The 230,686-nt window shown below is 47.8% G+C and carries 187 protein-coding genes, 2 tRNA genes and 2 pseudogenes (1 of these 191 cut by a window edge); 109 read left to right on the top strand and 82 right to left on the bottom strand.

Annotation, left to right across the window (positions count from 1 at the left end):
• Positions 1 to 94 precede the first annotated feature (94 nt).
• A complete protein-coding gene (locus tag ACFS25_RS10875) occupies positions 95 to 622 on the bottom strand; it encodes a GNAT family N-acetyltransferase (protein ID WP_381499880.1) in 528 nt (175 codons plus the stop codon).
• A 209-nt stretch (positions 623 to 831) separates the two neighbouring features.
• Here ACFS25_RS10875 and ACFS25_RS10880 point away from each other — a divergent pair, with 209 nt between their 5' ends.
• The 5 genes and pseudogenes from ACFS25_RS10880 (at position 832) to ACFS25_RS10900 (ending at position 7,193) form a co-directional block, all read left to right on the top strand.
• Positions 832 to 1,236, top strand: coding sequence for a hypothetical protein (locus tag ACFS25_RS10880; RefSeq protein ID WP_381499882.1), 405 nt, complete (start codon positions 832 to 834; stop codon positions 1,234 to 1,236).
• Positions 1,237 to 1,410: 174 nt separating this feature from the next.
• Positions 1,411 to 1,701 (top strand): biotin/lipoyl-binding protein, encoded by a 291-nt coding sequence (locus ACFS25_RS10885; RefSeq protein ID WP_381499884.1) that lies wholly within the window; start codon positions 1,411 to 1,413, stop codon positions 1,699 to 1,701.
• 21 nt (positions 1,702 to 1,722) lie between these two features.
• Positions 1,723 to 2,553: pseudogene (locus ACFS25_RS10890) on the top strand (efflux RND transporter periplasmic adaptor subunit); the annotation flags it as partial.
• A gap of 4 nt (positions 2,554 to 2,557) precedes the next feature.
• The gene (locus tag ACFS25_RS10895) at positions 2,558 to 5,764 is read left to right on the top strand and encodes an efflux RND transporter permease subunit (protein WP_381499886.1); all 3,207 of its coding nucleotides are present in this window, start codon (positions 2,558 to 2,560) and stop codon (positions 5,762 to 5,764) included.
• Positions 5,739 to 7,193 (top strand): TolC family protein, encoded by a 1,455-nt coding sequence (locus tag ACFS25_RS10900; RefSeq protein WP_381499889.1) that lies wholly within the window; start codon positions 5,739 to 5,741, stop codon positions 7,191 to 7,193. The genes ACFS25_RS10895 and ACFS25_RS10900 overlap by 26 nt, the downstream gene beginning before the upstream one ends.
• 213 nt (positions 7,194 to 7,406) lie before the next feature.
• Here ACFS25_RS10900 and ACFS25_RS10905 read toward each other — a convergent pair whose 3' ends face one another.
• From ACFS25_RS10905 to ACFS25_RS10915, 3 genes are all read right to left on the bottom strand, one after another.
• Positions 7,407 to 7,841, bottom strand: a complete 435-nt coding sequence (locus ACFS25_RS10905) for a hypothetical protein (protein ID WP_381499891.1) — start codon at positions 7,839 to 7,841, stop codon at positions 7,407 to 7,409.
• A 199-nt stretch (positions 7,842 to 8,040) separates the two neighbouring features.
• Positions 8,041 to 9,543: a helix-turn-helix domain-containing protein gene (locus ACFS25_RS10910; RefSeq protein ID WP_381499894.1), complete on the bottom strand. Its 1,503-nt coding sequence runs from the start codon at positions 9,541 to 9,543 to the stop codon at positions 8,041 to 8,043.
• A gap of 15 nt (positions 9,544 to 9,558) precedes the next feature.
• Positions 9,559 to 10,659: an o-succinylbenzoate synthase gene (locus tag ACFS25_RS10915; protein WP_381499897.1), complete on the bottom strand. Its 1,101-nt coding sequence runs from the start codon at positions 10,657 to 10,659 to the stop codon at positions 9,559 to 9,561.
• Between the two features lie 84 nt (positions 10,660 to 10,743).
• Here ACFS25_RS10915 and lpxK point away from each other — a divergent pair, with 84 nt between their 5' ends.
• The 4 genes from lpxK (at position 10,744) to ACFS25_RS10935 (ending at position 16,475) form a co-directional block, all read left to right on the top strand.
• A complete protein-coding gene (lpxK, locus tag ACFS25_RS10920) occupies positions 10,744 to 11,808 on the top strand; it encodes a tetraacyldisaccharide 4'-kinase (protein ID WP_381500868.1) in 1,065 nt (354 codons plus the stop codon).
• Positions 11,809 to 11,860: 52 nt separating this feature from the next.
• Complete coding sequence (locus ACFS25_RS10925) at positions 11,861 to 13,867, top strand: putative porin (protein WP_381499899.1); 2,007 nt, start codon at positions 11,861 to 11,863, stop codon at positions 13,865 to 13,867.
• A gap of 130 nt (positions 13,868 to 13,997) precedes the next feature.
• Positions 13,998 to 15,743, top strand: coding sequence for a GMC family oxidoreductase (locus ACFS25_RS10930; protein ID WP_381499902.1), 1,746 nt, complete (start codon positions 13,998 to 14,000; stop codon positions 15,741 to 15,743).
• 87 nt (positions 15,744 to 15,830) lie between these two features.
• The gene (locus tag ACFS25_RS10935; protein WP_381499905.1) at positions 15,831 to 16,475 is read left to right on the top strand and encodes a gluconate 2-dehydrogenase subunit 3 family protein; all 645 of its coding nucleotides are present in this window, start codon (positions 15,831 to 15,833) and stop codon (positions 16,473 to 16,475) included.
• A 258-nt stretch (positions 16,476 to 16,733) separates the two neighbouring features.
• Here ACFS25_RS10935 and ACFS25_RS10940 read toward each other — a convergent pair whose 3' ends face one another.
• Entirely contained in the window at positions 16,734 to 20,936 is a 4,203-nt protein-coding gene (locus ACFS25_RS10940) for a PA14 domain-containing protein (protein ID WP_381499908.1), read from the bottom strand.
• A gap of 811 nt (positions 20,937 to 21,747) precedes the next feature.
• On the opposite strand from ACFS25_RS10940, the gene ACFS25_RS10945 reads away from it, so the two are divergent.
• The 6 genes from ACFS25_RS10945 (at position 21,748) to ACFS25_RS10970 (ending at position 30,302) form a co-directional block, all read left to right on the top strand.
• Positions 21,748 to 23,457, top strand: a complete 1,710-nt coding sequence (locus ACFS25_RS10945; protein WP_381499911.1) for a CTP synthase — start codon at positions 21,748 to 21,750, stop codon at positions 23,455 to 23,457.
• 162 nt (positions 23,458 to 23,619) lie between these two features.
• Positions 23,620 to 25,473, top strand: a complete 1,854-nt coding sequence (gene yidC, locus ACFS25_RS10950) for a membrane protein insertase YidC (RefSeq protein WP_381499914.1) — start codon at positions 23,620 to 23,622, stop codon at positions 25,471 to 25,473.
• A gap of 127 nt (positions 25,474 to 25,600) precedes the next feature.
• Positions 25,601 to 27,388: an amino acid ABC transporter substrate-binding protein gene (locus tag ACFS25_RS10955; protein ID WP_381499916.1), complete on the top strand. Its 1,788-nt coding sequence runs from the start codon at positions 25,601 to 25,603 to the stop codon at positions 27,386 to 27,388.
• Positions 27,389 to 27,459: 71 nt separating this feature from the next.
• Complete coding sequence (gene hemL, locus ACFS25_RS10960; RefSeq protein ID WP_381499918.1) at positions 27,460 to 28,752, top strand: glutamate-1-semialdehyde 2,1-aminomutase; 1,293 nt, start codon at positions 27,460 to 27,462, stop codon at positions 28,750 to 28,752.
• A gap of 90 nt (positions 28,753 to 28,842) precedes the next feature.
• Positions 28,843 to 29,850 carry a glycosyltransferase gene (locus ACFS25_RS10965; RefSeq protein WP_381500870.1) on the top strand — a complete coding sequence of 336 codons (1,008 nt, stop codon included), beginning with the start codon at positions 28,843 to 28,845 and terminating at the stop codon, positions 29,848 to 29,850.
• A 95-nt stretch (positions 29,851 to 29,945) separates the two neighbouring features.
• A complete protein-coding gene (locus tag ACFS25_RS10970) occupies positions 29,946 to 30,302 on the top strand; it encodes a hypothetical protein (RefSeq protein ID WP_381499921.1) in 357 nt (118 codons plus the stop codon).
• Positions 30,303 to 30,335: 33 nt separating this feature from the next.
• Here the strand turns inward: ACFS25_RS10970 and ACFS25_RS10975 are convergent, their stop codons facing one another.
• Positions 30,336 to 30,491 (bottom strand): hypothetical protein, encoded by a 156-nt coding sequence (locus tag ACFS25_RS10975; RefSeq protein ID WP_381499924.1) that lies wholly within the window; start codon positions 30,489 to 30,491, stop codon positions 30,336 to 30,338.
• A gap of 164 nt (positions 30,492 to 30,655) precedes the next feature.
• On the opposite strand from ACFS25_RS10975, the gene hisS reads away from it, so the two are divergent.
• Entirely contained in the window at positions 30,656 to 32,020 is a 1,365-nt protein-coding gene (gene hisS / locus ACFS25_RS10980) for a histidine--tRNA ligase (RefSeq protein ID WP_381499927.1), read from the top strand.
• Positions 32,021 to 32,116: 96 nt separating this feature from the next.
• On the opposite strand, the gene ACFS25_RS10985 is transcribed toward hisS, so the two are convergent.
• The gene (locus tag ACFS25_RS10985; protein ID WP_381499930.1) at positions 32,117 to 33,004 is read right to left on the bottom strand and encodes a serine kinase; all 888 of its coding nucleotides are present in this window, start codon (positions 33,002 to 33,004) and stop codon (positions 32,117 to 32,119) included.
• Positions 33,005 to 33,284: 280 nt separating this feature from the next.
• On the opposite strand from ACFS25_RS10985, the gene ACFS25_RS10990 reads away from it, so the two are divergent.
• From ACFS25_RS10990 to metF, 6 genes are all read left to right on the top strand, one after another.
• Entirely contained in the window at positions 33,285 to 33,728 is a 444-nt protein-coding gene (locus tag ACFS25_RS10990) for a response regulator (RefSeq protein WP_381499933.1), read from the top strand.
• A 136-nt stretch (positions 33,729 to 33,864) separates the two neighbouring features.
• Positions 33,865 to 35,007, top strand: a complete 1,143-nt coding sequence (hisC, locus tag ACFS25_RS10995; RefSeq protein WP_381499936.1) for a histidinol-phosphate transaminase — start codon at positions 33,865 to 33,867, stop codon at positions 35,005 to 35,007.
• 88 nt (positions 35,008 to 35,095) lie between these two features.
• Entirely contained in the window at positions 35,096 to 35,626 is a 531-nt protein-coding gene (locus tag ACFS25_RS11000; protein WP_381499938.1) for a hypothetical protein, read from the top strand.
• Between the two features lie 93 nt (positions 35,627 to 35,719).
• Positions 35,720 to 39,061 (top strand): UvrD-helicase domain-containing protein, encoded by a 3,342-nt coding sequence (locus ACFS25_RS11005; protein WP_381499941.1) that lies wholly within the window; start codon positions 35,720 to 35,722, stop codon positions 39,059 to 39,061.
• A 23-nt stretch (positions 39,062 to 39,084) separates the two neighbouring features.
• On the top strand, positions 39,085 to 39,936 hold the full coding sequence (locus ACFS25_RS11010) for a phosphatase PAP2 family protein (protein ID WP_381499944.1): 852 nt from the start codon (positions 39,085 to 39,087) through the stop codon (positions 39,934 to 39,936).
• A gap of 50 nt (positions 39,937 to 39,986) precedes the next feature.
• Positions 39,987 to 40,946 (top strand): methylenetetrahydrofolate reductase [NAD(P)H], encoded by a 960-nt coding sequence (metF, locus tag ACFS25_RS11015; protein WP_381499947.1) that lies wholly within the window; start codon positions 39,987 to 39,989, stop codon positions 40,944 to 40,946.
• Between the two features lie 85 nt (positions 40,947 to 41,031).
• On the opposite strand, the gene rhaT is transcribed toward metF, so the two are convergent.
• Positions 41,032 to 42,069, bottom strand: coding sequence for an L-rhamnose/proton symporter RhaT (gene rhaT, locus ACFS25_RS11020; protein WP_381499950.1), 1,038 nt, complete (start codon positions 42,067 to 42,069; stop codon positions 41,032 to 41,034).
• Positions 42,070 to 42,271: 202 nt separating this feature from the next.
• Here rhaT and ACFS25_RS11025 point away from each other — a divergent pair, with 202 nt between their 5' ends.
• The 5 genes and pseudogenes from ACFS25_RS11025 to rhaM all read left to right on the top strand — a co-directional run bounded on the left by ACFS25_RS11025 (position 42,272) and on the right by rhaM (position 48,741).
• Positions 42,272 to 44,377 (top strand): bifunctional aldolase/short-chain dehydrogenase, encoded by a 2,106-nt coding sequence (locus tag ACFS25_RS11025; RefSeq protein WP_381499952.1) that lies wholly within the window; start codon positions 42,272 to 42,274, stop codon positions 44,375 to 44,377.
• 75 nt (positions 44,378 to 44,452) lie between these two features.
• Positions 44,453 to 45,727: a sugar isomerase gene (locus tag ACFS25_RS11030; protein WP_381499955.1), complete on the top strand. Its 1,275-nt coding sequence runs from the start codon at positions 44,453 to 44,455 to the stop codon at positions 45,725 to 45,727.
• A 67-nt stretch (positions 45,728 to 45,794) separates the two neighbouring features.
• Positions 45,795 to 47,201 carry an FGGY-family carbohydrate kinase gene (locus ACFS25_RS11035; protein ID WP_381499958.1) on the top strand — a complete coding sequence of 469 codons (1,407 nt, stop codon included), beginning with the start codon at positions 45,795 to 45,797 and terminating at the stop codon, positions 47,199 to 47,201.
• A 27-nt stretch (positions 47,202 to 47,228) separates the two neighbouring features.
• A pseudogene (locus ACFS25_RS11040) lies at positions 47,229 to 48,380 on the top strand (glycoside hydrolase family 88/105 protein).
• Between the two features lie 46 nt (positions 48,381 to 48,426).
• Complete coding sequence (gene rhaM, locus ACFS25_RS11045) at positions 48,427 to 48,741, top strand: L-rhamnose mutarotase (protein ID WP_381499960.1); 315 nt, start codon at positions 48,427 to 48,429, stop codon at positions 48,739 to 48,741.
• 8 nt (positions 48,742 to 48,749) lie between these two features.
• Here the strand turns inward: rhaM and ACFS25_RS11050 are convergent, their stop codons facing one another.
• On the bottom strand, positions 48,750 to 49,715 hold the full coding sequence (locus ACFS25_RS11050; RefSeq protein ID WP_381499963.1) for a YihY/virulence factor BrkB family protein: 966 nt from the start codon (positions 49,713 to 49,715) through the stop codon (positions 48,750 to 48,752).
• A gap of 236 nt (positions 49,716 to 49,951) precedes the next feature.
• Between ACFS25_RS11050 and ACFS25_RS11055 the strand changes: the two genes are divergently transcribed.
• From ACFS25_RS11055 to ACFS25_RS11065, 3 genes are read left to right on the top strand one after another with little or no spacing between them, the layout of a single operon-like run.
• Positions 49,952 to 50,479 carry a (2Fe-2S)-binding protein gene (locus ACFS25_RS11055; RefSeq protein ID WP_381499966.1) on the top strand — a complete coding sequence of 176 codons (528 nt, stop codon included), beginning with the start codon at positions 49,952 to 49,954 and terminating at the stop codon, positions 50,477 to 50,479.
• Entirely contained in the window at positions 50,476 to 51,501 is a 1,026-nt protein-coding gene (locus tag ACFS25_RS11060) for an FAD binding domain-containing protein (protein WP_381499969.1), read from the top strand. The genes ACFS25_RS11055 and ACFS25_RS11060 overlap by 4 nt, the downstream gene beginning before the upstream one ends.
• The gene (locus ACFS25_RS11065; RefSeq protein WP_381499972.1) at positions 51,498 to 53,759 is read left to right on the top strand and encodes a xanthine dehydrogenase family protein molybdopterin-binding subunit; all 2,262 of its coding nucleotides are present in this window, start codon (positions 51,498 to 51,500) and stop codon (positions 53,757 to 53,759) included. Before ACFS25_RS11060 ends, ACFS25_RS11065 begins: the two co-directional genes overlap by 4 nt.
• Before the next feature lie 83 nt (positions 53,760 to 53,842).
• Here ACFS25_RS11065 and ACFS25_RS11070 read toward each other — a convergent pair whose 3' ends face one another.
• The 4 genes from ACFS25_RS11070 to ACFS25_RS11085 form a co-directional block, all read right to left on the bottom strand.
• Positions 53,843 to 55,435: a serine hydrolase domain-containing protein gene (locus ACFS25_RS11070; RefSeq protein ID WP_381499975.1), complete on the bottom strand. Its 1,593-nt coding sequence runs from the start codon at positions 55,433 to 55,435 to the stop codon at positions 53,843 to 53,845.
• A 125-nt stretch (positions 55,436 to 55,560) separates the two neighbouring features.
• Positions 55,561 to 57,390, bottom strand: coding sequence for a glycoside hydrolase family 9 protein (locus ACFS25_RS11075; protein ID WP_381499977.1), 1,830 nt, complete (start codon positions 57,388 to 57,390; stop codon positions 55,561 to 55,563).
• A 101-nt stretch (positions 57,391 to 57,491) separates the two neighbouring features.
• Positions 57,492 to 59,657: a plastocyanin/azurin family copper-binding protein gene (locus ACFS25_RS11080; RefSeq protein ID WP_381499980.1), complete on the bottom strand. Its 2,166-nt coding sequence runs from the start codon at positions 59,655 to 59,657 to the stop codon at positions 57,492 to 57,494.
• Positions 59,658 to 59,682: 25 nt separating this feature from the next.
• Complete coding sequence (locus ACFS25_RS11085) at positions 59,683 to 61,569, bottom strand: family 16 glycoside hydrolase (protein WP_381499983.1); 1,887 nt, start codon at positions 61,567 to 61,569, stop codon at positions 59,683 to 59,685.
• A 566-nt stretch (positions 61,570 to 62,135) separates the two neighbouring features.
• On the opposite strand from ACFS25_RS11085, the gene ACFS25_RS11090 reads away from it, so the two are divergent.
• Both ACFS25_RS11090 and ACFS25_RS11095 read left to right on the top strand, forming a co-directional pair.
• Positions 62,136 to 62,648: a YybH family protein gene (locus tag ACFS25_RS11090; protein WP_381499985.1), complete on the top strand. Its 513-nt coding sequence runs from the start codon at positions 62,136 to 62,138 to the stop codon at positions 62,646 to 62,648.
• Between the two features lie 216 nt (positions 62,649 to 62,864).
• The gene (locus ACFS25_RS11095; RefSeq protein ID WP_381499988.1) at positions 62,865 to 63,407 is read left to right on the top strand and encodes a helix-turn-helix domain-containing protein; all 543 of its coding nucleotides are present in this window, start codon (positions 62,865 to 62,867) and stop codon (positions 63,405 to 63,407) included.
• A gap of 520 nt (positions 63,408 to 63,927) precedes the next feature.
• Here ACFS25_RS11095 and ACFS25_RS11100 read toward each other — a convergent pair.
• The 3 genes from ACFS25_RS11100 to ACFS25_RS11110 all read right to left on the bottom strand — a co-directional run bounded on the left by ACFS25_RS11100 (position 63,928) and on the right by ACFS25_RS11110 (position 65,211).
• Positions 63,928 to 64,251 carry a hypothetical protein gene (locus tag ACFS25_RS11100; protein ID WP_381499991.1) on the bottom strand — a complete coding sequence of 108 codons (324 nt, stop codon included), beginning with the start codon at positions 64,249 to 64,251 and terminating at the stop codon, positions 63,928 to 63,930.
• A 7-nt stretch (positions 64,252 to 64,258) separates the two neighbouring features.
• Positions 64,259 to 64,585: a hypothetical protein gene (locus tag ACFS25_RS11105; protein ID WP_381499994.1), complete on the bottom strand. Its 327-nt coding sequence runs from the start codon at positions 64,583 to 64,585 to the stop codon at positions 64,259 to 64,261.
• A gap of 170 nt (positions 64,586 to 64,755) precedes the next feature.
• Positions 64,756 to 65,211, bottom strand: coding sequence for a response regulator (locus ACFS25_RS11110; RefSeq protein WP_381499997.1), 456 nt, complete (start codon positions 65,209 to 65,211; stop codon positions 64,756 to 64,758).
• Positions 65,212 to 65,714: 503 nt separating this feature from the next.
• Here ACFS25_RS11110 and ACFS25_RS11115 point away from each other — a divergent pair.
• The 8 genes from ACFS25_RS11115 (at position 65,715) to ACFS25_RS11150 (ending at position 73,271) form a co-directional block, all read left to right on the top strand.
• Complete coding sequence (locus ACFS25_RS11115) at positions 65,715 to 66,041, top strand: ArsR/SmtB family transcription factor (RefSeq protein ID WP_381500000.1); 327 nt, start codon at positions 65,715 to 65,717, stop codon at positions 66,039 to 66,041.
• A 255-nt stretch (positions 66,042 to 66,296) separates the two neighbouring features.
• Positions 66,297 to 68,837 (top strand): YbcC family protein, encoded by a 2,541-nt coding sequence (locus ACFS25_RS11120; protein ID WP_381500003.1) that lies wholly within the window; start codon positions 66,297 to 66,299, stop codon positions 68,835 to 68,837.
• A gap of 8 nt (positions 68,838 to 68,845) precedes the next feature.
• Complete coding sequence (locus ACFS25_RS11125; RefSeq protein WP_381500007.1) at positions 68,846 to 70,714, top strand: proton-conducting transporter transmembrane domain-containing protein; 1,869 nt, start codon at positions 68,846 to 68,848, stop codon at positions 70,712 to 70,714.
• Between the two features lie 205 nt (positions 70,715 to 70,919).
• On the top strand, positions 70,920 to 71,165 hold the full coding sequence (locus ACFS25_RS11130) for an acyl carrier protein (RefSeq protein ID WP_381500010.1): 246 nt from the start codon (positions 70,920 to 70,922) through the stop codon (positions 71,163 to 71,165).
• Positions 71,166 to 71,271: 106 nt separating this feature from the next.
• The gene (locus ACFS25_RS11135) at positions 71,272 to 71,490 is read left to right on the top strand and encodes a hypothetical protein (RefSeq protein WP_381500013.1); all 219 of its coding nucleotides are present in this window, start codon (positions 71,272 to 71,274) and stop codon (positions 71,488 to 71,490) included.
• A gap of 1,002 nt (positions 71,491 to 72,492) precedes the next feature.
• Positions 72,493 to 72,774: a hypothetical protein gene (locus tag ACFS25_RS11140; protein WP_381500016.1), complete on the top strand. Its 282-nt coding sequence runs from the start codon at positions 72,493 to 72,495 to the stop codon at positions 72,772 to 72,774.
• A gap of 18 nt (positions 72,775 to 72,792) precedes the next feature.
• Complete coding sequence (locus ACFS25_RS11145) at positions 72,793 to 72,930, top strand: hypothetical protein (RefSeq protein WP_381500018.1); 138 nt, start codon at positions 72,793 to 72,795, stop codon at positions 72,928 to 72,930.
• 77 nt (positions 72,931 to 73,007) lie between these two features.
• Positions 73,008 to 73,271, top strand: a complete 264-nt coding sequence (locus ACFS25_RS11150; protein ID WP_381500021.1) for a hypothetical protein — start codon at positions 73,008 to 73,010, stop codon at positions 73,269 to 73,271.
• Here ACFS25_RS11150 and ACFS25_RS11155 read toward each other — a convergent pair.
• The 4 genes from ACFS25_RS11155 to ACFS25_RS11170 all read right to left on the bottom strand — a co-directional run bounded on the left by ACFS25_RS11155 (position 73,268) and on the right by ACFS25_RS11170 (position 76,735).
• A complete protein-coding gene (locus ACFS25_RS11155) occupies positions 73,268 to 73,480 on the bottom strand; it encodes an ATP-binding protein (RefSeq protein WP_381500024.1) in 213 nt (70 codons plus the stop codon). The two genes, ACFS25_RS11150 and ACFS25_RS11155, sit on opposite strands and share 4 nt — an antisense overlap.
• 254 nt (positions 73,481 to 73,734) lie before the next feature.
• Positions 73,735 to 74,970, bottom strand: a complete 1,236-nt coding sequence (locus ACFS25_RS11160; protein ID WP_381500026.1) for an HAD-IC family P-type ATPase — start codon at positions 74,968 to 74,970, stop codon at positions 73,735 to 73,737.
• Complete coding sequence (locus ACFS25_RS11165; RefSeq protein WP_381500029.1) at positions 74,858 to 76,405, bottom strand: cation-translocating P-type ATPase; 1,548 nt, start codon at positions 76,403 to 76,405, stop codon at positions 74,858 to 74,860. Before ACFS25_RS11165 ends, ACFS25_RS11160 begins: the two co-directional genes overlap by 113 nt.
• 57 nt (positions 76,406 to 76,462) lie before the next feature.
• On the bottom strand, positions 76,463 to 76,735 hold the full coding sequence (locus ACFS25_RS11170; RefSeq protein WP_381500032.1) for a hypothetical protein: 273 nt from the start codon (positions 76,733 to 76,735) through the stop codon (positions 76,463 to 76,465).
• Between the two features lie 269 nt (positions 76,736 to 77,004).
• Here ACFS25_RS11170 and ACFS25_RS11175 point away from each other — a divergent pair, with 269 nt between their 5' ends.
• Together ACFS25_RS11175 and ACFS25_RS11180 are read left to right on the top strand one after the other, a co-directional pair.
• Positions 77,005 to 78,228, top strand: coding sequence for a GAF domain-containing sensor histidine kinase (locus ACFS25_RS11175; protein ID WP_381500035.1), 1,224 nt, complete (start codon positions 77,005 to 77,007; stop codon positions 78,226 to 78,228).
• 289 nt (positions 78,229 to 78,517) lie between these two features.
• A complete protein-coding gene (locus tag ACFS25_RS11180; protein ID WP_381500039.1) occupies positions 78,518 to 79,249 on the top strand; it encodes a DUF4386 domain-containing protein in 732 nt (243 codons plus the stop codon).
• A 181-nt stretch (positions 79,250 to 79,430) separates the two neighbouring features.
• Here ACFS25_RS11180 and ACFS25_RS11185 read toward each other — a convergent pair whose 3' ends face one another.
• Positions 79,431 to 79,583, bottom strand: coding sequence for a hypothetical protein (locus tag ACFS25_RS11185; protein WP_381500043.1), 153 nt, complete (start codon positions 79,581 to 79,583; stop codon positions 79,431 to 79,433).
• 311 nt (positions 79,584 to 79,894) lie between these two features.
• Between ACFS25_RS11185 and ACFS25_RS11190 the strand changes: the two genes are divergently transcribed.
• From ACFS25_RS11190 to ACFS25_RS11200, 3 genes are read left to right on the top strand one after another with little or no spacing between them, the layout of a single operon-like run.
• Positions 79,895 to 80,167 carry an IS110 family transposase gene (locus ACFS25_RS11190; protein WP_381500046.1) on the top strand — a complete coding sequence of 91 codons (273 nt, stop codon included), beginning with the start codon at positions 79,895 to 79,897 and terminating at the stop codon, positions 80,165 to 80,167.
• A gap of 1 nt (position 80,168) precedes the next feature.
• Positions 80,169 to 80,606 (top strand): hypothetical protein, encoded by a 438-nt coding sequence (locus ACFS25_RS11195; protein ID WP_381500048.1) that lies wholly within the window; start codon positions 80,169 to 80,171, stop codon positions 80,604 to 80,606.
• Positions 80,539 to 80,901 (top strand): transposase, encoded by a 363-nt coding sequence (locus ACFS25_RS11200; RefSeq protein ID WP_381500051.1) that lies wholly within the window; start codon positions 80,539 to 80,541, stop codon positions 80,899 to 80,901. Before ACFS25_RS11195 ends, ACFS25_RS11200 begins: the two co-directional genes overlap by 68 nt.
• 89 nt (positions 80,902 to 80,990) lie before the next feature.
• Here the strand turns inward: ACFS25_RS11200 and ACFS25_RS11205 are convergent, their stop codons facing one another.
• From ACFS25_RS11205 to ACFS25_RS11235, 7 genes are all read right to left on the bottom strand, one after another.
• On the bottom strand, positions 80,991 to 82,331 hold the full coding sequence (locus ACFS25_RS11205; RefSeq protein ID WP_381500054.1) for a lactonase family protein: 1,341 nt from the start codon (positions 82,329 to 82,331) through the stop codon (positions 80,991 to 80,993).
• Positions 82,332 to 82,591: 260 nt separating this feature from the next.
• A complete protein-coding gene (locus ACFS25_RS11210; RefSeq protein ID WP_381500057.1) occupies positions 82,592 to 82,954 on the bottom strand; it encodes a VOC family protein in 363 nt (120 codons plus the stop codon).
• A gap of 284 nt (positions 82,955 to 83,238) precedes the next feature.
• Entirely contained in the window at positions 83,239 to 84,744 is a 1,506-nt protein-coding gene (locus ACFS25_RS11215) for a T9SS type A sorting domain-containing protein (protein ID WP_381500060.1), read from the bottom strand.
• Positions 84,745 to 85,270: 526 nt separating this feature from the next.
• Positions 85,271 to 85,495, bottom strand: coding sequence for a hypothetical protein (locus tag ACFS25_RS11220; protein ID WP_381500063.1), 225 nt, complete (start codon positions 85,493 to 85,495; stop codon positions 85,271 to 85,273).
• A gap of 618 nt (positions 85,496 to 86,113) precedes the next feature.
• Positions 86,114 to 86,266, bottom strand: coding sequence for an IS3 family transposase (locus ACFS25_RS11225; RefSeq protein WP_381500066.1), 153 nt, complete (start codon positions 86,264 to 86,266; stop codon positions 86,114 to 86,116).
• Positions 86,247 to 86,561 (bottom strand): transposase, encoded by a 315-nt coding sequence (locus ACFS25_RS11230; RefSeq protein ID WP_381500872.1) that lies wholly within the window; start codon positions 86,559 to 86,561, stop codon positions 86,247 to 86,249. Before ACFS25_RS11230 ends, ACFS25_RS11225 begins: the two co-directional genes overlap by 20 nt.
• Entirely contained in the window at positions 86,476 to 86,817 is a 342-nt protein-coding gene (locus ACFS25_RS11235) for an IS3 family transposase (RefSeq protein ID WP_381500070.1), read from the bottom strand. The genes ACFS25_RS11230 and ACFS25_RS11235 overlap by 86 nt, the downstream gene beginning before the upstream one ends.
• Positions 86,818 to 86,900: 83 nt before the next feature.
• On the opposite strand from ACFS25_RS11235, the gene ACFS25_RS11240 reads away from it, so the two are divergent.
• Positions 86,901 to 87,251, top strand: coding sequence for a transposase (locus ACFS25_RS11240; RefSeq protein ID WP_381500073.1), 351 nt, complete (start codon positions 86,901 to 86,903; stop codon positions 87,249 to 87,251).
• Here ACFS25_RS11240 and ACFS25_RS11245 read toward each other — a convergent pair.
• Positions 87,248 to 87,676, bottom strand: a complete 429-nt coding sequence (locus ACFS25_RS11245) for a hypothetical protein (protein WP_381500076.1) — start codon at positions 87,674 to 87,676, stop codon at positions 87,248 to 87,250. The two genes, ACFS25_RS11240 and ACFS25_RS11245, sit on opposite strands and share 4 nt — an antisense overlap.
• Positions 87,677 to 88,006: 330 nt before the next feature.
• Here ACFS25_RS11245 and ACFS25_RS11250 point away from each other — a divergent pair, with 330 nt between their 5' ends.
• Positions 88,007 to 89,038 (top strand): ligand-binding sensor domain-containing protein, encoded by a 1,032-nt coding sequence (locus ACFS25_RS11250; protein ID WP_381500079.1) that lies wholly within the window; start codon positions 88,007 to 88,009, stop codon positions 89,036 to 89,038.
• Positions 89,039 to 89,529: 491 nt separating this feature from the next.
• Here the strand turns inward: ACFS25_RS11250 and ACFS25_RS11255 are convergent, their stop codons facing one another.
• From ACFS25_RS11255 to ACFS25_RS11290, 8 genes are all read right to left on the bottom strand, one after another.
• On the bottom strand, positions 89,530 to 90,399 hold the full coding sequence (locus tag ACFS25_RS11255; RefSeq protein ID WP_381500082.1) for an alpha/beta hydrolase: 870 nt from the start codon (positions 90,397 to 90,399) through the stop codon (positions 89,530 to 89,532).
• Between the two features lie 711 nt (positions 90,400 to 91,110).
• Complete coding sequence (locus ACFS25_RS11260; protein WP_381500085.1) at positions 91,111 to 91,821, bottom strand: CPBP family intramembrane glutamic endopeptidase; 711 nt, start codon at positions 91,819 to 91,821, stop codon at positions 91,111 to 91,113.
• Between the two features lie 349 nt (positions 91,822 to 92,170).
• Positions 92,171 to 92,674 carry an SRPBCC family protein gene (locus ACFS25_RS11265; protein WP_381500088.1) on the bottom strand — a complete coding sequence of 168 codons (504 nt, stop codon included), beginning with the start codon at positions 92,672 to 92,674 and terminating at the stop codon, positions 92,171 to 92,173.
• Positions 92,671 to 92,991: an ArsR/SmtB family transcription factor gene (locus ACFS25_RS11270; RefSeq protein WP_381500091.1), complete on the bottom strand. Its 321-nt coding sequence runs from the start codon at positions 92,989 to 92,991 to the stop codon at positions 92,671 to 92,673. The genes ACFS25_RS11265 and ACFS25_RS11270 overlap by 4 nt, the downstream gene beginning before the upstream one ends.
• A gap of 687 nt (positions 92,992 to 93,678) precedes the next feature.
• Positions 93,679 to 94,632 (bottom strand): hypothetical protein, encoded by a 954-nt coding sequence (locus ACFS25_RS11275; protein WP_381500094.1) that lies wholly within the window; start codon positions 94,630 to 94,632, stop codon positions 93,679 to 93,681.
• A 35-nt stretch (positions 94,633 to 94,667) separates the two neighbouring features.
• Positions 94,668 to 94,973, bottom strand: coding sequence for a hypothetical protein (locus ACFS25_RS11280; protein WP_381500097.1), 306 nt, complete (start codon positions 94,971 to 94,973; stop codon positions 94,668 to 94,670).
• Between the two features lie 232 nt (positions 94,974 to 95,205).
• On the bottom strand, positions 95,206 to 95,559 hold the full coding sequence (locus tag ACFS25_RS11285) for a DUF6883 domain-containing protein (RefSeq protein ID WP_381500101.1): 354 nt from the start codon (positions 95,557 to 95,559) through the stop codon (positions 95,206 to 95,208).
• A 26-nt stretch (positions 95,560 to 95,585) separates the two neighbouring features.
• Positions 95,586 to 97,328, bottom strand: coding sequence for a glutamine--tRNA ligase/YqeY domain fusion protein (locus ACFS25_RS11290; RefSeq protein ID WP_381500875.1), 1,743 nt, complete (start codon positions 97,326 to 97,328; stop codon positions 95,586 to 95,588).
• Between the two features lie 387 nt (positions 97,329 to 97,715).
• Between ACFS25_RS11290 and ACFS25_RS11295 the strand changes: the two genes are divergently transcribed.
• From ACFS25_RS11295 to ACFS25_RS11320, 6 genes are all read left to right on the top strand, one after another.
• On the top strand, positions 97,716 to 99,062 hold the full coding sequence (locus ACFS25_RS11295) for a TolC family protein (RefSeq protein WP_381500105.1): 1,347 nt from the start codon (positions 97,716 to 97,718) through the stop codon (positions 99,060 to 99,062).
• Between the two features lie 140 nt (positions 99,063 to 99,202).
• Positions 99,203 to 100,372, top strand: coding sequence for an efflux RND transporter periplasmic adaptor subunit (locus ACFS25_RS11300; protein ID WP_381500108.1), 1,170 nt, complete (start codon positions 99,203 to 99,205; stop codon positions 100,370 to 100,372).
• Positions 100,373 to 100,447: 75 nt separating this feature from the next.
• Positions 100,448 to 103,681: an efflux RND transporter permease subunit gene (locus tag ACFS25_RS11305; protein ID WP_381500111.1), complete on the top strand. Its 3,234-nt coding sequence runs from the start codon at positions 100,448 to 100,450 to the stop codon at positions 103,679 to 103,681.
• Positions 103,682 to 103,888: 207 nt separating this feature from the next.
• Positions 103,889 to 104,224: a PadR family transcriptional regulator gene (locus ACFS25_RS11310; RefSeq protein WP_381500114.1), complete on the top strand. Its 336-nt coding sequence runs from the start codon at positions 103,889 to 103,891 to the stop codon at positions 104,222 to 104,224.
• A 16-nt stretch (positions 104,225 to 104,240) separates the two neighbouring features.
• A complete protein-coding gene (locus tag ACFS25_RS11315) occupies positions 104,241 to 106,880 on the top strand; it encodes an ABC transporter permease (RefSeq protein ID WP_381500117.1) in 2,640 nt (879 codons plus the stop codon).
• Between the two features lie 83 nt (positions 106,881 to 106,963).
• Positions 106,964 to 109,567 (top strand): ABC transporter permease, encoded by a 2,604-nt coding sequence (locus ACFS25_RS11320; protein ID WP_381500120.1) that lies wholly within the window; start codon positions 106,964 to 106,966, stop codon positions 109,565 to 109,567.
• Between the two features lie 59 nt (positions 109,568 to 109,626).
• Here the strand turns inward: ACFS25_RS11320 and ACFS25_RS11325 are convergent, their stop codons facing one another.
• The 3 genes from ACFS25_RS11325 to ACFS25_RS11335 are packed head-to-tail and all read right to left on the bottom strand — an operon-like array spanning position 109,627 to position 112,511.
• Positions 109,627 to 110,727 (bottom strand): LamG domain-containing protein, encoded by a 1,101-nt coding sequence (locus ACFS25_RS11325; RefSeq protein WP_381500122.1) that lies wholly within the window; start codon positions 110,725 to 110,727, stop codon positions 109,627 to 109,629.
• An 8-nt stretch (positions 110,728 to 110,735) separates the two neighbouring features.
• Positions 110,736 to 111,659 (bottom strand): hypothetical protein, encoded by a 924-nt coding sequence (locus ACFS25_RS11330; protein WP_381500125.1) that lies wholly within the window; start codon positions 111,657 to 111,659, stop codon positions 110,736 to 110,738.
• Positions 111,660 to 111,671: 12 nt separating this feature from the next.
• Positions 111,672 to 112,511: an alpha/beta fold hydrolase gene (locus ACFS25_RS11335; protein ID WP_381500127.1), complete on the bottom strand. Its 840-nt coding sequence runs from the start codon at positions 112,509 to 112,511 to the stop codon at positions 111,672 to 111,674.
• Between the two features lie 136 nt (positions 112,512 to 112,647).
• Here ACFS25_RS11335 and ACFS25_RS11340 point away from each other — a divergent pair, with 136 nt between their 5' ends.
• Positions 112,648 to 113,973 carry a hypothetical protein gene (locus tag ACFS25_RS11340; RefSeq protein ID WP_381500130.1) on the top strand — a complete coding sequence of 442 codons (1,326 nt, stop codon included), beginning with the start codon at positions 112,648 to 112,650 and terminating at the stop codon, positions 113,971 to 113,973.
• 33 nt (positions 113,974 to 114,006) lie between these two features.
• Here the strand turns inward: ACFS25_RS11340 and ACFS25_RS11345 are convergent, their stop codons facing one another.
• Entirely contained in the window at positions 114,007 to 116,289 is a 2,283-nt protein-coding gene (locus ACFS25_RS11345; RefSeq protein ID WP_381500877.1) for a GH92 family glycosyl hydrolase, read from the bottom strand.
• Positions 116,290 to 116,718: 429 nt separating this feature from the next.
• Here ACFS25_RS11345 and ACFS25_RS11350 point away from each other — a divergent pair, with 429 nt between their 5' ends.
• From ACFS25_RS11350 to ACFS25_RS11410, 13 genes are all read left to right on the top strand, one after another.
• Positions 116,719 to 117,978 carry an efflux RND transporter periplasmic adaptor subunit gene (locus tag ACFS25_RS11350; RefSeq protein WP_381500134.1) on the top strand — a complete coding sequence of 420 codons (1,260 nt, stop codon included), beginning with the start codon at positions 116,719 to 116,721 and terminating at the stop codon, positions 117,976 to 117,978.
• A gap of 12 nt (positions 117,979 to 117,990) precedes the next feature.
• Positions 117,991 to 119,469, top strand: a complete 1,479-nt coding sequence (locus tag ACFS25_RS11355) for a TolC family protein (protein ID WP_381500136.1) — start codon at positions 117,991 to 117,993, stop codon at positions 119,467 to 119,469.
• A gap of 2 nt (positions 119,470 to 119,471) precedes the next feature.
• Positions 119,472 to 120,134, top strand: coding sequence for an ABC transporter ATP-binding protein (locus ACFS25_RS11360; protein WP_381500139.1), 663 nt, complete (start codon positions 119,472 to 119,474; stop codon positions 120,132 to 120,134).
• Between the two features lie 13 nt (positions 120,135 to 120,147).
• Complete coding sequence (locus ACFS25_RS11365; protein ID WP_381500142.1) at positions 120,148 to 121,395, top strand: ABC transporter permease; 1,248 nt, start codon at positions 120,148 to 120,150, stop codon at positions 121,393 to 121,395.
• Between the two features lie 6 nt (positions 121,396 to 121,401).
• Entirely contained in the window at positions 121,402 to 122,574 is a 1,173-nt protein-coding gene (locus ACFS25_RS11370; protein ID WP_381500145.1) for an ABC transporter permease, read from the top strand.
• Between the two features lie 115 nt (positions 122,575 to 122,689).
• Entirely contained in the window at positions 122,690 to 124,090 is a 1,401-nt protein-coding gene (locus ACFS25_RS11375) for a sigma-54-dependent transcriptional regulator (protein WP_381500147.1), read from the top strand.
• Positions 124,087 to 125,367: a sensor histidine kinase gene (locus tag ACFS25_RS11380; RefSeq protein WP_381500149.1), complete on the top strand. Its 1,281-nt coding sequence runs from the start codon at positions 124,087 to 124,089 to the stop codon at positions 125,365 to 125,367. Before ACFS25_RS11375 ends, ACFS25_RS11380 begins: the two co-directional genes overlap by 4 nt.
• 166 nt (positions 125,368 to 125,533) lie before the next feature.
• The gene (locus tag ACFS25_RS11385) at positions 125,534 to 126,049 is read left to right on the top strand and encodes a molybdopterin-dependent oxidoreductase (RefSeq protein WP_381500150.1); all 516 of its coding nucleotides are present in this window, start codon (positions 125,534 to 125,536) and stop codon (positions 126,047 to 126,049) included.
• A gap of 6 nt (positions 126,050 to 126,055) precedes the next feature.
• Positions 126,056 to 127,150, top strand: coding sequence for a cytochrome-c peroxidase (locus tag ACFS25_RS11390; RefSeq protein WP_381500152.1), 1,095 nt, complete (start codon positions 126,056 to 126,058; stop codon positions 127,148 to 127,150).
• Between the two features lie 32 nt (positions 127,151 to 127,182).
• Entirely contained in the window at positions 127,183 to 127,926 is a 744-nt protein-coding gene (modA, locus tag ACFS25_RS11395; protein ID WP_381500154.1) for a molybdate ABC transporter substrate-binding protein, read from the top strand.
• A gap of 17 nt (positions 127,927 to 127,943) precedes the next feature.
• Positions 127,944 to 128,609 (top strand): molybdate ABC transporter permease subunit, encoded by a 666-nt coding sequence (gene modB / locus ACFS25_RS11400; RefSeq protein WP_381500156.1) that lies wholly within the window; start codon positions 127,944 to 127,946, stop codon positions 128,607 to 128,609.
• The gene (locus ACFS25_RS11405) at positions 128,606 to 129,427 is read left to right on the top strand and encodes a sulfate/molybdate ABC transporter ATP-binding protein (RefSeq protein WP_381500158.1); all 822 of its coding nucleotides are present in this window, start codon (positions 128,606 to 128,608) and stop codon (positions 129,425 to 129,427) included. Before modB ends, ACFS25_RS11405 begins: the two co-directional genes overlap by 4 nt.
• 305 nt (positions 129,428 to 129,732) lie before the next feature.
• Entirely contained in the window at positions 129,733 to 130,785 is a 1,053-nt protein-coding gene (locus tag ACFS25_RS11410; protein WP_381500160.1) for a spore photoproduct lyase family protein, read from the top strand.
• Between the two features lie 46 nt (positions 130,786 to 130,831).
• On the opposite strand, the gene ACFS25_RS11415 is transcribed toward ACFS25_RS11410, so the two are convergent.
• The 4 genes from ACFS25_RS11415 to ACFS25_RS11430 form a co-directional block, all read right to left on the bottom strand.
• The gene (locus tag ACFS25_RS11415) at positions 130,832 to 131,266 is read right to left on the bottom strand and encodes a DoxX family protein (protein WP_381500162.1); all 435 of its coding nucleotides are present in this window, start codon (positions 131,264 to 131,266) and stop codon (positions 130,832 to 130,834) included.
• A gap of 149 nt (positions 131,267 to 131,415) precedes the next feature.
• Entirely contained in the window at positions 131,416 to 131,811 is a 396-nt protein-coding gene (locus tag ACFS25_RS11420; RefSeq protein WP_381500165.1) for a DUF779 domain-containing protein, read from the bottom strand.
• 23 nt (positions 131,812 to 131,834) lie between these two features.
• Positions 131,835 to 132,143, bottom strand: a complete 309-nt coding sequence (locus tag ACFS25_RS11425; protein WP_381500167.1) for an EthD family reductase — start codon at positions 132,141 to 132,143, stop codon at positions 131,835 to 131,837.
• Positions 132,144 to 132,232: 89 nt separating this feature from the next.
• On the bottom strand, positions 132,233 to 133,747 hold the full coding sequence (locus ACFS25_RS11430; protein ID WP_381500171.1) for an aldehyde dehydrogenase family protein: 1,515 nt from the start codon (positions 133,745 to 133,747) through the stop codon (positions 132,233 to 132,235).
• A 117-nt stretch (positions 133,748 to 133,864) separates the two neighbouring features.
• Between ACFS25_RS11430 and ACFS25_RS11435 the strand changes: the two genes are divergently transcribed.
• Entirely contained in the window at positions 133,865 to 134,800 is a 936-nt protein-coding gene (locus tag ACFS25_RS11435; RefSeq protein WP_381500173.1) for an AraC family transcriptional regulator, read from the top strand.
• Between the two features lie 48 nt (positions 134,801 to 134,848).
• The gene (locus tag ACFS25_RS11440; protein ID WP_381500176.1) at positions 134,849 to 135,559 is read left to right on the top strand and encodes a DUF2461 domain-containing protein; all 711 of its coding nucleotides are present in this window, start codon (positions 134,849 to 134,851) and stop codon (positions 135,557 to 135,559) included.
• 147 nt (positions 135,560 to 135,706) lie between these two features.
• On the opposite strand, the gene ACFS25_RS11445 is transcribed toward ACFS25_RS11440, so the two are convergent.
• Both ACFS25_RS11445 and ACFS25_RS11450 read right to left on the bottom strand, forming a co-directional pair.
• On the bottom strand, positions 135,707 to 136,216 hold the full coding sequence (locus tag ACFS25_RS11445; RefSeq protein ID WP_381500179.1) for a hypothetical protein: 510 nt from the start codon (positions 136,214 to 136,216) through the stop codon (positions 135,707 to 135,709).
• A gap of 1,286 nt (positions 136,217 to 137,502) precedes the next feature.
• Positions 137,503 to 137,584 (bottom strand) — tRNA-Leu (locus ACFS25_RS11450).
• A gap of 171 nt (positions 137,585 to 137,755) precedes the next feature.
• Between ACFS25_RS11450 and ACFS25_RS11455 the strand changes: the two genes are divergently transcribed.
• Positions 137,756 to 138,181, top strand: a complete 426-nt coding sequence (locus tag ACFS25_RS11455) for a DUF3127 domain-containing protein (protein ID WP_381500181.1) — start codon at positions 137,756 to 137,758, stop codon at positions 138,179 to 138,181.
• A gap of 49 nt (positions 138,182 to 138,230) precedes the next feature.
• Here ACFS25_RS11455 and ACFS25_RS11460 read toward each other — a convergent pair.
• A tRNA-Lys gene (locus tag ACFS25_RS11460) sits at positions 138,231 to 138,303 on the bottom strand.
• 56 nt (positions 138,304 to 138,359) lie between these two features.
• On the opposite strand from ACFS25_RS11460, the gene ACFS25_RS11465 reads away from it, so the two are divergent.
• Positions 138,360 to 139,103 (top strand): SH3 domain-containing protein, encoded by a 744-nt coding sequence (locus ACFS25_RS11465; RefSeq protein WP_381500184.1) that lies wholly within the window; start codon positions 138,360 to 138,362, stop codon positions 139,101 to 139,103.
• Positions 139,104 to 139,146: 43 nt separating this feature from the next.
• On the opposite strand, the gene ACFS25_RS11470 is transcribed toward ACFS25_RS11465, so the two are convergent.
• Together ACFS25_RS11470 and ACFS25_RS11475 are read right to left on the bottom strand one after the other, a co-directional pair.
• The gene (locus ACFS25_RS11470; protein ID WP_381500186.1) at positions 139,147 to 139,959 is read right to left on the bottom strand and encodes an SDR family oxidoreductase; all 813 of its coding nucleotides are present in this window, start codon (positions 139,957 to 139,959) and stop codon (positions 139,147 to 139,149) included.
• Between the two features lie 132 nt (positions 139,960 to 140,091).
• The gene (locus tag ACFS25_RS11475) at positions 140,092 to 142,347 is read right to left on the bottom strand and encodes a gliding motility-associated C-terminal domain-containing protein (RefSeq protein ID WP_381500189.1); all 2,256 of its coding nucleotides are present in this window, start codon (positions 142,345 to 142,347) and stop codon (positions 140,092 to 140,094) included.
• 68 nt (positions 142,348 to 142,415) lie between these two features.
• On the opposite strand from ACFS25_RS11475, the gene rlmD reads away from it, so the two are divergent.
• Positions 142,416 to 143,846, top strand: a complete 1,431-nt coding sequence (gene rlmD / locus ACFS25_RS11480) for a 23S rRNA (uracil(1939)-C(5))-methyltransferase RlmD (RefSeq protein WP_381500193.1) — start codon at positions 142,416 to 142,418, stop codon at positions 143,844 to 143,846.
• Between the two features lie 99 nt (positions 143,847 to 143,945).
• On the opposite strand, the gene ACFS25_RS11485 is transcribed toward rlmD, so the two are convergent.
• Positions 143,946 to 144,779 (bottom strand): polysaccharide deacetylase family protein, encoded by an 834-nt coding sequence (locus ACFS25_RS11485; protein ID WP_381500197.1) that lies wholly within the window; start codon positions 144,777 to 144,779, stop codon positions 143,946 to 143,948.
• An 84-nt stretch (positions 144,780 to 144,863) separates the two neighbouring features.
• Entirely contained in the window at positions 144,864 to 145,871 is a 1,008-nt protein-coding gene (locus ACFS25_RS11490) for a helix-hairpin-helix domain-containing protein (RefSeq protein WP_381500200.1), read from the bottom strand.
• Between the two features lie 249 nt (positions 145,872 to 146,120).
• On the opposite strand from ACFS25_RS11490, the gene ACFS25_RS11495 reads away from it, so the two are divergent.
• Positions 146,121 to 147,617: a glycine--tRNA ligase gene (locus ACFS25_RS11495; protein ID WP_381500203.1), complete on the top strand. Its 1,497-nt coding sequence runs from the start codon at positions 146,121 to 146,123 to the stop codon at positions 147,615 to 147,617.
• An 88-nt stretch (positions 147,618 to 147,705) separates the two neighbouring features.
• On the opposite strand, the gene ACFS25_RS11500 is transcribed toward ACFS25_RS11495, so the two are convergent.
• The 8 genes from ACFS25_RS11500 to ACFS25_RS11535 form a co-directional block, all read right to left on the bottom strand.
• On the bottom strand, positions 147,706 to 148,956 hold the full coding sequence (locus tag ACFS25_RS11500; protein ID WP_381500205.1) for a sulfate adenylyltransferase subunit 1: 1,251 nt from the start codon (positions 148,954 to 148,956) through the stop codon (positions 147,706 to 147,708).
• Positions 148,957 to 149,400: a HepT-like ribonuclease domain-containing protein gene (locus ACFS25_RS11505; protein WP_381500208.1), complete on the bottom strand. Its 444-nt coding sequence runs from the start codon at positions 149,398 to 149,400 to the stop codon at positions 148,957 to 148,959. It lies immediately after the preceding gene.
• Positions 149,384 to 149,674 carry a nucleotidyltransferase family protein gene (locus ACFS25_RS11510; RefSeq protein ID WP_381500210.1) on the bottom strand — a complete coding sequence of 97 codons (291 nt, stop codon included), beginning with the start codon at positions 149,672 to 149,674 and terminating at the stop codon, positions 149,384 to 149,386. The genes ACFS25_RS11505 and ACFS25_RS11510 overlap by 17 nt, the downstream gene beginning before the upstream one ends.
• 36 nt (positions 149,675 to 149,710) lie before the next feature.
• Complete coding sequence (gene cysD, locus ACFS25_RS11515; protein ID WP_381500213.1) at positions 149,711 to 150,613, bottom strand: sulfate adenylyltransferase subunit CysD; 903 nt, start codon at positions 150,611 to 150,613, stop codon at positions 149,711 to 149,713.
• A gap of 75 nt (positions 150,614 to 150,688) precedes the next feature.
• Positions 150,689 to 151,420 carry a phosphoadenylyl-sulfate reductase gene (locus tag ACFS25_RS11520; protein WP_381500216.1) on the bottom strand — a complete coding sequence of 244 codons (732 nt, stop codon included), beginning with the start codon at positions 151,418 to 151,420 and terminating at the stop codon, positions 150,689 to 150,691.
• A gap of 41 nt (positions 151,421 to 151,461) precedes the next feature.
• Complete coding sequence (locus ACFS25_RS11525) at positions 151,462 to 152,565, bottom strand: Gfo/Idh/MocA family protein (protein ID WP_381500218.1); 1,104 nt, start codon at positions 152,563 to 152,565, stop codon at positions 151,462 to 151,464.
• A gap of 84 nt (positions 152,566 to 152,649) precedes the next feature.
• Positions 152,650 to 153,843 (bottom strand): trans-sulfuration enzyme family protein, encoded by a 1,194-nt coding sequence (locus tag ACFS25_RS11530; protein ID WP_381500220.1) that lies wholly within the window; start codon positions 153,841 to 153,843, stop codon positions 152,650 to 152,652.
• A gap of 111 nt (positions 153,844 to 153,954) precedes the next feature.
• Positions 153,955 to 155,022: a sulfite exporter TauE/SafE family protein gene (locus ACFS25_RS11535; RefSeq protein ID WP_381500222.1), complete on the bottom strand. Its 1,068-nt coding sequence runs from the start codon at positions 155,020 to 155,022 to the stop codon at positions 153,955 to 153,957.
• 512 nt (positions 155,023 to 155,534) lie between these two features.
• Between ACFS25_RS11535 and ACFS25_RS11540 the strand changes: the two genes are divergently transcribed.
• Complete coding sequence (locus ACFS25_RS11540) at positions 155,535 to 158,588, top strand: SusC/RagA family TonB-linked outer membrane protein (protein WP_381500225.1); 3,054 nt, start codon at positions 155,535 to 155,537, stop codon at positions 158,586 to 158,588.
• A 21-nt stretch (positions 158,589 to 158,609) separates the two neighbouring features.
• The gene (locus ACFS25_RS11545) at positions 158,610 to 159,992 is read left to right on the top strand and encodes a RagB/SusD family nutrient uptake outer membrane protein (protein WP_381500230.1); all 1,383 of its coding nucleotides are present in this window, start codon (positions 158,610 to 158,612) and stop codon (positions 159,990 to 159,992) included.
• A 97-nt stretch (positions 159,993 to 160,089) separates the two neighbouring features.
• Here the strand turns inward: ACFS25_RS11545 and ACFS25_RS11550 are convergent, their stop codons facing one another.
• From ACFS25_RS11550 to ACFS25_RS11565, 4 genes are all read right to left on the bottom strand, one after another.
• A complete protein-coding gene (locus tag ACFS25_RS11550; RefSeq protein WP_381500234.1) occupies positions 160,090 to 160,539 on the bottom strand; it encodes a DoxX family protein in 450 nt (149 codons plus the stop codon).
• A 67-nt stretch (positions 160,540 to 160,606) separates the two neighbouring features.
• A complete protein-coding gene (locus tag ACFS25_RS11555) occupies positions 160,607 to 161,185 on the bottom strand; it encodes a Crp/Fnr family transcriptional regulator (RefSeq protein ID WP_381500237.1) in 579 nt (192 codons plus the stop codon).
• Between the two features lie 70 nt (positions 161,186 to 161,255).
• Positions 161,256 to 161,549, bottom strand: a complete 294-nt coding sequence (locus ACFS25_RS11560; RefSeq protein ID WP_381500240.1) for a S8 family serine peptidase — start codon at positions 161,547 to 161,549, stop codon at positions 161,256 to 161,258.
• A complete protein-coding gene (locus tag ACFS25_RS11565) occupies positions 161,518 to 163,332 on the bottom strand; it encodes a hypothetical protein (RefSeq protein ID WP_381500242.1) in 1,815 nt (604 codons plus the stop codon). Before ACFS25_RS11565 ends, ACFS25_RS11560 begins: the two co-directional genes overlap by 32 nt.
• 155 nt (positions 163,333 to 163,487) lie before the next feature.
• Between ACFS25_RS11565 and ACFS25_RS11570 the strand changes: the two genes are divergently transcribed.
• Positions 163,488 to 166,523 carry a leucine--tRNA ligase gene (locus tag ACFS25_RS11570; protein WP_381500245.1) on the top strand — a complete coding sequence of 1,012 codons (3,036 nt, stop codon included), beginning with the start codon at positions 163,488 to 163,490 and terminating at the stop codon, positions 166,521 to 166,523.
• Between the two features lie 89 nt (positions 166,524 to 166,612).
• On the opposite strand, the gene ACFS25_RS11575 is transcribed toward ACFS25_RS11570, so the two are convergent.
• Positions 166,613 to 167,629, bottom strand: coding sequence for an LLM class flavin-dependent oxidoreductase (locus tag ACFS25_RS11575; protein WP_381500248.1), 1,017 nt, complete (start codon positions 167,627 to 167,629; stop codon positions 166,613 to 166,615).
• Between the two features lie 163 nt (positions 167,630 to 167,792).
• On the opposite strand from ACFS25_RS11575, the gene ACFS25_RS11580 reads away from it, so the two are divergent.
• From ACFS25_RS11580 to ACFS25_RS11595, 4 genes are all read left to right on the top strand, one after another.
• Positions 167,793 to 168,653 carry a glycerophosphodiester phosphodiesterase family protein gene (locus ACFS25_RS11580; RefSeq protein WP_381500250.1) on the top strand — a complete coding sequence of 287 codons (861 nt, stop codon included), beginning with the start codon at positions 167,793 to 167,795 and terminating at the stop codon, positions 168,651 to 168,653.
• Positions 168,654 to 168,756: 103 nt separating this feature from the next.
• A complete protein-coding gene (locus tag ACFS25_RS11585; RefSeq protein ID WP_381500253.1) occupies positions 168,757 to 170,097 on the top strand; it encodes an MFS transporter in 1,341 nt (446 codons plus the stop codon).
• A 14-nt stretch (positions 170,098 to 170,111) separates the two neighbouring features.
• A complete protein-coding gene (locus ACFS25_RS11590) occupies positions 170,112 to 171,146 on the top strand; it encodes a zinc-dependent alcohol dehydrogenase (protein ID WP_381500256.1) in 1,035 nt (344 codons plus the stop codon).
• 33 nt (positions 171,147 to 171,179) lie between these two features.
• Positions 171,180 to 171,596, top strand: coding sequence for a ribosomal maturation YjgA family protein (locus ACFS25_RS11595; protein WP_381500258.1), 417 nt, complete (start codon positions 171,180 to 171,182; stop codon positions 171,594 to 171,596).
• 62 nt (positions 171,597 to 171,658) lie between these two features.
• Here the strand turns inward: ACFS25_RS11595 and ACFS25_RS11600 are convergent, their stop codons facing one another.
• Together ACFS25_RS11600 and ACFS25_RS11605 are read right to left on the bottom strand one after the other, a co-directional pair.
• A complete protein-coding gene (locus ACFS25_RS11600; protein WP_381500262.1) occupies positions 171,659 to 173,257 on the bottom strand; it encodes a carbon-nitrogen hydrolase family protein in 1,599 nt (532 codons plus the stop codon).
• Between the two features lie 150 nt (positions 173,258 to 173,407).
• Positions 173,408 to 174,445 (bottom strand): threonine aldolase family protein, encoded by a 1,038-nt coding sequence (locus tag ACFS25_RS11605; RefSeq protein ID WP_381500266.1) that lies wholly within the window; start codon positions 174,443 to 174,445, stop codon positions 173,408 to 173,410.
• A 248-nt stretch (positions 174,446 to 174,693) separates the two neighbouring features.
• On the opposite strand from ACFS25_RS11605, the gene ACFS25_RS11610 reads away from it, so the two are divergent.
• The 3 genes from ACFS25_RS11610 to ACFS25_RS11620 all read left to right on the top strand — a co-directional run bounded on the left by ACFS25_RS11610 (position 174,694) and on the right by ACFS25_RS11620 (position 177,011).
• Positions 174,694 to 175,635 (top strand): OmpA family protein, encoded by a 942-nt coding sequence (locus ACFS25_RS11610; RefSeq protein WP_381500270.1) that lies wholly within the window; start codon positions 174,694 to 174,696, stop codon positions 175,633 to 175,635.
• A 92-nt stretch (positions 175,636 to 175,727) separates the two neighbouring features.
• On the top strand, positions 175,728 to 176,219 hold the full coding sequence (locus ACFS25_RS11615) for a hypothetical protein (protein WP_381500273.1): 492 nt from the start codon (positions 175,728 to 175,730) through the stop codon (positions 176,217 to 176,219).
• 87 nt (positions 176,220 to 176,306) lie between these two features.
• Positions 176,307 to 177,011: a hypothetical protein gene (locus tag ACFS25_RS11620; protein WP_381500276.1), complete on the top strand. Its 705-nt coding sequence runs from the start codon at positions 176,307 to 176,309 to the stop codon at positions 177,009 to 177,011.
• 74 nt (positions 177,012 to 177,085) lie between these two features.
• Here the strand turns inward: ACFS25_RS11620 and ACFS25_RS11625 are convergent, their stop codons facing one another.
• The 3 genes from ACFS25_RS11625 to ACFS25_RS11635 form a co-directional block, all read right to left on the bottom strand.
• Positions 177,086 to 177,817 (bottom strand): endonuclease III domain-containing protein, encoded by a 732-nt coding sequence (locus tag ACFS25_RS11625; RefSeq protein ID WP_381500279.1) that lies wholly within the window; start codon positions 177,815 to 177,817, stop codon positions 177,086 to 177,088.
• Between the two features lie 294 nt (positions 177,818 to 178,111).
• Positions 178,112 to 178,501, bottom strand: a complete 390-nt coding sequence (locus ACFS25_RS11630; RefSeq protein ID WP_381500281.1) for a LytR/AlgR family response regulator transcription factor — start codon at positions 178,499 to 178,501, stop codon at positions 178,112 to 178,114.
• Between the two features lie 261 nt (positions 178,502 to 178,762).
• Positions 178,763 to 182,797 (bottom strand): ATP-binding protein, encoded by a 4,035-nt coding sequence (locus ACFS25_RS11635; RefSeq protein WP_381500284.1) that lies wholly within the window; start codon positions 182,795 to 182,797, stop codon positions 178,763 to 178,765.
• Positions 182,798 to 182,953: 156 nt separating this feature from the next.
• Between ACFS25_RS11635 and ACFS25_RS11640 the strand changes: the two genes are divergently transcribed.
• From ACFS25_RS11640 to ACFS25_RS11665, 6 genes are all read left to right on the top strand, one after another.
• Positions 182,954 to 183,406, top strand: a complete 453-nt coding sequence (locus tag ACFS25_RS11640) for an SRPBCC family protein (protein WP_381500287.1) — start codon at positions 182,954 to 182,956, stop codon at positions 183,404 to 183,406.
• Between the two features lie 200 nt (positions 183,407 to 183,606).
• Positions 183,607 to 184,854, top strand: coding sequence for a dicarboxylate/amino acid:cation symporter (locus ACFS25_RS11645; RefSeq protein ID WP_381500289.1), 1,248 nt, complete (start codon positions 183,607 to 183,609; stop codon positions 184,852 to 184,854).
• A 98-nt stretch (positions 184,855 to 184,952) separates the two neighbouring features.
• Positions 184,953 to 185,390, top strand: coding sequence for a chromate transporter (locus tag ACFS25_RS11650; RefSeq protein WP_381500292.1), 438 nt, complete (start codon positions 184,953 to 184,955; stop codon positions 185,388 to 185,390).
• 276 nt (positions 185,391 to 185,666) lie between these two features.
• The gene (locus tag ACFS25_RS11655) at positions 185,667 to 186,095 is read left to right on the top strand and encodes an RDD family protein (protein WP_381500295.1); all 429 of its coding nucleotides are present in this window, start codon (positions 185,667 to 185,669) and stop codon (positions 186,093 to 186,095) included.
• A 167-nt stretch (positions 186,096 to 186,262) separates the two neighbouring features.
• Positions 186,263 to 187,177 carry an ABC transporter ATP-binding protein gene (locus ACFS25_RS11660; protein ID WP_381500297.1) on the top strand — a complete coding sequence of 305 codons (915 nt, stop codon included), beginning with the start codon at positions 186,263 to 186,265 and terminating at the stop codon, positions 187,175 to 187,177.
• 95 nt (positions 187,178 to 187,272) lie between these two features.
• Positions 187,273 to 188,598, top strand: a complete 1,326-nt coding sequence (locus ACFS25_RS11665; RefSeq protein ID WP_381500301.1) for an ABC transporter permease — start codon at positions 187,273 to 187,275, stop codon at positions 188,596 to 188,598.
• Positions 188,599 to 188,676: 78 nt separating this feature from the next.
• Here ACFS25_RS11665 and ACFS25_RS11670 read toward each other — a convergent pair whose 3' ends face one another.
• Entirely contained in the window at positions 188,677 to 191,643 is a 2,967-nt protein-coding gene (locus tag ACFS25_RS11670; RefSeq protein ID WP_381500304.1) for a hypothetical protein, read from the bottom strand.
• Positions 191,644 to 191,961: 318 nt separating this feature from the next.
• On the opposite strand from ACFS25_RS11670, the gene ACFS25_RS11675 reads away from it, so the two are divergent.
• From ACFS25_RS11675 to ACFS25_RS11685, 3 genes are all read left to right on the top strand, one after another.
• Positions 191,962 to 195,162: a SusC/RagA family TonB-linked outer membrane protein gene (locus ACFS25_RS11675; protein ID WP_381500308.1), complete on the top strand. Its 3,201-nt coding sequence runs from the start codon at positions 191,962 to 191,964 to the stop codon at positions 195,160 to 195,162.
• A gap of 6 nt (positions 195,163 to 195,168) precedes the next feature.
• Positions 195,169 to 196,551 (top strand): RagB/SusD family nutrient uptake outer membrane protein, encoded by a 1,383-nt coding sequence (locus ACFS25_RS11680; protein WP_381500311.1) that lies wholly within the window; start codon positions 195,169 to 195,171, stop codon positions 196,549 to 196,551.
• Between the two features lie 209 nt (positions 196,552 to 196,760).
• Positions 196,761 to 197,450 carry an SGNH/GDSL hydrolase family protein gene (locus tag ACFS25_RS11685; RefSeq protein WP_381500314.1) on the top strand — a complete coding sequence of 230 codons (690 nt, stop codon included), beginning with the start codon at positions 196,761 to 196,763 and terminating at the stop codon, positions 197,448 to 197,450.
• 37 nt (positions 197,451 to 197,487) lie between these two features.
• On the opposite strand, the gene ACFS25_RS11690 is transcribed toward ACFS25_RS11685, so the two are convergent.
• From ACFS25_RS11690 to ACFS25_RS11705, 4 genes are all read right to left on the bottom strand, one after another.
• A complete protein-coding gene (locus ACFS25_RS11690) occupies positions 197,488 to 197,844 on the bottom strand; it encodes a hypothetical protein (protein ID WP_381500317.1) in 357 nt (118 codons plus the stop codon).
• 227 nt (positions 197,845 to 198,071) lie between these two features.
• Positions 198,072 to 199,253, bottom strand: a complete 1,182-nt coding sequence (locus tag ACFS25_RS11695; RefSeq protein ID WP_381500320.1) for an acyltransferase family protein — start codon at positions 199,251 to 199,253, stop codon at positions 198,072 to 198,074.
• A gap of 298 nt (positions 199,254 to 199,551) precedes the next feature.
• Entirely contained in the window at positions 199,552 to 200,388 is an 837-nt protein-coding gene (locus ACFS25_RS11700) for a DUF5694 domain-containing protein (RefSeq protein ID WP_381500323.1), read from the bottom strand.
• Between the two features lie 134 nt (positions 200,389 to 200,522).
• Positions 200,523 to 201,953, bottom strand: a complete 1,431-nt coding sequence (locus ACFS25_RS11705) for an aldehyde dehydrogenase family protein (RefSeq protein ID WP_381500325.1) — start codon at positions 201,951 to 201,953, stop codon at positions 200,523 to 200,525.
• A gap of 134 nt (positions 201,954 to 202,087) precedes the next feature.
• Here ACFS25_RS11705 and ACFS25_RS11710 point away from each other — a divergent pair, with 134 nt between their 5' ends.
• The 7 genes from ACFS25_RS11710 (at position 202,088) to ACFS25_RS11740 (ending at position 211,754) form a co-directional block, all read left to right on the top strand.
• Positions 202,088 to 203,308, top strand: a complete 1,221-nt coding sequence (locus ACFS25_RS11710) for a helix-turn-helix domain-containing protein (protein WP_381500328.1) — start codon at positions 202,088 to 202,090, stop codon at positions 203,306 to 203,308.
• Positions 203,309 to 203,564: 256 nt separating this feature from the next.
• The gene (gene truA / locus ACFS25_RS11715; RefSeq protein ID WP_381500331.1) at positions 203,565 to 204,335 is read left to right on the top strand and encodes a tRNA pseudouridine(38-40) synthase TruA; all 771 of its coding nucleotides are present in this window, start codon (positions 203,565 to 203,567) and stop codon (positions 204,333 to 204,335) included.
• A gap of 99 nt (positions 204,336 to 204,434) precedes the next feature.
• On the top strand, positions 204,435 to 205,034 hold the full coding sequence (locus tag ACFS25_RS11720; RefSeq protein WP_381500334.1) for a nucleotidyltransferase family protein: 600 nt from the start codon (positions 204,435 to 204,437) through the stop codon (positions 205,032 to 205,034).
• Between the two features lie 126 nt (positions 205,035 to 205,160).
• Positions 205,161 to 207,491 (top strand): glycoside hydrolase family 65 protein, encoded by a 2,331-nt coding sequence (locus ACFS25_RS11725; protein ID WP_381500336.1) that lies wholly within the window; start codon positions 205,161 to 205,163, stop codon positions 207,489 to 207,491.
• Positions 207,492 to 207,551: 60 nt separating this feature from the next.
• Positions 207,552 to 208,682 (top strand): hypothetical protein, encoded by a 1,131-nt coding sequence (locus ACFS25_RS11730; RefSeq protein ID WP_381500338.1) that lies wholly within the window; start codon positions 207,552 to 207,554, stop codon positions 208,680 to 208,682.
• Positions 208,639 to 211,098 carry a tetratricopeptide repeat protein gene (locus ACFS25_RS11735; RefSeq protein ID WP_381500343.1) on the top strand — a complete coding sequence of 820 codons (2,460 nt, stop codon included), beginning with the start codon at positions 208,639 to 208,641 and terminating at the stop codon, positions 211,096 to 211,098. The genes ACFS25_RS11730 and ACFS25_RS11735 overlap by 44 nt, the downstream gene beginning before the upstream one ends.
• 11 nt (positions 211,099 to 211,109) lie before the next feature.
• Positions 211,110 to 211,754 (top strand): class I SAM-dependent methyltransferase, encoded by a 645-nt coding sequence (locus ACFS25_RS11740; protein WP_381500346.1) that lies wholly within the window; start codon positions 211,110 to 211,112, stop codon positions 211,752 to 211,754.
• Between the two features lie 200 nt (positions 211,755 to 211,954).
• On the opposite strand, the gene ACFS25_RS11745 is transcribed toward ACFS25_RS11740, so the two are convergent.
• The 3 genes from ACFS25_RS11745 to ACFS25_RS11755 all read right to left on the bottom strand — a co-directional run bounded on the left by ACFS25_RS11745 (position 211,955) and on the right by ACFS25_RS11755 (position 213,417).
• Complete coding sequence (locus tag ACFS25_RS11745) at positions 211,955 to 212,719, bottom strand: SDR family NAD(P)-dependent oxidoreductase (protein WP_381500349.1); 765 nt, start codon at positions 212,717 to 212,719, stop codon at positions 211,955 to 211,957.
• Between the two features lie 70 nt (positions 212,720 to 212,789).
• Entirely contained in the window at positions 212,790 to 213,206 is a 417-nt protein-coding gene (locus ACFS25_RS11750) for a helix-turn-helix domain-containing protein (protein WP_381500352.1), read from the bottom strand.
• A 13-nt stretch (positions 213,207 to 213,219) separates the two neighbouring features.
• Positions 213,220 to 213,417 (bottom strand): hypothetical protein, encoded by a 198-nt coding sequence (locus ACFS25_RS11755; protein ID WP_381500355.1) that lies wholly within the window; start codon positions 213,415 to 213,417, stop codon positions 213,220 to 213,222.
• A 276-nt stretch (positions 213,418 to 213,693) separates the two neighbouring features.
• On the opposite strand from ACFS25_RS11755, the gene fumC reads away from it, so the two are divergent.
• From fumC to ACFS25_RS11795, 8 genes are all read left to right on the top strand, one after another.
• Entirely contained in the window at positions 213,694 to 215,094 is a 1,401-nt protein-coding gene (gene fumC, locus ACFS25_RS11760; protein ID WP_381500357.1) for a class II fumarate hydratase, read from the top strand.
• 164 nt (positions 215,095 to 215,258) lie between these two features.
• On the top strand, positions 215,259 to 216,179 hold the full coding sequence (locus ACFS25_RS11765; RefSeq protein ID WP_381500360.1) for a restriction endonuclease: 921 nt from the start codon (positions 215,259 to 215,261) through the stop codon (positions 216,177 to 216,179).
• A 267-nt stretch (positions 216,180 to 216,446) separates the two neighbouring features.
• Positions 216,447 to 216,878 carry a MarR family winged helix-turn-helix transcriptional regulator gene (locus tag ACFS25_RS11770; protein ID WP_381500362.1) on the top strand — a complete coding sequence of 144 codons (432 nt, stop codon included), beginning with the start codon at positions 216,447 to 216,449 and terminating at the stop codon, positions 216,876 to 216,878.
• A 1-nt stretch (position 216,879) separates the two neighbouring features.
• Entirely contained in the window at positions 216,880 to 218,211 is a 1,332-nt protein-coding gene (locus ACFS25_RS11775; RefSeq protein ID WP_381500364.1) for a TolC family protein, read from the top strand.
• Between the two features lie 27 nt (positions 218,212 to 218,238).
• On the top strand, positions 218,239 to 219,351 hold the full coding sequence (locus ACFS25_RS11780; RefSeq protein WP_381500367.1) for an HlyD family secretion protein: 1,113 nt from the start codon (positions 218,239 to 218,241) through the stop codon (positions 219,349 to 219,351).
• 66 nt (positions 219,352 to 219,417) lie between these two features.
• Positions 219,418 to 220,977 (top strand): DHA2 family efflux MFS transporter permease subunit, encoded by a 1,560-nt coding sequence (locus ACFS25_RS11785; protein WP_381500370.1) that lies wholly within the window; start codon positions 219,418 to 219,420, stop codon positions 220,975 to 220,977.
• A 512-nt stretch (positions 220,978 to 221,489) separates the two neighbouring features.
• Positions 221,490 to 222,803: an aminotransferase class V-fold PLP-dependent enzyme gene (locus tag ACFS25_RS11790; RefSeq protein WP_381500373.1), complete on the top strand. Its 1,314-nt coding sequence runs from the start codon at positions 221,490 to 221,492 to the stop codon at positions 222,801 to 222,803.
• Between the two features lie 78 nt (positions 222,804 to 222,881).
• Entirely contained in the window at positions 222,882 to 223,862 is a 981-nt protein-coding gene (locus ACFS25_RS11795) for a Gfo/Idh/MocA family protein (RefSeq protein WP_381500376.1), read from the top strand.
• A 33-nt stretch (positions 223,863 to 223,895) separates the two neighbouring features.
• Here ACFS25_RS11795 and ACFS25_RS11800 read toward each other — a convergent pair whose 3' ends face one another.
• The 4 genes from ACFS25_RS11800 to ACFS25_RS11815 form a co-directional block, all read right to left on the bottom strand.
• Complete coding sequence (locus ACFS25_RS11800; protein WP_381500380.1) at positions 223,896 to 224,969, bottom strand: hypothetical protein; 1,074 nt, start codon at positions 224,967 to 224,969, stop codon at positions 223,896 to 223,898.
• Positions 224,970 to 224,977: 8 nt separating this feature from the next.
• The gene (locus ACFS25_RS11805; RefSeq protein ID WP_381500384.1) at positions 224,978 to 225,616 is read right to left on the bottom strand and encodes an ABC transporter ATP-binding protein; all 639 of its coding nucleotides are present in this window, start codon (positions 225,614 to 225,616) and stop codon (positions 224,978 to 224,980) included.
• 129 nt (positions 225,617 to 225,745) lie between these two features.
• Complete coding sequence (locus ACFS25_RS11810; RefSeq protein ID WP_381500386.1) at positions 225,746 to 227,857, bottom strand: TonB-dependent receptor; 2,112 nt, start codon at positions 227,855 to 227,857, stop codon at positions 225,746 to 225,748.
• Positions 227,858 to 228,036: 179 nt separating this feature from the next.
• Positions 228,037 to 229,161, bottom strand: a complete 1,125-nt coding sequence (locus ACFS25_RS11815) for an L-dopachrome tautomerase-related protein (protein WP_381500389.1) — start codon at positions 229,159 to 229,161, stop codon at positions 228,037 to 228,039.
• Positions 229,162 to 229,371: 210 nt separating this feature from the next.
• On the opposite strand from ACFS25_RS11815, the gene ACFS25_RS11820 reads away from it, so the two are divergent.
• Both ACFS25_RS11820 and ACFS25_RS11825 read left to right on the top strand, forming a co-directional pair.
• Complete coding sequence (locus ACFS25_RS11820) at positions 229,372 to 229,596, top strand: hypothetical protein (protein ID WP_381500392.1); 225 nt, start codon at positions 229,372 to 229,374, stop codon at positions 229,594 to 229,596.
• A gap of 319 nt (positions 229,597 to 229,915) precedes the next feature.
• On the top strand, positions 229,916 to 230,686 hold the 5' portion of the coding sequence (locus ACFS25_RS11825) for a DEAD/DEAH box helicase (protein WP_381500880.1). The gene runs 738 nt beyond the window's last position; the window shows 771 of its 1,509 coding nt (coding positions 1-771); the start codon lies at positions 229,916 to 229,918; its stop codon lies off the right edge, out of view.

Genomic DNA, 230,686 nt, shown 5'->3' on the forward strand with positions numbered 1-230,686 from the left:
TTGTCAGTAGACAACCGGCCGTTCTGTTTGTAGACTGACTGAAGGAAAGTGGGTTGTGATGGTGTGGCCTTAATCTGGCACAGTCCCGTATTCGTTAATAAAAGCGTTCATAAACCCGCTCTTTAATTAATTGGCTAAACCCCTCAAACTCGTCCTGCTCGATAATCGCCGGAATTGACATCAACCGCATTGGTATTGGTAGATTCCCCCGTTGATAAGGTGGCTGGGCATAATCAAATGAGTTAAGGTAAAAACCCTGCCGTTCGTAAAACCGAATCCGGCTACGGCTGATTTCATCCTCGGGTCGTTCGACTTCTAATATAAAATAGGGGCTTTCCCTACGTAACAACTGGTTGAGAGCCCGTTGGCCAAATTGTTTTCCGCGCTGTTCGGGATCAATGGCAAAATGTTCGACAAATACGGCATCGGCCCATTGCCAGTAAATGATAAACCCAACGAGATGATCCTGATCAATCAACGCGCAAAGGTGCATTTCGGGGCAGGGGAGGAGCTGAAGCAAGTCGTTAAAATTGCGTCGTTCATCAGGTGGAAACGAACCCTCATACCATTTTTGAATAATGGTCAGATACTGGTGTTCCTGCGAAATTTGGAGAAAAGTCATACTACTGGATGATACCGAGCGTCAAATTAGCGAATCTCTCCCTTCGCACGTAGTAAAATCAGTTGCTACAGTGCGTCGAAAATAACCTGTAGTTGAATCAATCACGGATATATTTAGCTTTTAGGAAGTTTAATAGCGAATGACCCTATTTAAATTAATTTTTTTAATGACTTTTTAATGAACTAGAGTAAATTTGTTTTCTAGCCGGTATGAAAAAACGTCGACAAAACTTTCTGGTGTACAGATTTCTATGCTTTCTGATGGCATTGCATGTCATTAATATAGGTATAGATACGCCTGATATTGAGTCTTTATCAAGTCGAACAACTGCTTATCACAAAGATTTGTCAATTAACAAAATAGAAAGCATAAGTGAATTTGTTCTGGAAACGTGCTTGGGTTTTGTTGATGCCGTGCCGGAGCATGATGACCCGGACGAAGACTCCGAATTTGCCGAACGGGAACACGATTACACGTTTACGCAGCTGTTTGTTTTCACGCCAATGTTGCCACCCGTTCGCTATTTGATGACGGGTAATCTCCCATTTCGACCCGCTTGTAACGCTACACCCACGTCGGAAATAATTGCTCCTCCCCCTAAATACATACTGTAAGTCAGTGTCTTAATTGACATAAGTTGTTTCGTGTGCCAAAGGGCTACGTAAATGATGGTTGTCGTTTGACTGACTCTTCATCTTATTGTTCTCAATTTATCAGTTGGTAACCCAGTTGCCAGAGGACTACGTATGGTTCTCCGGTTAGCCGTTTCCATTTTCGCTAGTTTACTTATGAAAAACACAGTAAGTCTAACTGCCCTTCTTACAGGTATGTTGCTGGTTGGTTGTGCCACAAAAGACAGTAAAACGGATGACCAGCCAGAGAAGCTGACGTTACCCGTAGTTCAACTGACACGGCAAACCACAACGCTTCAGCGTGATTACGTTAGTCGGTTAGAAGCCACCCAAAATGTTGAAATCCGCGCCCGCGTATCTGGGTTTCTGGAGGAAATCTATGTAGATGAGGGCCAGACGGTTCGTAAAGGGCAGCTACTTTTCAAGCTAAACGAAGCTGAATATTAGGCTGGATTTGATCGGGCTAGTGCTAATCTCAAAACTGCCATAGCCAACGCCAAAACCTCCGAAGTTGAGATGGGGCGGGTACAATTGCTGGTGGAAAAAAAAATTGTGTCGCCCTCAGAACTGGAACTGGCAAAAGCAAAATGCGAAGCCGGGCGGGCTATCATCGACGAAATGAAATCGATGCGGGCGACGGCTGCACTCAGGCTTTCACACGCGGGGATTAAAGCGCCTTTCGATGGAACGATCAACCGAATTCCGTTCAAGATGGGTAGCCTGATTGAAGAAGGTGCGTTGCTGACAACCGTTTCTGACGTGCGGGAAGTGTATGCCTACTTTGACGTATCGGAGAAAGAGTACTTGAACTATATCAAGAAAAATCCTCATCAGGATGGCAGGAACGGGCAGGAAGTAGAGATGTTACTGGCCGATGAGACGGCCTATCCGTACAAAGGGCGGATTGAAACGATGGAAAGCGTCTTCGAAGAGGGAGCCGGAACCATTGCTTTTCGGGCGCGTTTTCCGAACCCAAATAAACTCCTTCGGCATGGTTCTTCGGGAAAAATCCGGCTGGCTAGCGCCGTCAGCAACGCGCTGCTGGTGCCGCAGAAAGCCGTATTTGAAGTGCAGGATAAAAACTATGTCTACGTCGTTGATGCATCGAACAGGGTCAAGACAAGGAGTTTTGTGCCGCAGGGCCGGGTTGATAGCAATTACATTGTTCAATCGGGTCTGAAAGCGGGCGAGCGGGTAGTCTACGAAGGGATTCAGAATATCCGCGATGGGATACAGATCATTCCCAAGGCACTCGTTGCCGATAGTTTGTCCTCACGCAACACGATTGCTCAACAATAAGCCTATGTTCAATTTATTTATTAAAAGACCGCTGCTGTCGGCGGTCATATCGGTAGTGATCACGCTGTTGGGGGGACTCGCCCTAACCAGTCTGCCCGTTACGCAATTTCCTGACATTGTGCCCCCATCCGTAACGGTAACGGCTAAGTACACAGGGGCTAACGCCGAAGTGGCTACCAAAGCGGTGGCGATGCCATTAGAGCGAGCCATCAATGGCGTTCCGGGCATGGTGTACATGAACTCGGTATCAGGCAACGACGGCAGTACGATCATTCAGGTATTTTTCAACGTGGGTACCGACCCCGATCTGGCGGCTATGGGTGTCCAGAACCGCGTGACAACCGTGCTGGACGAATTACCCGAAGAAGTGATTAAAGCCGGGGTATCGACTGAAAAAGAGGTTAATAGTATGTTGCTGTACCTCAATATTTTCAGTGACGATCCTACTGTCGATGAGAAGTTTATCTACAACTTCGCTGATATCAATGTGCTGGCCGAACTCAAACGCATTGATGGCGTAGGCTTTGTCGACATCATGGGATCACGGGAGTATTCCATGCGCGTCTGGCTAAAACCTGACCGGATGACTTCCTACAATGTATCGCCCGACGAAGTAATTGCCGCTATTCGTGAGCAGAACGTAGAGGCTGCCCCTGGTAAAGCAGGAGAAAGTGCCGACCGAAAACCGAATATGCTTCAGTACGTATTGCGGTACAGCGGTAAGTTTTTTGAACCCAAACAATACGAGAATCTTGTGCTGCGGGCTGAGCCCAATGGCTCGATGCTTCGCCTAAAAGATGTGGCCGACGTAGAATTCGGCTCACTTGATTATGACGTACTGTCCAAAACCGACGGGAGGCCCTCGGCGTCTATCATGCTCAAGCAACGGCCTGGTTCCAATGCCCGAGACGTGATCAATAATGTCAAAACACGCATGGCGGAATTGAAGAAAACGAACTTCCCGCCCGGCATGACCTACAACTTCGCTTATGATGTATCGCGCTTTCTGGATGCGTCTATTCACGAAGTGATTCGCACGCTCATTGAGGCTTTCGTACTGGTATTTCTGGTTATATTTCTGTTTTTGCAGGACTGGCGCTCCACACTGATTTGCGCGCTGGCTGTGCCCGTAGCGTTGGTAGGGGCCTTTGCGTTCATGAGCCTGATTGGTTTTTCCATTAATCTACTGACGCTCTTTGTCCTGGTGCTGGCCATTGGTATCGTGGTTGATAATGCTATTGTGGTTGTCGAAGCGGTTCATGCAAAAATGGCAGAAACCGGATCCGCGTCCGGTCACCTGTCGCCAAGAGACGCTACGTTTGCCGCCATGAAGGAGATTAGCGGTGCCTTGATCGCTATTACACTGGTCATGTCGGCCGTGTTCGTTCCAGTGGCGTTTATGTTGGGGCCGGTTGGTATTTTCTATCGACAGTTCTCCCTAACGCTCGCTGTTGCCATCGTTATTTCCGGCGTCAATGCTGTCACGCTCACGCCGGCTCTATGCGCTCTATTACTCCGGCCTATCCACGGTAATGGCAAAACTGGTCTATTAGGACGGTTTTTTGCTTTCTTCAACCGGGGCTTCGATACCTTGACGGGTCGCTATCAGCGCCTGCTCCGGCGAGTAGCCAGCCGGGGCGCAGTAACGATAGCTATGTTTTTATTATTCGTTGGGGGAGCCTGGGGTATCAGTTCATTCTTGCCAAGCGGGTTTATCCCAACCGAAGATCAGGGAATGATTTACGTAAACGTGACAACGCCCGTTGGGGCAACCGTTAAGCGTACCGAAGACGTGCTGGATAAAGTTCAGCAGGTAGCATCGAAGATGGATGCCGTCGAAAACGTATCAACGCTGGCCGGTTTTAGCCTGATGACTGATGGCGTGGGCGCTTCTTATGGCATGGGAATGATCAATCTGAAGAACTGGGATCAGCGAAAGCAAACCCTGGAGGAGGTGATTGCCGCCCTGGAAGAAAAAACCCGAACGATTCAGGATGCCAGTATTCAGTTTTTTCCTCCGCCTACGGTCCCCAGCTTCGGGAATTCCAGCGGATTTGAGCTCCGGATGCTCGACCGTACGGGTTCCGGCGATCTGCAAATGACCAAAAAAGTGGCCGATGAGTTTATTGCTGCCCTGAAAAAACGACCCGAAATTGGGAATGCGTTTACGAGTTTTGACCCCAGTTTCCCGCAGTATTTGTTGCAGGTAGATCAGGATAAGGCGGCTCAGAAAGGTGTTTCGATTGATAATGCGATGGGGACGTTGCAGACGCTCATGGGCAGCTATTATGCGTCTAACTTCATCCGCTTCGGGCAGATGTATAAAGTGATGGTACAGGCATCTCCCGAATATCGGGCCAATCCGGAAGATGTATTAAACCTGCGCGTGAAGAACAAGGCTGGCGAAATGGTCCCGTACTCTAATTTCGTCAGTCTCAAGCGCGTTTACGGGCCGGAGCAGATTACCCGCTATAACATGTACATGTCGGCGCTTATCAACGGCGACCCTGCGCCGGGTTACAGCAGTGGAGATGCGCTGAATACCGTGCAGGAAGTCGCCCAAAAGGTGCTTCCACGTGGCTACTCGTTCGAGTGGTCGGGTATGTCGCGGGAGGAAGTTATGTCGGGTGATCAGGCCATTTACATCTTTATAATCTGCCTCATCTTCGTGTACCTGCTGTTGGTTGCGCAATACGAGAGCCTGTTTTTGCCCTTATCCGTCCTGCTGTCGTTGCCCGCCGGAATTTTCGGTTCGTTTCTTTGTCTGCAACTGGCGGGTCTGCAAAACAACATCTACGCACAGGTTTCACTGGTTATGCTGATTGGGTTGTTGGGTAAGAACGCTATCCTGATTGTGGAATTTGCCAACCAACGGCAACAGGAAGGGCTACCCATTGTGAAAGCCGCTATCGAAGGCGCCGTGACTCGATTACGCCCCATTTTAATGACCTCGCTAGCCTTCATCGCTGGTCTAATTCCGCTCTGCGTTGCTTCGGGAGCCGGGGCGTTGGGGAACCGGTCCATTGGCACAGCCGCTGCGGGTGGCATGTTCATTGGCACCGTGTTCGGGCTGGTGCTGGTACCCGGCCTCTATATATTATTTGCTAAACTGGCCCAGCGATTCGGATCGAAAAAGCTGCCGACCGATCATAAAGCAGAGCCACATAACTCTTCAACGAAAACAAATGGTGCCATTCTTGAACAAGCATAAGAGTACATACGGCCTCGGTCTGCTGTTTTTTTTCGTCAATCTGAGCAGCTGCCGAATTATACACACACCACAGAAAACGCCGGTTGTTACTTTGCCCGTGTCGTTTATGGGTAGTACAGATTCTACAACAATCGGTAGTTTGACCCGACAAACGCTGTTTACCGATCAAAATCTGGTGCGGCTAATCGATACAGCTCTGGTCCAAAATCCTGATCTTCGGATGGCGCTCCAACGTATTGATATGGCGCGGGCTACCTTCCAGATAAGTCAGGGGGCATTACTGCCGACAGTAAATGCCGTAGCAGCCGCTGGCTTTGACCGATATGGCCGCTATACCCTAAACGGCGTGGGTAATTATGATACGAACCTCTCCGAAAATATTGCCGGAAAGAGTCGGATTCCCAATCCTACTCCAGACTATTTTTTAGGTCTTTGTAGTTCGTGGGAGCTTGATGTCTGGGGGAAACTCCGCAACCGCCGACGGGCCGCCTACACACGGGTTCTATCGTCGCAGGAAGGGCGCAACCTGATTGTTACGGCACTCACCGGTGAGGTATCCCGACTTTACTACACACTGTTGGCGTTGGATAGCGAAGTGGATATTATTCGGGAGAACGTCGTTCTGCAACAACGCGCTGTCGAATTGGTACTCGTACAGAAAGCGGCTGGTCGCGTAACGGAACTAGCTGTTCAGCAGTTTACAGCCCAATTGCTTAACACCCGAAGTCTTGAAGGCCGTGTCCGACAGGAAATTGCCGAATCCGAGAATCAGCTAAATGCGTTGTTAGGCCGATATCCGCAACCCATTGCTCGTGGTCAATCTATTGAAGACCAGAAAATCCCCGCATCAATACTGGCTGGTTTACCCGCTCAGTTGGTACGCCGTCGGCCCGATATCCGGCAGGCCGAACATGAATTGGAAGCGGCCAATATAGATGTGGCCGTTGCTCAGGCTGAGTTTCTGCCGTCGCTAACACTGACACCCTATGTAGGCGTAAACGCATTTCGGGCGGCCTCGCTTTTTGATCCGGCGTCAATTGCCGTTGGCATAGTAGGCGGCTTGACGGCTCCCGTTTTCAATCGGCGGTTACTGAAAGGGAATTATACGGTTTCCGTCGCCCGGAGTCAGGAAGCCTACTACGCGTATCAAAAGACGATTCTGACCGGGGTTAGCGAAGTCGTAAGCAGTCTGAAAGGCCTGGATAACTACCAGAATGTAGCGGATATTCAACAGCAGGAAGTCGCTGTACTTAGGCAGGCGGCTACCACGTCGAATGAGTTATTCGTGAATGGCTATGCTACTTACTTGGAAGTCATTACCGCCCAACGTAGTGTGCTGGATGCCGAACTGGCCCTAATAGAGACAAAGCGATTGCAGTTTCTATCGCTGGTTGGATTGTACCGGGCACTGGGTGGTGGATGGGAATAGGTGCCTAAACCACAAGAAGCAATTTTTACGAAATGGCCCTGATCAGTAGAATTCTTCGCGAAAAACGCTGGCCTGTCAATTAGCCTTTCTGAAGTGAAATATTGACCCTTCTCAACTATAAACGGGGCCTTAGATGATATTAACGTTATCTGAGGCCCCATCTTTAGTTAACTGGACACTCTGGCCATTATGCCAATAAAAGAAGGCAAGTCTTTAGTTAGCCTGAGATGTCCACATAATACAATTAGTAGCCGTTGATTTACTTTTGATAAAGCCGTAGTAAATAGAATGTTTGGACAGTCCCTGGCAATTTGTCGCAACCGTTATAATCAACCGTTGGTAGTTGGTTACTAAACTATCGGGCACCGTAAACTTATCCGACGCGAACATATCAATCTTTACGTCTTTCGGCGTCCATCCCAGAATTTTTGATGTGTCTTTTAACGCAATAATACTCCACTCAAAGCCTGAAGAAGAATTTCCATAGTCGGTAGCCGTTAATTCTACCCCATTACCGGTATAGCACGTTGAATTTATTGTTACCTGGTGTGGGTAGGTACAAGGATTGGTTTCGTCTTGCTGCTTACACGCTGTACTTCCCTGTAAATCAACTAGTAAGCAGCTAAAAGAAACTATAAAATTTCTCATACCGTAGCTATTTTAGTACTACTTAATGGCTGAATTGAATTAAAAGTATAGGATGAATGTAGGGTATAAATATGTTTTTGCTAACTGGTACTTTCCTTTTTAGCTTCTAATTGATTCTATTAGCTTCAACTGGCAAAGACTTACAGCCTTTTTTAAGCTGCTTCTGACTATCGAGGGCGTTTAATAGACTTGTCGAGAGTTACCGTAAGGCTTCCATCGCTTTTTTCATATCGGCAAACTGCCGTTTCTTTTGCAGGACTGTTGGGGCTGCTACGCGCTCGCGGCAATCAAAAATGCCGCAACGTTCGCAGGCTTCATTAACCACCCGAAAAGCTACTTCGCTGGCTGGATTACTTCTTGAGGATGGCGAGAGAAACTTCATTTTACTCTTCAGCGCGTCGTTAACGGCAAAACACATCGACACGCTGATATTTTGATGCCCCATCGTCTGAAAGGGGTGTGCTACCGAAATAATCAGGTATTGTTGCCCCGAATCAGCATACTCTGAGATTTGTGCCCGGCAAAGCGTACCGTCGAATCCTTTATTCTGCTGTAAGAACTGGAGTTCCTGCAAAATCGTCCAGGCAATCCAGCGTCGACAAAAATGCTCGTCTAAAATGCCGCGTGGACCTTTTTGACGGGATAAGTGCATCTCTTTGGTCAGTTGAAAAGTTGTTTGGCCCGGTGTGTGATTGAACCGATAAAAGAACAACTGATCAATGCCGAACTCACTTGGCAACACATTACTCAGTCTATAAAAGAAACGCTCTGGCGTAGACCCAAAATCGTCGATGAGTTGCAAAAAGTCATCGTTATTCCACGTTTCACGGGCAAATAGGTCGCTCAATTTAGCCACTAAAGCAGCGCGTCGAATTAAGATAGCACCGGCAAAATAAGAGGCTTTGTAGTTATTCAGTATCTGCTCGAACGACTCTGCTTCAACCCATGAGTAGCTATAAGGCCGATTTTTGAGCGTCATAAATTGAAACCCCACTTCACGAGCTAAAATAAATGATCGTTGCTCAGCCGATAGTCCGGCGTTGAGGTGCAGGGTGCGCTGTTCTGGCCGATAAGCCGACCGCAGGGACGCTAAGTCAGGCTGAGTGAGTGGGTCGAAGTACTCAATGCGAACACTATAACGTGTTTTAAGCAGATTCACCAGTAATGCTTCCGTAACAGGCTGGTCCGGCACCGGCGCAAATTCAGCCAGAAAGCGGTCTGCGTCCGCTTCGATATCAGGAAAATAATTATCATGCATTTCCTGATACGACCGGAGCATGGTCAAATATAGCCGTTCGACGCTCATGTTGTAACTAAGGGCAATATCCATGAATGTACGAATCATGGCACTGACTTTAGCGGGTGCTTCGGCTAGTAGTTCGAGCAGGTCAGAGGGGTCAATACCAAATAATTCGAGGGGGATTTCGGTTAGGAATTTCGAACGTAACAGGTCCGAAATGGGTTCTAACTTCTTGCTTAGTTTCAACGATACAAGCGTATCATAGTCCACCTCCATTGCGTTTGCCAGCGCTGAAATCTTGTCTGCTTTAGGATACTTCCGTCCCTTTTCGATTTCGGTTACATACGAAACAGATAAGCTTGATCTTTGAGCCAATTCGCTGACAGATAGACCTTTGTCAATTCGAAGTTGGCGCAGTTTTAAGCCAAACAGCAGGCGGATATGATCGGCGGGTAGGTTCAAGGAATAGAGGCTTAATTAGTGAGAAGCATCCGCCAGAAGCGGACCGAAATTCCAGAGCCGCGTAGGATCGTAGCGTAGTTGCCCATGTTCGACAACCAGTGGGCTATCGACATTATTGTAGTACAATTGTCCGGTGCCTAACCCTTGCGGTAACAGGTGTTTGAACTGCGCCGTATATTGAGCAATGGCATTCAACCCAATGTTTGATTCCAGCGCCGATGTTAGCCACCAGCCAATATTAAGCCGTCCGGCCAGTTCAATCCATTCGTCGCAATGGCGCATTCCACCTAATAAGGTAGGTTTTAGAACGATAAACTGCGGCTGTATTTTTTTCAGTAACCGGAATTTATGCATGTATTCCATTTTGCCGATCAGTTCCTCATCCAAAGCGATGGGCAGGGGCGAATGCTGACACAAGTCGGCCAGGAGGTCGGGCTGTCCGGCGCGGATAGGCTGCTCAATAGAATGCAGGTTAAACGCGGCCAGCCGTTCGAGTTTTGCCATGGCTTCATTTGGCTGAAACGCCCCGTTAGCGTCTACCCGAAGCGTAATCTGGTCGGCTGGAAAACGTTCCCGAATCGTGGCTAACAGGTCGCACTCCTGGTCAAAATCAATGGCTCCGATTTTTAGTTTCAGGGTTGTATAACCAGCCTGAAGTTTTTCGTCAATCTGCTGACGCATAAACGCTTGACTGCCCATCCAGATCAAGCCATTGATAGGCAATGAACGTTGCCCATCGGTGAAATCAGTGGCCCGAATAATGCGCTGACTACCTGCCAAAAAATCGAGCATAGCCGTCTCAAAACCGAATAAAATACTCGGAAACTCCGGGCTGATAATCTGGGTGAGTATAATGGGTATATTCCAGCTAAACAGTTGGAGGTCCAGGTCCGTAAACTCCTTGCAATACTGGTGTAAAATTTCTTCAAAATCGGGCCGGTCGTCGTAACTTAATCCTTTAAGTGGGCCGCATTCACCATAACTGATAACGGCTGGATTTTCGTCGTCGCAGAGCCGGATAACGTAAGACGTTTTTTCTGTAAGGGTGCCGCGTGACGTACCCGCTTCGAAGCGAAAATGCAACGTGTATTTCAGGTAGTCGGCTTTTAAACTCATTGTACCAAGCGGTGAGGACTGGGGTTCTCAGTCCTAAAAGTACTACTTTTGACTGCTCAAGCTGGCAATATTACGAAATTATTAATGAAGCGGTTGGTTGGTAGATGGCTACTCTTGCCATTGAGTGGACTTTATGGATTATTGATGGACATACGTAATTGGCTATTTAACAGCCACTTATTAAAGACATTTTGCCCCTCCGTTTATACTGTCAGCGTGGGTAATTTGACCGTAGGCGGTACAGGAAAAACACCTATGATCGAATTATTGATCAAACGGTCACAGATGCAGGTGTCAGGTAAGGTAGGAGAGACGGCTACCCTGAGCCGGGGTTACGGTCGGCATACCACCGGTTTTCGGATAGCGATGGCTACCGATACGGCCTCAACCATTGGTGATGAACCCCTCCAGCTTTACCGAAAATTTGCGCCCCTCGTTCGGGTATGCGTGGGCGAACGCCGGGCCAATGCCATACAGTCGTTGTTGGCGCTTCACCCCGAAACGAATCAGATTCTGCTCGACGATGCCTTTCAGCACCGGGCCGTTCAGCCGCATCTTAGTATTCTATTAATGGACTATAGCCGACCATTTTATGATGATTATCCGTTTCCGGCGGGTCGGCTGCGCGAACGACGAAAAGGGGGCCGACGGGCTGATGCTATTGTCGTTACGAAGTGTCCGAACGATTTGTTCGCCACTGAGCAAGAGCGTATTACAGCAAAAATTCGACCGTATGCCCGACCTGAGACCCCTGTTTTCTTTGCCGGATTGCGGTACGACCAGCCCGTTTCATTCGCCACACGACCAGCAAATTCTACCCTGCATGAAGTTGTACTTATATCAGGGCTCGCTAATGCCAATCCGTTGGAGCAGTACGTCCGGCAAACATTTCGCCTGATTCACCATTACCGTTTCGCCGATCACCACGCGTATGGCCGCGCTGACCTCGATTCTATCCTGAAAACCTTACCGCCCGGAACCGCTTTGTTAACCACCGAGAAAGACTGGGTGAAACTGGACGAGTTACTGACTCCGGACGAACGAACGTCATTGCCGTTGTATTACCTGCCGATTGCGGTGCAGTTTTTGCCCGGACACGAACAAGCCTTTAACCAGTTTCTGGATAAGTCAAGCTATAAAAATTGTTAACGGAGTAGCGTCAACTGGCGGGCATCCGACGTTTTGACGTACTTTTGACCTGATGAAGCGGAGTTTCCTTGCCTTACTTTTTAGTCTAAGCGTGTCTCTCACGGGTTGGGCGCAGCAGTCCCAGACGCCTGGTGGTTTTGGCGGTCGGCAGAGTATGCCAACGTCCACAACAGGTACAAACGGCATTGATGATTCTACGAAAGTAATTTATGGGCCGAAGTCAACGCGCTATGTGCTGGAGGATGATATTTTCAACAATCGCCGGAAACTTTATACGCTTGACACGACGATGGACGAGGTACATCGGTTTACCTACGTGCAGCGAAGCCAGAATCAATACCAGGATTTAGGTACGCTCGGCACGCCCATGCGGCCGGTGTTTTTGCCCGTACCGCAGCAATTGGGGGCTCAATCGGGTTATTACGTCTTCTCGCCCTACGCCTTTCAGGCTATGGATGTGAAGTATTTTGACACAAAATCTCCCTATACCGATATGTATATCGCGCTGGGTGGTAATAATCAGAATATTCTGCGTTTTGATATGTCGCAAAATATTTCACCCCGCTGGAATGTAGGTTTTGACGTACAGCGGTTTACTTCGCAGAAGCAATTTGGCACGAGTGGAACAAATGATCCGTACAAATTGCTGGCGCAGAACTGGGGCGTGGTGCTACATACTAACTATCGCTCAAAAAACGATAAATACACCCTGCTTGCCAACTTCATCAACATGAATCATAGTCTGGATGAGCAGGGGGGAGTTTTGCCGGGAGAGACCGCCGACGGCACACCGATCCCGTATAATTACACCGGCGATTCCCGCTTGCGGAGTGGTAGTGCAGCGCTGCATGGGCCACACGGCTGGGAAATTCGCAACAATTGGCACGTTTATCACCAGTATATTCTCGACAAGGGCTTTCAACTTTATCACCGGCTCGATTACCAGACCCAGAAGAATTTTTATCAGGATGATACTTTACGGCTCAATCAGGATGATGCCTCATTAACGACGGCTGGATCAGTCAGGCGGTTTTACCCAACTATTTTGGGGGATACCTCTCGCCTTGAGCAACACGCCCGTTTCCGGCTTTTTGAAAATCAGTTTGGTATAAAAGGCGTTTCGCAGTACAAAGGCGCTTCGTTTAATTACCGGGCGTACCTGCGCATTCGGAACTACAAACAAACGACGCTGTATAATACCTCCCGAACCAATTATAATGAGTACGGAACCACGCGCACAGAGACCTTTGTGGGTGGGTGGCTAGGGTACTATTTCCCGGATAGCCTGTCACGACTAACAGCTGAAGCCGAGCTTGGCGCTGGCGGAAGCTACCGCATTCAGGGGCAGGTGGAAAGTAAGTTTTTGACGGCGGGTGGTTCGTATGTAAACGTCGAGCCGACACTGTTGCAGGAGCGTTTTCAGAGCAAAGTTTATGTCTGGCCGGATGCGTCGAAAGGATTGGAGCCGCTTTCTAAACGCAACTATCTTCATGCGTACGGAAAGCTGAACGTAGGCTATAAAAAGCTTCGTATACAGCCGGGTCTGGACTATTACTTAGTAAAGAATTACGTCTATTTCGACACGGCAGGGGTTGTTCAGCAGGAGAGATCACCCATCAGCATTCTTCGACCGGGACTAGGCTACCACCTGCAACTCGGCAAGTTTCTAATATCGGGCCAGGTGTATTATACCGTTAAAGCAGGACCGGACGTTATCAGAATGCCGCCGTTGTTCGTGAATACCCGCATCCAGTACGAGTTCCTTTATGCTAAAGTGCTTTATATTCAGACTGGAATTGATTTGCATTATAAGTCGCCGTACTACGCCGATGCGTATATGCCACTCACGCAACAGTTTCATATTCAGGATCGCCAGCAGGTAGAAGGATATGTGTTGGCCGACCTGTATGCCAATCTGCGCATCAACAGAACGCGGCTGTTCATTAAACTTACGCATGCCAATCAGGGATTAATAACCCCTGGCTACTACGTGGCTCCCGACTTTCTACAAATGCGCCGGGGGTTCGCATTCGGGGTCGATTGGTATTTATTTGACTGATCTTGGGGTATAACAGGTAAGAGATTGCCATTTGCTGCTTATTCTGCTTTAGGGAATTACCTATTTCATTTGCTTTTTTCAATACAGTTCGGTTTCTTTTCTGATTAAAACGATAAACCTTCATTTTTGCATGGATCCATTTCAGATTCAAAAAGCTCCAGTTCAATACGACGTAGCCATTGTCGGTTCAGGTGCCGGGGGAGGTATGGCGGCCTATATGCTGGCGAAAGCTGGTGCAAAAGTCGTCCTGCTGGAAGCGGGTGGTTATTTTGACCCGGCTGATCCTAAATATATCACCCAACTGAAATGGCCCTGGGAGTCGGCCCGGCGCGGAGCTGGAACCACTCGGGCCTTCGGCGATTTCGATGCAGCCTGGGGCGGCTGGGATATTGAAGGGGAGCCATATACAAATGCTAAGGGGTCCGATTTTCAGTGGTTCCGGTCGAGAATGCTCGGTGGCCGAACCAACCACTGGGGTCGTATTTCACTCCGGTTCGCGCCCGACGATTTCCGGCGTAAAAGTATGACGGGTGTTGGCGAAGACTGGCCCATCGGCTACGACGATATCAAGCCCTTCTACGATCGCATTGACCGGATGATCGGCGTTTTTGGTTCTACCGAAAATATGGCTTCTGAACCGGATGGTATATTTCTGCCCCCGCCTAAACCCCGTTTGCACGAACTGATGATTCGGAAAGGTGCCCGTAGTCTCGGCATTCCGGTCATTCCATCCCGGCTATCGATCCTGACCAAGCCCATCAACAATGAGCGCGGGTCGTGTTTTTATTGCAGTCAGTGCGGTCGCGGGTGTCAGGCTTATGCCGACTTCTCGTCTTCGTCGGTGCTGGTTAAGCCCGCGATGAAAACGGGCAACGTTACCCTCATTAACGGGGCTATGGTGCGCGAAGTCATTACCGACCCAGCTACGGGCCTTTGCACAGGCGTTAGTTACGTAGATACACAAACGTTGCAGGAGGTTACGATAAAGGCAAAGGCTGTCGTACTGGCAGCCAGTGCGGGCGAAACAGCACGCTTGCTGCTTAACTCCAAATCGAGTCGTTTTTCGACAGGACTGGCCAACTCCAGTGACGTAGTTGGTAAATATATTAATGACTCAACGGGAGCCAGCCGCTCGGCGTTTATCCCCGCTCTAATGGACCGCAAACGCTACAATGAAGATGGCGTTGGCGGTATGCACGTGTTCACACCCTGGTGGCTCGACAACAAGAAGTTAGACTTTCCGCGTGGCTACCACATTGAATACTGGGGCGGCATGGGTATGCCTGCTTACGGATTTGGGTGGGGAATCGAAGCCATGAACGGCATGATTCCCGGTCGTAATGGAAAAATGATGCCGGGTGGTGGTTATGGCGCGGGCCTGAAAGATGATTTCCGCCGATTCTACGGTGCTTATGTTGGTATGGCGGGCCGGGGTGAACCGGTGCCACTCGAAAGCAACTATTGTGAAATTGACCCGAGTGTCGTGGATAAATACGGTATTCCGGTGCTTCGGTTCAACTATAAATGGTCGGATTATGAGGTGAAACAGGCAAAACACATGCAGGAAACCTTCGAGGAAATTATTCATTCGATGGGTGGCATTGCACTGGGTGATAAACCCAATGCCGCGAATAGCTACGGTTTGGCCGCTCCGGGTCAGATTATTCACGAGGTAGGCACGGCCCGTATGGGTAACGACCCCAAAACGTCGGTGCTGAACAAATTTCAGCAGGCCCACGATGTGAAAAACCTGTTTGTGGTCGATGCTGCTCCATTCCCGTCGCAGGGTGACAAAAATGTCACCTGGACAATTCTTGCCAATTCAATGCGTACGAGTGAGTATTTGATCGATCAAGTAAAACAAAAAAATATCTAAACCTTGACCTTCGTGTTTCTTGAGTCTCTGTGGTTATTCATCTTTTACCGTAGAGACTCAAGAAACGCAGAAATAAACTTTTAAGCTATGAAACGCAGAGATTCCTTAAAAGCCCTCTCTATCTCGTTCGCCGGTCTTGGCATGGCCGTCAACCCCGTCGAAGCTGCTGTGCCCGCACCGCCTGACGTTAAACCGCTGAAAATTCCAGGTGGGCGGCAGAAGTTTGAAGCCGAGCGCGACGCTAAACTACACAGTGAAAAGTTCTTTACTGCCCACGAACTGCAAACTGTAACCGTTCTGTCAGACATTATTATTCCAGCCGACGAGCGGTCGGGGAGTGCCTCACAGGCGGGTGTGCCGGCGTTCATCGAATTTATGATGAAAGATCAGCCTAAAAACCAGACGCCCATGCGTGGGGGTATTCGCTGGCTCGATAATACCTGCACCAAACGCTATGGAAAAACATTCGTGCTCTGTACCAAAGCGCAGCAGATTGATATGGTGGAGCAGATTGCTTACCCCGCTAAGGCTAAACCAGACATGACACAGGGTGCTTCATTCTTTAGCTTTATGCGCAACATGACGGCAACGGGCTTCTATACCAGTCAGATGGGCATAAAAGATATTGGCTATGTCGGTAATGTGCCTAACCAGTGGGAAGGTGTACCCGCCGATGTTTTGAAGCAGTACGGTCTCGCCTATGAAGAGCGTGAGCTAAATCAGGATAAATAGAATTAACGTACTAAAAAAGCAACGTGGTCCTGCTGAATAAGCAGGACCACGTTGCTTTTTTAGTACGTTTCACTTGGGTATTAGTGGACGAAAAAAGTAAGTACTTTGGGTACAGTTTTCAGTGGCGTTCAATACCCAAATGAAGCAGCGTCGCTTGTTTACCTCCTTCACTCAACTATATCTTAATTTGCCGACTACCAAGACTGACGTTGTCAACCGTCTTTCAAAGGGCAGAACATTGTGGAAAAAGCTCGCTTATCATCGCTCCGAGAGGACTATTTTTCGTGTGATGCGCTGACCACCCTGAATCAGACTCAGTACGTAGAATCCTCGGTTAAGTTCGCTAACAGGTAGATGAAGTAGATTCTCGCCTGCTGAAACCTGACGCGTTACCTGCATAACCGCTTGAGCAGCCGTGTTTAACAACTGTACTGTCACTTCCCCATCCGTTTCGGCCTGATAGCGTACACGAACTTCCTCAACGGCGGGTACCGGATAAACCTGTACCGTTAATTCTGTAGAGAAATCGTTTGTAGTAATATTGGCTACCCGGCCACCACTTGGACCAGTCAACCGGGCTCCAGCCCAATCGCCGTGATCGCAATTGGTGTTGTCACCCCCATTTGTCACGACTAGTTTGAGAGTCTGTTTGCCCGATACAGCCAGGGTAATGGATTTGGTTGGCGTTGATGGAGTCATTACACCACTACTATAAACCAGTACATTGTCTACGTAGATGTCAAAACTAGCCGATCCACAACCGTTGTCACTCATCTCGTCGTCAATACCCATATCCGTACTAAAACTTGTGTATCGACCACCCAGGTTATACGTAATTTCAGAAGGCGAGTGTACGCCCAGACCTTTGGCGTAGGTCACCCCGTTGAGCGTTAAGGTGCGCCCATCCCCCGCCCCCGATTCACCATTACTGCGATCTTTCTCCGCAGGGCCATAACCGCTCGTGGAAGCCGTCCAGGTTAAGTCAGATAAATATGTGACCTTGTCGCTGGATGTTGGTGGCGGTGTTGTTGTCGTCGGTGTAGCCGGATATAAATAACCCTTAGGAATCACTTGCTGGCCCTGCCCCGGATAGGTCCATAACAATCTGGCGACTGCATTGCCCCCCCCGTCGTAGTAGTCCATCTGGATGGTGTAACGCTGACCAGCCGTCAGCGTCATCGGAGCCCCGTCGTTATTTGTGGCCGCATGACCCGTCCAGTTATTGATGATCATAGCCCCATTTACACTGAGCCGAACGCCATCATCGGATGTCGTCGTGAAGGTATAGTTACCCGTCACAGGGACCTCTACCTGACCCGTCCACCGAACCGAGAAGTTATCGACATTAATGCCGGAAGCAGGCGAACCGTCGCTCCAGTCAAAATCTATTGTTGCATCGGTGCGCGTTAGTACAGCGGGTGCGGTGAGGGCAGCATTATTAAAATACGTTCCTAAAAGACCACTGCCATTTCCGCCACTGCTGGTATTCGTAGTAGGTACCCGATAGAGGGCCGCTGCCGGAATTATCTGTTTGCCGATGCCGGGGCCTTCATAACTGGCGCTTAGACTCTGGCCCCCGTTTCCCTGATAGTAGAGAACAGTTATGGCATGTTTCCCCGCTTTTAAACCGATCGTTCCTGATTTTTCAGTTGTAGCATGGCCTCCATCGTTGTTAACCACCTCGGTGGTGCCAATCAGGAGTTTACTGCCATCGTCAGAAGAAGTATAAAACGTATAGCTGCCATCTGTCGGCACACTAATGTATCCCTTGTAGCGAATGCCGAAATACTGGCTGTTGCTGGTAACAGACAAATCAACGCTGGTGGCGGTGCCTGTTTTTGCCGCTGTCAGGGCGTTGAAGTCAGGTAGACTATTCCACGAACCTTCGTAATATTGGTAGTCAATTCCAGTGACTGCATTGGCTGGATTTTCCGGGTCCCGCAGCGACACGACCGGTGTAGGCGCTGCGGTAATTTCTTTCATGAGTACAGCCGATGAATAGGCCGACAGAGTTATCTGATTGCTGTAAAGGGTGTTTTTGGCATCCCGATAGTTTCCATTCAGTGCCACAGTTGTATTCTGACTGCTGGCGTTGTAAACTAGCTTTATGTAGTCGTCGGGATTGACGGTGGAGAGTGTCGCTTCCTTTAAACGAACATTATCAAACCAGGCAGTTTGTCCGTCTTCCTGCACCTGAATTACCAGAATAGCGTTCGACTCATCGGCCGTGGCGGTAAAGACGGCTTCGTATTGCTGCCGGGCTGATCCTATCGACAGAACCGTTCGGGCGGCCAGGTCGCGATAACTTCCGGATAATTGACGGGGGTATAGTTCAACCCGTTTGTTAGATCCAGAGGCTACCCCATCAAACAAAAGTTGGTAGGATTTGCCTTTTGTAACGGCCCCGATATTCACCGTTGCCAGCAGGTAGGAATTCGACTGATTGGATGCCGACGCAAACGACAATCGAAGTGAACCACCATCAAGCCGGTTCGAATTATCCTGTTCTACCCGACCATTGCCGTACGGCGACCATACACTCCAGCCCTGAGTGTCATTTGAAAACACATTGTTGAGCAAGCTGGCACCTGTCTGGCTGACAGTCTGACTTTTATACGTTATAGGGCTATTGCTCGAGTTTGCATCTTTGCCAAACAGACCCTGCCAGACCGCCAGCGTGTTATCCGCGCCAGCCAGCCCCGATCCGGCATTGTAGACCGCCCGAATTTTAAACTGGTCTTCAAATGGGCGCACGTAGTAATTATAGTCGAACTGGCCGTAACTAGCCAGATCATTGGCGTTTGTCTCGTAGTCTGCCACAACCTGATTTGGTAGCCGACTGAATAGTATATTACTCTGAATTACATTGTTGCGTAAGGCACATGTGCCATTGTAAGCCAGCTTAAGTTGTCCTTCTGTATTGTTGAAACTGGTATTTCCTTTTAGGGTTATACTGGATACGCCCCGCAGAAAAATACCCATACCTGTGGAGTTAAACGACGTATTGTTGGCTACTTCTACATTTTGAGAACAATCGTCAAGAAAAATACCGTTAGCCCCGGAGTAAGCACCACCCGGCGTTCCTTCCGGCGCACCGAGTCCGTTAAAAACAATGTTCGATAAAACGTGCAAATCACCCACGTTGCTACGGTTGCCATTCCAGGCATAAATACCGCCCCCGTCGCTTTTGGTCTGGCAAAAATTTGACACCTGGTTGTAGCGAACGGTCGAACTGGTAACGACGGCAATCCCGTTATAGCCAACATGATCCACCAGGTTATTTTCAATCAGCGTATTACCTGTGCACAGCGACTGGAGGGCAGAGTAAGTGCCATCGCCACTTTTGCCCCGGCCCGGTAACAGACCAATGCGCTGGAGCGTATTCCCCCGAAAGGTGAAATTTTGGTATGGGCCAATATAAAGGCCGTTATTATTAGCGTCTTGAATCAGGTTATTTTCGGCCAGAACCGTGTTGCCCGAACCGATAATAGAAATGCCATCCTCGCCCGAACTGGTGATGTCATTATTGGAAAAGGCGAAGTTGGACCCGCCGTTGACTAACACCCCGGTGCTGAGTGTCTGGCTAATCTGTAGATTCCGGATGGTTACGAAAGATACATTGGTCAGGTTTACCCCTTCGCCGAAGGCAGTTGCCGTAATGGATTGACTGTTAGGGTTATTTTGGTTGTCATATAGACTAATCGTCTTGTTAGCCGGGTTATAATACCACTCGCCAACTTGATCCAATGTGGCCGGGTGATTCTGGATAAAATAGCCCCATCCGTCGGCTAGATCGTAGCTAGTGCTGTTAGCCAGGTTTAGCGTATTGCCGTTTTGTTGGTTAATGGTAGCCCGGTCTAAAATCCACTGCGTCGTTCGAATTACTGCTTCACCCCCCGTCCAGTTGGTAGACAACGCCTGTTGACTGGTAATCTGTGTCCTGCCGCTATGCCCCCCTATGGTTAAATAACCCTTGTTGGCATCGCTAAAGTTAGGATAACGGCCCAGGGGAAGAATGGCTGCGTCACGATAGACACCAGTCACCCGGCTTCCACAAGACGGGCAACTCGCTTGCCAGATATTATTGCCGACATTATTCCAGCCAGTAACGGGAACTGACCCGGACAGAATAGGTTTGTTGCCAGAGCCGTAAGCGTCAAGCACAATAGGCTTGTCGGATGAACCGGATTGACGAATAAACACGCTCCCCCGAAAGGTATCGCCCCGCCGAAATAGAACGGCATCACCAGGCTGTAGGGACAAACCGTTGACTTTGGCGATTGTCTGAAACGGTGAATCAGCGGATTTCCCGCTGTTAGAATCGTTTCCCGTACTAGCGATGTAGTAAGTCGTTTGCGCTAATGCCGGTTGCCAGGCTACCCATGTAATTAGTAGTATAAGGATATGAACTAGAGACGTTTGACCAATTCGGTCACATTTCCAACTAAAATGTTTTAGCATATCAAAACAGGTAAAATTGCTTATATGATGTTGATACATTAAATTGACTTACTCATTGCCACTACTACTCCTGCAAAATTAAGGTAAATCATTTGTTGATTAAGCGGTATGTATATTAATTATAAATGAATATTTATAATTAATATATTGAAAGGTAATTTAGTCATGGTAAAGGATGTAGGTAACCTACTCAAAAAGGATCAGCCCAAGGTAGTATTGACTACGTTATTGGTTGCTTGTCCCGAACGGAACATGGCGGAGCGTTTCTTTAAGAAAATTTAGTGTTGACCGAAGAGTTGGATATTTACCAATGTAGCGGCTTTGCTGGAAATGGGTAAGAGGGTAGCAGAACAAGTCGAAACAAATTAGCCTACTGCTTTGATCTGAAGACGTGCTGAATTTGTGATGTGACCTATCTATTTAGATCGTCTGAGAGCATATTGATAATAGCCATCAAATCGTCCTCAGTTGCCAATCGAAATGTAATTTCTGATTCCATATACTTAAACCTTACAAGCAGTATCTGCCTCTCTATTATATACTTTTTTTACAGTGCTTACCGCCGTCTTAACCCTGAAGCAATCAGCCGCTTGCCTGGTAAACACTGGCCTCATTTGCCAAATAAACGACAGATTTAATTAATTAAATGTGGGAACTTAGTAAATTAAGTTACAAAGTAGAGATTTAGTGAAAACTTATCTGACGGCCAACAGATTAACCGAAACATACCAACTTTCAGTCTTTCCCGTTCGCCCATTCCGCCTTTTTTGCTTACCTTTACATCCCGTAACGACCTAATTACGTTTCAATCATGGCGGCTACGGGACCGAAATCCGCGAAATATATTTTTGTTACTGGCGGAGTAACTTCATCACTGGGCAAGGGCATAATTGCCTCTTCATTGGCCAAACTACTTCAGGCACGGGGACTTACGGTAACGATTCAGAAATTCGATCCGTATATCAATATCGACCCCGGCACACTCAATCCGTATGAACATGGCGAGTGCTACGTAACCGACGACGGGGCCGAAACCGACCTCGACCTCGGTCACTACGAGCGGTTTTTAAACCGTCCAACTTCGCAGGCCAATAACATTACTACGGGGCGCATTTACAACAACGTCATTACCCGCGAACGCCGGGGTGATTTCCTTGGTAAAACCGTGCAGGTAGTACCGCACATTACCGACGAAATTAAGCGTAACATGCGGCTGCTGGGCGAAACGGGCGAATATGACATTGTCATTACCGAAATTGGCGGTTGTGTGGGCGACATTGAGTCATTACCGTTTGTAGAAGCCGTTCGGCAGTTAAAATTTGAACTCGGCGAAAAAGATACGCTTGTCATTCACCTGACATTAATACCGTATCTGAAATCGGCGGGGGAACTGAAAACCAAGCCGACACAGCACTCCGTTCGGATGCTGCTCGAAAATGGTGTTCAGCCCGATATTATTGCTTGTCGTACCGAATACCCCTTGCCGCAGGATATTCGCCGGAAAATCGCTCAGTTCTGCAACGTTCAGGTTAGTTCGGTTATCGAAGTTATCGATGCTGAAACTATATATGATGTGCCACTGCTGATGCAAAAGGAACGGCTCGATCAGCGGGCGCTCTACGTTCTTGATCTATATAATGATAAAGATGCTGATCTGGATTCCTGGAAGGGATTTCTCGGGCGATTGAAAAATCCGGGCCATACGGTCAAAATAGGGTTGGTAGGCAAATATGTCGAATTGCACGACGCGTACAAATCTATCGCTGAGTCGTTTATTCATGCCGGTGCTTCGAACGAGTGTAAAGTCGAATTGGAGTGGATTCAGTCCGAAACGCTGGTTGACGAACACTATTGCGCTAACGTATTAGGCGAGTTAGATGCTGTGCTGGTGGCTCCCGGTTTTGGCGAGCGGGGCATTGAAGGGAAAATTAATGCCGTCCGATACGTTCGTGAGCATGGGATTCCATTTTTGGGCATTTGCCTGGGGATGCAGATGGCCGTGATTGAATATGCCCGCAACGTAATGGGGATTCCAGATGCCCACTCGACCGAGATGGAGCCACATACACTCAACCCCGTCATCAGCATGATGGAGGAGCAGAAAAGCGTCACTGACAAAGGAGGGACGATGCGCCTGGGAGCTTATGCCTGCAAACTCAAGCGTGATTCGCTGGCGCACCAAATTTATGGCAAAACGCAAATCAGCGAACGTCATCGTCACCGCTATGAGTTCAATAATGATTACATAGAGGCTTTCGAAAAGGCAGGATTTCGGCCAACGGGCATCAACCCTGATACGGGACTGGTCGAAATTGTTGAGTTGAAAGGCCACCCCTGGTATGTAGGTGTACAGTTCCACCCCGAGCTGAAAAGTACCGTTATGAACCCGCATCCCCTATTTGTGCAGTTTGTAAAGGCGGCTCTCTCCTATAGTCAAACAAAGCTTGCGGCACTCACATCGGTGGAATCCACATCAGACATATCGACCGCCCGTGTAGAAACCGCCGACGTGGTTGATTAAGCGACCAGATTGGCGTAATTTTGCACGAAATTCAGTTTGACGTTTGAGCCAGACCACCGGGCAGTTCGACGTGTAGTTTTAGACAGGAAGATGCTGGAAAAAAACTACACCATTACACCACCCCAGTAGTCTGGCTCGAAGGGCAAACTACAAACTATAGAAATGGATCGTAATCAAATTATTGGCATTGTCCTAATTCTGGCGATGCTGGTCGGCTACCAACTACTGGTGCCGAAACCTGCGCCCGAAAAACAGGCTGCTCAACAAACACAGACTACCAAACCGACAACTGCATCCGGGGTTGCAGCCGCTATCAATAAAGCCGAACAACCGCTTGATTCGGCTGCGGCTAAGGCTCAGTTTGGTGATTTTGCAGCCGCAGCCACTGGCCAGACCCGCGATATTGTTGTTGAGAATAAAGACATTAAAGTAACATTCAGTACGCATGGTGGACGGGTCAAAGAAGTCGTTCTAAAGAAGTACAAAACCTACGATAAGAAGCCGTTAGTGCTGATTGACGACCAAAGCAGCAAAACTCTTCTTGAATTGCCAACGAATCGGGGGAAAGTCGATTTGCATCAGCTTTATTACCAGACAACCGCTCAAAATGGCACCGTGAGTGGCCAGCCACAGCAAGTTGTCTTTCGGGCCGAGGTTGCACCCGGCCAGTCAATTGAGCAGATTTATACCATTCCCGCCGAAGGCTACGTGCTGGATTATGACCTGAAACTGGATGGGTTGAATAACACCCTCGCAACTGGCGACATTCGGTTCTTTTGGGAGGATAAGATGCGGCAGTACGAAAATGACCTGTCGAACAACCGCAGGTCGGCTACAATCGACTATCTAACTGCCGACGAGAACTTTGAGAAACTAACCGAGGGAGAAAGCAATCAGGAGGCTACGCTGCAAGAGCCGGTACAATGGTTTACCATCAAGCATAAGTACTTTCTGTCAGGTTTTGTCGCCAAAAATAGCCCACTGGCTAAAGCAACCTTCAAAACTCTGGTTGATCCGGCTGACAGCAGTGTTGTGAAAACCGCGATTGCCGACGTAATGCTGCCTATCGCCGATGTGAAAGCCGGAAAAGGACAGTATAAGTTTTACTACGGCCCGAATGATTTTCAGTTATTAGGCAGCGTAGCCCCTGAGTTCGATCAAAATGTTTACTTAGGCTACTCGGTGCTGAAACCGATTAACAAATACTTTTTTGTGCCTGTATTCAACTTCCTGGAGAAGTTTATTTCGAACTATGGGTTACTGATTATTGCGCTGGTGGTGTTTGTGAAGCTGATTCTAACACCGTTAACTTATAAGTCCTATATCAGCATGGCCAAAATGCGGGTCCTTCAGCCGGAGCTGAACGAGATGAAGGAGCGCGTTGGTGATGATATGGCGAAGCAACAGTCTGAGCAGATGAAATTGTATCAGGAGGTGGGCGTTAGTCCGTTAAGTGGCTGCATTCCGGTATTAGCGACCATGCCGATTTTGTTCTCACTATTTATGCTCTTCCCGAATTTGATTGAGCTGCGCCAAAAAACGTTCCTGTGGGCTAATGACCTGTCAACTTATGATGCGTTCATTACGTTTCCGGCTATTCCGTTCATTGGTAGTCACCTCAGTTTGTTTACGGTGCTGATGACGGCTTCGTCCATTGCCTATGCCTACTACAACAACCAAACTACGCCAACGCAGCCGGGACCTGTAAACATGAAAGCGATGAGTTATGTATTCCCGCTCATGTTTATGTTCGTGCTGAATTCATATCCGGCTGGTCTGACATTCTACTACTTTGTCTCAAACGTAGTCACGATTGCTCAACAACAGCTTATTCGCCGGTTTGTGGACGAAGATAAAATTAAAGCTGTACTGGACGAAAATCGACGCAAAAATGCAGCTGGTGAAGGTAAAAAGCCCGGTGGCTTCCAGGCGCTGTTGCAAAAACAGCTTGCCGCTGCCGATGAAGCTCGTAAACAGGCCGATGAAGCCCAAAAGAGAGCGAAGTCTAAAAAATAAAGTGAAAGCCAGATAGTGAAACGTACTGAACAAACCGTGACAACTGTTTTTATTTAGTACATCTCGTCAGTCTTCATTAACAAAAGCAGCGCGAGGGCGTTGCTTTTGTGCATTAACCCTAATAAACATGAACCCTAGGTTTAGTTGGTTTACACAGGTAGCCATTGTCTTCGCTGGGTTACTCAGTTGGCAAATTGCCACAGCGCAAGTATCGCCCGAAGCGCAGAAACGTTACACGGCGGCTGTGAAACTGGTGCAGGCGGGCGACTACGAACGCGCTAAATCAGACCTCAACTCAATTATTCAGCAGCGTGGTCCCCTGGCCCCCTATGCCAGTTACTATTATGCCATAGCCGCTTTTCGGCAGAAAAACTTTAACCAGTCCCGGTTGATGCTCAGGCAGTTGACGGAAATGGTACCGGACTGGCGAAAGATGGACGACGCCACGTATCTTTTTGCGGCCAATTGTATGGAAATGGGTCAGTATGAAGACGCAATGACATCCCTGCAAAAAATTAGCGACCCGCAACTGCGGCCTGACATTACGAAACTCGAACAGAATTTCCTGCCGCGTATTACGGATCTGAATCGGCTGAAACAGCTAAATAAGTCCTTTCCCAATGACCGCATTATAGGTCTGACGTTGATTGATCTGATTCAGCGAACGGCCAGCGACAAGGACGATCTTGAACTGTCGGACCGGCTTACAAATCGATTCGGTGTTCCCGGAGTGGCAACTTCGCAACCTACTGCAACTACGTCGCAGGTGTCGAGTACCCGCCCGGCCACATCAGTTATGCAGCCGAGCCGAAATTCTCGCCCGAAGGGTTATTATAATGTGGCTGTCATGTTTCCGTTCAGGGTAGATGAATTTGACGCTGACAAACGACTACGATCTAATCAGTACGTTTATGATCTCTACGAGGGTATTAAAATAGCAAAAAACAGGTTGCAGGAAGAAGGTATCACGGTGAATCTATTCGCTTATGATCTTGATAATGACGCCAATAAAACGCTTGAGTTGATTAACAGTCCTGCTTTTGCGCAAACAGATTTGATTATAGGGCCATTGTATATAGAGCCAAACCGAATTGCATCGGCTTATGCGAATCAAAACAATATTCTGCACCTGAATCCCATTGCTACCAGTAGTGATTTGGTGGTCAATCAACCGATGTCGTTTCTGGCGCAGCCATCTATGAATCAACAGGCGCAGAAAGTTGCCGAACAAGCTCGAAATCTTAACGGCACACACCGGGCGGTAATCTATTTTGGTTCGACACGCAAAGACTCATTACTTGCCGTTGCCTATCAGGCTGAGTTAAAGCGGCAAAATTATCAGATTGTTGATTTTAGGAAGGTGAGTGGTTCGGCTCAGGCAATGGCCAACGCTATGCAGTTTGCCGGAACACCTGCGGCAACGCGCTCGATAGTTACCGATTCCCAACCAGCGGGTATTTCAATTGGCCATATTTTTTTAGCGAGTAGCAATGATGATGATGGTGTTCGGGTGCTCGAAGCATTAAGTCGCCGACGGGTAGTAGGGCCGTTGATTGCAACCGCTTCTGCTTTCGATTTCTATAAAAACCCAGTGTCAACCTTTACCCGTCGGGACTTATATTTATTGTATCCCGACTTTATTGACTCATCCCGGGAGCCGGTCAGTATGTTTCAGGAAGAATATGTTGCCAAACGCAATACCATCCCATCCGTATTCGCGAGTGAAGGCTACGACATGATGCTTTTTTTTGGTCGCCAACTGGCAAAAAACGGTTTACAGTCCCGTAATCGTAGCGGCCTTCACTCTGACACAGACGATTACTTATTATCGGGTTTCGATTATACACAAAGTAATGAAAATCAAATCGTTCCTATCGTAAAATACGAAGATGGGCGGTTTATAAAAGTCAATTAAAGAGCGAACGAGCGGAATCGGACCCCCAACGGAAGGTGGTACAGGTTTCGCTCGTTCGCTCTTTCGCCATTATGACAACGAGCGAACAACTGTTTGAAAAAGCCAAAACGCTGATTCCCGGTGGGGTTAACTCACCCGTACGGGCGTTTCGTGCTGTGGGTGGTACACCCCTTTTTATCAAGTCGGCAAAAGGCCCGTACCTGTATGATGAGGATGGACAGCAGTACATTGAACTAATCAATTCGTGGGGACCTATGATTCTGGGTCACGCGTTTGAACCCGTCGAAAAAGCCGTTCGTGATGCCATTCAGCACTCATTTTCGTTTGGAGCACCCACCCGGAAAGAAGTCGAAATGGCCGAGCTAATTACCAACATGGTACCTTCGGTAGAAATGGTTCGGATGGTTAATTCCGGTACTGAGGCTACGATGTCGGCTATCCGCGTAGCGCGTGGATTTACGGGTCGCGATAAACTAATTAAGTTTGAAGGGTGCTATCACGGGCACGGCGACTCATTCCTGATTGCGGCTGGCAGCGGTGCCATGACGATGGGCATTCCCGATAGTCCGGGCGTTACAAAAGCAACGGCAGCCGATACACTTACCGCGCCTTTCAACGATCTCGCTGCCGTTGAGGTGTTGCTGGACAATAATCACAACCAAGTGGCGGCTATTATTCTGGAGCCGGTGGTTGGTAATATGGGTTGCGTTTTACCCGAAGCTGGTTTTCTTGAAGGCATTCGCACGCTCTGCGACAAACACAGCGTTGTGTTGATTTTCGACGAAGTAATGACGGGTTTCCGGCTCGCAAAGGGGGGAGCGCAGCAACTTTTTGGCATTACTCCCGATCTGACCACAATGGGGAAAATCATTGGGGGCGGAATGCCCGTTGGTGCCTACGGTGGACGCGCTGACATTATGAACATGGTAGCGCCCGCTGGTCCAGTCTATCAGGCAGGTACACTATCGGGAAACCCGATTGCCATGTCGGCGGGATTAGCCATGTTGCATTACTTAAACGATCATCCGGAAGTCTACACACGGCTGGAGGAAATTGGTCAAAAGCTTACTGATGGTTTCCGGGCTGGTTTGCAGAAAGCTGGGTTAAATTACACGATAAATCATATTGGCTCCATGTTCACTCTGTTTATGACCGAGCGGTCTGTAACGAACTTCACGGAAGCTAAATCCTGTGATTTGCCTTTGTTTGGCCGGTATTTCCACGCCATGCTGAAACGGGGCGTGTATCTGGCTCCCTCGCAGTTTGAGAGCCTGTTTCTGTCAACCGCGCTCACTGACGAGTTGGTGACACAAGTTATTCAGGCGAATGAAGAAAGCCTTATGGAAGCAACGTCACTTGGATAATGCAGTCGTGTGAATGAAGCACAAGTTTCAAGCTTTCTTAAATCTGCGTTAAACCACTCGATCTGCATCATCCGTGTTCTATAGAAAATGCTGCGTTTCTCTGTTATTATTCCCGTCTTTAATCGCCCTGACGAACTGCGCGAATTGCTGGTTAGTCTAACCAAACAGACAGACCAGAATTTTGAAGTACTGGTCATTGAAGATGGATCAACTAACAAGGCTGATAGGGTTGTGGCCCAATTTTCGAACCAACTCGATATTCGTTATTTCATTAAAGAAAACTCAGGTCAGGGTTTTACCCGAAACTATGGTTTCGAGCGGGCTACAGGTGACTACTTTGTAATTTTCGATTCTGACGCGCTCGTTCCCCCACATTATTTTTCCGTCGTCAACCAGCAACTGGAAGACGGCTGGCTCGATGCCTATGGCGGTCCCGATGCCGCTCACCCTGATTTTACGGCCATTCAAAAAGCCATCAGCTATTCGATGACCTCACCGTTCACGACTGGTGGGATTCGGGGAAGCAAAAAGAATCTTGGCGGTACTTACCATCCACGTAGTTTCAATATGGGACTTTCTCGAACCGTCTGGGAAACGATTGGTGGTTATAAACTAAGTCGGATGGGGGAGGATATTGAGTTTGCTATTCGAATTATTGACAATGGCTTCCGCACCGGGCTGATTACCAACGCGTTCATCTACCACAAACGTCGGACAAATTTCGGGCAGTTTTTTCGTCAACTGCGTTTCTTTGGCCGCGCCCGCATCAACATCTCACGGTATTACTCAGCTGAATTGAAGCTCGTCCATGCGATCCCAGCTGCGTTTACACTATTTGCGTTCTCGGTACCTGTTTGGGCGTTAATAAGTCCCGTTTTATTTGGGATAGCAGTCGGTATATTGGCACTCATTTCACTACTTATTTTTATTGATGCTACCCGGAAAGAAAAAAGCCTAAAAGTGGGTTTATTAAGCGTAATTGCTGCGTTTGTGCAGTTGACGGGTTATGGCCTGGGTTTTCTTAGCGAAGGATGGAAACGGCTAAAAGAACCGAAAGGATTTCGCGAAACAGGCGCTACTATTGAGTATCCTTCTTAACGGGATTCGATGAGGGGTAAATGTTGAGTTAATGGTCACGAAACACACTATTATAACGTTATTTATTAAACTCATTTCATACCTATAATTGCTCTATGGCAAAGCTTGCTAAACCACCCGGTCAACGATTAGTGCAACGCATGAGCACCCGGACAAAGGGGCTGATTGTGGCCCCGCTGGGTCTGCTTCTGTTTAGTGTAGGCTTATGTGTGTTTAGCGAAGCGGCTGAGGCAAAACATATGGGTGCTCCGTTTCGGCAGTGGTTTTTGTGGGGTAGCTATAGTTTTATTCTACTAAATGGCGGCTTACTGTTATTTGGGCAGGCTGTGCGTTACCGGGCTCAACTGGACTATCGCCGGTTTGTGCGCCGGGAACTCAAAAAGCGGGATCGCGAATGGGCACGCTTGCGCCCAAAACGAAAAGCCTCACCGGGTAAGGGTGAGGCTAAATAAGATTCAGTCTCTTTCGTTGACTGGGGTACTTGTTTACGCTGCTTTCTTCTCGGCAAACGACGCCTTGATAGCTTCTACATCTACATTCTTGATGGTTGGCTTACGCAGCAATTGTTTGATAGCGTTGACTTTATTCGTAGCGATAGCCCGGTTTCGGCGAGCCTTACGCTTTAGTTCTGTTACTCCCATGATTGTATCTTTTTAACGTGTCAGTTCAAAATCAGAGCGCAAAACTAGTGTTTTTCCTCGGTTTTTGAAAGTGTCACCCGTTAAAATCCGTATTTTTGCGCCCTGAAAAGCCGCATGTATCTAATATGGCTGCAAAAGCGGACTAGAACCCGTGTTACATTTCTATGCAAAAACCAACTTTGCCGAAAGGCACCCGTGATTTTGGGCCGGAGCAAATGCGCAAACGGCTTTTTATTCTCGATACTATTCGCCAGACATTCCAACGATTTGGTTTTCAACCCATAGAAACGCCGTCGATGGAGAACCTGTCAACGCTGACAGGAAAGTATGGAGACGAAGGTGACCAACTTCTCTTTAAAATCCTCAATTCCGGTGATTTTGCCGCTAGCCTGACTGAACTTGATCTGGCCTCAGGATCTAAAAAAATAACGCCGAAAATTGCCGAAAAGGGGCTACGGTACGACCTGACGGTACCGTTTGCCCGCTACGTGGTCATGAACCGGAATGACCTCACGATGCCCTTTAAACGGTACCAGATGCAACCCGTCTGGCGGGCTGACCGACCACAGAAAGGCCGCTATCGCGAGTTTTATCAGTGCGATGCTGATGTGGTGGGAACGGACTCATTACTCTGCGAAGCTGAAATTGTCCTGATGATTCATGAGGTTTTCCGAAATCTGACTATTCAGGATTTCACCGTTAAAATTAATAATCGCAAGATTCTGGCGGGTATTGCCGAGGTGATTGGCGTGCCGGGGCAGGAAGGAACCTTATCTGTTGCTATTGATAAACTGGATAAAATCGGTAAAGAGAAAGTGTTGGACGAATTACGCGGACGTGGTTTTTCGGACGATACAATTGCCAAGCTTGAGCCCTTGTTTTCGTTCGATACGCCAGACGCTACACAGGTGCTCGATCAACTGAAAACCTGGCTCTCGACGTCAGACACTGCGCTTCAGGGTATAGCCGAACTTGACGAAACGCTTCAATTTGTCGAGCAATATGGCCTATCCAACATCCATGTTGAGATCGACCCGACGCTCGCGCGGGGACTTTCTTACTATACAGGAGCCATTTTTGAAGTCAAAGCCAATGGTGTAAGTATTGGTAGTGTCAGTGGGGGAGGGCGCTACGACAATCTGACCGGAGCGTTTGGAATGCCCGGCTTGTCGGGTGTTGGTATCTCGTTTGGGGTGGATCGGATTTATGACGTGATGGACGAGTTGAACCTGTTTCCGGCGAGTGCTGGTCAGGGGACGCAAGTACTTATTGTGCCATTCGATACCGAAGCCCGTGCGGTGGCCTTGCCGTTGTTAAGTCAACTTCGGGCGGCTAATATTGCTGCAGAAGTATATCCTGATCTGGCAAAAGTGAAGAAAATGATGGATTATGCCAATGCAAAAAATATTCCATTTGTGGTGTTGATTGGCTCAGAAGAGGTTCAAACGGGTGTATTGGCACTCAGGAATATGGTGACTGGTGAACAGCATAAAGTAACGGCGGAGGAATTGTTGCAAAGACTCAGTTGAATTAGCGTAAGACAGTACCAATGGCGATAGCGGGAAGTTTATTAAAGCTTCCCGTTTTTTAAGGCTAGTTTGCTAAAACGAATGCTTACAGACAAGTTAAAATGCTTGCACAAACTGCGCCAAAGCCTCAAAACCGTCGGGCCTTTTTAGTTGATTAATAGTGGCAAACTGCGCGATTTTTAATGCATCCGTAAAATGCTTTTGCAGATACGTACTTGTTAAAAGTTGAATGGGCAGTGGAAAGTGTTTCAATAATTCAACCGGCGCTAATAAGGGTTTGATAGACTCATTTTTTTTGCGGGAATTGGCGGGATAGAGTAAGGTTATGTTTTTTAGCGGAGTAGGCGTTTGAGGGAAGTCTGATAACGGTTGCATGACTAAAAATTTGCTTGCTCCCTCAAAAGATGGCTTAAGCGTTGATCTGTCTATTTTCAGACCATTAACCGTATTCTCCCAAATTTTGTACTGCCCAAACCCAGGAACCACGAATGGCTTAGTATTAATTAATTTAATAGCCACTAAGTCATCGGTTAGCACTGTGTGGCCTGCCTTCCCAAACGCTGCCGCCGTGGTTGATTTTCCCGCACCGGGTATTCCCAAAAATACAGATGAATTATTTCCTATTTTGACTGCACTTCCGTGCAAAAGAAATAAGCCTCGTTGATAGAGCAGCAGACCAATTACTTCACTAAGCAGAAACAGGCGTAACGTTCCTATATCGGCTCCCAAATTTTGATAGACAATTTCTTTTCCTTCTGAAACGCTGAATTTTCCAACTCCCTCCCAATCCAATAGAAGACGTGTATCGGCTACACCAAATTTAGCCATCACACCACGGCGATGGATTCGCGTAGGTCGATTTGCTTTTTCGGGAATGGCCCCTTCCTTTATAAGAACGTCTGTTGCTGCTGTTGAGTCTTGTAAAACCCCGTTAAAATCTACTTCTGTTTCAATTGTTAAGCCAAAAGCAAGGTATTTGTTCATCGTTACTTTCAGCCAATTACAAGTATTCACTTGTCTTTTAGGCAAGTTTAATTTACTTCAAAAGTAGACAAAATACTTTTTTACAGGCTTTTTACTTTTTAGTGTATTCTGCCTAATGGCTGAAGCGGACAATATTTGCCTTCCGGGAAGCCCTCTCTACGCTGTTCACTAAAGTAGCTTGAAGCTAGGTTTACTAAGCTGTCAATAGGTCGGTAAGTTAATAAATGAGTGCATTTCCTGTAAAAGCGACTACCTTGTCTACTTAGCCTCCCCGTAACATATGAAGCCTCAATTTCTAGTTCTAGTCGTGGACGATGATATATTGCTTACTGATATCTTAAATCGTGCTTCGCGAAGCAGTTTTCCCGAGGCTACATTTATTCAGGTTCACAGCTCTACCGAAGCTAAAAAGTATATAGAAGACTTGGATGGGTATGGGCCAAAACTAGTTTTACTGGATATTAATTTACAAGACAAAGTGAGCGGGTTGGACTTTTTAGCCTTCCTGCGTGCCTACAGCCAAACCCGATTTCTGCCGGTTGTTATGCTCACTGCCAGTCAATTGCCTCAAGATATTGAGACCGCCTATACATTTGGGGCTTCTTCATTTACAGTTAAACCCTTTAGTTATGAGGACTGGAGAGTGTATTTAAGTAATTTACGGCTCTATTGGTTTGAAACGGTTACGTTACCGGCAATCAGATTTCATAGAGCAAGTAACTAGTACAGTTCGTTTGTGGCTATTTTAAGTAAGTAACAGACAAGTCTACGTCTTCCTGCTAGCGTTGTTTAGTCGCGAAACTGGTTAGGTCGGATTGAACACGGTATATTTGCGTAAGTTTTACGTGATATTTATCCAAATGTTTAGTCTCAATAGTGTCCTCCGCCCGCACATTCTGACCCTGATGCCTTACTCCTCCGCTCGTGATGAGTATACCGGTAAAGAGGGGACGTTCCTGGATGCAAATGAAAATCCACTGGGTTCCACAACAACTCAGGGTGACTATAACCGCTATCCTGACCCGCACCAATGGGCCATAAAGCAGCGTCTGTCACCCATTAAAGGCGTGCGTCCGGGACAAATTTTTCTGGGCAACGGTTCCGACGAACCCATTGACCTGCTGGTCCGGGCTACTTGTGTACCCGGCGCAGATTCTCAAGCGTCGGACAGTATCCTGATCATGCCCCCAACCTACGGGATGTATGAAGTTTCGGCTGCAATAAATGATGTGGACATCATTAAAGTCCCCTTAACGCCCGACTTTCAGGTAGATACTGACGCGGTGTTGGCGGCAATGACGGCAAACACGAAAATCATCTGGTTGTGTTCGCCCAACAATCCATCGGGCAATTTGCTTCAAGCGGAGGCCATTCGTACAATTCTCGACGCAGCCCAGCAATCGTTAGTAATTGTCGATGAAGCTTACATCGACTTCGCTGACACGCCTTCCTGGACGAGTGAATTGGATAAATATCCTAACTTGGTCGTTCTGCAAACCTTCTCAAAAGCCTGGGGACTAGCGGCTCTACGGCTCGGTATGTGCTTTGCGTCGGAGGAATTGATCCGGGTGATAAACAAAATTAAACCGCCCTATAATATCTCGGCACCCACGCAGACGCTGGCACTCGAAGCCCTAAATCATGAGGCCGAAAAGAACGAAATGGTCAGGCAAATCTTGGCTGAACGGCAGAATTTAGCCGAAAATCTGCGTTCTTTGCCTTCGGTGAAGGTCGTGCACCCGTCTGACGCTAATTTTCTACTGGTGCAATTTGTCGATGCAGCCGCTACGTTTGAGTATCTCATTGAGCAGCAAGTAATTGTTCGCGACCGTTCCAAGGTGAAGCTATGCGATGGCTGTCTGCGTATTTCGGTTGGAACGCCAGACGAGAATGAACGACTGTTGGCCGTTCTCCGGCAGATGAAAGACGCTCCTTCGTCAATAAATTTGCCGCTCGGAACGGGTGACGAAGCAACAAGACCGGAACTTGTTTCAACTACCTGACTTTCCTCGAATTTATAATTATAACCACTTAGTCTGTTACGTCAACCGGAACGCATAGTCTAAGAAAGATTCATTTTTACTTTGCTTTATGAGAAAATTATTTTTGGTTATGTCATTGGCTCTATTGAGCTCGTTAATGACATTGAATGCTGCCCAGGCGCAGTACAATAACTGGTCGGTGGGGTTCCGTGTTGGCGAACCATCGGGCATAAATATTCGCAAATATTTTGGCGGCAATCATGCGTTCGACCTAAATATTGGCACCTATGGCGGGCTGTATGGCACCAAGCGTAGTTACCGCTCCGGCGAGTATAAAAACGTCGGACTGACCATCCAGGGCCATTTTCTTTGGCACACCGCCCTTACCAAAAGCGAAAGTCTTCGGGCATACTACGGTTTTGGTGGGCAGATCAACAACCGCCGGTATTACCCACCCCGGCTGAATGGCGAATACGAAAACGCGTTGTCATTGGGAGGTTCTGGTATTGGCGGACTAGAGTTTTTTCCGGCTAGTAAACCCTATTCATTTTTTCTGGAAACGGGTGCCTACGTCGAAGTCCTTCAAGCCCCATTTTTCCTGAGTTTGAATACGGGTTTGGGGTTGCGTTATAATTTTTAAACGTGCTACGTGAGTAAGGTATAAGTACCTGATGTGAAAATAGTATGTTTCCGTCAGACACTTATACATTACTCACGTAGCAAGGTAGGACCTATGTTCAAGATTTACAGTTCTTCGGCGGGATCGGGAAAAACGTACACGCTTACCAAAGAGTATCTCAAACTGGCGTTGCGACCGGGTGAGCAGGACGGCTATTTTCGGCATATTCTGGCGGTAACATTTACGAATGCAGCCGCCAACGAGATGAAGAATCGGATCCTGAAGAATCTATCCGAAATCGCCGGAGCGGGCGAATCGCCCTTGCTAAACGAACTGGTCGTTGAACTCTACGATACGCCATCGGGCACCGATTTATTTGAGATAGCCAAAGCCGATTTACGCCGAAAAGCATCATCTGTTTTCAAAACAATTCTGCACCGTTACGCCGATTTTAGTGTAACAACGATTGATTCCTTCACGCAGCGCATCGTGATGGCATTTACCGACGAACTTGGTTTGCCCTATTCATTTGAAGTTGAACTGGAAACCGATGAAGTCCTCGAACTAGCCATCGATAATCTCATTGAAAAAGCAGGTACCGACGAGATGGGCGAGATAACGACCATTTTGAGCGAGTATTATGCTCACACCGCTACCGAAGGCAAAAGCTGGAACCAACTTCCCGAACTGCTTAAAGAGTTTGGCCGCAACCTGACTTCCGATCAATTTTACGAGGCTGTCAACGCGGCTCAAGAGTTATCGCCGGGTGCTTTACGAGCCATTCGGGCACAGTTGCTGGCCCATAATCAACAGGTCGAAACCGAGATTGTCGGGCATGGGAAACGGGCCTGGGAGCTAATTATGGATGCGGGGCTAGACGAAAGCGATTTTGCTTACGGCGCTAGTGGAATTGGTGGTTATTTTAAGGCCGTTGCCGAGGGCGACGCTTACAAAACCACTAACTCGTATCATCGAAAGGCTATTGATAATGGGCAGTGGGGTACCAAAAAAACGCCCATGCTTGTGATGGGAATCATTGACAGTATCGCTGATGGTCTTTGTGATTGTTTTGGGCAAATCGGTACGATCCGTGACGAACATGGTCTTCAGGTTACGCTGTTCGACTGTCTATTACCGCATTTGCAGAAGCTGGCTTTGCTGAAACAAATGCGGGTGGAATTCGACGATTTGTTACAGAAAGATGGTCGGGTACACATCTCCGAATTCAACAAAAAAATTCTGAGTATAGTCGCGTCGGAGCCAGTGCCATTTCTGTACGAACGACTGGGCACCAAATACAATCATATTCTGATCGATGAGTTTCAGGATACTTCCCGGCTGCAATTTGCCAACCTGTTGCCCCTCATCGAAAATTCGCTGGGTTTCCAGCATTTCAACCTCGCTGTAGGTGATGGCAAACAGGCCATTTATCGGTTCCGGGGGGGCGATATGGATCAGATTGTAGCCTTGCACCGGAAGGATTTGGATAGCCTGAAACAGGCGCACAATCCTGGCTCCTGGACCGCCGACCGCATCGATATGCTCGACGGGCATTTGCAGGAAGCACTGCTCGATACCAATTGGCGAAGTGCCGAACCGATTGTTCGATTCAATAATGATTTCTTTGAATTCACGGCTCGCAAGTTTGAAAGCCAGCACCCAAAAGTAGCCGAGGTATTCGACGCTGAACAGCAATTTCATCAAAAGGCTCAGCCCGATGCGCACACAGCCGGTCATGTACAGATTGACTTTGTTGCGAAGGATGAGGAATCGGATAAGGACCTCACGGCTCAGATGCTCGAAAAAACCATTGAGCATCTGGAGAAAGCACTGGCTGACGGCTATCAGTACGGCGACATTGCGATTCTTTGTCGCAAGAAAGTTCATGCCAAAGCCTTAGCTAATGAGCTGAATGCTAAACGAATTCCGTTGGTTTCTGCCGATTCGCTATCTCTTGAGTTTTCGGACCCGGTCAAATGGCTGGTAACGCTGATGCAGTTACTCCAACGACCCGACCAGCGGCTCCTTCGGTATGAATTGCTGTATCTGTTTCATCGCGTAGTGCAGGGTATTTTTCCGGACGATACGCTGACGGGAAAACTACGGATAGTAGCCGAGAGTGATATTGATGCTCTGTACACGTACCTCGCCGATGAGGGCTATCCACTCGATCCTTACGCGCTGGGACAACTAAATCCCTACGAATTGGCCGAGCGATTAACAGCCCAGTTTAATTTGTTTAATCAAGCGGAACACAACCCGTTTTTGTTTCGATTCCTGGACGAAGTACTGGCCTTCAATCAGAAACGTAATGGACACCTAAGTGATTTTCTGCTATACTGGGAGAGCGTCCGGCAGAAAATTTCGGTGGAGGGTAATGCCCGTAATGCCGTCAGTATCCAGACTGTTCACAAGTCGAAGGGTCTGGAGTTTCCGGTTGTCATTATTCCGTTTGCTAACTGGAAAGTGGAGCCCATCAATGACAGTACGATCTGGCTCAACCTGGCCGATATTCAAACGGATGCGCTAACCCACAAAAATAGCTCTGGCCAACTTACCCGGTTACTGTCGGCCCCAGCGCATACAACCAGCAAACTGCGGGGTGCCCCTGGTTCAATTGCGGTCCAGTATGAGGATGAGTTGACCCGCACATTTCTGGAGAATATGAACCTGCTCTATGTGGCCTTTACCCGCCCAACGGATCGGCTTTATATTATCAGTGAGGCAAAAGACTTTAGCAAAGGCCAGCAAAACACAATTAGCCACTGGCTACATGCTTTTTTGCGTGATAGCGAGGTGGCCCGTACGTGCGGCTGTGCGTGGCAGGACGGGCAGTTTAGTTATCCGATTAGTTTGTGTGCTGATGCCTTTTCGCACCATAAAGCCGATGAAATGCTTGACGAAATTACGCTTGACGAGATCATTAGCGGGCACCGGGGGCAGGATTTGCAACTGCGTCGTCAGGCAGACCGCATGTTCGACGTAGCGACGTTTGAGCGCACCCGCGAACGGGATCGCAAGCTATGTGCGGCCCTGAGCCTGATTAAAGGCCCCGAGAGTGTTGACAGCGTACTTCGGCAACTCGTCAGTGAGGGGCTTGTCCGGCAGGTCGAATGCGATGAATTAAAGCAAAGCCTATTCGCTATCGTATCTCATCCTGCCTTGTCGTCGCTGTTTGATTCGACTCTTCGCATTGATACGGATCGCAGTATACTGAGCAGTAAACGCGTACATGGCGCGCCCCACCGCGTTGTGCACTATCCCGATGGACACATTATTCTGGTACAATATGAGTCGGTAGCAGCTTCCTCACCGGAGGTTTTGCCCTCACAAACGGCTAATCCAGTCGATTCGCTGCGGTACTTTACGAACTTGTATCGCGACATGGGTTTTCCCGAAGTCGAAGGGCGGTTAGTTTATCTGGCCAACGAGCCGGAGGTAGTGCGGGTGGTTTAACAATGAATGATATTAACTGTACGATGTATTATCAAAAAAAATCTTACCGAAATAAGTTTGTAGGCTTATTTTTCCTGTTTCCTGTTTCACTCTTCATTCACCCTGCCTTTGCTCAATCACCTTATGCGTTAAAGACCGGACGCGAACTTACATTATTGGGTGCTGGTGTTGTAACATTGGGAGCGTCAGCCGCACTTAATTCGACCATCGACCCCCTTACCATAGCTGAAATTGCTGCCCTTGATCGATCCGATATCAATGCCTTCGACCGGAAAGCCACCTTTCATTGGTCAACGTCTGCCGGTCGCCTGAGTGACGTGACGCTGCTGGGCAATGTGGCGGTGGTGGGTTTACTCACACTCGGCACCAAACCAATGCGGCAGGATATTAAAACGGTGGCCGTTATGTACATCGAAACAATTGCTCTGGCAAGTGGTGTCGAACGTACGATCAAAGCCATCACGCAGCGCACCCGACCATTTGTCTACAACGCTGCTGCTCCATTAGATGAAAAAATCACGCGCGATGCCCGCCAATCATTTTTTTCGGGACACGCGACCAATGCGTTTGCCACAGCGGTTTTTACCGGCGAAGTGTTCCGGCATTATTTCCCACACTCACGGTTGAAACCTGTCGTTTGGGTGGGCGCGCTGGGCCTGGCAACGGCAACCTGTGTGCTGCGTTACGAAGGGGGACTACACTATCCATCCGATTTGCTGGCTGGTGCCGCATTCGGGTCGTTGGTGGGATGGGGAATCCCGAAACTGCATGAGGTCAAAAATCGAAGTGAGCTGGGACGCCGGTTCGACGTGCAACCTTGGAGTAATGGTTCCGCCAACGGAATTTACATGCGATTAGCGGTGTTTTCCCGTTAACATTAAACCCCTACTGTCTGGCATTATTACCCGGCAAGCGTACTTGACTAATGACTAAAATTACCGATCATATTAAAATTGCCAACGGCAAACCTATTTTTTCGATTGAAGTTATTCCGCCCATCAAAGGTGATAATCTAAAGAGTTTGCTCGACAATATTGAGCCGCTGATGGAGTTCAAGCCGCCGTTTATTGACGTTACGTATCACCGCGAAGAATACATCGAACGGCCAATGCCCGATGGAACAATTCAGAAAATTGTGACGCGCAAACGTCCGGGTACGGTGGGGATCTGTGCCGCCATTATGCACCGGTTTGGCATTGATGCCGTACCGCATGTGCTTTGTGGAGGCTTCAGCCGTGAAGAAACTGAAGACTTCCTGATTGATCTGCATTACCTCGGTATCGACAATGCGCTGGTACTCCGGGGCGATCCGGCCAAACCGTTTACCACCTTCAAGGCAAAAGAGAATGGGTACACGTATGCCAGTGAATTAGTTGAGCAAGTAGCCAATATGAACCGGGGGCTTTATCTACACGAAGAAGATACGGCCCTGGCCCCCAGCAATTTCTGCATTGGTGTGGCGGCTTACCCCGAAAAACATTTCGAGGCTACCGACCACGCTTCGGACTTTCGGTACCTGAAACAGAAAATCGAAAAGGGTGCGGACTACATTGTAACGCAGATGTTTTTCGATAATAAGAAGTACCTTGATTTCGTTGATCGCTGTCGGCAGGAGGGTATCACCGTGCCGATTGTTCCGGGCTTAAAACCACTCAGCACCCGTAAACAACTCCAGATTTTACCTAAGCTTTTCCATTTAGAGATGCCCGACGATCTTGTTCGGGCCGTTGAAGCCTGCGAGAACGATCAGCAGGCTCGGCAAGTGGGTGTAGAGTGGTGTATTCAGCAGTGCCGCGAACTGGTGGCGGCTGGTGCGCCGGTGTTACACTTTTACACGATGGGCAAAGCCGACAACGTGATGAAGATCGCGAAGGAAGTATTTTGATAATCGGTTAAGCTAATAAATAGGGCTGCCTCTCACTATAGACGCAGCCCTATTTATTAGCTTAACCGGCTAGATTTACCAAACTCTACTCGGCCAGATAATTTCCGATGCCAACGACAACCGTTGAGAAAACGACCAGCGTGATGCCCAGGGTGATGGTGCGCATAGTAGATTTATTGGCCCCACGCCATTCGTGCAAATAGAGTCCCCAAAAACTACTGAAAGCGATAATGAACGCCATGTGGAGCGTCCAGCCCGAAAATCGGTATTCGCCCATTTTACTGTCACCCATGCCGTAGAAAAAGAACTGAAAATACCAGGTAAAACCGGCTAAGGCGCAGAAAATAACATTCGTCAGAATAGGTGTCGAGGTGTTGGTGTAATCGGTATACGTACGGTTACGGATATTCAGGTAGATGGTCCAGATGATGTTGGTCGTCAGGCCGCCGAGGAGAATAATTACCAGCGCGGCATTGTTCATGTAAAGGGGGTCCGTTCCGGCTTTAACCGCCGACTCTGCAATGGGTTGCCCGGCTGTAAGACCGAAAGACATGCAGGCACTCATAACGCCGGAAAAAACCGCAACCAGTAGCCCTTTCCGAAGATCGAATTCCTTAATAACGGCCTTCTTTTGTTCCTCCGACAAGGATCGCTCTTTCATCATTCCGGCGATACCACAAATGGAGATACCCAGTACGCAGACAGCCAGTCCCAGCATAATGACCTGCCCGGAGGTGGTGCTGACGAGTTTCCCGAATTCGCCCTGCCAAATGGGTGGCACCAATGTGCCAAAGACAGCACAAAGTCCCAGCGTTACAGCCATGCCTAGTGACAAGCCAAGATAGCGCATGGCCAAGCCAAACGTTAATCCGCCGAAACCCCATAAAACACCCCAAAAATAAGTCCAGAGTAAGGTTTCAGTAGGTATCTGCGCCAGCACGCCAAATAGATTCGAGACCGTGAGTGACCCCATCAGCAACGGGGCTGCTAACCAGGAAAATAGTCCGCCCACGAGCCAATAACTTTCCCAGGCCCATCCACGAACTTTTTTATAAGGTAAGTAAAAACTACCGGAGGCAAATCCTCCTATTGCATGAAAGACAACACCCAATAATACAGCCACTTTTTCTTTGTTTTTTCCAAATATATCCCGTCCTATTACTGAAACTTACCTGCTCTCTCCTGTGCTGTTGCCAGATTGAGACGACAATAAAGACCTAATTTTTTTATTGTCGTAACAGGAGAGTACATGAAGCAGGAGAAAACGGGCAAAGGTTACTTTGTCTAAAACATGATTTCTGACCGATACTACTTACTAAACTTATATGAATACCACGCAAGCGTTCAACTATGTTAGCTACCTCTGGGATGATAAAAAGGCGGCAGAATTGGCTGGTGATGAAGTCGCCCTGTTTATTTACCGGTCCAATCTGCTTGGGGCCGATCTGCGTCTAACGAATTATGCCGGGGGGAATACGTCGGTTAAGTTGTTGGAAACCAATCCACTAACGGGCGAACCTGTTGAAGTAATGTGGGTGAAAGGCTCGGGTGGAGACATTGGAACATTGACCAAAAAAGGTTGTGCTAACCTGTATGTTGAGCGTCTGCAAGCATTAAAAAAACGTTATCGGGGGCTGGAGTTCGAAGATGAAATGGTTGAACTGCTCAATCACACCCTGTTCGATCCTAAGTGTGCCGCTCCATCCATTGATACACCGCTGCATGGCTTATTACCCTTTAAACATATTGACCACCTGCACCCCGATGCGCTGATTGCTATTGCCGCCAGCCGGGATGGCGAAGCGATTATGCACCAAATATGGGGTGACAAACTGGCCTGGCTCCCTTGGCAGCGACCCGGCTTCGATCTGGGGTTGAAACTGGAGCAGACAGTTCGTGAGAATCCCAACCTGCGCGGTGTGATTCTTGGCGGACATGGCTTGTTTACCTGGGGCGACACCTCCTACGAGTCCTATATGAACACGCTGGAAGTAATTGAGCAGGCGTCAGAATTTCTGCATAACAACTTCGGCAAAAAACGCCCGGTGTTTGGTGGTCCAGCCCGTCAGGACACCGATGCCGATACGCGGAAAACGCAGGCTGTCTCACTGATGCCCATATTGCGTGGTTTGGCGTCGGGTCACCGCCGGATGATTGGCCATTTCACCGACGACGAACGCGTATTGGAATTTGTCAACTCGCATGACCTGCCCCGGTTGGCCCGCCTGGGTACAAGCTGTCCTGACCACTTCCTGCGCACCAAAATTCGCCCGCTGGTACTTGATCCTATACAATTGTCATCTGTTGACAGCGAAGGGTATTTGGAAAAAGCATTTGCCGACTACCGTGCCGATTACACCGCCTACTACGAGCGTAACAAGCACGACAATAGCCCCGCCATACGCGACCCAAATCCAGTCGTAATTCTGTGGCCGGGTGTGGGCATGTTCACCTTTGCGAAAGACAAACAAACGGCGCGGGTAGCGGCTGAGTTCTACACCAATGCTATCAACGTTATGAAGGGTGCCGAAGCCGTTTCGGACTATGTCGGGCTGCCGGAACAGGAAGCCTTCGACATTGAATACTGGTTGCTGGAAGAAGCTAAACTTCAACGGATGCCGATGCCCAAACCTCTGTCGGGTAAGATTGCCCTCATTACGGGCAGCGCGGGCGGTATTGGTAAAGCTATAGCCAAGAAATTTCTGGCCGAAGGAGCCGTCGTGGTGATCAATGATAACGACGCCGACCGGCTGGCGGGTGCTAAAGAGGAATTTCAGAAGCAATACGGAAAAGATGCGTATACCGCTGTTCTGTTGGATGTAACGAGTTCAGAGACTATATCCAGTGCTTATGATGCGGCTGCGCTGGCCTTCGGGGGCGTGGATATTGTGGTAAACTGCGCTGGCTTGAGTATCTCCAAGCCAATTGAAGAGCATACTGAAAAAGATTGGGATCTGCTATATGACGTATTAGTAAAAGGTCAGTTTTTCGTGACTCAGAAAGCCGTTGAGGTGATGCGGAAGCAGAAGCTGGGTGGTGATGTGCTGAATATTGTTAGTAAAAATGCGCTGGTGTCTGGGCCGAACAACGCAGGATACGGGTCGGCTAAAGCCGCGCAACTGCACTTGAGTCGCCTGAATGCTGCCGAACTTGGCAAAGATTACATCCGGGTAAACGTTGTAAATCCCGACGCGGTAATTTCCGACTCCAAAATCTGGGCCGGTGCCTGGGCCGAAGGTCGCGCTAAAGCCTATGGTGTCTCCGTCGCTGAACTTCCGGCCTATTATGCCAAACGAACACTACTAAACGAAGTCATTTTGCCCGACGATATTGCCAACGCCTGTCTGGCATTCGTAAACGGATTGCTTGCCAAATCAACCGGCAACGTGCTGAACGTGGATGGTGGTGTAGCGATGGCGTTTGTTCGGTAACATGTACATGGCAATCTGTGGGATGTTGGGTTACAAATCCGACATCTCACAGATTACATAAAACGTCTAAACCTTATGAAACTCGAACCGGCTTATATCGCTGATTATAACCAGAGTCAACTGGAAGGCCACCAACGCAAGTTGTCGTATTGGACGCAGGAGGTAGCTACCGCCGAACCCATTATCCAGAAACTTATTGATTTTCAAATTGCGATTCCAAGCTGGGCGCTGGGAACGGGCGGTACTCGTTTTGGGCGGTTTCCCAGTGGGGGAGAGCCCCGTTCGCTGGAAGAAAAAATCGCTGATGTGGGATTGCTCCATGCGCTAAACCGCGCTAGTGGGGCCATCTCGCTGCACATTCCCTGGGACATCCCAACCGATGCCGAGGCCATAAAGCAACTAGCGGCTCAGCATGGATTGCGCTTTGATGCGATGAACTCCAATACGTTTCAGGATCAGCCCGACCAGGCCCTGACATACAAGTTTGGGTCACTGCAACATACCGATCCGGCGGTACGTCGGCAGGCAATCGAGCATAATATTGAAGTTATTCAGCATGGTATAGCGTTGGGTTCAGACGCGCTTACTGTTTGGCTGTCAGATGGTTCCTGCTTTCCGGGTCAGCTCAACTTCCGCAAAGCGTTTGATCGGACTCTGGGGAGTCTGGAAGAAATATACGCGGCCCTACCCACCGATTGGAAGCTGTTTGTTGAGTATAAAGCCTTTGAACCGAATTTTTATTCGATGACCGTTGGCGATTGGGGCAGCAGCTTCCTGTACGCTAATAAACTCGGACCGAAAGCCTACACACTCGTCGATTTGGGTCACCACCTGCCTAACGCAAACATCGAGCAAATTGTAGCGATATTGCTCCACGAGGGTAAACTGGGTGGTTTTCATTTCAACGACTCCAAATACGGCGACGACGACCTCACGGCGGGTAGCATCAAACCCTATCAGCTCTTCCTGATTTTTCTGGAATTAGTGGATGGAATGGATGCTCGCGGAATGAATCATGCCAAAAGTCTGGGTTGGATGATTGATGCCAGCCATAATGTAAAAGACCCACTCGAAGACCTGCTTCAGTCGGTGGAAGCTATACAACTGGCTTACGCGCAGGCTCTATTGGTGGACCGCGTTGCGCTCGAGGAGGCTCGCGAAACCAATGATCCGGTTCGTGCTCAAGAATTATTACAGGATGCCTTTCGGACAGATGTGCGGCCACTGGTAGCCGAAGCCCAGCGTCGGGCGGGGGGAGCCTTAAACCCGCTGGCCTTATATCGGCAATTAAACGTCCGCCAGAAACTCATTGGCGAACGGGGCGCAAAAACCGTAGCAACGGGGCTGTAAACCAATGATGAATGATAAATGAGTTCACATAGGCTATTTATCATTCATCATCCATTATTCATGATTTATGAATGTTATTGCCATCTTCGATATTGGCAAGACCAATAAAAAGCTGTTTCTCTTTGACGAACAGTACCAAATTGTTTGGGAGAAATCGGAGCCGTTTGTCGAAATACCGGATGAGGACGGTGACCTGTGCGAAGACCTGAACCGGCTGTCAAGCTGGGTGAAGGTGTCGCTGGCGGAGGTGATGGCATTGCCTGAATTTTTGGTTCTTGGCGTGAATTTTTCGACATATGGCGCCAGTCTGGTCTATATTGATCAGGCCGGTCAACCGCTCAGTCCGCTCTATAATTACCTGAAAACGTATCCTGCTTCGTTACTACGGCAATTCTTCGATACATATGGTCCCGAATCAGACATAACCCGGCAAACAGCATCGCCATCCTTAGGCAGCCTGAATTCAGGCTTGCAGGTGTACCGGCTCAAGTATGAGCAGCCAGGCTTATTTGAAGAACTGGCCTTTGCGTTGCACCTGCCCCAGTATGTGAGCTACCTGATTAGCCACTGGCCAGTATCTGAACTAACCAGCATCGGGTGCCATACCATGCTCTGGGATTTTGACCGGCAAGATTATCATGCCTGGGTCAGCAACGAGAAAATTGATTCCCGTTTAGCCCCCATCGTTCCATCTGATTCCACTCGTCCTACGGTTATTAATGATAGGTCTATTCAGGTGGGCGTAGGGTTGCATGACAGTTCGGCGGCTCTGATTCCATATCTGGCTTCTTTCCATGAACCTTTTGTGCTGATTTCAACGGGCACCTGGTGCGTAAGTATGAACCCCTTCAACAGTAGTCCGCTGACATCTGAAGAGTTGCAGTACGACTGCCTGAACTATATGCATTATAAAGGTCAGCCCGTTAAATCGTCCCGGTTGTTTGCCGGTTACGAACATGAGCAGCAGGTAAAGCGGCTGGCCGAACACTTCCAGGTTGCTGTCAATCAGTATGTTCAGGTTGAGTATAATCCCTATAGTATTGAGCAATTACGGCAACACGCTGGTCTGGTAACGACGGAGAATGATGCGAAAGGTAAACAACTGCTATCCATGCAGGGGTCGTTGTTCGGGCAGCGTAACCTGTCCGATTTTGCTACCTACAACGAAGCCTACCACCAACTGATTCTCGATATTGTGGCCCAGCAACTGATCTCGACCAATCTCGTACTAACTGATACTTCGACCAATCGGACCACCGTAAAACGGATTTTCGTGGATGGTGGTTTTGGTAAGAACCCTGTTTATATGAACCTGCTGGCCAGGGCTTTCCCCGACATTGAAGTATATGCCGCATCAGTAGCGCAGGCGTCGGCATTAGGGGCCGCTCTGGCAATTCATCACCACTGGAATCCGCATCCGCTACCCATTGATTGTGTTGAACTCAAAAAGTATACGGCTTCCGTTATTGCCTGATAATGCCCACCCATCTGCCTACCCAGAATGAACGTTAAACAGTTGGTTGGTCGCCTTTGCTTAGGGCTACTGGTTATTAGCCTCACCGCGAAGGCGCAGAAACTTCCCGAAAAAAAGGAAATTCTGGCCAAGATGACGCTGGCTAACGAGTACTTTATGAAATCGTGGCCCGACCCCGGCAAAGAAATTGTGACCAATAAAACGCGGCCCAGCAATATCTGGACGAGGGCTGTTTATTACGAGGGACTTATGGCGCTGTATGGAATTGACCGGAAGAAACCCTACTACGAGTACGCCGTTGAGTGGGGTGAAAAACATCAGTGGGGTTTACGGGGCGGCATCGAGACGCGTAATGCCGACAACCAATGCTGCGGTCAAACCTATATTGACCTTTATTTGATAGACCGCAAACCGGAACGCCTTCACGACATCAAAGCGTCGGTAGATGCGATGGTGAAAAGCGACAAAATAGACGATTGGAATTGGGTTGACGCTTTGCAAATGGCTATGCCGGTATTTGCTCAATTAAGCATGTTGGAGAAAGATAATCCAACCGTGGGGACGGCCTACTTGGAGAAGATGTACCAGATTTATATGTACTCGAAAACCAAACATGGGGGCAATGGACTCTATAATCCTAAAGACGGTTTGTGGTGGCGGGATAAGGATTTTGTGCCGCCCTACACAGAGCCGAATGGTAAAGATTGCTACTGGTCGCGGGGGAACGGCTGGGTCGTGGCCGCCTTAGTTCGGGTACTCGATAGTATACCAAAAGACGCTCCGCATCGGGACGAGTACGAAAAAACGTATTTGGAAATGATGCAAGCCCTGCCACCACTCCAACGATAGGACGGCTACTGGAATGTCAGCCTGCATGACCCCACAAATTTTGGGGGAAAAGAACTCACCGGAACGGCCTTATTCATTTATGGTATGACCTGGGGTATCAATCACGGATTGTTGGATGTGAAGACGTATCGCCCTATTATCACCAGGGCCTGGAATGCGATGGCTACCGATTCTGTACATCCGAATGGATTTCTAGGCTACGTGCAGGGAACGGGTAAAGAACCTAAAGATAGTCAGCCTGTCACCTACGACAGCAAGCCCGATTTTGACGATTATGGCCTCGGCTGCTTTTTGCTGGCTGGTACAGAATTGTATAAAATGAAGCGGTAAGGAAAGGCATTAGCCGTGAGTAAAGCTCTGAATAAACTACCCTACTATGGAAGAAGTTGCGTTTACCATGAAACTAAAGTCGGGCGTTGAGGCCGAATACCAACGTCGGCATGATGAGATATGGCCGGAATTGTCGGCGGCTCTGACTGATGCGGGCGTCCGTGACTACTCTATTTACCTCGACCGCACTACCGGAATGCTCTTTGCCATTCAGAAACGAGTGGCTAACCATACCACCGCTGCTTTGCCAGGGTTGCCCATTATGCAGCGGTGGTGGGCTTATATGGCTGATTTGATGGAAACGAACCCCAATAATTCGCCAGTCGTAGTATCGTTAGAGCAGGTGTTTCATATGGAGTAAGAGAACCCTCATTTTTTACTTTGTTCTACCTTTTGCTGAGTTGGAATCGTAGCCACATCCCGTTCACGTTCGGTCTGCTCAACGTACACGGCATAATCGGCGGGTTCGATTTTTATGCCGAAATGATTGGCATACGCCAGTGTAAATTCGGCACCAAAATAGAGAATAGCCGCTGTGTAATATATCCACGTCAGAATAACGATCAACGACCCGGCGGCTCCGTAGGCAGAACTGGTACTGGTCGTTTCGATGTATAAACCAATCACGTAGCGGCCCAGCATAAACAGTAAGGCCGTAAACAAAGCACCCCAGCGCACATCTTTCCAGGAAATTTTAGCGTCGGGCAGTACCTTGAAAATAATGCCGAACAGGGCCGTGACAACGGTCATGCTAAGTAGAAAAGTAAACGCGCTGATCAGGTACACGCCTATACCGGGTAAAAAGCGGCTCAGAATATCGCTCATAGCTAGTACCATGCCGTTGATAACCAGCGAAACCATCAGCAGGAACCCTAAACTGACCACCAGGGACGACGATAACAGCCGGTCCTGAAGCAATTTCAACCAGCCCCGTTTGGGTTTGGCTTTTACCCGCCAGATCATGTTTATAGAATCCTGAATCTCAACGAATATACTGGTCGCCCCAATCAGTAGCGTGCCGATACCGATAACAAGAGCCGTGTTCGTTTTGCCGGATAGCCCAACGCTCTTAATCATATCCTGAATCTGTTTAGCAGCTTCGTTCCCAACCAACCCGTTAATTTGTGAGAAGAGTTGCCCACGAATCGCGTCTTCGCCCAGGAAGATGCTGACTACCGAAATGATCAGAACCAGCAGGGGAGCCAGTGAAAAAACGGTGTAATAGGCCAGAGCCGCGCTGAGTTTCAGACATCGGTCGTCCAGAAAACCGGCGAAGGCATCCTTAATGACTACCCACGCATTGATAAAGAAATCTTTTACGGTCTTAAAATTCATAAATGTTGAGTTATTGAGAGGTTGTACGGGATTAACTGAAACAAAGACAAGTTGTTACCTGCCCTTTTCCCTTACCACGGTTTATAAGGATAATCAAACTACCCGCGGCAGCCATAAACGTGTTTTACCGGGCGAGTAGACAGTCGTATTCCCGTTCGTTTAGATTTTAAAACAACTATCATTTCTGATGGTTTCGGCAATAGATATAGACTAGTAGTAGACTTACTCCAAACGTTATGAACCCTGCTATAGAATCGTACCCGCTCGAACAGCGGCCACCTTCTTTGCCACCTATTCATTCAGTTAAGCTGACCGTCAATGGTACCGAAACCGAGTTACAAATAGCTCCCTGGACTTCCCTGCTCGATGCTCTCCGTGAATACATGAACCTTACCGGCACCAAAAAAGGCTGCGATCATGGTCAATGCGGAGCCTGCACCGTACTTGTCAACGGTAAGCGTATTAACTCCTGCCTGACGCTGGCAATTATGCAGGAAGATGCGGAGATCACCACCATCGAAGGACTGGCCTCTACGGGTGGCGGTCTGCATCCATTACAAACTTCATTTATCGAACGCGATGCTTTTCAGTGCGGCTATTGCACACCGGGCCAGATTTGCTCGGCGGTAGGATTAATGAACGAAGGAAAGGCAAAAACAACGGCTGATATTCGTGAGTTGATGAGCGGCAACATTTGCCGTTGCGGGGCATACACCAATATTGTGGATGCAATTGAGGACGTAATGAACCAGAAAAACGCATGAACAGCTTTACCTATACCCGAACTGATGCCGTAGACACCGCCGTGCGCGAACGGGCATCCGAGCCAACCGCCAAATTTATCGCGGGCGGCACCAACCTCATCGACCTGATGAAGGAGAGCGTTGAGCACCCTACGCGCTTAATCGACATAACGCGCCTGCCACTGGCTACTATTACCGATACTATAAATGGTGGTTTACGATTGGGCGCTCTTACGACCAACGCTGATACAGCTTATAATGAGCAGGTTATCCAACGTTATCCGCTACTGTCACAAACTATTCTGGCGGGCGCATCGCCCCAGTTGCGAAACATGGCTACCGATGGCGGTAACCTACTTCAACGCACCCGCTGCTATTATTTTTATGATGTAGCTACGCCCTGCAACAAACGGGAACCGGGTTCGGGCTGTTCGGCGCTCAATGGGTTCAACCGGATTCATGCTATTTTGGGGTCTAGTGATGGGACCACCCAACCGCAGTGTATCGCGACGCACCCGTCTGATATGTGTGTAGCGCTGGCGGCTCTTGAGGCAGAAGTACGTGTAACAGGACCCAACGGCGAACGTACAATTTCGTTTGCCGACTTTCACCGATTACCCGGCGATACCCCCCACATCGATAATACACTCGAACCCGACGAACTCATTACCGGAATCGATCTGCCTGCCAAAGGATTCCCTGAATATTATGCATATCTGAAACTCCGCGACCGGGCGTCGTATGCCTTTGCGCTGGTATCGGTAGCGGTTGCGCTGGAAATGGATCGGAGCGACGATGGCGGTGACACCATTACAACCGCCCGGATTGCTCTTGGTGGGGTAGCTCATAAACCATGGCGCAAACCTGAAGCCGAAACACTGCTGGTTGGCAAACCTGCTACGAAAGAAAACTTTCGGGCCGCTGCCGAACTATTACTAGCTGGTGCTCAGGGATTTGGTCATAATACATTTAAAATTGAACTGGCTAAACGCGCCATTGTACGGGCGTTGGGACAAGCCGCTAAACTCGAACCAACCGCATGAGCGCACCATTAGTAACCCCTTCAATCGGGAAACCCATTAGCCGTGTTGACGGATTTGAGAAGGTAACCGGCAAGGCTAAATATGCTGCTGAATTTAATGTACCCGATTTAGCCTACGGTGTTGTTGTTTCCAGCGCCATCGCTAAAGGTAAAATTAAACGGATCTATACCAGCGAAGCATTGGCTCTTGATGGTGTATTGCAAGTATTTACGCACGAGAACCGGCCTAAACTGGCGTGGTTCGACATAAGTTACAACGATCAGGATGCACCGCCAGGATCACCTTTTCGGCCACTGCATAATGCGGCCATAAAGTATAGTGGTCAACCGATTGCTCTGGTCGTGGCCGAAACCTTCGAAGTGGCGCGGTTTGCGGCTACGTTAATCCGGGCCGATTACGAAGAAGTGACCCACGAAACCGACCTGGAAGCTAATTTGCACAAAGCTCGCAAGCCTAAATCAGGTATTGCTTCTCTGTTGAAGCCCCCACCACCCAAACCACGGGGTGATTTTGAAAAAACATACCAGGAGGACCCCATAAAAATGGCTGGTCGATATGTGCATGCGGCTGAACACCATAATCCAATGGAGCTGTTTGCTACCACTGTTGTTTTTGAAAAGGGTGGGAAAGATAATAAAGGCAAGCTGACGATCTACGACAAAACGCAGGGTGTGACGAACAGTAGCATGTACGTATCGCAGGTGTTTAATATTCCTTCTGAAGATGTACGGGTACTGTCGCCTTACATGGGTGGCGGTTTCGGGTCAGGATTAAGACCTCAATATCAATTATTTATGGCCGTAATGGCGTCTCGTGAACTGAAACGGTCGGTTCGGGTTTCGCTCACCCGTCAGCAAATGTTCACCTTTGGTCATCGTCCGGCAACGGTGCAGAATGTCGCCCTGGGTGCGTTGGCCGATGGAACCATGAACGCTTTATACCATGATGCGACAGGTGAAACCTCACAGTTTGAGGATTATACCGAAATCGTGGTTAGTTGGGGTGGCATGCTCTATCCGCCGAAGAACGTAACGATGGATTATAAAGTGGTGCCGTTAGACATCTATAGTCCGCTCGACATGCGCGCACCGGGGGGCGTAACGGGTATGCATGCTCTGGAAGTGGCGATGGATGAGTTGGCTTATAACCTCGGTATGGACCCGCTTCAGCTACGTCTGAAGAACTACACCGATATGGATCATAACGAAGACCGACCCTTTTCCAGCAAAGAGCTTCGGGAGTGTTTCCGACAGGGGGCTGAACGGTTCGGCTGGGCCAGTCGCAATCCGGAACCACGTTCCATGAAGAAAGATCATAACCTGATTGGCTGGGGAATGGCGACCGGTATTTGGGATGCCAACCAGATGCCCTCCCGTGCCGAAGCCGTTCTGTTGGTGAATGGAAAACTACGGGTGAGCTGTGCCACCGCCGATATTGGTACAGGTACGTATACCATTATGACGCAAATTGCCGCCGACACGCTTGGTATGCCGATGAAAGATGTTTTGTTCAAACTCGGCGATACTGATTTGCCTTTCTCGCTTATTTCGGGAGGTTCCTGGACAGCGGCAAGTGTCGGCTCTGCCGTACAATCTGCGTGTCAGGAAGTTGGAAAGACGCTTCTCAAGCTGGCAAAAAAGATGCCCGGCTCGCCGTTCAAAAGCGTTAAATGGGAAGACATTACGTTTGCTGATAGTCATCTGCGTCTGAAAGGTGACCCTTCCGTTGCGATTTCTTTACAAACGCTGGTTGATCAAAATGGGGGCAAAGCTGTTCGGGAATCCGTAACGTCATTACCTAATACACTGAAGCAAAGGAAATTCAGTCGGAGTGCGCACTCGGCTGTTTTTGCAGAAGTCATGGTTGATGAAGACCTCGGTACGGTTAAGGTTACCCGAGTAGTAAGCGCCATTGCGGCTGGCCGGATACTAAACCCCAAAACTTCCCGAAGCCAGATTTTGGGTGGGATGGTCTGGGGAATTAGTAAAGCCCTTGAGGAAGAAAGCGCCTTAGACCACAATTTTGGTCGGTTTATGAATCACAGCCTGGCCGAATACCACGTAGCGGTTAACGCTGATATTCATGATCTCGACGTTATTTTCGTCGAAGAACATGACGACATCGTTAACCCACTAGGGGTGAAAGGCTTGGGTGAGATTGGTATTGTTGGGATGCCAGCCGCCATTGCCAATGCTGTTTTTCACGCAACGGGTCGTCGCGTCCGCGATTTGCCAATTACACTGGATAAGCTGTTGTAGAATAAATAGTCCCGATTTATGAAAGAGCCCTGTACCCTAGTTTAAAACTGGGCACAGGGCTCTTTCGTAAATAAAAGCAGAGATTAAGCAGTTAGTTTTCCAGTCAGAACGGGTCGTTTATCTTTTGTTTTATTCAAAATACTCAAGCTGCTCTGAAATTCAACCTGAACACCATCCTGACCAAACCGGCAGGTAACTGTGTCGTAATGAGCGGTTTCAATAAATCGCCAGACCATAACGAAGGTATTGGGGTCTTGCCAACTGCCACTGCCTGCTACTTTTCTGGTATTACCACCGGGTACGACAGTTGGGGTTAGTGTAAGCGGAGCCACCGAGAATGTTGTCGTACTATCCCGCCAACGGCTGACCCCGCACAACACCTGATGATCGCCCTGATCGTCCTGTAGTTTGAAAATGCCTCCATCCTTGCCAAATGTCAGCGAGACATCTTTCACATGTAATGGATTGTCGGCAATGGCATAGGTTTTGCCGCTTATCTGGCTCGATACTGACGAAGCCGATTGAGTAACTGTCGGGGCTAACGCTAACGTTGTCAGTTTTTGCGTTAAGGCTGCCTGCTTAATTTTTTCGGAGGGTAACCCTGTACCCCTGAGGGCGGGCAGAATGTGATTCCAGACCGCATCGAGAATGCCCTGCATATTTCCTGATTCGGAGGTAATCGCCACAACGGCATCTTCTTTCGGCAGTACGATGCAGTATTGCCCAAATGCCCCGTCGCCCCGATAGGCATCGTTACGGCATCGCCAGAATTGATAGCCATATCCCTGAATCCAGTCGTTTACGCTGGCATCGCCTTTGCCCCCTTTTGACTGCACCTCCATACGGGTAGCATCGGCAATCCAGGCTTCGGAGATTAGCCGTTTCCCATTCCAAATGCCCTTTTGCAGATAGAGTTGTCCGAATTTGGCGATGTCTTCCGTACGTAGTCGCAGGCCCCATCCGCCGGTATTAATGCCATTTGGGTCAACTTCCCAATCTTCGCCTTCAATACCCAATGGTCCGAATAAACGCGGTTTCAGGTACTCAATTATGGGCTGTCCAACGAGTTTTTGTACAATGGCTGAGAGCATATAAGTTGCTCCGCTATTATACACGAAGAACGTTCCTGGTTCATGTTCAACGGGTTGCGCCAGAAATGATTTTATCCAGTTGGTATCTGCCCCTCCTCGAAGAGCAGGAGTTGTGTCCTTATCGTGCCCGGTCGACATCGTCAGCAAATCCTTCACCCGCATAGCCGCCAGATTTTTACTAATTGTAGCGGGAACATCCTTAGGAAAGAACGAAACGACTTTATCCTCAACGGTTAGCCGTTTTTCTGCTACGGCCATTCCTACTGCCGATGATGTGAAACTTTTACTGAGCGAATACAGCGTGTGTTTGAGCTGGGGCGCGTAGGGCGCCCACCAGCCTTCGGCCACAACTTGACCATGTCGAAGCACCATGACACTATGTACATTTAGCTTTTCAGCTTCGATCGTATTGACGAAATCCAGTAAGCCGCCCGGTGCAACGCCCTGCGTTTCGGGCAGGCTACGGGGTAGTTTACCCGACTTAGTCGGAAGTGTCCAGCCGGTTGTTGGGAGGGTAGTGGCAATTGCCAGGCCAGCGGCACCAAAGCCAAGTTGCTGGAGGAAATCTCTGCGGTTGAGGTTCATCGTTTTTGGTAAGGGAAATAGTGTTTTATCGAACCATAAGTCAAGACCAGTCTGTTTTTACCACTCGATTTTTAACAGACGCATTTCAACGCTGATTTGGAAGGGAATTTAGTCGCCTGATTTTCTTATCTGCTTGTTTTACTCTGACTTAACGTTGCTTTCTGATCCTTTTGCAAGGCTTCCAGCGCGGTTGCCAGATAGACCATTGAGGCATTCCAGTTGATAGCGATTTCGTTAGAGGCATACGAACAATCTTTGTCATTATACACCTCATCGGCCAGAGTAGTTGTGTAGCCCTCGCATTTGTCCTGCTTAGCCGCATTGGCGTTCGTTCCACCCGACAACAGGCCCGGTACGGGGTCTAGAATGCCATCGGCAACGGAGGGACGATGATGAGGATGCATCGGTGTTTTACTGCCGAAACCGGTCAAAAATGAGTATCCGACGGCATTCCGTCCCAGTAGGTAATCGAGATTGGCAAGGGCATAATGCAGGTATTGAGTACGATTTGGCGCATCCGTCAGCCTGTAGGCCTGAAGGAGCGCGATCCCCTGATTAGCGGCTTCGGCACTGCTTCCCCAGATAAAATCTCTCGCCGATTTTCCCATTACGGTCTGAAAAGCCTGTTTATCGGCCCCCTGAATCAGCGAGTCGGCCATTGAAATCAGGTGTTGCTTTACCCGTGGCAAATCCTTTTTACCGATAGGAGTCAAGTTTTTCGCTGAGCGGGCCAACGTATAATACGCCAGCGTACGGACTTTTGGCCAAGAGGGTAAGGGCGTCTGATCGTCGGGAAACAGGTTGACGGTGGTGTAGTACGTATCGTCTTTGGTGGTGACGTAAAGCTCAGTGGCGGCCCAAATCCACTCATCGCTGGCATCGCGGTCTTCGTAGCCGCCCGTCACCACGTCGGGGTCGAATTTGGTGTTCATGTCTGTCTGATTATACGCCAAAGTTGGGTTGGCTTTTGCCCATCCCCAGGCTTTCACCGCAGCTGATACGCAGGAGTCGGACAAACCGGGTACTTCCCGGTCATACGCTTTCAGGATTCTGCCCGCCTGCGCCATGACAGCCGCAAAATCGAGAGTGGCTGTCATGCCTTTTTGAACGACGTAGCGCTCTTTTATAGCTTTATCAGGCATTACCATCCCATCAAAGCGGGCATTAGTCAACTTGTGATAAACTCCGCCATCAGCCGGATCCTGCATGGTGAGCATCCACCGAAGATTCCAAAGGGCTTCGTCAAGTAGATCTGGCAGTTTGTTTTGGCTTTCCGGAATGTTGACCGTCAGTGATTTTGTGTACTCAGGAAAATCTTCATAAAGCGACAGGAGCGTACCCATTGTGATTCCCGAATTGACAATGTATTTGTTGTAATCGCCCGCATCGTACCAGCCCCGTGGCGAGGAAATTGACGTTCCTATCGGGCGACTTACTGACGCTGCGGACGGATGAATCAGCACATGGTTATCCGGGTGACCCGCTGGACGCGCCCACTTTCCGGCGAACTTGGCTGGTAAATCGGTGGATACGCGCTGGTAATAAAAACCTTTCAACGCTCCGATTGCTACATCTTTATGGACGTCTGGGCGAATTGCAAACGGGTAGGAGTGGCCTACCCCGGGAACCACGATGACATACGTTCCAGTCTTGGCAAAGGTCGAAAAGTCAGCGGTGCAGGTAGTCTTGCCCGAGATCGCGTTTTGCCGGGGTTGCCCCAACGTACCCGTGAACACAACTTTTTTGAGGTCCGATGTCATCAGTTGAAACGGTCCCTGAGCCGTTCCGACAATCACCGCAATTTTGCCCGCATTCGGATAAAAGCCTATCTGATTAAGCCGAATAGCCTCTGAAAGAGCCTGTTCCTGAGCCGATACATTACCGACGGCCAGCAATAGAATAAGTAAAACAATAGCTATCCGATTCGTTTTTAGCGAGTACTGTGGAAGCGTCATAGACGTAAATTCAGGTTATGAATGAGTTTAACGAGAGCTTTAAACAAATGTGGTGTCAGTTTCTTAAAACTGACACCACAGAACAAAAACCTAAAAATGACTTATTTCACAACTTTCATCGTACCCTGCATGACGTAAAAATGGCCCGGTACAGAGCATTCATACATATAGTCGCCGGGAGTTGATGGAGCGATAAAGTAGATCGTTTCGTTTGAGTTTGGCTGGAGCAGATTGGTGTGGTGTAATACCTTGTCTGACTGAGGAATATAGTTTTTCTCCTGCCCTTCGAGACCTAACTTCATGGCCAGCTCGCCAACCTGAATAGCAGAGCCGGGTGTTACTACAACGAAGTTGTGCAGCATATCGTCCTCATTATTAAAGACAACCCGTACTTTACTGCCTGCTTTCACCTGAAACTGCTCAGGCGTAAATTTGAGTCCCGGTTTAGTGCCCAGGGTAATTGTGTAATCAGGTTCACCCCACGAAGCAGGCATTTCGGTTACCCGCTTCATCGCGCTACTGACCGCTGCTTTAGTCGTAACGGGCTTCGTCGATTTTATTTTTGTCGAAGTCGCTCTTGGGCTTACCGGCGGTGCTGTTGAGGTAGACGCCATAACCATCGATGCATGATCGTGCTTTGGCGCAGCTTCGGCAATAGCCAGTTTTTCGCCGTCGGGAACGTTATTCAGCGTGTAATAGCCAACATTATGCAGTAGCGCTTTGCCATCCGCCGAACGTACGCCCTTCGTCGTGATTTCGTGAATGTAACCCAAGCGCAGACTATCAACCACCAGACGAGCTTTCAGGCCATCTTTGGATACGACAATACCGCGAATGGGGCAACCTCCCCGGTTAATGACCGGACTGCCATACGTAGCGTGGTATTTATAGTTGAAACCTGTCACTTTATAGGATTCAGGGTCGGCAGCAAGTTCCTGGTCCACAGGAGCGGTGAATTCAATTTCAAAACCGTCCGGCATCGCGTGGATCGTTTTCATCTCGAACGGCATCTTCCCCGTCCAGACAAGACGCTGTAAACTAAACAATTCTTTCCCAGTCGATGACCAGCCCCGGCTCGTCATTCCCACGAACATAGACGCATCATGTCCCCATACCATGCGTAGTACACCGGACGAAAAACCTTCGCGAAAAGGAAAGACAACACCCTGGTATTTGCCCTTAACTTTCTCAAGATCAACGCGTGACAGAATACTTTGGCCCTGGTCGCCAATAAACATCTGATTCGCAAACGGGCCGAACTTGCCTTGTGTATTATCGGTCAGTAAGCCTGATGTCGAGATGCCCAGAATACCGTGGGGCAACCAAACGGCGGGCGCTTTGAGGGCCGTAAATCGCTTGGATACATCGTAGAGTGGTTCACCCGTATTCGGTACGTCCTGCGGTTTTATCGTCAGGGGAGAACCGGGTAGACCCGTCCAGCGAAGACTCTCGGCATTGCCTAGAAAATCACCTTTTTCTACCTGCGAAATACGCCCTGAACCAACCCAGTCGCCCTGATTTTCGGTATAAAAATAATCACCGGCTGTGTTGAAGCCGTATCCTGCTGGCGAACGCATCCCAGCCGCGAAAGGCGTCATCTTGCCTTCGGGCGTAAGTTCCAGCGTCCAGCCCCTCCAGGGAACCAGGCTAACGCCATGCCCCAAACTGTTACTCCAGCCTACGTTCAGCGTAACCAGCATATTGCCGTTTGGCAAAAACGTTGGCCCATACGAGTACTCATGGTAATTACCCGATAGTGGCCAGGAATAAATTTTGTCATATGAATCGGCCTTGTCATCACCGTCGGTATCTCGCAGACGAGTAACTTCACTCCGCTGGGTTACATAAATATCGCCGTCTCTATAGGTTAGCCCCAGTGGTTCGTGGAGGCCAGACGCAAACCGTTTGTAGGTTGGTCGTTCTGAACCACTTATGGATGGATTGGAGATAAGCCAAACTTCGCCCCGTCGGGTGCAAACGGCTAATCCACCATCGGGCAAGGTAGCCATACCGCCTACTTCCAGAATTATATCTTCTGGTACGGGCAACGAAATTAACTTGTAAAAATCTTCCTCTTTTTCGGGGTCAGCTTCCGGCTTGGCCAGCCCTTTGGGAGCCGGAGCAGGCTGCTTGCTGCTGGAACTTACAGGCCGCCCGTCTTTGGACTGAATCTGAGCCAGCGTTGGCAACGAACTAAAACAGGTCAGGCCAGATGCGACCAAGGCCGCAATTGCCCAACGATTTATGGTTTGATGAGTTATGTTCATGATTGGATTTTCAGAAAATTGAGCCTTACCAGACAATTGAATAAGTCACGACGCCAACTTTATTCGTCGCTTTCAGCGGCAATAACATCTCTTTGGTATTCTGCGCCGTACTACGGATAACGGGTTTTTCGGTACCCGGCAGCTCAATAAAATACTGCTTGTCATTAATCGCATACAAGCCATTTGGCAATACGGTAATGTCTTTTCCTTCGGCAATGCGGCACCAGATTGCTTGTGTTTCTTGCCCTGGAGTGACCGTAAACGAGTGCGCTAATTTGCGACCATTGTCCGTTGACGCAAGCGATTCCCGCACACTTGCTCCACCCAACGTATATTTAAAAATTGGCCGACCTGCCTTGTCAACGTCGTACCCCAGATTATTGTACGTAGCGTTGGAGTCTGGCCAGACTGCATTTTGATCAGCTAGAAAGGTAAGCGATGGCTTGCCTGACAACTCAATTACACTACCCAGTGGAACCGATAGCTGCGTTTCGCCCCGACCGTGCCACATGGGTGTCGTGTCCAGAAAATCACCCCGCCATATTTGCAGAAATTCGCCTTTGCGAAGATCAAGTGTGTAGTTAGCGTCGTCTGGTTCGCCAACAGATATTGTATGCGTATGCTTCAGGCCGTGATGATTAATAAAACCTCGTTGCATAACTGGCTCATTAGTCGCTATTTCCGTAATTTGACTAACGGCCTCTTCAATTCTAATTACCTGATTAAGAGGGGTATACTGAACACCTGGTCCTTCAATCGTTAAGAGAATATCATTACTCCGGGCATACCAAAATCCGAAGTTTTTATAATAAGCAAGTTCAAAAGGTAAATCGCCTGCTTCCAGATCTACAGTGGTCGAAACGAAATTGTTGTCCTTACCGGTAATGCTAATCAACTTTTTACCCCCAATTTTCAGTTCGCCCGCTCCGTTCGGATTGGTTGGCAGTGTCTCGTTTGGGATAAAACGCAGTGTCAGGTTTAATAAGTATTTTCCGGCGCGGGGAATGTGAATCGTACCGGTGATCTTTCCACCAAAATTATCCCGGCTACCGGGGGCCTGATGGGCCAAAATATCAATTGGCATTTCCCGTCTAGGCGTAAGCGAGTTGAAATCGTCTACTGATTTGAATTTGCCATCGTACGATTTAAGCATCAGCTTTGATAAGGTAACCTGCTCAACACCATACGATTTGTAATTAATATTTCGGATCGCTACGGGTCCGTGATCACCCTGAATCATAAGCGGTCCGGTTGGTTTTTCGTCCTGAAAAGCTGCGGCCCGCGTTGGTCCGGTTACTTCAATGTTTTCATGGATGGTAACGCCATTTTGAATCACTTTTATGAATTTGGCGTTGGCAATTTTCTCACCTTTCTCGTTGAAGCGCGGTGCCCGAAATACAATTTTATAATGTTGCCATAGGCCCGGTGCCTTGCTTACATTCTGTGATGGCGGATGGCCTTCGTACCCTTTACGACCTTCCGGGCGACTTTCGTCCCAGCGTTCATAAATTGACCCGCAATCTGTTGATTTTGGATCTTTTACGCCCCAACTATCGAACAGTTGAATCTCATAGCGGCCTTGCAGATAGATTCCCGAATTGGAGCCTTTCTCCATCATGAAATCCAGCTCCAGTTCCAGGTCGCCGTGTTCCATTTTGGTAAATAGTTGATCCTTGGCTTTTCCCGAAAGATCATTGACCAGGACACCGGCACCTGACTTGGTGCTCCCTTTACCATCTTTGTTGAAATCGTAAAATACATCCCCGACAATTTTCCAGTTTCCGTTGGTTGGTTTAAAGTCGTTGAGATTCTGAAGGTTAAGCGTTGCGTAGGGTAATTCGTTGTTTTGTGCCGATACACTAAACGTATAAAGCAACAGGCACAAAAGGTGCCAACAGGCAGGACGTTGCATAAACAGTAAATAAAAATGGATTTTTCTACCCCAAAGTTAAGTTTTAGTCAGACTCCGAACCAAAAGAATTTACTAGAATTGCGGAAAGTGCAGAGTTATTTTGATTGGCGTAGTTCAGGTTCTTAACAACCTGGTATTATTACTCGGTAGTATTTACTCAACGCCTGATTAAACTGGCAGAACTCAATCGAAAACACCTTTATAGATGTAATAAATCATAAGCCGTGGTGAGCAAAGCCACTATCCAGGCTTAACTCGAAAATCACGGTTTTACGTGATCTGGCCCAGAACTACTTGAAGAACTTCGCTGGCAAAACTAGCACGGCAGAAAGCCAGACTCGGCATCTGGCCACATTAGCACTCGCTGTATTAAAGAACGTATAGCCCTCACTAAGCAAATTCTTGGTGAGCTAGGAGGTCCAGCCTGATCATGAATTCGTGAATAAACAAAAGACCGATACAGGGCAGATAGACTAGCTATATCGGTCCTTTGTTTTGTAGGAAAGGATAGACTATACGCATGGTCTGATTTTTGCCCTAACTAAAATCCATACTACCTTCCGCAAATGAAGAAATTCCTACGTGCCCATTTACTCAGTGTAGCCGTTGCTATACTGATTCCTCTTTTCACGCTGGCTCAGATCATACCAACACCTAAAGCTGTCAAGGCAGCTGATGAGGTGGTTATTCGCGCCCTGCGGATAGAGTCGAATCAGGCTATTCAGGGCCGTGATCTTACTGGGTTTGGAAAGACAATGATGCCTGACATTGAGGTAACTCGGGGAAGCGGGTCACATATATCGGGTCGGGATTCGGTGCTGGCATCCGTGAGAGTGCAATTCAAAGACGCTGCTTTTCTTGGGTATGTCCGCCATGCCGACAGCGTTCAGATCAGTACGTCTAGCCCTCTAGCCGCCGAAAATGGACATTGGACAGGACGTTTCCAGCGTCCCGATGGCATTCAAACAATAACGGGTGTTTATCTGGCTATGTGGCGCAAAACTGAAGCGGGTTGGAAAATCCGCTCCGAACTTTTTGTGAGCCTATCCTGCACGGGAAGTGCGGCTTGTGGAAAATGATGAATGTTTTAATTTACTTGACCGGGCAGGTTCTCTAAATCGCGCAAGTCCTAGGGCCGACCAGTAGCTTGTTTATTGCGGATTAAATCTGGCAAGCTGATTATGTTAGTCGGTACATTTTCAATTATGAGTACGACCTTATTCTTATAGCATTCCTCAAACGTGACACCTAGTCCTTCTCTAAAATAGTGCTTAGATAAATAATTAACTTGCGCTATGAGTCGTATCGCAACCCCGTTCGTCTCGGCAGATGCCGATTTGATTACCTTGACACAGGTAGTCAGCAACGGAAAAGCATCCGCTGGCAAGCTGACCAGAGCCAGAGCCTTGCCGTTTTTGCATCAGGGCCAGCAGCCCCAACAACTCAGCGACCAGCTGGGCATCAGTGTGGCGACGTTATTCACCGGCAAGAAACGCTATGGCCAGGAAGGACTTCACCCAGCTATTACCGAGAACGCTCGGTCGGGTCAACCCCGCAAGGTAACTCAACAGGCGGAAGCTCAGATTACCCAACTGGCCTGTAGTCAGGCGCCTGATGGGCGTACCCGATGGACAGCAGCCATGATTAATGAGCGGTTAGTCAAACTCCAGATTCACATTGATGATGAGTCAGTGCGTTTGGCCCTAGAAAGCAAGCTTAAACCGTGGCTTAAAAAACAGGGGTGCATCGGGCAGATAGATAGCGAGTCGTTGGCCAACATGGAGGATATCTTGGCTGTTTATACCCGAGAAGCGATGCCAGGCCGGGTACGGCTTTGATGAACGGCCCTGTCAGTTACTTGATAATGTGGTGGCGGCTCTACCGCTCCAAGGGGGCAAAACCGCCAAAGAAGACAACGACGGGGCCGCCCTTTAGGTTTGTTGACTGGTAAGAAACCAAGATTTGGTAGCTTGTCAATAAGTAAACAGGGTGGGCTACCCTAGGGGGCCGCAGAGTTCCAGCTCTATGCTCGGAACGGTCCGCCGTCGCGGTCAGGACCCACCCTGTTTTACTTGCTTAAAGGCTCGAATGGAAATGAGGGCAACTAGGCCCATTAGCAAGCGGGGCGCCCCGTGGCGGTTGAGCACCAGAGCAAGCACTTATTGACCACCCTAAATTACGATCTCTCATGGATATTCGCTACCGCGCGGGCGGCCCCGTTCATCGGTGTTGACGTTTCGAAAGCGACACTGGACTAGGCCGTTTTTGATGGCAAAACTACGGTCTTACAAATCCAATCGGCTAACTCACCAGTTGCGGTCAGAACTACAGTGAAATTAATTAAGGCCTTGCCTGGCTTTACGATTGCTCAATCGGTCTGCTGCCTCGAACATACGGGGATTTGGATTTATTATGCCTTTCGTTTTCGAGATAAAATCTGCCTGTGGCAACCACCACGGCCCATTTTACAAAAACTCGCGACTCTGAGTGCGCTTCGTCAACGGCTACTTCAAGTTCGCCAGCAACTTCGTAGCCCGTAATGGCCCTGATTTCGTTGACCACATGGGTACAAAGCCCGCGTAAATCCGTACTTTTTTCCAGGTAACTGACGAAGTTGCGGCTTTGCTGAAATAGATCGGGCAGCGAAAGCGACTGGTCGGGAAACTGGTCGATCTCCAGCAACAGTAACTCACCCTGCTGAAAGGGCCGTGATAAAGGAAACCGATTGGTAGGTGAGCGTATAGACCTGCTCGGGCGTGTGGTCGGTCAGATGGCGGTTCATCTTGTCGCATTCCTGTTCTCCGATAATCTCGGCCAGTGCTTTACCCACCACCTGGTTGACATCGAGGTCTAAAAAGTCGACGGTATTGGCGCTGCAATAATCAATTAACCAGGTCTGGCTATTGACGGCCATCAGCAACCCGTAGGGCTGCGTGGTTCCCGGCACATGAATGGGCTCGCTTTCGCAATTGGCCAGCGTCGTGTAGCCGGTAAACCGAATGCCCTTGGTCGTCATACTGTAGGGAGTGGGGGTGTAGGGGGTTAGTGGCGGAGAGAGGACCCTATTTTTTCTTCAAAGCCTGTCTGTTGTCCTGATGTATCGATTGTGGAGTGACTGATCGGGTGGATCAATAGCCTCCGGTCCGGACCCGATACGTATAGCGGGAGGATATGGCATGCGGACGGTTAAAAGAAGGCCGACAGCCTGCTAGTCAGCGCATCGATACTGGCTGGTTTGATCAGATAAGCGGCCGCGCCCAAGCGTTTGAACGTCTCGATATCGTTGGAGTTAGACGAGGTCGAGTAAATAATAACGGGTATGGCCGATAAGGTCGGGGTTTCTTTCAGGATGCGTAAGCACTCCAGGCCCGTCAGCTGGGGCATATTCAGGTCGATAAAAATATAGGCCGGTTGAGGGCCCCTGTTCTGGCTTATTTTATCCAGGGCCTCCCGGGGTTTGAGGTAACGGGTACACTGGATTTTATAGGTTTGTCCCTTCAACGCTGCGATAAAAAAGCAATGATCGTCTTCATCGTCATCGATTAAGATGAGGTTTTTTCTGTCCCTAAAGTTGCCGGTTTCGTGCCCATGGGTGAACGTGTGATCTTTGTCGTTGGGGTAGGCCTTCAGCCAATGGGCCACTCAGAGCCGGGTAGGCAGCCGTAGTTCCTCCTTTTTAGCTGATCTAGTTTATGCGTTGAGCAGGCTGCTTCACGTAGCTCGTAAACACGGGGTAAGCCCGATGGTGCTTTCCAGCCCCGACCAAAGAAACCAACGGGTCAGGGGTTACCGGAGCTGGTGGTACTCTTTCGAAGAGATGAAATCGGGTTAAGCTAGTCAATAAATCGGACTACTGTATGCCTGGCCAGCCTCATACTCACCCAATAGGGGAAATACTTTTAAATAGTCCCTGGGAAGTGGAGGGGTACTCCTACTCATTTTCCTTCTTGTCAAGGTGTACCAACGCTGATTCCCGCCTACGTTTAAATTCATCTATAATACCCGCTGATACCAATTTGCTCATTAACCATAGAAGCTAAACCAGCAACCTGATTCCCTATTTTATTAAATTCTAAATTGAAATTAACAAAAGTTTGTATATTTGAATATTATAATATTAGTAATATACAAATATTCAATGCCGTATGAATAGTCCGTTACATAGGTACAAAGCCGAATTCTTTAAAACGCTGGGGCATCCGCTCCGGCTGTCTATTTTGGATGCTCTCCGGCCGGGGGCCCTATCAGTCACCGAATTACAAGCCGTCACCAACGCTGACCAGTCCATGCTTTCCCAGCAACTAGCCAAGCTCCGCAATATGAATTTTGTCACCGCTCGCCGGGACGGAACAACGGTCTTTTACCATGTACACGATCAGGATGTCTATAAATTCTTGGATCTGGCACGGATGATCTATGGCCGTCAACTCAAACTATCTGAAGATATTTTATCCGAACTCAAGCAGGCGTAGCGAAAAATTGCCTGACTAAAAAAACGAATGGTGGTAAACCCGTAATGGCGTAAGCCCTCCCCCGACAGGGTTCGACTTGGACCTGATTTTATTGATAGAAGAGGGGCCTTGCCCCGTCGGGGGAGGGTTTCCTTGTTAAATCCCGTTAGCGTGAACGGTAGGTGACCTACGAACCAACAGCACCGGAATCATTTGCTGATTCATTAAAGACGCTAGCGAGTTCGTGTCCGAAAACGTATGTAAACCAAGTGATTTATGAATGGACAAGCTGCTTTTCTTGAAAATGAACCGAAGATACCGGGCACCAGGACAGCCCGTTCGACCTTCTCGGAGTCCGCCGTACTGCAGGAGTTAACACAATACCTGCCTGCGCAGGCACCCCTGAAAGACTTCGTCCACCATAATACCCTACATGGCTATCAGCATCAGCCATTTACGCAGGCAATCCAACGGGCCGCTGAGTTATTTGGCTACCGGGTTTCGTTCTCCTTGGAGGAGTTCCGGGACTTGTTTGCCGCCAAACGAATCTCAGAGACCGTACTGGATGCGCTGTTAACCGACCGGAAAGGGGTCTTTGAGCAGCCGATCTGGAAGGGTAAACTACTCACCAAAGTCTACCCTCCGCTGGCTTCCCCGCGTATCGGACGCCTTCGCGAGGAGTGGAAACATCACTACCACCTGGATCTGGACGCGCTGGTTCACCCGATCCTGTTCCGGTTGCTGTGCAGTTTTCTGGATCAGGGTATTGCCCTATCCGCGTTTCCTTACCGACATTTAGATTTTTTTGCGGCCATTCAGGCCCTGGAGCGTAGCAGTAGGGTGAGTTTATTCCGCTCAGACAGAGCCCGCCGATTAATTCAAACGGATTCGTGCTCGATAACCGACTTACTGGCCCTACTGGTTGGCCAGGAATCCCTCTATAAACAGTACCTCTTTGACCAGCAATTTGCGCATCCTGGCTGGTCGGGCATGGTGGCCGTTATCGACGCTGCACCTCAAACGTTACTTGACCCCAGACGTATCAGCCTTCAGGAATTGATCAGGCTGGAACTTCTCCTGGAGATTGATGCGCTGGACGCTCAATTCGGAACCCATTGGAAATCGTTGAGCCAGCTACGGATCGCCCGACCGGTCGATTTGTTCGCGCCCGTGGCCCCTTCTGAGCGTCGTGAGGTACTTTCGCTCTGGCAGCAGGCGTATGAATGGAGCTATTACGATCAGGTGCTGGCCGGTATTGGGGTAACCATACAGGAGCCCGCCGGGCCCGCCCCAAAAAGTTTCCAGGCGCTTTTCTGCCTGGATGATCGGGAATGTTCCCTGCGACGCTACTTGGAAACGCTGGATACGGGCTGCCAAACGTTCGGAACACCCGGATTCTTTAACGTTGAATTCTTCTTCCAGCCTCAGGGGGGCAGGTTCTATACTAAACTTTGCCCCCCTCCGGTTACGCCCCGCTACCTGATTAAAGAACTGGATGCGAGCGGGCATTATCAAACCAGTATTCATTTTAGGAAGGCTACCCAAACCTTACTACGGGGATTTCTCCTCACCCAGACGCTGGGGTTCTGGTCCGCCTTCCGGTTATTGCTGACCGTATTTCGACCAGGCGTGAGTCCGGCCATGGCCTCCTCTAACCGGCATATGCACCAGGCCTCCCACCTGACGGTAGAAAACACGAGTTTCGTTAAGGAAGATGGCCTTCAGGTGGGGTTTACCATTGACGAAATGGTCCAACGGGTGGAAGGCCTGTTGACCGGCATTGGCCTGGTGGCCGAATTTGCGCCTATCGTGTACGTCATTGGTCACGGGGCCAGCAGCGTGAATAATCCTTACTATGCTGCTTACGACTGCGGGGCGTGTGCAGGCCACCCGGGATCGGTCAATGCCCGGGTCATCTGTCAGATGGCCAACGATCCCCGGGTACGCGACCGGTTACGCGCTAAGGGGGTAGCTATTCCGGCCGAAACCCAGTTTCTGGGCGGTTTGCACGATACGACCCGTGACGATATTTCCTTTTATGATGAAGCCCTACTGTCTCCGGCCAATACGGTACGCCATCAGCAGCACCAGGCGCTTTTCGAGCGGGCCCTGGACCAGAATGCCCAGGAACGTTCCCGACGCTTTGAATCCATCGACAGCCGCCTGAGCGCGGCAACGATCCACGCTAAAATCCGCCGAAGGTCAGTATCCTTGTTTGAACCACGGCCCGAACTCAATCATGCGACCAATGCCGTCTGCCTGATTGGCCGGCGGGCCCTGTCAAAGAATCTATTCCTGGATCGCCGATCCTTTCTAAACTCGTACGATTACCGGCTTGATCCACTGGGACACTACCTAACCCGTATCATCCAGGCCGCAGCGCCCGTTTGCGGAGGCATCAACCTGGAGTATTTATTTTCCCGGGTCGATACCCAGAAACTGGGGGCGGGTAGTAAGCTCCCGCATAACGTTATGGGCCTGCTGGGGGTAGCCAATGGCTTTGATGGGGACCTGCGCGCTGGCCTGCCCACCCAGATGACGGAAGCCCACGATCCTCTTCGGCTCCTGATGGTTATTGAACAAACGCCCGAGGTGGTTTTAGCCGCCATCCAACGATCACCCCAAACCTATGAATGGTTCGCCAATGAATGGATTCATTTAGTGGTGATCGATCCACACACGCAGGCCTTCAGCGTTTTTAACGCGGGCCGATTCAACCCCTATCAACCCCGGCAGAAGACGGTAGAGATCATATCGGACTTGCCGGGGTTGATGGCCACCGATCAGGAAAATTTCCCCGTGTATCTGCTCTCCTAACCCGCTTCATGGAAATCCTACTCCCCTTATTCGTATTGATACCCCTGGTGGGATTGCTGCTCGGCGTGTCGATACCCGGCTCGAAAGAAACCGGGATTGCCTGGGCGGCCATCGCTACGATTGGTTCTCACCTGCTCTTTTTAGTGATTTTTCTGGCCTACTGGGTTTATCAACACCAACCGGCACTCGACCTGAAGAGCGTCGAATTGGTCGGTACCCCGGAGTACCGGTTTTTTCTGGATTTTTATTTTGATTCGATTACCGCCGTTTACCTAGTTGTCGGCGCGTTTCTCACCGGGCTGGTTGTCATGTACAGCCGGTATTATCTGCACCGGGAACGCGGCTTCAAGCGTTTTTTTTCGACGACACTTTTCTTCTACCTGGGCTACACGCTGACGGTGGTCGCGGGGAATCTGGAGACGATGTTTATCGGCTGGGAAATCCTGGGCCTATCCTCCTTTCTGCTGATTGCCTTCTACCGGGGCCGGTATCTACCCGTGAAAAATGCCGTTAAAGTATTTTCCATTTACCGTCTTGCCGATGTAGGCTTGTTACTGGCCATGTGGATGAGCCACCATTTATGGCATGAAACGATCACGTTTGCCCGCCTGAACAATTACCAAGTGGTACATGCTCAGCTTCAGGCCCATAGCTGGATTGGGGTGTTCATCTCCGGGATGATCCTGCTGTCGGCCTGCGCCAAGTCAGCCCAACTACCTTTTTCGTCCTGGTTACCTAGGGCTATGGAAGGCCCCACCCCGTCAAGCGCCATTTTTTACGGATCGCTTTCGGTCCATATTGGGGTTTTTCTGTTGCTGCGGACAGCTCCGTTCTGGGAGCACCAGGTATCGGTTCGCCTGCTGATTGGGGGGGTGGGGTTACTGACCAGTATCGTGACAACGGGCATTGCCCGGGTACAGTCATCGGTCAAGAGTCAGATCGCCTATGCCTCTATCGCCCAGATTGGGCTGATCTTTATCGAAGTAGCCGCTGGTTTACACACCCTGGCCCTTTTTCATTTCGCCGGCAATGCGTTTCTACGGACCTACCAGCTGCTGATCTCGCCCTCCATCGTCACCTATTTAATTCAGGAACAGTTCTACGCGGGTAAGCCTGCTCCTCACGTCTATACCCGTGTATTACCTAAACGGCTGGCCGATACGTTGTATGTGCTTAACCTGACCGAATGGAATCTGGACGCCTTCCTAAACCGGATGCTGTGGCAGCCCGTCAAATGGCTTGGCCGCCATCTTGATTTTCTCTCGCCGAATTGGGTATTTGGTCTGGGTCTACCAGTCTACGGCCTCGGTTTAGTGGGTGCCTACCACCAGGCCAGTCTCTCACTGGCAATCCGACAGTACCTACCCATCAGCTTTTCGCTCATCGGTCTGGTGCTGGTGCTGCGTTCATTCACCAAGCGAAAGAATGTTTTTCTAAGCTGGCTGCTAATTGTGTTGAATCACTTCTGGATTGCCTTAGCTATAACCTTTAATGAGTCGGTTGAATTTGGTCAGGTTCATCTCTATCTGAGCGGCATTGTAATCGCTGGCCTGTGGGGCTACGCCTGCCTGTACCGGTTGCAATCAACCGAGGGCCCGCTGGATCTGAACCATTATTCGGGCTACTCCTACCCCCATCCAAGGCTGGCATTCGGCTTTTTATTGTGTTGTCTGGGTCTGGCTGGATTTCCCATTTCGCCTACCTTTATTGGTGAAGAGTTGATTTTTAGTCATATTCACCAGCATCAGCTGTTACTGGCTTTTTTAATTGCCCTAAGTTTCATCCTGAATGGACTATCCATCATCCGCATTTACGCCCGGATCTTTCTGGGCCCCTGGCCTGACGCCCCGTTCGGTACGGCCAACCGGTCGGCCTGAGCAGTGTCGATTCATCCGTGACCCCATCGCTGGCCAGGCACGGACGGATCATGCGAATTACCATTAGTTCTCCCAAATTTACGCCTATCCCCTTCGTCGACGCACCCAGCTTAGCGAAATATAGGTTCTATTAACGAGTCCCACCCTGTGACGAAACTCCCGCTTTCACGTAGTCAGTCAACTTACCTAACCGGTCAAATAAAGTATGGAAATTACCTATCAACGGCTCACCCGTCTGGTTCTGGCCCAAGGAATTGTTCGATCTTCAGCCTTACAGCCAACGGCTGACTTGCGTCAGGATTTAGCCTACCGACCCTCTGATATTGCTGAATTAGTCATTTTAGCGGAGCGGGAACTCAAGCTAACCATTCCTGCCGAAGATTACCATCGATTTACCACACTCTATGAGTCCAGTAAATACATTAAAGAAAAACTCCAGGAACCCGGCTGAAATACGGCCAGGCTACAAATTTAGGCTGGTCTCTTTCTGCGCATCTCAAGCTAGTTACGGCAGGTGTCGGGCGCATCGGTCTTAGAGGCTATTGACATTGAATACGATGAAATTCATTCCTGTTTTCCCGGCTGTGTCGTTGCTACAACGTCAACAACAGTTTAGCCTATTACTCCCTCACTTACGGCTGGAACGCACCGTGGGTAAATATTCATCGGCCCTAACCGCAACCCAGGAAATTGCTTTCTATCCAGTGCAGGGTTACTATTTTTCTAACGAAGCGACTATGCGTAGTGCAAAGCTGGAAACAGCGGTTCAGGCCTAGTTTGGCATTACCATACGCATTAGTCGATGGACGGGATTTGGGCTGGCACGGCACCGATGACACGCACCAGTGGACGTAGGGTCAAGTAGCTTTGAACGATCAGATAAGTAGTGGGCAGTATTTTATCTAAAGTATACAGTGGGGTTAAGCGAAATAGTTCAGGTAACGGCAACTGAAACAGTCCGTTACTCAATTTATGTGCTACTATACTCCCTTAACTAAAAACGCTGGGTCTTTACTGTAGTTCCCAAAACGAGGTCATCTTCTCATCAGATGGTTGGTATCTATTCATTGATTATCGTTTAACCGACTTTTAATGGAAGGTGTTATCAACAACACGGACAAAACGGTGGAAATCAAGATTGTCACCGCCTTCATCAAGATCATACTTCTTTCGTGAAAAGCAATCGAAAAAATAGACTAGCAGACCGATTGATAAGCCTGTCACCATCCCAGTAAACCAGCTTTTCGAACGAGAACTGTTTTTTTTATGGTTATCTGATTCGTATTTAAACGTCGAGCTTACTACCGATGCTCGCATCTACTATAAGTTCATTCCTGTCAGCTTGAAAAGTCGTTTGGCCGGGAGAACACGGCTTCCAGCCAAAATTGTCAATTCAAATAAACAGAAGATGAAGCTGCTTTTTGACGGTCGTATAGTTCTCAGTGTATGCTTCCAGACAAAGCAGAATGTTCCCGCCAATACGGTGAAATCGGTTAGTAGTACGTCGACGTCTTCACGGTCTCTTCATGTTGGGTGACTATCTTCGAATCAAAATCGTTCGTTTGTTAGCTGGAATTACCTTTTTCATATGTCTAACGGCAACGATACCGTTTGGTATCTTTCAATTGATAATCGAGCTCACTTCTTAAGTTATACCCGTGGAACGTATCAGGAAAGATTATTTTTTAACTCTACCAAAAGCAACTAATCAGGGGAATCGGGCAACCGATAAGCCTTCAGCATACTCAACTCATTTTCAGCCTAAGCCCTTTTCAACTATGGGACTCACAGTCATTGGCGTATTCAGTAATACCTCTAAAGCGAAGCAGGCAATCGAAGCATTAATCCAGGTAGGTCTGCTGCGAAGTAACATCGAACTTTCTGTCCAGGCGGGTACGCCAATCAGGGAAGACATTCTCATTCCAGATCAGCCGACAAACCCAAATAGTCTACCATCCGAAAAACTGGTTGAGGACAGTGAACTTACAGGTAGTCAGAGCAGCAACTTCATTACTTCGCTGCTTGGCTATGATCAGAACGAAACTGATATGTTAACCTGAATCGCAGATTTTGGCTCGGTGGTTACGGTTCATGCCCTAACAGACGATGAAACCAGACAGGCAACCGACATGCTGACCGCCCAGGGCGCGGTTGACGTTAATGAACGCATCGGCACCTACCATTTAGGCCATGCGTCGAAAGGAGCGTTGTCATGAGCTTACAATCCTCATTTTCCGGAATTAACACAGGGACTACACAGTAACCAGAATTTATTTTTTAGTCAACAAACAATATGGAAAGCAAAGACAGGGAAGACATACTGCGAGCAAAGAAAGCCATTTCACCCAATGGATTGGAAGATCAGTCAGCGGAGGGCAATAGCGTGATTGGGGGCGAATTGCCATCCGATGGTATACTCACGGAGGATCTTCCTATTGATGCCCTGGAAGACAAGTATATGGATGGGCCGGATGAGCCGGGCCAAAACGTAAGGATCATGCACCTCAATCGAAATCCCAACAGTAAACCGGATATCGACAAACCGACCTATCGCTAAGGAGTGACATATAAACGGGGCAAATGCCCTGAAAGGGTTGCGTTGCAAACACGTACGGCACGGACAGTTAGTCCCGAGTTGGTGAAAAATGGCTGAAAAATCTTGGCATTCGCTGTATCGGGAATACCCATGCCATTGTCTTTTACGCGGATTTCGATTACTCCGCTGAATCCCTTTCCCAGCCAGTAGGACTGGGTTACTGATTGCACCCTTTCAGGGCTACAGTGGGGGAGGAATCGGTTGGTGACGTTAACTGTAGGCTTGTAATCGGCGGGGAGCGTTTTCTGATTTTGCTACACAGTGTTATTCCGTTAAATCCAATTAACGCCAACCTATATTATCGGTTCGTTATTCTTCTCGGCCAATAGATTTTCCGTTGTTCATAGAATTTGTATGTGTTGTGTTGGTAAAGCCTTTGGCGGCTCCTGTTACTGAATGAAGTCATCTGAAGTGGATCGTACCTTTAGGGTTGATAACGCCGACAGAACCAATGTTTCAACCATTCCGCCGACAGAACATAACTTATGACAACGCCAATGATAACCCCATATAGAGAAAGAGGCATTGGCGTGAAACCAAATAACCGTTCCAGAGGACCAACAGGCAGCAGCAGGACAATCAGTACGATGAGCGCTGTTGTTAATAGCAACCACTTTCCCGGACGGCTCCGATAAAAAACCTGCCGGGTCCGAACGACCAAAACGATCATAGAGGCCGACATGACCGATTCAATAAACCAGCTCGTTTGAAATAGGGATTCGTTGGCCTTAAATACCCAAAGCAACAGGCCGAACATCAAATTATCGAATACCGAACTCAGCAAGCCAAACGTCATCATAAACCGTCGGATAAAGGTCATACCCCATTTGGCGGGTTTTTCAATGGCTGTCGAATCGACATTGTCCGAGGCAATGGTCATTTCCGGTAAATCGGTGCGCAAATTGGTTAGCAGAATCTGCACCGGTAATAGCGGTAGAAAGGGCAGAAAAATAGACGCACCCGCCATGCTGAACATATTACCGAAGTTGGCGCTGGTGGCCATAAAAATGTACTTCATGGTGTTGGTGAACGTCCGGCGACCTTCGCGAACCCCGTCAATCAGTACATTCAAATCCTGTTTCAACAAGACAATATCGGCTGACTCTTTGGCCACGTTCACGGCCGACTCGACCGAAATACCCACATCGGCGGCATGAAGCGCACTGGCATCGTTGATTCCATCGCCCATGTACCCAACGACGTAACCGGAATTTTTCAGCGCTAGTATGATGACCTCCTTCTGAATCGGCTCAATTTCGGCGAAAATATGCGTCGTCGAGACTTTGTGGCGCAGAGCCTCCACACTTAGATGCCGCAGGCTGGAGCCGGTTAGTACGCCCGGCGTTTCAATGCCAATGGTATGCGCTACCGCCTTTGCCACCAGCACATTATCGCCAGTGATCATCTTGATCTGGATACCCAGTTTCTGAAGCGTCGCCAGCGTTTCCTGGATACCTTCTTTGGGTGAATCAAACAAACTGATAAACCCCAGAAAGGTCATGTCCACTTCGTCCGTTTTGTCGATAATACGCTTGCCATTCGTATTTTTAGTGGCCAGCCCCAGCGTTCGAAAGCTCTTTGTACTCAGTTCCTGAAACGTTTGCTGAATAGCTTCCCGGTGATCGGCCAGTGGGGCGGGTGTAGTCCCGCCGGTATCCACATATTGACAAACCTCTAGGATGTTTTGCAGGGGCCCCCTTGGTCACCATTATTAGTTGGCTATTTATTTCGGTTAAAATCGTAAGCCGTTTTCGGATGAAATCGTAGGGAATCTCATCGATTCGCGGATAGGCAGAAATATCGTCAGGCACGAAGGCGAGAATAGCCACATCGATTGGATTATGAAATCCTTGCTGCAACTGGGCATTAATCTTGGACAGCAGTCCGGCGCGGGAGGACAGTTGCCCATTAACATTGATAATTCGGTCCACTTTAACCGTGCCTTCGGTGAGAGTTCCGGTTTTGTCGGAGCAGAGAACATTCATGCTGCCCAGGTTTTCAATTGACGATAATCGTTTGACAATCACCTGTTGCGTGGCCATTCGGCTGGCTCCTTTGGCCAGATTGATGCTGATGATGGCGGGCAAAAGCTGGGGTGTTAAACCGACAGCAATGGCCAGTGAAAACAGGAAGGCATCCAGCACCGGTTTATGCAAAAAGACATTGATGGCAAAAATCAGGATAACCAGTACTAGGGGTATCTCCATGAGCAGGTAGCCAAACCGCTGAATGCCGTGCTCAAAGTCGGTTTCGGGCGGAGCCGTGTTAATGCGTTCGGCAATATGCCCCAGCTCGGTATGCAGACCCGTGTGAACCACAACTGCCGTTCCGCTACCGCTAACCACACTGGAACCCATGAACAAGGTATTTTGGCGTTTGGCCAGGGGGGTGGCCGCATCCTGAACACCGGGAAGTTTATCGACGGGAAAGGTTTCGCCCGTTAACGTGGCCTCATTAACGAACAATTCATTGGACGATAACAAGTAGCAATCAGCGGGTACTAAATCGCCGGAGCGCAGCATGAGGACATCCCCCGGCACCAATTGTTCATCAGGCTCCCGTTCTTTCCCATCCCGCCGGGTGGTTGTTTTGGCCACCACAATGGATTGCAATTGTTGCATGGCATGCGACGCGCTTTGCTCTTGCCAGAAACCGAGCAATCCACTGATGAGAATGATAACCAGAATGATACTGCCATCGGTGAAGTCACTCAGAAAAAAGGATAGTGTGGCAGCCCCGATCAGAATGAGTGAGATCGGACTTTTAAACTGACTAAAAAACAAGCCCAGCCCCGATAGTTTATGTTGGGGCTTAATTTGATTAAGCCCGGCTATTCGCTGGATTTTCCTCGCGGCTTCGTGGCTTAATCCTGTTTCGAGGGTATGTAGTTGAGTCAATACATCAGAAGCGGGTAAAGCCCAGAAGGTCGATAAGCCATCCGTAGCCGGATTAGAAAGTAGGGGGTCTGTCATGGCTTGCAGCTGCTTTACTTTATACAAATTCCTGACGCCGGGTAAGAGCGCGACGAACAGCAGGGCAATAGCTAGAAACATATAGCCGGTATGCAGCCAGCCAACGGCCTGGAGAAACATCATTTCAACCTGTAGCCAGATGATAAGCGCGAACGCTATATAAATGCTATACGTCCAGGCCTAGTATATATCCGGGTAAAGATTGAGCCGATCGGCCACCGTGCTGAACGGCTTTTTCAGCAGGGCGAATACCAGCAGACAGGGAGCTAATCCGAGCACGATAAACAAGATTATTCCCGGAATCAAAAAATCAGGGAACGGCGATTGATCCAGCATTGACTGCGGCATCCCGAATTGCTGGCCGGACGGAGAAATTATCAAGACAGCCCCACCAAAAAACGCACCTACGCCGAGGAACGCGAGTAAAATTAGCAGGGTATTTCGGGGCGCCATCCTTTCGGCAAACGGCCCCTAGTTCACTATACTGATAACAAGATACGAGTAGGACAAACTTATTTGAGCATCACTGATAGTCAGGTGATAAGTAATACACATATTTATTTACCATAACTTAATGAATATTATATTATGCTTACATTTGGTTACCTTAATTGTATATATTGACTAGAAAACTCAATTTAACGTTATCACCCCTCATGAGGTGTCTACGGATAGCTAAAAGTGACCATACATAACACGCCCAAAAAACTATTATAACATAAATGAACAACAGCTACCCGATTCCCGAAGACGAATTTCAACGAGTTGTTGACCTGGCCGACTTCGACCTGGATTATTCAGTGCTCCAGGACAAATTGAAAGATCTTACTACACTGGCGGCCAAAGTTACCGGGACAGAAATTTCATTAATCAACCTTATTGATTCCTATACGCAGTGGACCATTACCAATCACGGGCTGGATTTGACTTCTATGCCGCGTGAAAACTCCGTCTGTCAATATACCATTCTGGAGCCTGACAATTTTGAGGTGAAAGACTTACAGCTCGATGAACGATTTGCCAAACAACTGTATGTAACTGATGACCCCCATTTACGCTACTACTTTGGCATACCCCTGAAATCGAGCAAGGGCAACCATATTGGCGCACTTTGTGTACTCGATACGAAGACAAAAGCGCTTGACGCGGAGAAAATTGAACTTTTACAGATCATTGCGGCTGAAGTCGTTAGCCGTCTATATACCATTCGGGAGATCCAGTACTTAAAGCGACAGGCATTCGAAGTGAATGAATCCCGGAAAAGGGTAGCCCATGACATCCGAGGGCCTTTAGGTGGGATTATCACCATGGCTCAACTGGTTACCAACAGCGGGGCTAGTATTAAGCTTAACGAGATACTGGAATTTATTCAGCTAATTCAAATGAGTAGTAAATCGCTACTCGAATTGGCGGATGAAATTCTGGTTAACGATGACAAGTGGAAGCACGAAAACGAGATTTCCTATAAAACAGACGTTTTTCATCAAGTCAAATTGAAGGACACGCTGGAAAAACTATACATGCCCCAGGCACTAGCGAAAGGAGTCCATTTCGTTGTTTCGACTGATGCGTCCACTGAATTGATTCCATTTTCTCGCAATAAAGTGGTGCAGATTGCGGGTAATTTGATTTCCAATGCCATCAAGTTTACCCCAGGAGAAGGAAGCGTTTGGGTCAACACCAAGTTAACCATTGAGGGCGCACACAATATTCTCAATCTTACTGTCCAGGATTCTGGCATGGGTATGACGAGCGAAAAAGTAGCTGCTATATTAAATGGCCAGGGCCGTTCGAGTAATGGGACAGCCGGGGAGTCAGGCTATGGCTTTGGGCTCCCCCTGGTAAAACATCTGGTCGACACGCTGAACGGACAATTGAGTGTTACCTCAGCCCCCGGGCATGGAACTTGCTTTGAGGTAAGCTTAAGGCAGCCAAAAACCAGTTGACGCTTCTTAGGTAACGAGACCGAAATGGTGAAAAAGACCCGTTTATTTTATACGCTGGCCTTTTTCAAGATGAGTCACGCTGACCACTCACTCTACTACATGACTGTTTTTGAAGACCAGCGGGACGGGGGACGGTCTCGCTGAGCTTAACAGACAACAAAATTAAAACCCTCTCATCACTGCCTCAGACCGTGTGTAACTTCTTTTTAATTAAGTAAGTATTATTTAGCTAGTATCGATGCCTGCTCAAGCTGTTTCACGGCTCACTTTTCCGGTTTGAGCTTACCCGATGACCGATCGTTCAACTCAAATGCCACTGGCCACCGTTGCCCTTATCGCTGGCATTAGCTTGCTCATCATGGTGATAGCAGCCCCCTTTGCTGAATTGTTCGTCCTCCCGAAACTGGTGGTGGCCCAAAACCCAGCCCAAACCGCCAAAAACATTATGGCCAATCAGCCCCTGTTTGTCGCGGCTATTGGTGCCTATCTAATCACGTTTATTGGGGATTTAATGGTCACTTGGGCTTTGTACCTGCTGCTGAAGCCAGTTAATGAAAACCTTTCCCTACTAACGGCCTGGTTTCGATTAATTTTTGCGGTGATTGCTTTAGTGGCCCTGCTCAATCTGCTCACCGTTTTCCGCCTGTTAATGACGACCGATTACACAGCGGTATTTGAACCCAAACAGCTTTATGCGCAGGCCACACTTTGTCTGAATGCCTTTAGAAGTGGTTTCCATTTTGGCATTATATTTTTTGCCATCCATCTGGTCTTAGTAGGTTATTTAGTGATTAAGGCCAGCTACATTCCCAATGTGTTAGGTGTCCTATTAATTATTACAGGGTTAGGTTATCTGTTGACTAGCCTAAGGCCCTATCTATTCCCTACTGCTAACCTAGATTTTGTCCAATACACCTATTACGGGGAATTGATTTTTATGGGCTGGTTACTCATTAAAGGGTCGAGACTTAGACAAGTGGACACCCAGAATTCACTAAAAAATGAGGTAAGTTCGGTTTAAATAGATTATACTTTTTATGCTTGACTAAGGTACAGTTTTCCGACTGGTTTTTGGGTTATTTCCTTTTACACAATGGTAGTCATTTAATACGTCTAAAATTAATGCAAAAATCTTTTTCTGGTAAACGAGCTGATTAATTAAATTTTACTGAGATTTAAGGAAATTGGTTTTTATAAGCCACCTAAATTAGTAGCTGCCTTATAACACTTAAAAAAATTAAAGCAGCAGCAGCGTAATCAGGTTCTACAAGGGATAGCCAGTAAAAACTTAATAAAATGACCAATGCTATTTGTGCTGAAATGACACGCCAGAAAATAGCTTGGTTGATTTTCATATAGCTAATTAGTAACCTTTGAGGGTTATTGTACAACTAACTTTATAGTACGTTTGAATTGGTTTGCAAAATACTCGTAAAAGCAGTTCTTTAACTGTGATTTGAGCCACCAGTGCAGGCAAGTCCGAAATTTTATTAGCTAAACCTGCATAACATGTTCCGACTCTCACTGGTGAATTTTTAAGCCTGGACAGTTCAACCGGGTCGCCGGTGCGATGGTTAACGCCGTGTCTGCTATGTTAGGGTCAAAAAATTCAAGGCTTCGATTCCCTGTTTTCCCTTTCTTTTCCCCTTTGTAAACGCTTCTTCTCATGACAACTTACATTGGTATCGATGTCTCTAAAGATAGCCTATCCGTGGCTATCCCAACACCTAATGCGGGTTGGAAAGTAAATGACTTTGCTAATTCGCCTGATGGTATTCGCTCCCTTTTGAACCAGCTCCCTGATCAGGCTCATTGTGTGCTTGAAGCTACCGGCTCTTATTCAGTCTTGGCAACTTATATGCTCAGCCAAGCCAAGGTGACAATCTCAGTCATTAATCCTAAGCAGACCGGGCCGCCGGTGCGGCCATCACTTTGCTAAAATGCACTTGTCGGTAACCAAGACTGATCCACGCGATGCAGTGCTGTTGGCTGAATATGGAAGAACTATCCAACCAGCTGTTTATCAGATGGATAATCAGAACTTATTATTGCTTAGACAAAAAAGAACGTTGCTTCGTCAGTACCAAAAACAACGGGTAGCACTGCTTAATTTATCCGAATCATTTCAACCCTTACCGTTGAAAGATGCCACCGTTCAGCAGAGTTTACAGCAGATGATTGCCCATTTTCAGTCGGCCATTGCTCAATTAAAGATGGAAATCAATCAAGTTTGCCAACAGGATTTCGCCGATCAGTATCAACGATTAACTTCTATCAAAGGGATCTCTCGTACCATAGCCACTGCCTTAATTGAAACCACCGCACGGGCGGCCCCGAAATGGCTTCCAGGATTTTCACTCTGCGAAAGCACTGGCTAAGTTTATCGGTGTTGCTCCTATTATCTATCAGTCAGGAAAAGTAGGTATAACTCGAGGAATCAACCGATCAGGTGATGCCCATTTACGAGGCCTGCTCTATATGGCTTCATGGTCCGCTATGCGTCACAATAAACCTTGTAAGGAGTGTTATCAACGTTTGAAGGCCGCTGGTAAAGCTTCCAAAGTAGCCTTAATTGCTGTCGTTAATAAGCTCCTCAGACAGGCTTTCGCAGTGGTCAAATTCAACGAAGACTTTAATCCGAATTATCAGCCAATTTTACGCTCGCTTGCTTGACTTTTAACACAGTTCATGTTGTGAAAATAAATCTAGAAATAACAGTGCCTATGTAACTTTGCAATTTCTTTGATTAATGCAAAATATTGTCAGCGAACAATGACCATCGAGTGCACACCGCGCGTGACGGGGATAGAATAGCCCGTTTTGACTAACTCAATTCGTTTTGGGTTAAAATAATCACCCGTGAGCCGCCAGAAGTCAATCGAGCCGCCCGGCTTTCGGCCATCAAAATGGTCAAAGGTGGCCACGGCCAGATACCGGCCCGAATTGTCAAACACGACCGACTCGGGTAAGATACCATCGAACGAATACTCGCCAACCCGATCCAAAAAACCCGACTCCGGATCCAGATGCAACAGCGTCAACGAAGCATAAAAGCCTTGTTTGGCATTATCAAAGGGCTGGGTGCTTTGTTCCAAATTGGTCGTCACAATCCACGTCCCATCGGGACTCATGGTCAGTCCTTCGGGAAGCACACCCGCTAGCGCCCGCGACACAATCTGATGTCTGGGCGAACCGTCCTTAGCCGTATCGACGGCCAGTCCGACCGCCGTGACCGAACCCCGCACCGATCCCGGATACATGGCATTGACAACCACAAAACGGCCATTGGGTGTATATTGCGCTTTGAAGGGATCTGGATCGACCCCTACTGAGTTACCCCAGGGGGTCAAACGGAATGTATTGCGCTGGTAGGTAAACGTGAAAAAAGAAAGCGTTGATTTGGTGGCGTTCAACAAAACCAGTTCATCTCGACTAGGGTGGAACACCAGTCCATTTAAGACATCCCCACTTACATAACCGGGAATATCGGGTAGCGATAAATCAACCAATTTACCCTTGTCGAATCGGTAAATAGCTAAGGGAGACCGGTTGGTATCCTGGGGCCGGTAGGTGATAGCTACCAGCGAGCCATCATTATTAAATAGGACGGACAAGGGCCGTTCGGGTCCATCAATTTGCTGAATTTGTTTGGGGTGATCAGGGTCTAAAAGATCAATGACGTTAACAACTTTGCCTGGCGGTAAGTCATTGAAGAGTGGATCGGATTTGCCTACGGGACGGGTCCCCCGTGTCTCGATGACAACGGCATACCGACCGTCAGGCGAAACGGCTACCGATGAGGGTGGTCCCGTAACGGAGTTGCTGGCTCCAATCTCAACGGCCTTTAGCTGCCCCACTGGTTTATTGAGTTGGATAATAGACAAGGCATCCTGACCTTGGGTAGGGCCAAGATGGCCGTCTAAATAAGCCGAAGCGATCATATCGGCATCAGACACCGCCACAAGGTAACGGCCTCTAAAGCCGAAATTCGCGCCTGTAAGCGGTATTTGGCTATTGACTCTAGTTGATAAGCTAAGAAACAAGATGACGAATAGCGTCCACTGATAGCCAATGAGTTTTAGGCACTTGACCTGTCTTATCATTACTTTCTTTTTTTATTATATAGATGACCTCATGTAAAGCTAAATGATAACAAATGAGTTGTATAATCGCTTAACTACCTATCAGAGAGGGTCTAGGGATTCTCTTATGGTGTGGATAGAACGGGGCCGCCCGTACGGCGGAAAGCAGACTGACAGTGTTAGTCTGCTTTTTTGTTGTTTAATCGAGATTATGTTAATAAAATAAAACGAGAACAAGCATTTTAAAATTTTAAGCCGTTTACTCGAATTTGTTATAAACTTTACATCTGACTTAAACACAGTACTTCAATTAATAGACCGCCCGGAGCCTGAAAATAGAAGGTCCAAGAATTATGAGAACTGTGGGGAGACTCTACCTCAAAGCCGTCATCTCTCAATCGCTGATTAATCCCATTGACCTCCTCGGGAGAACCTTGGATGAAGCCAATATGAAACTCCGGGGGATAGTTTACTTCGGTTACTTTGTTAAAGTTGCTCAGTGTAAGTACTAAGCCGTTTTCGTCTCGTAGCACCGTTAGTACAGGACTGCCCTTGGTGAGAGGTTGGAAGCCAAAATAAGTTTGCAGAAACTGCTGGGTCTGTATCACATCGCTAACGGCGAGATTCAAGTGATTAAGTTTCATAGAATTCGAGTCAGATCGGGTCATGCTCTATAAAAGTACCCCCTTACTCTTAACGCCAGAGGGTGTAGATACGACAATAAAAGAGAGATTTGTAATCTATTTTGCTGTTGTATAAGTGCGAATTAAGTTAAGTTGATTGATAAAAACGGCTTTTTGAGTAGTAGCTGCGTTTTAATTAGTCTTTGTTCTCACGGCTGTACTAACGATTACCTGTTAGCTCACATCGATTTATTCGTTTCAAAACTTTTATTAGATACCCAACTCGTAAGAGCATCCTATTTTGCTCATTGCTTTACAATCCGCTTCACCGTTTGACGGTTGCCAACCCGGATTAGCAAGAAGTAACTTCCGGTGGCATAATTATCCAAAGCTAGGACGCAAGCCTCCTTTGGGCTGGTATGTCTTAGTAGGGATCGACCCGTCAAATCCATCAGTTCTAACAGGGCTGGTTGCTGAGCAGATATCCCGCTAACCTTCACTGTTAGCCGAGCTGATACTGGATTAGGATATACCTGGCTATGTGCCCCAAGCCAGGCATCATCCAAGCCCAATAAGGGATTGATCCGGACCATGATAGGAGTCCGCTCACTTTCGCAGGTGCCTACCTTCTGAGCTACATAGTACGTAAACTCTCCGCTCTGCTTAGTCGCCGGTTGGGGAGCGGTGGCAGAGCCAGTACCGCTGGTTGCCTGGGTGTCATACCAGACCAAAGTGGCTGAGCTATCAATTGTTGAAGCAGTTAAGGGGGCTGAGAGCTGCCCTTGGTAATATTCGATCAAGCCAGTGGGGGCAATAGGTTTAGGCGGTGTTGGATTAACGATTATATTTAAATAGGTGAACGTTAGGTAATTCTGATTGGCACAGCCTTTGCGGGGATCAATGGGCACTAAGTTCAAGACGTAACCCCTAAGGCCTGGTGTGCTGGTATCGGGAATGGGCGGGATTAGGGTAGTAGGATTAGCGGATTGAAAACCGCCTACCGCATAAGTGACTTGAAAATTCTCGGGGGGCGGTCTGTGCCCGTTAACATTGAGGGGGTACGCCTGCTCGCCTTGGCAATAAGTCACTTGGCCGAATATGGGGGCGTTGGGTAATGGATTGAGCGGGCCTGGACCACCACCGGCTTTCCAGATAATTCGTAATTTAGCGGCTACCGGTTCACTTTCACAGCCATCAATGGATTGGGTTATTGAATAGGTATGTTCATAGACAGGGTATACATACGTCGGCGACGTTAAGCTAATCTTGTTGAGCTGAAAATAGCCACTCTGCCTATCGGGCACATAGTCACCATTCGATTGTTTGACAACATATGGGAATTCTGCGTAATCCCTAAACTGGTTCCATTGATCATTAAAATGCAAGCGCGGAGTGGCTCCTGCTACTAGCTTAAAATTCAAGTAAGCGTAGAGACCAGCCATGGATGATTGATTGGTTGACATACAATCCACGGTCAGCGAGTCCACCAGTGGTACAGGCGGCTTGGCTTCTCTTCCTCGAATATATAATTGGGTCGAGCTCGGTATGCCAATCACATCGGGATTTGTTGCTTTAATGCGAACCGAATACAAGCGGTTCGGCGCTATATCCGCGGGAATCGTAGCGGTAATAGGTACCCCAGAAGTGACGTAGGGTCCCTTCGATGGAATATCTTTATAGTCCCCCCCGTCCGATACCTGCACCGTCAGAACGGTATTGGTCAAATTGCCTATACTGTTAGACGAAAACGGAACGGTGAATGAAGAGCCTGGGCAGATGGCCGTAATAGCCAGTGGCTGGGTAGTTAGCATTGATTGACAGAAGGCGAGCGGGGTCCAAAAAGTCAGCAGGCAAACGAGTCCCAGAGATGAAAAAGGATGGTTCATGAGTGATTTAGCATTGACGGCATCCCTATATAGTTTATACAAGGATTTGGTAAGTCAACCCAGTCATAAATAGTTTATCAACCTATCTATCCATTGGCTGTTTTATAGTCTAACGGTAGAGTAGTTCAGAAGCCGTTTTTAGAGGTATTTCACTTGCCATTGACGAGTCCAATCTATGGATATTCCCTTGACATGAACTGTAGCTGTCGCGAAAGGCGATACGGCTCTAGACTGACTTATTAAACAGCCACTTTTCAGCCACTTATTGAGTCGTAATTGGCGCGCAGTTCATGCCCATTTACCCAGTATATGCTTTTGCAACAGCCACATCAGTTATACAACAACCCTTCGGGAAGTACAAACCAACTGTAAATCAGAAAGTTGTGTATTTTTCAAACCCGTTATACAGGAGTTTGTTAAGAAACTTTTCCGAGAAGTGAACCCGAATAGATTACGTCCCGGCGGGTCGTTGCAACACGACCAATAGGCCAGTGGTAAGGTTATAGGACACATCGGATTTACTGAGCATGTGAGCCGCAGCCAGAAATTCTTCTGGTGTATTCACCGGTAATCTAAAGGGAGTAGCATGTTTTGTTGTGGTGATAACGATACGCCAAGAGTCTGCGTGATTAGGATTGACATCCCATTCTAATGAATAATCAACAACTTTTTCCATTAATATTCAGCGTGAAATTGGAGTGAATTCAAAGACTTGAAATAGCTAAAATTCAATTAACTGGCAACTGTTCACAAAGGTTATGACTACGGTCAGTTAATGAGACGCGTGACGAAAAAATACAATTAATAACCATGCCTAAATGATGATAGATATTGCACTTTTTAAAAAAATTATATAACTACCGTGGCTATTGCAAAAGTCGATTCCGGTTACGAATCGCTCGATTAAATGGTAGTTTTTAGCCAATTAGCGGCCAGAGATTAATTGATAAACCACACTCCCTTTACTCATTACAGACTTTTGCAACAGCCACTGGCAATATGTTAAACTGGTAAGTTTATTTAGCTATGCAATAGCCAATAGCTAGTTGGGCCGTAAATGAACCGTGCAAGCGGCTGCTTGGCTTGTTGGTGTTGACTTGAAGACCCGCCGAAAGATCGTAATAAAAACGCTTAGGAGGTAATTGCCGTTGAATGCCCCACAAGAACCGGACATTAACTGGAATTGCAATAGTATACTGAAGGATTATATTAAGCCGCCATTGAGCTGTTGAAAAAATAAGATTCGCACTGAAGAGGGGTCTGGTAATCGAGCGTAGATTGTTTCCGCCGACGGTTATACCGCACGGGCGGCCCCGCAGCCCTCGATGTATTCAAACGTGGCCAACTTAGCCTTGTGGCGTATTTCAAAATTAATGTGATTGACCATCTCACATTTCAGCGTTTTGAAAAAGCTCTCAGCCACGGCATTATCCCAATGGTCCGCCACCGCGGCAATTACCCTTTCGACTCATACTTTGTAAGACGGGTAAGTCATTAAATTGATCCCGAAACTCAATGCAGGCGTATTGCACCCCTCGATCTGAGTGGAAAAGTAGTTCGCCATCTAGCGGCCTATTTTTAAGGGCCATTTGCCAAGCCGCAATACTGGTATCAACTGCTTTCAAAGTGTCACTTAAGGCCCAGCCAACCACCTTTCTATCGGCTAAATCTAAAATAGCAGTCAGGTACAACCAACCTTCGCCAGTTCGGATATAGCGGGGCGGCCCGTGCCGTAATGTCAGACACCCACTTTTGACAAGGCTTTACGGCTGAAAACTCCCTGTTTAACAGATTGTTAGCTATTGGGTAATCGTGTTTTGAGTCTGTGGTCTGCACCCGATACTTTTTATACATAATGCTCTTGATATTCGCTTTATGCATCAGTCGAGCTACTCGATTTCGGGAAGCCTTTACTCCCAATGCATTAAGGTCATTGGCAATGCGCGGACTACCATAACGAGATTGACTGCTATCATAAACGTGCTGGATTTGAGTCAATAGCTGTTTTTCCTTAGAGCGTGTTGGGGAATCTCAAAAAGCTGGTAGTCAGGTCAACTTTGTAGCGACCAAGCAACAAAAGCATGACCTCTCAGTGGCAACCACTGACCGACTACCAGTGGGCAGCAATTTCGCCTTTTTTCAATCTAAAACGCAAGCGTAAGCACGATTTACGCCAGATTATGGACGCCATCTTGTGGCTGCTTCGTACCGGTTGTCACGGGGCCGCCCGCGCGGTGGCGAAACCTACCGCCTTGCTGGCCGCACTGGCAAGCGATCTACTACTACCGCACCGGCGGCCCGGTTTGACCAGTGGAAAAAAGCCGACCTTTTTGAAAGCATCAATGCAGCACTTAACCAATTGGACCGTCAACAGACAGGACGTATGCCCCTGCCTTCCGCATTGTGCATTGACTCACAGTCTGTTAAGCTAGCTCCTATGATCTGCGAGTTTCGGGGCAACGATGCTCACAAACTCGTCAATGCGGGGCCGCCCGTGCGGCCGTAAGCGCACTTTTGTAGTCGATACGCAGGGGCGGTTGTGGGTGGCCGATGTGGATGCCGCCAACCGAGCTGATGGGACCCTGGCGGTGCCGTTAGTGGTGGGCATCTTGTGGCGGGTTGGCGAGCGGCTGGAAAAAGTCTTTGGAGACCAAGCGGCATCGGCCGTCCGACTACAATGGTGTTTTCGCGGCTGAATTAGCCCGGTGGAGTATCGACTTTGCGAAAGCATCCCGTCCTGAATCAGCGCGTGGTTTTGTGCCCGTCGCCAAGCGCTAGGTCGTTGAGCGGAGCATTGCCTGGACCAATGGCTCCGGCCACCCGGTTCTTTCGTCGGGTGATCAAAGATTACGAGCACACAGTATCTTCTTCGGTGGCTTGGCTCTATTTAGCCAACAGTCAACTTATGTTGCAACGGATAGAGGCTTACAACCAAACATGATTTCCCAACATGCTCCTAAACCTAGCCAACCGCATTCCTGACGCGGATCTATGAACGCTCTTTTATCTCAAGAAGGAGCATTTTTGCGAGACAGTTGTAGAGGCAGCAGGATGCAATTACTAAAGGGTAGAAATCCACAGCAGCTAGTAAAAACTGCTTTTACATTCCGTTAACATTCTTTTACAAACCCCAAAAAAACCTCAGCACAAAGATTTGTAGGTTTGGTGAAATCCTTAAAAAAACAGAATGACCAAACTCGTGCCCGTATGTGCTTTATTGATGTCTGTTTTTTGTACTTCCTGTGGACAGAACCAAACAGAAGAAAAAAAGAACATCATCAACTCCGAAAACAAAGGTATAATTACCCCTTACGGGCCTAACCGGATCACCCGAAATATCATACAAGATAGAAAGGGCAACATTTGGATGGCCGCATTTGATGGTATTTTTAAATACGATGGAAAGTCTTTTACCAACGTTATAAGTGAAGTGAGTTCGGCCCGTTTTTTTTCTGTTTTAGAAGATAGAAAAGGCAACCTGTGGTTCGGCTCTATCGGTTCAGGTGTTTACTGTTACGATGGGAGATCTTTTGAAAATTTCACAACCGAGGAGGGACTTCTTAATAATGAAGTTACAAGCATTTATGAAGATAAAAAAGGCAACATCTGGTTCGGTGTTTCCGGAGGAGCAAGTTGGTACGATGGGAAATCTTTCCGGAATTATATTACAGATGGGAATGCCGTGAATGAGGACCGGACAGGGAAAACTTCTCCGAAGAGACAACTCAGTGGTGTAGGTCCTATCATTGAAGACAGAAAGGGCGGATTTTGGTTTGGTGCAGGTGGTGTGTTTCGATACGATGGAAGATCCTTTACCGCTTTCACCCATAATGGCAAACCTTTTAAGAATGTGCGTTCGATCATCGAAGATAAAAAAGGCAATATTTGGCTGGGGGGAGCTGACGGCCTTTGGCGTTATGATGGCAGTGCAATTACTAATTTCAACCAGAGGTTTATTGGTCGCATCATGGAGGACAAAGACGGCAATATTTGGACCAGTTCAGGAAAGAATAGTAACTTAGGTTGGGCACTTTCCCGGTACGACGGAAAGTCTTTGTCTAATGAAAAGCCAACGGTGACCATAGTTGCCAATAAACCAATGACCTTCGGGATCTTAGAAGATGACAAAGGAAGTATTTGGTTCGGCTCATTCGATGGAGTGCATCGTTATGATGGAAAGACCATCACGGACTTTAAACGTAAAGAGGTAAAGAAATAAGGTGTATGCTGTCGCTTCAAACGCCCATTTTAAGAAGCACATACATGAAAACTCTTTCGTCTCAAGTAGGAGGAATTTGCGAGAATCCTTATCCATTGTTGTGTAATCGGACTTGAAATAAGAGTGTCTAAAGCTAGACACTCCTTTCTTTTAGTCGAGCTGAACCGAGTTTAATCAATTGTTTTTATCTTCTTGACCAAGTTGGAAGGCAAGCAAAAGTTGATACCCCTCTGTTGCTGTCGATTAACCAACAAACCGATTGCCTCTGTACTACTTAGACCGATCGCTTCTCTAGATTGGTTTACGCTCCTCTTCGCCTGGCTGGTTAATGAATGGCTTAATTAGCCAAAGTGGGTTTCTTGACGCACCCAACGGATTGGGTAGTTGCGAGGTAGCGGTAGTGACATTCCCTCAGCAGAGTTTAGCACAAGTTTACTAATAGCACAACCGTAGAGCGGTTAACCTCAAGCCGCCATATGGCAAATACCATCTTAGCGATGCTTTCCCCAGTCCTTAAAAATAAAGCGCAGGGCATCAAAATAAGCAACAACGGGTTCGGTCATGTGGGTTTCGGTTGGGTAATGTTTATAGAGATAATCAAGTCCTTTTAGCTTTTTTTTAGCGAGTGTTGCATCCAATTTTAATAAATTTTTATGAAAAAACGAATTACTTCCACCTTCATTTCCGTCACTGTAAAAAAACATTTTGTTTAAGGCTGAACCGGTTTTTAGTTTTTCATCGGTCATTCTCAACAGATACTCATTGTTCCACCAAAGGGATGGGCTTACGGCAATATAAGCATCAAACAGATCGGGATGGGTCAACAGACAATTAAGCGATGAAAGGCCCCCAAAGGAATGCCCTGCAAAAATTTTATAGGGCTCTGTTTTATAATTTTTGTTAATCATTGGCATCAATTCGGTCGCAATGAATTGTAAAAAATTTTCGTTCCCGCCACTGCCTTTATACGAACTACTATCTGGTTTGCCCTCGTAGTTAAGTAGGCTATTGGTTGGTGTAAGGTCTCTGGTTCGTTTTGTATTGGAGATGCCGATGATAATTATTTTAGGCATTGCCAAAACATCGGGCCGACTCAGATAATCGGCATACTGAGCAAGTAGTGCAAAATGATTGTCACCGTCCATTAGGTATACTACGGGAAATCGTTTGTTCACATCCGCGGAGTCTACTTTAGGGCAATGCACATAAACCTTGCGCTCTTCGTTTAAAACCTTGGAGTGAATCGTCACAACCTCACTTGGTGGATATGTATACGTCTGCGTACTCTGAGAGTGTGCCTGAAAAGCGACAACTAAAAACAGACTTGTCAGCCATCGAAAGGAACAGGTAAGCAATTTCATTGGGTATAATTTAATTAATTAGGGTATCGAGTTTTTTCTTGACTGCTAATGGCTTAGGGCTTGCTGCTGTGGTAGCATTCCGAGTGGTGTCAGCCCAAATATAGCGGTAAAAGCTGACTAGAAATACGACTGCCGACTTAGTTTGGTCAGTCGCCCTAGCCGCAAAGCCGCTGTTGTGGGCCGTGCCTGTCGTACCCACACACTGCTCCTATTAATTGGGTAACGTGTCGCCCGAATAAACTACGCACGTGTAAACGGCTCCAATTTTCGGCGTATAGCGCCATACTATACAGTCTCTATAAACGCACTTTTTTCTAAGACTGCTAACATTTTTATGTGACGCCACTACTGGCTTTGGTCAATAGTCTAAAATGGCCGTCTCATTAATCAACCGCAGCCGCGGACGGTCGCGACGGCGGACCGTATTTCATTTTGAAGTGACAGATGAGTATCTGAGAAAATTTTACAGACATGTGATTGTGCCCTACGTTTATAAAATTGCCGTTCTATTGATTTCATTCAGTACCATCTTTCGCGGGAACAAGAAAGCGAATCCTCTCCTGAAATTATTCTATTTACTTGAATGCTTATTTTACAAGAGCATAGTGTTCTACTTCTAGCTTAAATATAATTATTAGCTTTAACAGTTTCGTTCACGAAAACGCTTCGCTGATTGAACGAATTTGCTCATGATTCGGCAGCATTAGTTATTTAGGGTAAAAACGTATCGACAATCATGTCAGTCAGTTGATGAGTCGTCCAACCGGCCCACAAACTTTTCGCCTTTAGAACGGCCCATGCTATCAGCCCAGCCCCCAAAGCAATCGGAATACTCTTTTCCGTTAACCCGTGGGCCAGTCCGAACACAACCGACGTCCACACGACTGCCGCTAGTCTATTCCAGTATTTGATGCAGCAAGCTAATAGCAAGCCTCGACAAATTATTTCTTCGTACAGATTGGTAACACAATTGAGGCCGTATCGATAAACGTCTACTTTATAATTAAATTTTTGTCCCATCGATGCCGCAATTAGTAAGGGAATAGCTGCCAGTACTATGCCGCCAATCATTCCATATTTCAAAGAAGCTAAATTAAAATGAGTGGTTCCACTCCATTGTTGATTGTAATCTATGTTTAGTAGATACTTGCCAATAAAAAGAATGGCAAGGGCTAAGGGAAGTAAACCAATAAGTCCATTTCCATAATCATAAAAGAGTAACCTATTTACTTTGTTACTAAAGCCCAGGAATGGAATGACGAATTCGCGGGAAACAGCAACGCCGTAAAATCCGATGAAAATGAAACTGCTTAGAACTAATGGAATGTAAAGCGTATTATAAATGAGTCGCATTCGGCCTACTACAAATACGAGTATACCGACACTCAAGCAGGCAATAGACTCCGCTAAATAAGCATTCATTCGGTTAATTTTTTAGGTTATTTATTCATAAACCTACCGCTACCGGTTTCGCCTATTGACTGGACGATGACTAAGATACAAAGCGACACTGAAGAAGGATGTATACGGCTGGTGGGATAGTCAAAGTACTACTAATTCAGTAAAACCCTTGAACAAATGGACGGAATATCTTCCTAGGTGGCGTTTCTAAATTTCATTTGATGCTTATCAATTCCAGATAATCCGTGTTGTGGTGTTCGCCCTTTCAGCAAAGGTACGAGCTGGCAATAGTGGAGTTTGAAAACCGCTTGCTGAACGAATGTACAACCGTTAGCCCCACTATTGCCAAGCCGATGTTAGCCGCATTTTTCTACTCTCGCTGCGATAACGTTGCCAATAGTTCTTCCAGGTTTCTCATTGTCATGGCAGTTCCTTCCTGGAAGCCCATTTCAATCATTTTCTCCATACGGTCAAGGGATTCATTGTAAATCGTAATACTGACTTTTGTTTTTCCGTTTTGTTCGCTGAAATTAAAATCCCATTCAGAACCGGGCAACTCAGGGTTTTCATCTTTGTCGGCAAAAGCATTGAACATTTTGAAGTTAGTTTTTGGGCTAATAGACGTATACGTCTGAATTGACCAACGCTCTTGTCCTTCAGGGCTTACCATGGCATAAAACCGTCGTCCGCCAACGTCAAAATTCATAAATTTTGTTTTTGAGGTCCAAGGTTTAGGTGCCCACCACTGGTCAAGGATTTCCTGTTTGGTATAAGCATCCCATACCAGCGACAGGTCGGCATCAAACTCTCTGGTTACGGTCGCTGTTTTCGCCGTTTTGTCGACGGTAAAATTAAATAGCAAATCAGTTTTCATTTTTGCTGTTTTTTAATGGTTGATAATACAGTGTCGAGTTGATCAAAACGAGTCTCCCAAATTTTTCTAAACTGGTTCAACCACATATCGATCTCTTTCATTTTTTCAATTTCAAGGGAGTAGTAAATTTCCCTCCCCTGTTGTTGCTGTTTCACCAGTTCGCATTCTGTGAGTATGCGCAGGTGTTTAGAAACAGATTGTCGGGTCGTGTTGAAGTTGTCAGCAATGGCGTTGGGCGTCATTGCCTGCAGAGCAATTAGGGCAATGATCGCCCGCCTAGTCGGATCGGCTATCGCCTGAAAAATATCCCGTCTCATGTGTTTGTCGTTTGTAGTTACGAAACCAATCGGTTGCAAATATATGCGCAACTATTCGGTTTCTCAAATTTTTTAGATTGAAAAAAGGTCAGTAGAATTTACCGGCGTGAAAGGTTGTCAAACCATGGCGGCTAACTGGCAGATTGTCTAGACCGCAATAGTCTGGTAGAGAGCAGGTTGTTCTTATGTAGTTTGTGTTGCCGCAGTACATTCCAACCAACGTTCGCAGGGGTCGATGGCGATCGTAGGAAGCCTTTGTTGTATAATCTTCTATATGTCAAGTACTACAGAATGTAAGCCAAAAACAAGGCTTGTCATACATTGTGTATGACAGGCCATCATTCCTCAATAGGCGTAAAGATAGCTCTCATAATTCGGACTTAATCAGTCGGTACCGGCGGGGACATAGGTGCCCGACTGGCGCCATGCTTCTAGTAGCAGTCTAGTGAACCCTTAGCTTGGCTTAACTAGCCGTGAGGGTACAGTTGTTGTATTGATAATAGACAATTTATGTGTATGAAATTTGATGATCTTACTATTAGTTTTCTATTAGATAAATACAACTAGCTGTTTCTATGATTTCGTTTAGTAAAAGGCTTCAATAAGTGAACGGCCTTTTTACCTGCGGTTCAATTCTGTCCATATGCCTACGCCCTGTCTACAGGGCGAGTTACCGCTCCGAGCCATTTATTCAAGGATAAGTATGTACTCGTCCTTGTTCCTTTCCTGTTTTAGATACCGCCAGCTAATAGTAAGCTGTTCCGTTTGGCATAAAAACGTGTTGTTTTCAAACCGAATCGCATTCGCTGGTACGAAGAAGCTCACTCGCTTTACGAACCAGATTTGCCCATTCGTCACTGAAAGGATAGGCTGATTGACCAGATTGAGGTGATTGTGATTTTTACCTAATTTTAACAGAGTGGAATGAAGCGTTAAGCTGTCGTTTATCGATTCGGCATGCATCGGATCAAACCCTTTGACCTCAGGCTGTTGCTTAAACACCAAGGTGATCTTTACGCCCCCCTGCTGGTTGAAGGCCTCCAGGTGTTGGGTATGCTTTTCTTTCTCCAGGGCCGTAAAGTACTTCGCTTTGGCTTCATAAGTGGGTAAAGCAGGTAAGCTAACTACCCGTGGGTTGAACTTGGCAAAGAAATACGCGCTGAGCGATAAGCCCGACTGGTAGTACTCAATCTGCCAGTTCTTCACCTTCCTCGATAAGAGTAGGCATTGAGCCATGCCACTTAATAAGTGCTTATTGCGTAACCCTTCCCGGCCATAAGTCGGCTCAATGAGTCCATAAAAAAATCGCTTCTCGATATACTGCTTTTCTTTCAGGCTCGTACCAAACGCCTTCATATACATATATTCACAATACGTAGCTGGCCCTTCGGCGGACTCCACACTCGTTTCGTAATTGAGGTACTTTTCGCCAATGATGGCTTTTCGAAGGGCTCGACAACTGAAGAACTTATTGACGTTTTCCTCAACTTGTTCAGCGGGTCCTTCGACCATGGCCAGCAATAGCTCCTGCTCATACTGCTTGATGGCATCATTCCGGTAGTCTTCGGGATAGGTTAACAAGATTGCCGGATTATCGAAGGCTAACGTTTTGATATAATTTCGCTGGTATACATGATGCAATTCGTGAAAGAGCTCGGCGTAAAACTGATTCTCACTCAGCAAGAAGGGCTGCTCGTAATGATTGTGGGCGGTGAGGTACTTGTTAATATCCGTTTGGGCAGTTCCCCTAAAGCTAGATCAGCCTGATTAAGTAAATAGATACCATCGCCCATAGGTATGGCGTTAGCAGGCGGTTGGGGATGATTGACTAAAAAAGCGGGTCCATTCTGTCGGAATATACAGGAAGGCCCAATGCGCATGCCCGGCCAGATTTGGTGGGTTATTCGGTTGACCCTACTTGAATAGTCTAGCAAGCTTTTGGCGTATAGACTATCAATGGGTTCCAGTTTTTGGGCAAACACAGTCTGGAGGCTGCAGCCAACGATAACAAAGCAAGCCAGTAGTCGCACAGGGCATAAGGTTAAGTATCTAAAATACCAGCGATTAAGACGGCGTAGTTCCGTCCCAGAGATGCCCACCGTTTTTCTAATTCAGCGGCCTGGACTCGTTCAGCGCGATAAGCCTCGACGACTTTCCATTTAAAGAGTCGAGTTTTCTTTTTCCTATATTTAACTAAGTCCTCAAGATAGGTATTCATACTGGTTTAGCGACTACTAATTCCAGTAGCATACGACTTGTTAAACGAGGAAAGTTTTCACCATCATCAATAATCCAGCTGGTTCGGACAATAGCAGTCTTGGCTTGGTGAGTCATCTCAAAATCAACTACATAAATTTCGCCATAGCTATTTCTACCCTCATGAGTCGCTGAATTTAACAGTACCGCTAATAAAATAGCATCGCATAGAATTTGCCACTCAACACTGGTTATCCCTAATGCCGAACGGAATACACGAGCTTTAGGCTTCCCGTACGGATGGTCTGTATTCAAGCAGTAACCCAAAAATTTTGAGTCATCTGCTTGAGCATGTTCAGCAAAGGGCAACATACTTATTTAATTTATTCATACTGCTTTTATCCCTTCTTCAACTCCTTCGCCCAGGCGTCTTTCAGCGTTACCGTCCGGTTGAAAACGGGCCGGTCGGTGGTGGAGTCCTGATCGAGGATGAAGTACCCCTTGCGCATAAACTGCACGTTGGTTGATGAGCCAGTACGGGCCGACTCAATAAGAGACGGCTCGACAAATGCCCGTACTACGGCTAGCGAAGTAGGATTTAGTAACTCTTTGAAATCCCGTTCGTCGGCGGCTGGATTCTCGACGGAGAAAAGCCGGTCGTAAAGACGAACTTCAGCCTCTACCGCGTGGGGCACCGATACCCAGTGGATCGTGCCTTTCACGTTGATACCCGACGTATCGGAACCGCTCCGGCTTTCGGGAATATAGGAGCAGCGCAGTTCAATAATCTCGCCCGCGTTGTCTTTTACTACCTCGTCGCATTTGATGATATACGCACCTTTGAGCCGTACCATGCCGCCCGGAAACAGCCGGAAAAACTTCTTCGGTGGAATTTCCATGAAATCGTCGCGCTCGATATACACCTCGCGGCTAAACGGCACGTCGCGTTCGCCAGCTTCGTGATCTTCGGGATTGTTTTCAATCCGCATAATTTCCTCGTGGCCAACTTCGTAATTCGTGATGACGAGTTTAAGCGGTTTTTCATCTAAAACGGCCATTACGCGGTGAGTCGATTTATTAAGTTCTTCGCGAAGGCAGAACTCCAGCAAACCTACGTCAATTAAATTATCGCGCTTGGCAATACCAATACGGTCGGCGAACTCGCGGATACTGGCAGGCGTGTAACCGCGCCGACGAAGACCCGCAATTGTCGGCATTCGGGGGTCATCCCACCCGTTAACGTGACCTTCTTCCACCAACTGCTTGAGTTTACGTTTGCTCATGACTGTGTAGGTCAGGTTGAGCCGTGCAAATTCAATTTGGCGGGATGGAAAAATAGTTAGTTTTTCGATAAACCACTCATACAGTGGTCGGTGTACTTCAAACTCCAATGTACAAAGCGAATGGGTGATGTGCTCAATGGCATCCGATTGCCCGTGGGCAAAATCGTACATCGGGTAAATGCACCATGTATCTCCAGTGCGGTGGTGATGCGCGTGTTTGATACGGTAAATAATCGGGTCGCGCAATTGCATATTAGGCGACGCCATGTCTACTTTGGCCCGCAACACCTTCGCCCCGTCGGGGTAGTCGCCAGCTTTCATGCGCCGGAACAGATCGAGGTTTTCGTCAACGCTTCGGTCGCGGTATTGACTCATGCGGCCCGGTTCGGTGGGGGTACCTTTCTGAGCCGCAATTTCCTCCGAGGTAGAGTCATCTACGTAGGCTAAACCTTTGTGAATCAGCGTTTCCGCAAACTGGTAAATCTGGTCGAAATAGTCAGAAGCATAGAACTCATTTTCCCAATCGAACCCAAGCCAATGCACATCATTTTTAATGGAATCCACGTATTCGGTATCTTCTGTAACCGGGTTTGTATCGTCGAAACGGAGGTTAGTTTGTCCACCGTATTTATCGGCCAGACCGAAATTCAGGCAAATTGATTTGGCATGGCCAATGTGCAGATAGCCATTTGGTTCAGGCGGAAAACGCGTATGGATGCGGCCACCGTTCTTACCAGAAGCCAGGTCGTCTTCTACAATTTGTTCAATAAAGTTGAGAGAGCCTCCAGTGTTGCTGCGGTCAGCCGAGCTGGTCGAGTCAGGAATGGGTTCGTCGGAGTCTTTTGTTACTTCGGTCATGTCGCTAATCGCTACTAATAAAGACCCGAAATTACGGCCTTTGGGTGGGTTTGACAAACGGGAGAGTGAGTTGTACAGAAATGATAGGGTAGAGGATTGATTCTTGGTAACCAGTTATGTTTTATAGTATCAGTTCCTTAAAAATGGACGATGATGAGAGGTACCACTACTATTTTTTATAATTGATAGATTAGTGAATTCGACTGTACTGACACTGATTTGTCTAGTTAATTTACGAATCGAGATGCAGGAATATTACTTAAGCAATCGAGAAATGCTAATTAATTCTTGTCAAAAAGCGAACAAAACGGTGACCTGAAACAGTTGTTAACTAGTACACGTTGTTGACTATTGTTGACGGCATGTGCTATTGCTCCTTACTGTTTTATGAAAAAGAGTTGGTTTATCTTTATAGTTGGTCTTTGCAGCCTAATATCGAGTGCAGTTTTTGCGCAAAAAACGTCCGACTCCTTAGCCAGGCAGGCTTATCTTCAAGATTGTATTCAGTATGCTTTAGGTCATCAACCCATTATACGACAGTCGGTTATTGATCAGGAAATTGCTGAACGCACAGTCCAGAGTTCGCTTGCGGCTTGGTATCCGCAGATAGCGGCTGGGTATAATCTTTTGCACAATCTTAAACTGCCCACTACGATATTTCCCGATCCAACGACGGGTGAAAGCGTTCCTCGAACAATAGGCGCAAAAAACACGTCTACTGCTTCGTTTTCGTTATCCCAGAGTGTTTTCAATCGCGATTTATTATTGGCCAGTCGAACTGCTGATGCGTATCGTCTTCAGGCTGCTCAGCAGACAGTAAATAACAAAATTAATGTGGTCGTTAATGTTAGCAAGGCATTTTACGACCTTATTCTGACCCAGCGACAAGTTGACATTCTGAGTGAAGATATTACCCGTCTACAGCGCAGCCTTCAGGATGCGACGAATCAGTATAAGGGTGGTATCGTAGACAGAACAGACCCACAGCGGGCTACCATTGCCCTTAACAATTCACGGGCTCAACAGAAACAATATCGGGATCTGGTCGGATCGAAAGTCCAGACGCTAAAGCAGCTTATGGGTTATCCGCCTAATTTTCAGCTAAATGTTGTTTATGATACGTTGCAACTGGCCAACGAAGTTGTTGCTGATACGTTGTTACTGGCGAATCCTAAAAATCGTATCGAGTACCAGCTTTTGCAGACGCAGGGGCGACTTTTGGAAGCCAACGTCCGCTACAACCGATGGGCTTACCTGCCTTCGGTATCTGCCTTTGGTAACTACAACTTTTTGTATCAAAATAATGCCTTCGGGCAATTGTACAGCCAGTCGTTTCCAAATTCACTGATTGGCTTGGCAGTCGCGTTGCCTATTTTTCAGGGAGGGCGACGTATTCAGCAGACGAAGATTGCCGAATTGCAGGTTCAACGATTGAACTGGGATTTGGCTGCACTGACCAGTGCCGTCGATGCTGAATACGCCCAGGCATTGGCTACCTATAAAGGCAATCTGGCCAATTATCTGGCTCTGCGTGAGAATCAGCTACTAGCCGAAGATGTCTATCGAATTATCAACCTGCAATATCGTTCGGGCATAAAAACCTACTTAGACGTTACCATTGCTGAAGCTGATCTTCGAACGGCCCGGCTCAACGTATTTAACGCATTGTATCAGACATTGACGACAAAATTAGACGTACAGCAGGCGTTGGGCGCTATTCAGTTTGAGCGATAATGTTGCTGCGTATACCCGACACCACACCACAAAAAACTATTGCCAGTCCACTTGTACCATCCTAAAAACTAGCTGGGCAAGGGGTTTATGATGATACGGACCTTGGTGATGAGAAATTGAAAAATAATATAACGAACGAAATGAAGCCATATATAAATGCACTTTTGTTAACAGCAATTGTATTGTTTGCCACCGCCTGTGGCGACAAAAAAAATGATCAGCAGCAACAGGCTCCACCCCCAACGCCCGTTACGGCCGTAAAGGTGGAGAAGGGTAATGCAACATATTACGATCAATTCCCTGCTACGGTAACGGCTCTGCTCGAAGTCGAAATTCAGCCGCAGGTGGCTGGAAATATCACGGGTATTTTCTTTCAGGATGGTCAGCATGTTAGTAAAGGGCAGAAGCTGTATACTATTGACCCGCAGCAATACCGTGCCGGTTACGACCAGGCCGTGGCGAATCTGAACGTGCAGAAAGCGAATCTAAATCGTGCTCAGAAAGATGCCGACCGCTACAATACGCTGGCTAAGCAGGACGCCGTTGCTAAACAATTAGTTGATAACGCCGACGCCACATTGGAATCGTCTAAGATGCAGGTCGAAGCCGCACAGGCCAACATCCAGCAGGTGGCAACTAATCTCAAGTACACAACCATTTATGCACCGCTTGATGGGACAATTGGCATTTCTCAGGTTCGGCTGGGAGCGGCTGTAGCGCCGGGGTCAACGCCCCTCAATACAATTTCGTCAGACAACCCGGTTGCCGCTGATCTACAGATTGATGAATCTGAAATTCCACGTTTTCTCAAATTGCAAGGTCAGAAGAGTGTGGGCCGGGATTCGACGTTAATCCTGGTACAACCTAATGGGGCTACTTATAAATATCCTGGTTCAGTTCGCATTATTGACCGCGCTGTTGATCCGCAAACAGGTACGCTACGTGTTCGGGTGGCTTTCCCCAATCCAGATAAACAATTGAAACCTGGTCTGAATGGTAACGTGCGGGTTAAAAACAGCACAGGTCAGCCACAATTGCTGATTCCGTATCAGGCGGTGACGGAGCAAATGAGCGAATACTTTGTGTTCGTCGTTGGCGACAGCAGCAAAGTGGCCCAGAAGAAAGTGACGCTCGGTGCCCGCATCAACGACAAAGTCATTGTAAAAGATGGCATAAAGGAAGGGGACATGATTGTAACAGAAGGTACTCAGAAAATTCGGGATGGTGCGAAAGTGCGAGTGGGTCAAGCGGACCAGCAAGGCGCTCCAAAACGTGATTCCAGCAATAAGCAGACAGCATCCGCAAAATAAAATGAGTGGATGATTGATATAGCGAATAAAACATGTACCAGCTATTCACTCATTCGCTTAATCAACCATTAAGTTATGTTCGCAGAAATATTCATAAATCGGCCTGTTACTGCCATTGTTATATCGCTGGTGATTGTCATATTGGGTGTGCTGGCTCTGCTAAGTTTACCCGTTAGCCAGTATCCCGACATCACACCCCCGGTTGTGCAGGTGACGGGTACCTACACTGGTGCCGATGCGCAGACGGTGGAGCAAACGGTGGCTACGCCTATTGAAACGCAGGTGAATGGTACGCCTGGCATGGACTACGTGCAAACCAATGCTACCAACGACGGCCGGATGACCATGAACGTAACGTTTAAGGTAGGGACCGACGTGAATATTGCAGCCCTGGACGTACAAAACCGCGTTGGTATTGCACAACCTCAACTACCTCAGGAAGTTACCCGGCTCGGTGTCGTTGTTCGCAAGCGCAATCCATCGCTGTTTATGCTGGTGGCGATTTATTCGCCCAAGGGTACGCACAACGTTTCTTTCTTAGACAACTACACGAATATTTACATTCGGGATGCGCTGTTGCGGGTGCCGGGTGTGGGCGATATATTTAGCCGTGCCGATGATTTTAGTATGCGGATCTGGCTCAAACCCGACCGGCTGGCGCAACTGGGCATGACCCCCAATGATGTCGTGGCCGCTTTGCAGGAGCAGAATCTACAAGTGGCGGGTGGTTCGGTGGGTGCTTCGCCCCAGCCCGCTTCTCAGGCGTTTGAGTATTCTGTTTTTACCAATAGCCGACTCAGCAAAGAAGAAGAATTTAGGAAAATCATTGTTCGCAGCGATCCTACCAAAGGTTCGCTGGTCTATCTGTCAGACGTAGCGCGGGTACAGCTGGGTAAATTTTCTTATGCCAGTAACTCATTCGTCGATGGCAAACGAGCGGCCTATCTGCTTGTTTATCAGTTGCCGGGTAGTAATGCGCTGGCTACCGCCAAAGGTGTATATGCGGCTATGGATGGACTGAAAAAGACATTCCCGAAAGATATTGAATACGTAGTGCCGTTTGAGTCGGTATCAGTAATTCAGGTATCTATTTCTGAAGTCGTCCAAACGCTTTTAGAAGCGTTGGTTCTGGTTATTTTGGTTGTGTTTTTATTCCTGCAAAGCTGGCGTGCTACGCTTATTACATTGCTGGCTATTCCGGTATCTATTATCGGCACGTTTGCGTTGTTTATTCCGCTCGGCTTTACCATTAACACGCTGACACTCTTTGCGTTTGTTTTGGCTATTGGTATCGTAGTCGATGATGCGATTGTGGTGGTAGAGGCCGTACAGGTTAATCTCGACAAAGGCATGACGCCCAAAGAGGCCACCATGGAAGCCATGCGTGAGATTTCGGCTCCGGTAATTGCCATTGCCCTGATTCTGGCTGCTGTATTTGTACCGGTTGGCTTTATTCCGGGGATTGTCGGGCGGCTTTATCAGCAATTCGCTATTACCATTGCCGTTTCGGTATTGATCTCGGCTTTCGTGGCCTTGTCACTTACACCCGCTCTGTGTACGTTGTTGCTTCGGCCGATGCACATTGACGAGAATGCAAAAGGGCTTAACAAGTTATTTTATAAATTCAATCAGTGGTTCGAAAAGGTTACGAACGCGTACTCGAATACGGTACAGCGACTCATTAAAGCAACGCCACTGGTCATTGTTGGCCTGGTCGTTTTGTATATAGGAACGGGGTTGCTATTCCGGGCTAAACCAACCGGATTTATCCCAACTGAAGACGAAGGTCGACTAATTGTAACCTACGAAATTCCAGAAGCGGCTTCGACAACGCGTAGTTTGGTGGTGCTTAATAAAATAATGAGTATTCTTAAAGAGCAACCATACGTAGCACATTTTGCCGCACTGGGTGGTTTGAATGCGGTTACATTCGCATCGAAATCGAATAGTGGTACGGTATTCATGCAGTTGAAACCGTGGGACGAGCGTAAGGAACGTAACATGCAGGCCGACTCGCTGGTGGTTAAACTGCAAAAGGCACTGGCGGGGTTGAATGATGCCCGCCCTCAGGTTTTGCAGCCCCCCGCTATTCCAGGTTTAGGCCAATCCTCGGGGTTTACCTTCGAGATTCAACAGCGTGAAACCAATGATGATGTAGCGGCATTTGATAACGTGGTGCAGACTTTTCTGGCTGAGGCTAACAAGCGCCCTGAAATTGGCCGGGCTTTTACCTATTTCACGGCAAAGTCACCCGCGTACCGGGTTGATGTAGACCGCGATAAATGTAAGAAACTGGGTATTTCGGTGAGCGATGTGTATACCACGATGCAGACGCTTCTGGGTAGTCAATACGTCAATGACTTCATTATTTACGGGCGTAAATTCCGGGTGGTTGCCCAGGCCGATACCATGTACCGAACAGATATAAAGGCGCTCAATCAATATTATGTTCGTAATGGAGCGGGCCAGTTGGTACCTATCAGCACAGTTATTAAAACCAGCGTCATTGAAAACGCCCCACTGATTTCGCACTTTAACCTATTCCGCTCTGTCGAATTAAACGGTATTGCCAAGCCCGGTTATAGTAGCAGTCAGGCCAATGACGCTCTTCGCGAGGTAGCGGCTAAAGTTCTCCCCACCGGTTATGCGTATGATTTTGGTGGGCTGAGCCGAGAAGAAATCAACGCGGGTGATACATCGATTTATATTTTTATGCTATCGGTTGGGTTTGTATTCTTATTCTTGGCCGCCTTATATGAAAGCTGGTCAGTGCCCTTCTCCGTACTTCTATCGGTTCCCATTGGTGCCTTGGGAGCCATTACCGCTCTGATCATTTTTCCGTACCTTACCAACAACGTTTATGCTCAGATCGGCTTAATTACGTTGATCGGTCTGGCGGCTAAAAACGCCATTTTGATTGTAGAGTTTGCCAAGGAGCGGGTCGATAAAGGGGAAGATTTGCTGGAGTCGACCATCGAAGCGGTTCGCCTGCGACTCCGGCCAATTCTGATGACCTCGCTGGCGTTTATCCTGGGTGTATTTCCGCTGGCACTCGCGAGTGGGGCAGGGGGCGTAGCCCGAGCCACCATCGGTCGGACGGTGTTGGGTGGGATGTTGGCTGCAACGTCGCTGGCTATTTTTGTAGTACCAGTACTTTATGTAGGCATTACAAGACTAGCCTATGGTAAAAAGGGGTTAGCCGCCTTGAAAGAGAATGCCAAGAAGGAAGAGAAGCCGGACGACTCGTCGAAACTTACCCCGCAGCCCGTTCCTGTAAATGGTCAGGAGGGCGACAAAGTCCGTCATTGAGCAGCCGACCAAAAAGACAAATTTCTTTTATTACTAGTGTCCAGATACGTACACCGATTGTCCACAAACGGACAGCAGGTGTACGTATCTGCTTTTAAGAAACCCCTTCTCCTGACTCAGTTGCCCATATTCTTCTTTTGGCAGGCCATTTGATATACGGAAATAGAGGAAATGAAATTGTACTGTCAATAACTCTACTTTCAGCTCATGCGACGTAGCGATTTAGGCGAGTTTGAAGAGGTGGTTTTACTGGCTGTGGCCGCCCTTTCACCTAAGGCATATTCGGTGGTTATTGCCGATGCTCTTGAAAAAGAGACTGGTAATTTGGTCAGTACGGGGGCCGTTCATGCAGCCCTGCAACGCCTGGAGCAAAAAGGATACGTACGTTCTTGCTTGGGCGACGCGACTCCTGAGCGGGGTGGCCGTCGGAAGCGTCTGTTTACAGTCTCGGTCTTGGGTGGCCGAATTTTGGAGGAGGTACGAGCCGTTCGTGAACGACTTTGGGAGCGTATACTGCCTACTATCCGGTTGGAGTGGAGTTAATAAACCCGTGCATGGTATGACCGCTAAAAACAAAAAGAAGCCCCCTTCTTCACCGACTGATGGGGTCACACCCAAATATATAACCCGGTTCATTGAGTGGTTTGTCGCACCGCACCTACGGGAAGAAGTGTTGGGTGATTTACACGAACGCTATGCTCTACAAGCAGAACAGTGGGGAGAGACCAAAGCCCGTCGACGCTACTGGCGGGAGGTACTAGCCTATGTGCGGCCATCCATCATCAAACGTAAACATTCAGCATACCATAACCCAACAAATACAGACATGCTACGGAATTATTTAAAAATCGCTTGGCGCAATCTAATCAAGCAAAAGGGCTATTCGTTTATCAACATCGCGGGTTTGTCGGTTGGGATGGCAGTTGCCATGCTCATTGGCTTGTGGGTACATCACGAGTATTCGTATGACAAGTTTCTCCCAAACTATCAGCATCTATATCAGGTAAGACGAAATTTTAACAGCAATGGTGACACGCTCACCTTTACGTCGACATCGCTCAAGTTAGCTGATGCCCTGCGCAATCAGATACCCGAGATTGAACACGTCGCCGAAAGCGATCATATGGGATCTCATGGACTCAAGGTAGGCGACAAAAAAATTTACTTGAAGGGTGCCCAAATTGAGGGCGACTTTCTGCAAATGTTTCAATATCCATTGGTCAAAGGAGAGGCTAGTATAGCTCTGAAAGATCCCTATTCTATTGTACTGAGCGAATCGACCGCTAATGCGCTTTTTGGAAGCGAAAATCCAATGGGCAAGATTGTTCGGTTTGACAATCAGAACGACTTAAAAGTAACGGGCATTCTGAAAGATCTGCCTCCCAACTCTTCGTTTCAGTTCAACTACCTCGTCCCATTCAGTTATTATGAAGCAACAGAAAATGACGTACGAATGGCCCGTAGCGGTGGCTTTGGCGAGAACTCGTATCAAATCTTCGTCAAACTCAAACCCAGCGTATCATACGCGCAGGTAGCCAATAAAATCGCACTAATTGAACATACGGAGAGAAATAATATCAATGCTATGAATTCGGTGGTTATCCTACAACCTCTGCAAAACTGGCATCTGTACTCAACTTATCAGAACGGGAAAGAAGTAGGTGGATTCATTGAGTACGTACGCATGTTTAGCATCATTGGCATTCTGGTTGTTCTGATTGCCTGTATCAACTTTGTAAATCTGACCACTGCACGTTCCGCCAAGCGAGCTAAAGAAGTAGGCATCAGAAAGTCGATTGGCTCGCAACGGCAGCAACTCATCGGTCAATTTCTGACGGAATCTTTCCTGCTTACGTTAGTGGCCTTCCTGTTCTCATTGCTCTTTGTACAATGTCTGTTGCCAGCATTCAATGCACTGATCGACAATCAACTAGCTATCCCTTACGCAAACACCGGGTTCTGGTTGGCGATACTAAGCTGCCTCTTGATCACAGCTCTGCTGGCCGGTAGTTTACCCGCCTTCTATCTGTCATCCTTTCAACCCGTAAAGGTTCTGAAAGGCACGATGCAAGTTGGGAAAGCCGCTGCCTGGCCTCGCAAAGCATTAGTTGTCGCGCAGTTTAGTTGCTCCATTGCCTTGATTCTGAGCGCCATCATCGTTTTTAAACAAATTCGACACGCGAAGAACAGGCCGACTGGGTATGATGTTAACCGGCTGCTAATGACTAACATGAATAGTGAGTTAGGCCAGAATTTTACCATTTTAAAAGACGAGTTAGTCAAAAACGGGATTGCTGAAAATGTGTCGCAGTCATCGAGTCCGGCTACTGAAATCTGGTGGCACTCAGATTTAGACAAATGGCCCGGCAAAAATGCGGGTGAAACGGTGGAAATGGGGATCATACGGGTAGCCAACGACTACTTTAAAACGGTAGGTATGACATTGGCACAGGGTCGGGATTTTAGAAGTGAAAACGATACAACCAGCGTTATCTTCAATGAAGCGGCCATAAAGCGGTTTCGATTGCTAAACCCCGTTGATCAGATTATCACCTGGCAAGGTAGACAGTTAAAAATCGTCGGTATAGCAAAAGACGCCTTAATGGAATCACCCTTTACCAAAGCCGACCCGACGATGTTTGTCTGTACGCCTGGCCCGCTCAACGTTCTTTTATACCGGATCTCGCCCCGGCTGGCAACTCAGGATGCCCTCACTCAGATGACGGCTTCGTTTAATAAACACAACCCGTCTTATGCCTATAGTTATCAATTCGCCGATGTGAGCTATGCCGCTAAATTTAAACTGGAATCGCTAATTGGTAAACTGGCCGGCATTTTCGCTGGTCTGGCCATTTTTATTTCTTGCCTGGGTTTGTTTGGTTTGGCTTCGTTCATGGCCGAACGACGCACGAAAGAGATCGGCGTTCGCAAAGTACTCGGAGCATCGATACTTAATGTTTGGGGACTGCTGTCCAAAGAATTTATCTATCTGGTTGGTATTTCCTTTATCATAGCCACACCCATAGCGTACTACCTTCTCTCAAACTGGTTGCAGAAGTACGAATACCGAACGGAGCTGTCCTGGTGGATATTTGCCCTGACAGGCTTGGGCGCTATGGCCGTTACATTGCTTACCGTCAGTTTCCAAAGCATCAAAGCGGCTTTATTGGACCCGGTGAAGAGTTTGAAAATTGAGTGAGAATCAAAGGTGAGTTGTGAATTACCTACCCTCCAATTTGCGTCGGCCACTCATTCATAATTTATCACTCATCATTCCTAATTATGACTCCACCTCGCTTAGCTGACCGCCTGCTCAACTGGTTTGTCGCACCGCACCTGCGGGAAGAAGTGCTGGGCGACTTGCACGAACGCTACACGCTGCGGGTGCAACAGTGGGGCGCAGCCAAAGCCCGACGGCGGTACTGGCGGGAGGTGCTGGCCTATATGCGGCCTTCCAATATCAAACGACACCCATCAGACTATTCTAACCCAGCAAATACAGACATGCTACGAAACTACCTCAAAATCGCTTTTCGAAATCTGGTTAAAAACAAGGTGTATTCGTTCATCAATATTTTTGGTTTGGCAACGGGTATGGCGGTAGCCATGCTTATTGGCTTATGGATTTATGACGAACTGGCCTACAATAAATCCTTTCAGAATTACGGCCAGATTGCTCGGGTCATGCAGCATCTGACATATAATGGGCAGATCGGCACGCAATCGAATTTGCCGTATCCTATGGGAGATGTACTGCGAACAACGTATAACGGAGATTTCAAGCGTGTTGTAATGGCCTCAAATACCGATAGCCATCTCTTGACTGTTGGTGATGAAAAATTCAATAAAATCGGGAATTTCATGGAGCCTGAGGCCCCTGAACTTTTGAGTCTACAGATGCTGAAAGGAACCCGTGCCGGTTTAACGGAGCCTGGCTCCATTCTTCTTTCTGAATCGGTGGCGCAGGCTTACTTCGGCGATGACGACCCGGTGGGCAAGCTTATGAAGATTGATAATAAGCTGGATGTGAAAGTAACGGGTGTCTACGAAGATTTTCCGCGTAATTCAGAGTTCAGGGATGTATCATTTATTGCACCCTGGAAACTCTATCTCAGCAATGAAAAATGGGTTACAGGGATGGCCGATGCCTGGGGTTGGAATGCCTGGTACACCTATGTTCAACTAGCTGATCACGCCGATATTGACAAGATATCCGCCAAAATTAAGGATGTTAAACTGACCCGAGTAAGTAAAGACGATGCCCACTACAAGCCCGTTGTTTTCCTGGAGCCGATGCATAACTGGCATTTGTATTCGGAATTTAAAAACGGCGTTCGGTCCGGTGGGCTTATTGAATATGTCTGGCTATTTGGCACTATCGGACTGTTTGTATTACTGCTTGCCTGTATAAATTTCATGAATTTGAGCACGGCACGTAGTGAAAAACGAGCTAAAGAAGTTGGCATTCGAAAAGCCGTTGGGTCAGTACGTAGTCAGTTGGTTAGCCAGTTCTTCAGCGAGTCATTATTGGTTGTGGCTTTTGCCTTTGTCTTAGCGCTGGTACTGGTGAAACTTATTCTGCCATCCTTTAATGGAGTGGCCGACAAGAAGTTGGTAATTTTGTGGTCAATGCCCTGGTTCTGGCTGCTGGGAATTGGATTTAGTTTGTTGACTGGCCTGATTGCGGGCAGTTACCCTGCCTTTTATCTGTCGTCGTTTCAGCCCGTCAAAGTCCTAAAAGGTACGTTCAAAATGGGGCGTTTGGCGGCTATTCCCCGTAGAGTTCTGGTTGTGGTTCAGTTCACAGTTTCTGTTACGTTGATTATTGGCACCATTATCGTTTTTCGCCAGATTCAATTTGCAAAAAACCGTCCCGTAGGCTACAACCGCAATGGATTAATAATGATACAAACTACTAACGGCGAAATTCATTCCCATTTTGATGCTGTTCGGAATGACTTAAAAAATTCAGGTGATGTGGAAGAGGTCGCCGAATCAGGAAGTCCAGTCACGGATATCTGGTCAACAAACGGAAATATTGACTGGAAAGGCAAAGACCCGAGTTTAGCCGCCGATTTCCCGAACACGGGTATATCCTATGAATACGGTAAAACGGTGGGCTGGCAATTCACGCAGGGTCGGGATTTTTCCAGAGAATTTACGGCTGACTCGTCCAGTTTTGTCATCAACGAAGCTGCCGTAAAATTTATGGGTTTGAAAAATCCAGTGGGCGAAATTATTAAATGGGGCGGCCACCCGCTTAAAGTCATTGGTGTTATCAAGAATATGATCGTCGATTCGCCCTATCAACCCGTTCGTCCGTCTCTATTTCATCTGTCGGGGAGTAGCAATTTTGTCATCATTAAGCTAAACCCAGTCAAAAGCACCAGCGAAGCTCTGGTTAAAATCGAAACAGTGTTCAAAAAATATAATCCTGCCGCCCCATTTGATTACAAATTTGTAGATGATGAATATGCCAAAAAGTTCGGTGATGAAGAGCGCATCGGTAAACTGGCTACCTTTTTTGCTGTGCTGGCTATTTTCATTTCCTGTCTGGGCCTGTTCGGGTTAGCTTCGTTCATGGCCGAGCAACGCACTAAAGAAATCGGGGTTCGCAAAGTGCTGGGTGCATCGGTGCTTAACCTGTGGGGATTGCTTTCCAAAGACTTTGTGATGCTGGTCGTTATTGGCTTTAGTGTGGCTACCCCAATCGCTTATTATGCCCTCTCCGATTGGCTCCAACGGTATTCGTACCGTACTGAGATTTCGTGGTGGATTTTTGCCGCATCAGGTCTAGGAGCGTTACTGATTACGTTACTGACGGTAAGTTTTCAGAGTATTAAAGCCGCGTTGATGAATCCTGTCAAAAGCCTGCGGAGCGAGTAATATTTTTTCCTGCTATCAATCATAAAAGCATACGGTTGTAAAATCGTATGCTTTTATGATTACGGTTTAATTATCAGACCAGTTTGGTCTGCAATTATTCCCTGAAGACCCCAACCGCCGAAGTTTTCGGAGATGGCAATCCAGAGTTCGTTTGGCCCTTTTTTCAAGTCGAGATAAACCTCGTCAAAATAGCCCATTGTGCCCAGAAATCGGTAATCACGGGAGCCAAATTCATCCTGACCAGCATACACTAAACGGCCGTTTACATAGACTTTGGCGCGGTCGCTGAAGCCTAGTTGCAACTTCTTTATTTGTTGTTTATCTGAAACAACCGTTAGTTTCGTAAAAACAGTATTGCTGTTTTTGCCTAGTTTACTAATTCTGGACAGATTGAGTTTACCCGAATTTTCGGCGGTTAAGTTGCTCCACGTTAATTGATTAGCCAATGTCTGCGGAATCGTATAACTAGGTGCCAGAAGCGTTTCGTCGAATGTTTTGGAAACCTGCCAGTTCAGTATCGTACCCGGCTGCGGAGCCGGTTCGGCTTTAAACTTACCTGCTATTGGTGGACGGTCGGCTTTGATGTACTGAAAATTGGCAAAATGCGTAATTATGGGCGAGTCGTTACTTAGGCTGATCTGTCCCGGTTTGTCATCTCGTTTAAGCTGATGAATCACTAAGGCTGGTTCGTTCGGATTGCCAATATACACTTCTGCCTGTGAGTCCCGAACGGCTATCTTAATGTGAACCCATTCGTTCAGCGAGTATGTAACGGCGGCAGAGTAACCATCGCCATAGTAGAGTTGCCAGGATTCCTGCCCACTGAAAACCGGCATATATTGGAGCGCATCGGGATTGCCGCGCTGATGTGGTCGCAGGTATACACTCTCAAAATTTGCCTTGTCCTGAACACGGAAACCAACACCTGGGAAATAGCGGCCCTGCGTGAGCATCATATCAAATTCAAGTACACCGTTTTTAAACGTACTGTCTTTCAGGTAGATCGAGCCTTCTGTCAGGCGAATGCCAGCCTTACCCTGAACTGTTTCCTGCGTAACCTTTCCCACAAATACCCAGTTTAATGAATCGAACGGAACAACGGTTTGGCCGGTGGAATAAAGGCTAAAAAGCAGCAAAAAAGTAAATAGCAGGAGTTTCATAACATACATCAATTGGAAGGTTGTAATTTTTTAAATAGTGTATCAAACCTTACCCAATAAATATGACAGTCTTTTTCATTGGTACCCTGCGTGTAAAACAAGTATTTGTTATCTGGAGTCACATATTGTCCCCAGCGATGTGCGATACCGTTATTTATTAATGGTCCTAGACTCTTGGGCGTTCCCCAGGTTTTATCGGGCTTTTTGAAACTAATGTATAGTTCGCATTCATAATCTTTAGTTTCCTTCGTACTTATGATAATATAGGATTCATCTTTTGCGATAAAAAAATCACCATCAAAACCCGCTGTATTTAATGGTCCTTCCAAGCTCTTGATGGCAGTATCTTTCCGGGAAATAGTTATTTCACAAAAATTATAGGTACTGAAGTCTTTTATATTGCCTTGCATACCATTACTGCCTACATACATTTTGCCGCTTCGGGTAGTCATAAAGTCGTAAACGCCATAATTTCTTCTGATATATTCTGCTGGTTTTGTCCATCCGTTTCTAGTTCGCTGAGATTGCCAAACTACACCGGGCACACCACCTCCAATAAAAAACAGGGTGTTGTCATCTGATGAAAAGCTGGGCGCATAAAATTCTTCATTCAAGACCGTGGGACCATTCCATTTTCCGTTTTTATAGGTAAAATACTTGATTTTTGATCCTTTTGAATCGAACCAATGCAGTGCGTAGCAATAATAAAATTCTTTTCCATCAGCAGAGAAAGCTACTCTATCCATAGCAATTCCCGTATCTGCGAGTAATCCAGGAGCGAATATTTTTGGACTATCAGAAGGAGGTTTTTGCCCGAGATAGGCATTGGATGTATTCCAGAAGTTTGTTTGCGCACCTACCGGAAAATTCAGGCATAACATAAAACAAAGCGTGATCAGTCCGATGAGTAAAGTCAATACTAAGGTTTTCATGAGCGAAGTAGTTTAGTTAACAAAAGGAGCGAGAGCTTCCCAAACAGCCGGGAAATTGCAGTAGAGTACCACATGGCCGCAACCCGGAATAATTGACAGGTTTCCATTTTGAAGTAAACGAGCCGTTTCGAGTACATTTTCGGTTTTGAAATAAGGGTCTTTATTGCCAGCCATCACCAAAACGGGACATTGAAACTGGTGAATGGCTTCGTCAGAAATGAAACTGGACTGGTTCCACAACGTATCGAGTTTATCCAGAAACTCTCTCCACCGCTTCGGTTCGGCCATGAGTTGTTTTCTGGATTTTACGAAATCGGGAGCCAGTTTGTCCAGCCGCTCGACCGTCATTTTGCCTTCTTCCTCATTACTGACTACACGATCTGTGGGACGGCGCGGAGCACCAATTGTTACCAGCTTTCGAACCAGTTCGGGATGCATGGCCGTAAGGTTATATCCTGTGATGCCACCATCGCTGAAGCCAATAACCAGAACGCTGTCGTTCGTTATACGCCTGATTACCTGATAGGCGTCATCGGCTAGTTGCTGGTACGAAAAAGACTTACTGCCAATCTCCGATTTGCCGTGCCCTCGGGTGCCTATCGCAATTACCTGATGAGTTTGAGCCAATTTTGGAATCAGGAATTCGTATTCATCAATGTAGCCAAACAACCCACCGTGCAGGAGTACAACGGGTTTGCCCTGCCCATATAGTTCGTAGTAGATTTTAGCATCGCCAACATTGTGTTGATGACCAGCCAGAGGATTGTTGCCGTAGGGGACATTGGTCTGTGCATGAACTGCGTTAGTGAATGTGAGGAGCCATAATGCAGTAGCCGTCAGCCATTTTTTCATAGTTTGTTTCTGTACATTTGGTTGAATAATCATGAACGGAAACAAACTTGCGAATCCCTTCACAAAAGGGCTATTCAACAGTGTTCAACTTCTGTTCAAGTTTATACAATTGCCTAAGTAGCTCACGGATAAGGGTATGATTACGCAACAGGAAGACAGGGAACTTGTCCGGTGTCGTCGGTTAATCGAGGAGAAAGTGGGTTGGGGGAGAAGTGACAATTGGTCTACGCAGGATTTCGAGCGGCTTGGCGAGCAAATTGCCGATCAAACAGGCGTCTCGTTGAGCGTAACGACCCTTAAGCGGGTTTGGGGGCGCGTACGCTACAATTCGGCACCCACGGCAACGACACTCAATGCGCTGGTTAAGTTTATAGGCTATACCAATTGGCCGCATTTTAAAGGTGTAACGCAGACTGGGGAGATGATTTCTGAACCCGCTGATGTCGTGTCAGTTGCGGTATCCGAGCCAGCTTCTCCCGTTCGCTCATCCGGTCGTAGCCGTTGGTGGATTGGCGCTGGGCTGCTGGTTGGTGTAACAACTGTTTGGCTGTTTTTTTTGAATTATTCCCCGCCAGAACCACTGTCTCCTAACGACTTTTCATTCAGTAGCCGACCCGTTACGAAAGGCATCCCGAACTCAGTCGTTTTTCACTACAATGCTATGGCCTCGCCGACCGATTCGGTGTTTATCCAGCAGTCATGGGACCCCAGCCGACGTCAACTGGTACCCAAAAACGGCCATGACTACACCTCGATTTATTATTATCCAGGGTACTTTAGGGCCAAGCTAGTAGTGGGCAGGCAGGTCATGCAGGAACATAACCTGATGATTCCGTCGGATGGCTGGCATGTGGCCGTTATACATGAACCCGTTCCGGTCTATTTTCAACCAAATGAGGTTATTCGCAACGGCGTTTTGAGCTTGTCTGTTGCAGCCATTGAGAAGCATAATATTGCGATGCAGCCCCATCCACCAATAGTTCGTTACCGATATGTACGGGAGTTGGACGGTCTTCGGGCTGATAATTTTACATTAGAGACCCGGTTGAAAAATGACTTTAAGCAAGGGTCGTCTGCCTGTCAGAATATGGTTGTTACTATTCTTTGTAAAAACGAAATGTTCTCCATTCCTCTGTCAGCTAAAGGCTGCGTGGCGAACCTGAATCTATATCTGGCGGGTCATTTTGCCAACGCCAAGAGTACCGATTTGTCGGCCTTTGGTGCTGATCTTTCGCAATGGGTAGACCTGCGATGTGACGTTCGGAACAAACACGTACGGCTATTCGTGGGCGGCAAAAAGGCGTATGAGGCCGTGGCTCCCAATTCTGTTAAGGATATTGTGGGCATCAGCTATGATTTTGAAGGTACCGGCTCGGTCGATTACGTTCGCTTTAGCCGACCTAATGGAATGACTGTTTTTGAGGATAATTTTAACTCATCAGAAATTGATTCTGCCCACTGACCCCACAACCAAGAACTTGACTCCACAACGACCTTATTTCGCGGGTTTGGCACTCATGTAAAACGTCAGGCTGCCGCCTTTTAGAATATCAGAATGAGTAATAACGGGCTTGGTCAAAAGCTTACCATTGAGTAGCACTTTTTGCACGTATACATTTTTGTCGCCCTGATTAATGGCTTCGATGGTAAAAGTCTTCCCATTTTCCAGATTCAAACGGGCATTTTTCACCGAAGGGCTACCCAGCGAGTAGTCTTCTGAACCGGGGGCTACGGGATAAAATCCCATGGATGAAAACATATACCAGGCACTCATCTGGCCGCAGTCGTCATTGCCGCCCAGCCCGTCTGGTGTGGGTTTGTACTGCATGTTGAGAATCATACGGACGCGCTCCTGCGTTTTCCAGGGCTGATCGGTCCAGTTATAGAGATACGCAATATGGTGAGCCGGTTCATTGCCGTGGATATACCCGCCAATGATTCCTTCCCGAGTGATGTCTTCCGTTTCGGCAAAAAATCTATCCGGCAAGTGCATTGAAAAGAGCGTATCGAGCCGCGCCGTAAACTTCTTTTGACCACCCATCTGCTGAATTAAAGCTGCCGGATTTTGGGGGACGAAAAAGCTGAAATTCCAGGAATTGCCTTCAATAAACCCCTGTCCATCTGTTTTGAGTACGTCAAATTCCTTCTTAAATGAGCCATCAGTCAACCGGGGCCGCATGAAACCAATGGAAGTATCGAAGACGTTTTGCCAGTTTTCCGCGCGTTTTAGATAGGTTGCGTACACATCCTGCCGATTTAGTTTCTTGGCCAGTTGAGCAATGCACCAGTCATCATAGGCGTACTCAAGCGTGTTGGATACCGAAGTTCCATTGCTGGCCGAAGGCACGTATCCTTTATCAATATAGTCGCCAATACCTTCGTAATTGCGGTGATTGGACGTGGCGATACAAGCGTCCAACGCTTTCTGCGCGTCACCTTTGAAGACACCTTTGATCACCGCATCGGCTACCACCGACACACTATGATACCCGCTCATACACCAATTCTCATTGGCATAATGCGACCAGACGGGCAGCATCTTCAAGGTGCTTTGGTCGTAGTGATTCATCATGGATTGCACCATGTCGCTATTACGCCCCGGCTGAATGAGGTTAAAAAACGGATGCAAAGCCCGGTACGTATCCCAAAGTGAAAATGTGGTGTAATTGGTGAATCCGGTAGCCTGATGAACACCCTGGTCTAAGCCTTTATACTGGCCGTTGGCATCCATGTACGTTGTTGGGTTGATAAACGAGTGGTAGAGTGCCGTATAGAAATTCACTTTATCCGTTTCAGACGCGTCAATCTGAATTTTATTTAACTCCCGATTCCAATCGCCCTGCGCTCTTGCTTTTGTCTGTTCAAAATTCCAGTGCGGGATTTCTGTTTGCATGTTGGCGAGGGCATTTTCCTGACTAACCGGCGACAGTGCCATCTTCAGTTTGACTTTCTCTCCGTTTTCCGTATCGAAATCAAAATACATCCGAATCTTCTTACCCGCTATTTCCGGGAAGTTCTTAGTCTGATCGAATTTGCGCCAGAAACCCTTGTACACCTGATTCTTATCCAGATTTTTCTGACCGTATGATTTGAATGGTTTGGAGAATGACAGCGCAAAATATACTGTTCGGGTGCGGGCCCAGCCGTTGGTTTGCCGATATCCCGTTATCAGCGTATCGTTAACGACGCGCACGTAGGTCCAGACAACTTTGTCTTCATAATTGTAAATCCCGTGAGTCAAATCCAGAATAATGTGCGACTGGTCGGATTTGGGAAAAGTATACTGGTGAAAACCTACCCGATTGGAAGCCGTCAACTCCGCTACAATTCCCTGATCATCAAGTTTGACTTTATAGTATCCGGCTTCGGCCACTTCATTGGCGTGCGAAAATGCCGAGCGGTAGCCGCTTTTGGGATTCGAAGCCACGCCCGGATTGAGTTGTAAATCTCCCTGCGTAGGCATAATCAGGAAATCACCCAAATCGGAATGGCCGGTACCGCTGAAATGCGTGTGGCTGAACCCAACAATCGTTTTGTCTTCGTGTTTGTAACCCGCGCAGTATTTATAGACATCGCCGTTATACTTGCCGTTGAGTTCGTAGGACAACGTATCTGTATCAGGACTTAACTGCACCGACCCGAACGGAACCGTAGCTCCCGGATAAGTATGTCCCATTTTTTCGGTGCCAATCAGTGGATGTACGTAGGGAGCAAGATTTTGTTGCGCATAGGAAATGTAAACGAGGAATTGAAAAAGGATGGTCAGGCTAACTTTCATATTTTTTGGAGATATAGCCATATGTAGTGGCTACGGACCAAAAAGATACGAAAAGCTTTCGTAAACGCATGAATGGTAGTCTTCGACAACGTTGATTTTCGTGGTGTCGGCGGCCCCGCCCGCGTGGTACTCTTTGTGATGGCAGATTCTTAAATCTGCTATGTGCGGTTTCTCAAAACCTCGATTAAGTCGGTTTTGAGAAACCGACATCACGAGTATCAATACCCCCTATCCCTGAAGGGGGCTTTGTTCACTCATATACTAAGTCCTCTTCAGGGATAGGGGGTATTGATACTCGTGCGAAACCGCAATTAACTGTGCGAAACCGCACAATTCCCTCATAAATTATTTTTATAATCTATTATAAATCAATGCAATATCTAGTGGCACGTTGTTTGGGTTTCTATCTGTGAAATATAACCCAAAAAGATGGACACCGAACTTGCCCCAGCGATAACCAACCGTGCTCGAAGTCGAAGATGGCTCATCGGAGTGATAGTCGTGATTGCGGTGGTGTTTGTGATCGTTTGGATGCGTGATGCGCTGAAAACCTCTGTCGAGGCAGACAAAATTCGTACGGCAACGGTAGAAATTGGTCCTGTTGAAAATTCGCTCAACGCCACGGGCGAGGTCATACCCGCCTATGAGCAGATTTATACCAGCCCCATTCGGGCCAGCATCCGGCGGGTGCTGCTTATGCCCGGCACATCGGTAAAACCCGGTCAGGCGATTATGGACCTCGATAAATCCCTGACTGAAATTGAACTTGAAAAACTGAATGATCAACTGGCGTTGAAACGCAATGGTATTGATCAGTTACGGATGAAACTGAATAAAAGCCTCTACGATGCCGAAGTGAATGATCAGATTAAGTTGCTGAACATCAATCGGCTTCAGGCCGAACTGGAAGGTTCACGGCGTTTGCAGAAAGTAGGAGGGAGTACCGCCGAAGACGTTACCCGCGCTGAAAACGCCTTACGTATCGCCGAACTGGAGAAGAAACAGTTAGAAAATGACCTTGCCTATAACCGCCAATCCATGAGTGCCAGTCTGCGCGAAACGACCCTGCAAGCTCAGATTGAAGAGAAAAATTTAAAAGAACTGACCTATAAAATTAAGCAGGCCGACATTGTAGCCGACCGACCGGGCGTTTTGACGTGGGTAAATGAAAACATTGGTTCGTCTGTTAACGAGGGAGAAATGCTGGCTAAACTGGCTGATTTGGCTAGTTTTCGAATCGAAGGGTCGTGTTCTGATGTCTACGCCGAACAGGTTAAAGTAGGATTGCCCGTTATCGTAAAGGTGAATGAAAGCAGTCTACGTGGGCTAATTACCCAAGTGAAACCGGCGGTTAAGAATGGGATTGTGCAGTTCGTCATTCAATTGGACAACAGCCACCATGCGTCGCTACGGCCGAATATGAAAGTGGAGGTATTCGTCGTCACCGACCGGGTAGCGAAGGCCGTTCGGGTAACAAACGGCCCCGCCTTTAAAGGGAAACGAACGCAGTTTGTGTATGTATTGCCCAAAGGAAGCAACGTAGCGCATCGTCGGGAAGTAGCGATTGGCTTGTCGAACTTCGATTTCGTGGAGATAAAAAGCGGGCTTCAGGCGGGCGAGCAAATTATTCTGACCGATCTGAGCCAGTATGAAAATCTGGAGGAAATCACCATTGAGCCGAACCGCTAAATCCAGACCGCTATGAACCGCTATTTTCTGCTCATTTTCAGTCTATTGGTCAGTATCCGTCAACTATCGGCGCAGGCGCAAACCACCACCTTAAACGAGGTTTTGCAACTGGCGCAGTTGCAGTCGGTAGCGTCGAAACAGGCCAATACACAACAACGCACCAATGTCTGGTCATACCGTTCGTTTCAGGCCCAGTTTAAACCTCAGCTTAGTTTGGATGGGTCATTACCCAATTTTACCCGTTCGTATGTGCAGGTGACGCAACCCGATGGTAACATCCGATTTGAGCCGGTATCCTACAATAATTCAATTCTAAATTTGTCACTGAGTCAGACGATTGCTCCAACGGGAGGGACCGTTTTTATCCAAAAACAACTCCAGCGATTCGATAATTTTATCCAGGGCAGTACACTCTATAATGGCATTCCGTTCGGCATTGGCCTATCTCAACCGTTATTCCAGTTTAATCAAATGCGGTGGGATCGAAAAATTCAGCCGCTATTGTTTAGCGAGGGTAACCAGCAACTTATCGAATCGCTCGAACAGGTTTCATTAACCGCGACTAACTTATATTTCGATTTGTTGGTGGCACAGGTAAATCTGCAAATTGCCGAAACCAACCGCGCTAATAATGATACGCTCTACCAAATTGCTCTACATAAACTGGAAATGGGCAAGATTTCGCAGAATGACCTTTTACAACTGCAACTGAGCGTATTAAATGCCGAAAAAGACTTAGCATCGGCCCGGCAAACAGCCGCTGTCGCTTCGCTAAAATTGAAAACATTCGTAGGCTATCGCAACGACAGTAACGATCAGGTGGGCACCGGCCAATCGCGCTCGCTTGAGTTGGCTATTCCCAATCAGATTCCTGACCTGACGGTCGATGTGAAGCGGGCACTTGGCGAAGCCGTAGCAAATCGAGCGGGGGCAATTGGTTTCCGGCGTCGACTCTTGGAAGCGGAACGGGATTTAGAAAAAGCGCGCAAAAATAACGGTCTAAATGCGACACTAACAGCGGGATATGGCTTGTCAAACCAAGGGCCAAACCTCATTGATGTGTACATACGTCCGCAGAATCGCGAATACGTCTCCCTTCAATTTACATTGCCCATTATGACCTGGGGCCGGGCGCAGGCACTTGTCGAAACGGCCAGAGCCAACCGGGAATTGGCACAGCAAACGGTGGAGCAGGACAAGCTGACGTTTGAACAGGAAATTTTTACGCAGGTAACACTACTGCACATGTTAAACCAGCAAGTAACGCTTACCGCTAAAGCCGACCAGATTGGGCAAAAGCGGTACCAGATTGCGCAGGATCGCTTTAAGCTGAGTGATCTCAGCGTGACGGATTTAGGTATTGCTACGCAGGAAAAAGACCGCGCCCGACGCGACGCGATTCTAGCCCTGCGCGATTATTGGCAGGCTTTCTATACGCTTCGACTGCTGACATTATATGATTTTGAAACGAACCAGAAAATAAAGTACTAACCATGATCTCACTCCAAAACATCGAAAAAGTGTACCGAACCAGCACCATCGAAACGCTGGCGCTGAACAATATCAACCTGGACATCAGGAAAGGCGAGTTCGTCTCTATTATGGGACCGTCGGGTTGCGGAAAGAGCACGTTGCTCAACGTAATGGGTCTGCTCGACGAACCATCGAAAGGGACGGTGAAACTGGATGGACAACCCGTAACACAATACCGCGATAAGGAATTGGCCCAACTTCGTAACCAGAAAATTGGCTTCATTTTTCAAAGTTTCCACCTGATCAACGACCTGACCGTGCTCGATAACGTCGAGATTCCCTTACTCTATCGTTCACAAAATGGCAAACCCCGGCAGGAGTACGCTAAAGAAGCACTGGCAAAAGTTGGCCTGAGTAACCGTATGAAGCACTTCCCGAAGCAGCTATCGGGTGGCCAAAAGCAGCGTGTCGCCATTGCCCGCGCCATTGTTGGGAACCCCGATATTATTCTGGCCGATGAACCAACCGGCAACCTCGACAGTGCGATGGGTAACGAAATTATGAATATCCTGCAACAACTCAACGACGGCGGGGCCACCATCGTGATGGTTACCCACGACGAGCAAATGGCCAAACGCACTCACCGACTCATCCGCCTTTTCGACGGCTCGCAAGTTTTATAACCACCACTATACCATGCTCCTTAACTACATAAAAATTGCCTGGAAAGTATTGCTGCGGCACCCGTTCTACACCTTCATCACGCTCTTCGGCATTAGCCTGACGCTGACGGTGTTAGTCGTTCTAACGTCATTTGTTGATCACCTCGTTGGCGCGCATTATCCAGAGACAAATCGTACTAGGTCGCTTTATATCGAACGGATAGTTCAAATGGATTCGAGCCGGTCATCGACCTCGTCAGGGCCTATGAGTTTCAAGTTCTTAATGGAGTATGCTAAAACGCTTAAAACACCGGAACGCGTATCAATTTATTCCTCGATGAGTAAGTCAAATGCCTACGTAGGGTCTCAAAAAATTAAGTTGGATATTAAGTTTACCGACGCTGATTTTTGGGAAGTAATGGCATTCGACTTTCTGGAAGGCAAGCCCTACAATCAACAAAACATAGCTAATGGTGATTTCGTAGCGGTCATTACGGATGGATTTAAAAAACAATATTTCGACAATTCGTCTGAATCGGCTGTTGGTAAAACTGTCGAAATTGAGAATATTACGTATAAAGTAATTGGTGTCGTAAAGGGTAGCCCAATTACGCGTCTTTTTAGCTATGCTGATGTTTACTTTCCGTACACCGCTCCCAAAAGTAATTATCAGAATGCCGGCTTGCGGGGCGATTATGAAGCTGTACTATTAGCCAAAACCCCGGATGACTTGAACCTGGTTCGAACTGAATTTCAGGACCGTGTTAAGCGGATTCCGGTCCCCGGCGTTCAGGACGGATTTAAGTATGCCGTTGTAGAAATAAAAAGTGAACCGTTTGCCGCCTATTTTATTACCACAATTATGAGCGGTGGCCCCGGCCTAAAGACTATCTTTTTTGGCGTTATAGCGTTTGTTTTGCTCATGTTGTTAGGTCTTCCGGCCATCAATCTGGTGAATCTGAATGTCAGTCGTATTCTTGAAAGAGGATCAGAAATCGGTATTCGGAAAGCCTTTGGTGCACCTGTGCGCACACTTTTATGGCAGTTTATTGTGGAGAATATATTCATCACATTTATTGGTGGGGCGATAGCGTTGGTGCTAAGTTTTATCATCATTCAACTTATCAATAATAGTGGCTTAATTGCCTACGCAGACTTGACTATTAATGGTACTGTGTTAGCCGTCAGCCTGTTAATATGCCTGATTTTTGGGTTATTATCTGGTGTACTGCCCGCCTTACGTATGTCGAAACTGAGCATCGCTGATGCGCTAAAATCATAAACATCCATGATACGCCACCTCATTACACTAAGCTGGAATAAAAAGAAAACGCATTCGTTGCTGATCGTAGAGATTTGGGCTTCGTTTATGGTTCTCTTTGGATTGACCTCGTTGATTATTTTCAACGTCAGCAAATACGTCGAACCTTTAGGCTTTACCTACGAGAACGTGTGGGCTATAAATCTGGCCAATAATCAGGATACGACAGAAGTTGCTCAAAAAGTAAGGGCTATTTTTCAACGCCTGAAAGCGTACCCCGAAGTCGAATCGGTGTCGCGGATGAGTGATAATTCACCCTTTTCAAACTACCATAACGGCATGGGTGTATCCTATAACAAGACGGTGACGCAGATGTCGTTTTATGTAGCCGACGAGAACTTGGCTGAAACGCTGGCCATGCCGCTAACGTTGGGAACCTGGTATCGAGCCCCTGATAGTGTGGCTAAGTACCGGCCCGTGGTTATTAATCAGAAAGCCAGCGAAAGCCTGTTTAGCAACGCCAATCCAGTTGGCAAAACAATCAGCGATTACGAAGGGAAAAAAGAAATCTGGCGTGTAGCGGGCGTGATAAATACATTTAAAGGCAAGGGTGAATTCGCTAAAAACGAACCGGTTATGATTGAACTCCTCGACGAAAATGCCACCTGGAATAAGACCATGCTCATTCGCGTAAAACCCGGTACCGATGCGGTTTTTGAAGCCAAAATGGTGCATGATATTACGTCAATGGCAAAAGGCTGGAGCGTAGAGGTTGGCTCCCTGGTCGATTCGCGGAAAGCGCAGCATAACATCACTCTCGTGCCAGTTATTATTTTCCTCGTCATCAGTGGATTCCTCCTTATCAATGTAGCCCTGGGCCTGTTTGGCGTATTGAATCTGAGTATAGCCAAACGTCGCGGAGAAATCGGCTTGCGTCGGGCGTTGGGCGCCACCGGGAATGCTATTTCGGCGCAGTTCATTGGTGAAATATGGGTGTTGGCTACCTTCGCCTTAATTATTGGGTTGCTGTTTGCCGCGCAGTTTCCCTTATTAAATGTATTTGATTTACAGGCAGGAATTTACCTGACGGCCATCGCCATTTCGGCCTTGGTAATTTATGCCATCGTGACACTTTGTGCCTTATTCCCGAGTCGGCAGGCGGCAATGATTCAGCCCGCAACGGCTTTACATGAAGAGTAATGTACAATTGTACAACGGAATGGTAATCCGTTAAGCCGTCAGGCTAAGTATTTCTGCCTTCATTAGCCTAACGGCTCAACGGATTACCAATCCGTTGTACATAGTTTTGCACCCCATGATCCTCATTATCGACGACGATATAGCCATTCAGACCTCCCTTTCTTTACTTTTTAGGAAAGAGGGATTTGCTGTGCGCGTAGCCGACGGGCCGTTTGACACGGTTGAGGTGCTGGCGGAAGAAACACCGGAGTTGATTCTGCTGGATATGAATTTCTCGGTAGATACGTCTGGCGACGATGGCCTGCGCTTATTGCGTCGGATTAGGGAGCTGGTTCCCAATATGCCAGTCATCCTTATTACGGGCTGGGGGAGTATTGACCTTGCTGTAGAGGGTATGAAAGCCGGAGCTAAAGACTTCATTACCAAGCCCTGGCAGAATGACCACCTTGTGCAGTCGGTGCGAACAGCATTGAACCTGGCGCAAACGATACCGGCCTCCCTAAATCGTCGGAAACTCGACCAGCAGTTTCGGTTCGATAATATAGTTGGCGAAGATCCTAATCTGCTGGACATTTTGACGACCGTTGGGCGTGTGGCCCCAACTAACGCGCCAGTGCTCATTACGGGCGAAAGCGGTACGGGTAAGGAACTGATTGCCGAAGCTGTCCATCAAAATAGCCGACGTCAGCGCCAGCCGTTTGTGAAAGTTAATTTAGGCGGTATTTCATCGACATTATTCGAAAGTGAACTCTTTGGTCATGTGCGCGGGGCGTTTACCGATGCCAAAACCGACCGGGTAGGGCGGTTTGAACTGGCTAATAAGGGCTCTATTTTCTTAGACGAAATTGGCGACCTTGACCCCGGCAGTCAGGTCAAACTGTTACGCGTATTGCAGGACCGAACGTTTGAGCCGCTGGGTAGCAGCAAGTCCCGAACGGTAGATGTGCGGATTATCTGCGCCACGAACCGAAATCTGGAAGAAATGGTGAGTAAAGGCCAGTTCCGAGAAGACTTATTTTATCGTATCAACCTCATCTCGGTGCGGCTTCCTGCCCTGCGCGAACGTCCCGGCGACATTCCTTTGCTCGTTACGTATTTCGTCAACAACCTGAAAACCATCTACGGACGACCCGATTTGCGCGTGAGTCCATTGGCGTTGAAGTGGCTTAAAAATCTGCCGCTGCCCGGCAATATCCGGCAACTGAAAAACGGAGTAGAGCGTACCGTTCTCCTATCGTCGGGTGATGAGTTGCAGGCAGACGACTTCGAGCGAAATCTTACCCAACAGGCTAGCGCAACCGCTTTACACCGAAGCGCTGGTGATGCGGCATTCCAACCGTCCTTTCCTGCTGTTGGCAGCATGACGCTGGAAGAAATGGAATACCAGATGATTCAACGAGCCATGACGTTTCATCAAAACCGAGTAGCGAAAGTTGCGCGGGCATTGGGCATCACTCGTTTTGCACTCTACCGGCGATTGGAGAAATTTGGCATTTCCTACACAAACGAGGAATGAACGTACCCCTGCGCACGCGCTATCTGATTTATATTGCCGTCGTTCATCTTGTCCTGATAGCCCTAATCTGGTGGACGTTGCGAGACAAGAAAGAATGGTTTATCGCGTCGGAACTGCTTATTCTGTTGTCGATATACGTAGCGGTGCGTTTCTATCGGGCATTTCGGCAACCGTCGGAGTTCATTGCATCGGGTATTGAAGCCATTCAGGATAAGGACTTTACGGTCAAATTCGTGCCGACCGGGAATCGGGAAGTCGATGATCTAATCTCAGTTTATAACCTGATGATTGACCAACTCCGACAGGAGCGCACGCGGCAGGTTGAGCAGCAATTTTTCCTGAATAAACTCATCGATGCGGCTCCAATTGCTATTCTGATTTTTGACTTCGATGAGCGTATCGCATCGGTTAATCCGAGGGCGTGTCAACTGTTGGGCATGCAGCCCGACGAAATAGTTGCGAAACGGTTGCCTGAACTTGGGTATTCACTGCTGGCCCAGATTGCCGATTTAGCCGATGGCGAGTCCCGAACAATGAAACCTAATGGTATCGAAACCTACAGAGTACTGCGATCGAACTTCATGGATCGGGGATTCAGGCGGTCGTTTCTGATGATTGAAGAACTTACCCCGGAGATTTTAGCCACCGAAAAGAAAGCGTACAGCAAAGTTATTCGGATGATGGCCCATGAAGTCAATAATTCCATCGGTGCCGTCAATTCAATTCTCGACATTACACAAGCCTACGTGAGCGAGCCCGATGTACAACACGCCATTCGTGTAGCCATCGAGCGAAACGACCGCCTGAATCGCTTTATGCGCCGGTTTGCCGATGTTGTCCGCTTGCCGCATCCCCAAAAACGACCTGCCGATATGAGCAAACTAGTTCGCAACGTTGTGCAACTAATGCAGCCTCAAGCTATCGGCAGGGGTGTTTCGCTGCGTGGCGTGTCTACTGAAACGAGTGTACAACTGGTGGATATCGAGCAGATAGAGCAGGTGTTGATCAATGTCGTTAAAAACGCTCTGGAAGCCTGCGAAGTGGGACAACATGTCGAGGTTATTAGCACGGGTCGTTCTCTCCTTATTCGCGACAATGGCCAGGTTATACCCGCCAGTATCGCGACAAATCTGTTTAACCCCTTCTACAGTACCAAGCCTGAGGGGCAGGGTATTGGCTTGACCCTCACTCGTGAGATTCTCCTCAATCACAAGTTTCCGTTTTCGCTCAAAACCAATGAAGCCGGTTGGACAGAGTTTCTAATTGAGTTTGCCTAGACACCAGCATGAGGCTAGAGATGACAGACTAGCTCCGATAATGATAGCCGGTAATAACGCCCGTTCTGTAAGTCTTTCGAACGGGATGGCGATGCCGGAATTAAATAAACGTTATGTTTGTGTGTATATAACGACATGTTGTGTCTGTACACACAACGTATACTTTATGAATCAACCTACATCACGAGCCAGCGTTACTATATGGGCATCCGTATGGATAATTATCACGCTTTTCTTACGAATTGAAAGCGGACAGGCCCAAACTGTACTCACCATCTCCGGTGAGGTGACAAAACCCCTGACGTTGCAGGCGGCTGATCTGAAAGCCATGCCTCACACGGATGTAACAGGCAAAGACCGCGATGGAAAAGAACATCACTATTCTGGCATACCACTATCGGACTTACTCAAACAGGCGGGTGCCACGCTAGGGGGTGAACTTCGGGGCGAAAACCTGAGTAAATTCGTGGTCATTAAAGCTGTAGACGGTTACGAAGTGCTCTTTGCGCTCCCCGAACTTGACCCTGATTTTGCGACACGGATTATCTTGCTGGCTGACAGTGTCGATGGAGCACCTTTGGCGCAGGGTATCGGGCCGTATCGGGTGGTAGTGCCCGGTGAGAAAAAACCTGCCCGCTGGATTCGGGAAGTAAAATCAATTGAGGTACGATTCGCTAAATAAACAACCATGCGTGCTGGAACTCTCGCTTTACTACTGGTAGTTTTGATCGCTGGAGCATCGGCCTGGACAGGCACCGATGAACCCGTGCCGACCGGCCCGTATACATTGCAGTATCCAGCCTCTTTTGGTGGGCGTTTTACAATTCCGTCCAATAATCCAACGACGCAGGAGGGCGTCCACCTCGGACGAATGCTATTTTATGAACCGAAGCTATCGTCTAATCAGCGCGTTTCCTGCGCCAGTTGCCACCAGCAGGCACGGGCGTTTTCCGATGGGCGAACCTTGAGTGTGGGCGTTAGTGGCAAACTAACGCAACGAAATGCCATGTCGTTAGTCAATTTGCTGTGGGTAAGGCAATTGTTTTGGGATGGCCGGTCAAATAGTCTGGAAGAGCAAGCGCTGGTTCCATTGGCGCATGCCGATGAGATGGGATTAGCACCGGGCAACGCAGCCCGAGTTTTACAGCAAACCACTCAATACCCGGCCCTGTTCAAACAGGTGTTCGGGTCCGATACCATCACCGATGCCCGCATCGGAAAAGCAATTGCCCAATTTGAACGGACATTAATTTCAGCCAATTCGCGGTACGACCAACATGTACAGGCCCATTATACGCTAACCGAAGCCGAGCAACGAGGGTTACACCTGTTCAATTCAGCGCCTTCTCCAGAACGGAACATCCGGGGTGGCAACTGCGCCCATTGTCATGGTGGGCCAAAACTCTACCAGGAATTATTTCATAATAATGGACTTGACCAGAAAACAACCGATACTGGTAGACAAGGTGTTACGGGCCTGGCACTTGATAACGGTCGGTTTCGCGTTCCGACGTTACGAAATATTGCCCTAACAGCTCCGTATATGCACGATGGCCGACTGGCTACGCTGGAGACTGTGCTGGATCATTACAGTGAACATATTCAGGCCAGTCCCACATTAAGCCACGAACTACCCGGCCAGACAAACGGGTTTCGACTTACTGCGGTCGAGAAAGCTGACTTGGTCGCTTTTTTGCAGTTATTCACCGATAGTAACTTTGTTCACAACCCGCAATTTGCCGATCCGCATGTAAAGAATTTAATAACGACAACTAATCACTGATTGAAATTGAGTGCTTTCAGCCATTATTACGTATGAAAAAACTTATTCTAGCTCTGTTCCTTTGCCCTATGAGTTTGCTGGCTCAGCCCCTTCGGGTGGCGGTGGCAGCAAATGCCCAGTTTGTAATGGAACAATTGAAAACGGCTTTCCAGAAAAAAAACGGCGTTGAAGTAGAGACTATCGTAAACTCGTCGGGTAAACTCACCACTCAAATTCAGCAGGGTGCGCCTTACGACGTTTTTCTGTCAGCCGATGTCGATTACCCCCAAACATTGTACAAACAGGGGTTGACGCTAGCCGCTCCTATCGTCTACGCCTATGGTTCGTTGGTCCTTTGGACAATGAGCGACTTGCCGCTGTCTGCCGATTTGAGCGTATTGTCAGACCCCGCCGTTCGGCATGTTGCCATTGCCAATCCGGCCACGGCCCCGTACGGCGAAGCGGCTATGGCCTTACTGAAATACAAAAAGTTGCTTGAGCAGGTTCAGCCTAAAGTTGTCTACGGTGAAAGCATTGCGCAGGTGAACCAATATATTCTGTCTGGTGCGGCTGAAGTGGGCTTTACCGCTAAATCGGTTGTGCTCGATCCTAGCTTAACGAAGCGCGGCCATTGGGTTGATTTGCCCCAAACGGGGTATTCACCCATTGCGCAGGGCGTGGTTATTTTGAAGCGGACAAACCAACCTAAAGCTGCCCGGCAGTTTGTGCAATTTTTGCGTAGTCCAGACGCCCGGCGTATTTTGCAGCAGTTTGGCTATCGTTCGCCCGCTTCCTGATTCATACTTATTATCTCATGCCCATCGATTGGGAACCTATCTGGCTTACCCTGCGCTTAGCCGGTATCACCACTTTTTTATTGTTCCTGATCGGTGTCCCGTTGGCTGGATGGCTGGCGCTCAGCCGATTCCGACTAAAGCCAGTAGTCGAATCCCTTATTAGTCTACCGCTGGTTTTGCCGCCCTCGGTCGTTGGGTTTTATTTATTGCTGGCCTTTAGCCCAACCAGCGGTTTTGGCGGTTGGCTGTTACGAACGGTTAATGTGCAGTTGGTCTTTTCATTCGAAGGGTTAGTGGTGGCTTCGCTGTTGTATAGCCTGCCGTTTATGGTACATCCCATTCAGGCGGGTCTGGAAAATCTGCCAACGTCCTGGCGGGAAGCTTCTTACACGCTGGGTCAATCGCCGATCAAAACGTTGTGGCGTGTTCTGTTACCCAACTGCAAACCCGCTTTATTAACCGGTATAGTCCTGTCATTTGCCCACACAATTGGTGAGTTTGGTTTAGTATTGATGATTGGCGGCAACTTACCGGGCCAGACCCGAGTCGCTTCCATCGCGATTTATAACGAGGTCGAATTACTGCACTTCGAAACCGCTCATGCCTACGCAGCGTTGTTATTGGGGCTATCATTCGCCATTCTGCTGTTGGTATATGCCATTAATAAACGCGTAACAGTATGATTCACGTCGACGTCGTTATGCCGCGTTTATTTGCCGAAGGAGCCGGTGAACTTCGGATTCAGATTGAGTTGAAAACCGGTAGCCTGACCGCCTTAGTTGGGCCTTCGGGCTCAGGCAAGACGACTTTACTGCGGCTATTAGCTGGGTTAGAAACACCCCAAAAAGGAAACATTATTGTTGAGGAATCCGTGTGGTTGGATACCCACCAAAAAATTAATCGATTGCCGCAGCAACGTTCCATCGGATATATTTTTCAGGATACAGCCTTGTTCCCCAATATGACTGTTCGGGAAAATATTCAGTATGCCGCTCCTAAGGGACAACGAACCTTGGTCAATGACCTGATTGATGCAACAGGTCTGGAGACATTTATTAACCAGAAGCCAACGCTACTGTCGGGGGGGCAGCGGCAGCGTGTGGCATTAGCCCGTGCACTGGTTCGCCAACCGCAGTTGTTGTTACTAGACGAACCATTTGCCGCGTTGGATGCTCAAGCCAGCCAGATGCTCCGGCAAGTGTTACTGGAACTTCACCAGACCTGGGGCACAACGACCTTGCTCGTTAGCCATCACGAAGCGGACATTCAGGCATTAGCAGACCGGGTCATACGACTTGGGCAAGGCCGTATTCAAACCGATGAGATTGTTGCAAAGCGAACCGTTGCCGCGCTGCTCATGGAGCCTATTATCCGTATTGATTTCAATGAAAGCCAGCAACAGTGGGAAATTGAAACGGCTACAACTCAATTGCGGTCGGCCAATCCAGTCTGGAGCCAGTTTCGCGTGGGTGATGTAATACGAGTTGCCCCGGTTGATTGACAAGGCGATAAGCGCTTAATAGCGTGAATAGAATACCGTTATTTTGACCCTTCACAAATAACGTTTGCATGACGGGAGAGCATCCGCATTTATAACCTCAAAAAGTACGTCTATTTTCAACGAGTAGGTGAACGAAGTAAGATGATAATAGTCATATATTCTGCGTTAATGATCGCTATGAAAAATAGAGCTAATTGACGTTTATTTTTATCATAACTACTTGTATTGCAGATGATTATTGGCAATAGATGATGAACTATGTATCTTTAATACATGTTGTTTAAGCAGCTAACTCAACGTGCCTGATGCCTGATTTTAATCCTACTATTATATTCTACACTGCCGATGCGCTCAATGAACGGGGTGAAGCTGTGCTGGCTCAGTTTCCCGATGCCCAAACACTCGAAGTGAAGCAGCACAACCGTTTGCCGGAGTTAGGCATGAATCACTTTAAGATCAAATCTGATGTGCTGGTGTTGGGCCGACTTAAGACACAGGACATTAAATGGAGTGGCCGAAGTGCCGATTATATTGCACCCAGCCTGGCTAATGGTTGTTTTGGTGGGTGTGCCTACTGCTACGTAGACCGGCATAAGAACGTCAATCCCATCACGCTGTTTACGAACGTTGAGGAGAATATTACAACTGTTGATAAGCACGTTCAGTCGCTGGCGTGGCCCAAGCCCGTTAACCAAACGGATGCAGATTATTGGACCTACGATATCGGTTGCAACTCTGACATTTCAGTAGATTATAGCCTGACAGATGGCATTCGGCAAGTATTCGAGTTTTACCGGGATCACCCGCGAGCCAAAGCTACGTTTGCCACCAAATTTGTGAATCGGGATTTACTCGCTTTTGATCCGCAACGGAAAGTGCGTATCCGGTTTAGCCTGATGCCCAGTGATGTCAGTAAATTGGTGGACGTTAGGACCGACAGTATTGAAAAACGAATTGCGGCCATCAATGACTTTTACGATGCAGGATACGAGGTGCATGTTAATTTTTCACCCGTCATCGTTTACAGCGGGGCTGACGGAGATCGCAAAGCATGGCGTACCGATTACCGCGAATTATTTCGACAACTTGATGCAGGTGTTCGGCCCGAAGTTCGGGCACAGCTTAAGAGTGAGGTTATCTTTCTGACCCACAACCAGTGGCAGCATCAGGCAAATTTAGCCATTAACCCCAAAGCGGAGGATCTGCTTTGGGTACCCGAATTGCAGGAGAGCAAGGTCAGTCAGTTTGGTGGTTGGAATATTCGGTATGCTCACCAGCTAAAAGCTAAAATGGTAGAGGTGTTTGAACAACTGGTGCACGAAGAGATTCCGTGGTGCCAGATCCGGTATATTTTTTAACGTATCTGAACCGCACCGGCGGGTTGCCGGTGCGGTTCAGATATTGTTATCGCTCATGTTGCTTGACATATTCGTCCATCGAGAAACGTCCGGAACCGATTACTAAAAATAGCAGTAATAAAAGAAGGACAATAATGGACAACCAGAGTTCAGAATTCATGGGTGAGAATCCCTGACGGATATTTACGAAAAATAGAGCCCCAACGAGTATAGGTAATTGGAACAATACCATCAGGCGGGTCAGGCATCCGACCGCAATCAGAAAACCACCCATCAAGTGGGCAAATGCCACATAATGCACTAGAATGACGGGGAAAAGACCAAAATGAAGACCACCCACCAATCGGGTTAAATACGCCGTGTCACTAATGAAACTAATACCTTTCAGCACCAATATAATGCCTAGCACAATTCGTAGGGCATCTGTCCACGCGGGATGATGCGTGTCGCCCCAGTGTTCAACGCGATGTAACATGCTCATATCTGTTAGGGGTTAAGTAAAAACTAACCGAATATACAGATATGGATAATACAAAGCAAGCTGATTTTCAGGCAGTTATTTTACGTAAGCGTCTTTAGTGAGTACACCTCCGTTTTAAGGCTGTGAAAATATGCAAGCCGTTTTACCCGTCAGACTTCTTCCAATGGGCCAATATGTATGGGTATCAGCGTTTCCATTTCGCCGGGTTCAAACAGCCTCGAACGAATCAAGAACCTAACGCCCATCGGAATTTCAAGTGAAAAACTGGCACCTCGTCCGGGTGTCACGTCTATAGTCAGATGGGTATATTGCCAGTAGTCAAATTGATCGCCCGCCATCCAGAAGTCGCAGCCGTCAACCTGACCCAGCAACACGTCCGACGAGCCAATAATAAAATCACCTGCCTCGTAGCACATCGGTGAAGAACCGTCGCAACACCCCCCACTTTGATGAAACATCAGCGGGCCGTGTTCAGCGCGAATTTTGTTTAATACGTCGGCTGCGGCCGGAGTGATGTCTACGCGGGAAACGGGTTGAGTTGTCATAGCAGAAGAGGTGTGCGAATTTATTATAACACCCGACACACTTGGGTAATTGGTTGGACACCAGTGAAGTTAGGGATATCGCCCAGTAGTTCGGCTCCGTGCGTTGTCATACCTCGGTCAAGTTCGTCAGCGGTGTTAAAGGCCAGGCCGGTAATCATGGCATAGAGCGGTTGGGCGTCAGCGGCTCCTGCCAATCCTTCCTGCATATCAACACCGACTAACCCATAAGGTGTCAATCGCTCTTTCAGTAATGGAATGTGTTTGTCGAGATAGTATGTCAGGTCGAATTGACTACTATCGGTTTTGGGATAAAGAACGGTAAGCCGGATCATTGTACGTGTATTTGTAAGTGAAAGTGACTGAACGCTCCCGTAAACTGCGGCAATTGCCGCAGTTTACGGGAGCGTTCAGTCAAAATTAATCAAAAGAAGCCTAATTTGTTTTTGCTGTACGAGATCAGGAGGTTCTTGACCTGACGATAGTGATTTAGCATCATCAGGTGATTTTCTCGTCCGAAGCCCGACTTCTTGTAGCCACCAAACGGCGCATGAGCTGGATAATCGTGATAGCAGTTTACCCACACACGACCCGCCTGAATCTGGCGAGGAATAGTATATAACTCATGCGCATCCCGCGACCAGAAGCCCGCGCCCAATCCGTAAAGCGTATCATTGGCAATCGCAACGGCTTCGTCGGCATCTTTAAAAGTCGTTACCGACAAAACAGGCCCGAAGATTTCTTCCTGGAATATTCGCATCTTGTTGTGGCCCTTGAAAATCGTTGGCTGGATGTAGTAGCCGCCTTCTACACTGTCGGCTGGACCGCCACCCGTCAACACTTCGGCACCTTCCTTTTTACCAATGTCGATGTACGACAGAATTTTTTCGTACTGGTCATTGCTGGCCTGCGCACCCATCATGGTTTCGGGGTCCAGGGGGTGACCGAGTTTAATGGCTTTGGTACGCTGAATAACACGCTCGATAAACTTGTCGTAAATATCTTCGTGAACCAGCAGCCGTGAGGGACAGGTGCAGATCTCGCCCTGATTCAGCGCAAACATCACGGCTCCTTCTATGCACTTATCGAAGAACTCATCATCATGATCAGCGATGGATTTCATGAAAATGTTTGGCGATTTGCCACCCAGCTCCATCGTGACGGGTATGAGGTTTTCTGATGCATACTGCATAATAAGCCGCCCTGTGGTAGTTTCGCCCGTGAAGGCCACCTTATTTATGCGCTTGTGCTGTGCCAGTGGCTTCCCCGCTTCCGGACCGAATCCCTGTATAATATTCACCACACCTGGGGGTACGACGCCTTCCAGTAACTCAAACAGAATGGCAAGGGAGGTTGGCGTTTGCTCGGCGGGTTTAATGACCACACAGCAACCAGCGGCCAGGGCCGGAGCCAGTTTCCAGGTGGCCATCAACAGCGGAAAATTCCAGGGAATGATCTGACCAACGACGCCGATAGGCTCCTTGATGATCAGCGACAGCGTATCGGCATTGAGTTCAGTGGCCGACCCTTCTTCGGCCCGGATTACACCCGCAAAGTAGCGGAAGTGATCAACGACCAGTGGCATATCGGCGGCCATTGTTTCGCGCAGCGCTTTTCCATTCTCTACCGTTTCGACACGAGCCAGAAACTCCAGATTCTGTTCAATGACATCGGCAATCTGAAGCAGCACTTTGCTCCGTTCCGTAGCGGATGTTTTTCCCCAGGTTTCAAATGCTTTTTGGGCTGCCTCAACGGCCAAATCGACATCGGCAGCTTTCGAGCGGGGCATTTTGGCAATCAGACTGCCATCCACTGGCGATTGATTGTCGAAATACTCACCTCCAAGGGGTGGCACCCATTTGCCGCCAATATAATTTTCGTACTGGGTTTTAAACATTGGCCGGGGTGCAATCTTGCTCGTTGATTCTGCAGTTTGCATGTGTGATAAAGGATTTATGTGATTTAATTAGCTTCTTCACAAATTTTGCCGAAATTGTACAAGTATTTTTGCGTTATACTCTCAAATACTTGCGAAATCCTCCCATCCTCTAGGTGTATGAAAAAAGTAGGGAAAGTGGCTACCAACGAAGCTGTCAGTGCATGGGGTGCCCGGTTAGATACATTAATAGAGAACAAACTGACCCTTAGCCACGATGAAGCCGAACTGCATTTGTATGAGACATTTCAAAAAGCCAGTTTAATCCAGTTGCGCTTCAATGCACCCGTTATGACGAGTATGCTGAGTGGCCGCAAGGTGATGCACCTTCGGGAGATGGAGCCATTCAATTACCAGCCCGGCGAATCATTGTTGCTACCCTCAGACCGGCTGATGCAGATTGATTTTCCCGATGCTACTACGAATGACCCGACCCGCTGTCTCGCTTTGACGATATCGGATGAGTTTATCCGCGAAACAATTGCTGAACTCAATGAGCAGGTTCCCCGTGTGGAAGCCGTTGATCAATGGCAGTTGGATATAGAGAATTATTTGTTGCAGAATGACCCCGAAATCAGTTCACTGACTGATAAACTTATTCGGCTATTCCGCGAAAACAATCCGTTCAAGCCGTTCTTTATCAAAAATACCCTGCGTGAACTGATTGTTCGACTCTCGCAAACGCAGGTTCGTAACGGACTTCTGAATCAAACGAGTCAACATATTAATACGAATCGCTTAGCGTACGTCGTAACGTATATCCGTGAAAACCTAACGCGTACGTTATCAGTTGAGGAACTGTGTGACAAAGCCTGCCTGTCGAAATCACACTTTTTTCGACTCTTCAAAAGCGAACTTGGCGTTTCGCCCGTGCAGTTTATTCTGACCGAGCGCATTCGTCGGGCTAAAGCCATTTTGAGCAATCCATCCAAAAGTATTACGGACGCCTGCTATGAATCAGGCTTCAACAGCCTGACGCATTTTAGCAGTGCCTTTCGCTCCGTTGAGCACATGTGCCCCCGGCAATTTAAGCGACAACTTTTCGGTTTAAACTGATATGTCGGCTAATCAAGATAGAGCATCATTGCTTATCTTTGATTAGTTATGACAACAAAACTTGCCTCAAAAGCGGCCTTTACGGCCCCAACGTTGGCGTTCATGCGCGAACTCGTTCAAAATAATAATCGGGAGTGGTTCCACGCTAATCGACCTCAGTATGATGCGGCAAAAGCTGAACTTTGTGGTGTAGTTGAACGGGTACTGGCTGGATTGAGCCCCTTTGAGCCGCTGGCTAATACAGCCGTCAAGGATTGCATCTTTCGTATCAACCGCGACATTCGTTTCTCGAAAGATAAGGCCCCGTATAAATCTAATTTGGCATTTGCCATTGGTCCCGGTGGGCGTCATTCGGGCCGGATTGATTATTATGTCCATATTCAGCCCGGCAACCAATCATTTCTGGGCGCGGGCATGTGGCAACCGACACCGGCCAACCTCGCCAAGTTTCGGCAAGAGGTAGATTATAACGTCGAGGAACTAAAGACCATAATTGAAGCCGATGCGTTCAAGGAATACTTTCCGGAAGCCGCTGGGGAGGTAATGAAGACAACACCAAAAGGTTACCCCGCTGATCACCCAGAAATCGAGTTACTACGCCGAAAAGAGTTGTTTTTTATGCATCGCTATACAGACAAAGAGGTACTCAAAGCTAGTTTTGCCGATGAGATTGTGCGTGGTAGTCGGATTATCAAGCCCTACTGCGATTTGTTGAATTATCTGTTTTTCGACGAGAAAGAAGAGCCAGTGACATTATGATTGTATAGACTAATTGATCCTGTTGAGAAGCGTCTCCCAATAAATACAAAAGCCTTGAATCTTTTCGGATTCAAGGCTTTTGTATAACTATAGTTAACTGACTATCCAATAAGCTAACGATTGAGTCCATCAAAATTTATTGACCCACTAAAGTTGCTTAGTGGCGACAATGTGAACATGCTTTCGAATTGCCATGTAAAAGCCGATGTGCTCACCGGCCGGGGAAGTAAGTCCAACAGAGTTGGTATTAGCATAGCGATCCACTTCAATTCGGTTCGGCGACATTTTTCCATTCCCATTCTGCATGCCATAATACGTTGTGCTTTGATATTTGGTGCTCTCCTGCGCAGTTCCCACAATAAAGTTTTGGCCAGCAAAGGTAGCCAAATAGCCTAGTTGATTAAAGCCAGTGAGCTTTTCCAAAAAGTAGCATGCTTCAGGCGATTCGCCAGCAAATACCGTGAGTGTACCCGAGATGGCAGACGAGGACATAATGCCATTGATTGTGTAGGAAACTGTCCCGGTAATTTTATAGTCACCCACAGTAGCAGCTTGGGTCGGGTCTTTTTGAACTATGATTTCGGTATTACAACCTATGAGCAGCCAACCGAGCAAGGCAAGAACAAGCGCCAAACAAAAGTTTCTTGATATAGTCATAATTACAGGTTGTAATGATAAATATAGTTACAAATATACGAAGCTAGCCGACTAGTCAAGTCATTCTGACTGACATATATATAGCTATATTACACACGGTTATCTAATCTAGTATGCGCTAAACTGAACTATACAACCCTAGTCTTAAAGCTATCCTATATACAGATAGTGGGTAAAACGCCAGTAGTATAAGCCGGTTTGGGAGGCTGAATCGACACAAACATGTTTGGAGTAATTTGCGGAATTCTAAAATAGTAAGTTGATAATACCCACTCAAGCCATAACTGAACTACCGACTATGACAAAGGCAAGAGCCGCGCTGATAAAATTAGAAGAAATAGCACCAGTTGCTAAGAACCAACTGGTCGCGCTAGTCATGATCGATATAGTTTACGTAGTTGGATTGTATTCAGACAGACAATTCTAGAAGCGGTCACATAAAAAGTAGAAATTATTTTAAAAATGTTCATTCACTTGTAATTGTATACTACTAGCGATACACAAGCATCTCATTTTTGATAAGGTATCGTTATCAAAAATCAGGGATAATGTCAACTGAACGTGTATACTAATACAGAGGTGAGCAACTGGGTATAATACAAGTTGTGCAGGACCAGATACCTAATCAGCTACAGCTGGCCCAGTTAACTGCCCTGACAAGTTTAACTGAAAAATGTCGAAACGTGCGAAATCTCAATCTGTAAACGTGTTACCATTAAGCCAAAACAACGTCTGACTGATACATGTTACCATGTACTTTTAGCCTGATAGTGGCTGCTTTGCTTGTTTGTTACTACTCAGACGATAAATAGCAGGAAGGTTAATTTAGCAGTTCTGGTGAAGTGCAGAATAGATTCGTATTGGGTTAATGGGTTTTTGTTTATAAAATTAAAGACCGGCTGTTTTACGGCTGGTCTTTTTATTACTCTATACAAAACGGTAAACATTACCTGGATTATAATTAGTGGTCTAATTTACACCTGATTATCTGTTTGGTTAAAAAAGAAATAAATAACCCGGCTACTGGGTAGCTAGCCTCTTTTATATGTGAAGTGAAAAGAGTATTTCTAGACTGTGAGTTTGCCGGTCCTTATCTTACATACTAACATCTTAGTCGTTAGGTAATTTGATAAAATCCAGTCTTACCACAATAGCGGGCTTGATTTCCCAAGATAGTCTAGCCAACCAAATAGTACTATGGCCTTTTGTTAGAGTAATGGTTTCGGTAGAAAATAGAAAATCCGCTGTAACTTATTGATGTACAGCGGATTAGAAATTTAATATTGTGACCATGGGGAGATTCGAACTCCCAAGCCTTGCAGCACCACCCCCTCAAGATGGCGTGTCTACCAATTTCACCACATGGCCAATGGTGATTGCGGGTGGCTAGATTGCCTAACGCGGTGCAAAGATAGCAGTCTTGTCATATTTTGCCAAACAGAGCCTAGAATCTTTTGCTTTTTTAGCGAAGTATGGTCCAAAAACGGACAGAATTTCGTACTTTTATCCATCAAAATCACGTTTAAAAGTCCAATTTATATGGCACTGGAATTAGTCGGAAAGCTCATAAAAGTATTGCCCGAAGTATCGGGGCAAAGTCAGAAAGGTCCGTGGAGTAAGCAAGAGTTCGTTCTTGAAACACTGGATGCATCTTATCCTAAAAAGGTATGCTTAACGGCTTGGGGCGACAAAGTGGCGGATTTGAAACAGTTTGCCGATGGCGACACGCTCAAAGCTACGTTCAGTGCCGAATCACGCGAGTACAATGACCGTTGGTATACCGAACTACGGGCCTTCCGTATTGAATTAGCCGAAGGTGATGGTGGTTCAGCACCCGCAGCCGCACCCCGGTCGGCACCAACACAACAAGCACAGGCTCGTCCGGCTCAGCAAAGTCAACCTGCCCCTGCTGCTATGTCATTCAACTCAGCCTTCGACGAAGAAAGTAACGATCTTCCATTCTAATGTATGTCCAGAACGAAAAAAGCCGCTAGTAGCGGCTTTTTTCGTTGGGTGATCCGGCTGGGATTCGAACCCAGGACCCATACATTAAAAGTGTATTGCTCTACCAGCTGAGCTACCAAATCGGTTGAACGATCGCCCTTATACGAAAGGTTGCCGTTCTCAATTATGGTGCAAAACTATGGCCTTATTTCGTCCGTTGCAAGCCATTTCTCTTAAAATAAGTCTATTTTTTTGTTTTCTGTCGGTTCTCGCTGATGCACAGATAGTTTCGCCTGACTCACTCCGGCGGGCCGATTCGCTGTTTGTCAGTGGTGATCAGATAAAGGCTGCGCGTATCTATGAAATGGCCTTAGTCGAGGGCCATACCGCCACCGATCCGATGCTGTTGAAGTTAGCTAGTGCCTATGAAAGACAAAATGATGTACCCCGGCTGCTGTATTATCTGGATGTTTATTTTGAACGCCATCCCGATGATGTCGTGCTGCGCCGAATGAATGACATTGCCCGCGCCAATAACCTAAGTGGTTACGAGACCGACGACCTGAATTATTTTTACCTCTTTTACCGAAAATACGGTCTCTATTTTCTCCTATTTCTGTTGATTCCGGCGGGCTATGTATTTACGGTGCTTGTACTCAAATTAATCAGGAAACAGTCGGTTCCGGTGCGACAAAAATGGGTTGTGTTTATTTATCTGCTGTTGTTACTGATTTTTACAAACCTGCCCGAAGGCGTGCAGTCGGGTATTACCAGCCACGATCGTGTTTTGCTCCGCACCGATCCCTCCGCAGCCGCTCCAGTTATTGACGTTATTGGTCGGGGTCATAAAGTAAATATCCTTGGCACTAAAGACATTTACCTGCGCATACTCTGGCACAACAATCTTTACTTTATCCGGCGAGATAATGTTTGGATCATTTAATCGTGAATGAGTAAATGGCTGATGGAAAAAATTATTCACTCATTCACAATTTTTTTAGAGGGGAGTCTTTCTCCTTGGCTAATGTATTGTAAACCAGCCTATCCATTAAGGTGGGGAGCCACTTATTGAGGAAGACGGTAAATTTGCCCTGTGTGGTCAGGATAAGTTCGCGCTTGCGGTTTTTGACCGCCCGCAAAATATGGTCAGCGCATTCCTCCGCACTCATCATATTGCCTTCGTCCCGCATGGTTTCGCCCTTTGCCTGTCCGTGTGCATCGAGGGCTGAAATGCGAATATTTGACGCCGTAAAACCCGGACAAGCTGTAAGCACATGAACACCGGTATGCAATAACTCGGTCCGTACCGCTTCCAGAAATCCGTTCATCGCGAACTTTGAGGCCGAATACCCGCTTCGAACGGGCAACCCCCGGTAGCCGGCAATTGACGAAATGCCAACGATCGACCCTTTCGTGAATTGAATATAAGGCAAGGCGTAACGGGTGGCATATACGGTGCCCATGAAGTTGATATCCATTACTTTCTGAATAACGGCTGGGTCTGTATCAATCAGCATGGAGCGCATAGAAATGCCCGCGTTATTGATCAGCACATCCAGCCGACCGAAGTGGGCAATGGTTTGTTCAATGAGTTTTTTGACATCAGCTTCCACACTCACATCGGCTGTTAAGGAAAGCACTTCGATACCTGCCTGACGTAGTTCATCGCTTACAGATTGCAGCGCATCGGCTTTACGGGCGCAAATAATAATACTGGCTCCTTCGCGACCGAAGGCGAAGGCCAACGCGCGGCCGATGCCCGACGAAGCACCGGTAATGAGAACTACTTTATCTTTCATAATTACAGCCACGAAGATAGAGATTTAGGCAATATCGGGCTACCGGCGGGTATTAATCATTCGTGACTGGTATTGCAGTTGGCCTATCTCGTATCGACCAATGCCCATAGTAGTAACTCGGTATTGATCCCCTCACCTAATCAGGGTTAAGGGTCCTTTAAACGTTCGTTTGGTGGTTAGCAGGAGATAGTAATACGTGCCAACGGGCGAGTCGGTGCCATACCAGCGAAATTTGGGGTCGCTGGATTTAAATACTGTTTGACCCCAACGATTGGTAATCTCAACGGATTTGAACTGTTCATCGCAAGAATTTTCGGGTAAATCTTTTATGGCAAAATAGTCATTAATACCATCACCATTGGGCGTAAATACATTTGGAACCTTTATGTCTGCCTTGAGTGAAGGGTTTTTAACGTGAAACGTAACCGTAGTTATGGCCGTGTGATTTGGTTGACAGGATCGATCATCGACCACAAAATCCACAACAAAAGTTGTATCAGCTTTCCCAGCCATCAGCGCACAGGTCGGTTTCCAGGCGAAGGGAGACTCTAAAGTTGGCAGACCAAATTTGTCTGTAAACGTCATCCCCAACGTTTTTACATCAAATCCTCGTCCGACAGCCGTTAGCCGTAGCGTGTCGCGATCGGGGTCGTTGCCCAACACGTCGAAACCCGTGCGTCCGGCTGAGTCGCTGGAGCTAACGGTCAACTCAACTACTTGTTGAGCCAGTGTGGTGCGAATACTCGGTGGCTGACTGGGCAGACCAACAGCCGCCAGATTCACAGTGACTGTATCGCGCAGGTTTCGATTGCAGCGGGTATCGGTCACGATGAAATCCACTAAATAGGCCGCTTGGGTAGCTTGTGTGCACGTTGGTTTCCACGAAAATGGCTGCGAAACTTTCCCAATGCCCGATGCAGAACCGAAGCTCATGCCCGCCTGGGCTAATGTGAATCCTCTGCCAACGGCCTGAATCGTAACGTTATCATTGTCGATATCGGTACCAAACGCATTGAAGGTCAGCGATGACCCCACCGAAATGCTAGCCTTGTTGCTTGGTAAATCGGTGCCAGCCAATGGCTTATTATTGGCCGATGGAATAATGTTTAGACGGACGCTGATTGTATCGCTCAACCCCTGTGGACAGCCATCATCCGTAGCCCGAATGAGCAATGTAATAGGAGTGCCATTGCCCCCGACACATCGCCCGAAACAGAACTTTGTTTGCAGGGTGTCGTGGTTCGTACGGGTGAACAAGTCGCCGGGTGCGAGGGTAAAGCCGGGTAACGAACCACTCATGTTCGTAATCGTAATGTGCTGGCTGGGGTCGAGATCAGTGACGAACAAACTCAGGCAGTTTGTGTCTTTTTCGGCGATGGTCAGCACAGTGCCCTGTTGATAAAAACTGGTTTGCCCATCGGGGCGGAAAAGAAGTTTGGGGGTATTGTTTTTAGGACAGTCAACGACTAAAACCTGATAGTCGCGCCGGACACGCCCAATCGCTTTTCCCGTCCGATATTCGACTACTTCGACTGAGAAAACGAACAGGCCCGCCCGGTTAGGCGTCACACTGAGCAACCCCGAACTGGCATTTACCCGCAAAGGAGCACTTCCCGGAATCTCGTTGGCAATTGAAATGCCATTAATCCAGCGAATGGGTGGATAAGGCCCCGCCGTGAAATAGGGGCGTGACACCGATGATCCGGCACCTGGGTTAGGGATATCGGTGTTGCTATAACCATTATAAGGTGTTACTAAAGCATAAGACAGACTGTCACCGTCGGAATCTTTTGCACTAAAATCAAGGGTAAACGGCTGTCCGATGCAGGCATAATCGCCTTTTGGAATGGCAAATACCGGCGATGAATTAGCGAAGCGGGCAGACCCATTTACCAGGGCCGGAAACTCAAGGTAAAATGTTGATCCGGCGGCTCCCGGCTGCTCAATGTTGAAAATAGTGCCATTGCGGCAACACCGTTCCCAGGACATATAATACCCTCCGGCATCATTAAAAACGTTTGGATCGAGTGTTAGATCTAAACTGTGCCGAATCAGACGGGTACGTAGACTGGCTGTTGCACAGGCGGGTTTGGTGTAAGAAACATATTCGCTACTGATGCGGTTAAGCTGAACATAACCGATAAGCTGATTCGTGCGTTTTGCGAAAATACCAACCGCTACCAGTCCATCATCGGCCCCTGGATTGCCGTTAACGTCGTCGAAATACAGATTAAGATTAATACGGTGCGTATAGGTACTCTGTGTGCCGAGGTAGCGGAGTTCAAGTTCGCCCCCAACAATATGAGTTGCTTGGGCCAACTGGCTCATAACCAGAAGAGAGCAGGTTATGAGTGATAGCATCCATCTTGTTTGGTACAAATTCGGCATAAGCAGATATAGTTCAGTATAGAGCCCGTCCGAAAACGGCTGCTTAAATTAGCAGTTTTTTAGGACTTATGCGTAGGAAGATTCATAAAACACCCGAACGGTTGGCTGGCGTTCGTATTGATGCCGTAGCTGCCGAAGGAAAGTGCATTGTGCGTACCGAAGAGGGCGTAATTTTTGTTGAAAACCCTACTGGCGGACCGGGTGTTGCGCCGGGGGATGTGGTAGACCTGCGCATTACCAATACCAAAAAGCAATACCGAGAGGCTGTTGCCGAACGCGTTCATGAATGGTCGCCGTTGCGAACGGAGCCATTTTGTGAGCATTTCGGTACCTGCGGGGGCTGCAAGTGGCAACACATTCAGTACGCTGAGCAACTGGGCTTTAAACATCAACAGGTTGTCGATCACCTGACGCGTATTGGTAAGGTAGCCCTGCCCACCATTTTGCCCATTCTTCCTGCCCATCCAACGCAATATTACCGTAATAAACTCGAATTTACCTGTGCTGAAGGGCGTTGGCTGACGCCGGGCGAAGTAAGAACCGACCAACCGATTGACCCGCGAGCCGTTGGTTTTCACGTGCCCGGCCGCTTCGATAAGGTGCTGCCTATTCGTCATTGCTACCTCCAACCTGATCCGTCTAATGCTATCCGGCTGGCCGTTAACGACTTCGTGTTTCAGAATGATGTTACGTTGTATAATCTGAAAGTGCATACCGGCTATCTACGAACGCTCATTATCCGTACTGCCGATACTACGCAGCAGATTATGGTAACGTTGCAGGTGGCCCATGACAACCCCGAGTTGTTAGACGGACTAATGAGTCATTTGCAGGTACTGTTTCCACAGATTACCTCGCTGAACTACATCCTGAACAGAAAGAAAAACGACAGCTATCAAGATCAGGAAGTGGTAAATTGGGCTGGAAAAGCCTATATTGAAGAACAGATGGACGACCTGACGTTTCGCATCGGTCCGAAATCGTTCTACCAGACTAATGCCCAACAGGCGCATAATTTGTATAAAGTAGCCCGGGAATGGGCCGGACTTACGGGCCGTGAACGTGTGTACGATCTCTACACGGGCACGGGCACGATTGCTCTTTTTGTGGCCCGTCAGGCACAGCATGTTGTGGGTGTGGAATATGTCGAAGCGTCGGTAGCGGATGCGCGTGTCAATGCTGATGTGAACGGTATTACGAATACAACGTTTGTAGCCGGGGATATGAAAGATATCCTGACCGACGACTTTTTCGATCAGCACGGTCGCCCGGATGTGGTCATTACCGACCCGCCCCGCGCCGGTATGGATGAGGCCGTAACCCGTCAGCTACTTAAGGCGGCACCTGAACGGATTGTGTATGTCAGCTGTAACACAGCCACTCAGGCCCGTGATCTGGGTATTTTAGATGAAGGCTATGTTGTGTCGAACGTGCAACCCGTGGATATGTTTCCGCACACGCACCATGTAGAAAATGTAGTGCTTCTAACGAAGCGATGAATGTCTGTTGATATCGAACGTAGTACAGTTATGAGAACCACATCCGCGTGGGCGTTTCCGATATTAACACTACGTTCGATGTCAACAAATGTGCAAATACTATCTACGGGCAGCGGGCGCATGGCTTTTTTTCCATTGAGTAACATAGTCCATTGCTTCACGGAACGTCGTTACCCAGTATGTCTGGTTGTGACTCGCCAAATATTCAGCTAACTTTTTATGCTCTGTAGCCGACACGGCAATCCATTGACTACCTACACCATGAAACATGTAAACCCCTAATCCGCCTTGCTGAGCGGCTTTTTCGGCATACGCAATCAAGTCGACAGAGGTGTTTGTGGGTTGGACAGCCCAGGAAGGAACCTGTAGATTATCCAGTGTAGCAAAATTAGTAACGACAGCATCCGTACTGCTGCCGCCCATGCGTCCATAACTTACCATCCCCGACCGCCGAAGCGTATCAAGATAGGAAACGCCCCCGGCGGTGGTATCTCCACACGGAAAGGCAAAGGTGCGCTTAGTCGTCTTGCCGTCAAGTAAATACAGTTGAGTGCTCATCGACTGAACTTCCTTTAAAATGCGCTCAAACGTGTAATTGTCCAAAGCCCATGCTGGCTTCCAACCTCTCGATGCCAGACATGGATGAAACAAGGTGTGATTAGCTAACTCATGGCCTTTCAAAGCGGCAAGCCGCCATCGATCGGCCATGTGATTGTCGGTTATGGAATTTAGAAAGAATGTTCCCCTTATGTTGAGGGAATTGAGGACGGGTATCGCCTGATCAAGTTGACTACTCATTCCATCATCATACGTCAGGCAGATAGCCGCTTTAGCTCCGTTGGGCCAGTCAATGCGTTGCGCCTTGCTTTGTCCTGATAAACAGAGCAATAAAATATAAAAAAGGCTAGATGCAGTTCGTAAGAAAGTTGTCATCCGTTCAGGCCAGTACCCGATTTGATTCAAATGAGTATAAGCAGATGATGGGGGCAATTTACCATTGCTTGGGCCAACAGGAATCTAAAATTCCAAATAGGGCGTAATCTTCTCAATAGTTTTTGCATCCAGAATCCGGATGGGTTTCAGCGATTCAGCTGAAGTGTAGGCACCGTGTTGTTCGCGATACGTAACAATAATCTGCGCTTGCCGACGGGATAAAAAAGGGTGTCGGTCCAGTTCATCGGCAGTCGCTGTATTGACCGGGATTTTATGCACTGCCGACTGAATCTTGCCGAATTTATTTAACTCGTCCAGCGCGAGTGAATCCAGACCATAAATCTCCCGGAATTGCTCCGTCGAGACGAAGCCACCGAGTCCATCACGGAATTTAATGATACGCGTAGCCAGCGTAGACCCAATGCCTTTCAGAGCAATTAACTGAGCCGTATCGGCGGTGTTAATATCAAATGGCTGAAGAGCCAGTTTAACAGGTCGTTCTGGATACGCTGGTCGCTCCGAAAAAGCTGGTCGCCCATTGGTTTTATAGGGTTCGTTGGTATATGGTTTGTCTGCTCCAAATCGATCATTGCTAAATCGATCCGAATGCGGAGTTTCTTTCAGCGTAATATAGGGTTCAAGCTGGTCGTAGAGGTCGGGTGGGAAGTCATAGATTTTAAGTAAATCTTCCTTTTTTCGGAACTGCCCACCCTTGCTGCGGTATTTATCGATACGGTCGGCCATCCAGCGCGGCAGACCTAATTGTTGCCATCCAGCCACGCTGACCGTATTAGGGTCGAAATTGAAAAGCTTTGGTTCGCTGAATCGTTCAGTGGTTGTTTTGTCTTTATCCCGACGATCACCAAACTGGGGATGTTTAGCTTCTTCCGTCTGCATCAGGGCAACAAGACTGTCGAGTTTGCGCTGGTCGGCCTGGGTGGTGTCAATAGGTTTTCGGGCGGCTGCAAACCGATAGATAAACGGAATAAGCAGGCAGAGCAGCGTCAGGCAAATCAGAACGGCAAATCCCCTTGCCTCCTTGTGTGAAAATCCGAAGTAATCGCGGATAAGGGACTGGAAGCGAGTAAACATGCCCCTTAGACGATACCCTATTAAATTGGTAACTATTTACTAAAAAGCTAATTAATTAATAAGCCTTATTTTGATAATTTACTGATAGTGAATTAGTTGACATTGTGTGTTCTACGTATGACGTAGCACTAAAACCCCATAAGCCAACCTCAAATCATACTTATATCGTACTGACGACAAGCCGTCATTCTTCTTTGTTTATTGACTAGTGTCTATTTTAACAGTAGACAACGTATTTTTGCCCCACGTATGAATACTAATCAAGAAGCGCCAGCCACAACGCTGCAAGATATTATCGCCCACGCCAAAGAGTATGGCTTCGTGTTCCCATCTTCCGAAATTTACGATGGTTTACAGGCCGTTTACGACTATGGCCAGAATGGTGTTGAACTCAAAAATAACCTCAAAACGCTGTGGTGGAAGGCTATGACTCAACTCCACGACAACGTTGTCGGGATTGACGCGTCGATTTTTATGCATCCACTGACGTGGAAAGCGTCGGGTCACATCGACTCGTTCAACGATCCGATGATTGATAATCGTGACTCAAAGAAACGTTACCGCGCCGACCAGCTTTTGGAACTCAAAGCCGAAGCGTACGCCAACGCAGGTGATGAAGCCAGAAGTACGGCACTATTGCAGGAAATGGGCCGGTTGTTGGGCGACAACGACCTCGAAGGCGTTCGGAATCTGATTATCGCTGAAGGCATTAAAGATCCCGTGTCGGGCACCGACAACTGGACAGAAGTACGACAATTCAACCTGATGTTTTCGACGCAGGTGGGTTCACTGGCCGAAGATTCCAGTTTGATTTATCTCCGTCCTGAAACGGCGCAGGGGATTTTTGTCAACTTCCTGAACGTGCAGAAAACGGGTCGGATGAAGATTCCGTTTGGTATTGCTCAAATCGGGAAAGCCTTTCGGAATGAGATCGTAGCCCGTCAGTTTACGTTCAGGATGCGCGAGTTTGAACAGATGGAAATGCAGTTTTTCGTGCGTCCTGGCACTGAAATGCAGTGGTATGAACGGTGGCGCGATGCGCGGATGCAATTCCACCTGGCCGTTGGTTTGCCCGCTGAAAGACTCAAATTTCACATCCACGAAAAGCTGGCGCACTACGCCAACGCAGCCGTAGATATTGAATATAAGTTTCCGTTTGGTTTCCGTGAGATGGAAGGAATTCACTCCCGCACTGATTTTGATCTAAAAGCACACCAGGAACTAAGCCGTAAAAAACAGCAGTACTTCGACAATGATATTGATGAAGCGACGGGCAAACCCTATGGTAATTATATTCCCTATGTGGTTGAAACGTCTGTTGGAGCCGACCGCTTATTTTTGGCGGTATTCTGCAATGCGTTTACCAAAGAAACCGTTGGTGAGGGAGATCAGCAAAAAGAGCGGACCTATTTGAAACTGCATCCGGCGTTGGCTCCTGTCAAAGCTGCCGTGTTCCCACTTGTTCGCAAAGACGGTCTGCCCGAAAAAGCGGAAGCAATCGTTAAGAATCTTCGCTCGGAGTTTCGGGTGGTGTATGAAGAGCGCGATGCCATTGGCAAACGTTATACCCGGCAGGATTTAATTGGTACACCATTTTGCATTGCCGTAGATTATCAGACGCTTGAAGACGACACTGTTACGGTCCGGTATCGCGACACAACCGAGCAAATCCGTATTCCGATTAGCGAACTGAAAGCCCATATCGGGCAGGCTGTTTCGATGGAGCGGTTGCTTGAGAAGATGTAAACAGTTCAATATATCAGTTACAGAAAAGCCACGGACAGTACTGTCCGTGGCTTTTCTGTAACTGATATATTAGAGAAAAAAAAAGTCTTTACGCTTCGCCAACCAGCATTAAGGCACCTACTGTCACGTTCGAGGTTTCATCAATCAGGATAGCCCCACCCGTGGCGCGATTGGTTGAATATGGATCGAAACTGATAGGTTGGGCTGTGCGTAATACGACTTTGGCCAAATCATTCAATTTCAAGTCTTCAACACCCTCAATCTCTTCGTAGGTATTGACATTTAGTTGATACGCAATTTGGCGAACCGAGCAACGGGTACGAAAAGTGCCAACCTGCAACACATACTTATTGCCCACCTTAAGTTCCTTCGAGTCCATCCAGCAAATCATTGCTTCGACCGTTTGGCTACTAATTGGCTGACTATCAGAGCGAACAATCAGGTCGCCCCGGCTAACATCAACATTGGTGGCCAGATGTAGCACGACCGACATAGGCGTAATAGCCTCGTCCAGTTTGGTTTCGGCAATTTCTATAGCGTCGATGGTTGAGGTCTCGCCAGAGGGTAACACCGTTATGGCATCACCTTTGCGAAATAGTCCACTGGTGATTTTACCTGCATATCCCCGGTAGTCGTGTAACTCGGCCGTTTGCGGGCGAATGACATACTGTACCGGAAAACGACTTTGCTCCAGATTGACATCATCGTCAATTTCTACCGTTTCCAGATGTTCCAGAAGGGTCTGTCCTTCGTACCATGCCATTGATTCCGATCGGTCAACAACGTTATCGCCATTGAGCGCACTCATCGGAATATAGGTTACGTGCTTGACATTCAGTTTCTTGGCTAATTCGGCATAGTGGATGCAAATGTCCGAAAATACATCCTGCGAATAATTCACGAGATCCATTTTGTTGATTGCCACCACAATATGTGGGATACCCAAAAGCGAGGTAATTAATGAATGCCGACGTGTTTGTTCGGCCACGCCATGCCGCGCATCGACCAGCACAATGGCCAACTGGCAATTCGACGCACCCGTAACCATATTGCGCGTATATTGAATGTGTCCCGGCGCATCTACAATAATGAACTTACGGGCTGGCGTCTGAAAATAGCGGTAGGCTACATCAATCGTGATGCCCTGCTCGCGTTCGGAGCGGAGGCCATCGGTCAACAGAGCCAAATCTAGTTCGCCATCATCGCGGCTTTTGCTGGCGCGTTCGATGGCCTCGAGCTGATCGGCCAGGATAGATTTGGAATCGTAAAGAAGCCGCCCAATGAGCGTACTTTTGCCGTCGTCAACCGAACCGGCAGTTATAAATCGTAATAGGTCCATTTACTCAATATTCGTGAAGTCGATATGACGATAAAAATTGCTTTGTTTCGACATATCGTACTCTGTTTGGTTAAAATTACCCAATTTTAATTTCGTTTGTATAACGCTCTCCATGTCCAATTTCAAAACCGGAATACGTTCTGTAATGGTTACAAAGACGATCAGTTTATCTATGCCTACATAATCGTGAGCCACTATATTGCGGAGCGCTTTAATAGTTTGCCAGTGAATATGGGTGTAACGTTGTTTTATTTCCTCGCCAATGCGACTGACTTGTTCGCCAATATGTAACAGTTGTAACAGGCAGGCATTGAAGTCTTTCTGATCGTTTGCTTCGAAGAAAATAAATGGATCATCATAACCCACAGCATACAAATTGATTTTCCCAATTGCTTCAAGAATCCGCAAACAATAGACTAAAGATGTTTTAGGACTGGGTTGCATAGCGAACATCGGCTAAAGCTCGGTGCAGAATAATTGGTTCTGCATATTCTTTTAGCATAAGATCTACTGGAACATTTAGGTCTGTTTGCAATGCATCACGTAGGGCAATAAGTTGTTTATATGGGATTTTTTCATCGATTAATAAGTCGATATCCCGGTATGACTCCCCTCGTACAAAGGAGCCAAATACACCGATACGGGTTAGGCCAAAACGATCAAAAACCTGTCTCTCTCTTAAGTAGGTTTGCAGGGATTGAAAGTCGTTGATGGGCATACGCTAGACGGTCAGTGTAATACGATTGCTCATTAATCAAAAATATCCACCTTTTTTGCGGTCTTCCATTGCGGCTTCGGATAGCTGGTCGTCCATGCGGGTTTCACCCCGTTCGGAGATGCGTGTGGCCTGAATTTCGTCGATAACCGTGTCAAGTGTCTCGGCTGTTGACTCCGACGCGGCTGTGCAGGAAATGTCACCAACGGTGCGGAACCGTACCCGGCGCGTCACCAGTTGATCATTGGGTTCCGGTTTAATAACCCCCCCCGCGGTGGCCATTAATTTGCCATCGCGGATGATCAACTCACGGTCGTGGGCGAAGTAAATACTTGGGAGCGTGATTTTTTCGCGCCGAATATAGTTCCAGACATCAAGTTCAGTCCAATTTGAGATCGGGAATACGCGAACGTTTTCGCCCTTGTGAATCTTGCCATTGTAGAGATTCCAAAGTTCGGGCCGCTGGTGTTTAGGGTCCCAGGAGCCGAACTCATCGCGCACGGAGAAAACCCGCTCTTTCGCCCGCGCTTTCTCTTCGTCCCGACGGGCTCCGCCAATGCAGGCATCGAATTCAAACTCCTCGATGGTGTCTAATAAGGTAAAGGTTTGAAGGCCGTTTCGGGTTGCATTGCGACCCGTTGGCTCTTTCAATTTCTTTTCGCGGATGGTATCCTCGACGTACCGAACAATGAGTTTTTCACCAATTTGTTCGGCTAGATTATCCCGATAGTCGAGCGCTTCCTGAAAATTGTGACCTGTATCAATGTGCACTAACGGAAACGGAAATTTACCCGGCCGAAATGCTTTCAGCGCCAGATGTACTAACGTAATGGAGTCCTTGCCACCCGAAAATAACAAGGCGGGTCGCTCAAATTGACCGGCAACCTCCCGCATAATGTGGATGGCTTCGGATTCGAGCTGGTCTAAATAATCAAATTTCATTCTTTGAATCGTAATTTCAGATCACTAAATTATCATTCATTAGACCTGAATTTTTCCAGGCTATGTCTGAATAACTTATGGTTTGAATGCTTCCTCGTGAGTGTGTAACCCACACTCTTTCTTTGAGTTGTCTTCCCACCACCAGCGGCCCGCGCGGAAATCTTCGCCCGGTTGAATGGCGCGGGTGCAGGGTTGGCAACCAATGCTCACAAACCCCCGGTCGTGAAGTGGGTTGTAGGGTACATTATTATCTTTAATATATTGCTTCACTTCGTCAAAGGTCCAATCCATCAATGGGTGGAATTTGAAGAGACTATGAGCGTCGTCCCATTCGAGTTGAGGCATGCTTTGACGATTGGCTGATTGTTCGGCGCGAATGCCTGTAATCCAGACTTTCTGGCCTTTCAACGCTCGGTTCAATGGCTCAATTTTTCGGATACCACAGCACTCTTTCCGATTCTCAACGGAATCATACATACTATAAGGTCCTTTTCCCGTCATTAGCCCTTCTTCGGCTGTCCTGTCTGGAAAATAGGCGTCAATTTTCGTAGCGTAGCGGTCGTTGGTTTTTTTCCAGACCGAATAGGTTTCCGAAAACATGCGACCCGTATCGAGCGTAAAAATCTTGATAGGGATGTTGTTAGCTAAAATCAGGTCTGTAATAACCTGATCTTCATAGCCCAGGCTGGTCGAAAAAATGACTTCGCCGGGAAACAACTCAACCAGCGCGCGCAGGGCGTCAATATTGCTCAGACCGTGTAGTTGTCCGGTCAGGCTTTCGAGTGAATAAGTCGGTTCCGCAATCATAATTTTTAGCCAAACCCACACGGTTTTAATACCGCATAAGTTTATTTATGTAACGTTATCGCCTTGCCAGTTTTGGCCGATTGCCGGGCGGCATCCAAAATTTCCATGACGATTATATTATTTTCTAATGACGTTAATTCGTCGGGTTTAGTTTCGCCATGCAGGAGCCTCGCCAGATAGGCAAACGGATCGGTAGCCGGGGCATCTGCTAAAGTGGCCTCGGCAGCATGTTCAACCTTTTCATCTTTTAGTCTGATGCGCATTCTGGTGCCGTCTACCGTAAAGACGTAGCCCGTTTGTCCATATACTTCCATATCCTTGCGGGCAAATGGCCAATTCCACGATGCCTGAATAATTGTCTGCGTTTGCGGATAGGTCAGAATAATGGTCCCTTCATCGTCTACCTTAGGATAAATGTCCGGTTTGATTTGCTGGGTCACGGCCAGTACCGATACCGGGCGTTGGTTGTGCATAAGCCAGGTGGAGAGATTGGCTCCGTAGCAACCAAAATCGAACAGCGCTCCGGCACCGTTCGCAACGGGATCTGTCAGCCAGTCCAGAAACTCTTTATTTACACCAATTTCTTTAGGTCCCTGATGCCCATCGTGAACGACAATTTTTCGTAGGTCGCCAACGGCTTTCTCCGTGTTTGCCAGCGCGTACGCTTTATGGTTACTGCCGTACCAGGTTGTCTCGTAGTTAGTCAGTAGCTGAATATTATTCTTTTTTGCCAGTGCTTCCATCTGTTTGGCATCAGCGAAACTCGTTGCCAGCGGTTTTTCGACCATAACGTGAATGCCACGAGGGGCACAGGCTTCCACTGTTTTCTTATGGTCAACAATCCGGCCAAAGTCCGTGACGGCTTCGGGCTTTGTTTTGTCGAGCATTTCCGCAACCGTTGCATAAACCAGACTCATGCTGTAGCCGTGCTGTTTTGCAAACCGTTCGGCTAGTTCGCGGTTGGGTTCGGCAATACCCACAATCTCAATATCTGTCTGGTTTGGTTGCTTAAATGCCTTATTCAGAATGCCATGTACATGCGTATGAACCAACCCAACTACTCCCACGCGGAGCGGTTTTTTAGTGGACTGGGCATGGGCAAATTGAGTCAGAAGAAATAACAGATAGAGCGTATAACGTAGCATGAAAGGCTGGTTTAAGGTGTCTGGGTAATTGGTGGATAGTAGAACGTCTCGTGCTGTAACCAAGTCCACTAGACGAGCCATCCGTTACACTACCCTCTCTTTAACCACTTCTGCTGACTTTTCTACTGCTTGAGTGAAATCGTCAATCAAATCCTCAATGGCTTCCAGACCTACCGAAATTCTGATCAAACCCGGTGTAATACCCAATGCGGCTTTTTCGTCGGGTTTTAGTTTTGCGTGGGTAGTCGTGTTCGGATTCGTTACAATCGTGCGGGAATCGCCGAGGTTTGAGGAGAGCGTTGGTATTTGCAGCGCGTCGAAAAAGGCGCTAACCCGTTCGAAACCACCTTCCAGTTCAATCGTAACTATGGCACCGCCCGCACTCATTTGCCGTTTTGCCAGGTCGTATTGCGGATGGGAGGGAAGAAACGGATACAATACGCGCTCAACATCGGTGTGGGTATCCAGTGCTTCGGCCAGTTGCAGCGCGTTGCGGCAATGGCGTTCCATACGCAACTCCAGCGTCTCTAAACTTTTCGACAGCACCCATGCGTTGAACGGCGATAGGGACGGACCGGTATGCCGGGCAAAAAAGCGAATCGGCTGAATCAGGTCGGCACGACCAACAACAATCCCGCCCAATACGCGCCCCTGACCATCCATATATTTTGTGGCCGAATGCACCGACAAATCCGCACCAAAATCAATGGGTGTTTGCAGAATTGGTGTCGCAAAGCAGTTGTCCACATTCAAAATAAACCCGTATTTCTGTTTCAACCGGCCCATCATTTCCAAATCGACGAGTTCAAGGCCGGGGTTAGAGGGTGTTTCCAGATAGACCATACGGGTGTTGGGTTGCATGGCGGCTTCCCACTCCGCTTCGGTGGCGGTAGCATCTACATACGTGTGGGTGATGCCCCACTTACTCAAAATCTGGGTAATAATTTGGTGCGCTGACCCAAACAAGGCCCGGCAGGCCACCAGATGGTCACCTGATTTCAGTAGACCGGCCATGCTTGCAAAAACAGCCGCCATTCCTGTGCCTGTAGCAATGCCGTCTTCAGCATTTTCTAACATGCAAACCTTATCCACGAACTCTGTTACGTTGGGATTTGAAAAACGCGAATAAATATTTCCTTCTTCCGTTTCCTCGAAAAGGGCTTTTCCCTGTTCAGCGCTTTCGAAAGCAAAACTCGATGTTAAGTATAACGGTACGGAGTGTTCGCGATTCTGTGATTTCTCCGCCTGAATGCGAATAGCTTTGGTTTGTTTTTTCATGCTGTCTGGTCCGGCGTGTGAAGATGGTTTTGAGAAACCGACTTCTGCTCGATTTACCTATGTCGGTTTTGAGATGGTACCGGCCACCCGGACCAACTTCACATTAAATGATTAAAAAAACTTAATGATTTTTCGCAAACTTACGAGGATAACGACAATTCCGACGAGGATCATCATGGTTTTAACGGGTAATTTGCGGGATAAATGGGCGGCAATAGGGGCTGCAATCATGCCGCCCAGAATAAGGCCCAGAATCACCATACCATAATTGCCTAGGCCGACGTATAACGCAAAAACCACCGACGAGGCAAACGAAACAAAGAACTCGGCCAGATTGACCGAGCCAATGGTATAGCGCGGGTGCCGCCCCGCAGCAATAAGGGTTGAGTTCACGATTGGTCCCCAGCCCCCTCCACCAATGGCATCGACAAAACCGCCGAACCACGCCAGCAGACCAATCTGCTTAATGGGTTTTTTCTTGGGTTGCTTGGCCAGTGCTTTCTTGAGAATTAAGATACCCAGAATGGCCGTATAAACCGATATAGCTGGCGATAAATAGTTGGCAATGACCTCAACGTCAGCTAGCTTGACAATGAGAAACGCACCCAGAGCGGCCCCGATAACGCCCGGAATCAGGACAGCCTTGAATAACCGGCTGTTCACATTACCGAACTTAAGGTGCATATAGCCTGACACACCACTGGTGAAAATTTCGGAACTGTGAACACTAGCCGTTGCGAATACCGGACTGATTCCTACACTCGTCAGAAATGTTGTGGCTGTTACGCCATAGGCCATGCCTAGTGCGCCATCGATCATCTGCGCGACGAACCCGGCCATAATAAAGTAAAAAATATCGGGCGTGATATCAATGGCACTGGCGATGAGTGTTAGTCGATCCAGGGTGAAGTAACTCAACAGGAGATGCCCTACGATCATAAACGCGAGAGCCGCAAAAACATAAATTGCGATTTCGGTACGGGTCCGCCGTCGTAGTAATGGGCGAGACAGGCCGGTTTGCACGTTTGCCGAAGGGAATGCAGATCGTAGCGCAGCAGCTTGTATGGACGCATTATCTCCCTCAATATTAATAGTTAGACCATTAAGGTCTAGTCCCGGTTTTGGCGTTATGACCGTGTCATTGGCCGAATCGGTTGTGGAGATAATCGGTGATTGCATAAGGTATTAATGCCTATCGAGTTAATAGATTATTTCTCTTATGAAAAACGGCACGTCGATGTGCCGCTAGTATAACTGACGCTAAATCAGCACGCTTAATTAGGGCGCTGATTTAGGAGTGGGACAAAGGTAAGAAAATGAAGCGAACAGATGCAAGCCGAGACTATAAACAGCGTATAGAATACCAATCGTTCAAGTCACTCGAATGACCGAATAAGCGCTACTAATACGCTATGTATTCCAACTTTTATGCGTTCCCTAGTCCCTAGCGACTACAGTGGAATAAAAGGAAAATAAATTTGACAAATTACAAGATGATAGATATGAATGGTAAGCCAAAAAAACGCACAGATATAAGTATAAACCACATTCATACCTAAAAGAGGTTACAGAAGAAGATAATGTAGTTTACCTATACTATGAAATATTAGGGTTGTAAAACAAGATTGTGCAAAACAAACACTTATTTTGCACTCAATTTAGTTGTAGCCTAATACTTTAAATCAAACAAAATGAATCGAAAATTACTACTTAGTTTCTGGCTATTTTTTGGACTTATTGGCGTAGCCATAGCTCAGGATCAAGCCATTACCGGGCGTGTAACTGACTCCCAGGGAAGCCCTATTCCCGGAGCCAGTGTGGTGCTAAAGGGCCGCTCTATTGGAACCAATAGCGATGCTAGCGGAAACTTTAGATTAAATGCTCCATCCAACGGAACGATTGTATTCAGCTTCATCGGATTTGCAACGCAGGAAGTTGCTATTGGCAACCGTTCCATTGTTAATGTAACGTTGGCTGATGGAAATCAACAACTTGAAGAAGTAATTGTAACGGGCCTGGCTACGAGCGTGAAGCGCTCCAATGCCGCAAACGCGGTAGCCAGCATTGGAGCCAACCAGATTTCGGGCGTGACGAAACCCCAAACGGTAGATGGTGCCCTGAACGGTAAGATTACGGGCGTAAATATTACGGCCAACAGTGGTGCACCGGGTGGTGGCTTTTCGGTGAAACTGCGCGGTATATCGTCGGTAACACAAAACTCCGAACCGCTTTATATTATTGATGGTGTATATATCGATAACTCGCAGTTTGCGACAGGTGCCGGTACCAGTTCATTTAATGGAGCAACCGGACAAACCGCCGGAACCCAGGACCAGGCCTCAAACCGAATCGCTGATATTAACCCTGAAGATATTGAGAATATCGAAGTGCTGAAAGGGCCTTCTGCCGCTGCTATTTACGGGACACGGGCCAACGCTGGGGTTATTCTGATCACCACAAAAAAAGGTAAGAACGGCCAGACCGTTGTGAATTTAGGGCAGGACATTGGTTTTGCCGAAGTAAATAAATTTGCCGGAATGGGTGCCTCGCCGTGGACAGCCAGCACGCTTAGCGGCCGCAGTATTTTGGTCAGTGATGACAGAATGTTGCAGCTTTACAATGCAGCCGGGGGCGACAATGCCAAACGATACGATTACGAACGCGAAATTTATGGTCAGAAGGGACTGCTTCGCAACACGAAACTGAACGTGTCGGGAGGAACAGATAAATTGCGTTACTACGTGAATGGTAGCGTGTTGAGTGAAGACGGCGTGCAGAAAGCGACGGGCTTCAAACGGAATTCCTTCCGGGCCAACATCGACGCTAAGCTGTCGAACTTCGTTGATATTTCGGTAGGGTCGAATTTCATTAACTCCTCCTCCTCGCGCGGATTTAGCGGAAACGATAATAATGGCGTCTCGTTAGGGTACAACTTGGCTTATTTGCCACCCTGGCTCGAACAACATCGGAATGCCGATGGTACGTACCCGGCCAACCCCTTTACGGGCCAGAACGTTTTTCAGGTAGTCGATGAAATGCGTAACATTGAGCAGACCAACCGATTTATCCAATCATTGACCGCTAATTTTTATTTGCTCAACAAGAAGAATCACCAACTAAAATTCTCGGTGCAGGGTGGTTTAGATTATATTCTTGGCGAAGCTCAGGCGTATTCACCAAGCGATATGCAGTATTGGGTAAACGTGGGTAAAGGCTATTTTGGGGCTGTTCGGAACACGACCAACCGCAGTTTTAACACCAACGTTCAAGGCTTTTTGGTAGACAATCTGCAATTGGATAATGGCTTTAATTTTACGACATCGCTAGGAACAGTACGGCTTACCAACAGCCAGACGCAGTCGTATATTGAGGGGCGCGGTCTGAAACCCGGTCCAAACAAAAACCCGAACACAGCCGACACCCGCGTAACGGACACCTATCTGCTTGAATCGCAGGACGTAGGGTTTGTGGCACAGGAAGAAATCAACTGGAAAGATCGCATCATAGCGACTGGTGGTATTCGTATGGACAGGTCGAGCCTGAACGGAGACAATACTAAATTATACGCTTTCCCTAAAGCGTCGTTAGCCGTTAACGTAGCAAATTTTGATTTCTGGAAGTCGAAAGACTTAGTTTCATCACTAAAATTCCGGGCGGCTTATGGCCAAACGGGTCGCTCGGCAAGCTTTGGCAATACCTTCACGTCGCTGACTAACTACTCAATTGACGGGAAGTCAGGCGTAGCGGTGCCACAAATTTTGGGAAATGCCAATGCCAAACCCGAAACCGCAACCGAAATTGAGACGGGTGTTGACGTTGGTTTCTTCAATAATCGCCTGACCCTTGAAGCAACCTACTATGATAAACGCGTATTGAACTTCCTGTATCAATATCAGTTGGCACCCAGCACGGGCGCAACCCAAATCAACGCGTATCCAGTAGGTGACCTGAAAAATCAGGGTATCGAATTAAGCTTAAATGCGCAAATTATTAAGAAGCGGGGTTTCAACTGGAACTCGACGCTGAACTACTGGTTTAACCGCACGAATGTTACCCGGCTGGATGTGCCGAGCTTCACGGTTCCATCATCTGGGTTTGGTGGTTTTGGTACGAACCAGATTCTGAAACCAGCCGCCGATGGTACAACCTACTCGCCAACGGCCTGGTATGGTTCACCTTATGACGCCAATGGGAATCCAACGGCTTACAATGACTTCCAACCGAAGTTTAATCTGTCGTCTTACAACACGTTTACATTTCTGAACAATTTCTCGTTCTCGTTCCTGCTTCACTGGAGTTACAAGAACTACAATGCATCGTTGGGCCAGGAGTTGATGGACGAAGGCGGCACTTCGCCTGACTGGTCCAAAAATGATAACCTCTACAAAACAGACCGGGCAGCAGCGGGCCTCGGCGACGGGAGTGCCGTTAATGGTATCGCCCGGCAATACGGCAGCCCCGGCGTAACAACCCGTCAGTACGTACAGGATGCCTCATACGTCAAATTGCGCGAAGTTTCGTTGTACTATACCGTACCGAAAGCATCGTATGGTAAATTGTTTGGCAACGTGGTGAAGGGAATTAAACTAGGTGTATCGGGCAATAACGTGTTCGTCTGGACTAAATACGTGGGGTATGATCCCGAAGCATCACAGTTTGGTAACCGGCCTATTGGCGCGGGTGTTGACCTGCTGTCGTTTCCTGCATCGCGCCGGTTATTCTTCCACCTGAACTTTACGTTTTAATTAATCCAACGAACTGACATCATGATACGTACTAAATTTTCTACCTGCGTCGTACTAACTGCTCTGGTGAGCGGGCTGACGTCGTGCGGCTTTTTCAAGACGGATAAGCTCGTTGATCCCAATAACATTTCGGTCGCATCATTCGTCAATAACCCCACCCGCGACCAGGTTAACCTGCTGGCCGTTGGGGTGCAGGCTGTGCCTCGTACTGGCTATCTGGACCTGATTCGGATCACGTCGACCGTTGGGCGCGAAGGAATTAATTCAGCTTCGACTGATAACCGCTACTTCACAGAATTATTGGGTACCACCGCAGCCACATTTGGCGGAGCGACTGATCCCAATGGTATTTTCAATACCTACTATACCAGCTTTTCAAGTACGCGCCGGGTTGCTGAATTTTTCAATCTGGCTTGTCAGAGTGCAACAGCGTTGAGCGCTGCTGAGAAAGCAGGAGCCAAAGGATTTGCCCGTACCATTCAGGGCTGGGCTATGCTGGAACTGTTGAACATGCAGTATAAGAACGGTATTCGTTCGGGCTACACAGACCTGAATACGCCGGGCGATATGCTCAAGCCGCTCAAATTTACGGACTATGCGGGTGGCCTTGATCTGGTTATTTCAACCCTGAATGACGGAGCAACCTCGCTGGATGCAGCCGGAACCACATTCGCGTTTGCTTCGGCATTCACCAGCGGTTGGGCGGGCTTCACAACGCCTGCTACCATGAAGCAGGTGAACCGGGCGTTTGCGGCCCGTGCGTATATGTACAAGCAGGACTGGGCAAATATGAACACGGCTCTAAGCCAGTCGTTCTTAAGTCTGACGGGCAGTCTTACTGTTGGGCCACAACTCAACTTTGCCAATGCACAGAATGATACGCCAAATAGCCTGTTCCAGAATCCTGATGGCAACGGTGCACCTTATGTATTATTTGATGATATTGTAACGGGTGCCGAACCCGGTGATAAGCGCATTGCAACCAAAACGCGTAAACGTACCACCGCCCGCTCGTCAGGCGCTATTAGCTCAAGTTACGAGATTCAGCTATATGCCTCTAACGCGGCACCGATCAGTATAATCCGTAACGAAGAGCTGGTGCTAATGTCGGCGGAGGCCAAAGCCCAAACGGGTGATCTACCCGGTGCTACAGCCGCCATCAACGTGGTTCGCACAACGGCAGGTTTGGCCGCCTACAGCGGTGCCGCTACGAAAGACGCGCTCATTACTGAAGTGTTAAATCAGCGCAAATATTCTCTGTTGTTTGAAGGTCACCGCTGGTTCGATGCCCGCCGGTATAACTTGCTGACTACCTTGCCCTATAGCACGTCGCCGTATAAGGTATTCGATAGTATGGTTCGTCCCAATGCCGAAACGCAGTGGGAGTTAGCGAATCCGTTATAAGAATTGATTAGATGGAAAAGCGTCCGTCGGCATTAGTCTGACGGACGCTTTTTGTTATTACAGCAACCGGTAATTTCACGTTAACCGTAACGATCAATCAAGTCAGGGCGGCATACCAAATCCAGACAATATAGATTGGTTGAAACAGTAACCGCGACCAGATATACCAGGGCTTGGCTGGTAAGCCACCCGGCGCAGGTAGATTATTAAGGGCTACATTAACGTTGGCTGGGAATATAGCGATCAGTAAAATAATTAGCCCCCAAGCGGACCAGAAGCGAGTTTCGGCGAACAATAAGCTAAGGCTAAGGCCAATTTCGGCCACGCCCGATACTAAAACGAGCAGTCGGGCATTAGGCATAAATGTTGGAACCATGTACGTCAATTGATCCGGTTTCCGGAGGTGCGTCAGGCCAATCATCATGAACATAATGGTGGTGGCTAATAACGTATCATGATGCGTATCAAGCAGGTATGGCGTTTGGGTTAGCCAGCCAATTCCGTAAAGCAGTGCACCTATTGAAAGTAAACCCAAGAAGAAAGCCATAGTGTTAGTGCCGGTTGATTGATAAGCCAAAGGTCCGGCTCAGGTAGTCACTATCCACTAACATTTGTTAGGAAACCACCTCCCGACGAATCCGGCTCAGGCTTTCGGGTTCAATGCCGAGATAGGAAGAAAGATGTTTAATGGAAATTTTTTGTACCAAAATGGGATTTTGTTCCAGCAACTGAAGATAGCGCTGTTTAGCGGTACTGGTTAAAAATTGCACTTCACGGCTGGTTTTTCGTAAAAATGCCTGTTCGGCAATCAAGCGGCCAATACGTTCCGCTTTGTGCGACTGGTCATATAAATTCATCAAATTACTACGGCTGAACCGTAATGCTTGGACATCGGTCAGGGCTTGAACCGTGAACGCAGTAGGTTGACCCGTTAGAAAAGAGGAATACGCCGAAACGAAGTCGTGACTGAAAACGAAGTCGAGCGAAATGTCTTTTCCGTCGTCATTCAGAAAGAGCCGAACCATACCCTCCTCAATGTAATAAATGTGGTTTTCAACCTGGCCTGCTTGAATTAGGAAGTCGTTTTTCTGGTAAGTGACTGACTCCACAATGGGTGTAAACTGGCGCCAGTCGTCATCAGTTTGCGGTGATAGCGTATCGAGTCGCTGGCGTAATCGGTCAAGGTTGTTCATATGCTTTACAAACGAAAAGTGGGCGTTAGAGTTAGTCCCAACGCCCGATTTGATCTAATAACAGAACCATTTACTCGCCCGCCATTGGGTCAGAAGTTCCATCCGTATCACCCGTCACCGTTCCATGCGTAGGCAACTTAGCATCCCGAATGAATAACAAACCCGTCACGTGGGGAGCCACCATAGAGGTTCCACTCAACGTTGCATAGGTGCCGTCTTTGTAAGTCGACTTGATTCGAACCCCATACGCGCAGACATCTACACTGCTGCCGAAGTTGGAAAACGATGTACGCTGAAGACGAAATGGCCGTTGCGTCCCTTGTCCGTAGTGGCTATTTTTCTCTGGAAAGGCGAATAAATACAACGCGCCCAGCCGCTGGAAAGGTTGTTTCGGCTATGGGTGGACCATAGTGTCGATAAAATTGAGCTACCTGTTCGGGTGTCAATAAGTCGGTATATAAATTAATGCCAGCGAAGTTGTTCTTCCCTAGAAACGAATCTAGAAACTGCCAGTCCTGTTCCGTAAATGCCCGACTGGGCGTGAGCAGCCGGGGCCAGCCGTCGCGCAGAAAGGGCTGAATCTGGTCGGGATGCAAGCGCCCGAAATATTGTCCAACGCCACTTTTATCGTAAAAGCGCCGGAATGTAAAGACCGCATTTTGCTGTGTATAATAGGGGCAAAGTCCTTCTTTGTCGCCGACGCCATTTGCGCCAATTGTGCAGAACGGCCAGTCGAGCACAGCCACACCGGGTTGTTCCCGCACAATAGAACAATACCGCAGCAGACTCTCCGAGGCCACCTTGACCGGCACCGACAATCGTAAGGAATAGCCTGTATACCACTCCATTACTAAAAGTGCGACTACCAATATGTAGCCCACCTGGCTGGGCAATCGGCTGGGCCACTGAACGGGTAAAGCCAGCAGCATCAGTAGGACCGGATAAATCAGACTGGCTCGCCCGCCGTGTCGATTAAAGCTGAACCAGGGAAATACTTTCAATGTCGGAAACAGCACCGGATGATATAGCACACAAAGTAGTAACATCAGGACGATAGGGAGCCAAAGCGCAAGTCTATGCCGGATTTGCCACCAGCCAACGCCCGCTAGTATGACTATATATAAGCCGGGGCTACCTTGTCCGTAACTTTCGAATGTATCCCGTAACCACAGTTGATAGGGAATCGAATAACTGTCAATGCCGGGTAGATGCGGGAGCAACAATCGCGCCGGGTGCGACCAGGAAGGGAGTTCGGGCACAATACCAAAATCGAATTGCCAGGCCGTAAACGCAACTTGCAACGTGAGCGGTAAGTACAAATATAGACTGATGACAATCAGAAGCAGCCCGAACAGAACCCCCGCCTTGTTCCGCATAAACTCCTCCCGCACATAGCCGGTCGCCAGGTTAAACCAGTGCGCCTTTCTAAAGCGTTGAAACAGAACGACCGCTAACACCGGGAACACTAACGTTGTGAACGTTAACGCAAACCCCGCGACGTAGGCCAGTTCCTGCCCCAATACCAGAACGTGCAGCCCTATCCACAGCAGGATGTAAACCAGCGAAACGGTTTTTCGATTAAGTACATCCAGTAAAAGCCGGTAGGTTGCCACCATGCACAGAACCGTCCAGTGACCGACACAGACATTCATGTGAATAGGGAACTTCCAGAGCGCATAAAAATTAAAGACGGATACAATTAACCCGGCAACAAACGACTTTTTTAGGCCGAATCTGGCACGCAAAAGAATAAACGTTCCAACGGATGCGACGACCAGACTATAGACATAATAGTATTGAAGATAAGGCCCTGGCCCACCAGCCAGTCGGTAGCAGAAAGCATACCAGTAATCACGCTCGAAGCCCCAATCTAAAAAAACCTGATTGGTGCCGTAGGGATAAAATGTTTGGGTATTAGTTAGGTTAAGGTGAGGAAAAGGCCAGAGGGTGAGGTTCTTGCTGAAAAAATAACCGACGTATTCATACTGGTCGGTATCGGTGCCATCGGAGAGGGGATGCCGAAAGTCGCCCACAACCCAAGTCGTTAACCCAATCGTTATCAGTCCCAAACCAATTGTCCATAGCCAGTTAGTCAGATATACAGTATTTTTTGTTGGCGGAAAGGTAGGCGGGCAAACTTGATTCATTCGGGAGTTTGTACAGTCATCGACAGGGCCGATAGACAAAAGTCTTGGTAAACGCCTATTTTTGCAACTTAAATAGAACGGATTGATAATTCGTTCAGCCGCAAGGCTACTTTCAGATTCAACCGAATGGGTTTTCGAATCCGTTCTACTCACTTATGGCCGACTACAACCATTCTAAGATTGAAAAATACTGGCAACAGTTTTGGGACACTAACAACACGTTTAAACCAGAGCAGAATACAGCCCGGCCAAAGTATTACGTACTCGATATGTTCCCGTATCCATCGGGGGCAGGTCTGCACGTTGGTCACCCGTTGGGTTATATCGCGTCGGACATTGTCTCGCGCTATAAGCGGCTGAAAGGCTACAACGTACTGCATCCGATGGGATTCGACTCGTTTGGGCTTCCGGCTGAGCAGTACGCCATTCAAACGGGTCAGCACCCGGCTGTTACGACCGAACAGAATCTAACCCGATATATTGAACAGCTAAAAAATATTGGCTTCAGCTACGACTGGTCACGGGAAGTACGCACCTCTGACCCTTCGTATTATAAATGGACGCAGTGGATTTTTATGGAGTTGTTCCGTTCGTGGTACAACAAAGAAACCGACCGGGCCGAACCCATTGAAACGCTGCTGGAAAAATTCGCTACAAATGGTACGACCGATGTCAATGCCGTGTGCGATGAAGATGTTTCTACGTTTACTGCCGCCGAGTGGAACGCTATGTCGACACAGGAATCCTACGAGATTAGCCTAAAATATCGGTTGACATTTCTGGCGAATGCCGTCGTGAACTGGTGCCCGGCTCTTGGCACGGTACTGGCAAATGATGAGGTTAAAGATGGCGTTTCGGAACGGGGCGGCTACCCCGTAGAGCAGAAGCTTATGCGGCAATGGATGATGCGTATCACCGCCTACGCCGACCGCCTGCTGACAGGTTTAGACACCATCGACTGGACTGAATCCCTGAAAGAACAACAGCGTAACTGGATCGGGAAATCGGTGGGGGCGAGTGTGAAATTTCCATTGGCAACAGACAATCAGCGGTTTATCGACGTGTTCACCACCCGCGTCGATACGATCTACGGGGTTACATTTATGGTGCTGGCACCCGAACATGAACTGGTTTCGGAACTGACAACACCTGAGCAGCAGGAAGCAGTGGATGCCTACATTAATGCCGCTAAACTTCGCTCCGAACGCGACCGCATGGCCGATACAAAAGCGGTGTCAGGTGTGTTTACGGGCAGTTACTGCGTCAATCCGTTCAACGAAGAGAAAGTCCCCATCTTCCTGGCCGACTACGTGTTGGCAGGTTACGGTACGGGTGCGGTCATGGCCGTTCCGTCGGGCGATGCGCGTGACTGGAATTTCGCAACGCATTTTAATTTACCTATCGTCCCGATTCTGGATGCCCAGAAAGACATTGATCAGCAGGCCGATAACACCAAAGAAGGGCATTATATCAACTCGGGCATGATTAACGGACTAACGTACAAAGAAGCCACGCCACTCCTAATCGCTTGGTTGGAGGAACGGGGGTTGGGCAGAGGTAAAATAAACTACCGGATGCGTGATGCCGTGTTTAGCCGCCAGCGTTACTGGGGTGAACCCGTTCCCGTTTATTTCAAGGAGGGCGGTTCGACGGGTCGACTGCCCTACTTAATCGACGAGAGCGACTTACCGCTGGAGTTGCCCGCCGTTGACAAATACCTGCCCACCGAAACCGGCGAACCACCGCTTGGCCGCGCAGAGGATTGGAAATATAAAGGAAAGAGCAACGGCTCACGGTACGAATACGAACTCTCAACCATGCCCGGTTGGGCGGGGTCGTCGTGGTACTGGTATCGGTATATGGACCCGCAGAACGACAGCGAATTTGCGAGCAAAGAAGCCATCAACTACTGGCAGAACGTGGACCTCTATATTGGCGGCACCGAACACGCAACCGGTCACTTGCTGTATAGCCGTTTCTGGAATAAGTTCTTATACGACAGAAGATATGTACCGCAGGACGAGCCGTTCAAAAAGCTCATCAATCAGGGCATGATTCAGGGGCGATCAAATTTTGTGTATCGTTTCGTTGATACTCAGAATTATCAGTTGTTCTCAGAAAATGAAGAACTAAAGTCGCGCGGTCAATACAAGATTACCAACATTTTTGTTTCCTATGGAATATATAAAAAATTAGATGTTTTATCTGCAAGTGATGCTCGAATAGAATTTAAACGCCTTGTTCGAGAACAGTTAGGAAATGAGATAGCTGATAAGATCAGTGATGATCAACTCAATGTAAAGGATGGGATACCCGTTTCTAGTTTTTACATTGGAAGTCTCCATGTGGATGTAAATATTGTAGATAACGATATTTTGGACGTTGAAGAGTTTAAAAGAACTCGTACAGATTTGTCCGATAATCAACTATTATTTTTACTAGAAGAAGGCGAGTTTTATGTTGGGGCGGAAGTTGAAAAAATGTCGAAGTCGAAGTTCAACGTCGTCAATCCTGATATGATCGTGGAGAAATACGGCGCTGATGGATTGCGGCTTTATGAAATGTTCCTCGGGCCGCTCGAACAGGCAAAACCCTGGAATACAAATGGTATCGACGGTGTCCAGCGTTTTATTCGTAAATTCTGGCGGTTATTCTATAAAGATAATGCTGCCGGAACATCGGATGCTGAGTCGAGCAACTGGATTGTGACGAATGATCCAGCGACACCCGCCGAACTGAAAATCCTGCACAAAACCATTCAGAAAACGGAATACGATATTGAAACCTATTCGTTCAATACGTCGGTGAGTTCATTCATGATCTGCGTAAACGAACTGGCCGCTCTGAATTGCCACAAACGGTCTGTATTGCAGGATTTAGTCCTGTTACTGTCACCCTATGCGCCCCACGTCACGGAGGAGCTTTGGGCCGCGTTAGGTAACGAACCGGGCACACTCTCGAAGGCTGAATTTCCAAAATTCAACCCAAATTATCTAGTTGAGGATACGTTCGAGTACCCAATTCAAATCAACGGCAAAGTTCGCACAACGATTAGTTTCGCCATTGACCGGGCCCCCACCGATATTGAACGGGAAGTGCTGGCCGACGAGATTGTGCAGAGGTGGATGGAAGGTAAAACGCCCAAGAAAGTTGTTGTTGTGCCCAAGCGGATTGTCAACGTAGTTCTTTAAAAGCAAGTGGGGTCGGGTTTGAGAACCCGACCCCACTTCGACGCTAGCCGTAAATGCCCCAATCTCCTAAAGGGAGTTGGGCATTTACATTACGCGGCAATCGGTTCCAATTGCTGGGCTGCCAGTGCATCACGTACCTGTGCCGTAAGTGTGAGCGAGTATTTGCGGGCCTGATGATCATAAATAGGAGCCGTTATAATCAACTCATCCGCTTTTGTTTGCGAAATAAAACTCGCCAACCCGCGCTGCACGGTCTCAGGCGACCCAATGGCTGAACAGCGAAGCATCGGCTCAATGCCAGCCAATTCATAATCTGGCCAAAGCTCTTCCAAATTATCGACGGGAGGCTGCATTTGTCGGGCCTTTCCGCGCCGAATGTAAAGAAATTGCTGCTGCATCGACGTGAACAAACGCTGTGCTTCCTGGTCTGTATCGGCGGCAACGACATTGACAGCTACCATCGCATAAGGCTGTTTTAAGTACTCAGACGGTTTGAACTGCGTCCGGTAAACTTGCAAGGCACGCAGTAATTCTGCTGGCGCAAAATGCGAAGCAAAAGCATAGGGCAGACCAAGCATGGCGGCCAGTTGTGCGCCAAACAAGCTGGAACCCAGAATCCAAATTGGTACGTTCAGACCCGTACCCGGTATAGCCTGAACAAACTGGTTAGACTCGTCGGGCTTGAAATAGTGCTGTAGTTCAACGACATCCTGCGGGAATGTATCCGGACCAGTAGCATCGCGCCGTAGGGCTCGTGCGGTGGCCTGATCAGAACCGGGTGCCCGGCCCAGACCAAGGTCGATTCGGCCCGGATAAAGTGATTCCAGCGTACCGAATTGTTCGGCAATTACCAATGGGGAGTGATTCGGCAACATAATACCGCCAGACCCTACCCGGATGGTGTTCGTGCCACCGGCTACGTAGCCTATAACGACCGATGTAGCCGCACTGGCAATGCCCGGCATGTTGTGGTGCTCGGCTAACCAGTAACGATTATAACCCAACTGCTCGGCGTGTTGGGCAAGATTTAAGGTGCTGCGTAGGGCCTGCGTAGCCGAACTTCCGGCTATAATGGGCGAAAGATCTAGAACTGAAAAGGGAATCATAATACGTTGCTATGTTTAGTTACCCTATTTTTACGGCGTATTAGGCTGTAAACAGGGTGTTGAAGGCCAATTTCTTTTTCTTTATCAACAACGCGGTTTATCGGAACGGTTCCTGATTGTAATCCGCTTTTTCGTAATTACGGCCAATCGGCAGATATTCATTATGACCCTAAAACAACTTAGTGTACTTGCCCTCAGTTTTGGCTTGATTACCTGTTCGCCTAAAACATATACTAGCGTTTCGACTGGCAAGGCGTACGATTTCTTTAGCTATAAACCCAACCAGAAGGGAAAAATTTCGGCGCACCGGGGTGGGGGCGATCTGAAAGGTTATCCCGAAAACTGCATTGAATCGTTTGCGTATCTGGCTAAAAATCTGCCCGTTATCATTGAGTGCGATATTGACCTGACCAAAGACAGCGTGATGGTGATGATGCACGACGCCACTCTGGACCGCACAACCACCGGCACCGGAAAACTAATCGATAGAAATTACGCCGAACTTGGGCAGTACAGATTGGAAGATAATCAGGGTAACGTGACACCTTACAAAATTCCGACGCTGGAAGAAGTCCTGCGCTGGGGAAAAAACAAAGTGACGTTTACGCTCGATGTCAAACGTAACGTATCGTTTGCGAAAGTGGTAGACATGATTCATAAAACCGGCGCGAGCGATTATGTCGCCGTAATTACGTACAACGCTCAGGATGCCGCCAAACTCAATAAGCTCGACCCGAATCTGATGATCTCGGTGACCATCCGCAACCACGCCGAATATGACCGTCTTCATGAACTTGGCGTTCCCGATAATCGGATGGTTGCGTTCGTCGGCGTCAAAGAACCCGATGCGGAATTGTATACATTTCTCCATCAAAAAGGCATAGCCTGTATTCTTGGTACACTTGGCAACTTAGACAAACAGGCTGTGGCCAAAGGCGATCAGCTTTACAAAACGTTTGCTACAAACGGAGCCGATATAATGAGTACCGACCGTCCACTAGAGGTTTGGCAGGTGGTGAAGTAACTGAAAAGGGTAAGTTATGAGCGGCAAACGCTTACTGCCTAATAGCCGAATTCGTTAACCAAACGCGGCTGAATTACCCTATTCCAAAATAGACGCTCATTTAATGCACGAAAATTACCGCTGGAGAATTATTGCGTTGCTTTTTCTGGCTACGACGATTAATTACGTAGATCGGCAGGCGCTGTCATTTGTTATGACAGACGCCATCTTCAAGAAAACGCTGCTGGGCTTACCGCCTGATACCCTGCTGACAAACGAGCACCTGAAGCAATTTCGTATTCAGATGGGCTTGATCGATTCGGCATTTAAAGCAGCCTATGCCATTGGCTTTCTGTTAATTGGCTGGTTAATTGACCGGGTTGGTACGAAGAAAGGGTTTTCCATCGGCATAGCTGTGTGGAGCGTTGCCAGTATTGCTTCCGGCTTCATATCGACGGTTGGGCAATTTGCGCTGGTCCGTGCTGTGCTGGGTCTTGGCGAATCGGCCAACTTCCCATCGGCCATGAAAGCGATTGCCGAATGGTTTCCCAAGCGGGAACGCTCTACGGCAACCGGCATTTTGAATGCAGGCTCTAACATGGGCGTTATCACTACGGCCTTGCTGGTACCCTATCTGATGCAGCAGTTTGGCTGGCGGGCGTCGTTTCTGATTTCGGCGGTGCTGGGGGTGCTGATGCTCGTTATCTGGTGGATTAGTTATTCAAATCCCAAAGAAACCGGGGCTCTTTCTAAATCGGAATATCAATATATTACCGAAGGTCGGGAGGTGACCGACACGTCTGGGCTGAAAAGCCGATTTTCGTGGCTTCAGTTGAGTCGGTATCGGCAAACCTGGGCGTTCTGTTTCGGTAAGATTTTCGCCGATCCGGTCTGGTTTTTCTACCTCACATGGTTGCCCGACTTCATGCTGACGAACAATCAACTCGACCGGAAGCTGGATCTAAAGAATTTCGGTATTCCGTTTCTGATCATCTACGTTGTGTCAGATATAGGGAGCATTTTCTTCGGATGGCTGGCTACTCAGCTTATGAAAAACGGCTGGACTGAAAATAAGGCGCGCAAAGTAACGATGCTTATCTGCGCACTCGCCGTTACGCCCATTTACCTGATTCCGTCCGTGCATAGTTTCACTGGAGTCGTTGCCTTACTGGCGTTGGCAACGGCGGCCCATCAGGGCTGGTCGACCAATGTGTATGCCATGTCTACGACGCTTTTTCCCAGTGGCTCGGTTGCTACAGCTACGGGTATGGGTGGATTTCTGGGCGGCATGACCAGTATGGTTGTTGCGGGAGCCACTGGCTATGTGGTTGCGTCCTTTGGGTATAAGCCCATGTTTATTTTCGCCAGTTGCTCTTATCTGATTGGTCTGATCGTTATTCATTTAGTCATGCCCGTCCTGCGTTCGGTCGAAATAGACAATGAGCAATTGACCCCTGTGGCCTGAAAAATCAGAATGTAATGAGCGAACTGTCAACCTATATGCAGGCTGGTGTACTGACCGCACCCCGGTTTATCGAACTTCAGCAGCGACCAATTCCCGAACCTGGCCCCGGTGAGGTACGGATTAAAATGAAATCAGTAGGTATTTGTGGCTCTGATGTGTCCTTGTATCAGGGACACCGGCCCGACCTGGTATTTCCATTGATTATTGGTCACGAGGGCATCGGCTACATCGATAAAGTTGGCGAAGGCGTGAGCCAACTTCAACTTGGAGACCGCGTGGTTATTGAGCCAAATTATCCGTGTGGCCGATGCGATTATTGTTGGCGGGGGCGCAGTAATATCTGCTCCAACAAGCGCATTATTGGCGTACTGGAAACGGGTTGCTTCGCCGATTACGCGGTGGTTCCCTCGAATTTTGCCTGGCCAATTCCCGATAGTATACGTGATGATGATGCCGTGGTTATTGAACCAACGGCTGTAGCCCTGCACACGCTATATTCGTCTCCTGCCCGACCGGGCGATACCATAGCCGTAATCGGGCTGGGGGCTATCGGGCTATTGGTTAGTCACTTGGCCCAAAGAATGGGGTATACCGTATTGGCGTACGACCGCGTTCAGGAAAAGGTTGATTCGGCATCGGCGTTTGGTGCGATACCAATTCCCGCCAATGCCGATAAAACTCAGATCGCTAGGAGCTGTAAGGACGCGCGAGTGCATACCGTCTTTGAATGTGCAGGGGCGGCCCCGGCACTCACGCTGGCTATAGAATCTGCTCCTCGTGGCGCTTATGTGGTTGTTGCGGGGCTGTCTGATAAGCCGAGTGCTATTACCGAGTTCAGCATGACCCGGCAGGGTATCAACCTTATTACGTCGATCATTTACCAGCACCCCGTTGATTTTCGACGAACTATTGGCTTAATTGAAAGCGGCTTTCTGCAACCGGGGCGCATCATATCAGCGAGGGAGCCGTTCGATAATCTCGCGTCAGCTCTCGAAACGGCCAGCATGGGTTATCATACTAAAATCGTGCTGGATCTCGCCGTTTCTTAATGTAATATACCCGCATACAACCTGAATCATAAAATGCCGTCAATCAATCGAAACCGGATCATTTACGGACTACTCACGATAAGTGTCCTGCTGACAGGGTTAGCATCAAGACGCTTTTTTGGAGAAATATCATTTGTCAAGACCTATGTAGGTGATATACTGTGGGCGCTGATGGTGTTTTTCGGTCTTGCTTTTACCATCAAAAGATGGCCTGTTAAAACCATACTACTGGTGACATTGCTGTTCTCATTCAGCATTGAGATTACGCAACTCTACCACGCTCCCTGGATTGATAACGTGCGGGCTACGCGCCTGGGTGGACTGGTGTTGGGCTTTACATTTGTGTGGAGTGACTTGCTTTGTTATAGCGTTGGTGCTATGGCGGGTTTACTAACCGAGATGTACTTAATTCCGGCGCGTTATCAGGGAAAGCTGAAGACGAGTTATTAATAAACTTACAGTCAACTCTAGCAGCAAAAAGGCCTTCTCGTGCGAGAAGGCCTTTTTGCTGCTTAATCAGCTACCACAATCAATGGTGCAACCTGTTCAGGATCGTTGTCAGGTGAGGCTTTTTTCTGTTTTAAGGCTTTTTTAGCGGCTTTCTTCAGCGTTACCTCGTATAAATCCGTCCGGCGATCTTTCAACACTTGTACCGAACCATGTTCGTGGAGTTCTTTCAGTAAACTCAAATCAACGTCGGCGATGAGCACCATTTCGGTGTTGGCGGTGGCTTCGGCTTTCACAGCGTTAGTTGGAAACTGAAAATCGGAGGGCGTAAACACCGCCGATTGCGCGTAGTTTATGTCCATGTTCTGCACGCGCGGCAGGTTACCAACGCAGCCCGAAATGGCTACATAACACTCATTTTCAATGGCCCGCGCCTGGGCGCAGTGACGTACTCGTGAGTAGCCGTTCTGGGTATCGGTCAGGAACGGCACGAACAGAATTTGCATACCCTGTTGAGCCAGAATCCGGCCCAGTTCGGGAAATTCTACATCGTAGCAAATCAACATCCCGATCTTGCCGCAATCCGTGTCGAACGCCCGAATTTCGTAGCCACCAACCATGCCGTAATGTTTTACTTCGTTCGGCGTGATATGGATTTTGCGGTACTCTTCAAACGAACCGTCACGGCGGCAGAGGTAAGCTACATTATAAAGTTTTCCGTCTTCGTCCACCAGTGGCATGCTGCCTCCCACAATGTTCACGTTATAGGAGATCGCTAATTCACAAAGTTTATCCCGCACCCGTTCGGTAAAGTCGGCCAGTTTTCGAATGGCGACTGGCTCCGGCAGGTCGTTGAAATCGGCCATCAGGGGTGTGTTAAAAAACTCGGGCAAGACCATGAAATCGGCCCGGTAATCGCTGACGGCATTGACAAAAAATTCGACCTGTTCCAGGAAAGCATCAAGATTTTTGAATAATCGCATCTGCCACTGAATCACCCCCAACCGGATAATCGAGTCCGTATGTGGTTTTTTGTCTTTTTCGTCAACGTAATAAATATTGATCCATTCCAGCAGCGTCGCGTACTCCTTCGACTCCGAGTCGCCGGGCAGATAGCCGCGCAATACCTTCCGAACGTGGAAATCGTTGGAGAGCTGAAAGGTTAACGTGGGGTCATAAATCTCTTTCTGCTTTACCTTCGTGATGTATTCGCGGGGCGATAGCTCGTCAGAAAATTTGTTGTAATTCGGAATACGTCCTCCGGCCAGAATGCCTTTGAGGTTCAATTGCTCACAAACCTCCTTACGGGCATCATATAGTCGCCGGCCAAGGCGTAAATCCCGGAAGTCAGGGTGTACAAATACCTCGATACCATAGAGATAATCGCCCTCATCACTATGAGTTTTGAAGGTATAACCACCCGTAATCTGGAAATACGTATGGTTATCGCCGAACTGATCATATTTGACCCGGATGGCTAATGCGCAGGCTACGACTTTTCCGTCTACCTCGACGCAAAATTGACCTTCAGGAAAGATATTGAGCAGCTTGGTGATCTTACTCTTCTCCCAATAATCGCCCCCAATTCCACTATAGACCTCAATCATGGCCTCTTTCAGGTCATGGTAATCTGATTTTTCTAAATTTCTAGTTTGAATATGCATTACTGCTTCTTTTCTTTATTCGACTCTTTGTAATAAAGATATAGGAAAGCCGCTCCGACCCCAGTAAAAGCTATCATACCTTTCATTGACACGCCAAGGACGAAAAAAACTATGCCCAAGGCGAGATAAGCAGACGATTTTTTAGCTGGATTAGACGGCGTTTTCACTTACTGAATGGCTTAATACAGTAGCAATGTGCTCGATATGTTCGTCCGTCAAATCTAAATGGGTTACAAACCGCACCAGATGCTTGCCAAACGAGATACCACGAATACCTTTTGTTTCTAATGTTTTAACATAATCGCTGGCTAAGATGGTTTCGGGGAGTCTAAAAATGACAATATTCGTGTCAATTGGCAGGATTTCCTCTACTTCAGGCAGGTGTTTAAGTATCGCCCCGATTTTGCGGGCGCGCGAATGGTCCAGTTTCAGGCGGTCAATGTGGTGATCGAGCGCATAAATTCCGGCTGCGGCAAGGAATCCTGCCTGACGCCACCCGCCACCCATTAGCTTACGATAGCGTCTGGACTGCCGGATAAAATCAGCTTTGCCGAGTAGGAGAGACCCCACCGGGCACCCCAGTCCTTTGGATAAACAGATACTAATTGAGTCGAAAAGCTGTCCATAAGCCGCCGTCGGTTCACCTGTTTCGACAAGGGCGTTGAAAAGACGAGCGCCATCCAGATGCAGAATTAACTGGTGTTCATCACAAACCTTCCGAATGGCCGCAATTTCGGGTACTGTATAGTAGCAACCTCCGCCTTTATTAACCGTGTTTTCGAGCACAACCAGTCTTGACAGAGGTTTGTGCGAGTCGTCAGGATTATAAATGTAATCGCGGATAAGGTCGGGGGTAAGTTTGCCCCGTTCGCCGTGGGCCAGACTCACTGATGCCAGCGCATTGACTGAAATTCCCCCGCCCTCGTACTGATAGACGTGCGAAAGGTAGTCGCAGATAACATCGTCGCCGGGGCGGGTGTGGGTGCGAATCGCGAGTTGATTGGTCATTGTGCCCGATGCGCAGAACAGAGCCGCTTCCATGCCAAATAAAGAGGCCGCTTTCGCTTCGAGCGCGTTAACTGTTGGGTCATCGCCGAGAACATCGTCGCCGAGCGGGGCTGAAAACATAGCCTCGCGCATGGCGGGCGTAGGTTGTGTAACGGTATCGCTACGGAGGTCAATAAGCATTTGTTTACTAGTCAGGTTGTATAAAAGGGCAAGTTAACGACATAGAGAGCTTCTTCGAAAAACGTACAGTAGTTTTTCTTGTACCTTGACCGTGATTTGACGAGGGATATATAGAAGAAATTCGTCTAAAAATAGTGATAATCTTGCTTTTGCAGGACTTACCATTATTTTTGAGTAACCTTTTCTGCTCAATTTCGTCTCACCCTGGAATTCGAAATACGGAGTCAATACTAACCTCCTTCCTTACTATGCTAACAAATAAAACACCCTGGGTCATCCTGCTTATTTTGTGGATGATCGGCTCTACCTGGTGGCATGTCTGCAATATCAAGCAGCTATGTGTCGATGATACTCAGCCAGTAACGGTATCTGCTGAACCGGCTCTTCCCGCAACGCCCCCCGGTGCCGATGGAATTACTATTGCCGATGGGAATCTCTTTCGGCTCGACTTACCCGGCAATTTCAGCTTTGCCAAATCGGGGGCTAACGCCAACATCAATTCGCTTGGCGGGTCACTTGAGTCGATGGTTACGTATCTGAAAGGCAGTCCCGGTCGGACGGTCGAAATTATCGGTTATTATTCGTCGGCAGAAACCAATACGACAACTTTTCCAAATTTGGGTCTGGCTCGTGCTGAGGGTATCAAACAATATCTGGTGCAACAGGGTATTCCGGCGGCATCGCTGACGACCAAAGGTGTTGAACGAAATCTCTCATTTACGGCTAAAGGTGACTCGCTCTACGGTGGCCTTGATTTTGCCTTCTCAGGTTTGGCTACGACACCCGCACCTGTTACCCTTGTTGAGCCGACGACGGAAAAAGAACTGGCTGAAAAACAGAAGTTTACCTCGGTATTTGAGCCCATTGACCTGTATTTCCCATTGGGTGAAGCCAACTATATCAAAACCGATGAAACGAAGAAGTTTTTTGACGAAGCGGCTACCTTTTTAGCGGCAAACAAAGACAAAAAACTATTGCTAACGGGCTATACCGATAATTCTGGTCCCGATGCTGTAAACATGCGGCTTTCGTTCGATCGGGCTAATGATGTGAAAGCGAAACTTCGTAAATCGGGGATCGATCTGGATCAGATAGACGTCAAAGCAAAAGGTGAAACGGAACCGAAAGCAGATAATAGTACCCTTTCGGGGCGTAAAGCCAATCGACGTGTTACGGTAGTGGTTGAATAAAATCTGTTTTAAACGTTTTCCGTTTATGCTTTTCAGGTCTGCCAGTCAAGGACCAAAAAACGTAAACGTCCAACCTGTAAATTCTTACAATTATGTTTGAACTGAATCCCCTCAACTTGCCCGGTGCCCAGATACAGCATGTGATTATGCTGATTGTGGCTGGTGTGTTGGGCTTTATCATTGGATACATCTCCAGGCAACGTACTATTCAACAACTTGAGGGCAATTTAGCCAGTGCGGAGCGTGACGTGGACGATTGCTACCGGACAACGACGCTCGTTAACGGTACCGACCATGAAGAAACCGTTGTTCTGAGCCGTATTCAGGCTCGTGCCGGCGAAATCAACTTCAACCGTATTGGGCTGGCATCAGCTACTGAGGCCGATGATCTCAAAGTCATTGTTGGTATCGGGCCATTTTTGGAAAAAAAACTGCACGTCATTGGTATATACACGTTTCGACAGATTGCCAATTTTACGTCGGAAGACATTGAACAGGTAAATGATATTATTGAGTTTTTTCCCGGTCGTATCGAACGTGATAATTGGGTCGGGCAAGCAGCTGAATTAGCAAAAAAGAAATAATATGCCAGGCTCCGTGTGTTCAATCACTATTGAGCCGTATCATAAAACCAGGAGACTTAAACAGGCTCCTTAAACTGAAATCCCATTATGTTTGGATTAGACCCCTTTAATCGACCGGTGGCCATCATCGAAATGTTGATTTTACTGGCGCTTGCCGCGTTTATTGGCTGGCTACTGGGCCGATTAGTACTTGCTGGGCGGGTTCGTGCCCTGCATACGTCGATTGCCGACAAAGAAGTCGAATTGGCAACGTGTCGCCAGTCGAAAATAAGTCGACGTACTGCCGTTGTTGTACCTCCTGCTTCATTCCGATCAGAGCCCGTCGTGGACGTACCCCCGGCATTTGTCCATGCCGACCCTCTGTTGCCTGCTTTCTCAAACGACGATACACCGGAGTTGATTGATGAAGAAGTGATAGCCCCAATTAGTTCGATAGAACGTCGCCCTACTTTTTCGATAGCAGGAGTTGATTCTGGAAATAACGATAATTCGGAAGCGGCTGTGTTAAGCCGAATTGCTGCCCGCGCCAACGAAGTTAACTTCGATAGAATTGGTCGGGCGGTGGCTTCGGAAGCCGACGACCTGAAAGATATTGTAGGGGTGGGACCGTTTCTGGAGCGGAAATTACATAGTTTAGGTATCTATACGTTCAGACAGGTTGCTAACTTTACGAAAGAAGACATCGACAAGGTGAACGAACTTATTGAATTTTTTCCCGGTCGCATCGAACGTGACACCTGGGTTGAGCAGTCGAAAGAATTTTACGAACGTAAGTACGGGCAAAAGAGTTAAAATTTCGACTCCTTAAAAGAGCAAGTCCCCGTTGATGCACATCAACGGGGACTTGCTTTATTCGTATTTAGCGATTAAGAATTTGCCGATTTCTTATTTCTGATAGGCGTACTGCTTAATAACGCGGTTCCTCCCGATTGATAAAAATCGCACATGTCCCGTAAAACACAGTCGTTGCATTTTGGATAATACCAGGTACATATGCGTTGGCCATGCCAGTAAAAATGCTTGTGAAAATTGAATAGTACCAGAGAATCCTGCGGCAGATAAGCCAGCAGGAGCGTATGGGCTTTCTCGGCGCTTACCTTTGGTCCAAGTATGCCTACCCGCTGCGTGACGCGATGAACGTGCGTATCCACGGGTAAGACAGGCTTATGAAATTTGAAAAGCAACAGAATCGTAGCTGTCTTTAACCCGATACCGGGAAGAGTAGTCAGCCAATTCATGGCATCCTGGGTGGATAAATTACCCAGAAAGTCAATGTTAGCTGCGCCAGTTTCCCGAAAGAGGTGTGCCAGCAGATTTTGAATATAAGGCGCTTTAATTTCGGGGTAGTTAGCCGTTTGTATGGCGTCGATCAGATCGGAGAGGGGCGCATCGCGAACCTGCTCCCAGGTTGGAAATCGTTCGCGCATCGTTCGGTAGGCTGTAGCTTCATTCGCGTGGGTAGTGCGGTGCGATAAAATTGTACCGATTAACTCATGCATTGGGTCGGGGTAGCCGTGAATAGCCTGAATGCCATATAGCTCATTTAAACGTTCGTGGGCGTCAAGCGTTTTGGCTGCTAAGCTAGAACTTGGTTGCATACAAAATGCGGGCTGGATAAGAAACGTTGAGTATTTCTGTTGAACCCGACCTGAACGAGAATGTTTTACCTGATTAGTATCTTCAAATATTGGTGGCGCTTGTTGGTCCTCATCTATGCTATAGGTTCAATAAAAAATCGTGAACGGTATAAACAGTAAGTTGCTCCAGGTCGATCATCTATATTACGGATGATCGACCTGGAGCAACTTACTGTTTATCTTTTGAGATAGTCTGGTAGAGTTTACTAGGATAACTCGCAAGACAGCCAATGGCTGAAACGTGAGACGTACTAATTAATTCAGGTTTGGCCTGTTGTTCGCTAACTGCCGACGAACTAAAGTCCAGCGCCGACGTGAAACTGTCAGAACTTCACCCGTTGTCAGATGAACCAGACCACCTGTGTCTGTGCGCTCCAGCCGTTCCACAAAGTGTCGATTGACAACACAGTTACGGTGGAGACGAATAAATAACTCGGTAGGTAGTTGGGGCGAATAATATTTTAAGGTGCGGGGCATAAGCATCCGGCGACCATCTGCCCAATTCAACCAACTGTAATTAGCAACTGCCTGTAAATACACTAGATCAGCTACTGAAAATAACTGACGGCCCGTTTCACGAAGATAGAGCTTGAGAGGAGGCCACTCCGTTGGAGTAGCTCGATTAGAAAATGAAAAGACAGACATGGACATACGCAGGAGTACTACTTGTCAGATTCAGATATGGATAATTTGAGTAACTGACACAATACTAAACCTGATTATTTCTCAAGTCTTGCTCATTCGTAACACGGGCTATAAAATTTGTAACATCACATATGAAAGATTCTTTTTAGGTTGTATATGTCACCTTAAAGATAATATACTATATAATTTATGCTAATTATTAAGTTGATCTGTAATTAAGCTAGTATACCTATAGAGTAAATAAATGTTGCTAATGAGGGATTACTTTATTAGCTCTTGTCGATGTTGCTCGACATACTCCGAAGGAGTTAAATGGTAATAATCCTTGAAAACTTTAGAAAAATAGGCCGCCGTGTCAAACCCTACTCGGTCAGCAACCTCCGATATAGATGCCCCCGTTAGAAGTAGTTCAGCTGCCCGTTTCAGTCGTACTGCCCGAATGAGTTCGTTGGGAGGCAAGCCTGTCATCGCTTTTACTTTCCGGTTCAAGTGCATACGACTCATACCAATAGCATTGGCCAAGGGTTCTACCCCAAATGTGGAGTCGTCGAGGTGGGTCTCTAGTAGGGAATATAGCCGATTCATAAAGTCGTCTTCGGGAGCTCGACTGGCAAGCGGTAAATAGCCTTCGCGCAGCAACTGGGTTCGATAATATTGACGGACCTGCTGCTGATGCACCAGCCGGTTCCGAACGCGTCCGAGTAGTTCGTCAACCTGAAAGGGCTTAGCCAGATAATCGTCAGCACCGGCTGTTAATCCTTCGATGCGGCTCTCAGCAGAAACTTTGGCAGTTAATAACAGAATAGGAATATGACTGGTAATGGGATTGCTCTTTAGCTGACGGCAAAGTTCATATCCATTGAGTTTGGGCATAAGCACGTCGCTAATAATCAGGTCCGGCCCATTCGTAATGGCTAATTCTACCCCGGTTTTCCCGTTATTCGCTCGTTGCACCCGCCATTCAGTGTTTAGGGTAGTAACAATAAAGTCGGCAATATCATCATCGTCTTCTACAAGCAGTATATAAGGGGCTTTTTCATCTGCGAGGGATTTATTCACAGCGAATTGATTATAAACGGGTAGTGGCGAGAGGGAGTTATCGGCGGTATCAGAAACGAGGTCCGCCCGCGCTTGGCGGCAGGGTAATTCGACGGTAAATGTTGTACCCATCGTAGGGTCGCTTTTCACCGAAATAGTGCCCTGCATCATCTCAACCAGTTCTTTCACCAAGGCTAATCCAATACCCGAGCCGCCTACCGATCGTTCCGTTAAAGGATCAGCCTGATAAAATCGATTGAAAATGTGTGGTACCTGATGGGCCGGAATGCCCGCTCCCGTATTATGTACCGTTAGTCGAATAAGATCGGTATTTGTGGAGGGAGCTACGGCTGGGTCAATAGGCGCGACATAGGTAGACAATGTTATCATACCATACTCATCGGTGAATTTGAGCGCGTTTGACAGGAGATTGGTTAAGATTTTTTCAATTTTATCCGAGTCGAACCAATAAAAAGACTGATTGAAGTAATAAGTCTGCTTCAACTGAATGTGTTTGCGTTGGGCTTCCTCCATGAAAACTACTACCGTTCGTTTGATAAAATCAGGTAAATCGGCGGGAGTAGGTGTGATGGTTAAGTTTCCAGCGTCGAGTTTAGCTAAATCGAGTAATTCATTAATCAGTCGAAGGAGCCGGTTTGCGTTTCGATAAATAAGTGACAACCGACCATGGTAAGGTGAGTCCGTAGAGTCATTCAATACTTGTTCTAACGGTGTTAGAATTAGTGTTAAGGGCGTACGAAATTCATGGGTAATATTGGCAAAGAACCGGGATTTGATTTCGTCAAGGTGTTTCAACTGAATGGACTCCTGTTCGCGAAGTTCCATTCGGCTTCGCAGATGTATACGGTTGATGCGTACCCGCAGGTAAAGAAGGAGCGCACCTAACAGTAATAAAGCATACCCTGTATAGGCCCACCAGGTTGCCCATAGTGGAGGTTGAATAACGATTCGCAACGCATGGGTATAGGGACTCCATACACTCGACGTATTCGATGCGTTAACAACAAACGTATACGTGTTGGGGGGGAGATTCGTATAGGTGGCGGTAGCCTGATTGCCGCTGTAAACCCACTCTTTATCTAAGCCAATAAGTTTGTAGCGGTATTGATTCTTATGGCTCTGGTTAAATTCAAGGGCAGCAAAATCGATAGATAGGAAGTTCTGTTTATGGTTTAAATCAATTTCTGCTGTTTCATTAATGTCACGTTGAATTGGCGACTCAGGTGTCGTGGCGTTTACCAGCTGGTTGTTGATTCGCAGAGCGGTGATGGCTACAGTTGGCTTTACCGGATCCTCGCTCACCCGGCGCGGGTCGAAAGTTGTGTAACCACCAGTGCCACCGAAAATGAGCCGTCCGTCGGGCAAGGCTACGTCATGAAACTGTTTAAATTCTTCGCCTGGCAATCCATCGTCGGCCATATAATTGCGGGCTTCGAAGGTTCGCGTATCAAATCGGCATAGCCCTCGGTTGGTGCTGAGCCACAAATGGCCGTTACCATCCGTTCGAATAGCGTAAATCACGTTATTCGATAGGCCCTGCCCTACGGTAAATCGCTGAATTTTCCCTGTCATTTTATCGAGTCGGCATAGCCCCTCGCCAAATGTGCCAATCCAAAGAAAATTATACTGAAGCGGGTCCTGGGCCAGACATAAAAGCGCATCACCCGGTAGTGTTTTAGCATCGTTACCACCACTATGCCAGCGGATAAGCCGTTTTAATGACAGGTCGGCCCGTAGCAGTCCATGGTTCCTGGTTGCCATATAGACGCGTCCACCATCTACCACCATCGCCATAATTTCGTAAGGGTGATTAATGGGCAGGGGCAACGGAAAAGCGGTGAAGGTTTCTTTATCGGGATTGTGGCGTACTACGGCCTGATTGTGTGGCCCCAAAAGGCCCCAAAGTTCACCCTGTGCCCCGGTCGAAAGGGCAGTTAAACGAAACTCACCATTGGGGAGCCACCGTGCCTCAATACCTTTTGGTTGAACGGGGTCAAATGTTTGTCGAAAGGTATTATAGCGATAGGGGACCGTTTGCGGGGTCGTGATCCACAGGTTTTTATGCCGGTCAAATTGGTACTGCATGCTCGCCGACGATTGCTGCCGGATAACCGTAGGAATGGCATTTATTGGTACGCCAAACTGCTGCGTGAGCCAGTCCGTCTGGAAGTTTTGACTGTAAGGCCAAGTCTGAAATGGACGTTTGTTCAAGTCATACTTGATTACCCCGTCGCCATTCAGGCCAATCCAAAGAACATTTGTTCGATCAATGAGCAGCGATACCGCCGAAAAGCGGCTCAATTTAGCTGGTTGATAAGTGGTCACTGTGGTGCCGTCTCTGTCGACTGGGTCAGACAGCAGCGAAACCAAGCCGGTTTTGTTGCTATACCGACTTTGGTTAATGTAGTCGACGCCCCGGTAATCTTTCGTGAACAGGGGGACATTAGCAGCGGAACCAGGCACTGTAATAACCTGTCGAACGCGACCATTGGCGGGTTCGAAAAGAGCAAATTGACCGGGAAAGCCAAGCATTAGTTCGCCGGTAACCCGTTCGTGCAGCCCATATACCTCATTCTGCGGTAACCCCTGTGCTATACGAAAGCCGAAAAACTGACCCGATACCGGATCGAACCGAAATAAGCCATCCCGTGCTGCCAGCCACACGTGGTTATAACGGTCAAGCAACAAGGCATGAATGATTCGCTGGACTGTATCGCTCTGCATGGCCCAGTGCCGATGCGAAATTGTGCCGTTTGCATTCAGCCGAAAAAAGCCGTTCGTTTGCGTAGCTACCCACACGTTACCGTCGTGGTCGGGCTGAATACCAACAAGTTGGTCGCGACCGAGCGCCCGTCGAAAGGCGGGTGAATTGGAAACTCGTTTGGCCTTCTCGGTAACCGGATCGAAACAATCGATGTTATTGTTTTCTGTACGAACCCATAGTTTATCCCCTTCGTCGGCTTTAATTTCGTAAATACTGCTGAAAGACAGTGAGCTGGCTTGCTGAGGATCATGGGTGTATATACGAAAATGAACGCCGTCGTAGCGACAGAGTCCGTCGCGGGTAGCCAGCCAGATGAAACCGCGCTGGTCCTGAATCAATGATTTAACAAAACCCTGTGGTAAACCGTTGCGAACAGTAAGGTATTCAGGCTCAGGAGCAGCCTCCGCCTGCCTCGATGAACCTAGTAGGCAGACAATAAGACAACAGAATACCCAGTAACCAAGCCGATGCATAAACCAATCCAAAAGTTGCCCAACCGGGCCTGTATAATACGAATATGAGGGAGCAAATTTGACCACTTTGTTGTTTTTGCCAACTTTAATATACTATTTTTTCGTAAAAGGTAAGCGTTTTTCTCTATTCCTAACTTCACTATCCGTTCGTTTACTATGCATATTTTACTTAAAACCCAGGTTGAACAACCACTGCCCACGGTTTGGGCTGGCTTCAATCGCGATCTTTTCGAGCAACTCAGTCCTGCCTTCCCACCCGTAAACGTAATTCGTTTTGATGGTTGTTTGCCGGGTAATGTGGTTCATTTACAGTTAAATTTTTTACTGTTTCGCCAGGACTGGATTAGTCACATTATTGATCAGCAAACTACGCCTGACGAAATATTCTTTGTTGATAAGGGAACAAAACTTCCGTTTTTTCTGGCTTATTGGCAACATCGCCATAGACTTTGCCGATCATCGGTCGGTTCTGGTGAGCAAACGGTAATTATTGATGATATTACCTTCCGAACCCCATTTCGATTAACCGATTACCTCTTTTATCCCATTCTCTGGTTACAGTTTGCGTACCGTAAACCCATTTATCGGCGTATATTTCGTAAGGACTAAGGTAGTGATTTTGTTTGCTTAGTACATTTATTAAATCGCATAATACCGTATATCCATAAAAGTCGGAAAAAAAGATCCCTCACTGAGCAAACCTGCTCAGAAACTAGGCTAGTTTAACGGGCATTCCGTAGGCGTACGAACTTTCTGAACTGCTCAGATTCATTTACATTTGTCTATTAAGGGCCTTTTAATCTCACTGCATGAAACTACCTAACCTTACAACGCGTATTTTTCTGGGCATGGTGCTTGGTATTGCCATTGGTTATTTCTTCCCGGCTACCACTTCCGGTTTTTCAGGAACGGATCTCAACATCCTGTCCAAAATATTTCTGCGGCTCATTAAAATGATTATTGGCCCGCTTGTTTTTGCCACGCTGGTTGTAGGTATTGCCAAACTCGGCGATTTCGGTACGGTTGGGCGAATTGGCCTGAAAACCCTGGCTTATTTCTACTTTGCTACTATCCTGTCGCTCATTGTTGGTCTACTGGTCGTCAATATTCTGAAGCCAGGCGAAGTGATGAGCATAGAAAGACTACCAGCCAAGGGCACTGATGTAGGGGTGACAGTACAGAAACTATCATTAGAAAACTTTTTTACGCACATCGTCCCAACAAGTTTTGTTGACGCCTTAGCCACCAATGAAATTCTTCAAATCGTAGTCTTTAGTATATTCTTTGGCATAGCTGTCGGGGCCATCGGGGCGCAGGGTAAAATTATCATTAAGGCACTCGACGCGCTATCGCATGTAATGTTCAAAGTAACCAGCTATGTCATGGCGTTTGCTCCATTTGGGGTTCTGGGGGCCATTGCCGCTATAGTAGCTCAGCAGGGTCTAGGAATTCTATCTGGCTATCTCTATCTGATTCTTTGTTTTTTTGGGGGGTTGCTGTTCTTTATTTTCGCGGTGCTGGGCACCATTTGTTTAGTTGTGGGCATTCCTTACTTCGCCTTGCTGAAAGAAGTTCGTTCGGCTATTATCCTCTCATTCAGCACCGCCAGTTCGGAGTCTTCATTTCCACAAACCATTGAAGCGTTGCGCCGGTTTGGCTGCTCCGAACGAATTATTTCGTTTGTGTTGCCGCTCGGCTACTCGTTCAACCTCGATGGATCGATGCTCTACATGACCTTTGCCACGGCCTTTATTGCGCAGGCGTATCATGTCCCACTCAGTATTGAGCAGCAAATTACAATGATGCTGACGCTGATGATTACCTCTAAAGGTATTGCTGGTGTACCTCGGGCGTCGTTGGTGGTTATTGCCGGAACGATGTCGCTGTTCAACCTGCCTATAGAAGGGCTTGCCCTGCTGTTAGGCATCGACCAGGTGCTCGATATGGGGCGTTCTGCTACGAGTGTAATGGGCAATGCCGTAGCGACCTGTGTTATTTCTAAGTGGGAAGGCGAGTTTAGAACACAGCCTATTGCGATTGACGAGGTTACCGCTTAATAAATCGTTGATGGTTAGGGTAGGATACCCCTAGGAAGGTGTACTTTTAGGGAGTTGAATACATTCGTTCATCTGTTACTCTTAACCCCTTTATTACTATGGCCCAACCTGCCGTGTTAGAAACCGAACTAGCGCCTTATTTTACGACTAAAGCACCCTTTCAATTTCCGTTCAATTTCCGGGAAGGGTTTGTAAAGTACTGGCCCATTGTTTCGCTTGTGCTTTTGCTGTTGACCTTGCCAGCTATTCTGGCCTTTCTGGGTATAGGTGCAGCCTTAATGCCTGTGGCTTATATGGGTGGAGCAGGGGTTGGTATCAGCTATACAATCACCATGATTCTCTCAGTTTTGGGTCTGGTACTGGGTGGGCTGGCCCTACCCGGTCTATTCAATCGTAAAAGACAGGGATGGGTATTTAGTTACTATGCTCAATTACTCAGTATTTTAACCAGTGTTTTTTCATTCAGTATTATCGGAATTTTGCTGGGATTATTATTTCTGATGTTGCTTTTTCAGGTTCGGGACTACTATAATTAAACCTGTTCGATAATTTATAAACCGTAGTAAGTAAAAAGCCGGAAACCACGCGTGGTTTCCGGCTTTTTACTTACTACGGTAGGATCATGAATGGGAATAGGATAGCCACTATGCGTGTTCCGGACAGGAATATATTTTCTTAAAGAATACTCTTGAAAATGAATAAGTTACCGCTAAATAAATCGTTGGCAGTTCAGATAGTATTAACTTGGTGTACTGGCCTGATTTCGTACGTTTGGGATTCAATTACTGCCTTTTATTTTATTTAAACCCCCTATGCTTGTGGAATCCCCATACACTCCTGTGATTACTGCCCATGTTAAGGCAACTCCTTTACAGCGATTTATTGCTGCTTTTATCGATGGCATTATTGGTAATGTAGCTGTCTGGTTATTAATGATTGTGTCCTACCAGCTGGTGACGGTTGGCTATGTGATTGCCATTGGTTATTTACTTACCAAGGATGCCTTACCCGCTGTAGGTGAATTTTTAGGTGGACAAAGTATCGGCAAAAAATTAATGGGTATTAAGGTTATTAAGGAAGATACGGGCGAGAGCCTTCTTGGCGATTATGGGACGGCCATTACCCGGCAGGTATCCTTATTGATTCCTTTTTTCAATATAGTAGATGTACTGATGGTATTTAGTGCTGATAGCAAACGCTTTGGTGATAAATGGGCAAAAACCATAGTCGTAAAAGCCTGATTGTAATTGACTTTTTGAAAGCCAAGGCCATAACTTCTCTAGTTGTGGCCTTTTTTGTTACCGCCTGTGTAACTGATTCGCAGTTCATCCGTAAATTGTTTGGCGTTGTGTAACAAAAACCTGTAGTTTGGGTCTATTGAACGTTACCAGAGTTTTACCTAAATTAAATGAACAACATACTCGAAGCCCATCATATTGTTAAACAATACGCCGAGCACCGGGCCTTAGACGACGTGAGTCTGGTTGTGCCACAGGGTAGCATTTTTGGCTTGCTTGGTCCCAACGGCGCGGGCAAAACCTCGCTCATTCGCATCATCAACCAGATTACTGCGCCCGACTCGGGCGAAATTATTCTGGCGGGCGAGCGGCTGAAGCCCGACCATATTAAGCGAATTGGGTATTTGCCCGAAGAACGGGGATTGTACAAAAAAATGAAGGTTGGTGAACAACTGCTCTATCTGGCTCAACTCAAAGGACTGACTGAAAAGCAGGCTATGGAAAAGCTGAAAACGTGGTTCATTAAATTCGACATTAAAGCATGGTGGTCCAAAAACGTTGAAGACCTTTCTAAGGGAATGCAGCAGAAGGTACAATTTGTGGCGACGGTCATGCACGAACCCGACCTGATTATTTTGGATGAACCGTTTTCTGGCTTTGACCCCATCAACGCGAACCTCATCAAAGACGAGATTCTGGAGTTGCGTGACAAAGGCAAAACGGTTATCTTTTCGACGCACCGCATGGAATCCGTCGAAGAACTTTGCGACCATATTGCGCTCATCAACCGGGCACATAAAGTGCTCGACGGGCCAAAACGGGCCATCAAGGACCAGTTTAAAACCCATACCTATCATGTTGAATATCAGGGTGAACTCGATACGCTACCACCAGCGTTTGACGTACTAAATACCACGTCAACTGATGATGGATTTCTGCGGACCAATATTAAGATACCACCCGATGCAGCGGTTAATGACCTTATCCGCTATCTGCTCGACCGGGTTGCCGTCCGGGCATTTGGCGAGAATATCCCAACTATGAACGACATTTTTATTCAGGCCGTTGGCGAAACGAATGATTAATGTAATACCGACCGGAGCGGTCGGTTGTGGTGTCTCGTAAAATAGGCCAATTTCACTTCTTTTACCCTGCCGTCCAGAACGGTCGGTACTATAATATGCATATAATTTTTCTGATTATCAAGCGCGAATACATGGTTCGGGTGCGCAAAAAGTCGTTCATTATTATGACGATTCTAGGACCATTGCTCATTTTTGGCTTCTACGCCATCATTGGTTGGGCGGCTGTCAGTTCGATGAATCAGAAAAAAATTGCTGTCATCGATGAAAGCGGACGGTTTGTCAACCAGTTTAAAAACGACGACGAAACACTATTTTCCTACCCAAAACAATCGTTGACGGAAGCAAAAAAGGTATTCGTTAAACAGGGCTACAACGCACTGGTTTTTATTCCGAAAGACGTAATCGAGCAACCCAAAACCGTCAAGATTTTCGCTGAGAAAAGCGTCAGTCTGTCTCTGCAAAGCAATATTGAACGGGCCATCTCGAAAGAGATTGAAACCATAAAATTGACGCAGGCGGGCATCACGCAGAAAATAATTCAGGATGCAAAAGTGAATGTCGATGCACAGACCATCAGCCTGAGCGACGCGGGCGAAAAAAACAACAATGGTATTGCCACAACTATTATCAGTGGGTTCTGCGCATTGTTGATCTACATTTCGGTATTGATTTACGGTACCCAGGTGATGCGGGGTGTGATGGAAGAAAAAACCAACCGTATCGTTGAAGTAATTATCTCGTCGGTGAAGCCATTTCAGTTAATGATGGGCAAAATAATTGGTGTGGCGCTGGTTGGCCTTACCCAATTTATGCTCTGGATCGTGCTGACGATTGGCCTCACCACTGTCGGTTCGCAGTTTGTTGGCCACCCGAAAGCAACGGCACAGTCAGCCATGACGGCCCGTATGAACGGGATGCCGGGTGGGCAGGATGTACAAACCAAGATGGCCGCTGCTCAAAATCCCGTTGCCGAAATCATGACAGCGATTGAAACGCTCAATCTCCCCCTTATCGTTGCTTGTTTTCTATTCTATTTCTTAGGAGGCTACTTGCTTTATAGCGCCTTGTTTGGTGCTGTCGGCGCGGCTGTCGATAATGAGACCGAGACCCAGCAGTTCATGTTTCCGATCATGATGCCCATCATTGCCGCTATTGCCTTCGCCCAGATTGCCGTTCGTGACCCCGATGGTCCTCTGGCGTTCTGGACATCTATCATCCCGCTTACATCGCCCGTTGTCATGATGGTTCGTATTCCATTTGGTGTACCTGTTTGGGAATTGGCCCTGTCGATGGCTCTGTTAGTGCTGGGCTTTATCGGCACCACCTGGATAGCTGCCCGGATTTATCGCGTTGGTATCCTGATGTATGGCAAAAAAGTATCCTTCCGGGAACTGGCGAAGTGGGTGCTTTACAAAGGATAGTTTAAGTAAAGGACGTAGAGTAAAAAGTGAAGAATAGGCCACTACATTCTTCACTTTTTACTCTACGTCCTTTACTTTTTAAAAACCAATGTCAATCACCAACGGCTGAATCAGCCACTCCCGTGTTGTGAGATTATAAATTGTGCGAAATCCAGCTTCGAACGGGGTGCGTAATCGCAAGGCGTTGAACACAAATGAAACGTCGATACCGGTTGTCTGGTAGGCGTGACGTTGGGTTTCGTACCCCCGCAACCGACCGTATATATCGCGTACTTCGGCAACAGTTTGCCCATTTGCCAGATCATAAAAACCACCGGCCTTTATGCGTTGCACGTACAGCCAACGCCCCAGCGACCAATGGGTATCGGCAATCGGTAATCGATATTCTACGCTGCCTGCTTTAATCTGGTCGTCGCTGACATATAATTGACCACGCGGGTAAAACACAATCGCACTGAAACGGTAGGTTCCCTGGGCTTGCTGCTGGTAACCGGCTCTCAACCGTATTGAGTGGTGTTTTGCCAGACCCGGAAAAAATACATTTGCCTGGACACCCCATTGTTCGCCGGTTAGTTTTCCGCCAAAAGGTGTTGTCCGGTAGTTGGCCGAGAGCGTTTGCCCCCAACGAGGTGCCACATCACGCTTACTCTGGCGGAGCAAATGCGAGTAACTGAAACCATACGTCAGCGCATTGAGCGACCCTGCCGCACCCACCTCCGTAATAAACCGGTAGGGGAGGTCGTAGCCTGTTACGTGCAGGTAATTGTAATAGGCCGAGAGGCTAATTCCCTGAATGTATTTAGAATTAGTTAGCTGTAATGGCAACCGAAAACCGGCGGTTAACTGATCATACTGCCACCGATCTGTACGCAAACTATCGACTGGAACGACTTTATCGATGTAGAGCGATGTACTTCGCGTACCGTGCTGGAAACTAAGGTCGATAATTGGGTAAAGTCCCTGATAACTCAATAATGCATAAGCATTCCCGGCCCGTTCGGACTGATTATACGTATACCCAACACTAATCTGGGTAGTGCTTAATAAATCCTGCGAACTGATACCTACCGATAGCGCCTGTCCTGTACTACCGACTGTTGGCCCCCAACTGTATACATTAACCGCATTGGCTAATCGCCGAAAGCGGGTCGGCGTGTAGGAGGCCAAGGCAGGCAACGAATCTGCCCCGCCTGGGTTGGCCGATCCGGGAGGCTGGGATAAAATACGGCGACCCCGCGCGGCACCCGGCTCCAGGTTGACTAATGGGCCGAAGTAGCGGACCGTCTGCTCTTGAGTGGGTTCAGTAACAGGTTTCCATGTAGTAGGATTAAGGGCCATATCGGCAATACGGTAGCCAGTTGAGACAAAATCCTCGAAAGCGACTCGTGCCCCCGATGGTGACACCGTGGCGTGGTAAGCCGCCAACGGTCGGGACGTAACCTGAAATACCTGTTTTGACCGAGTATCTACCGCATAAATATTGTCGATGCCCGACCGGGGCGAATTATAGAGCACATAGTTTCCCCAGGGTTGTGGATGACTGATGTTTTCATTGACTCGTGGCAGTAAATCAATATGTTTATTCGATTCAGTATCAATTGACTGAATGGTTTTTTGTCCATTTTTGAGCGATACCGTAACAATCGTTTTATTGTCGTCCTGCCAGCGCGGATGCTGGTAAAAATCATTGTCTGGATTAGGCACCGTCTTTTGAATTTCACCCGTATGCGCGTCGAGGACAAGTAAATGGGTTTTGTAACGATCAGTGTTTTCAACGACGACCAGTTTTGTGTTGTCGGGCGAGAGCGCGACAGCCGTGTACCGGGCGCGGTGAGTCAGGCGGGTAAGTTTCCCCGTCTTGAAATCGAGTACCCGGATGTTCGAATAAATGCGTTGTCCCCAGCGTGGGTCATACCCGAACTCAATCCAGCAGGCTTTGGAAGCTGTGGCCGACAGGTAGTCAGGGTCGTTTGGAAAGCCCTGTACGGAAATTGTTTTCTCGCGTCCATTTTTCGTCAGAATGACCAGTCGGGGTGTATCGCCAAGGCCGCTTTTTACGCACAATACGGTGGAGTCGGTCAGGAGTTGCGGATGCTGATAACTCGTAAAAACGGGTCTTTGGGCTAGTTGTTTTTCGGCTTCTACCGGAAAAGAGGTTGTGGGCGTAATGGCTAACCCTTCTTGCTGTTTCTGCCAGGTCTCGGTCAAATCGTCCATCGTTTTACGGTATAAGCCTTCCGTCTTTAGTTTGGTCTCATCGTTGATACTGGCTGAGAAGGCAAACGGCCACGGAAATCGGTGGTAGTTTCGATTTAGTACCCGGCTCCAGACATCAGGCCCATAGGTTCGTTTGAGGTAGGTCGTCAAAAAATAACCCAAGACGTAGTGATTCGGCACATTGTCGCGGAAGGAACCACCAACGGCTTTAGGATAATCAAATCGCTTTCCTGCAAGCAGATTTGCCCGCATACCCAGATCAAAGTTTGGAATTCGCCCGCGCCCACTAGTACTGAGCAGCGTTTCGTTGCTAACAGCATCGCCTTCGGCAAACCAGTCGGGCACGGTCAGTAGCGGAAGCTCCAAACCCGTATTACCTAACAACGAGTAGAGAACTCGCCCGTACCCTTGCAGGGCTTTGTCATTTTGAACAACGTGCCGGTATTCGTGAACGGCCAATAGATCGAGCCAATCCAGCGTACCCGCTAAACCGGGATCTTGCGGAGGAGCAGCAAAAAACTCTGATCGACGTGGAAACAATGTTACGAAGCCGTTGCTGTTAGTCGTCTGATTTTGAAGCAGTACCGAAATGCGCCGGGGCTGTTTTTCGAGCGATGCACTGGTGGGTTCGTATAGACTTTCGAGCCGTTTGGCCGTTCGCTGAGCTGTGGAGTCGAAGCCAACGGGATATAATACCCGAAAGTGGGGCGTTGTCAGCCGATACCAGTGTAAACTGGTGGGATTCTGATCAAGAACGGGCAGGTTTTGCGCCGTTGCTGTTAGGGTACTCAGTAAAATTAAGACTGTGAGAAAGCGGCTTCGTAGCATACAGGATCAATGATACAGCGTTTTTTTATAAACTACTCACCGTAGTTAGCTACTTCCCTTACTAAATAGTCTTTATTAAAGTATATAGGATGAATAGAGAATGATTGATAGTAGGACTTTAATGTGATTATTGTTGACTATTAGGAACTGATTTATACTGTCAAGGAGAAAATTAAAAAATGATTAACTAATTGTATATAGTAATATACCCAGAATGAGAGAATGTAGGTATTATTGCAGGCCATCATGTACCTGGCTCTGTCGAAAACTTCTGCATTAGAAATACGATGGGTACTTATCATTATAAACCAATTTTATATGTCAATTTCGCTACCAGATTATGTCCGAAATGGTTACCGACAATGGGTGCTGTTTAGCCTGTTGTTTGCCGTAGCTCATTTCGGTTATGCCCAATCAACGATCACTGGTACGGTGACGGATGCGGCAAACGGCGAGGCATTAGCCGGTACGACTGTTCAGGTCAAAGGTACCAACGTTGGGGCAACCAGTGATGCCCAGGGGAAGTATCAGATCAACCTGCCTGCGGCTGGGAAAACGCTCGTTTTCTCGTTTATTGGCTACCAACCTACCGAAATTGCGGTTGGTAACCGTAGTGTGGTTGATGCTCGTTTAACGGCTACTGACAATGCCCTGAGCGAAGTTGTAGTGGTTGGGTATGGCGTCCAAAATCGACGTGATATTACGACCGCCATTGGCTCTGTAAAGGCTAGAGACCTTGCTAATCAGCCTGTAACCAGCTTTGATCAGGCACTCGCGGCCAAAATCGCTGGTGTGCAGGTGTCACAAACATCGGGTGCGCCGGGTGCCGCCCTATCTGTCCGTGTGCGGGGCACAGGGTCGATTAGTGCCGGTAACGATCCGCTTTATGTGATTGATGGGATTCCCCTCTCGCGCGATACCAAGTTTGCAACGGGTGGCACGAATACCCAGTTTCCCGACAACCCGATCAACGTATTGAGCACGATCAATACAGACGATATCGAAAGTATCGAGGTGCTGAAAGATGCGTCGGCGGCTGCGATTTACGGCTCGCGCGGCTCCAACGGGGTCGTGCTGCTGACAACCAAACGCGGCAAAGAGGGGAAGACAATCATTAACTACGACTCGTATGTTGGCGTTCAGCGAGTGTCGAAAAAGATTGATCTGCTCAATGCCTATGAGTATTCTCAACTAAGCTACGAGGCCAAAAACAACGCGTATCTTGATCGAAATCCTACGGGTAAGCCGACCGATTCAAACGATATTCGGAACAAGGGTATAGGTGCACCAAGTACGCTCATCCAACCCGAAATTGTTCCGTATCTCTCAGGACAGGCTGGCCTGACCAATACCGACTGGCAGGATGCCATTTTTCGCTCAGCTGCGATTCAGAACCACACACTTTCCATTTCTGGCGGTAAAGACAACGTTAAGTTTTATGTATCGGGAAATTACATGGATCAGCGGGGCATTGTCATTAGCTCGGGCTTTAAACGGTATAGCGCCAGAGCCAATGTTGATGTAAAAAGTGGTCGTCTGTCCGTGGGCGTCAATCTTAATCCAACGTACTCATACCACGATCTGGTTAAGGCCGAAGGGCCATATCTGGGTGAAGGCGTTGTGGGATTGGCCCTGCAAATGGCCCCAATCTTCCCGGTTTATAATGCGGATGGTTCGTATAATTTTGGCGGTAACGCCTGGGGATACGGGGCCACATCGATTCTGAATCCGGTAGCTATTGCCAATCAGGTAAGCGACAAGCTGAGCCAGTTGCGGGTGTTGGGAAATGTGTATGCGCAGTACGAAATCATGAAAGGGTTGTCGTATCGCCTGAGTCTTGGTGCAGACATTAATAGTTTCCAGCGTGATTATTACCGACCATCGACGCTGGAAATCCGGGATCGTAAAGGCCCCTCGACGCCAACGGGTTTCTCGCGGGCACAGAACTTTGTCGACTGGCTCGTCGAAAATACCTTGAACTACAACCGTTCGTTCGGTTTGCATACCATTTCGGCTCTGGCGGGGTTCACGGCTCAGAAAGATCGTCGGACGTCCAACGAGCTCACAGCCAGTAATTTTCCCAACGATTTAGTCTATACGCTCAACGCCGGACAGGTATCGTCGGGTAGTTCCGACATTCAGGAATGGTCGCTGCTGTCGTATCTGGGCAGAGTTCAGTATGATTACAATGGAAAATATCTGTTATCGGCAGCTATCCGGGCTGATGGCTCGTCGCGGTTTGGCCGCAATAACCGCTATGGTTCCTTCCCGTCGGTATCGGCTGGCTGGAATGTGTCGCAGGAATCGTTTATGAAATCGGCTACGTGGTTGAGCGACTTAAAAGTACGCGCCAGCTACGGACTAACGGGTAATTTCCAGATTCCGAACTATGGCTCGGTGAGTTTGCTCAATTACCAGAATTATATTCTCGGCAACGAAACCATCGTGAGTGGTTTAGCCCCCGGCAATTCGGCCAACGACAAACTGAAGTGGGAAAAAACGGCCATGTTCGATATTGGGGTTGACGCAAGTTTCTTTCGTAACCAGTTGAACCTGAGCGTCGATTATTATAATGCCAACACCTCTGACCTATTGCTGAATGTGCCAGTGCCGCGTGCATCAGGTTTCAGTACTGAGTTGCAGAACATCGGCAAAGTAAATAATCAGGGAATTGAATTAACGCTGGGTACGCACCAGACCTTTGGCCGGTTTCGCTGGGATGCCAGTGCAAACATCGCGGCTAACCGCAACAAAGTAAAAGCACTCGGACCTTCAGGTGATCCAATTATTGTGGCGGGTGGCGTGGCTGGCGCTCAGTTTATTACGCAGATTGGCCACCCCATCGGTGAATATTACACGATGATTTATGACGGGGTGTTTAAAAATCAGGCTGAAATAGACGCCTATCCGCACACAACGACCACCCGGCCCGGTGACTTCAAATTTCGGGATAACAACGGCGATGGTAAAATTGACTTCAGCAGCGACCGAACCGTTACGGGCAGTTACTTCCCGAAGTTCACCTTTGGGTTCACCAACAACTTTGCCTATCGGGGCTTCGATTTTAGTTTTGCCGTTCAGGGCGTTCAGGGCCATAAAATCCTGAACCTGATCCGACGCTATATCTACAACATGGAAGGCAATGGCAACCTCTACAGAGGAGCACTTGACCGCTGGCAATCGCCTGATAATCCGGGTAATGGATTGGTTAACCGAGCTAACCGTCTGGCATCAGGATCTAACGGTGAAATTTCTACCTGGCATATCGAAAGTGGTTCATACGTTCGCATACGTACCATTACGCTGGGCTATACATTGCCCACTGCGTTGATGCAGCGGATACACCTGAATCGTGCCCGGTTGTACGTGACAACTCAAAATCCGTTTACGTTTACGAAGTACCTCGGCTACAATCCAGAGGTTAACAGTCGTCCCGACAGTGCGCTTTCATCGGGTGAAGATTACGGCACGTATCCGTTGCCCCGCACTACGTCGGTCGGTATTAACCTATCATTCTAATCAGCCATGAAAAAAATAGCTTTATTTCTCACCGCTTTTGTTGGTCTGACGGCCTGCCAGAAAGATTTTCTGGAACTGAAACCGTTGTCGCAGCCCAACGTGGACAATTTCTATAAAACGGCCAATGACTTCAATAACGCGGTCAATGGTGCGTACGACGCGTTGCAGAATTCAACGCAGTACGGTGGTGACTACAACACGATCATTGAAACCCGAAGCGATAATGTTCTCGACAACGATCCGTCGTCGGGTTCGGGTCTGCGTTACAACATCGACCGATTCATTGAGCCGACAACCAACAGTGTCCTGCGTGATACCTGGGGAAGCCTGTATACCGGTATCAACCGCTGTAATCTGATTCTGGACAAAATTGACGCCGTAACGATGGATGCCCCGCTGAAAGCCCGCTATAAAGGCGAAGCGCAGTTTATTCGGGCACTTTCCTACTTCAATTTGGTTCGACTGTGGGGAAAAGTGCCGCTCGTGTTGACGGCTGGCACTACAACCGACGCCCGTTCGTATATGCGTAACGAAGTCGCCGATATTTATGCAGCCATCGAAAAAGATCTGACGGCTGCTGCCGCCGGTTTGCCCGCCACTTATACAGGTACCGATATTGGTCGGGCCGCATCTGGTTCGGCTAAAGGGTTGCTGGGCAAAGTATACGTGACGGAAAAAAAGTATGACCTGGCCGTGTCTACCCTGAAGGATTTGGTGAATGGAACAACCTATCAGCTACTACCCAATATTGCTGACGTTTTTGCCGTAACGAACAAGAACAATGCTGAACTTCTTTTCGCGGTGAAGTACAAGAAAGGCGGACTGGTGGGTGAAGGACATGGTTCGTGGTTCGGTACCAGTATTGGTGACCCCGTCGAGCCATCGTTGCGAGCCGCTTATTCGGCTGGTGATAAACGACTTCCGCTAACGGTAATGGTTCAGGTGCCCACCAGCATCAATGCCGTGCCGAGGAAGTTTTATGATGAATTGTCGGCAACGAGCGATGTGGGCAACGATTTTCCGGTGTTGCGCTTTGCTGATGTGCTGCTTCTTTATGCCGAAGCGTTGAACGAAGTTAGCTATCTGGCCGATGGTGAAGCCTTTACTGTGTTGAACCGGGTACGGACTCGGGCAGGTGTGGCGGTTTATACCGGAGCGCAACTGGCTACCAAAGAAGCCTTTCGTACGGCAATTATTAACGAGCGTCGGCTGGAACTGGCCTTGGAAAGCGACCGTTGGTTCGATCTGATTCGTACCGGTACGGCTGTAGCCGCCATCAAAGTAACGGGCATTACCATGCCTGCTTACCGGGTCGTTTACCCAATTCCGCAGTCGGAAGTTGATGTGTATAACAACAAGACAACGTTTCCTCAAAATGAGGGGTATTAATGGTGTAAGTTTTCTTTAAACGACAAAGGGGACTTGGTAAGTCCCCTTTGTCGTTTAATCTATTTTTGAGAATTCGCCTTGGTAACGGTATAATACGTAATTTCCCTACTGATAGCACATCCGCCAACGGTGAGTAAAGTAATCCCAAACGTGACTTATTTGCTGGTCGGATAGTTTACATACGTTCACTTATATACCACTCTTATAGTATGATACAACCATCGGTCGTTGGTTTTCTGATCTTGTTAGCTGCCTTATCACAACAGGTAGTTGAGCATTCGTTAACCAACCATTCTGTTCAGCAGCAACCTATTAGGACTGTGCTTATACTAGGCAATTCGATTGTTCGTCATCCGCCTGCTCCGTCAATTGGGTGGCCCAACGATTGGGGAATGGCCGCTTCTGTAGCCGATAGTGACTTTGTCCACTGTTTAATTCGCGATATCCATCGGAGTAAGGAAACCGTAACCGTTCAGTATCTTAATGTTGCCAACTGGGAGCGGTCGTATAACCACTATGCTATGAATCGTCTTGATTCGCTTCGTAACCCTGACTTACTGATTATGCGCCTTGCCGAAAACGTTGTTGACGAACAGGCCGCTGATAGTGGGTTTGTGGCTAATTATGACAAACTCATCACCTACCTTGATCCTGATAACCGAGCTGTTAAAGTAATCACAGATGGCTTTTGGGTAAAGAAACATGTCAATCCCTTAATTCAGGCTTATGCAAAGCAAAAGCAATACCCATTTGTTCATCTAAGTGATTTATCCGCTGATTCAACGAACATGGCTCAGAGACAGTATACAAATAAAGGAGTCGGAATTCATCCTTCGGATAAGGGAATGCGCCTGATTGCCAGTCGAATATGGGCCGTTATCAAGCCATACTTCACCTAAGCTTTTCAAACGGGACACTAGTATTTTTTGCAAATAGTTAACGTGAATCCATTTGTTCGATTCGTTCAGCTACCCCAACTATTAACCTCCTGGCTTCTTCTGCATCTACTTTATGAACTACTGATAGACCTCTAAATAGAGAAGAATAGAGTAACGCTATTCCACGCTTACATTTTGAGACAAGTGGTGAGTCAGGATCTACTTTTGTCGCTCCTGTAATCATGTCGTGATAACTAATAAACTTGGCCCCACTTTGATTGGGTGCAGAAGGGGCTTTGGGTCTGATTTGTTGCTCTGTTTTAAGGGTTTTCCATAATTTTACGTAACTCATAAACTCAGCTCGGAAGCTTGTATTGTTATACACCTCTTCTACCAATTGTTCATGTGTTTTCATAGCTAGTCATGGTAGCGATCACAACAAATAGTTAGGACACGAAATTTATGTAAAAATTATTTTACGTCAGATTTACTGACAAGTTGAACTTATTTTAGGCAATTTCTACAATTAAATTTCTGTGAAGAGAAATCGTTCCGACGTGAAAATCACCGGCTTCGCCCTCTAAAATAAGAATTGTATTGGTTAGATGGATAGTAGCTTTACATAAAATACAGTCAAAAAAACTACAAGATCTGTGCGATGAGTGAGCTTCGTCTAGCCAAACGGCTACTCAACCAACTCAGGCTCAAGGTGCCCGAAAAGACAAAAATAAATTTAACAATAACCGGTAAGTTAACTCCCAGAAAAGCAAACTGAAGCCACGTGACAAACCCATAATGCACCACGTAAATGCCATAGGCATTTGCTGATAGACTGCCCCAGCCACTCATAGGTTTACTGATTTTTTGCTTAAAAAAACTTAGACAGGCACTCATGCTAGCCAGACAACTGGCAACGAAAACCAGGTCATAAAGAAAGTATCCTTCTGTAGGACTCAACTTCCCTTGTTTAACCTGGTTAGCCCCAAAACTCGAAATGTTTATAACTACTATATAACAAACCAGACTTAGTCCGAGCCAGAATAGCCAGTCTTTACCAAAAAGTTTGCCTTGCCTAAAGAGGTGATTTTGCCAATCCGTAGCGCCCAAACAACTTCCTAACAGAAAAAAGAACAAGTAAAATAAGAGCCGGTTGAGTTGAAAATCGAAAGGCCCCCACCGTCCCACCCAGGTATATTGACCTACCCACAAACTTAGCGGAATCAGGCTGAGCGCAACTAGCCCATAAATTACTGCACTTAAGCGCATGGGATGCTTGCTCAAGTTGGCCAGCCAATTACCAACGGCGGGAAAAAAGGAGGGCTGACGGCTAAAAATTATGACGGCAACGCTATCAAACGCGAGCAATAGCCAAATAAACCAAGGAGGTCCTACTGGCCACTGTTGAGTACTAACGTAATCGTTTACGAAAGGGACGAAGTGGGTGGAATGCGTCGCTTGATAAAAAGAAGGCATATACGCTACCGGGATAAGCAACACTTCAGCGATTAAAAAAGGAATACCCAGCCGAATAAATCGGTTTGTTAAGTAGGCTTTTATTCCCTTTTTGCCAAGACCTTGATAGACAAACAACCCGCTAATCAAAAACATGAGCGGCATGAAAAACAGATCATTGAAGCCAATAAATGTGTCCATACCTGACCAACGACTATCATCAACGATAGGAGCAGTCGACCAGATGTAGTGAGTAGGGTCAAAGTGAGCGAACGTTGGATAAGCTAACGCCGAATGATGAGCGATAACCAACAGAGTAACGAAGGCACGTAGATAATCAAGCCAAACCGATCGGGCATTACCAGTTTTCATACACGATTTAAGGGATGAGAGTTGATTACCTTAATGAGAAGGGAAAGTCAGGAAAGTTGCATCTGACCGTATTGAGACCCGCAGGTTTCTAGTATAGTAAGGTAATTCATACTGCCTGAATATATAAAATACAATTATATATTTAATTAGTACTATAAACTACGCCTCTCTTGGCAGATATTTCTTGACTACCCAAAAATGGGTACTAATCAAAAACGGTCTGTTTATGCGTCTGTTGGATAAGGGCTGCTTGCAGAGATACCAGCCTTTGCGGTTTCCTCCAGGAAAGGCATAACGTTTAGGGCTTGATAACTGACGATAAATCCACTACGTCAAACAGGGGACTGTTCTGGAAATAATGCCGCAAGGGCAACATATGCGAAGAGCCAAACAGAACAATATATACCTTGTCCTTAGGGTCAGCCTTCCTTAATATGTTCGTAAAAATTTTCGCATTTCGGTCATACCAACTCGTAATCATTTCGACTCCCGTGTAGTCATCATCATACCCATAAGCTGGGCTGTAGACGAAATAATCAGCACGATTACTTGCATCTGCCTGGGGCGAATTAATGTACAGGTAATAGCTTGCCAGTGTGGAGGTAGCCAGCTTTTGAGTTTGTTTAGGGTACGGATACTGCAAACTTAATAGCTTGTAGGCTGCCATCTTTTTCTGAGCGACTGAGTCTTTTTCAGTTCGTTTCTCGAAGTCCTGGAGTTTGTCGTAAGGCAGTGATTGATGATGATCAACGCAAATTACCTGCGACAAGCCAGCTTTACTGGCTACCCGAACCGCTATCTGAAAGATCTCATTTCGGACTGAGTTGGTATCTAACCGTTTTTGCTGATAAAGAGTGAGCGTACTATCCCAGTGTGGCTGACGAGCGGGCACATTTTCGACAAATATCTTGTCGGGTTTCAATCGGGCCAGCTGATTTGTAAATGATTGAAACTCAGCTTGTCTTTTCGGAGAAAACAAATCATCAAACGCCGTTCGACCTCTATCACCCGTATCGCCAAAATGAAAGGTACCAACTAACACTACTTTTATATTCGGTATATCGGGTTGAGCCTGCTGGCTAAAAGCGGTCCAGGCTAAGAGTGATAGAAGGAAGGTGAAAAAACGTTTCTTCATAAAAATTGAGCTGTTTCTGGCTGTTGTATGAGGATAATTATGTGGGCTGACGTATAAAATACGCCTTATCTGATAGGAAATTTCTGGCCTATCCAATGCGTTATTAATCCTGAAATCAGTGTTTATCGCTCTATTTACAAGTATTTTACAATAAAATTAATCAGCTTCTTAACTTTAGCTGTATAGGGTGGATAAATGAATTTCATGGTGCCAAATTCGCGCTGCATTACTCCCCGCTGATTGGAGAATTCCTGAAAACTAAAAAAACCGTTCGACTTGCCCAAACCGCTGTTATTGACACCGCCAAAGGGCAATTCGACATTACCGAATTGAATTAATGTATCGTTCACGACGGTGTCTCCTGCGGATGTGCGGTCCAGAATATACTGCGTGGTTTTGCGGTTTTGGCTGTGAATATAGAGCGCTAGCGGTTTCTCGCGTTGGTTCACAATCCGCAACGCGTCGTCCAGATTGGTGTAGGTTAACACGGGAAGCACCGGACCGAAAATCTCGTCCTGCATAACGCGCATGTCGTCGGTTACATCCTCCAGCACCGTCGGTTCAATGAAGTTCTGATCGGCATTCATCAGACCACCATGGGTTATGGACGCCCCTTTGCTAACCGCATCGTTTACTAAATCTCGAATTCGTTCGAAATGGCGATTGTTTACAATACGGGCGTAACTGTCCGAGGCTTCTACGGGCTTACCGTCGGGGCTGTACATACTCGTCAGCGTGTTGCGCAGAGCCTGCATGAAAGGTTGCTTAATAGATTGATGGACAAGTAGATAGTCGGGCGCAATGCAAGTCTGCCCATTGTTGATACACTTACCCCACGCCAATTGTCCGGCGGCTTGTTTGATATCAGCCGACTCATCGACAATAGCGGGTGACTTGCCGCCTAACTCCAGCGTAACGGATGCCAGGTGCTTCGCGGCAGCGGTCATCACAACCCGCCCCACGGCTGGGCTTCCGGTGAAGAAAATATGATTAAAGGGAAGTTCCAGCAGCGCTTTTGATACGTCGGCATCTCCCTCGAAAACAACCACTTCTTCGGCAGGAAACAGGTCTGTAATCATCTGTTTAATAAGCCCGGCTGTGTGGGGTGTCAACTCTGATGGTTTCAGCATCGCTACGTTTCCGGCGGCAATGGCCGACACCAACGGGCGTATGGTCAGCACAAAGGGGTAATTCCAGGGAGCAATAATGAGCACATTTCCCTTGGGTTCATGCCGTAAATGGCTCTTGGTACCAATTAGACCCATTGGCGTTGGCAATCGCTGAGGTTTCATCCAGCCTTTCAACTGCCGAATCGTGTGCTTAATCTCGGCATGAAGCGCCATTAATTCACCCAGCGTCACTTCAGCCGACGGCTTTCGAAAGTCGTCGTACATGGCCCGTTGAATGTCAGTCTCGTGGGTCTTGATCCAGATCTGAATTCGTCGGATGCGTTCAATTCGCTGGTCGGCAGTTGTCAGCGCCATCTGGGAAGCCTGTTGACGTTGAGTATCAAACGCCGTCCGCAGGTCGCTGTGCAAGTCGGTTTCGGAGAGTAGGGGAATCATACTGGAAGATTTCGTCAATGAATGAGCCAAATGAATGCGTTAAAAATACAAAAAACTGCCCAAACGGACGGGCATTGGCATTTAAAACACGAATCGTTTATCTTAGCTGAAACTTTAGTAAACTCCATACCTGGATGACACTCGTTAGTGACAACATCCGCTATCTGCGCAAACTAAATGGTTTGACGCAGGAGCAATTTTCCCGTAAAATAAATATAAAGCGTTCGTTATTAGGGGCATACGAAGAAGGTCGTGCTAATCCGAACGGACAAAATATACAAGCCATTGCTAAAGCGTTTAACACAACCGTTGAACTGCTAACGCGGCAGGACCTCCGTAAACTTCGCGAAACGCCAAGCCTTAGTATTCCACTTGGCCAGGCGAGCAAAGCTGTTGAGTCGCGGTCGTCAACCATCCGAACAGATGGCAAAGTGAATCCCGATGAGGACGACCCGTTTCAGCACCCTGACTTTCCCGATATTTTTGCCACGCCGGGATTGGCCCAACCCGCTACCCCAACCCCCGAACCTCAACCGCTCTCGTCGGTGCTGAACAAGTACTACCGGACACAGGACGAAAGCCGACCGACACCAGCACCGCCGGTCATTACGCCCCCGGTGCGGCCAACTCAGGCAGGAAACGAACGACCCCAACCGATGACGTTTAAGCCTGAATTTCCTGCGGGCAATACGCCGGAACGTGGTCGGTCGTCGCTTGATGAGCTTTTTAATTCACAACCAGAGCCGCGACCAGCGCCTTCGACAGCACACAGCCATGCTGCTGATTCACTGACCTTTAATAACGTATACGAGGGGCCCGCTGCCTCTGTCCGGCCCAATTCGCCGGCTCAGTCAATTGCTCCAACTATTCCGGTGGTGATGCAGCGTCAGTTTTCAGATTATTCGCAACGGTATCAGCATACTGATTTTCTGCATCGGCTTCCGGCCATGCATTTACCAACATTGCCCGAGGGCCACTATCGTGCTTTTGAGGCTGGCGATGATTTTGTTTTTCCGAGAGCCTTACTCGTTGGGAAGTTTATTAGAAACTGGTTCGACATTGCCGATGGGAAATTGTATGTCCTGCTTATCCAGGCACAACGGTCCGATGCTTCGGCTAATGTGGGCGCGGCAGTTTGCTGCCGTCGGGTATACAACCAGGTAAAAGTGAAAGGCACGCTGCTCATGACCGCCGACCGGGCCGACATTCCCAATCGGGAAGTAGCGTTGAAAGACGTGCTGGAAGTGTGGGAAGTTTGTGCGTTCGTGAGCCAGCAACTGCCCCCTCCGGCACCCAATACCGACCGGCTGAGACAGTTGGTTGACGAGCTACGATTTGAAGTCGAACGTCTGTAACATGGCGATACGCTGAAGACCATTCCCTCAGGGTTTAGGGTGTTTTTCGACTGCGAAAAACTCTGCCGTTGGTAACTAGTTAGAAATAATACGTTGTTTTTCGTATTGATAGGGACTAATCTACTTGGCATTTGAGCTATTAATGTTATTTCGTTTCTTTGTTTTTTGACGCACAGGCTTTGGCTTTAGGTATTTTCCTGAAACCAAAGCTTCTCCTTGTTTTTGACTCGCCGACAAACCCTATTTTTGCCTAATTATGCGTTATTTTCTCCAACTGGCATACCGGGGCACAAATTACCATGGCTGGCAGCGACAGCTAAACGGGCTGAGCGTTCAGGAAGTACTGGAAACAGCATTAACGACCGTACTGCGACAACCCATAGCCATTGTGGGCAGTGGCCGGACTGATGCTGGTGTTCATGCGGGTGAGCAATTTGCTCATTTTGAAGTGGATACAATTTTGCCTGCACATTTACTTCGGTCAATAAATAGTCTCATTCCTTCAGATATTGCCGTGTACGATTGCTTTCCCGTTCGTTCCGATGATCATGCGCGTTTTACCGCAACATTTCGCTACTATCAATACCAGATCAGCCGCTGGAAAGACCCATTTCGCGATGGACTGGTGTATGTCTTTACGATGCCGTTAGCTATTGACCGTATGAATGAAGCGGCTAAACTACTATTGCACTATACTGATTATGAAAGCTTTAGTAAGGTAAAGACCGATGTTCGAACCTTTATCTGTCAGATTGAGTGGGCGTATTGGGAACAAAAAAATAACGGCGATTTAGTCTTTCACATCCGGGCCGATCGGTTTCTGAGGGGAATGGTGCGGGCCATTGTCGGAACATTGCTGGCGGTGGGGCAGGACCGGCTTAGTGTGGCTGAATTTGAGCAGATTATTCTGGCCAGAAACCGAAAACGGGCCGGGCATGCGGTTCCGGCAGAAGGGCTTTCACTGGTTGAAGTCGGTTATCCCACCGACGTATTTTCACAGCGAAAGAACAGGCCGTTAGAGCGGTGAACGAGTGAATAAAGGCAGGAAAAACAGTTGCTTTTTTACCACGCCGACGACCCGCTGGTTTACTTTTTATTTGGTATCTTTCATTAAAAATGATTTCTCTTGACACTCGGAACTATCATATTAGCCGCTGGTGACTCGTCGCGCATGGGCGGTGAACCCAAGCAGTTGATCACTTATAAAGGTCAGACGCTTTTGCGTCGGATAACAGAAAGTGCCCTAGCTATACAACGCGGCCCGGTTGTGGTTGTTTTGGGGGCAAACCGCACTGTAATTGTGCCCGAATTAACCGGTTTGCCCATTACGCTGGTCGATAACCCAAGCTGGCCAACGGGGCAGGCATCGTCGCTTAAAACGGGACTAGCAGCTCTGTATCTGACCCAAAAAGACATTGATGGTGTGTTGGTTTTGCATGCCGATCAGCCGCTGGTATCGCTGGGCTTGCTGCTGCACATGCTTGACGTACACAATGACGAGGCAAAAGGTATTGTGGCCTGTCGATACGGCACACAAATAAGTGTACCAGCCTTTTTTCACCGCGATTATATCACCGAACTTCTCCAATTAGAAGGCGATAAAAGTGTGAAATGGGTTATTGTCCGGCACCGCAACGACTGTTCGGAAGTGCCATTTGAAGCCGGTGCTATTGATCTGGATTCCAAACGCGATGTTGATCTATTTCAGCAGGTACTGGCCCAGTAGCGACTGGTTCGCCGGAGCGAAGTCTTGGGGCGACAATACCTTGAGTTTTACGACAGACAAAGTGGAAATGGATACCTTTGTGTTTAGAGCACGCCTAAAATCTATACCCTACAATCATTAATTTGGATGAAAAATTACATTACACAGGACCCCTGGAATATTGTTGAAGAAGGGTTCCACCGTGACTTTAACGAAATTACCGAAAGTGTGATGTCGCTCGGCAATGGCCGACTTGGCGGACGTGGTTCATTTGAAGAGAAATTTACCGGCAAAACCTTGCAGGGTAACTATGTGGCGGGTGTGTATTACCCCGACAAAACCCGCGTAGGCTGGTGGAAAAACGGCTACCCCGAATATTTTGCCAAAGTACTGAATGCCGCCAACTGGATTGGTATCGACATTGATATTGAATATGAATCGCTTGATCTGAATCAGTGTGAGGTGCGCGATTTTCGGCGGGTGCTGAACATGCAGGAAGGCTACCTCGAACGTTCGTTTGTGGCCGTTCTCAAGAGTGGCAAAGAACTACAGGTCAACGCCAAGCGATTTTGTTCGATCATTGACGACGAGGCTGGGGCCATTCGCTACGCCATTAAACCGTTGAATTTCGACGCTAAAATCACTATTACACCCTATATCAACGGCGATATTCGCAACCGGGATGCTAATTACGACGAAACGTTTTGGGATGAGGTGCGGAAAGAAACCGGCTACGGCGAAGCTTATATTGAACTCCGTACGCGAAAAACGGGTTTCCACGTCGCAACGGGTATGTGCGTTGAGATTGAACAGGATGGCGTAAAAGTTGACTACCAGTCGCAGCCAATCAAGTACGAAAAGTACGTAGCAAACCGCATCACACTCGACTGCCGGAAAGGTCAGGAAACGGTCATTTATAAGTACGCCGTGAACCTGTCGTCGCTCAATTACGACCCGGATATAATTATCAAAGACGCTCACCAGTGTATTCAGCGCATTACGCGGAAAGGCTTCGATAAGATGCTGTTCGAGCAGAAACAAGCCTGGGCTGATAAATGGAAAACGAACGACATCATTATTGAGGGCGATATTGCTGCCCAACAAGGCATTCGGTTCAATATTTTCCAGTTAAACCAGACGTATACCGGTGAGGACGAACGCTTGAACATTGGACCAAAGGGGTTCACCGGTGAGAAATATGGCGGTTCGACGTATTGGGATACTGAAGCCTATTGTCTGCCGTTCTACCTCGCCACAGCCGACCAGAAAGTAGCGAAGAACCTGCTGGTTTACCGCTACAAGCAACTCGGGAAAGCCATCGAAAATGCGCAGAAACTTGGTTTTCGGGCCGGGGCCGCGCTATATCCGATGGTGACCATGAATGGCGAAGAGTGCCATAACGAATGGGAAATCACGTTTGAAGAAATCCACCGCAACGGAGCCATTGCCTACGCCATCTATGATTACGTTCGCTATACGGGCGACGAACACTATTTGGTGGAATATGGGCTGGAAGTGCTTATTGCTATCAGTCGGTTCTGGAGCCAGCGCGTAAACTGGTCGAAGGACAAAGAACACTATGTGATGCTGGGTGTAACGGGACCCAACGAATACGAAAACAACGTTAACAACAACTGGTATACCAACTATATTGCCGCCTGGACGCTCCGCTACACATCCGAAGCCGTAGCGAAAGTGAAAGCCCTGGATGCCGATAAATATGCTGAACTGATTGATCGGATTCATTTCCGCGAAGAGAAAGAACTGTCAACGGCCCGACAGATTATTGAGAAAATGTACCTACCTAAAGATGACGAGAAAGGCGTTTTTCTACAACAGGAAGGCTTTTTAGACAAAGATCTGATGCCCGTCTCGGACATTCCAAAGGGACAGCGACCCATTAACCAGAACTGGTCGTGGGATCGAATTCTTCGGTCGTGTTTCATCAAACAAGCCGACGTGTTGCAGGGATTATATTTCTTCGAGGACGAGTTCGATACGGATACGCTCCGGCGTAATTTCGATTTTTATGAACCCATGACCGTCCATGAATCGTCGCTCTCGCCCTGCGTTCACTCCATTCAGGCGTCGAAATTGGGCATGAAAGAGAAAGCCTACGATATGTATCTGCGCACCGCCCGGCTCGATCTTGACGACTACAACAACGACACCGAAGATGGGTGCCATATTACATCAATGGCTGGTACATGGCTGGCCGTTGTGAAAGGCTTTGGCGGCTTACGTATTGAAACGGGAAACGGGGCTGATCCTCGGGTTGTACTGAATCCCTATTGCCCGGACAACTGGCAGTCATTGGCGTTCAAGATTCGTTTTCGGGGGGCGTTGTTGCAGGTAACAACCACGCAGCAGGACGTAACGGTGCAGAATTTTTCGGAGAATCCCATTACAATTAGTCTGCTTGGAAAGGATGTAACGGTGACGAATCAGAAGACGGTGAGCGTAAAAAATAAAGCTTAGTTAATGGTCTATGCCGCTAATTAGACCATCTTATAGACTGGCCTAATTGATGCTCCTTGAATGAACGATAAACAGGTTCTGTTACAACCCGGCCAAACACGAACGGAAACCGTTCGTGTTTGGCCGGGTTATTGGTTACTCTGTGCTTGTCTATTCATGATCACCTGCCAAACTACGGAGCGCCGAGCCGCAGAGCACCAAACCACGAATCGCCAAAATGCCGAATTGTCCCGACCGATAACGCCCGCTTTTTATCACTGGAAGACGACGTACAAGCCAACCCTTTCGGAAGTAGATCAGCTTAAAATTCTGAAGATCAAGAAATTATATATTCACTTTTTTGATGTCGATTGGGATAGCCGTACGCGGCAGGCTGTACCAAAAGCATTCGTGACGTTTCGGCAAAAGCCCATCACTAGTGTCGTGCCGGTTGTATTTATCACGAACCGGACACTCATGAATCTGCCGCCTGCGGGGGTAACTGAATTGGCTACGCATATTACGCAAGCCATTACGCGCATCAGCCAGCAAAATGCGATTCGGTTTAGCGAAGTGCAGATTGATTGCGACTGGAGTGTCCGAACCCGCGATCGCTATTTTCGGCTACTTACGCTGTTAGCCAACCAGTTGCATTGCCCCCTCTCGGCAACAATCCGCCTGCATCAAATTAAATACACCGATCAAACGGGCATTCCATCTGTAGCACGGGGCATGCTGATGCTGTATAACGTGGCCGACTGGAAACGGGCTGACACACGCAACTCCATTTATGACGCCGACGTGGCTAACCAATACCTGTCGTTCGTGTCAACATATCCGCTGCCGCTCGATGTGGTGCTGCCGCTGTTTCGCTGGACAGTGGTTTACCGAAATAATCGTTTTCTGACGTTTTTGAACAACATTGACCGAAAGACACTAGCGAACTTCGATTTCTTAGCCCCTCAACCCGACACTATGCGATTTCGGGCCACGCGCGATACAGTTGCTTTTGGATTTTCAATCTGGCGGGGCGACCTGTTTCGGGCTGAGGCCGTTACTCCCGAAGCCCTAGTAAATGAAAAAGATCGGCTGGTAGACCTGATTCAGAATCAACAGGTTACATTTGCTTTCTACCACCTCGATTCCACCGTCCTTTCGTCCTATTCCCGTGAAACGCTCCAAACCCTTTTTCGGACTCGGCCGCTTCCGTAGTGTTGCTCTGTCAGTTGCTGTACTGGTTGGCTTCGCCTGTGGCCCTTCATTCGACCCGAGTGAATTTATGAGTTTTTTTATGCCTGAATCGGGGACCGTTCAACCTGAAGACAGTCGCTATATGTTTAGCCCACAGTTTTATAATGAGTCTGAAGTTGCCGGGCAGTATACCGATAGTGTAGTTGTTGACGAGAACATAAAAGCCTGGGCGACGTATGCGGGTGGAAACGTATCGGAATCCCTTGTCAGTAAAGCGATTTACAACCAGGATGCTGATGCTGTACGGTCGCTAACGTCGATAGTAGGGCGAACTAACGCCACCGCCGTAGCCTATCTGACCTTTGCCTGGGCCGCCGACAATGGGCGGGGAAATCCCTGGAAGGCGACAGATACCCCAACCGACAGCACGAAACTCCCCCAACTACTTAATGATGCTCAAAAGGCGTATACCACGACAAACGATGCCTTTCTGAAAGAACGGTATGCGTTTCAGGCCGTAAAACTTGCCTGCGAAATTGGCGACTACAAACGGGCACAGCAACTGTACGATCAATTGGTTAGCCCTTTGCCTAAAAAGACATTCATCAGCGATTGGGCCTTGTGCCGTCGTGCGGGGGCTACGCTGGCTTTGGGCGATCATGCAAAGGCTATCTATGAGTTCGCGCAGGTATTTGACCGTTGTCCGTCACGTCGGAAAGCAGCCGAAACGAGTTTACGAACGCATAGGATTCACTTTCAGGAAAGTGCGTTGCAGTACGCCAAAACCGATGGGGAGCGGGCGGCTGTGTATGCACTCTGTGCCATTCAGCCGGGCGAGGACGCGCTCAGTCTACTCAAGGAAATTGTTCGGTTAACACCCCAAAATCCACTGGTTGAATTGATCATGGCGCGGGAGATCAATCGCAACGAGTACTATTTCTTTTTGACCGGCGAGGAGTATACCCGCAATAGCTTGACTGATAGTCCCGATTCAGCCGCTTTCGAAAACCGAAAAAGCGAGGCCCCATCGTATTTCGATAAACTACGGACATTCGCGCTTGAATCAGCCGACAATAAAGCGTTGAGTAATCCCGCCTTTTGGTACACCGCTGCGGCTTATCTGGACTACATCGGTCATGAGTACAAAGCTGCTCAAACGCATCTGGACCAAGCCGTTTTGCTGCCGACGACAAATAAGCACCTAAAAACGCAGATTGCTGTGCAGCGTATGCTCTTATTGGCTACTCAGACCGATGTGATTACGCCAGAAGCTGAAAATCAGTTGATTGGCTATCTGGAAGAATTTGATAGCACGGGAAATTTTCGGATTAACAACGCTTTTATCTCAGTCTGCAAGCAATTTGCCACCAAATATCAGCACGAAAAAGAAGCAAAACGTGGGGGGCTGTTTAGTTGTAGTCGTCCGAAAAATCAGCCTACGAATGGCCCAAATCAGGCGAAAGCGTATCTGTTGACCGTGATCACGACACAGCCCGGCACCGATACGTATTTTGCCAGCACAACCGAGCCGAGTGCCATTGAGGATACCGTTTCGTCGGCCACCGTTCAGCAAACAATTGCGTTTGCCAGCCAGGCCAATTTGACCGATTTCGACAAGCGGTTGATAAAATTATCGGGTATCAGCAACACCGACCTGAATCTCTTGCTGGGACGGCGACTGATGATGGAACATCACTATGCGGAAGCCGCTGATGCCTTTGTGAAAGTGAATCCAAAAACATGGGAGAAGGAGGCTTTTACAACGTATTTTCAGAAGAATCCATTTGCCATCAAAATGCCCCAAGTGCACACATCCGACGGGGTTGTGAACTTCCCTGCTGAATCGGGAAAGAATACGTACACACCCGTTCAGTTTGCCCGGCGCATGGCTGATCTGGAGCAACAGGCTAAATCGGCCACGGGCGATCAAGCCGCTGAATTGTACTATCAACTAGGGTGTGGAGCCTGGAATCTGAGTTGGTACGGCAACGCGTGGCTTCTGGCAAAGTCGTACTGGAGCGCGGTCGAACCGCCTGTTTATGACGTTCCGACCGATCCGGTCGCGAAACAAAAACGCTTCGACGCACTGATGAATACCGATTACTATACAACATCGCACGCCAGTGATTATTTTGAGCAATCGGCAAAAGCGGCTAAAACGCCCGCCGTTGGTGACCGATCTGCCTACATGGCTGCTCGGTGCGAAGCGCATGCTTTTTCGGTACGACAGTCTATTGAGCAAATTCGCAACGGCTATGTCTACGAAGAAGATTCAACGTTTGTGAAGAATATGCGGGGCTTGCGTAGAGCCAACTACGCCACGCAGTATACCGATTTTTTTAAGAATCATACCCACACGATGTTTCATAAAGAAATGATTCGTGAGTGTGCTATGTATAAAGATTTTCTCTTGTTTGGTGAGCAGACAGGCGAGTAAAACGTGCACAGATGGTGGCTAAAACGAGTACTAGCGGTGATTTTAACTGGATTGCTCCGGTCTACGATGCCCTTGCGTTTACCGTATTTGGCCACAAACTGCAACGAGCTCAACTGGTGTTTCTGGATCAGATACCGACCGCAACGTCGGTGTTAATTGTTGGTGGAGGAACGGGCTGGCTACTGGAACAAGTGCTGCTACGGTGCCAGCCAAAACGGGTAGTGTACCTCGAAACGTCGACCCAAATGCTGGCCCGTGCCAGTCGGCGGATGGTTCATAAATCACTGCTGGGATCGGTCGAATTTCGGCTTGGGGATGAAACCACGCTGTTACCAGGCGAACCGTTCGATGTTATTATAACTCCATTCGTTCTGGACCTTTTTAGCGAAACGACCTTGCAAGTCAACTTTATTCCCCAACTGTTGTCTGTTCTCAAGCCGACTGGACAATGGTTTGTTACAGATTTTGTGCAAACGGATAGTTGGTGGCAGAAAGCTCTTTTGTGGAGCATGATACGGTTTTTCGGGCTTACCGCAGGAATTAGGGTTGGGGCGTTAGCTGACTGGCAACAATGTATGGCCCGGGCTGGCCTAACACTTCGAGCGCGTAAACCTCAAGTGGGTGGTATGGTTTCAACAGAGGTATGGAAGCGGTAGGCGTGTTTCCGAATACGACCGGGAACACGTTTGCTCTTCCTTTTGCAGCCGGTTATATTTTTTAAAAACCCCTTGCAAACGGTCGTTTCGACGAGCGCTTTAAACACGACATTCAGACTTGATTTATTGGCTTACTGGACAAAAAATGGCCTGCGAGTTTCGCAGGCCACAGTAAAGCAATTACTTACAGTATCTATTTCTTATAAAAACATGCCCCCAGATGCCTCAATACGCTGGGCCGTAACCCAACGGGCGTCAGTCGAGCAGAGAAAAGCAACGACACCACCAATGTCATCGGGAAGGCCCATTCGTCCCAAAGCCGTTTGTGAAGAAATGAACGCCCCCATCTCCGGGTGGGCTTCCCGCGCGGCTTTAGTGAAGTCAGTTTCAATAATGCCGGGTGCTACCAGATTGGCCCGTATACCACGTGGTCCCAGTTCTTTTGCCAGGTATTTGGTGAAGATTTCAATGGCTCCTTTCATCGATGCGTAGGCCGCGTATCCGGGTGTCGTAAACCGGGTCAACCCTGTCGATACGTTAACGATACAGCCCTTGTCGGCGAGTAGGGGAATGGCTTTCTGGGTCAGGAAATAAACGCCTTTAAAGTGAATATTGACCAGACTGTCAAAGGCTTCTTCGGTCGTTTGCGGAATAAGTGAAGCCGCATCAATACCGGCATTGTTGATGAGGAAATCGAAGGTAGACCGATCCCATTTCTCCGATAATGTAGTTGAGACTTGTTGAATAAACGAATCAAACGTGCTACTTACGCCAGCATCCAACTGTAATGCGACCGCCTTACGACCCGATCGTTCGATTTCCTGTACGACTGCGTCGGCTTCGTCTTTTTGTGAGCGATAGGTCAGAATAATATCTATGCCATCGGCGGCTAGGCGTGAAGCCATGTTTTTACCCAACCCACGACTGCCACCCGTTACTAATGCTATTTTGTGTTCCGTTGCCATCCTGTTTGTCATTAAATGATGGCACAAAGTTGGGGAACGTAGTACTGTGTATTATGGTGACAGTTTCAGATTAAATGGTGAGTAGTTCAGTTTTTTTCCGTTCTTCCTGCAAAATCCCTTCCCGATACTGCTTCGGTGTTACACCCTGAAACCGTTTGAAGAACTTTGTGAAGTTCGACGGGTCGAAGGTTAGTGTAACGGCAATGCTACTAATAGACTGGTGCGAATCATGTAGCATCGTTCGGGCAATATCCATAATCTTTCTTTCGAAGAAATAGCAGGGCGATTGTCCGGTTGTCAGTTTAATGGTGTTGCTCAGGTGTGTTGGATGAATATTCATTTCGTTGGCGAAATCCCGAATTTCATACATATCTATGACACGTTCGGCCAGTATATCGGCCAAATGCCTGTCTATTATTGCTAAAAAATCAGCAGTAATTTCGTGCTGTCGGGCAGCTATTTTCTGGGGTAGTTTGTTGGTTGCCATACTGAGTAGACTGTTACGTTAACCTCGGATCGAACGGATGTGGTTCCATACTAATCAGGTTAAGCGTTGCGTGTTCAGGATGGAGTGGGTTAAAGAGGTATTTTTTCTCAATGGATGAGTGAACAGATGGGACTCGTAGGAGCCAGAATTTCATTTCTTTCTGCCAATGTTCTGCTATCGAGACTAACTCAGCCAAAGAGGGAATTGCCATCCAATTAGTTGGAAGACTCAATTTGTCAACTGAAAACACGGTAGCCTGTTCAGGTACTTCGAGGGTTACTAAAGAAAGATTATCCGGTAATGTTAAGAAATTGGTTAAGAGCTTAAGTTTAGCCAGTGAAACACAAATAATAGTTTTAAGGCTCTTAATTGACAACTAGTCTATAAAGATTAGAATTCATTTCAACTCTGTTCCGTTCAGCCCTACCTTTGCCGTTATCATTGCCAGACAGTCTTTTGTCTAACTTCTTATATCTTTCGTCTATTCATGGAATACCGCATCGAAAAAGACACGATGGGCCAGGTACAAGTCCCGGCCAACGTTTATTGGGGCGCTCAAACCCAGCGTTCTATCGAGAACTTCAAAATTGCTCAGGACATTAATAAAATGCCCCGCGAGATCATCCGGGCGTTTGCGTATCTTAAAAAAGCAGCCGCCCTCACGAACCTTGATGCGGGTGTACTGACTCAGGAAAAAAGCGACCTTATTGGTCAGGCCTGCGACGAGATTCTGGCCGGAAAACTGGACGATCAATTCCCACTCGTGGTCTGGCAAACGGGTTCGGGTACGCAGTCGAACATGAATGTAAACGAGGTCGTAGCGTATCGTGGGCACGTTTTGCAGGGTGGTCAACTCTCCGACGAGAAGAAATTTTTGCATCCCAATGATGATGTAAACAAGTCACAATCGTCGAACGATACATTCCCAACAGCCATGCACATTGCGGCCTATAAAATTCTGCTTGACGTTACCATTCCGGGCATCACTAAACTGCGCGATACACTAGCGGCTAAGTCGAAGGAGTTCATGCATGTGGTTAAGATCGGTCGGACGCACTTCATGGACGCCACGCCATTGACGGTAGGGCAGGAGTTTTCGGGCTATGTCTCCCAACTCGATCACGGGCTGCGGGCTATCAATAACTCGCTGGCTCACTTGAGCGAACTGGCATTGGGCGGCACAGCTGTTGGTACCGGCATCAATACGCCCCCGAATTACTCGGAGAATGTAGCGAAACATATTGCCACCGTAACCGGTCTGCCATTCATCACCGCCGAAAATAAATTTGAAGCCTTGGCAGCACACGACGCCATTGTGGAAGCCCACGGTGCGCTGAAAACCGTTGCGGCCAGCCTGATGAAAATTGGTAACGATATCCGGATGCTGTCCTCCGGTCCCCGTGCGGGCATCGGTGAGTTGCATATTCCCGATAATGAACCAGGTTCATCCATCATGCCGGGCAAAGTAAATCCAACGCAGTGCGAAGCCATGACAATGGTGGCCGCGCAGGTGATGGGCAACGATGTCGCGATCAATATTGGCGGTATGAGCGGCCACTTCGAACTGAATGTGTTCAAGCCGGTTATGATTTTTAACTTCCTGCATTCAGCCCGGCTCATCGGCGACGTATGCGTATCGTTTAATGATAAGTGCGCCGTTGGTATCGAACCTATCGAAGCTAACATCAAAAAACACGTCGATTCGTCGCTGATGCTGGTAACGGCCCTGAACACGAAAATTGGCTATTACAAAGCGGCTGAAATTGCTCAGACTGCCCACAAAACCGGCTCGACGCTCAAGGAAACCGCCCTCAAACTCGGCTATCTGACGGAAGACGAGTTTAATGAGTGGGTAAAACCAGAAGATATGGTGGGGGAGATTAAGTAATTCGCTTTGCGAAAGCGTTAATAAGTAAGTTTACAGACCCTACCACCAAGTAGGGTCTGATTTTTTTATACAGTTCTGTCTATAGTCAAATCTGTATATTTAGCTATCACTTACCTCACAGCTTACTTATCGTACTAATAACGGACTATACTTCAATCTTTGTAATGCCTGTACCTGACTTTCAATCTTTAATGCTACCGCTACTTAAATTCAGTGCTGATGGGCTAGAGCATACTCCGCGCGAAGCTGTAGAAGCTTTAGCTAAAACATTTAATTTAACCGATTCAGATCGGCAGGAGTTGCTTCCCTCTGGAACACAGCGAATTTTTGATAATCGTGTTGCTTGGACGAAAACACATATATTAAAAGCAGGATTAATAGAATCCCCCCGACGCTCGTATTTTAAGATATCAGATAAAGGACGCTCAGTGCTTGCTCAAAATCCAGCAACAATTAACATAGCTTTCCTCCGACAATATCCTGAATACATTTTATTCTCTAAGCCTATAGCTAATGGAATACAGCAAATTGCTCCATCTGTAGATGAATTAGTACAGGAGTTAAATCAATCTGATCCAAATGAAACTATTGAACGGGCAAATCAGCAATTACGCCAGTTGCTTGTACAAGATTTACTAATAAGAGTAAAAGCAAACACCTGGCAATTTTTTGAAGATTTAGTTGTAAAGGTTTTACTGAGCATGGGATACGGCGGTTCGTTTGCAGAGGCAGGCCGAGTGACTCAACGCACTAATGATGAGGGTATTGACGGTATTATTAATGAAGATATTCTAGGCTTAGATAAGATTTACATTCAGGCGAAAAAACGAGCAGATAATATTGATAGGCCAACGTTACAGAGTTTTGCAGGGGCGATGGGTAGTAGAACAAGTAAAGGGGTATTCATAACTACAAGCCGCTTTACGCAAGGTGCTATTGACTTTGTTAATTACCATACAGACAAAAAAATTGTCTTGATTGATGGTGAACAATTAGCCAATTACATGATTGATCATAACGTTGGTGTTCGGGTAATAGTAAAGATTGAATTGAAAGAAGTGGATAACGCTTTTTTTGACGAATAGAGCTTTCTCGTATGTCAAGAATCCATTTGGTACAGGTTAAAATACTATTAAAATTTAGGCTCTATATCTCTCCTAGAACGACTTCATAAGTCGTTTACAATATGAGTTTACTATTGTATTATTCTAATAATAAGATTTTATTGTACTAAAAAAAGTCATTGAGATTTCTCGCGGTCCTGCAGGCAAATGGCCACTTGATATAGGTTGTTTAAACGAAATTTGTTTAAACGAATATCGGTTATACCTTTGACACGCTCATATAAAGTCATGCACACGCAATTTGTCAATGAATATCACCGGCTAATCAAAAATCTGCATATGACGGATGGCTACATCTTCAATCATTTTGCACAAAAACTAGCGCCGTTCGATCTGTCAGTCCAGCAATACATTGCCCTTCGCCGTCTTTCGGAAGTATTTCCAAATAGCCTGACTGCGGGCGAGTTAAAGGAGAAAATGACCGATCTGAACTCAGATATGACCCGACTAACTGACCGATTGGTAACAAAAAACTTAGTCGTGCGTGAAGTTGACGCGCAAAATCGTCGGCGGGTCAACCTGCGGCTTACTGAAGAATCGTATCGGTTTGTGGAAAATGTAGCCGCTGATTTCAAGGACTTTGAATCGGTTGTCAGCCATTTGACTGATGAGGAAGTACGAATGATGAATATATGCTTGGATAAAATTAGAAATCGGTAAAATGAAAAAGTACGTAATAGGGGCTGGCCTGTGGTTGCTGAGTTTGGGCTGCATAAACGCCCAGACAACACCATCTGCAATGCCGCTGGATAAGGCCATTCAACTGGCTTTGCAAAACAACAAGGGTATTAAACTGGCCGATTCTCGTACCCAATCGGCTGAAGCCCGCTCGCAGGAAGCTAAAGATCGTAGTTTGCCAACGGCGAATGCGTCGCTGGCTTATTCGCGCTATAGCTTAACCGGCCCGTTTGCATTCGGCCAGGATGCCGATGGGAAATCGCTGGTCACTATCCCGGCTGGCGCTTTTAATGCGACCATTGGTGGCGTTACGGTTAACAAGGAAATTTTTGGTGGCTTTGCCGAACGGTCTGCTGATCTGTCAGCTAAGCTGTTGGCCAGGGCCAGCCACTTAGACGCAAAGCGGAATCGCTCAGAACTGGTCTATACCGTAACCGATGCGTATTATAATATCGTTAAGCTGATTCGGTCAACCACGGTAATTGATCAGAGTATTAAACAATTCGACGAGAAAGAACGCGAAGCCAGAAGCCTGGAAAAGGAAGGAATTGTGACGGCTAACGAAGTGTTAAAAATCCAGCTGCAAAAAAATAACCTGCAACTGAGTCGCTTACAGGTCGATAAAGCCCGCCAAACGGCCTTGTACAATTTCAGTCTACTTGTTGGTTTGCCAGACGACCAAACCGTTGCCGTCGATACGACATTAACGAACCCCGTTGCTACGGTTGAACCCCTAAGCAACTTCCTGACACAAGCAGTACAGGCGCGTCCCGAAGTACAGGCTAACGTGCTGCGTCTACAGTCGGCCGAAGCCATGTTACGGAATACCAAAAGTATCATGTATCCGCATCTTGGCGCATCGGTCGGGTATAATTACATTAATCCAACGGCCCGGCTCATTCCTGAAGGGAGTTCGTTTGTGAGCGCCTGGAACCTAGGCTTGGGGTTGACCTATAATATCGGTTCTCTCTACAACATGAAAGGGAAACTGAATAGCGCAAAAACAGCTATTAATGAGGCTGATTTGCAGGGTCAGCAGCAGAGCGATCAAATCCGATCTGAGGTTGTTACAGCCTATAATAATTACCAACTGGCTTTAGAGCAGCAAAACGTTATCCGTACGGCGGTAGGGCAGGCGCGGGAAAATTACCGCCTGACCGAATCCCGGTTCCGCAACGGGCTGGTTGGTTCGACCGACCTGCTGGAAGCTGACAGTTTTCTGCTTCAGGCACAACTCAATGTTATCAACGCTACGGTGGACGCGCAACTGGCCTATCAGCGCCTGTTAAAAGCCACGGGCAACAACCTTAATTAATCTCGTTTCGTTAAGCGATACAAAACCATGAATACCAAAACTTTATTCCGTGTAGGGGGCGTTATTGTCCTGGCTGTTGCCCTCTTTTTTGGGTATAGTGAATTTCAGTACCTGCAACGTCATGAAACCACCGACGACGCCCAAATTGATGGCGACGTGAACCCGGTTATTCCGAAAGCGAGTGGTTATGTGAAGGCAATCCGCTTCAAAGACAACCAGTTTGTAAAAGAAGGCGATACGCTTGTCGTATTAGATGATGCCGATTACAAGATCCGGGTGGCTCAGGCCGAAGCGGCTTTGCAAAGTGCGATGGCTGGCGACAGGGTTTCCCGCTCGCAGGTAAACGTAGCATCGGCGTCGGTGCAAAACTCACAGGCGAGTATACAAACGGCTCGCGATCAGGTCGCTACTGCACAGGCTAACGTCGCATTGGCTCAGGCTCGTGCTCGCAAATCCAACCAAGATTTTGAGCGTTACAGCCGATTGCTGGCTGAAAAAACCATTCCTCAGCAACAATTTGATGCTATTCAGGCTGATCGCGATGCGGCTCAGGCTCAAGTGATGGCTGCACAAGCTCAGTTGCAAACAGCTCAGTCGCAGGTGAATGCGGCTGGTACGCAAACGGGTATTACGAACTCGCAGCGCAAGGCAACCCAGGGCCAGATTTCAGTAGCGCAGGCGACTATCAAACAGCGTCAGACGGATTTAGACCTGGCTAACCTTCAGCTTTCGTATACGATTGTACGGGCTCCCGCTTCGGGTGTTGTATCGAAACGGTCGGTACAGGTGGGCCAATTGGTTCAGGCTGGACAGGCACTCTGCTCAATTGTTGGTAATTCGTCACTATGGGTAACGGCTAACTTCAAAGAAACGCAGCTAAATCAGATGCAACCCGGTCAGGCAGTAGACATTGATGTCGATGCGTTTGGTGGCGAGAAACTGGTTGGTCACGTCGGTTCATTTGCGGGTGCAACGGGTGCTAAGTTTACCTTGCTGCCTCCCGACAACGCTACTGGTAACTACGTGAAAGTGGTACAACGTGTTCCGGTTCGTATTGATCTGGATAAAAACAGTCCGCTTTACGCCAGACTTCGCCCTGGTATGAGTGTGACGGTTGCTGTGGATTTACAGAAAAAATAGCTTTTTGTTCGGGTGGTGTCGGGCTGGGTGGCCGGTGCCACCCGACATATTAACGTATCAAGTATTATGCTGAAGTTAGGTTTTGATAAATGGATCGTCGTGCTGACCGTAACGATGGCCGCTCTATTGCAAACGATTGACTCATCGATCGTTAACGTTACGCTAAACCAGATGATGGGCAATCTCGGCGCGTCGCTCGGTGATATTAGCTGGGTCGTTACGGGTTACGCAGCCGCCAGTGCTGTTATGATTACCATGTCGGGCTGGTTAACATCCAAGCTAGGTCGTCGGAATTACTTCGCAGCGTCGATTGTCATGTTCACAATCGCGTCTATTTTCTGCGGTACGTCCACCAACGTGTGGGAACTAGTATTTTTCCGGGTTGTACAGGGCATTGGTGGCGGTGGTTTACTGACAACAGCTCAATCCATTCTGATTCAGACCTTTCCTAAGGAAGATCTGGGTATTGCCAACGCCATTTTCGGGATGGGTGTAATCATTGGCCCCTCAATTGGTCCTACCCTTGGCGGGTACATTACCGATAACCTATCGTGGAACTGGGTATTTTACATCAACATTCCGTTCGGGATTCTAGCCACGTTCCTGACCTATACATATATTAAGGAGCCCGCTGAGAAAATAGTGGCGGGCAAGATGGACTGGTTAGCCCTGATACTCCTGATCATGGGCATTGGTGGATTGCAGATCATTTTGGAAAAAGGCGAAGAAAAAGACTGGTTCGATTCAACGTTTATTGTTGGAATGACCATTGCAGCAGTTGTTGGCCTGATTGGCTTTATCTGGCGGCAGTTGGCTGCCAAAATACCTATTCTGGACTTAAGACTACTACTCCAGCGACGGTTTGCGGTGGGTACGCTGTTTAATTTTATTCTGGGTTTCGGTCTGTTTGCGTCGGTCTTTATTATTCCGGTTTTCTGCCAGACGATTCTGGGATTTACAGCCAGTCAGACAGGATTGCTGCTGATGCCAGGCTCAATTGCAACGGGCATGATGATGCCTGTGGTTGGCGGATTGATGGGTAAGAATTACATATCACCCATCTGGTATGCCGCTATAGGCTTTCTGCTGTTTTTCGGCTTCTGTTTCGATTTGTCGGCCATCAACCTTGCGGCCGGGCCTGATTATTTTTTCTGGCCACTCATCATTCGGGGCGTTGGTATGGGACTGATCTTTATTCCGCTGACAACCATTACGTTGTCGGATTTGAAAAACATTGAAATTCCTCAGGGTTCGGCCCTCACGGGTATGATTCGTCAGTTGGGCGGTACATTCGGAACTGCTATCATGACCACGTATATTTCAACGCGTACTATGTTTCATGCGTCGCGTCTGGGGGATAATGTTTCAATCTACAATCCGCTATCCGTCGATCGTATTAAGCAATACACCAGCTTATTTCTTTCTAAAGGAGATGCCCTGATGTCAGCCACCAGCAAAGCGTATGGCCTTATGCAGGGTGCCGTTATGAAACAGGCATTAGTGATGACGTATGCCGATACCTTTCTTGTTATCGGCGCGTTTTTCCTTGTCTGCGTACCGTTGCTGTTACTGTTTATCGGTAAGAAAATTGAAGCACCAGCCCACACGGAAATGGTGATGGAGTAAATTATTGAGTTGATTTAAATCTTCGTGATTACATAAGTTTTGGTAGGTACTATTTTGTTTTTTTAGAGTAGATAGTTAACAAAGACCGGCAGAATTTCTGCCGGTCTTTTTGCTTTACAGCGGTGTCAGGTAAATTAGAACACCGATTAAAAAAATAATCAGAAAATAGAGAATTCGATTCGTGGATAAGTTTGCTTTTGCTCGATTACATAGATGTCATTCCGTGTTTTCAAAATTGGCGTAATTTGTCATTCCGACGCAGGAGGGATCTTAAATTGTCTGACACGCGAGATCCCTCCTGCGTCGGAATGACAAAAATGCGTTCATGGGTAACGGATTTAAATGGTAAAACGAAAATCCAAAAACAGACTCATCGTCTACATAGATAAGAAAAAAAAGAGTAAGTTCCGTAAGAGTTCAGCGTATGCGTTTGTCATGATATACGAATTGGTTTATAACGAAAAACGAGTAGTTTTACCGTACATCGTTCATCCTCACGTACATAAGCTACCATGTCTACTCGTAGGACCTTCTTTCGCCAAACCGCAGCCGTAGCCACCGGTGTCCTGACACTCCCTCAATTTTTACCCGAAACGTTTGCCAGACCTGTCCTTTCTGCCGATTCCGGGCTGAAATCGGCTGCCGAGTGGGCGCAGGATGAAGATTTCTGGGCTTGGGTGAAGTCTGAGTATACCGTATCGCCAACACTCCTTAACCTCAACAATGGGGGCGTTTGTCCACAACCGAAAGTGGTGCAGGATGCGCATATTCGGTTTTACCAATACTGTAACGAAGCGCCATCATACTACATGTGGCGGATCTTGGATCAGGGACGCGAAGCACTACGCGAAAAATTAGCCGATTTAGGCGGCTGTTCACCCGAAGAAATTGCTATTAACCGCAATGCCACCGAAGGCTTGAACACCGTTATTTTTGGCCTGAATCTGAAGCCGGGCGACGAGGTTGTTTTAACTAAACAGGATTATCCCAACATGCTCAACGCCTGGAAACAGCGCGAAAAACGAGACGGTATTAAACTGGTTTTTCTGGACTTAGAATTGCCCAGCGAAAACGACGACGCTATTGTTGATCAGTATGTTAAGGCATTTACGTCTCGAACAAAAGTGGTACACGTAACCCACATGATCAACTGGATAGGCCAGGTATTGCCCGTTCGAAAAATTGCCGACGAAGCACACAAACGAGGTATCGAAGTGATTGCTGATGGTGCCCATTCGTTTGCCTTATTTGATTTCAAAATTCCTGATCTCGGTGCCGATTATTACGCCACCAGTTTACACAAGTGGCTATGCGCGCCCTTTGGGAGTGGGATGCTCTACATCCGACAAAACAAGATTCGCAATGTGTGGGCATTGCTATCGAATACGGAACCCGATGGGCCCGATATTCGTAAGTTCGAGAGCCTCGGTACGCGCTCGTTTGCGTCGGAAATGGCTATCGGAACGGCCGTCGATTTTCATAACAGCATTGGAACCGCTCGTAAGTTTGCTCGAGCGCATTACCTCAAAAATTACTGGATGGAACGCGTTCGGGAGTTGCCGGGCGTTAAAATCCATACGTCATTCAAACCCGAATTTGCGGGCGCTGTTGGCCTGTTTTCCATCGATGGGATGAAGACCAGCGAGGTTGACGGACAATTGCAGAATAAATACAAAATCCACACGACCGGTATTGATTGGGAAAACATTCATGGCGTACGGGTAACGCCCCATATTTATCATACGCCAAAAGACCTCGATCGGCTAGTGGCGGCAATCACAGCCATGTCAGAGAAACAGGCCGTAGCCAGTAAGAAGAAAAGTTGATTAGAAAATCCTCTATTTATCCTTGTTGTTGATAGGCATTTGCGCGTAGCTTACCGGCCTGTTTTATGCATCAACCATATGGATCAAGTTAAGTGGGGTATCATCGGTTGCGGAGACGTAACCGAACTGAAAAGTGGTCAGGCTTTCAATAAAGTGCCTAATTCGAGTTTAGTCGCAGTAATGCGTAGGGATGCTGAAAAGGCCGCCGATTATGCAAAAAGACATAATGTGCCTGCTTGGTACGACGATGCCGATGCCCTGATCAACGATCCGGCAGTTAACGCAGTGTATGTAGCCACGCCCCCAGGCAGTCACGCCGATTACGCAATTCGGGCCATGCGGGCCGGTAAACCGGTATATGTAGAAAAGCCGATGGCACTGAATGCGGTAGAATGTGAAGCCATGAACCAGGTTAGCCGGGAAACGGGCGTGCCTCTTTTTGTGGCGTTTTACCGCCGGGCGCTTCCGTATTTCCTGAAGATAAAAGAACTCATTGATCAGAATGTAATTGGCGATATTCGGTATGTTCGGGTTCAGTTGAACTGGCAGCCTTATGCCGAAGAAGTGAGCGAAAATCCGAAGCCAAGATGGCGGGTTTCTCCTGAGATTTCGGGAGGTGGACATTTCCACGATCTGTCTGCTCATCAATTCGATTTTCTGGAATATGCCCTTGGACCAATCAAAACGGCTACTGGAATTGCCCGGAATCAGGCCGGTTTATACAACGCCGACGACATTGTAATAGCTAATTTTGAGTTCGAATCGGGTGTATTGGGGAGCGGAACCTGGTGCTATACCGTGAACAAAGAACAGCGTATCGACGAAACGCAACTCATCGGTTCCAAAGGAAAAATTACGTTCTCCTTCTTTGAAAAATTTCTCATCAGGGTAGAAACCGAAACCGGCTCCGTCGACTACACCGTTCCATTTCCAGAGCATGTACAACAGCCATTAATTGAGTTGATTGTAAAGGACCTACGGGGAGAAGGAAAAAGTCCAAGTACGGGCGAAACAGGCGCACGGGCTAATAAAATAATCGACTGGATTACAGCACATTAATGGGTACTTATGTAGAGACGCATCCTTGCGTCTCTACATAAGTACCCGTCGCCTGGACGCCCAATAGCAACTGCCTATGGCTCCCAGCCAACCGAGTGCCAGCCACGCGCCAACCGGCAGGCCGAACATAATGGCCAGTAATCCCCCGATGAAACTCGCAAATATGCCCGATAACCAGCGTTCGGGCAGGATGTCATACCCGTAGGCGAGACTGTGCAGGAGCATCAGTCCACCCCAACCGGTCAGCCAGAGCCAGACAATGTAATCAAGCCGGATTTCGGTTGGGTAATTGCGTAGGAGAATCAGTAATTCGGGTAGCCATATCAGTCCGTACATGAGCGCATACCGACCGAAACGCTGCCACCACGACAGCGGCAAATTTTGCAGGAAAAGTAAGTACTGCCGTTCGAATGCACTGACCTGTCCACCCACCTGCGAATGCCCCAGGATAGCCAGCAAAAGGCCAATAAGCAGTAACCGCTGGTCATAATCATCGGTGGGATAAAGCCGGCAAACTCCCGCCAGCAACAGACCAGAAAAGGCCTTCGTCAAAACCAGCGAAAGAGGTTCATTCCGAAGCCAGTAGGTCGGGAAAAATAGTTCATAGGGCAATTTAACGGTCAGGTGAGGCAAGTGAAGGGTGTTCGGGTTGGGGTGTCGCAACCGATGATCGGCCAGCCAGGCACCTACCACGATCAAGCCTACAATAACCAGCACAATGGCGCTTAGCGAATTCCATTGTCCATACTGAGTGGCTATCTGCACCATCCAGCCCGCATATAAGATAATGGGCAACAGCATGGCCGTTTGCACGACCAGCCACATCGCCAAGCGGATTGGATTGGGCACGAGCCAAAACGTTTGCAGAAACAGGTGTTCTGGAGCCGTTAACGCCTGCCAGACAAAAGAGATAGTTTTCAGGAGGTATAAACTCCATAAAATAAATACGATCGTCAGAAAAAACGGCGAGACTAATGCCGCCGTAATCAGGGCTTTGTGCTCAACAGAACTCAAAAAGCCAAAGGCTACTAATATGACGACCAGAAATGTACCCGCGTTTTTGGCGTAGAATGAACGAACGAAAATTCGGTTTAGAAGGGATAGCATGGCCGGGCTTAGGTTGTGGGCGTGATAACGCCGTTGCCAACTTGCCAAACGCCCGTCAGTAGCAAACCCGTAAGGCTAATATCCTGATGCGAGGTGAGCAGAAAGGAAACATCCTGTTCAGTACGGAGTTGCCGAATATAGGCAAATAGCTTGGCGGCTGTGGCAACATCTAAAGTCGTCAGGGGTTCGTCGAGAAGCACTAAACGGGGCGTTCCCAGCAAGGCCAGCAATAAAGATAATTTTTTGAGCATGCCGCTCGAAAATTGCCCGGTTGGCTGTGTCCAGAATGTAGTCACCCCCAGCGTCTCGGCCAGTGCATCTACTTGTCCAACAGGCGCTTTCTTCGCTTGCCCAACGAATCCGACGAGATCACGGGGTGTCAAAAAAGATGGGTAAAGTGGCTCTGCTTCAGCATAATTCACCCGCAGTCGATACGCTACCGGATCGCGACTAATTTCGTATCGGTCTTCGAGAGAAATTTGACCGGAAAAAGGCAACAGACCCGCTACAGTACGAAAGAATGTCGTTTTACCCGACCCATTACCACCCCGAAAATAGTGAATGCCGGGTGAAAGAGTAAGGGCTGGTATAGTCAGCACAACATGGCCGTTGCTGTAGGCTTTCGTGAGGTCAGAAACGTGTAGCAAATGATGAATTATAAATGTTGAATTCTAAATGATAATCGCCAAGCTGATGAACCAGTAAGACTGGTCAGCGCGGACAAAATTCATCATTCATCCCTGGAACGCCAGCCCGGTTATAACTCATCATTAAGTTTACCATTTTACACTCAGTCGAACGCCCCCAACGCCATTTCGGGCGGGAGCCGCGTTGTAATATCGGTTGCCTACGGCATTAAGGTCGTACCCAAGCGAGTAGGTTCTGTTCAGTAAATTGTCGCCACTGGCGTATACATCAATCGCCCAGTTTTTGCCTAGTGATCGACGAACCCCCAGCGTGGCTTGTAGCAGTTGCGTGGGGTCCGACAAGACCGTATTGGCATCGTTGAGAGCGAATTGGTTCAGAAATTGGTACGTTACATGGGCATAAAAACCGGATCTGCTTTCAGCATCTATACCAGTCACGTTGGTTGTTGGTGCCACGCCCGGAACCTTGTTGTTCGAGAGGTCAGCAGTACCTTGTTGGTAATCGCGGAACCGATAATTGGTGAGCGTCAGGCTGTTCCAGATTCGCAGGAGGGAAAACAGTCCCGATTGGGAAGCGAAATAGGAAGGTGGCAGGAAGTCGTAACTTACCTGTGCTTCCAGACCGCGCTGGTCGGTACGGCCCGCGTTGACAAAATATTCTGCCCCGGCTTCATTGGACCGCCGGACAATGGTTTCGCGCAATTGAAACTGATAAACCGCGATGTCGAAGCGAAGTTGGCTTTTGAGCGCCGACCCCCGCAATCCTACTTCGTAACTCGTACCGCGTTCGGGATTGAGCGTCGTGTTGAAGCCCCCCGCCGATGGGCGTACTTCCTGACTTGAGGGAGCTGAATAACCCGTGCTTATGCTTACGAAAGCCGAAACATTGGAGCCAAAGGTTCGCAGTAAAGCTACTCTTGGTAACCAAACGGGCGAAAAATTCCGCGCTAAGAGCGTCGCTGGTAACGCCCCCGCAGCCCGTGTTGGAAAGCGGGTAAACCCATAGCGGGCATCGTTACGACTCAGGCCCGCCGTCAGGCGAAAGTGAGCGGGTAATTCGGTTTCGGCCTGAGCGAAAAGGGTCGCCTGTCGGGCGGTCAACTCTTCGTCGGTCTGGATAGTATCGGCGGTTCCCCCTCGATTGCCAAAATTACGGTCTACCGTGAAGTTGCGCAATAATTCAGCGCCGACCGTGAACGTCGTTGGCAACGGGCCATTCGGTAATCGAATTTGCGTAATCGTCCGACCTCCGATTCCCTGATCGGCCCGTTTCTCGTAGTTGGTAATGAACGGATTCGCAAAGTCAGTGGTCGAGCCATAGATGACGGTTGTGTTCTGAATCCGGTCATTCCAGCGATATTCGTGCGAAAAGCCCAGATAGCCAACTTTCTGATAAATACCCGCCTGCTGGGCCGCACTACTGGGTAGGGTAGCGGTAGCCGGGCGAGAGGCTCGCGGGTTTGCTTTAAACTGCGCTTCGTTCAGGCCGCCGGGTGTTTGGTAATGCAGGTCCGAATACAAAGCCAGTACCGAAACTGTCCGTTTTGGACTAACAGTAAATGAACCTATAAAGCTTAGATTGTCGCGCACAACGGCACTTTGATCTCGGTAGCCATCAGACTGTAAATGGTTGTAATTAAGCGATATAGCTGAATTATTTTTACCGGTCTGCACCGAAATTCCATTGCCGTATAGCCCATAACTTCCGCCTAATGCCGAGACTTCTACACTGCTTTTGTTGGCCGGGACAGCCAGTCCGCTAAACAGCACTGTGCCACCGGTCCCGGCTCCGTACAAACTGCCCGATGGTCCTTTAATCACTTCAATTCGGCCCAATGCCCGCACATCCAGCGCGTTCAACGGTGTATTCCCACCCGCGTCCGTAAGCGGCAGTTCATTCCAGTAGGTCTTGATATTCCGCACGCCAAATGGTGACCGGATAGCGCTGCCCCGAATCGCCAGCCGGTAACTCCCCGGCGATCGCTCATCGGCCCGAACGCCTGGCAGCGTGTTGAGCGCGGGCACGATCGTAGGCGTGCCAAATCGTTGGTTCAAATCCCGACGGGTTAATAAACCAACTGAAGCCGGTGTTTCCAGCAATCGCCGATTGGTCGCGTACCCTCGTACAACGACTTCGTTGAGTTGGAGCGTGTCATCGAGCGAAGTGGCTGTTTGGGCAAAGAGAGTTATTGGTAAAAAAAAGGAAAGCAATAAAGCGGTTGAGCGTAAACGATTGAGCATATTACTACGGGATAAGTAGCGTAAAAGTACAACGTAAGAAGGGGAAATAAGAAGGTATACAAAGTTGAAAGAACAAATGTGACGACACTATAGCACCGTCTCTCCATGAGCAAGCTGTATGAAAAGACATAGTATCCGGTTCCTGCTTGCTACTCGAAAAACGCCTGAAAACTGGTTAATCATGGTAACTTCATCCGGTACAACCGAAACGGATAATCGACCTTATCCTGACCATTGTTGTACCGTTTGGTGCGTTGGATCTGAGCCGCCGTGAGGTAGAGATACCCATCGGAGCCAACGGCAAAGCTGTCCGGCCAGAGCAAACGGCTATCGCGGACGAGCGTTTTAAGTTGCCGGTCGGGAGTGAGGTAACGGACGGCCTTGTCAGGTGAATTGGTCATAAATACGTTTCCTTTGGCATCGGCAACCATACCGTGCGAAACGCCTGCTTCGGCCATTGTTTCAACGTGCGAAGCCACTTCAGCCGGAGACAACGCCGGATTATTGAGGTATTCCGTTGCAATCCGGTATAACTTGGTCTGATTGATGGCCCGGTAGTACAAATAGGTAAAGTCGCGGGTGAGGGCGATACCATTCACGTTGCTGCTGAAAGGCCTACCCTTGTCATCTTTCACTGCCTGACCATCAATTGTGAGGATAAAGTCCGGGTCGGCTTTTGTCGATTTATCACCTTCAAGCAGTGTTCGGCTTTTGCTCGTTTTCAGGTCCAGCACGACAATGGCTGACCGTTTCGGATCGGAGAGATAGGCCACTTGCCGACGTGCATCCACCTGTACGTCATTCAGACCCATACGTTCGCGCGGCAAATCGTCGAAGCGGTATATTTTCTCAACCTGATTCGTTGCCAGATTGATTTTCATGAGTTTAATGCCCGCCGAAATGGGCGGTTGGTCAGCTGGATTTGCTGGATCAAGTACCCAAAGTGCATTCGTCTGGTCAACAAACAGAGCCTGTACATTGATAAAGCGATTTTGCGGATTCAGCGAGTCCCACTGATTCCATTCGGCATTTGGGTAGGGTCGTCTTTCCCCCGTTCCGTCTTTCCGGTTTACAATCTCAGCCAGCCCATAATCGTAATTTTGTTTACTCTTTGGAAACGTAACAAAAATGCGCTCCGGACTGGATCGTCCCGGACTGGCTGGCTGTTCCTGCGACACACCCACGCCGATAGGTTGGTGCTTGCCAAACTCGGCAACCGTTTCTAACGCGGGCGATTGGCCCGATTGGGCACTCAGGGATAGACTGATTAGGGTCATTATACCTGACAAAAGCGTGATTTTCATTTCGTTCACAAATAATCAATGCACAAATGTAACGGCTTCTGAGGACGAAGGTTTTGGAAATTTCATCACCAGATCGTGGGGAAGGCAGTTACCTAATTTTACCTGAATTCGATAACCTTTGAGTCAACACAACCGTTGGGAAAGTCAATCAACTGCTTCCAATAGCTCAGGGTATGCATCAACGTATCAATCTAAAACGTATTCTTTTTGGTGCTCGTCTGCGATCTGACGTATCCAAACGGGCTGGCTTTTTCACCTGACAGCAAAACGATATATGTCGTTCAATCCGAACCGAAATTTCGTCCGAAAGAAGCGTTGGATGGTCTCAAGGCGGATCGTGAGGGAAATTGCTGGGTAGCGGGGCCGGGTCGGGTGGCGTACTCATTCTATCGTCGGCGGGCAAACTGCCTGGACGAATTGATACCGGCGAGGTGATGTCTAACGTTGCCTGGGGTGATGATGGAACGACACTTTATACAGCTTCGAGCCTGTTTCTGTGCCGGATAAAAACTACGGTAAAAGGTATAGTGCCGGGTACGTAAATAATGTATACGATAGTCGTAATTTACTGTCAACGAACTTAATTGGGTGAACTAACAGGAAAGTTTTTATCGCTTTTTCGTTATATTTGTTTCAAATCAAGCGGTTTGCTGGCCGGGAAGTTAAGGTCAGCTGTTTTTCACTTTTACTAGCTGTTACCTTGACATTTCAGGACTTTAATCTCCATAGCGACCTGCTGGCCGGTGTGGACGCCATGAATTACCTAAAGGCCACGCCGATTCAGGAGATGGCCATTCCCAAAATTCTCGAAGGACGCGATCTCATCGCCAGTGCCCAGACCGGCACCGGCAAAACGGCAGCTTACCTCATTCCGCTTCTCGACAAAATCTCCCATACCGACCACGATCACACCAGCACGCTCATTCTGGTACCCACGCGCGAACTGGCGAAGCAGATTGACGAACAGGTAGAAGGCTTTGGGTATTTTGTACAGGCCAACAGCATCGCTATTTACGGCGGGGGCAAGGGCGACGACTGGGATAAGCAACGGAAAGCACTCGAAACGGGTGCCGATATTATCATTGCCACGCCGGGGCGGCTTATTGCCCACATGCAGCTGGGCTATGTTAAGTTCGATAAAATAGATTACCTGGTGCTCGACGAGGCCGATAAGATGCTCGACATGGGCTTCTCGGACGACATTATGAACATCGTTGAGAAAATTCCGGTCAAGCGGCAGACGTTGCTGTTCTCAGCCACGATGCCCAACAAAATCCGGGAGTTTTCTAAGAAGCTATTAACTGATCCCGAAGAAATCAGGTTGGCCGTATCGAAACCAGCCGCCGGTATTGACCAGCAATTTTATCTCTCGTACGATAATCAGAAACTGCCCTTGCTGGCTCACCTGATTAAAAATAGTACTAAACCCGTGCTGAGTATGGTGCTGTTTACGTCTCGAAAATCCGAAGTAAACGGCATCGTTCGGGCGTTGAGTAAACTTGGTTACGAGGCTCGCGGCATTAGT

The organism is Spirosoma flavum, assembly GCF_042686045.1.
Taxonomy (GTDB): Bacteria; Bacteroidota; Bacteroidia; order Cytophagales; family Spirosomataceae; genus Spirosoma; species Spirosoma flavum.

What these genes read in the sequence shown, in the direction of transcription:
- ACFS25_RS10875 (WP_381499880.1), bottom strand. Translation starts at nt 622, where the DNA reads ATGACTTTTCTCCAAATTTCGCAGGAACACCAGTATCTGACCATTATT.
- ACFS25_RS10880 (WP_381499882.1), top strand. Translation starts at nt 832, where the DNA reads ATGAAAAAACGTCGACAAAACTTTCTGGTGTACAGATTTCTATGCTTT.
- ACFS25_RS10885 (WP_381499884.1), top strand. Translation starts at nt 1,411, where the DNA reads ATGAAAAACACAGTAAGTCTAACTGCCCTTCTTACAGGTATGTTGCTG.
- ACFS25_RS10895 (WP_381499886.1), top strand. Translation starts at nt 2,558, where the DNA reads ATGTTCAATTTATTTATTAAAAGACCGCTGCTGTCGGCGGTCATATCG.
- ACFS25_RS10900 (WP_381499889.1), top strand. Translation starts at nt 5,739, where the DNA reads ATGGTGCCATTCTTGAACAAGCATAAGAGTACATACGGCCTCGGTCTG.
- ACFS25_RS10905 (WP_381499891.1), bottom strand. Translation starts at nt 7,841, where the DNA reads ATGAGAAATTTTATAGTTTCTTTTAGCTGCTTACTAGTTGATTTACAG.
- ACFS25_RS10915 (WP_381499897.1), bottom strand. Translation starts at nt 10,659, where the DNA reads ATGAGTTTAAAAGCCGACTACCTGAAATACACGTTGCATTTTCGCTTC.
- lpxK (WP_381500868.1), top strand. Translation starts at nt 10,744, where the DNA reads ATGAAGCGGTTGGTTGGTAGATGGCTACTCTTGCCATTGAGTGGACTT.
- ACFS25_RS10925 (WP_381499899.1), top strand. Translation starts at nt 11,861, where the DNA reads ATGAAGCGGAGTTTCCTTGCCTTACTTTTTAGTCTAAGCGTGTCTCTC.
- ACFS25_RS10930 (WP_381499902.1), top strand. Translation starts at nt 13,998, where the DNA reads ATGGATCCATTTCAGATTCAAAAAGCTCCAGTTCAATACGACGTAGCC.
- ACFS25_RS10935 (WP_381499905.1), top strand. Translation starts at nt 15,831, where the DNA reads ATGAAACGCAGAGATTCCTTAAAAGCCCTCTCTATCTCGTTCGCCGGT.
- ACFS25_RS10940 (WP_381499908.1), bottom strand. Translation starts at nt 20,936, where the DNA reads ATGCTAAAACATTTTAGTTGGAAATGTGACCGAATTGGTCAAACGTCT.
- ACFS25_RS10945 (WP_381499911.1), top strand. Translation starts at nt 21,748, where the DNA reads ATGGCGGCTACGGGACCGAAATCCGCGAAATATATTTTTGTTACTGGC.
- yidC (WP_381499914.1), top strand. Translation starts at nt 23,620, where the DNA reads ATGGATCGTAATCAAATTATTGGCATTGTCCTAATTCTGGCGATGCTG.
- ACFS25_RS10955 (WP_381499916.1), top strand. Translation starts at nt 25,601, where the DNA reads ATGAACCCTAGGTTTAGTTGGTTTACACAGGTAGCCATTGTCTTCGCT.
- hemL (WP_381499918.1), top strand. Translation starts at nt 27,460, where the DNA reads ATGACAACGAGCGAACAACTGTTTGAAAAAGCCAAAACGCTGATTCCC.
- ACFS25_RS10970 (WP_381499921.1), top strand. Translation starts at nt 29,946, where the DNA reads ATGGCAAAGCTTGCTAAACCACCCGGTCAACGATTAGTGCAACGCATG.
- ACFS25_RS10975 (WP_381499924.1), bottom strand. Translation starts at nt 30,491, where the DNA reads ATGGGAGTAACAGAACTAAAGCGTAAGGCTCGCCGAAACCGGGCTATC.
- hisS (WP_381499927.1), top strand. Translation starts at nt 30,656, where the DNA reads ATGCAAAAACCAACTTTGCCGAAAGGCACCCGTGATTTTGGGCCGGAG.
- ACFS25_RS10985 (WP_381499930.1), bottom strand. Translation starts at nt 33,004, where the DNA reads ATGAACAAATACCTTGCTTTTGGCTTAACAATTGAAACAGAAGTAGAT.
- ACFS25_RS10990 (WP_381499933.1), top strand. Translation starts at nt 33,285, where the DNA reads ATGAAGCCTCAATTTCTAGTTCTAGTCGTGGACGATGATATATTGCTT.
- hisC (WP_381499936.1), top strand. Translation starts at nt 33,865, where the DNA reads ATGTTTAGTCTCAATAGTGTCCTCCGCCCGCACATTCTGACCCTGATG.
- ACFS25_RS11000 (WP_381499938.1), top strand. Translation starts at nt 35,096, where the DNA reads ATGAGAAAATTATTTTTGGTTATGTCATTGGCTCTATTGAGCTCGTTA.
- ACFS25_RS11005 (WP_381499941.1), top strand. Translation starts at nt 35,720, where the DNA reads ATGTTCAAGATTTACAGTTCTTCGGCGGGATCGGGAAAAACGTACACG.
- ACFS25_RS11010 (WP_381499944.1), top strand. Translation starts at nt 39,085, where the DNA reads ATGTATTATCAAAAAAAATCTTACCGAAATAAGTTTGTAGGCTTATTT.
- metF (WP_381499947.1), top strand. Translation starts at nt 39,987, where the DNA reads ATGACTAAAATTACCGATCATATTAAAATTGCCAACGGCAAACCTATT.
- ACFS25_RS11025 (WP_381499952.1), top strand. Translation starts at nt 42,272, where the DNA reads ATGAATACCACGCAAGCGTTCAACTATGTTAGCTACCTCTGGGATGAT.
- ACFS25_RS11030 (WP_381499955.1), top strand. Translation starts at nt 44,453, where the DNA reads ATGAAACTCGAACCGGCTTATATCGCTGATTATAACCAGAGTCAACTG.
- ACFS25_RS11035 (WP_381499958.1), top strand. Translation starts at nt 45,795, where the DNA reads ATGAATGTTATTGCCATCTTCGATATTGGCAAGACCAATAAAAAGCTG.
- rhaM (WP_381499960.1), top strand. Translation starts at nt 48,427, where the DNA reads ATGGAAGAAGTTGCGTTTACCATGAAACTAAAGTCGGGCGTTGAGGCC.
- ACFS25_RS11050 (WP_381499963.1), bottom strand. Translation starts at nt 49,715, where the DNA reads ATGAATTTTAAGACCGTAAAAGATTTCTTTATCAATGCGTGGGTAGTC.
- ACFS25_RS11055 (WP_381499966.1), top strand. Translation starts at nt 49,952, where the DNA reads ATGAACCCTGCTATAGAATCGTACCCGCTCGAACAGCGGCCACCTTCT.
- ACFS25_RS11060 (WP_381499969.1), top strand. Translation starts at nt 50,476, where the DNA reads ATGAACAGCTTTACCTATACCCGAACTGATGCCGTAGACACCGCCGTG.
- ACFS25_RS11065 (WP_381499972.1), top strand. Translation starts at nt 51,498, where the DNA reads ATGAGCGCACCATTAGTAACCCCTTCAATCGGGAAACCCATTAGCCGT.
- ACFS25_RS11070 (WP_381499975.1), bottom strand. Translation starts at nt 55,435, where the DNA reads ATGAACCTCAACCGCAGAGATTTCCTCCAGCAACTTGGCTTTGGTGCC.
- ACFS25_RS11075 (WP_381499977.1), bottom strand. Translation starts at nt 57,390, where the DNA reads ATGACGCTTCCACAGTACTCGCTAAAAACGAATCGGATAGCTATTGTT.
- ACFS25_RS11080 (WP_381499980.1), bottom strand. Translation starts at nt 59,657, where the DNA reads ATGAACATAACTCATCAAACCATAAATCGTTGGGCAATTGCGGCCTTG.
- ACFS25_RS11085 (WP_381499983.1), bottom strand. Translation starts at nt 61,569, where the DNA reads ATGCAACGTCCTGCCTGTTGGCACCTTTTGTGCCTGTTGCTTTATACG.
- ACFS25_RS11090 (WP_381499985.1), top strand. Translation starts at nt 62,136, where the DNA reads ATGAAGAAATTCCTACGTGCCCATTTACTCAGTGTAGCCGTTGCTATA.
- ACFS25_RS11095 (WP_381499988.1), top strand. Translation starts at nt 62,865, where the DNA reads ATGAGTCGTATCGCAACCCCGTTCGTCTCGGCAGATGCCGATTTGATT.
- ACFS25_RS11105 (WP_381499994.1), bottom strand. Translation starts at nt 64,585, where the DNA reads ATGACGACCAAGGGCATTCGGTTTACCGGCTACACGACGCTGGCCAAT.
- ACFS25_RS11115 (WP_381500000.1), top strand. Translation starts at nt 65,715, where the DNA reads ATGAATAGTCCGTTACATAGGTACAAAGCCGAATTCTTTAAAACGCTG.
- ACFS25_RS11120 (WP_381500003.1), top strand. Translation starts at nt 66,297, where the DNA reads ATGAATGGACAAGCTGCTTTTCTTGAAAATGAACCGAAGATACCGGGC.
- ACFS25_RS11125 (WP_381500007.1), top strand. Translation starts at nt 68,846, where the DNA reads ATGGAAATCCTACTCCCCTTATTCGTATTGATACCCCTGGTGGGATTG.
- ACFS25_RS11130 (WP_381500010.1), top strand. Translation starts at nt 70,920, where the DNA reads ATGGAAATTACCTATCAACGGCTCACCCGTCTGGTTCTGGCCCAAGGA.
- ACFS25_RS11135 (WP_381500013.1), top strand. Translation starts at nt 71,272, where the DNA reads ATGAAATTCATTCCTGTTTTCCCGGCTGTGTCGTTGCTACAACGTCAA.
- ACFS25_RS11140 (WP_381500016.1), top strand. Translation starts at nt 72,493, where the DNA reads ATGGGACTCACAGTCATTGGCGTATTCAGTAATACCTCTAAAGCGAAG.
- ACFS25_RS11150 (WP_381500021.1), top strand. Translation starts at nt 73,008, where the DNA reads ATGGAAAGCAAAGACAGGGAAGACATACTGCGAGCAAAGAAAGCCATT.
- ACFS25_RS11165 (WP_381500029.1), bottom strand. Translation starts at nt 76,405, where the DNA reads ATGATGTTTCTCCAGGCCGTTGGCTGGCTGCATACCGGCTATATGTTT.
- ACFS25_RS11170 (WP_381500032.1), bottom strand. Translation starts at nt 76,735, where the DNA reads ATGGCGCCCCGAAATACCCTGCTAATTTTACTCGCGTTCCTCGGCGTA.
- ACFS25_RS11175 (WP_381500035.1), top strand. Translation starts at nt 77,005, where the DNA reads ATGAACAACAGCTACCCGATTCCCGAAGACGAATTTCAACGAGTTGTT.
- ACFS25_RS11180 (WP_381500039.1), top strand. Translation starts at nt 78,518, where the DNA reads ATGACCGATCGTTCAACTCAAATGCCACTGGCCACCGTTGCCCTTATC.
- ACFS25_RS11185 (WP_381500043.1), bottom strand. Translation starts at nt 79,583, where the DNA reads ATGAAAATCAACCAAGCTATTTTCTGGCGTGTCATTTCAGCACAAATA.
- ACFS25_RS11190 (WP_381500046.1), top strand. Translation starts at nt 79,895, where the DNA reads ATGACAACTTACATTGGTATCGATGTCTCTAAAGATAGCCTATCCGTG.
- ACFS25_RS11195 (WP_381500048.1), top strand. Translation starts at nt 80,169, where the DNA reads ATGCACTTGTCGGTAACCAAGACTGATCCACGCGATGCAGTGCTGTTG.
- ACFS25_RS11205 (WP_381500054.1), bottom strand. Translation starts at nt 82,331, where the DNA reads ATGATAAGACAGGTCAAGTGCCTAAAACTCATTGGCTATCAGTGGACG.
- ACFS25_RS11210 (WP_381500057.1), bottom strand. Translation starts at nt 82,954, where the DNA reads ATGAAACTTAATCACTTGAATCTCGCCGTTAGCGATGTGATACAGACC.
- ACFS25_RS11215 (WP_381500060.1), bottom strand. Translation starts at nt 84,744, where the DNA reads ATGCTAACTACCCAGCCACTGGCTATTACGGCCATCTGCCCAGGCTCT.
- ACFS25_RS11220 (WP_381500063.1), bottom strand. Translation starts at nt 85,495, where the DNA reads ATGGAAAAAGTTGTTGATTATTCATTAGAATGGGATGTCAATCCTAAT.
- ACFS25_RS11240 (WP_381500073.1), top strand. Translation starts at nt 86,901, where the DNA reads ATGACCTCTCAGTGGCAACCACTGACCGACTACCAGTGGGCAGCAATT.
- ACFS25_RS11250 (WP_381500079.1), top strand. Translation starts at nt 88,007, where the DNA reads ATGACCAAACTCGTGCCCGTATGTGCTTTATTGATGTCTGTTTTTTGT.
- ACFS25_RS11255 (WP_381500082.1), bottom strand. Translation starts at nt 90,399, where the DNA reads ATGAAATTGCTTACCTGTTCCTTTCGATGGCTGACAAGTCTGTTTTTA.
- ACFS25_RS11260 (WP_381500085.1), bottom strand. Translation starts at nt 91,821, where the DNA reads ATGAATGCTTATTTAGCGGAGTCTATTGCCTGCTTGAGTGTCGGTATA.
- ACFS25_RS11265 (WP_381500088.1), bottom strand. Translation starts at nt 92,674, where the DNA reads ATGAAAACTGATTTGCTATTTAATTTTACCGTCGACAAAACGGCGAAA.
- ACFS25_RS11270 (WP_381500091.1), bottom strand. Translation starts at nt 92,991, where the DNA reads ATGAGACGGGATATTTTTCAGGCGATAGCCGATCCGACTAGGCGGGCG.
- ACFS25_RS11285 (WP_381500101.1), bottom strand. Translation starts at nt 95,559, where the DNA reads ATGTTGCCCTTTGCTGAACATGCTCAAGCAGATGACTCAAAATTTTTG.
- ACFS25_RS11290 (WP_381500875.1), bottom strand. Translation starts at nt 97,328, where the DNA reads ATGACCGAAGTAACAAAAGACTCCGACGAACCCATTCCTGACTCGACC.
- ACFS25_RS11295 (WP_381500105.1), top strand. Translation starts at nt 97,716, where the DNA reads ATGAAAAAGAGTTGGTTTATCTTTATAGTTGGTCTTTGCAGCCTAATA.
- ACFS25_RS11300 (WP_381500108.1), top strand. Translation starts at nt 99,203, where the DNA reads ATGAAGCCATATATAAATGCACTTTTGTTAACAGCAATTGTATTGTTT.
- ACFS25_RS11305 (WP_381500111.1), top strand. Translation starts at nt 100,448, where the DNA reads ATGTTCGCAGAAATATTCATAAATCGGCCTGTTACTGCCATTGTTATA.
- ACFS25_RS11310 (WP_381500114.1), top strand. Translation starts at nt 103,889, where the DNA reads ATGCGACGTAGCGATTTAGGCGAGTTTGAAGAGGTGGTTTTACTGGCT.
- ACFS25_RS11315 (WP_381500117.1), top strand. Translation starts at nt 104,241, where the DNA reads ATGACCGCTAAAAACAAAAAGAAGCCCCCTTCTTCACCGACTGATGGG.
- ACFS25_RS11320 (WP_381500120.1), top strand. Translation starts at nt 106,964, where the DNA reads ATGACTCCACCTCGCTTAGCTGACCGCCTGCTCAACTGGTTTGTCGCA.
- ACFS25_RS11325 (WP_381500122.1), bottom strand. Translation starts at nt 110,727, where the DNA reads ATGAAACTCCTGCTATTTACTTTTTTGCTGCTTTTTAGCCTTTATTCC.
- ACFS25_RS11330 (WP_381500125.1), bottom strand. Translation starts at nt 111,659, where the DNA reads ATGAAAACCTTAGTATTGACTTTACTCATCGGACTGATCACGCTTTGT.
- ACFS25_RS11335 (WP_381500127.1), bottom strand. Translation starts at nt 112,511, where the DNA reads ATGAAAAAATGGCTGACGGCTACTGCATTATGGCTCCTCACATTCACT.
- ACFS25_RS11340 (WP_381500130.1), top strand. Translation starts at nt 112,648, where the DNA reads ATGATTACGCAACAGGAAGACAGGGAACTTGTCCGGTGTCGTCGGTTA.
- ACFS25_RS11345 (WP_381500877.1), bottom strand. Translation starts at nt 116,289, where the DNA reads ATGAAAGTTAGCCTGACCATCCTTTTTCAATTCCTCGTTTACATTTCC.
- ACFS25_RS11350 (WP_381500134.1), top strand. Translation starts at nt 116,719, where the DNA reads ATGGACACCGAACTTGCCCCAGCGATAACCAACCGTGCTCGAAGTCGA.
- ACFS25_RS11355 (WP_381500136.1), top strand. Translation starts at nt 117,991, where the DNA reads ATGAACCGCTATTTTCTGCTCATTTTCAGTCTATTGGTCAGTATCCGT.
- ACFS25_RS11360 (WP_381500139.1), top strand. Translation starts at nt 119,472, where the DNA reads ATGATCTCACTCCAAAACATCGAAAAAGTGTACCGAACCAGCACCATC.
- ACFS25_RS11365 (WP_381500142.1), top strand. Translation starts at nt 120,148, where the DNA reads ATGCTCCTTAACTACATAAAAATTGCCTGGAAAGTATTGCTGCGGCAC.
- ACFS25_RS11370 (WP_381500145.1), top strand. Translation starts at nt 121,402, where the DNA reads ATGATACGCCACCTCATTACACTAAGCTGGAATAAAAAGAAAACGCAT.
- ACFS25_RS11375 (WP_381500147.1), top strand. Translation starts at nt 122,690, where the DNA reads ATGATCCTCATTATCGACGACGATATAGCCATTCAGACCTCCCTTTCT.
- ACFS25_RS11380 (WP_381500149.1), top strand. Translation starts at nt 124,087, where the DNA reads ATGAACGTACCCCTGCGCACGCGCTATCTGATTTATATTGCCGTCGTT.
- ACFS25_RS11385 (WP_381500150.1), top strand. Translation starts at nt 125,534, where the DNA reads ATGAATCAACCTACATCACGAGCCAGCGTTACTATATGGGCATCCGTA.
- ACFS25_RS11390 (WP_381500152.1), top strand. Translation starts at nt 126,056, where the DNA reads ATGCGTGCTGGAACTCTCGCTTTACTACTGGTAGTTTTGATCGCTGGA.
- modA (WP_381500154.1), top strand. Translation starts at nt 127,183, where the DNA reads ATGAAAAAACTTATTCTAGCTCTGTTCCTTTGCCCTATGAGTTTGCTG.
- modB (WP_381500156.1), top strand. Translation starts at nt 127,944, where the DNA reads ATGCCCATCGATTGGGAACCTATCTGGCTTACCCTGCGCTTAGCCGGT.
- ACFS25_RS11405 (WP_381500158.1), top strand. Translation starts at nt 128,606, where the DNA reads ATGATTCACGTCGACGTCGTTATGCCGCGTTTATTTGCCGAAGGAGCC.
- ACFS25_RS11410 (WP_381500160.1), top strand. Translation starts at nt 129,733, where the DNA reads ATGCCTGATTTTAATCCTACTATTATATTCTACACTGCCGATGCGCTC.
- ACFS25_RS11415 (WP_381500162.1), bottom strand. Translation starts at nt 131,266, where the DNA reads ATGAGCATGTTACATCGCGTTGAACACTGGGGCGACACGCATCATCCC.
- ACFS25_RS11420 (WP_381500165.1), bottom strand. Translation starts at nt 131,811, where the DNA reads ATGACAACTCAACCCGTTTCCCGCGTAGACATCACTCCGGCCGCAGCC.
- ACFS25_RS11425 (WP_381500167.1), bottom strand. Translation starts at nt 132,143, where the DNA reads ATGATCCGGCTTACCGTTCTTTATCCCAAAACCGATAGTAGTCAATTC.
- ACFS25_RS11430 (WP_381500171.1), bottom strand. Translation starts at nt 133,747, where the DNA reads ATGCAAACTGCAGAATCAACGAGCAAGATTGCACCCCGGCCAATGTTT.
- ACFS25_RS11435 (WP_381500173.1), top strand. Translation starts at nt 133,865, where the DNA reads ATGAAAAAAGTAGGGAAAGTGGCTACCAACGAAGCTGTCAGTGCATGG.
- ACFS25_RS11440 (WP_381500176.1), top strand. Translation starts at nt 134,849, where the DNA reads ATGACAACAAAACTTGCCTCAAAAGCGGCCTTTACGGCCCCAACGTTG.
- ACFS25_RS11445 (WP_381500179.1), bottom strand. Translation starts at nt 136,216, where the DNA reads ATGACTATATCAAGAAACTTTTGTTTGGCGCTTGTTCTTGCCTTGCTC.
- ACFS25_RS11455 (WP_381500181.1), top strand. Translation starts at nt 137,756, where the DNA reads ATGGCACTGGAATTAGTCGGAAAGCTCATAAAAGTATTGCCCGAAGTA.
- ACFS25_RS11465 (WP_381500184.1), top strand. Translation starts at nt 138,360, where the DNA reads ATGGCCTTATTTCGTCCGTTGCAAGCCATTTCTCTTAAAATAAGTCTA.
- ACFS25_RS11470 (WP_381500186.1), bottom strand. Translation starts at nt 139,959, where the DNA reads ATGAAAGATAAAGTAGTTCTCATTACCGGTGCTTCGTCGGGCATCGGC.
- ACFS25_RS11475 (WP_381500189.1), bottom strand. Translation starts at nt 142,347, where the DNA reads ATGCCGAATTTGTACCAAACAAGATGGATGCTATCACTCATAACCTGC.
- rlmD (WP_381500193.1), top strand. Translation starts at nt 142,416, where the DNA reads ATGCGTAGGAAGATTCATAAAACACCCGAACGGTTGGCTGGCGTTCGT.
- ACFS25_RS11485 (WP_381500197.1), bottom strand. Translation starts at nt 144,779, where the DNA reads ATGACAACTTTCTTACGAACTGCATCTAGCCTTTTTTATATTTTATTG.
- ACFS25_RS11490 (WP_381500200.1), bottom strand. Translation starts at nt 145,871, where the DNA reads ATGTTTACTCGCTTCCAGTCCCTTATCCGCGATTACTTCGGATTTTCA.
- ACFS25_RS11495 (WP_381500203.1), top strand. Translation starts at nt 146,121, where the DNA reads ATGAATACTAATCAAGAAGCGCCAGCCACAACGCTGCAAGATATTATC.
- ACFS25_RS11500 (WP_381500205.1), bottom strand. Translation starts at nt 148,956, where the DNA reads ATGGACCTATTACGATTTATAACTGCCGGTTCGGTTGACGACGGCAAA.
- ACFS25_RS11505 (WP_381500208.1), bottom strand. Translation starts at nt 149,400, where the DNA reads ATGCAACCCAGTCCTAAAACATCTTTAGTCTATTGTTTGCGGATTCTT.
- ACFS25_RS11510 (WP_381500210.1), bottom strand. Translation starts at nt 149,674, where the DNA reads ATGCCCATCAACGACTTTCAATCCCTGCAAACCTACTTAAGAGAGAGA.
- cysD (WP_381500213.1), bottom strand. Translation starts at nt 150,613, where the DNA reads ATGAAATTTGATTATTTAGACCAGCTCGAATCCGAAGCCATCCACATT.
- ACFS25_RS11520 (WP_381500216.1), bottom strand. Translation starts at nt 151,420, where the DNA reads ATGATTGCGGAACCGACTTATTCACTCGAAAGCCTGACCGGACAACTA.
- ACFS25_RS11525 (WP_381500218.1), bottom strand. Translation starts at nt 152,565, where the DNA reads ATGCTACGTTATACGCTCTATCTGTTATTTCTTCTGACTCAATTTGCC.
- ACFS25_RS11530 (WP_381500220.1), bottom strand. Translation starts at nt 153,843, where the DNA reads ATGAAAAAACAAACCAAAGCTATTCGCATTCAGGCGGAGAAATCACAG.
- ACFS25_RS11535 (WP_381500222.1), bottom strand. Translation starts at nt 155,022, where the DNA reads ATGCAATCACCGATTATCTCCACAACCGATTCGGCCAATGACACGGTC.
- ACFS25_RS11540 (WP_381500225.1), top strand. Translation starts at nt 155,535, where the DNA reads ATGAATCGAAAATTACTACTTAGTTTCTGGCTATTTTTTGGACTTATT.
- ACFS25_RS11545 (WP_381500230.1), top strand. Translation starts at nt 158,610, where the DNA reads ATGATACGTACTAAATTTTCTACCTGCGTCGTACTAACTGCTCTGGTG.
- ACFS25_RS11550 (WP_381500234.1), bottom strand. Translation starts at nt 160,539, where the DNA reads ATGGCTTTCTTCTTGGGTTTACTTTCAATAGGTGCACTGCTTTACGGA.
- ACFS25_RS11555 (WP_381500237.1), bottom strand. Translation starts at nt 161,185, where the DNA reads ATGAACAACCTTGACCGATTACGCCAGCGACTCGATACGCTATCACCG.
- ACFS25_RS11565 (WP_381500242.1), bottom strand. Translation starts at nt 163,332, where the DNA reads ATGAATCAAGTTTGCCCGCCTACCTTTCCGCCAACAAAAAATACTGTA.
- ACFS25_RS11570 (WP_381500245.1), top strand. Translation starts at nt 163,488, where the DNA reads ATGGCCGACTACAACCATTCTAAGATTGAAAAATACTGGCAACAGTTT.
- ACFS25_RS11575 (WP_381500248.1), bottom strand. Translation starts at nt 167,629, where the DNA reads ATGATTCCCTTTTCAGTTCTAGATCTTTCGCCCATTATAGCCGGAAGT.
- ACFS25_RS11580 (WP_381500250.1), top strand. Translation starts at nt 167,793, where the DNA reads ATGACCCTAAAACAACTTAGTGTACTTGCCCTCAGTTTTGGCTTGATT.
- ACFS25_RS11585 (WP_381500253.1), top strand. Translation starts at nt 168,757, where the DNA reads ATGCACGAAAATTACCGCTGGAGAATTATTGCGTTGCTTTTTCTGGCT.
- ACFS25_RS11590 (WP_381500256.1), top strand. Translation starts at nt 170,112, where the DNA reads ATGAGCGAACTGTCAACCTATATGCAGGCTGGTGTACTGACCGCACCC.
- ACFS25_RS11595 (WP_381500258.1), top strand. Translation starts at nt 171,180, where the DNA reads ATGCCGTCAATCAATCGAAACCGGATCATTTACGGACTACTCACGATA.
- ACFS25_RS11600 (WP_381500262.1), bottom strand. Translation starts at nt 173,257, where the DNA reads ATGCATATTCAAACTAGAAATTTAGAAAAATCAGATTACCATGACCTG.
- ACFS25_RS11605 (WP_381500266.1), bottom strand. Translation starts at nt 174,445, where the DNA reads ATGCTTATTGACCTCCGTAGCGATACCGTTACACAACCTACGCCCGCC.
- ACFS25_RS11610 (WP_381500270.1), top strand. Translation starts at nt 174,694, where the DNA reads ATGCTAACAAATAAAACACCCTGGGTCATCCTGCTTATTTTGTGGATG.
- ACFS25_RS11615 (WP_381500273.1), top strand. Translation starts at nt 175,728, where the DNA reads ATGTTTGAACTGAATCCCCTCAACTTGCCCGGTGCCCAGATACAGCAT.
- ACFS25_RS11620 (WP_381500276.1), top strand. Translation starts at nt 176,307, where the DNA reads ATGTTTGGATTAGACCCCTTTAATCGACCGGTGGCCATCATCGAAATG.
- ACFS25_RS11625 (WP_381500279.1), bottom strand. Translation starts at nt 177,817, where the DNA reads ATGCAACCAAGTTCTAGCTTAGCAGCCAAAACGCTTGACGCCCACGAA.
- ACFS25_RS11630 (WP_381500281.1), bottom strand. Translation starts at nt 178,501, where the DNA reads ATGTCTGTCTTTTCATTTTCTAATCGAGCTACTCCAACGGAGTGGCCT.
- ACFS25_RS11635 (WP_381500284.1), bottom strand. Translation starts at nt 182,797, where the DNA reads ATGCATCGGCTTGGTTACTGGGTATTCTGTTGTCTTATTGTCTGCCTA.
- ACFS25_RS11640 (WP_381500287.1), top strand. Translation starts at nt 182,954, where the DNA reads ATGCATATTTTACTTAAAACCCAGGTTGAACAACCACTGCCCACGGTT.
- ACFS25_RS11645 (WP_381500289.1), top strand. Translation starts at nt 183,607, where the DNA reads ATGAAACTACCTAACCTTACAACGCGTATTTTTCTGGGCATGGTGCTT.
- ACFS25_RS11650 (WP_381500292.1), top strand. Translation starts at nt 184,953, where the DNA reads ATGGCCCAACCTGCCGTGTTAGAAACCGAACTAGCGCCTTATTTTACG.
- ACFS25_RS11655 (WP_381500295.1), top strand. Translation starts at nt 185,667, where the DNA reads ATGCTTGTGGAATCCCCATACACTCCTGTGATTACTGCCCATGTTAAG.
- ACFS25_RS11660 (WP_381500297.1), top strand. Translation starts at nt 186,263, where the DNA reads ATGAACAACATACTCGAAGCCCATCATATTGTTAAACAATACGCCGAG.
- ACFS25_RS11665 (WP_381500301.1), top strand. Translation starts at nt 187,273, where the DNA reads ATGCATATAATTTTTCTGATTATCAAGCGCGAATACATGGTTCGGGTG.
- ACFS25_RS11670 (WP_381500304.1), bottom strand. Translation starts at nt 191,643, where the DNA reads ATGCTACGAAGCCGCTTTCTCACAGTCTTAATTTTACTGAGTACCCTA.
- ACFS25_RS11675 (WP_381500308.1), top strand. Translation starts at nt 191,962, where the DNA reads ATGTCAATTTCGCTACCAGATTATGTCCGAAATGGTTACCGACAATGG.
- ACFS25_RS11680 (WP_381500311.1), top strand. Translation starts at nt 195,169, where the DNA reads ATGAAAAAAATAGCTTTATTTCTCACCGCTTTTGTTGGTCTGACGGCC.
- ACFS25_RS11685 (WP_381500314.1), top strand. Translation starts at nt 196,761, where the DNA reads ATGATACAACCATCGGTCGTTGGTTTTCTGATCTTGTTAGCTGCCTTA.
- ACFS25_RS11690 (WP_381500317.1), bottom strand. Translation starts at nt 197,844, where the DNA reads ATGAAAACACATGAACAATTGGTAGAAGAGGTGTATAACAATACAAGC.
- ACFS25_RS11695 (WP_381500320.1), bottom strand. Translation starts at nt 199,253, where the DNA reads ATGAAAACTGGTAATGCCCGATCGGTTTGGCTTGATTATCTACGTGCC.
- ACFS25_RS11700 (WP_381500323.1), bottom strand. Translation starts at nt 200,388, where the DNA reads ATGAAGAAACGTTTTTTCACCTTCCTTCTATCACTCTTAGCCTGGACC.
- ACFS25_RS11705 (WP_381500325.1), bottom strand. Translation starts at nt 201,953, where the DNA reads ATGATTCCCCTACTCTCCGAAACCGACTTGCACAGCGACCTGCGGACG.
- ACFS25_RS11710 (WP_381500328.1), top strand. Translation starts at nt 202,088, where the DNA reads ATGACACTCGTTAGTGACAACATCCGCTATCTGCGCAAACTAAATGGT.
- truA (WP_381500331.1), top strand. Translation starts at nt 203,565, where the DNA reads ATGCGTTATTTTCTCCAACTGGCATACCGGGGCACAAATTACCATGGC.
- ACFS25_RS11725 (WP_381500336.1), top strand. Translation starts at nt 205,161, where the DNA reads ATGAAAAATTACATTACACAGGACCCCTGGAATATTGTTGAAGAAGGG.
- ACFS25_RS11730 (WP_381500338.1), top strand. Translation starts at nt 207,552, where the DNA reads ATGAACGATAAACAGGTTCTGTTACAACCCGGCCAAACACGAACGGAA.
- ACFS25_RS11740 (WP_381500346.1), top strand. Translation starts at nt 211,110, where the DNA reads ATGGTGGCTAAAACGAGTACTAGCGGTGATTTTAACTGGATTGCTCCG.
- ACFS25_RS11745 (WP_381500349.1), bottom strand. Translation starts at nt 212,719, where the DNA reads ATGGCAACGGAACACAAAATAGCATTAGTAACGGGTGGCAGTCGTGGG.
- ACFS25_RS11750 (WP_381500352.1), bottom strand. Translation starts at nt 213,206, where the DNA reads ATGGCAACCAACAAACTACCCCAGAAAATAGCTGCCCGACAGCACGAA.
- ACFS25_RS11755 (WP_381500355.1), bottom strand. Translation starts at nt 213,417, where the DNA reads ATGGCAATTCCCTCTTTGGCTGAGTTAGTCTCGATAGCAGAACATTGG.
- fumC (WP_381500357.1), top strand. Translation starts at nt 213,694, where the DNA reads ATGGAATACCGCATCGAAAAAGACACGATGGGCCAGGTACAAGTCCCG.
- ACFS25_RS11765 (WP_381500360.1), top strand. Translation starts at nt 215,259, where the DNA reads ATGCCTGTACCTGACTTTCAATCTTTAATGCTACCGCTACTTAAATTC.
- ACFS25_RS11770 (WP_381500362.1), top strand. Translation starts at nt 216,447, where the DNA reads ATGCACACGCAATTTGTCAATGAATATCACCGGCTAATCAAAAATCTG.
- ACFS25_RS11775 (WP_381500364.1), top strand. Translation starts at nt 216,880, where the DNA reads ATGAAAAAGTACGTAATAGGGGCTGGCCTGTGGTTGCTGAGTTTGGGC.
- ACFS25_RS11780 (WP_381500367.1), top strand. Translation starts at nt 218,239, where the DNA reads ATGAATACCAAAACTTTATTCCGTGTAGGGGGCGTTATTGTCCTGGCT.
- ACFS25_RS11785 (WP_381500370.1), top strand. Translation starts at nt 219,418, where the DNA reads ATGCTGAAGTTAGGTTTTGATAAATGGATCGTCGTGCTGACCGTAACG.
- ACFS25_RS11790 (WP_381500373.1), top strand. Translation starts at nt 221,490, where the DNA reads ATGTCTACTCGTAGGACCTTCTTTCGCCAAACCGCAGCCGTAGCCACC.
- ACFS25_RS11795 (WP_381500376.1), top strand. Translation starts at nt 222,882, where the DNA reads ATGGATCAAGTTAAGTGGGGTATCATCGGTTGCGGAGACGTAACCGAA.
- ACFS25_RS11800 (WP_381500380.1), bottom strand. Translation starts at nt 224,969, where the DNA reads ATGCTATCCCTTCTAAACCGAATTTTCGTTCGTTCATTCTACGCCAAA.
- ACFS25_RS11810 (WP_381500386.1), bottom strand. Translation starts at nt 227,857, where the DNA reads ATGCTCAATCGTTTACGCTCAACCGCTTTATTGCTTTCCTTTTTTTTA.
- ACFS25_RS11815 (WP_381500389.1), bottom strand. Translation starts at nt 229,161, where the DNA reads ATGAAAATCACGCTTTTGTCAGGTATAATGACCCTAATCAGTCTATCC.